This is a genomic window from Sphingopyxis sp. 10G20-10 (assembly GCF_057365075.1).
This window is the reverse complement of record NZ_CP195117.1, coordinates 2,612,686-2,785,000: the sequence shown is the minus strand read 5'-3', so window position 1 is coordinate 2,785,000 and position 172,315 is coordinate 2,612,686. Positions and strand designations below refer to the sequence as shown.

Below are 172,315 nucleotides of genomic sequence, written 5' to 3'. Positions count from 1 at the left end.
GATAAACAGGGTGAGATGCCCTGTCGCCGAAATTCCAAGGGTTCCTGCTTAAAGCTAATCTGAGCAGGGTAAGCCGGCCCCTAAGACGAGCCCGAAGGGGGTAGTCGATGGGAACCACGTTAATATTCGTGGGCCTGGAGGTGTGTGACGGATCTCGTAAATTGTTTGCTCTTATTGGATTGAGCAGGCTTTGAAGAGGTTCCAGGAAATAGCCCCTCCATTATAGACCGTACCCTAAACCGACACAGGTGGAATGGTAGAGTATACCAAGGCGCTTGAGAGAAGTCTCCTGAAGGAACTCGGCAAATTGCCTCCGTACCTTCGGAAGAAGGAGGCCCTCATAGTGGGCAACCATTATGAGGGGGCACAGGCCAGGGGGTAGCGACTGTTTAGCAAAAACACAGGGCTCTGCTAAGTCGGCTTCAAGACGACGTATAGGGCCTGACGCCTGCCCGGTGCCTGAAGGTTAAGTGGAGTGGTGCAAGCCGCGAAATGAAGCCCAGGTAAACGGCGGCCGTAACTATAACGGTCCTAAGGTAGCGAAATTCCTTGTCGGGTAAGTTCCGACCTGCACGAATGGCGTAACGACTTCCCCACTGTCTCCAGGAGATGCTCAGCGAAATTGAATTCTCCGTGAAGATGCGGAGTACCCGCGGTTAGACGGAAAGACCCCGTGCACCTTTACTGCAGCTTCAGAGTGGCATTAGGAAAGAACTGTGTAGAATAGGTGGGAGGCTTTGAAGCATTGGCGCCAGCTGATGTGGAGCCATAATGTGAAATACCACCCTGTTGTTTTCTGATGTCTAACTTCGATCCATGAAACTGGATCAGGGACCCTCTGTGGCGGGTAGTTTGACTGGGGCGGTCGCCTCCTAAAGAGTAACGGAGGCGCGCGATGGTAGGCTCAGGACGGTCGGAAACCGTCTGCGAGAGTGCAATGGCATAAGCCTGCCTGACTGCGAGACTGACGAGTCGAGCAGAGACGAAAGTCGGTCATAGTGATCCGGTGGTCCCGAGTGGAAGGGCCATCGCTCAACGGATAAAAGGTACGCCGGGGATAACAGGCTGATGATTCCCAAGAGCTCATATCGACGGAATCGTTTGGCACCTCGATGTCGGCTCATCACATCCTGGGGCTGGAGCAGGTCCCAAGGGTTTGGCTGTTCGCCAATTAAAGTGGTACGTGAGCTGGGTTCAGAACGTCGTGAGACAGTTTGGTCCCTATCTGCCGTGGGCGTCGAAATTTGAGAGGAGTTGACCCTAGTACGAGAGGACCGGGTTGAACATACCTCTGGTGTACCTGTCGTGGCGCCAGCCGCGCAGCAGGGTAGCTATGTATGGACGGGATAACCGCTGAAAGCATCTAAGCGGGAAGCCTCCCTCGAGATAAGATTTCATAGAGCCGTGGAAGACCACCACGTTGATAGATCGGATGTAGAAGCGCGGTAACGCGTGGAGCTAACCGATACTAATTGCTCTATTCGCGCTTGAAGAGTCCCACCATCAACGACAATTCTGATATATTGTCCGCGATTTGTGGATGATTTTTTCGCAGCCTTTATAAAGATATGCACGGACATCGATTGAAACCCCAATTTGACCCACGCCGGCTTCATTGCTTGGTGACCATGGCGTCAGTGATCCACCCGATCCCATCTCGAACTCGGCCGTGAAACCTGACAGCGCCGATGGTACTGCTGCTTAAGCAACGGAAGAGTAGGACGTCGCCAGGCATTGTAGCCGACGTGCGGACAGATTGACGGGAAACCCATTCACAAAGTTAGCGGGGCGACAGAAATGTCGCCCCGTAGCTGTTTTTGCAGCCCGCAATGCGGGCTGCTATATTGGTGGCGCGGGATGGAGCAGCCCGGTAGCTCGTCAGGCTCATAACCTGAAGGTCGTTGGTTCAAATCCAACTCCCGCAACCAAATAAATCAAGGGGTTAGCTGAAAAGCTAGCCCCTTGTTTTTTGCATTTGGCACAATTTTGGCACAGTAAGATCAAAATTGGCACAGTTGCCGACAGCAAATCTCAGCAGCCAGCGGTCGAGTGGTGGTAAGCGCAAATTTTCCCCCACGGGGATAGGTTAGGCGGCCTGCGCGTGGCCGAAGCGCGACTATCGACCCAGTTATATGGAAGCAGATCATCGATGGGATCCGCGTCTGTGCGGTCTACGATGCTTGCGAGAACATCAGCCAGGTAGGCCTGCGGGTTGATATTGTTGAGCTTGCAAGTTTCGACGAGCGTCGCGATTGTCGCCCAGTTTTCTGCCCTAAGAACGTGGCCCGCGAACAGCGCATTTTTTCTTTGAAGCGCAATGGGGCGCATCGATCGCTCGACGGTGTTGGTGTCGAGTTCGATCCGACCATCGTCAAGGAACCGGACCAGGCCTTTCCAGTGATTGAGGGTATAGCCAACGGCTGCGGCCGTCCCCGACCCTTTCGCCAGTTTGGGCAACATGTCTTTCAGCCAGGGCTGCATATTCGCGATCACCGGTGCCGATTCCGCGCGGCGGACAACCAGCCGTTCCTCGGCGCTCAAGCCGCGGATCCTCGCCTCGATCTCGTAGAGCTTCGCGATCCGCCGGAGCACTTCGGCTGCAACCGTTGCATGGCCGTCTTTGGCATCGTCGATATAGCCACGCCTTACATGGGCCCAGCAAAAGGCAAGCGTTCCCGGGCCGCCCTTGCGATCAGACGCCTCGATATGCTTATAGGCAGCATAGCCATCGCACTGGACGATACCGCAGTAGTCACCGAGCAGCTTTTGAACCCATATTTTCCCACGGCCTGGCATGTAGCTGTAGGCCACCATCGGCGGATCCGCTCCGCCATGAGCGCGGTCGTCACGCGCCACTGCCCATAAATAGCCGATCTTTACCTTGCCGGTGCCCGGCGCCAGTCCCTGACGGTCGTCTCGTCAACGAACAGTCGGCTACTCGAGAGCTGTTCGGCCTTCATCTGGTTGGTGATCCGCGCGAGCCAGGCCGCACTGCGTCCCGCCCAGTTGCACATCGTGCCCCGGTCGATCTCGATCCCCTGGCGGCGCATTGCCTGCGCCTGGCGGTAGAACGGTCCATGGTCGGCGTATTTCTTGACGATGACATCGGCGATCAGCGCCTCGCTCGGAAGGCCGCCGGGCACGATATGCTTGGGCGCCGGCGCTTGGAACACCCCGTCGCTGCATACCCGGCAGGCCATTTTCGGACGCGACGTCACGATCACTCGGTACTGCGCCGGGATGACATCGAGACGCTTCGATATGTCGCTGCCAATGCAATGCAGCGCACCGCCACAGCACGGGCCCTCGGTTTCGTCAGGAAGGATCTCATCCTCGATGTGCGGCAAGTGCCCGGGCAGCGATGCCCGCGGCGCTCCAGGCTCCTTGCGTGTCCGCTCGCTCTTGCGCCCTGCCGCAGCGTCCGATTGCTCGGCCAGCGCCAGCAGCTCGGCTTGCGCCACTTCGACGTCTTCCAACGCAAGTGTCAGCTGGTCTTCACTCAGTTTTTCCGAGCGCTTGCCGAACGTCGTGCGACGGATCAGATCGAGCAGATGCTGGATCCGCGCCTCGCGTTCCAGCCCGGCGATCACCATGGCTTTCAGGATCGCGATATCGTCGGGAAGGTCAGCAGGAGTGACGGACATGCGCTATTTCTGGCACATTCCGTCCCGTTCGCAATCACTTTTCGACCAGCGGAATCAGGCGTGCGACCTAGCGTGTAAGCAGCGGCTTTTTCACCGGCGGACTGTGCATTCGCGTCCATTGCAGACACTCAAACAGCGCCGATGCCTGGCTCGCCGTCAGTCGCATTGCCCCGTCCCCAACCCGCGGCCAGTAAAAGCCTCCAGTCTGGAGAACCTTGCTCACCAGGGCCAGCCCGGTGCCGTCCCAGACCAGCAGCTTGATCCTGTTCGCGCGCCGCGAACGGAAGATATACGCCGTGCCCGAGAACGGCTTCATGCCAAGCTCATGCTCGACAAGCGCGGCAAGACTGATCGCTCCCTTCCTGAAGTCGACAGGCCTGGTCGCGACCATCACCTTGAGCAGTCCAGGCGGGATAATCATGCCAGTTGCCTTGCCGCTGCTATAACCCGCTCAATATGCTCAGCCGTGACGCTTTCTGGTACATGGATTGATATCGCCCCCGTCCGGATCACGATCTCGCCCGCCAACCCAACGGGTGTAGGGCCGCCTGCCTGGTCGACCACCACCGGGACAAAGCCCATGCTGTCAGTCTTGCGGCACAAGTGTCGCCACCGATAAAGCTGCTGCGGAATGATGTCATTGGCACGCGCAATTTCAGCGACATTGGCACCTAGCGCAAAGCTCGCAGCAACAATCCGCGCCTTCGCCTCGCCTGACCATGATCGCCGCGCCCGGCCCGCCGGGATCACATCCATGCGTACCGCGCGCTGCGGCCCGGTTTCGAAGCTGGTTTCGAAACTTGTTTCCAAACTCCCCTGATCTTCCACCATGAAGTCACCTCCTTTCAACAAGGAGCTTCATAGCCAATTCGATGATCATGAATATGTGGGGGGAATTTTGCGCTTACGAGTGGTGGCTGTTGAAAATTCTGCAAACTCAGCCCATATTTTGAATGATGACGCGGGGTGGAGCAGTCCGGTAGCTCGACAGGCTCATAACCTGTAGGTCGTTGGTTCAAATCCAACCCCCGCAACCATCTCCCAAGGGTTTGGCGATTGCCAGGCCCTTTTCGTTTTGGCGCTCTGAATGCCCTTGCTTCGAGATTTGCAGATTCCTTCGATAAGCGAAGGATCTGCGTATTGACCGATATAACAGTCATATCGCGTTGATTTGACCTATGTGTCGGTCAATATAGTTGACATCATTATCGCTTACACCCATAATGACTTATGAGGCGGTCAAATCGCGTAGATTTGACCTATGAGTAAATCAAACGGGTTTGAACAATGTCAACACCAAAGCGCACCTATGCACGCTACACGACTGAAGGAATTGCCCTGCTGGGCAAGATGATCCGTCATGGGCGCAAGCAGCGCAAGATGACCGAGGTGGAACTGGCCGAACGTATGGGCATTGCGCGCAGCACACTTCAGCGCATGGAGCGAGGCGACCCCAAGGTGGAAATCGGTATCATGTTTGAAGCAGCTGCATTGGTCGGCGTGAAGCTCTTCGAGAGCGACGAGAAGGGCATCAATCGCCTTTCAGATCGCATGGACGACCGCATCGCTGTCCTTCCCAAGCACGTCTACAAGACCAGAAAGAAGGTCGTCGATGAGTTCTAAGCTGCCCAAATACGATGAGGCCTACGTCTGGGTTTGGTTGCCTGATGCGACCCAGCCCATCGTTGCTGGGCGCTTGAGTGCAGAGAACGGTCTCGTCCACTTCAACTACGGTAAGAGCTACCTTGAACGCGAGGACGCGATCCCGCTATACCTGCCCGAACTTCCGCTCCAGCCAGGAGAGCTCCCGCTCCCTGACGGCCTCACCATGCCGAGCAGCCTCCGTGACGCTGCGCCGGACGCATGGGGACGGCGTGTCATCCTTAACAAAAAGTTTGGCATTAAAGGCAACGAGCTCGACAATCTTGAGCTTTCCGAACTGACCTTCCTTTTGGAGTCAGGTTCGGATCGTATTGGTGCGCTCGATTTTCAGCTCTCGCCTAGCGAGTATGTGCCGCGCTCTCTCACGAACGCCACACTCGAAGAACTAATGGAGTCCGCCCAAAGGGTAGAGAAGGGTATCCCCCTCTCCCCCGAACTTGACCAGGCATTGCACCATGGTAGCTCGATTGGCGGCGCGCGGCCGAAGGCACTTATCGAGGATGGTGCCATCAAGCATGTCGCGAAGTTCTCGTCGACGTCCGATGTCTACAGCGTGGTGAAAGCTGAATTTGTCGCCATGCGCCTCGCTAAATTTTGCGGCCTCAATGTTGCCCCGGTTTCACTCGTGAATGCCTCTGGCAAGGATGTGCTGCTGGTTGAGCGCTTCGACCGTCTCAAGGTTGGCGCAGCCTGGCAACGCAAGATGATGGTCTCAGCGCTGACGATGCTGGGGCTGGACGAAATGATGGCACGCTACGCGAGCTATGCCGATCTTGCCGACATCATCCGCCACCGCTTCACAGACCCTCAAGAGACGCTGCGGGAGCTGTTCTCGCGGATCGTGTTCAATATCCTCTCGGGGAACACCGACGACCACGCCCGTAACCACGCAGCTTTCTGGGACGGCGAAATGCTATCGCTCACCCCCGCGTATGACATTTGCCCGCAGGGGCGGGCGGGGCAGGAAGCGACACAGGCAATGCTCATTACCGACGAAAACCGCGCTAGCCGTGTCCAGACCTGTATTGAGGCATCCCACCACTTCCTACTGTCTCAGAATGAGGCGATCAACATCATTGAAAACCAACTGCGCTGCATTGCCAACAATTGGACAGCAGTATGCGCTGAGGCAAGGCTTTCCGAAACTGAGCGCAACTTCTTCTGGGGGCGGCAATTCCTCAACCCCTATGCCTTTACAGCGCTTGAAGGTGCTTCATCGGCGCTCACGGAATTCGCAGACGAACTGCGCAACTCAGTGGCTTAGATCGATGCTCAAGAAAGCTGACGGGAAGGGGCGGAACCCTCCAGTCATATACAGCAACCGACAGTATGTCTGGCCCGCCATTCCGACCTGTCAATTTTGACAGGGTCAGGCCAAAGAACGGCAGATTTCCGCCCGCCACCATAAGTAGGCAGACCAATCACTAACAATGAAAGGGTCTGACCATGGATAGCGAAAACATCCTGACAATCGACCAGTTGGTTTCGGCCTTCCCAGCCTTTGGCGAGAAGACCGTCCGCTGGTGGATTTATAACGGCAAGAGCAACGGCTTCGAGGCCTGCCTCATTCGGATCGGCTCCCGCATCTATATTGAACCGCCCCGGGATTGCCGGAGGCCATTTGGTATAAGTTATGCTGCCATGGCGGTGTCGTCCAGCATGGCATAGTATTGTTGTTCGGCTTCGGCGGGCGGGATGTTGCCGATTGGCTCCAGCAAACGCCGATGGTTGAACCAATCGACCCATTCCAGTGTGGCGAACTCGACGGCCTCGAAGGAACGCCATGGTCCGCGGCGGTGGATCACTTCGGCCTTGTAAAGGCCATTGATCGTCTCCGCTAAAGCGTTGTCATAGCTGTCGCCGACGCTGCCGACCGACGGCTCGATGCCGGCTTCTGCGAGGCGTTCAGTATACTTTATAGATACATATTGGGATCCGCGGTCGCTGTGATGAACCAGTCCGCCACGATGGACCGGTCGGCGGTCGTGCAAAGCTTGCTCCAGGGCATCGAGCACAAAGCTGGTATGTGCTGTCCGGCTGACGCGCCAGCCTACGATGTAGCGGGCATAGACGTCGATCACGAATGCGACATAGACGAACCCGCTCCAGGTCGAGACGTAGGTAAAGTCCGAGACCCACAGCCTGTTCGGCGCCGGGGCATGGAACTGCCGGTTGACGCGATCCAGCGGACAGGGCGCAGCTTTATCGCTGATCGTGGTGCCGACGGGCTTGCCACGGATCACCCCGTGCAAACCCATATCGCGCATCAGCCGTTCAACGGTGCAGCGAGCTATGGTGAACCCTTCACGCCTCATCTGCCGCCAGACCTTGCGCACGCCGTAAACAGCGAAGTTCTCGGCGAACACGCGCGCGATCTCGGGCTTGAGCGCCAGGTCGCGTCTCGCCCGCGCCGACAGGCGCAATGGATCCCGCCGCTGCGCGACATGTTTGCGGTAAGTGGAAGGGGCGATCGGCAAGACCTTGCAGATCGGCTCGACCCCATGAAGCTCGCGGTTATCATCGATAAACGCGATCATCGCTTGAACGGGCGGTCGAGCTCCGCCTGCGCAAAATATGCTGATGCCTTGCGAAGAATCTCGTTGGCCTGACGCAGCTCGCGGACCTCGCGTTCCAGCGCCTTCAGCTTGTCGGCCGTATCACTTGGCACGCCAGCGCGCTTACCGCTATCGACCTCCGCCTTCTTCACCCACTCGTGAAGCGTCTGCGGCGCGCAGCCGATCTTGTCCGCAACCGACACCACCGCTGACCAGCGGGACGGATAATCGCCTTCGTGATCCAATATCAACCGCACCGCACGGGCGCGGACTTCCGGTGAAAACTTGTTCGTTGTCTTGCTCATAAGGACTCCATCTACTCAAGAGTTGGAGCCTCCGACAATCCCGGGGCGGTTCATTGTCGGGAAACGGGACTAGCTTTTGAACCTTGTTCAAGAATGGTATAGATGGCCTTCCATGCAACCAGGAACACATACCAATCCGACGCATATCGCTTGGGGTCTCTCTCGGTTTCTAATCTTTGAAGGGCATCAGTTGCGGTTTGAAGTCGGCTAAGGGATTTGTGTATAGCTTTGGGGTCCATAATGTCCGGTCAATCTGATAAACTCGAAACCTATTCCGAAGCTGAAACGGTGGCCCGTCGCGAGGCGGCGCTAAAGAAGATGCTCGCCACCCCCCACAAGCCTCACGAGGCTAACAAGAGGAAGCGGCGAGAGTCGAGTCAAACTAAGTAGCGTTTGCGGCGCTCGCCTATTTGGCGAACCGTGACAGCGTATTTAGGCGGCGAGCCTGTCAATCCGCCGATAGGTCAAGCGACGGTCTTCACCGCCCTTGAGAATGAGCGCAGCGCGCTCACCATCGGTCATCCCGCGAGTGTTGTAACGAAAATCAAACTCGCGGGTATAGCGGCCAAGGTGCGCTTCGCTCATATGGTGATAGGTGCCGATCACGCCGCGCTTGAAAATGGAGAAGAAATTTTCAGCAGTGTTGCTGTGCTGAAACCCGCCCTTGGTGACATATTCCTTGGCGCTGTGATTGACGACCGAATGACCGGCGAACTCGCGGCCAACTTTGGTGTAGACCATCGCTTCGTCAGTCATCAACCAAGAGGCGCGGTCAACATTGGTAACGATCAGGCCGCGCAGATGCTTGGCATTGACGTTGGCAACATGGAACGAACGTGGCCGTCACGCTCGACAAGGGCAACAACGGCCTTCTTAGGCGCAGGGCGACGGGTTGAGCGGTTCTTAGCCTTGCCACCGACATAGGTTTCATCGGCTTCAACGACCTTGTTATGACCGCCCAAAGGCCCGCGATTGTCCGCACCGTCCATCGCTTCGCGGATACGGTGGCATAGGAACCATGCGGTCTTGTAAGTGACGCCGATATTGCGGGCGATTTGGCTGGCGCTGATGCCTTTTTTAGACGACGCGAGCAGGTGAGTAGCGAGCAACCACTTGTGCAAGGGAACGTGGCTGCGCTCCATGACCGAGCCGGTGCGAACGGTGAACTTGTCGCGGCAATCGTTGCACTGAAACATGCCAGCCTGCGTCTTGCCTCCCATGCGAGTGATGTTGGTCGAACCACAATGAGCGCAAACTGGCTCGCCGCCCCAGCGCGACGCTTCGATGTGCGCGCTGGCTGCTTCTTCGTTGTGGAAAATAGGGTCGGTAAGGTTTGTCATCGCATTGTTCCCTGTCTGTAGGAAAACAATGCCTTAGACCGTCTGCTAAGTCAAGTATATAATTGCCGGGGCTTTTCTGCGTTCGAACTGTAAGCACATAGCAAGCGAGTTGGTGCGGGAGCATGAAGACCTATGAGAGCAAATGCTCGCGCATCCAAATTAATTTAGTCAGACGTAGTCACCAACCTGTTAGGTACAGCCTGTGCCTCTGCTCAGCCCTTTTGTGGCGTCGACATATTTGCTCGTCTGATTTGCAGGTGTTGAATTCGGCGATCACCGGCGCTTCCCGATCAAATGGCCCGTGCCCATCTGTCTTAATCGCAGGCTAACCGCTGCCGCGCGCGACGAGGTGAACCGGGATGCGGGCGCCGCTTTGGCTATAGTCGCTGTCCTCCAGCGCCATCGCGACCAATGCTTCGCCCGCCGCATCAAGGTCAGGCTCTAAGGTGGTGAGCGCGGGGTCGGCGAGGGTGCCGGCGCGGATGCCGTCGAAGCCCACCAGCGCGACCTGTTCGGGCACGCGCACGCCCGCTTCCTTCAGCCCCTGCAAGATGCCGAGCGCGAGCATGTCGCTGGCGGCGAAAATGGCGTCGGTGTCGGGGTGCGCGGTCAGCAGAGCGTGGGCGGCGGCGACGCCCTGGGCATGGCGGTCGAGGGCAGGGGCGGCGGGCCAGCCGATGGGGGTGAGCTTGTGCGCCGCGAGTGCTGCGGCAAAGCCTTCAAGGCGTTCCTCAAACTGGCGCGGGGCGGAATCGGCAGGGCCGACAAAGGCGAAATGGCGACGACCTGCGGCGACAAGATGCTCGGCGGCAAGACGCCCGCCGGTGTCATTGTCGCTACGCATCCAGTGAAAATCGCCGCCGGGGCTGCCCCAGCAGACAAAGTCCAGTCCCGCCGCCTGTTGCTGCGCGAAATAATCCCAGGCTGCGGTGTTGCTGGTGGTGCCGATGACGATCAGCGCGTCGGCCAGCCCGCTGGTCACGAAATCGGAGCGGAAATTGTCGGCGCTTTCCTGAAACGAGACGAGCAGGTTAAACCCGCGCGCCGAGGTGGCTGCCGCGATGCTGCCGAGCAGGGTGAAGTAAAAGGGGTTGATCGCGCTGCGATCCTCGCCGGGGCGGCAGATGCAGACGAGCGCTAATGTTTCGCTGCTTTTGAGGCGGAGCGAAGAGGCGTGGCGGTCGACGACATAGTTGAGTTCACGCGCGGCGGCGGCGACGCGGGCGCGGGTTTCGGCGTTGACCCCCGGACTGCCCCGCAGCGCGCGCGATACGGTCGACTGCGACACGCCCGCGCGGTCCGCAACATCAAAGCTGGTCGGGCGCGACATTTTGGCGGTCACCTGTTTCTCCCCATCGCGTAGATGTGGCGTCGATGGCTGGCGTTTGTCAAATGGTGCGTGCTCAAAAACCAAAGGCTGACGCTTTTCGCCGCAAAGATATCGGGCAGGGCGTCGGGCACCCAATCGCTGGGTGATAGGTCACAGCGAGCCGAGGTCGCCCGCCAAACGCTCGCTGCGATAATAGCTGAACGACATCCATAGCGAGGCCGCACCGAGTGCGTGCCAGACCGCATGGCCTTGCAACAGGCTGTGCGGTGCGCAGACGACGCCGTTCTGGTCGAGAATCCAGATCCCGAACGCCATGGCCATGGTGATGATGCCGCCGAGATAGTAGGAAAGACGCGCGGCCGGTCGCAACGGTCGCGCAAAAACCAGTTCGACCAGAATGGCGAGGGTCAACAGCCCCGCGAACAGCCAGCGCCGCACCTCGGGCAGGATGATCAATACCGCGACCAGCAAGCTGCACAGCGCGACATAAAGAGCGATCGCGCGGCTATCGGGGATGCGGCGCCACCGCGCCAGAGCGCGTACCAGCAAGAATGAGCCCACCAGATACATGCCGAGCACATCGAGAAACTGGCCCCATAAGGTCAACGTCGCGTGCATCAGCGCCGAGCCAAGCCCGACGATGATTGCCGTCAGTCCCAGGGTGCGCGCCGCGATCGGCGGCATTGCCGACGCCCCGTCGCGCTGGCCAGCGCGGCCCATCATCAGGAAACCGATCAGGACATAGCCAAAGGATGACCAGCTGTTGGCGGGCTGCAACACGAGCGCGCCGATGCGCGGCAGCTCGCAGAAACAATGTGTCGCCGTGCAAGTGGCCGGGGCATAGGCCTCCCAGTTCGGGCCAATCGCCGACAGCGCGGCAAGGACGCCCAGCGCCGACAAGGCGGTAAGCGCCAGCGCAACCAGCATGGTTCGCATCGAAATCACCTGCATCATGCGCGCGCCCCCTGTCGCGTAGCAAGCTATCGCAATGAACGGAACGTCTCAACGACAATGAGGCCGTCGACGCGACAGGTTAGGCGCGGAAAATCTGTGTCCGCAGGGGTGGGGTATTTAGGCCGCCATCGCTCCCGGTTCATGCATGGGCAAGCGCGAAATCCAGTGCCGCGCATACGGCGGTCACTTGTGCCTCGTTGCACTGCTGAGGCGTGGCGCGCGCGCTGTCCGGATAAACCTCGGTGGTTGTCGTGAAACGCGCCCCGGTTACGGCGCTGCACATCGCATATTGGGTTTGCGGATATTCGATCACGCCGTGTCCGACGACGGGCGATCCGATGATTTTGCCATCGTCATCCGGCGGAGCAATATGTGTGACCTGTTCGACCGCCGCGATGATGGACTGCTGGAAAGCCGGTTGCGGATTGTCGCTGTCGTCCACCAGATAGAAGCCGTCGGGAACGCCCTCCGGCTCGTAACCCTTGCCATCACGCGCGGCCAAGGCGGGACGAAACTCGCCCTCGTCGCTGTCGGTTGTTTCATGCAGGTCGATATGCAGCAGAAATGGTCCGGTCTGCGAAGCGACCAGCTCTACCAAAGCCGAACACTCGCGCGCGTCGCTATCCGCGCGAAAGTTGCGGTTGGGGTCAATGGCATCATAATTCCAGCGATTGATGCGCTCATAAGCCCAAGGGCTCACACATGGCGCCACCAACAGGTTCACTTTGCCAGCATAGTCGGCCGCGCGGGTTTCCAGGAATTGAAGCGCCCCTATGACTCCGCTCGTTTCATACCCATGCACGCCGCCGGTTACGAGAGCTGTCGGCAGGGCAGGGTCGTGGGGGCCGTTGCGAAGGGCGAAGAGCGTGTAGGCCTCACCGGCGTAATCGAGCTGACCGTAGGCGAGACTTTCAAAGCGGTTGGCCAGCGCTTCGATGCGCGGCACCACATCCTTGTCATAGCGGCGCTGACGCGGCTGGCTTGCCCGCCACTGGTTCCGCTCCTCCTCACCCCAAGGTTGGCCGGGCGTGCCGATCGGATAGAAAGCGGTACTGGTCATTTTGGTCTCACTGGCAAGGGGCGTAATTCATGGTCTGAAAGCTGCGCAGCCATATCAATCATGGGTGTCGGGTTTCCAGGCGCGATAGAAAGTGTCGATGGCGGCTTCCACCTCGGCCGTGATGCGGTCGTGGTCCTGACGGTCCGCATCGGGCAGGTTGAGGATGGCAAACTGGTACATTCCCGACTGGCATAACCCGGCGAAGTGCATCACGGCCTGCAACGGATCGCTTTGGCGCAATTCGCCTCGGGCCATTTTTTCTTCCATCCACGCGGCCAACCGCGCCTTGCCGCGGCGGGGGCCGTGGTCATAAAATGTCTTGGAAAGGCTAGGAAAGCGCTGCGCTTCGCCGACAACGAGTTGATAGAGTGAGAGCAGCGTGTCCGACATCAATGTGTTGACCATGGCATTCGCAAAGCGGCGTAAAACGCTCATAACATCTTCGTCGACCGGTAAGGGGAGCTTGAGCACCGTGCCATAATTTTCGATGATATCATCGACGACGGCGGCGAACAGGTCCTCCTTCGACGGGAAATAGGTCCAGAGCGTTGTTTTCGATCCGCCCACCTTACAGGCGATCGACGACATGGTTGTCCCCGCATAGCCATTGGCAAAAAACAACACACGAGCCGCATCGACGAACGCTTTGCGCCGCGCCGCCGCAGCGTCGTCCAATTTAACCGTACTGTCTGGTATCATTTCGATTGACATTCTTTTTCCTCAGGCCCATTGGCCAATGATACCACATAGTATCGTTAGAGGCCATGCATAGAATATTCCCCGCCACAGTCGTGATAGTCGGCCTGCTCTCTGGCTGCGCGAGCGTTCCCGATCTTGGTTCCCGGCCAGCATTGGCGGGTGCCGGGTCGTTCGAATCGCGCGCGACATTTGCAGATGTGCAAAACGAATGGCCGACTAAGGGCTGGTGGCACGCGATTGGTGACGCACAGCTTGATGCGCTGATCGCCGAAGGGCTGACAGGATCCCCGGATGTCGCCATCGCCGCCGCACGGGTGCGCGCCGCCGACGCGATGGCGCGGCAGGCGGGTGCGGCCCTGCTGCCCAGCGTCGGCGCCGAGGCAAGTGCGGGCGGTACCCAACAAAGCAAAAATACGGGTATCCCTCCGCAATTCGTGCCCGACGGTGTGCAGGACACCGGCCATGTCGCCGCGACCTTTGCCTTTGACCTCGATCTGTGGGGAAAGAACCGCGCCGCGCTCGCCGCCGCAACATCCGAAGCCGAAGCGGCAAGGGTCGATGCGGCGCAGGCACGGTTGATGCTGACCACCGGCATCGCCGCCGCCTATATCGATCTCGCCGGTCAATATCGGGCGCTAGACGTTGCCAAAGAAGCGCTGCGTGTGCGCAGCGCGAGCGCGCAACTGACGGCTGACCGCACCCGTGCGGGCCTCGATAATCAGGCGAGTGCGAGTCAGGCCGAAAGCCGGGCCGCCGCCGCGCGCGGCGACATTGCGGCGACCGAAGAAGCGATCAGCCTTACCCGCAACCGCATCGCAGCCCTTATCGGTGCGGGGCCGGATCGCGGACGGACGATTACACGGCCAGAACTTCACGCGCCTGACGTGGGCCTGCCCGATAATGCAGGGATCGAACTGGTCGGACGGCGTCCCGACATTGTCGCTGCGCGGCTTCGCGCCGAATCAGCCGCCAAGCGCATCGATGTCGCGCGTGCCGACTTTTATCCGAACATCCGCTTGTCGGCGCTCGTCGGCTTTCAGTCGCTAGGTCTTGGCAATTTGTTCGACGCCGGGTCCAAATATGGCAATGGCGGTGCCGCGATCAGCCTGCCGATTTTTGACGGCGGACGCATCGCGGCCCGCTATCGCGGCGCGCGCGCCGAATATGACAGCGCCGTCGCCACTTATGACCAGACGCTGATCGGGGCGCTCCGCGATGTTGCCGACATTGTGGCAAGCCGGGCCGCCACGGCACGCCAACTGAACGAACGCCGTGCAGCGCTGACAGCCGCTGCTGAGGCGGCGAAGCTTGCCGGGCTTCGTTATCGCGCCGGACTTTCCAACCAGCTCGCACAATTGACCGCAGAGGACAGCATGGTGGCACTCAGCCGCTCGGTGGCTGACCTCGATGCGCGCCAGCAATCGCTCGATATTTCCCTCATCCGCGCGCTTGGCGGCGGCTATCGGGCACAAAGCACAACAGGAGAATGACGATGGCCGATGATACGGCTACAGCCGCCCCCGAAATCGCCGAGACCACTCCCGCTACCAATGGCGAGCGTCTGGCCAAGCGCAAGAAATTGCTGCGCATCCTCGCGATCGTCGTGCTGACCATCGCGGCGCTGTGGGGCATCTGGTATTTCCTGACCCAGGCGGGGCGTGTCTCGACCGACAATGCCTATGTCGGAGCCGATTCAGCGACGGTCACCGCGCTGGTTTCGGGACCGGTCAAATCGGTGCATGTCAGCGGCACGCAAGCCGTGAAAAAGGGCGATATTCTCGTTACCCTCGACGATGCCGACCAACGCATCGCGCTCGCCGATGCCGAAGCCGCCTTGCGTCAGGCGCGCCAGCATTACGGGCAAGCCGACGCCACGGCCAACGCCGCCCGCGCCCGCGTCACGGCGCGGGGGGCAGAGATTGCACAGGCGCAGGCCCGGTTGCGCGATGCCGATGCGATGGTGACAAAAGCGCGCGCCGAACTGGCGCGGCGGGAAAGCATTGCCGATACCGGCGCGGTCTCGGGTGAAGAACTGACCACCGCCCGCGCCGCGCTTCAGCAGGCAATTGCTGCGCGCGACCTCGCCGCCGCAGGCATCGTCTCGGCGCAGGCGACGCGCGGGTCGGCGCGCGGCGACCTTGCCGCGAGCGAGGCGGTGGTGCGCGGAACGACGATCGACACCGCGCCCGACGTTGCGGCGGCGCAGGCGCGGCTCGACAAGGCAAAGCTGGACCTCGCCCGCACGGTCATCCGCGCGCCGGTCGACGGCATTGTGACCAACCGTCAGGTGCAGGTGGGTCAGCGCATCGCGGCGGGCGCACCGATCATGGTGATCGTTCCGATCGCAACCGCCTATGTCGACGCCAATTACAAGGAAAGCCAGTTCGAGAAAATCCGCCTTGGCCAACCGGTCGAGCTGACCTCTGACTATTATGGCGGCGATGTTGTTTATCATGGCAAGGTTGTCGGAATCGCTGGCGGCACCGGTGCGGCCTTTGCCTTGATTCCCGCGCAGAATGCGACGGGCAATTGGGTGAAAGTGGTGCAGCGTCTGCCGGTACGCATCGCGCTCGACTCCAAGGAATTGAAAGCGAATCCGCTTCGTGTCGGCCTGTCGATGGAAGCGACAATCGACACGCGCGGCAAGTAAAGAGCGCCAGGAAAGACCATGGCCAGCGCCGCCCTTCCTATAGGAGCCTCCGCCGAACCGAAGCCGCTGACGGGCGGGCGGCTGCTGGCCGCCGCGTTCGCGCTGGCGCTGGCGAATTTTATCGTCGTGCTCGACACGACCATCGCCAATGTGTCGGTTCCGCATATCGCGGGCGGCCTTGCAGTCTCTCCGACGCAGGGGACGTGGGTCATTACCAGCTATGCGGTGGCCGATGCGATCAGCGTGCCGCTGACGGGCTGGCTCGCCATGCGCTTTGGCACGGTGCGCTGGTTTCTGGTCTCGATCCTGGGATTCGCGCTGTTTTCCTTTTTGTGCGGCGTATCGCGCACGCTCGACGCGCTGGTGCTGTTCCGCGTATTACAGGGGCTGGCTGGCGGTCCGTTGATGCCGCTGTCACAGATCATGCTGCTGCGCATCTTCCCGCGTAAACAGGCGGGGATCGCGCTGGCCATCTGGGCGATGACCACCACCACCGCGCCGATTGTCGGCCCGATCCTCGGCGGACTGATCAGCGATAATTGGAGCTGGCCGTGGATATTCTTTATCAATCTGCCCGTCGTTGCCCTCTGCGCATTTGGTGTATCCAGCCTGCTGTCTCCGTTTGAGACAAAGCGGTTCAAGGCGCGGATCGACGTCGTCGGGCTTATCCTGCTCGTGCTGACGGTCGGCGCGTTTCAGATCATGCTCGACACCGGGCGCGAGCATGACTGGTTCGGATCAAGCTGGATTGTCATGCTGGCGATCGTCTCCGCGATCAGCTTTGTCGCCTTCATCATCTGGGAATTGACCGACGCCAATCCGGTCGTCGATCTGCGCGTCTTTCGTTTTCGTGGTTTCACCATGTCGACATTCGCCCTGTCGCTCGGTTTTGGAACCTTTTTCGCGCAGGTCGTGCTGACGCCTTTATGGCTGCAAAGCGTCATCGGCTACACGGCGACCGAAACGGGCTATATCGTTGCGTGGATCGGGGTGTTCGCGGTGTTGCTTTCCCCGGTCGCGGCCGGGCTGATCGGCAAGATCGACATTCGCATCTCGATCAGCGCCGGGATCCTGTGGATGGCCTTTGTCTCGATCCTGCGCGCCAAATGGTATGCCGACGTCGATTACTGGACGCTTTCGATGCCGCATTTGCTGCAGGGGATAGGAATGCCCTTCTTCTTCGTCGGGCTGACCGCGCTCGCGCTCAGCAGCGTACCGGACGAGGACCAGACATCGGCGGCCGGTCTGATGAGTTTCCTGCGCACGCTCAGCGGCGCGATCGGTACCGCCATCGCGACAACCGCCTGGGACCGGACGAGCAGCGTCGCCCGGTCCGAAATTGTGTCTTCGCTGAACCATCCGGCGGCTACCCAGTCGGCGCTCGAACGGGTCGGGATGACCTTTGAACAGGCGCGTATGGCGATCGACCGGATGGTCGAGGTGCAGGCGGCGACGCTGGGGGTCGTCCATCTTTTCCTCGCCACTGGCGTCATCTTTGTGATCGCCGCCATCGCCGTGTGGTTGGCACCGCTTCCCAAGCAGGTATCGATGGGCGCGGCGCATTAGCTAGGCTCCCAAGGGCTGTCCTACTTTGTCGCGTTATGCTTCATGCAAAGCCTATGCATTGCGAGTCACCTTTTTCTTACACCATTCCGCATCCTGTCCCGATGCCGCGAAAATCGACCGGGAAGGCAAAGAGAGGGGGGACCTAGTGTGACCTTTGTGACCTTCCGAATGAATGACAGGGGTGAAACCACCGATCAGCACGGTACCGCGCGCCACCACGGCGTTGCCCGATTCGGTCTGCCCAGTGCCGGGGTTGGCATGATACTGCACCCGACCCCTTGGGTTGTGCGTTGCACCATGCTAGGGGCGCGCGCATGTTGACCCTCAGCGGAATCACGGTGCGCCTTGGCGGGCGGACGATCCTCGATCGTGCAACGGCAAGTTTGCCGGCGCGCAGCCGTGTCGGGCTGATCGGCCGCAATGGCGCGGGCAAGTCGACACTGATGAAAGTGCTGATCGGCGAGCTGGAGGCCGATGAGGGCGGCGTCGACATGCCGCGCAAGACGCGCATCGGCTATATCGCGCAAGAAGCACCGCACGGCACCGCCACCCCCTTTGACACCGTTCTCGCCGCCGATACCGAGCGAGCGGAACTGCTGGCGCAGTCTGAAACCATCACCGATCCGCACAAACTGGGCGATGTTCACGAACGGCTGATAGCGATTGACGCCTATACCGCACCCGCCCGCGCTGCGCGCATATTGATCGGTCTGGGCTTTGACGAAGAGATGCAGGGCCAGCCGCTCGACAATTTTTCGGGCGGGTGGAAAATGCGCGTCGCGCTCGCGGCGCTGCTCTTTTCGCATCCCGATCTGCTGTTGCTCGACGAGCCTTCGAATCACCTCGACCTTGAAGCGACGATGTGGCTCGAAACTTTCCTCAAATCCTATCCGGGACAGCTCGTCGTCATCAGCCACGAGCGCGACCTGCTCAACAATGTCGTCGACCATATCCTCCACCTCGAAGGCGGGAAGGTCACGCTCTATCCCGGCGGCTATAATGCGTTCGAGCGCCAACGTGCCGAACGCATCGCCCAGCTCGCCGCCGCCAAAGCCTCACAGGATGCCCAGCGCGCCAAGTTGCAGGATTATGTCGCACGCAACAGCGCCCGCGCCTCGACCGCGCGGCAAGCGCAATCGCGCGCCAAGCTGCTCGCCAAGATGCAGCCGATTGCGGCGCTGGTCGAGGATCAGAGCCTGGTGTTCGATTTCCCCAGCCCCGATGAATTGAAACCGCCGCTGATTACGCTTGATTTGGCGAGTGTGGGCTATGTCGCCGACACGCCGATCCTCAGCCGCCTCAACCTGCGCATCGACCCAGATGACCGCATTGCGCTACTCGGGCGCAACGGCAATGGCAAGACGACACTGGCGCGTTTGCTCGCGGCACAACTGGCCCCGATGGAGGGTGCGATGGCGTCGTCGGGCAAGATGCGCGTCGGCTATTTCACCCAATATCAGGTCGAAGAACTCGACGGCAACGACACGCCGCTCGCCCATATGACGCGGGTAATGGTGGGCAAGACGCAAGGCGCGATCCGTGCGCAGCTCGGCCGTTTTGGCTTCTCGGGGCCAAAGGCGACCACCGAAGTCGCCAAATTGTCGGGCGGCGAACGCGCGCGGCTGGCGCTGGCGCTCATCACGCGCGACGCCCCGCACCTGCTCATCCTCGACGAACCGACCAACCATCTGGACGTCGACGCGCGCGAAGCGCTGGTTCAGGCGCTCAATGGTTTTGACGGCGCGGTCGTGCTCGTCAGCCATGATCGCCATATGCTCGAACTCACCGCCGACCGCTTGGTGCTTGTTGATGATGGCACGGCGCGCGATTTCGACGGCAGCATGGACGAATATGTCGCGCTGATCCTTGGCAAAAGCACTGGCAACGGCAAGGATGACGCAGGCAAACCCGCGTCAAAGCCCAAGGATGCCAAGACCGCTCGCCAGGAAGCGGCCAAAGCGCGTGAAGCCCAGGCGAACCTGCGTAAACGGGCCAAGCAGTTAGAAGCCGAGGTCGAAAAGCTCACCGCGAAAGTCTCCGCCTTTGATCGCGCAATGTTCGATCCGTCCGGTGCGGACCCGGCGCTGGCCAAAATGACCATGGGCGACCTCGCACGCAAACGCGGTCAGGTTGCCGCCGAAGTCGAAGCCGCCGAAGCGAAATGGCTCGAAGCCTTGGAAGCGGTCGAGACCGAAAGCGTCTGACGCTACGCGGCTTGTCGGGGGGGATTGACGGGCAGCGTCCGACAAGCAAAGTTGCGGTTTTAAAAACTCTGACTGAAGAGGCGACCACCAACCATGATTTCAATCTGGACCCTGCTCATGTTTGCGGCTGGTCCGCAGATGCCGTCTCCTCCGATGATTGTGGGCGCGTATGAACGGAATCATGTGGTTGATAGGCAGGTTTATTGCAGTGAAGATTGTATCTCGCCTGTCGAAGCCGTCACTTATGCATCCTATTTGGCGCCAAAGGCTGGGATTGCCGGAACATTCAAGATGGAGGTTAAAGCGGTCGGTCTCCAGAATGGCCGCTATTATCTTAATTCAGAGACGGATTATCGTGACCGCAACTGCCTGACTATCAATATCCCGGCCAGTTTGATGGCCATCATTGCGGGCAATGGCCCCGATGCGGCAGAGCATTATTTCAAGGGCCGGACGATATTCGTGCGCGGTGTTGCCAGTCGTGTTAAAATAGGATTTTTTAAGGACGACGGGACGCCGACGGACAAATATTATTATCAGGTCCAAGTCCCGATCGGCTTGCGCAACCAAATTTCACGGCGGACAGACTTCGGCAAATAGGGGCGCTCCCAACGCCGTCCGGACTTGACTCGCGCGCCGACACGACAGATAATAGTTACAAATGAAACCATATTGAAACGGAGACTTTGGTGATGGCCGATCTGTTCGACAATCCGCTGGGGCTCGACGGCTTTGAATTCGTCGAATTTTGCGCGCCCGAAAAGGGTCTGCTCGATCCTGTGTTCCAGAAAATGGGATTCACCCGCATCGCGCGTCACCGGTCAAAGGATGTCGAGCTGTGGCGGCAGGGCGGCATCAACCTGATCGCCAATTATGAACCCAAATCGCCCGCAGCCTATTTTGCCGCCGAGCATGGCCCTTCGGCTTGCGGCATGGGGTTCCGCGTCAAGGACGCCAAGCTGGCCTATGAACGCGCGCTTGATCGCGGGGCAGAGCCGGTCGAGACGCAGACCGGCCCGATGGAATTGCGTATCCCCGCAATCCGCGGCATCGGCGGCGCGATCATCTATTTGATCGACCGTTATGCGGGCAAGGAGGGCGGCAATGACCTCAACATCTATGACATCGACTTCCTCTATGAAGAGGGCATCGACCGGCATCCGGTGGGCGCGGGGATGCAGGTGATCGATCATCTGACGCACAATGTTTATGGCGGGCGAATGGCGCATTGGGCGGCCTTTTACGAACGCGTCTTTAACTTTCGCGAGATCCGCTATTTCGACATCAAGGGCGAATATACCGGCCTGACGTCGAAGGCGATGACCGCCCCCGATGGCAAGATCCGCATCCCTCTCAACGAAGAGGGGGCTGGCGGCGGCGGCCAGATTGAGGAATATCTGCGCGCCTATAATGGCGAGGGGATTCAGCATATCGCGTTCAGCTGCGACAATTTGTATCAGGCATGGGACAATCTTCACGCGATCGGCAACCCCTTTGCCCCGGCCCCGCCCGACACCTATTATGAAATGCTCGCCGATCGTCTGCCCGGCCATGGCGAGCCGGTCGAGGATCTGCAGTCGCGCGGCATCTTGCTCGACGGTTCGACCGAGGATGGCGACCCGCGCCTGCTGCTTCAAATTTTCGGCCAGACCGTGATCGGCCCCGTCTTCTTTGAATTCATCCAGCGCAAAAAGGATGAAGGCTTTGGCGAGGGCAATTTCACCGCCTTGTTCAAATCGATGGAAATGGACCAGATCCGCCGCGGCGCGCTGGAAGTAGAGACTGCGAAATGAGCGGCTCGCCGGTCAAACTTGGCGGCGTCCACCACGCCGCCTATCGCTGCAAGGACGCCAAGCAGACGGTCGACTGGTATGAACGCATGCTCGGCATGACCTACACCACCGCCTTTGCCGAGGATCATGTGCCGTCAACCGGCGCCTATGACCCCTATATGCACGTCTTCCTCGATGCCGGCGGCGGCAATATCCTCGCCTTTTTCGAACTGCCCAATCAACCCGACATGGGGCGCGATGAAAACACGCCCGAATGGGTGCAGCATCTGGCGTTCAAGGTCGGCAGCTATGACGAACTCGTCGCGGCGAAGGCGCATCTAGAAAGCGAAGGCGTCGACGTGCTCGGCCCGACGCATCACGGCATCTTCAAATCCATCTATTTCTTCGATCCCAACGGCCACCGCGTCGAACTGGCCTGCGACATCGGCACCGACGAACAATATGCCGAACTGAGGCGCGTTGCTCCGTTGATGCTCGACGAATGGAGCCAGACCAAAAAGGCCCCGCGCCACGCCGATTGGCTGCATACGATGGCGAACGAATAACTAGCTGCGATAGTCCGCGTTGATGCTGATATAGCCATGCGTCAGGTCGCACGTCCAAACCGTCGCGCGGCCATCGCCGAGGCCTAGCTCGACCCCGATGTCGATCTCATCGCCCGCCAGATGCGCTGCAACCGGCGTTTCGTCATAGTCGGGCACCGCGCGCCCCTCGGCGGCGACCTGTGTCGCGCCGAAGCGGATGCTCAACCGGTCGCGTTCGGCGGGTTCGCCGGCCTTGCCGACCGCCATGACGACGCGACCCCAATTGGCGTCGCTACCGGCAATGGCGGTTTTGACGAGCGGCGAATTGGCGATGCTCATCGCAATCACTTTGGCGCTGGCATCATCGACCGCGCCGCCCACCGACACGGTGATGAATTTCGACGCGCCTTCACCGTCGCGGACAATCTGGTGCGCGAGGTCGCGGCAAATCGCTCCGAGAGCCGCCGCAAGGGCATCGGCCCCCGCATCGTCCATACTGGCTAATATGGGATGGCTCGCCGCGCCGGTGGCAAAGGCAAGCAAGGTGTCGCTCGTCGATGTGTCGCTGTCGACGGTGATGCACGAAAAGGTAGCACGATTGGCGCGGGCCAGCATGTCCTGCAGCAGCGCCGGAGCCACCGCCGCATCGGTGAAGAGATAGGCGAGCATTGTTGCCATGTCGGGGGCGATCATCCCCGACCCCTTGGCGATGCCGACCAGCGTCACTTTGGTGCCGCCGACCATGGCAGTCGCACTCGCACCCTTGGCAAAGGTGTCGGTGGTGGTGATAGCCTGCGCCGCCGCCTCCCAGTCGCAGGGCTCGGCAGCGAAAGCGGCGGCCAGTCCGGCCTCGGCAATGTCGATCGGCAACGGAACCCCGATCACCCCGGTCGAGGCGGGAAACACCTGCTCGGTCGGACAGTCCAGTTCGCCCGCCACCTTGGAAACCAGCATCTCGACCGCTGCGCGACCCTGATCGCCGGTAAAGGCGTTGCTGTTGCCGGCATTGACGATCATCGCGCGGGCGCGGCCCTGCGGCAAATGGGCGCGGCAGGTTTCCACCTCGGGCGAGGCGCAGCGGCTCTGCGTCGTGACGCCTGCAACGGCGCTGCCCTGTGCCAAAGTGATCAGCGTCAGGTCGGCGCGATCCCATGCTTTATAGCCAGCGCGTGCGACGCGGCACGTCACACCTACCACGGCGGGCAAGGCGGGGAAGGCAGCGGGGGCAAGTGGAGAGCGTGTGAGCATGGCGGTTTTCCCAAAAAAGCGATAGTGGCGCCTAGAGCCAGACGCGCCCAAGTTAAACCCCTGATCGGCGGAAACGCACCCATTCAATGGCCACCAGCACGATGATCATGCTGATATAGGCGACGATCAGGTTGGGTAGCAGTAACGGCACACCCGTCATCAGCATGGCATCATTGCCGCCGGGAACCAGACTGGCACCGACCCCCATCAACAATCCGCCGAGTGTTGCGCCGACCCATTTTTGCGCGGTGCCAAGATTCAGGCTGACGATTCCTCCACTCCATGCGCTGACTGCCATCGCCGCGAGCAGGATCATCGCTAGTCCGATCCGCCGCATGGCGTCGCCGGTTTCGCCTGCGGCCAGCGCCGTGATGAGCGAGGTATAGGGCCATTGCTCGTCGATCGCGAAAAGCAGCCCCGACGCAACCCCGATCAGGCTCATCGCGAACAATGGCGACCAGAGCCGCGGCGTTCGCGCCCGGCGTAAATTGCGGCCCAGCAACACGGCCAGCAATATGGTGAAGGCCAGCGCACCGGACGCCGTCACCAAAATAGGGCTATGGACCAACAGTGACGGCGTGCTCGGCGGTGCGGCCATTATTGCGATGGCGTCATGCACAATCGGTGTCGCAAAGCCCGCTGCGACGATCATGCCGATCAAGGTCGCGATATGCCGCAGTTCACCCGACGCCAGCGCCGCCAGCGTGCCCATGGCGCAGCGCCCGTTGACCGCCGCGCCCACAGCGAATAACGCGCCGCCCGCCATCGCTGCGCCGCTCGCCGGATAGCCCGGAATCATCGTGAAGGGGTCGCGGCCAAGGGCCGTGCTCGCCGCCATCGCCAAAGCGGAGCAGACGGCGGCCAACAGAAATCCGGTCAGGCGGTTGGCGCGGCGATCGGTAACGATCTCGCGCGCCGCAGCCACCATACATACGCTGGTTCGCAGCGCGGCATATCCGATAGTGAAAAGCAGGATCAGGGTGAGCGCGTCGACCATGTCGTTCGCTCACCCCTTGTCCTGTTGATCAGGCCGGTCGATCAGGCGGGGATGCCGCTGATTGCTTTGACTTCCATAAAGTCCTTGAGACCGAACAAGCCACCTTCGCGGCCATTGCCTGATGCCTTGTAACCGCCGAACGGCTGACCCATTGCCGGACCCCAATTGTTCACCGCGACCATGCCGGCGCGCAGTCTGGGGGCAAGCTTGGCGGCCTCAGCCGGATCGCCGGAAATCACCGCCGACAGGCCATATTCGGTGTCATTGGCAACCGCGACGGCATCGTCGAGAGTGTCATAGCTCATCACCGTGGCGACGGGGCCGAACACTTCTTCCTGGGCGATCCGCATATTGGGGGTGACGCCCGAAAAGACCGTCGGCTTGATATAATAGCCACGGTTGACGTTCGACGGCAGACCGGTGCCGCCGGTCTCCAGCTTGGCCCCTTCGTCGATGGCCGACTGGATCAGCCCCTGAATCTTGTCGAACTGCGCCTTGTTGACGACGGGACCGATATGGCCGCCTTCGGCCAAGGGGTCGCCCACTTGAGTGCCGTCAAACATCGCCTTGATGACGCCAATGGCTTCATCGGTGCGATCCTTCTGGACCAGGATGCGCGTCGGCGCGATGCAGCTTTGGCCGGTGTTGACCAAAACGCCCTGCACCGTCGGGGGCAGCACGGCGGCCAGATCGGCGTTGGGCAGGACCAGATTGGGTGATTTTCCGCCCAGCTCCTGATGGACGCGCTTGACCGTGTCGGCGGCGGCCTTGGCAACCAAAATGCCCGCGCGGGTCGATCCGGTAAAGCTGACCATTTCGATGCCGGGGTGCGACGAAATCGCGTTGCCGACGGTCGGGCCGTCACCTTGGACCAGGTTGAACACGCCCGGAGGCACGCCCGCAGCATCGAGGATTTCAGCAAAGATGGTCGCATTGCCCGGGCATTCTTCGGACGGTTTCAGGATCATGCAATTGCCGCCCGCAAGCGCCGGGGCGACCTTCAGTGAAATCTGGTTGAGCGGCCAGTTCCACGGCGTGATCATCCCGATAACACCCATCGGTTCATAGACCACCATGTTGGAACCTTGCTGTTCGGAAAAGCTGAAATCCTTCAGCGCGGCCATCGTGCCAAGGAAACCGCCCAGCCCGGCGGGGGCCTGTGCTGCGGCGGCAAAGCTGACCGGCGCGCCCATTTCGGCGGCCATCGATTTGGCGAGATCGGGAATGCGTTTTTTATATTCCTCGATAATATTGTTGAGCAGCGCCAGCCGCTCTTCGCGTGTCGTTTGCGAGAAAGCGGGAAAGGCCGCCTTGGCCGCTTTGACCGCGGCGTCGATGTCGACGGGGGTGCCCAGCATGATTGTGGTCGTTGCCTCTTCGGTCGACGGGCTGATGACCTGATGTTCCTTGCCTCCCTGGCTGTCCACCCATTTTCCGCCGATGTAATTTTGTTTCAGATGCGTTTCAAAACTGCTCATTGTCTGTCTCCAATCGGCGGGTAAAAATACGTCTTCCATTGCTACCTAATGGTCACGACGAAGGAATCAAGCGCGTCAGTGCGCGAATAGTGCCGCGTTCAGCGCTTTTCGGCGGAAAGGCGTGACATCAAAATGGCTGCGCGCTTGGCCTGCCGAATCATGCTGTTCAGATCGACCGTTTCGCCGGGGGCGTGGTCCCCGAAACTATAAGGCCCCAGCCCCGCGAGTCCATCAACATCGGCGGCGACAAAGCTGATGTCGCCCGCGCCGCGCTTCAGCGGATCGAGCGCCGCCATTTCGGCCAGCCCCAGATCGCGGTTCACGGCATTGAGCTTGTCGAGCAGAGCGCGATTGCCGTCGGTCGGTGCCATCGCCGGATAGCCGCCCGGATCGAAGCTTAGTGTCGCGCTGGTTTCCGGCGCATGGTCAGCGACAATGGCGGCCATTTCCTTTTTCACCCGCTCGGCCTGTGCGGCCGACAAGGTGCGCATGTCGCCGCGCGCGACGGCTGTGGCGGCAATGATGTTGGTCTTGCCGTTGGCGGTCGCGCGAATGCCCCCGGCGTCAAGGGTGGCCTGTTGCCCGCCCGTGATCAGGCCGACGTTGAAGGTCAGGTTGGGCTCGGGCAATTCGTTGCGAAAGCGGGTGATGATCCGCGCCAGTTCATAGATTGCGCCATCGCCATATTCATCGTTGAAAATCAGCGAGCTATGCCCGGTCTTTCCAGTAGCAGTCAGCGTCCAGCTTTCCGAGCTGCGCCGTGCGATCGAGCCCATGTCGGCGCCATCGACGATGACCAGCCCTTCGAAATCAAGCGCAACATCGCTGCGCTTGCCTGCAGCGATTAGGTCTGCGCGGGCCTTTTCGATGGGATCGCCGGCGTCTTCTTCGTCGCCGGTCATGTGGATCTCGATATTGGCGTCTTTCAGCGTGCCGGCTGCCTGCATGGCGCGTAGCGCGCTGAGCATTACGACCATCCCGCCCTTGTCATCCGCAGCGCCCGGCCCCTCGGCAAAATCGCCCTTGAGGGTGAAGGTCTGAAAGGGGGAGTCGGGTTCGAACACTGTGTCGAGATGCGCGATGAGGAGCAGGCGCTTGGTACCGGGCTTGCCCTTGTGCGTGGCGATCAAATGGCCTGCACGTGCGGTTTCGGGCATCGGCTTCCACACCACATCGAATCCCAGCGGCTCCAGCTCGGCGCGCATCATCACACCGACCTTTTCAACTCCATCCAGATTCAGCGAGCCGCTGTTCTGGTTCACCAATTTCTCGAGCAGCGCGACCGCGCGCGGATGTTCGGCTTCGACGGTGCGATTGATCGTGGTTTCGACCTTGGACAGCCGCGCGTCGGCGGTGTGGGCGAGTGCCAGTTGGGCGGCGAACAACATCATGGCAAGCGAAAGGGGTTTCATGCGGGCAGGCTCCTGTCTGGACACCTGTTGTGCCGCCACGCCCGCGCCCGCGCAACCCCGTGCGTCAGCCCGGATAGGGTGCCTGCTTGAGCAAGCGTGCCAGATGAGCGGCGTTGCTGGCGACCATCTTGGCGGTTTCGGTTACTTTTCGAGGACGATGCTCCAGATCCTGAAAATCGACATGGTGCATTGCCTCGCCAACCCAATAACAGGCGCCAACAGCGGGGATGGTCCAACCCGTATCGTTGAGCGACTGGAACAACTGCGCCGTGACGTTATGGGCACCATCCTCGTTGCCGACAATCGCCGCGACCGCGACCTTGCCATAGCTGGGCATCCGTCCCTTATCGTCTGTCTCGCCCAAGAAGGCGTCCATCCGTTCGAGAACGAGCTTGGCCACCGAAGCGGCCTGACCCATCCAGATCGGGGTGCCAAAGATCAAGATGTCGGCGGCCAATATGCGCTTGCGAATGGCGGGCCAGTCGTCCCCCGCTCCCTCATCGGAGGACACGCCCCATTTGACATTGTGGGCAGCGATCCGGATTGTTTCGGTCAGCGTCACATCAAGATCGGCGAAATGTTCGGCGAGGACCGCGATCATGGCATCGGTTGACGATTTTCTGGTCGTCACTGCCTTGAGGGTGCAGTTGATGGCGATGGCGGACAGTGGGGTTGGCATGGAAAGCTCCTTTGCCCCATCAACGCATGGCGATGGCATCCGCTCCGTCACGGTGCCTCTATCCACCCCGGAAAGACCCTAAGTCGTCAACGAAAAAGGGCGCCCGGAAGGTTCCGGACGCCCCGGTTCGTGCAGCGATGGAAAAATCAGGCGCTGTAGTACATGTCGAATTCGACCGGGCTCGGCGCCATTTCCCAGGCGTAAACCTCTTCCCATTTCAGGGCGATATAGGCGTCAATCTGATCCTTGCTGAACACGTCACCTTTTAGCAGGAAGTCATGATCGGCGTTCAGGCTGTCGAGCGCTTCGCGCAAGGACGCGCACACCGTCGGTACTTCCTTCAACTCTTCGGGCGGAAGGTCATAGAGATTTTTGTCCATCGCCTCGCCGGGGTGAATCTTGTTCTGGATGCCGTCAAGCCCCGCCATCAGCAGCGCCGAATAGCAAAGATAGGGGTTTGCCATCGCGTCGGGGAAACGGAATTCGACGCGCTTTGCCTTGGCCCCCGCGCCATAGGGTATGCGGCACGAGGCCGAACGGTTACGGCTTGAATAAGCGAGCAGCACCGGAGCTTCAAAGCCGGGAACCAGCCGTTTGTAGCTGTTGGTTGCCGGGTTGGTAAAAGCGTTCAAAGCCTTGGCATGTTTGACCACGCCGCCGATGAAATAGAGGCACATGTCGGACAGACCCGCATAGCCGTTTCCGGCAAACAGCGGCTTGCCCTTTTCCCAGATCGACATGTGGGTGTGCATCCCCGATCCGTTGTCGTCCTTGACCGGCTTGGGCATGAAGGTCGCGGTCTTGCCATAGGCATGGGCGACCTGATGGACGACATATTTATAGATTTGCATACGGTCGGCGGTTTGGGTCAGTGTGCCAAAGGTCAGCCCCAGTTCGTGCTGTGCCGGAGCAACTTCATGGTGATGCTTGTCGCAGGGCAGGCCGAGTTCGAGCATGGTGGACACCATCTCCGCACGGATATCGACGGCGCTGTCGACCGGCGCGACAGGAAAATAGCCGCCCTTGATGCGCGGCCGGTGGCCCATGTTGCCGCCCTCATAGCGGCGGTCGGTGTTGGTCGGCAGTTCGATATCGTCGATTTCAAAGCTCGACTTGTTATAGCTGTTTTCAAAGCGAACATCGTCGAACATGAAGAATTCGGCTTCGGGGCCGACATAGATGGTATCGCCAATGCCCGACGACCCCAGATAGGCCTCGGCGCGCTTGGCGGTCGTGCGCGGGTCGCGCGAATAGCCTTCGCCGCTCGACGGCTCGATAATATCACAAAAGATGACGATCATCGGGGTGGCGGAAAAGGGGTCGTCATAAACGGCGTCGAGATCAGGCATCAGGATCATGTCGCTTTCATTGATCGCCTTCCAACCGGCAATCGACGACCCGTCGAACATCAAACCATCTTCCAGCGCGTCTTCGTCGATGACGCCAGCGCACATTGTCAGATGCTGCCATTTGCCCTTGGGATCGGTAAAGCGCAGATCGACCCATTCGATGTCATTCTCTTTGATGCGCGCGATAATGTCTTTGGGCTTCGTGGCCATCGGTGCTTCCTTTTTGTGACTATGGCCCGGATCGACCGGGGATGGTTAAACAGGGGAGGGTCGGCAATGCCGCCCGCAAATGTGGAGATTACAGGGCGTCCTCATTGCGTTCGCCGGTGCGGATGCGCAGCGCGGTTTCGACAGGAAGGACAAAGATTTTGCCGTCGCCGATGCGACCGGTTTGCGCGGCAGCGGCGATCGCTTCGACGACTCGTTCGGCCAGACCATCCTCGACGATGACCTCTAATTTCACCTTGGGCAGGAAATCGACAACATATTCGGCACCGCGATACAGCTCGGTATGGCCTTTTTGCCGACCAAAGCCCTTGGCCTCGGTCACGGTAATCCCGCTGACTCCGACTTCGTGCAGCGCCTCTTTCACTTCATCGAGCTTGAACGGCTTGATGATGGCTTCAATTTTTTTCACGCCTTGCTTCCCCCTTTTGGGCCGACTGCCGCTTGCGGATAAGGCCGGATCAGGCGGGCCTGGTCCGGTCATTCCGGGAGTCGGAGCGGTGTTCCGCCATGTTGCACCAATCAAAAGCCGTGCCAATTGCCGAATCGCGGGTTTCGGCGAAGTCTTTCGACATAAGATTGCGCCGCTGCCCAGAATATGGGCAACGACAGCTTTGCCCTGCCTTTTATTTAGGCAGGGTGGTCGCTCGGGTCGTCGCTGGACTAACGCCCGACCGGCGCCGTTGCGTCGGGCAGATTGGTCTTGGTCCAGTTCGAGCGTTCGATGACATATTGGCGGATCGCTTCGGCATCTTCGGGCTTCAGCACCTTGGCAAAGCTTACCATGCCGCGTTCTTTCAGCGCGCCATCAATGACCACAGATTTCCATGTGTCGGTATCCGAAAGGACAGCCGAAACGCGCAGGTCAGGGGTAAAGCCGTTGCCAATTGCGCTGTCGCCATGACAGACGAGGCAATAGCGCCCGAAATGTACCTTGCCCGCAGCAATCTGCGTCGGTGTGCCCGTCATCGCCGGCGGATTCCATGCAATTATGTTGTTCGCGGGTAGCGCTGGCAATGTCTGGTTGCCGTCCAGTTTCAGCACCACCAGCCGCGGAATATTGGGAACCTTGCGTGATGCGCCTCCGGCCACGCCCGCGACAAGCGGAAAGGCGCCGCCCTTGCTGGTCATGAAGGCAACATATTGCACGCCCTTGACTCTGAATGTCGATGGCGCGCTGACGATCCCCGATTGCATGTCGAGGTCGAGCAATTGTTTGCCGGTGTCGGCAGCATAGGCGCGGAACCGGCCGAGGCTGGTGCCCTGAAACACCAGATTGCCCGCAGTCGTCATCGTCCCGCCATTCCAGGCGGCGGGATAATCTACCGCCCAGGCAACCTTGCCCGCCTTTGGGTCAAAGGCGACGAGTCGGCCCGTGGTTGCGGCAATGGCGGCGCGGAATGCCGCCTTGTCATCGGGCATCATTGACGCCGAAAGCGACGCGCCGATGTTGAAACCCAGCACCTTACGCTTGTCGAGTTCGGTCATGTCCTGAATATAGGCCTGCGGGATTTGCTGTGCCGGAATATAAACAAGGCCGGTTTTCGGGTTATAGCTCATCGGGTGCCAGTTATGCGCACCCAGCGCCCCCGGAATGGCAATGAAGGGCTTGCCAGTCTTGTAAAAGCGCGCGTCGGGATTTTCGATCGGGCGTCCCGTCTTCATGTCATAGCCGGTGGCCCAGTTGATCCCGTCAACAAAGGGCTTGGCGTCGATCAGATGGCCGTCTGTACGGTCGATGGTAAAGAAGAAACCGTTTTTGGGTGCGTGATACAGCACTTTGGTCGGTTTACCGTCGACCTCTTGCTCGGCCAAAATGATCGGTTGGGTCGCCGTGTAATCCCAGCTTTCGCCCGGTGTTTCCTGGTAGTGCCATTTATAGGCACCGGTATCGGCATCGACCGCGACCACCGACGACAGGAACCAGTTATCGCCCTCGCCATTCGATCGCGTGCCATGGTTCCATGGATTGCCATTGCCGCCGCCGATGTAAATCTGGTCGAGATCCTTGTCATAGACGATGGCGTCCCATGCGGTGCCGCCGCCGCCTGACTTCGTCCATTCGCCGGTGTCGGACCATGTGGCGTTGCCCTTGGAGGCAAAGATGGCGTCGCTGGCGGCGCCATCTTTTTCCTTGTTCGGATTGGGCGCGAGATAAAAGCGCCAGACTTGCTTGCCGGTGTCGGCGTCATAGGCGGTGACATAGCCGCGCACGCCATATTCGGCGCCGCCGCTGCCGATCAGCACCATATTCTTGACCACGCGCGGCGCGCCGGTAATCGAATAGGGTTTGGTGGGATCGAAAGTCTGTGACGACCACAGCTCTTTGCCGGTCTTTTTGTCGAGCGCGATCAGCCTCCCGTCGAGAGTGCCGACGAAAACCTTGTCACCCCACACGGCGACCCCGCGATTGACGACGTCGCAGCACAGGTCGACCGCCTTGGTGCCGGGCACCTTGGGGTCAAAGCTCCACAATTTCTTGCCGGTTGCGGCGTCCCAGGCATCGACCTTGGACCAGGCATGGCTGACATAAAGCGTGCCATCGACGACGACGGGTGTAGCCTCTTGCCCGCGCGCATCGTCAAGGTCGGCGTACCAGGCGATGCCCAGCTTGCCGACATTGCCATCGTTGATGTCGGTCAGCGGGCTAAAGCGTTGCTCGTCATAGCTATAGCCGATACCCGCCCAGTCATCGCCATTGCCGCCGGTTTTGAGCAAGGTGGCGCTCGCCTGTTCGGCGGCGTCCATAGCGCCTGCGGTTGCGCTGTCATTTGTTGACGCATTACAGCCCGAAAGCATCAATGCCGCGCCGCCCAATAGCGCCGCCATGCCGACCTTTGTTCTCATCATCGCTCTCCCTCGACGCCTATGCTTGACGTTCGCGTCAAGACTGCGCCCGACGAAAGAGATTCGCAAGAAAAGATTTAGGGGGATAGCCCTATAATTATCCTACCCCCTTGATGGGGGGGGGCGCGAGACTTGCGAACTTGCTGACTAGTCGCAGCGGAGGGTAGCTTTGCGGCATCGTGCAAGGCTGAGACTTCACCCTCATCCAACTCCGCCTAATCGCTTCGCGACAAGGCTGCATATCCTTCTCCCATCAAGGGAGAAGGAGGTCATTGCCACGGCGGAGCGTTCAACCCTTTGGGACTGGCTGTAAAAATCTCCGCCCCCGCCTCGGTTATGCCGATGCTATGCTCGAATTGAGCCGACAGGCTACGGTCGCGGGTGACCGCGGTCCAGCCGTCGCTGAGCATTTTCACGGCATATTTTCCGGTGTTGATCATCGGTTCGATGGTAAAGAACATACCGGGCTTCAGTTCGGGTCCCGTGCTGGGGCGTCCGGCGTGGACAACCTCTGGCGCGTCGTGAAACATTTGGCCCACCCCATGCCCGCAAAAATCGCGGACGACTGAATAGCGATGTTTTTCGGCATGAGACTGAATGGCATGGGCGACATCGCCCATCTGGTTGCCGGGCTTGGCCTGTTCGATGCCGAGCATCAAACATTCATATGTCACATCAACTAGTCGCCGCGCCTTGATCGGGACTTCGCCGACCAGATACATGCGGCTGGTGTCGCCGTGCCAGCCGTCGATGATCGTCGTCACGTCGATATTGACGATATCGCCCTCACGCAGCGCTTTGGTATCGGGGATGCCGTGGCACACGACATGGTTGATGCTGGTGCAGCAACTGTGGGTGAAGCCGCGATAGCCCAGCGTTGCGGGAATTCCGCCGCCTTCGATCATCATCGTGCGGACGAGATCGTCAATTGCGGTGGTTGTCACCCCCGGCTGGACGAAGGGAACCAGAGCATCAAGGATTTCGGCCGACAGCCGTCCCGCTTTGCGCATTCCGGCAAAGCCTGCTTCATCGTGCAGCTTGATGGTGCCATCGCGAACCGCGACAGGCGAAGCCGCATCAGCGGCAGTGACTTGAGCGTAATTATACATGACGTCCCATATAAGGATGGGAGGAGAAAAAGGCGAGGGGGGTAAGCCCTCGCCCTGAAAGGCAGTTTCTTAACTTACTCTGCCGTCTTTTTTGCCTTGTCCGCCTTGGGCTTGGCCTTTGCTTTGCCCTTGGCACCTTTTGGCGGAGCGGAGACGATTTCAAAGGCGAGCGGATTGCCGACTTTGGCATCGTCACCTTTCTTCATCTTCACCTTGACCTCTCCGCCATGGACCAGTTTGCCGAACAGCAATTCCTCGGCCAGCGGCTGTTTGATCTTTTCCTGGATCAATCGGCCCATCGGGCGGGCGCCATAGAGTTTGTCATAGCCTTTGGTGGTCAGCCACTGACGCGCCGCATCGTCGAGCTGGATATGGACGTTGCGGTCTGCCAGTTGCAGTTCGAGCTCAAGAATGAACTTGTCCACCACCCGCGCCACCACGTCGGGGGGCAGATAGCCAAAGGGAACAATCGCATCTAGGCGGTTGCGGAACTCGGGTGTGAACAGGTTTTTCACCGCTTCTTCCTGCACGTCCTCGCGGTTGAGCTGGCCGAACCCGATGCCTTCACGCGCCATGTCGCTGGCACCGGCATTGGTGGTCATAATCAAAATGACATTGCGGAAATCGACCGTCTTGCCGTGATGGTCGGTGAGTTTGCCATGATCCATGATCTGCAACAAAATATTGAACAGGTCGGGATGCGCCTTTTCAATTTCGTCGAGCAACAGCACGCAATGCGGGTTTTGGTCGATAGCATCGGTCAACAGGCCGCCCTGATCATAGCCGACATAGCCCGGGGGCGCACCGATCAGGCGGGACACGCTGTGGCGCTCCATATATTCGCTCATGTCGAACCGCTGAAGCGGAATGCCCATAATGCTCGCGAGCTGCTTCGCCACTTCGGTCTTGCCGACGCCGGTGGGGCCGCTGAACAGATAATTACCAATCGGCTTTTCGGGGTCGCGAAGACCCGCGCGAGACAACTTGATTGCGCTGGCCAGCACTTCGATGGCGGTATTCTGGCCGAACACCACGCGCTTCAAATCTGTTTCGAGCGTTTCCAGCACGCGCTTGTCGTCCGACGATACCGATTTAGGCGGGATGCGCGCCATGGTGGCAATCACCGCTTCGATTTCCTTGGGGGTGATCGTCTTGCGCCGCTTTGATGGGGCGACCAGCATCTGCATCGCACCGACTTCGTCGATCACGTCAATCGCCTTGTCGGGTAATTTACGGTCGTTGATATACCGCGCCGACAATTCGACCGCCGCGTCAATCGCATCGGCGGTGTAACGCACCTGATGATGACTTTCGAATGCGCTGCGCAGACCGGCGAGGATTTTTTTGGTGTCCTCAAGGCTCGGCTCGACCACATCGATTTTCTGGAATCGGCGCAGCAGCGCGCGATCCTTTTCGAAATGGTTGCGGAATTCCTTGTAGGTCGTCGACCCGATGCAGCGGATGATGCCGCCCGACAAAGCGGGTTTCAGCAAGTTCGACGCATCCATCGCGCCGCCGCTGGTCGCGCCCGCGCCGATGACGGTGTGGATTTCGTCGATGAACAAAATCGCGTGCGGCAGGCCTTCCAGCTCGGTCACCACCGATTTCAGCCGCTCCTCGAAATCACCGCGATAGCGGGTGCCGGCAAGCAGCGCCCCCATGTCGAGCGAATAGATGACGGCGGGGCGCAGCACTTCGGGCACATCTTCTTCGATGATCTTGCGTGCCAGACCTTCGGCAATTGCGGTTTTGCCGACGCCGGGGTCGCCGACATAGAGCGGGTTATTTTTCGAGCGACGGCACAATATCTGGATCGTCCGGTCAACCTCTGCACCACGTCCGATCAGCGGATCGACGCGGCCGTTCTTCGCCTTTTCATTCAGGTTGACGGTGAACTGGTCGAGCGCGGTTTCCTTTTTGCCCTTGCCCTTGGCGTCGTCCTTGTCCTTGCCTTCTTCCTTGTCCTCAGGCTCGGCTTGCGGCGACGCTTTGCCGCCCTTGCCGACGCCGTGGCTGAGATAGGATACGGCATCGAGGCGTGTGATATCCTGCTGCTGAAGGAAATAGACGGCATAGCTTTCGCGTTCGGAAAATAGCGCGACGAGCACATTGGCGCCGGTCACTTCATCCTTGCCCGACGATTGGACGTGCAGGATAGCGCGCTGAACCACGCGCTGAAATCCGCTGGTGGGGCTGGGGTCGCTATTGCCTTCGACCTTCAAACTGTCGAGTTCACTGTCCAGATAATGGACGACCGCGCCTTGCAATTCGTCGAGCGCCACGCCGCAGGCGCGCATGACTTCGGCGGCGTGGTCGTCGTCGATCAGCGCGCTCAGCAGATGCTCCAGCGTCGCATATTCGTGATGACGGTCCGACGCGGCCTTCAGCGCGTTGTGCAGGGTCTTTTCGAGGCTTTCCGAAAAGGACGGCATAGGCTTTCTCCTAACGGGGCCGGAGAGGGAGAGCCCGGCCCACGCAAACAAGGTGGCGATGCCGCCGCCAGCCTGCAAGGGAAAAGCGGTCAGCGACCTAGAAATAGCAGGGTGAAGCTTGATTTATGGTTAACGACTGGTGAAAAAAGACCGTAGATTGAGCCAGTGCGCTAGCCCTTTTTGAACAATCCGTCGGCGATCGATTTGTGGCTTTTGGAAAAATCGATGCGCGCGCGCGTCCGTTCGATTTCACTTTCCAGCACCGCGATGCGATCATGCAGCTCGTCGACCGACAGCGGGTCGAGCGATTGTTTGGTCAGAATATCCAGCACATCGTCGCGGCGGCGTGGTTCGTCTGCGTCCATCATGGGCAGGATTGTTGACCGCAGCGCTACGCCTGTCAATAAGGGCGCACTTCAGCTTGGGGGGAAAGTTTTACGTGTTGGTCGCGCTACCCGAATCCATGACAGCCATTGCCATATCAGAGCCCGGTGGGCCCGATGTGCTCAAACCCGAAACGCGCCCCGTGCCCCAACCGGGCGCGGGAGAGGTTTTGATCCGTGTCGCCGCCGCCGGGGTCAATCGCCCCGATGTGCTGCAACGCATGGGATATTACCCGCCGCCGCCGGGAGCCTCCGACCTGCCGGGGCTGGAGATTGCGGGGACGGTGGTTGCGGTCGGACCGAGCGAAGATCCCGAACTGTTGGGGCAGGCGATGTGCGCGTTGGTCGCGGGGGGCGGCTATGCCGAATATGCGCTGGCGCCTGTGGGGAGCTGTTTGCCGGTTCCTGCGGGCTACTCGATGGCAGAGGCGGCGGCGCTGCCCGAAACCATGTTCACCGTGTGGCATAATTTGTTCGAGCGCGCGTGGGTTTGCGAAGGCGATACGGTGCTGGTGCATGGCGGCACCAGCGGCATCGGGACGACCGCAATCGGCCTGTGTAAGTTGTTTGATATCAAGGTGATCGTGACCTGCGGCAGCGCCGAAAAATGCGCTGCTGCGACGGCGCTGGGTGCCGACCTGGCGATTGATTATTCGCAGCAGGATTTTGTCGAGGAGGTCAAAAACTTTACCGGCGGCGCGGGGGTGACGGCGGTGATCGACATGGTCGGCGGCGATTATGTTCCGCGTAATATCGCCTGTCTGGCCGATGATGGGCGGCATGTCTCGATTGCGTTTCAGCGCGGGATGAAAGCCGAAATCAATGTGGGCGATGTGATGCGCCGCCGTTTGACGCTGACGGGGTCCACCCTGCGCGCCCGCAGTGCCAGTTTCAAAGCCGCGCTCGCCGACGAAATTTCCCGCAGTGTCTGGCCGATGCTGACCAAGGGCGAATGGAAACCCGCGATGGACCAGAGTTTCCCGCTTGCAGAAGCCAGTGCCGCCCACGCACGGATGGAGGCCGGCGAGCATGTGGGAAAGATTGTGCTGTTGGTCTGATATGCTTTCGCTCTTCTGGTGAGAATCCTCCGCTAGGATCCGCGCGACCATGAAGGAATCATCCGATGCTCAACTTTCTGCGACGACCAAAGGTTATCTTCGCGAGCCTGATTATCGCGATTGCGTTGGTTTTCGGTTTCTCGGTGTGGACGCCATCGACGGGCGGAGTCTTACTGGACCGCCTGTCATCGGTTGAGGATACGACGGCTTTGTTGGCGTCGATGACCGCGGCCCAGAAAAACAGTCATTCTGGATGACGCTGTTGCTCGATTACGCATTCCCACTGACGTATGGAGCCTTTTTTGCGGGTCTGGCGCTGCGGTTTCCGGGGCGCGTCGGGGTGGTTCTCGCCATTCCGGCCTTTCTGGTTTTTGGTGCCGACGTCATCGAGAATAGTGTGCAATTGCTGGCCCTGAAGGGCGTTGACGGGCTGTTGTTCACCAAGGAATTTCTGACCCCTGCGAAATTCTTTCTCTTCAACGTCGCCGCTGTGACCGCCTTGGCATCTTTGGTATGGATTGGCTTCAACATAGGCTATGCGAAGTTCAAGGGCGCGCGGCCGGTCTAAGCAGCGGATTTTGGACGCATGCACGGCCCGATAATTTGATTTGATGCAAGCGTAGAGGGTGCCGCAATGACTGCAAACGACCCACATTTTATCGTTTAAAGGCGAATTGAGGGTGCCTGAAACCAGACATTGCCCTGACGCGGTAAAGCGCCCTAGATAATGCTATGGACCACTCATCAGAAGTCCGCCGCCTAACCCTTGCAAAGGATGGCGCGGAACATTTTCATGCTGCTTCTTTGGCGGCACTCCCAGACATTCGAGCTGCGTTGCATGATCTTCCCACACAACAGGCTGGGGTCCGGATTCATGGCATCAAGCCGCTCACGCCGATATTGGCCCCCGAAGGTTCGATAGGCTCACTTGCATTAGAGTTTCTTGGGTCACGATGCCGCCCCGTGCGCGCGATCCTGTTCGACAAGAATGCAAAAACAAACTGGTCGCTGGCATGGCATCAGGATCGCACAATCTGCGTCAAACAACGAATTGAAGTTGAAGGTTACGGGCCTTGGACAAGGAAAGGGGGGATGCAGCATGTCGCGCCTCCATTCGAGCTGCTTACTCGCATGATAACGCTTCGAGTTCATCTCGACGATGTCCTTACAGGCAATTCACCGCTGTTGATCGCTCCCGGTTCCCATAAGTTCGGACGGGTGCCAGTTAGTGAGTACGATGAGGTGGTGCGCCAGTGCGGCACCTATTTCTGCTTCGCACATGCTGGTGACGTGTGGGTATATGCAACACCAATCTTGCATGCTTCCGAGGCTGCCAGCGTGATAAGACATCGTCGAGTTTTGCAAGTCGACTACTCGGCGGATGAACTCGACGGCGGATTGGAATGGCTCGGCGTATGATGACGGCTAATGACCATCCGTTGCTTAAATGCCGACAGACAGCTTCCCCCCATAGCATACATAAGACACAGTGACGGCCAGCAAGCCGCTTGCTCCTTTTGCCAAATGGGTCTACATCACACGCCAAATGGCCGCCCTGCGAGGGGCGGCCCTTTCTTTTCCGCTTGGAGACTTTTCGACATGGCTAACGCCCAAACCACGCCGTTGATGCCGCATGCGACCGCCGCCTGGCTGGTCGACAATACCGGCCTCACCTTTATTCAGATTGCCGAATATTGCGGTATCCATATTCTTGAAGTTCAGGCCATTGCCGACGAGACCGCAGCGACCAAATATACCGGCCGCGATCCGGTGCGCGCGCATGAGCTGAGCCAGGAAGAGATTGAAAAGGGTCAAAAAGACCCCGCCTATAAGCTGCAAATGACGCAGCAACTGCAGGACACGATCCGCCGCACCCGCGGCCCGCGCTATACGCCGGTCAGCAAGCGTCAGGACAAGCCCGACGGCATCGCCTGGATCCTCAAAAATCATCCCGAAGTGTCCGACGGCGCGATTGGCAAGTTGATCGGCACGACGCGCAACACGATCAACGCCATCCGCGAACGCAGTCATTGGAACAGCGCCAACATCGTTGCCAAGGACCCGGTAACGCTGGGTCTCTGTTCGCAGCGTGAACTCGACGCGCTGGTCGCTAAAGCCGCTAAAAAGGCCGGAATCAAGGCACCCGAGGATAACCGTTTCGAGGGCGACCGCGAAGCCTTGCTGACCGAGCTGCGGGCCGAGCGCACGGCTGCGAACGCTGCCGCTGCTGCCGAAGCCGCTTCGGCTGCCGCAGAGCTTGCCGAAGCCGAGGCCGTCGAGCCTGCGGGCGGGGAGGGTTAAACCCGCAGCATGTCGAACCCGCGTGTCAGCGCCGATGATGACGGCATTCCCGCGGCGTCGGGATCGCCCGACGCTTCGCTGACGCAGGACGATAGTTACACCGCAACCAGCCTCGCCGGACTGACCTATCCGTGGGGCGACGCCGCGCCCGCGACGGGTGAGACGATCCGCATTGCCGACGGGATCAGCTGGGCACGCATCCCGATGCCGGGCTCTCTTGGTCATATCAACAGCTGGCTGCTCGACGATTCGGATGGCGTGGCGGTGGTCGATACCGGCATCTGTCTGACCATCTGTTCGGACGAATGGAAGGCGCTTTATGCCGGTGCGCTTAAAGACCAACGGATCAGCCGCGTCATCGGCACCCATCTTCACCCCGATCATATCGGCCTCGCGGGCTGGATCGCGAAAAAGCATGGCGTAAAGCTGTGGATGACGCGCGGCGAAATGCTCACCGCGCGGATGATTGTCGCCGACGCCAGCGATACGGTGCCCGACGCGATGCTCGCCCAATCGCGTGCGGCGGGCTGGGACGATGCGGCAATCGAAGCAATGAAAGCGCGCGGCTGGGGAATGTTCGCGCGGATGATCTTTCCGCTCCCGTCCAGCTATGTGCGGATGAAAGACGGTGACCGGCTCGACATGGGCGCGCATAAATGGTGGGTCGTGGTCGGTTCGGGTCACAGCCCCGAACATGCCTGTCTGTGGAATGAGAAAGAGGGCGTGCTGGTATCGGGCGATCAGGTGTTGCCGCGGATCAGTTCAAATGTGTCGGTCAATATCACCGAACCCGACGCCGATCCGTTGGGCGAATGGCTGGCCTCGATCGACAAGCTGCTCACCGTTTTGCCGTCCGATCTTATCACCTGCCCCGCGCATGGCGAGCCGTTCAAGGGCTTGCACGTCCGATTGACGGCGCTGCGCGACGAGCACCGGATGCGGCTGTACAAGCTGGCAGTGGCGATTGCGGATAAGCCGCTGCGCGCGGTTGATTGCTTCTCGATGCTGTTCAACCGCCCTATTGCCGAGCATAATGCTGGTCTGGCAACCGGCGAGGCGCTGGCCCATCTGAAACGGCTGGAGGTTGAAGGCCGCGTCCGCCGTGAAGACCGTGACGGCGTGTGGTGGTATCACGGGGTGGCATAGGGGATGGTGACCGCCGAATGACTAACGCGGCCGGTTCATCACCCAGCTAAACGCCATCGCATTGAAAATCGTATAGAGGCCATAAAGCATCAGCGCCGCGAACCAGCCGCGCGTTGCCAGCGCCATCGCACCAACGAGCAACAGAAACTCAAAGACATAGGTTATGTGCGGCCCGGCCTTGCTGGTTAGCGGTTTGACCATCTGTTGAATCAGCGGGTCGTCGCTTTCCATAAAGGCGCGGTGCATCGCGAAATTGCCGATGCCGGCGCAAAAAATGGCGATAATGGCGATAATCATGCCCTACTATGTGGTGTTTTGTTGCCAGAAATGCCACCAGTAGCGCGAAATTTTGGTTCTAGGGACGGCGCCCCCACTGGCGCACCCGCCCGTTTGGGCATCTAGTCCTGCAAATAATAAGGGTTCCCCATGTTCGAAACTCTCCCCCGGCTTTCTGCCGCGTTGATTCTTGTCGCCGCGCAACCCGCTCATGCGGCGCTTCCCGCGCCGGTGCGGGCGATGATCGACGCTGCTATCGCCAGCGGTCAGGCCAAGGATGTCGAAACAGTGGCCAAATTGGCCAAGCTGACCAATCCTGACGACGAAGCCGAGATTGATGCGCTGCTGGCCGATTTTACTGCCGCGAAGGCACAAGCCGATGCCTCTGCCAAAGCCGAGGAGCGCGAACAGCTGGCGCAAGCTGGCTTGCTCGACAATTGGCACGGCGAGGGCCGGATCGGTGCGTCTCACAGCAGCGGCAACAGTAACAGCACAGGGGTCAGCGCGGGATTGGCGTTGGCGCGCAAAGGCGTCAACTGGACTTATAAATTCAGTGGGCGCGTCGATTATCAGCGCAGCAACGGTCGGACAACGACCGAGAAGTTTCTGGCCGAGGTGGAGCCTCAGTATCTCATTGACGACCGCACCTATGCCTTTGGATTGGGGCGGTGGGAGCGTGACCGGTTTCAGGGTTATTCTTCGCGCTGGTCGGCTTCGGGTGGATTGGGGCACAAGCTGTTCGATACCAAGAAACTGTTGCTTCACGTCAATGCCGGACCTGCATTGCGGGTGACGGAGTTCGTCGGCGGCGGCAGTACAAGTCAGTTACGCGCGCTCGCGGGAGTTGATTTTGCCTGGCAATTGTCGCCGCAACTGCGCTTTACCGAGAAAGCATCGACGCTGGCGGGACAGGGCAATACCACGATTAGCTCGCTCACAGCGCTGACTGCGAAATTTACGGACAAGTTTTCGGCGCGACTCGGTTATTCGGTCGACATCGACACTCGGCCGCCGCCGGGGGCTAGAAAAGCCGATAGCGTGTCGCGCTTCTCACTGGTCTATGGATTTTAATGGGCGAGGTTTGTGGAGAGCATCGGGCTTGGTGCTCATCCGTCTTTCTTCCAATATTCGCGCATCAGTTCGTGTGACCAGTCGGGCTGTCGCACGGCCTCGCGCGGCAGAAACTCCGCCATCATCGGCTTGATGTCGAGCACGGGTGTTCCGTCGATTGCGTCGAGACCCTCGACGGTCAGTGTCAGGCCGTCGACCGCGATGATGCGCACAGTGGTCAAGCCGATGCGATTGGGGCGGTTCTTGCCACGCTGAGCGAAAATACCGATGCGCGGCCAGTCGCTGCGATTGCGCGGATGGCGGGCGCCGGTTTCGATCTTGTTCAAAGGCACGCGATCAAACAGGAACAGGACCTCGGCATGGCTGAAACTGTCGAGGCCCAATAAGGCGTCAGAGGTAAAGCGGTCGGGGTCCAGCTCGATCATGGAGCGCGATGCGCCCCAGTCATCGTCAATCGCCTCGGCGCGCCCGCCGCGCACATGGCCGATGGGATGGAATGTGAAGGTCATGGCTTCGCCCCTTTGCTCGACCCTAGTGGCGCAGATCAGGCCCTGCCACAAGCGGCGCCGATTGACCCTTTGGTCCAATGCCGCCTAGGCTTGGTATTAAAAGGGAATCATCGCCATGGATTTTGCAGCCAAGACTTGCGTGATTACAGGCGGCGCAACCGGCATAGGTCTGGCGCTTGCCAAGAAAATCGGAACGGCTGGCGGGCGGTTGATTCTGTTCGAACCGCGCGAGGACCGGCTGCAAAAAGCGGTGGCCGAGCTGACCGCGGCGGGCATCGATGCACGCTTTTTTGTCGGTGATGTCACCGATCCGGCGTCGGTCGAGGCGCTTGCCGATTTTGCATGGACCGAAAATGGCCGCGCCGACATCATCATCAACAATGCCGGGGCCAGCGGCGGGCGGTTATCTGTGCTCGATATGGATATGGACGCAGCGCGCGCCATGTATGAGGTCAATTTCTGGGGCGTCTGGAATGGCATCCGCATCTTTGGTCGGCGCTTTCGTGATGATGGCCTGCCGTCAGCCATCTATGTCACCGCATCCGAAAACAGTCTGTTTAACGCACTGCCGCGTTCGGGCGGTGCTTATGTGGCGAGCAAGCACGCCGTGCTTGGCATGATGGATGTGCTGCGCCGCGAGGCTCCGGCGAATATCGAGCTGGGGGTGATCATTCCCGGCTGGGTTCGTACCGAACTGGCGGGTGATGCCGACAACGGGCCGATGGACGCCGATGATTTCGCCGCGCGCATTTTCCCCCAGATGCAGGCGGGCGCCTATTATCTGGTCAGCCACCCCTATAATGTCGTGCGAATGGAGGAACGGTGGCGTGAGGTCTATGCCGCCTTTGCCCAATATGCCCCACGTGAACCGGGCGACGATGTCAGCGATGTGCAGCTGTGGTTCGAACGGATGCGCGCGGCGCGAAAGGATGGGGTCTAGGGAATCGGCCGCACGTCGAGTTCGCGGCGCAGGAATGCCATAATCTTGTCGGCATCGCCGTCGGTATCGGGCGCAAGTCGAAAGACCATTATGCCTATCACCGCCATCACAATTGGTGTCCCTGCGAACATCAGCCCAAAGAGCCGCGCGCCGGGAATAAACATCATTGCAAAGACGCCGAACAGAATGAATATCGACAGGAATCCGAACCAGATCAGCGGGAAATATTTGGCCATCGGTGACGGCCCCAGATTGCCTGTGATCCGCGTTCCGCCCTCATATTCTTCCATTTCGGCCTTCAGCGCCGGAGCGGTGCTGTCGCGAAAGTTGCGCCGCACATAGCGCAGCTGCATGTCATGTTGCGTGCCCCCGCCATATACCCGCGCCTTGGCGTCAGGCATGTCATCATCCATAATCGCCTTCAGCTTACTCGCAATTTCCGTCGGCGACAGCGGTGAATAAAGGTCGATGGGCTGTTTCATCGCTGCGGTTCCCCCTCCCGTTCGCGCTGAGCTTGTCGAAGCGCCGTTCTCTTCGCTCGCCCTTGTATTTGCAGGAAGAACGGTCCTTCGACAAGCTCAGGACGAACGGAAACGGGTGTGGGTTAGGCTAGATGTGTCGTTACAACAGAAAATCGCACACAGTCGTCAACAACCTGTCATTCCGGTTAAGGCCGGAATCTCTACGGTGCCGTTGTGTGATGCCAAGGCGGAGAGACCCCGGCCTTCGCCGGGGTGACGGTAGAACTATGGGTCGCCTCACACCTTTTCCAGCAATCCCTCTTCCCTGATCCGTTTCTGCCACAGAGCTGGCGCGTTGACGTGGACGTTCTGGCCCTTGCTGTCGACCGCGACGGTGACGGGAAAGTCCTGCACTTCAAACTCGTAAATGGCTTCCATGCCCAGATCGGCAAAGCCGACCACTTCGCTGCCCTTGATCGCGCGGGAAACGAGATAGGCCGCGCCGCCGACCGCCATCAAATAGGCGCTTTCATGTTTGGCGATGGCCTGGGTAGCGGCGGGACCGCGTTCGGCTTTGCCGACGCAGGCGAGCAGGCCCTGGTTCAGCATCATGTCCATGAACTGGTCCATGCGCGTCGCGGTGGTCGGGCCGGCGGGACCGACGACTTCTTCGCCCACCGGATCGACAGGACCGACATAATAGATAACGCGGCCCTTGAAACTGACGGGCAGTTCCTCGCCTTTCGCCAGCATGTCGGCAATCCGCTTATGCGCCGCGTCGCGGCCGGTGAGCATCTTGCCGTTGAGCAAAATCCGGTCGCCCTGTTCCCAGCTCGCGACGATTTCAGGGGTCAGCGTATCAAGATCGACGCGCTTTGCCGCCTTGTCGGGTGTCCAGTCAATCTCTGGATAGTCGGCGAGCTTGGGCGGCTCCAGATAGGCGGGGCCGCTGCCGTCGAGGGTGACATGCGCGTGGCGCGTCGCGGCGCAATTGGGGATCATCGCGATGGGTTTGGACGCGGCATGGGTTGGCCAGTCCAAAATCTTGACGTCGAGAATGGTTGAAAGTCCGCCCAGACCCTGCGCGCCTATGCCCAGCGCATTGACCTTTTCATAGAGTTCAATCCGCAATTCCTCGATCGGCGAAGATGGCCCGCGCGCCAGCAATTCGGTCATGTCGATCGGGTCCATCAGCGATTGTTTGGCGAGCAACATCGCTTTTTCCGCCGTGCCGCCGATGCCGATGCCCAGCATCCCCGGCGGGCACCAGCCAGCGCCCATTTGCGGGACGGTATCGAGCACCCAGTCGATGATGCTGTCCGACGGGTTGAGCATCTTGAACTTCGACTTATTCTCGCTCCCGCCGCCCTTGGCCGCGACGTCAATGTGGATTTTGTTGCCCGGCACCATTTCGACATTCATCACCGACGGCGTGTTGTCCTTTGTGTTGACGCGGCTGAACGCCGGATCGGCGAGGATCGAGGCGCGCAGCTTGTTATCGGGGTGCAGATAGGCGCGGCGGACCCCTTCATCGACCACCTGTTGCAGGCTGCGGGGGCTGTCCAGCTTGCAGTCCATGCCCCATTTGATGAAGATGGTGACGATGCCCGTGTCCTGACAGATCGGGCGATGCCCCTCGGCGCACATCCGGCTGTTCGACAGGATTTGTGCCATCGCGTCCTTGGCGGCGGGCGATACTTCGCGTTCATAGGCGGCACCCAGCGCGCGGATATAATCCATCGGGTGAAAATAGCTGATGTACTGAAGCGCGTCGGCGACGGTTTCGATGAGGTCGTCTTCGCGGATGGTGACTTGGGACATGATGGGCCTTTCCCCCTGGGGTCGTATGCAGTGAGTCCTAGACCGCCCGACGCGTGACGAAAAGGGGGTTAGGGTTTGCCGTCTATTCCGCGCCGGCCAAAAGCTTGAGTGCGAGGTGGGGGTGGCGCAGGTGCCGATGTATCAGAATTCGCCGCGCGGTGCGGAATCAGCATCGGGTTGAACTGCACCAGCGGCATTTTTCGGACCAGTGCAGACCAGCTGCCGATTGCAGCCATGCCGAACAGCGCCAGCCAGCCAAATCCTGTCGCAACGGTCAGCGTCCAGCCAAAGGCGGCGGGTGCGATGAGGGCCATGACGGTGGCAAAACAGGGGATGATGATCATTATTCCGAGTGCGCGCCAGCCGCGTGGCATCTGCATCAGCGTTGTGCCGATGGCGACGTTGGTAGCAGCCAGCAACAGGAATTTGGCCATTACCGGCACGGGCAGGCTGCTCATCGAAGGCGAATAATCGCCAAGGGTGAAGGCGGTCTGGATGTCGAACAGGAGCCAGTTTTCATAGCCGTCGCAAAGCGCCGCGATGATAGGCAATGCCACCGCGGCCAGCGCAATGCGCGACCGGACATCTCTCCACAAGGCCATGCACCCGCTCGCCAGAAAGCCGGCATAAAGCAGCATGAACCCATAATCCTGCTCATTGCCCGCCCGCATGGCGCGCAGTCTTGCCAGCTGCAATGGGTCATCGACCGAGCCAAAGACGGACAGCAGATCGCCCTGATTGCGAACAAATTCAAAGGCGATGACTGGCGGCCCATAACCGGGCGGGATAGCCGCGCCGCTCGGCGGAAAAATAGTGTTGAGGAACAGGCTGAAGGCCAAAGTGGCAAAGCCCAACAGGAAGGTGGCTATCCACCAGCGCGTCGGCGCCGAAGGCCGGGAGCGCTGTCCCTCGATCCAATGGTTCAGCGTTGCGATCATAGGTTGAACGTGACTGGCCCTATAAGTTGCGCCGTCACTGGCAGTCCGAACAGCGCCCGCGGACTTCGATGACCGGGCGTTCAGCAGAAAATCCGGTCGCCTCGGCGGCAGCGCGGACACCGCTCGACAGGCTGTCGTTATCGACATGAACCGCCGACCCACAATTGTCGCAGATCAGAAAAATGCAATCATGCAAACATCCCGGATGGCTGTTGGCGACAAAGGCATTGGCGCTTTCGAGACGGCGGACCAGATTATTGGCCACGAACAGGTCGAGGATGCGGTAAACGCTATTGGGCGCGACACGCTTCCCGCGTTTTTGCGAAACAATGTCGGCGATTTCATAGGCGCTGGCGGGCTTGCCAATCGCGGCAACGGCATCGAAAATTGCCGCGCGCATATCAGTCCACGCTTCGCCGCCCGCTTCTAGTGCGGTTTGCGCAGCCTCGGCCAGCGGCGCGCCGCTGGCTTCGACATGTGGATGATCATGTTTGCCCATGGCATTTCCTTTACGCGCAATGGCGCGCCATCAACGGTCAGGCGCGAAAGCGCACCTTTTCCTGTATCTCCCCATTTAGGCTTTTTGCTGCACACCCGCAAGCGGAAGGGCGGCTAAGGGCTAACCCCTAATGCGTGGCGCGACGGTTAAGATCATGGCCCAGCGCGACAATGGCGACACCGATCATCGTTGCCAGCGCTTCGTTGCCGCCATGCGGGAGCGAAAGGGCGCCGCCCATCATGCCCAGGCCAAAGCTGCCGACGGCAAAGGGCATCATATAGCCATGGCTGAGCACTCCCGCGACAAGCGTCACCAGCGCAAAGCCGATCGCGACGACCAGCCCGATTTCATGGAACAGCGGATTGATCAATAGCCCGCCGACCGAGGCGAGCGAGGCAAATAATATGGTGCTGGCCAGACAATGGACCAGACACAATCCCGACAGACCCATCGCGAGCTGATCGCCGGATAAAGGCGTCAGCGGCCCCTTGGATTCGCGCGCAGCCCTATAGATCGCACCGAGGCGCGACAATAAAAAGGCAAGGCTGGCGACTTGGGTCACCCGAATCTCCGGAAAAACGCTTGATGTCTACGATATGGCATAACATCACCAAGGTTACAATATAACATTGCCGTGTCGCGCAAAATAAGTGGGGCGAGTTAACGTGCCAGCGGGCAGCCTGAATGGGGCTGGTCCGACCTTGACGATAAAAGGGAAATCAGCCGCTGCTGTTCGCGCTTTCGGTGGGAATGGCCAGTCGTCGTGCGAATCCGTGCGGATCGGGGGTCAAATCGGCGAGTGTAAAGCTGTCGAGTCGAGCCAGAAAATCCCCAACTGCGAGCGACAGCGCCGATTGCAGGCCACATGCATCAGCGACGACGCACTGGTTTGTTGCCTTGTCGAAACATTCGACAAAAGTGTCGAGCGATTCGATGTCACGGATGACGGCGCCGACATTGATGTCCTTTGGCTCGCGCGCCAGCGTCAGGCCGCCACCACGGCCGCGCCGCGCGATGACATAGCCCAATTCGGCCAGACGCCCCGCCACTTTCATCAGATGATGCCGCGAAATGCCATAGGCTCGTGCAATCTCGTCGACGGCCACCACGTCGCCGCGGGCGGCGAGCATCATCAGCGTTCGCATCGCATAATCGGATTGAAGGGTTAGTCGCATTTAAGTTGCATATGGGATATTGCTTTTAATTGCAAAGCCGATTAAGAAGCATACTATATACCACTTATAGCATAGGCGCATCATCATGACCGTCACCCCCCATGCCGCCGAGGCGCGCAAGAGCAAACGAGAAACTGCCGAAGCGATGCAGATTGACCCCGGCTTTATCCGCCACATGGTCGAGCAATTTTACGCCAAAATCCGTGAGGATGATCGGCTGGGGCCGATTTTCGCGGCGCGGATCGAGGGTTGGGATACCCATCTTGACCGCATGACCGCCTTTTGGAGTTCGGTCCTGCATGAAAGCGGAGGGTTTCGCGGCAATCCGATGGTCAAACATATCGCGATTCCTGGGATCGAACGCGATGATTTTATGCACTGGCTGACCCTGTTCAACGCCACGCTCGACGAGATCGAACGCGATCCGCAAGCGACGGATCTGATCGCGGGTCGCGCCCGGATGATCGCCGACAGCCTGCTTACCGGCATCCGCATCCACCGCGATGGACGCAGCGATATGCAAGCCATGAAAGGATTGGCCGATGCTTGATGAAACGAACATGTATGCGGCGGTCGAGGCGCCGTCTCCTATCAATTTGCACCCGCTCGATCCCGAAAACCGGCCTGTACCCGCGCATCCCGAAAGCAATGACACCCAGATCCCAGGGCATATCTGGCGGATCATGTTCATCTGCTATGGTATATTCTTCGCAGGTCTTCTTGCCGCCACCGGTCGCGGAACCGAAGCGATTTTCCTGATCAGCATCTGCATCGGCTATACGGTCATCTTCTTTGGACTGGGGGCTATTCTGATTGGCCTCGATGGAAAGGAGCATCGCCCGCCAGCGCCCGGCCAGAATTGTGAGCTGGAAACCTGGGGTGGCTCCATGTCGCCGACCGCTGTTGCCGGGCAAATCCTTACGATCCCGATTTGTTTCGCCCTTTTCGGTATCGCGCTTGTGGGGATTCGTGCATGGGTGGGGTGATGATCGAACCGGCCGACTCTACGCCTCTGGACCTTCCCGAAGACTGCAATGCCTATCGCAGCCTCGGCCCCTTTACGGCGGAAACAGTACCGGCCGGATTGAAAAAAGCGCATTCGCTCAAGGCTGGATGTTGGGGCGTTTTGAAGGTCGAGGACGGCGCGGTCAACTTTGTCTGGGAAGATGCCGAAGAGGGGGGTGCGACCCGGTTGCAGGCAGGCGACAGCATCTTGATACCGCCTGGTCGGCTGCATCATCTGGAACTGGACGGTGCCGTCACCCTCGGGGTCACATTTTACCAACGCACTGTCTGGTCGCGTCGCGCTCCGCAATAAGCGATCCGGGCCTTCAGGCCTTGGCTGACGATATTTCTTCGGTGCGCAGCGCCTTGCGGTCGAGCTTGCCGATCATCGTCTTGGGCAGACTGTCGCGTACCTCCACAGCCGTGACTCGCTCATGCTTGCCCAGTTGCGGGTTGAGCCATTTTTTCAGCGCCTCGCCGCTGATGTCAAACCCTTCTTCCAGCGTAACAAAGGCTTTGGGCATTTCGCCGTGATAATCATCTTTGATACCCAGCACGATGGCTTCCTTGACCGCCGGATGCTCGTGCAATCTTTTCTCGATGACGCTGGGATAGACTTTGAAACCGCCGACCGCGATCATGTCTTTCAACCGGTCGACGATGCGGACATAGCCATCCTCATCAATGGTGGCGACATCGCCTGTGCGAAGCCAGCCGTCGCGGTTGAAACTGTCCTTGTCCGCTTCGGGCCGGTTCCAATATCCGCGCATGATTTGCGGTCCCTTGACCACCAGCTCTCCCGCTTCTCCGGCGGGCGCATCCTGTTCGGGGTCTTCCTTGTCGACGAGGCGCAACTGTGTGGCTGGCAGAGGCTGGCCGATAGTGCCAGCCTTGACCGGACCGTCATAGGGATTGGTCGACACGACGCCCGCGCTTTCGGTCAGGCCATAGCCTTCGACCAGGGCCGCGCCAGTTGTAGTGACAAATTTCTCGCGCAGTTCGGCGGGCATTGGCGCGCCGCCCGAAATGCAGATGCGCAGGCTGGAAAAATCGGTTGTGCCAATGTCTTGATGATCGAGCAGCGCCTGATACATGGTCGGGACACCGGGCAGCGCGGTAATCTTGTTATGGGTAATGGCGCGCAGCGCGGCCTTGGCATCAAAGCGCGGCAACAGCACCATCGTCCCGCCATTGGCCACGGTGCGATTGAGGACGCAGGTGTTGGCGAACACATGGAACATTGGCAACACGCCCAGGATGCGGTCCTCGGCCTGCCGGTCGGGGTCGATCACATTGATCTGCCGCGCATTGGCGGTCAGATTCTGATGGGTCAGCATCGCGCCTTTGGGCGTCCCCGTCGTGCCGCCGGTATATTGGATCAGCGCAACATGCGTTTCGGGATCAATGGCCACCGGATCGGGCTGGCCATCATTGTCGATGAGCGCAGAAAAGCGTGTGATGCGCCTGTCGTCTGGTAGCGCTGTCACTTCTTTGCGGCGCATCATGCGATAGAGGAGCGATTTGGCGGGCGGCAGCGCGCCCGCGATCGAGCCGACGATCAGATGCTGAAGGCTTGATTGCTCGAGCACCTTAAGCGCGGTTGGCAACAATGCGGATGCAGACAAGGTGACAAGCGTATCGGTCCCCGAATCCTCGACCTGCGCCGCTAGTTCCTCGACCGTATAAAGCGGCGAGAAATTGACCACCGTCGCCCCTGCCAACAGCGCCCCATAATAGGCCGCGACATAATGCGGGACATTGGGCAGGAACAGGCCGACGCGGTTGTCGGGGCCAATACCGTGCTGTTGTAAGCCGCGGGCGACTCGCGCCACGCCGCTCGCCACCTCGTCATAGCTGAACTGCCGCCCCATAAAATCGACCAACGGTGCATCGCCGCAACGCGCCACACTGTCGGCCAACATCTGCGGCAGCGACAGGGGCGCAAATGTCTGATCCCAGGGTGTAGGGTGGGCATAATCAGTCGTCCAGTTCTGCGCCTTGTCCATATAAGAAACCTTCCCTTCACCGGCCACTCTAGGCATAGCTTGTCATGGCCGCAATCGGCGCGGCGCTTGCGGCATTGTCGTGTGGTCGCTAGGCAGTCTCATTATTGTCGCAAAGGATCGCTATGTTGCATCTATCATCGTGGCGGCTTGGCCTGCCGCTTTTACTTTTGTCTCTGGCCGTCAGCGGCCCTGCCAAGGCGAAGGTCGAGGAGCCTCTTGCGCGTCCTGCGCAAATTCAGGAACTCTATGATTGTCGCGCCATAGCTGACCCAACTGCCCGGCTTGCCTGTTACGACCGCGAAGTCGGTGAATTATCAACTGCCGATGCCAATCGTGAAATCAGCTTTGCGGATCGTGCGACGGTCAAAGAGACCCGCCGCGGACTCTTTGGATTCGCTGTCCCAAATCTCGGCCGTTTTTTTGGTCGTGATGGTGACGAAGATGCGGTCAAAAGCATTGAAACGGTTGTAAAATCGGTACGGATTGATCGTTCAGGAAAATATACGATCACCATGGATGACGGTGCGGTTTGGGTGCAGATCGATACCAAGCGCTTGGCGCGTGACCCAAAGCCGGGGCAGAAGGTCCTGATCAAGACCGCGAGCATGGGCACTTATTTTGCTTCGGTCGATGGTCAGCGCTCGATGCGCATGAAACGCGACCGCTGACGCGCCACTGTTGCCGTACTGACCAATTGACATGACAGTGTCTGGAGGTGCGAAAATTCCGGTTCCGGGGCCTGATTGCCCACTATTTGCGCTATTCGATGATGCCCGTCAGCAGGGTGCAGCGGCGGCCAGACTCTTCACGGACCCCGTGGAGATTATAACAGCCAGCCATGCGTCCGACATTCCTGCACTCCTCGACCGAATACAGGGTGCCCAAGCGCGCGGACTCTATGCGGCCGGCTATTTGGCCTATGCGGCGGGGCAGGGTTTTTCATCGGCTTGGCGTGGAGCAGTTAAAGGCAAGAAATCCGAAGCGCCCCTCGGTTGGTTCGCTCTGTTTGAACGCGTTCGCCGGTTCGATACAGATGAAATCGCCGATCTGTTACCCGATCCCGACAGCGCCTGGATCGGCGCGGTTGAGCCGGGCATCGAACGTGAGGCCTATCTGGCGTCGGTCCGCCACTTGCTTGATCTCATCGCCGCGGGGGATATTTACCAAGCGAATCTGACTTTCTCAGCCAAAGTGGCGACTTTGGGCAATCCGCTCGGCGTCTATGCGCGGCTGCGGCGCACGGCTAAAGCGGGATATGGCGGATTTATCTGGACGGGCAGTCAATCCGTTGCGTCCCTGTCGCCTGAGCTGTTCTTTACTCTGCGTGATGGCGACGTCTTGGCGCGCCCGATGAAGGGGACTGCGGCACGGGTCGCGGGTCATGTTGCCGACAGCCAAGCGATAAGCGATCTGGCGCGCGACCCAAAGCAACGCGCCGAAAATCTGATGATCGTCGATCTGATCCGTAATGATCTCTCTCGCGTCGCCGTGCCGGGCTCGGTCTCGGTCCCCGACCTGTTCCGGGTCGAAACATTCCCGACAATTCATCAACTGGTGTCCGATGTCAGTGCGCGCTTGTGCGCCAACAAGGGAGCCGTCGATGTGCTGCGCGCGGCATTTCCCTGCGGCTCGATCACAGGCACGCCCAAGGTGCGGGCTATGGAAATCATCGATAAATTGGAACTTCAACCGCGCGGTATTTACACCGGTTCTATAGGTTTTATCGAACCCGGCGGCGATGCCGCCTTCAATGTTGCTATCCGCACGCTTGTCTTTCCAACAACGACCGGGTTGCACAGCGGACCAAATCGCGCCACGCTGGGGCTAGGGTCTGGCATCGTAGCGGATAGCCAACCGACAGAAGAATGGCGAGAATGTCTGGCGAAGGGGGAATTTGTGACGGCAGCGGGGGGCGGGTTCGATCTCATCGAAACGATGTATTTTGACCCGATCGACGGGGTTCAACGACTGGAAGGGCATCTGGCACGCCTGAAGGCGAGCGCCGAGCAATTCGGATTTAGCTTTGACCGCCACAGCGCGCGCAACAGCTTGCAGGCGGTTACCTTTCGTCTGCGCGCGGCGGCGCGGGTGCGGATGCGCCTTGCCCCGCGCGGGGCGCTGGCGGTCGAGGTGTCGCCCATGCCACGCCTTGCCGAGCTTCCGGTTCCGGTGGCGGTGCGCCCGATGCCGATTGCCGCCGATGATTTCCGCGTCACGCACAAGACAAGTTTGCGCGCGCCCTATGACGCCACCAGGCGTGACAGCGGCGCGGCAGAGGTGATATTTGTCGATGACCATGGCTTTGTGACAGAGGGCAGCTGGAGCAACATCTTTATCGAACGCGATGATCATTTGCTGACCCCGCCGGTTTCGGTCGGGCTTTTGCCAGGGGTGCTGCGCGCCGAATTGATCGAAAAAGGCCGCGCGGTCGAATCGCATCTACGGCTTGCCGATCTGGACAGCGGCTTTTTTATCGGCAATTCATTGCGCGGGCTGATACCGGCGCGATTGCAGAGCGGCGCGGGTGAAATGGCAGGGGCCGCACCGTTGCAATCGTAATTTTGCGTTGCACCGCTTGCGATTTACCCATGGACGTTATAGGCGCGACACCGCGCAATTTTCTGACAAGCAAGCGCTGTTTACCGCCCGATTATTCGCCCTCGCTCTAGGAATTCTTTGTCATGTCGATCAAGCCGCATCTGTCCGCCGCTCTCGGGCGCATCCAGCCCTCTGCTACGCTGGCGATGACGGCGCGGGTCTCGGCGTTGAAAGCGCAGGGTGTCGATGTCATCGGCCTCAGCGCGGGTGAGCCCGATTTTGATACGCCAGATTTCGTCAAAGAAGCGGCGATTGAAGCGATCCGCGCTGGACAGACCAAATATACGCTCGTCGATGGCAAGGTCCCGTTGAAGGAAGCCATCCGCGGCAAGTTCCGCCGCGACAATGATCTGGATTTCGGGCTCGACCAGATCACGGTCAATGTTGGCGGAAAGCATACGCTTTTCAACGCGCTGGTTGCGACCGTCGATGCCGGTGACGAGGTGATTATCCCTGCACCCTATTGGGTGAGCTATCCTGACATCGTCGCCTTTGCAGGCGGCACGCCGGTCTTTGTCGCCGGTTCGGCCGCCCAAAATTACAAGATTTTGCCCGAACAGCTTGATGCCGCGATCACGCCCAAAACGCGCTGGTTGATCCTTAATTCGCCCTCGAATCCGTCGGGCGCGGCCTATTCGCCCGAAGAGCTGGATGCGCTGGGCGAAGTGCTCCGCCGCCACAGCCATGTCATGGTGATGACTGATGATATGTACGAACATGTCTGGTACGCCGATTTCGCCTTTTCGACGCTCGCACAGCGCTGCCCCGACCTGATCGACCGCATATTGACCATCAATGGATGTTCAAAGGCCTATGCCATGACCGGATGGCGCATCGGATTTGCGGGCGGACCCGCCTGGTTGATCAAGGCCATGGGCAAGTTGCAATCGCAATCGACATCTAACCCTTGCTCAATCGCGCAGGCTGCGGCGCTGGCGGCATTGGGTGGGCCGCAACAGTTTCTCGAAGATCGTAATGCAGCGTTCCGCAAGCGGCGCGACATGGTTGTCGCCATGCTCAACGATGCACCGGGTCTGTCGTGCCCGGTTCCGGACGGCGCCTTTTATGTCTATCCTGATGCTAGTGCCTGCATCGGAAAGACCGCACCTGACGGAACCGTGATCGACAGCGACGCAACGCTGATCGATTATTTCCTAGACAGCGCAAAGGTCGCCGCTGTGCCGGGCGTGGCCTTTGGCCTGTCGCCTGCCTTTCGCGTCTCCTATGCGACGTCGGAAACGGTGCTGAAGGAAGCTTGTGTGCGTATTCAGCAGGCCTGCGCAGCGCTGCAATAGCCACCGCAGCCGTCACACTTGGCCGGGATGCCTTTGCTTGTTTTCGGGCAAATGAGCATCCGGTTCATCAGATAGTAAGCCGTTCTGGGGCAGGGTGACCGCCATCACTGTCAAGCCAGTCGCTGCGTGCGATTACTGTCGGTGTAACCAAAGCGGGCAAACCCGCGAACCGGCAAATGACAAGAAGTGAGGTTTCCCATGCTCTCCATGCTCCGTTCCGATTGGCTCCGTTCGATGCTCGCTGGCTTTGCCGTGGGCGCCATGTTCGTCATGGTCCAACAGCCTGCACTGGCGCTGCCCTTTTGAGGTTTGAAATGACCTTTACGCGCCATGTGATTGTGGCGCTTGCTGGCCTGACCATCTTTACCCATGTCTGGCCCGCGCAGGCTGAAACCGTCGTTAAACTACCGACTGCGGTGGTTGATCCGACGGTTAAGACCAGCCGCGCAACGGCGGTGCTGGCGGGCGGCTGTTTTTGGGGCGTTGAGGGCGTGTTCTCCAACGTCAAAGGCGTGATTTCGGTCGAATCGGGCTATCATGGCGGCAGTAAGGCCACTGCGACCTATGCCCAGACGGGCAGTGGAACGACCGGTCATGCCGAAGCGGTGCGCATCGTCTATAATCCCCATGTCGTGAGCTATGGCACGCTGCTTCGTGTGCTCTATTCGGTCGTTGCCGATCCAACCCTCTTGAACCGTCAGGGGCCAGATCGCGGCACCGAATATCGCACCGCGATTGTCCCGATGAACGCGACCCAGCGCAAGGTGGCGAACGCCTATCTGGCACAAATCGGCAAGGGCAAATATTTTGCCAAGCCGATTGTTGCAAAGGTCGAAAGCTACAAAGGCTTTTATCGTGCCGAAGCCTATCACCAGAACTATATGAAGCTTCATCCCAATTCGAGCTATATCCGGTTATGGGACGCCCCAAAGCTGGTGGCGTTCAAGTCGCTGTTCCCCGGTCTGGTTCGCGCGACACCCGCGCCCTGAGTGCGCCGCCAAGCCGCTGGTCGCGGCTTGTGAATCGTTCGTCGCAAATTACGTCTTTCCCACTGGTGCTGGCGCGCCAACCGCCTATGGCAGGACTCTCTAAGAACTATTGTTCGGCTTCCGACCATCGGGGGCGTGATTTGGGGATTGAATGCGGTTTATTTTTTCGGGCAAACGCCTGTTTTCCAGCCTCTTGTCGGCGGCGCTGCTGGCTAGCTGTGTTAGCAGCCAAGCCAATGATGTGCCGCCCCGCCAGCAAGCGGGCACGCGCACACCCGATAATGCTGTTACGGTTCCTATCGGGCCTCCGCGACGCGACGCGACGACCTCCACTCCGCCTATTGATCCGGGCTTCGCCCGCCCGCCCGCCGGACTCGACAGCCGTTTGTTCGACCTGTGGCGTGGCTTTCCGGGCAAAACAGGCATTGCGGTCCAGCGGATCGACGGCAACTGGACAATGTCACGGCGCGGCAATGACCTGTTCCCGCAACAAAGCGTATCGAAGCTGTGGGTTGCGATGTCGGTTCTGGATGCTGTCGATCGTGGCAAGCTAAGGCTCGACCAAAAAGTGCATATCGGTCCTGATGATCTGGTCGTTTTTCACCAGCCACTTGCGGCGCGGGTCAACAAGGAAGGATCAATAGATCTAACGATTGACGACCTGATCCAACTGGAGATTACAACCAGCGACAATCTGGCGAATGACAGCTTGCTGCGCACCGTCGGCGGACCAGAGGCGGTGCGCGACTTTATTGAAAAGAAGAAACTGGGGACAATCCGTTTCGGTCCCGGCGAACGCCTGTTGCAAAGCGGTACGGCCGGGCTGACCTGGAACCAAAGCTATTCCGCCGGCCGCGCCTTTCAGGCCGCGCGCGCCAAATTGCCCGACTCAAAGCGCAAGGCCGCCTTTGACGGCTATGTTGCTAATCCGGTCGATGGCGCGAGTCCGTTGGCTATCGCCCATGCGTTGACCGAGTTGGCCCGCGGCGAATTGCTGTCGCCCGATTCGAGCAAATATCTGCTCGATACGCTGAGCCACACTAGAAGCGGGCCAAAACGACTGAAGGCGGGGCTGCCCGACGGATGGAAATTCCTGCACAAAACTGGCACAGGTCAAAATTACGCTGGAAAAACCGCGGGCTATAATGACGTCGGGATTGCAACTGCGCCCGACGGAACGCGCTATGCCATCGTTGTTATGCTGGCCGATACGACCGCCAGCGTTCCCGCCCGGATGCGGTTGATGCAGTCCGTTTCCGGAGCGGTAGCCGAATTTCACGGAAAGTAGAACGCGATGACAAAGCTGTTAGTGACGGGGCTGATGATCTTGACGCTTACGGCGTGCGCGACGCCCGAAGCACGGTTACGCAACGGGCTGGTCAATGCCGGGCTGTCGCAACAAATGGCCGCATGTATGGCGGACCGCATGGTTGATCGGCTGTCTTATCTGCAACTCAAACGCATCGGATCGCTGGGCAGTCTGCGCGACGAAAAGCTGAACGAGATTGGCCTCAAGAAATTCTTGTTCAAGGTTCGGGCGCTGCAAGATCCCGAGATTCTGGGGGTCGCCACCAGTTCTGCAGCCATTTGCGCCCTTAGCTGAACCCTGACACATATCTGATGTTGCCCTTCCTCCGTGTGAAAGGGTGGTCTTGGCGGTCAACTTGTGCTTATGCGACGCCAATTGTCACCGTTCTCAGACTCGAAAGGCTCGGCCCTCTCTTATGAACATTCACGAATATCAGGCCAAGGAACTACTCGCGAAATTTGGCGTCGCGATCCCCAAGGGCATCGCCGCGATGAGTGTCGAGGAAGCGGTTGCAGCCGCGAAGCAATTGCCCGGTCCGCTCTATGTGGTGAAATCGCAAATTCATGCGGGTGGTCGCGGCAAGGGCAAGTTCAAGGAACTCGGCCCCGATGCCAAAGGCGGTGTTCGTCTTGCCAAAACGATTGACGAAGTGTGCGATGCGGCGACCGATATGCTGGGCAATACGCTGGTGACGATCCAGACCGGCGAGCATGGCAAGCAGGTCAACCGTCTCTACGTCACCGACGGCGCCGACATTAAAAAGGAATTCTACCTCGCGCTGCTCGTCGATCGTGCGTCGAGCCGAATTGCGGTTGTCGCCTCGACCGAGGGCGGGATGGATATTGAAACCGTCGCGCACAACACGCCTGACAAAATCCACACCATCACCATCGACCCCGCAACCGGGCTGATGCCGCATCATGGCCGCAGCGTCGCCGCCGCCTTGGAGCTTGAAGGCGATCTGGCCAAACAGGCCGCCAAAGTTCTGGCCGGTCTCTACGCAGCCTTTCAGGCCACCGACGCCGAGCAGATTGAAATCAACCCGCTCGCGGTGTGCGAAGGCAAAGACGGTGACGAGCTGCTCGTCCTCGATGCCAAGCTGGGCTTCGATGGCAATGCGATGTTCCGTCACAAGGATATCGCCGAGCTGCGCGATCTGACCGAAGAAGACCCGGCAGAGGTCGAGGCGAGCAAATATGACCTCGCCTATATCAAGCTCGACGGCAATATCGGGTGCATGGTCAATGGTGCAGGGCTGGCGATGGCGACAATGGACATCATAAAGCTCAACGGTGAATTCCCGGCCAATTTCCTTGATGTTGGTGGCGGCGCGACGACCGAAAAAGTGACCGCAGCGTTCAAGATTATTTTGGGCGATCCGGCGGTCAAAGGCATTCTCGTCAATATTTTCGGCGGCATTATGAAATGCGACATCATCGCCGACGGCATTGTCGCAGCGGCGAAAGAAGTGAATTTGTCGGTTCCGCTGGTCGTTCGCCTCGAAGGCACCAATGTCGACAAGGGCAAGGAAATCCTGGCGAATTCGGGGTTGCCGATTGTTGCCGCCAATGATCTGGGCGATGCCGCACGCAAAATTGTCGCCGAGGTGCGCGCCGCCTAAGGTTCAGACGGACTTGGCCGCGCTTTGCTTTTGCGGTGCGCTAGGTTGACGTATACGTAAAGCACACTTATGACGCAGTGCAACATTCTGAAGAGGAGCTGAAGCAGCCATGAAAATCCTCGTCCCCGTCAAGCGGGTACTCGATTACAACGTCAAGCCGCGGGTCAAGTCCGACGGCACCGGCGTTGATCTCGCCAATGTCAAAATGTCGATGAATCCCTTCGACGAAATTGGTGTCGAAGAGGCTATCCGCCTGAAAGAGAAAGGCGTTGCGACCGAAGTCATCGCGGTATCGGTTGGCCCGGCAAAGGCGACCGAAACATTGCGCACGGCGCTGGCGATGGGCGCTGATCGCGCGATATTGGTGCAGACTGATGATGAAGTCGAACCGCTCGCCGTCGCCAAAATCCTGAAAGCGATTGCTGACGCCGAAGAGCCCGGCCTTGTCATCCTTGGCAAGCAGGCGATTGACGACGACAGCAACCAGGCGGGCCAGATGCTCGGTGCGCTCACCGGTTGGCCGCAGGGCACTTTTGCCAGCGCCGTCAATGTTGATGGCGACCATGTCAGCGTCACGCGCGAAGTCGATGGCGGACTGGAAACGGTCAAACTGAAACTTCCTGCGATTGTCACCACCGACCTGCGTTTGAACGAGCCGCGTTATGCGTCGCTGCCCAACATCATGAAGGCAAAGTCCAAGCCGCTCGATAACAAGACGCCTGCCGATTATGGCGTCGATACCGCACCGCGGCTCAAGACCGTCAATGTCAGTGCTCCTCCCGTTCGTTCGGCGGGCATCAAGGTTGCCGACGTCGATGAACTGGTTGCGAAGTTGAAAGCGATGGGAGTGCACTCATGAAAACGCTCGTTTGGGTCGAACATGACGGCAAGTCCGTCAAGGACGCCACGCTGGCCGTGGTCACCGCCGCGTCAAAGCTTGGCGAAGTCCATCTGCTCGTTGCCGGTGAAGGCATAGATTCTGTGGCCAAGGAAGCGGCCGGCATCGCTGGCGTCGGCAAGGTTCATGTCGCCGACAATGCAGCCTTCGGCCACAATTTGCCCGAAAATATCGCGCCGTTGGTGGCCGACCTGATGGGGTCGCACGACGCTTTCCTCGCCCCCGCCACCACGACGGGCAAGAATATCGCACCGCGCGTCGCCGCGCTGCTCGATGTCATGCAGATTTCTGAAATATTGTCGGTCGAAGGTGACAAGAGCTTCACCCGCCCGATCTATGCCGGCAATGCAATTGCCACGGTTGAATCCTCCGATGCCAAGCTGGTGATTACCGTTCGCGGCACCGCCTTCGACAAGGCGGCCATGACCGGCGGGTCGGGCACAGTCGAAGCGGTGAGTGGCGGCAGTGATGCCGGTATTTCCAGCTTTGTCGGGGCCGAGATCGCCAAGCAGGATCGCCCTGAACTTACCTCGGCCAAGATTATCGTGTCGGGTGGCCGCGCCTTTGCTTCGAGTGAAAAATTCCATGAACTTCTCGAGCCGCTGGCCGACAAGCTTGGTGCCGGTATCGGCGCAAGCCGCGCCGCCGTCGATGCAGGCTATGCCCCCAACGACTATCAGGTCGGCCAAACCGGCAAGATCGTCGCGCCGGAAGTGTATTTCGCCATCGGTATTTCGGGCGCGATCCAGCATCTTGCGGGCATGAAGGATTCGAAAACAATTGTCGCGATTAACAAGGACGAGGACGCGCCGATCTTTCAGGTCGCCGATTTCGGCCTGGTTGCGGATCTGTTCAACGCCGTGCCGGAGTTGACCGACAAGATCTGACTGCGACTGACATCAACTGAATTGAAAAGGGCGGCCCAAGGTGCCGCCCTTTTCTTTGGTGCGCAATCTATTCTATTCCACTGCGGGTCGCCATTGTGGTGAGGGCAATGCAACATAAAGTGCAGTTTGTTGCTTGCGTTGCGCGTCACAGCTTCGCACGATGATGGCATGACCGATCTTGCATCCAAACTTGGCGAATTGATGACGCGTCTTCTGGGGGCGGGAGAAGTTCTCGGTCTCACCCGCCTGTCGGGCGGGGCGAATATGGAAAGCTGGGCTTTTGACTGGGCGGGTGAGACCGGATCGGGCGCCTTTGTCCTGCGCCGTGCGCCGTCGGCGGACTATATGGCGGGGCGGCCCTTTGGTCATGCTGATGAAGCGGCGCTGGTGATGGTGGCGCATCAGGGCGGCGTTTTGGCGCCAGAGGTGGTCGGCGTGCTGGCGGAGGGCGACGGGCTGGGCACCGGTTATGTTATGAAGCGGGTGATCGCCGAGGTGAACCCGGCCAAAATACTCGCATCGCCGCCGCTTTCGCTGCTTGACGACTTGGCGCGCGAGTTGGCGCATATCCATGCATTGCCGCGCGACGTCATTCCCGCCGCGATTCCGGTGATGGACACTGCTGCGGCGCTGGCCGACCTCAAGGCGCAATTTGTCAGCTTTGGCGGAGACCGACCAATTATCGCGCTGGCGATTCGGTGGTGCGAGGAGAATCTGCCCTCGCACGCCCCGCCTGTGCTGGTCCATGGCGATTATCGCATGGGCAATATCATGGTCGATGGGCAGGGGCTTGCCGCCGTGCTCGACTGGGAACTAGCGCATTTGGGTGACGCGCATGAGGATCTGGCGTTCGGTTGTATGACGGTGTGGCGGTTCGGTCGGCTTGATCAGCCTGCCTTTGGTCTCGGCAGTCTGGAAGAATATTTCGCCGCCTATGAAGCGGCTGGCGGGACGCAGGTCGACCGCGACCGGTTTCATTTCTGGCTTGTCTATCGCACCCTGTGGTGGGCACTCGGCTGTCTGCAGATGGGACAGGCGTGGCGCTGCGGTGCCGACACCACGGTCGAGCGGGTGGTAATCGGACGACGGACAGCCGAACAGGAACTGGATTTGCTGTTGTTGCTCGAAAGTGAAGCGTCTGAGGCCGAGCGCGCGAGGGCACTGCCCGCGTCGACATCGCCCGTATCTGCGCTCACCGGCGAGCCAACCAATGGCGAAATGGTGCGGGCGGTGCGTGACTGGCTGGACGAGGCGATCAAGCCGCATGCCGAGGGGCATGACAAGTTTCAGGTTGCCGTTGCGATGAATGCCCTCGGCATTGTGATGCGCGACCTAGGCTCGGGCGTGCGGGCAGAGGATCGGGCGCTTGCCGACGCGCTGCTGGCTGGCGAAACGACGCTTTCCGAACCGGGGCTGCTGGCAAAGTTACGCCGCGCCGCGCTTGATAAATGCGCGGTCGACAGCCCCAAATATAGCGCGCTCGCCCATGCGCGCGACCTGTGGTGTGGGCAGGGATAGTTTAGAAAAGGATGATTTATGGACTTTGCGATTCCCGCCGACTTGCAAGCATATCTCGATACGCTCGATGCGTTTATCGGGGCCGAGATCAAGCCGCTTGAGGCGGTCGACGACAATATCCGCTTCTTTGACCACCGGCGCGAACATAGCCGCACCGATTGGGACAATCAGGGCTTGCCGCGCCACGAATGGGAACAGCTTTTGAAACAGGCGACGCTCCGCGCCGATGCGGCGGGGCTCTGGCGCTTCTCGGCCCCCCAAAAATATGGCGGGCAAGGGGGATCGAATTTGTGGATGGCGGTGATCCGCGAACATCTGGCCGCCAAGGGGCTGGGGCTGCACAATGATCTGCAGAATGAACATAGTATCGTCGGCAATTTCCCCTTTGTGGAGATGTTCGAACAATTTGGCACGCCCGAGCAACAGCAGGAGTTCATTCTCGGCGGCTTTGCGGGAGAGCGCCGCACCGCCTTTGGCTTGACCGAGCCTGAGCATGGCAGCGACGCGACGCATATGGAAACGCGCGCAGTTCGCGAGACCCGCGACGGTGTCGATGGCTGGCTGATCAACGGTCCGAAAATGTGGATCACCGGGATGCATGTCGCCACTCATTGCGCTACATTTTGCCGGACCAGCGGCGCGGATGGCGATGCGCGGGGGATCACGTGCCTGCTCGTCCCCAATCCGTCGCCGGGGCTCAGCATCGATGAATATCTGTGGACGTTCAACATGCCCACCGATCACCCGCGCCTGACCTTCAAGGATGTGTGGGTGCCGGACAGCGCGATGTTGGGCGAGGAAGGGCGCGGACTGGCGCTGGCGCAAAGCTTTGTTCACCAGAACCGCATCCGCCAGGCGGCATCATCGCTGGGCGCGGCGACTTTCTGTATCGAGGAAAGCGTCAAATATGCGCGGCAGCGCAAACCTTTTGGTGAGGCTTTGTCCAAAAATCAGGCGATCCAGTTCCCGCTTGTCGAATTGGCGACGCAGGCCGAAATGCTGCGGCTGCTGATTCGCAAAACCGCGTGGGACATGGACAATATGCCGCACAAAGAGGTCGAGCACCGATTGTCGGACAAGGTCAGCATGTGTAATTATTGGGCGAACCGCCTGTGCTGCGAGGCCGCAGACCGCGCGATGCAGGTGCATGGCGGCATCGGCTATTCGCGCCACACTCCCTTCGAGCATATCTATCGCCACCACCGCCGCTATCGGATTACCGAAGGTGCGGAGGAAATTCAGATGCGCAAGGTCGCGGCCTATCTGTTCGGATATCTGGGGCCGCGGCGTGAGACGTTGGGGAAGATTTGACGATGATTGGAAAGGTTGACGTCAACCTTTCAATTCACCGTTTCCTCACAAACTCCGCGCGCAGCACCAGCCCCTTGATGCCATCGTGGCGGCAGTCGATTTCCCGCGCGTCGCCGGTAAGCCGGATTGATTTGATGACCGTGCCGACCTTCAATGTCTGGCCTGCGCCTTTGACGGTGAGATCCTTGATGAGCGTTACGCTGTCCCCGTCGGCGAGCAGGTTGCCGACGGCGTCGCGGACTTCGGGGCCGGCCGCCGCCGCTGTATCGCGCGCGGCGGCATCGCTTGGTGACAGCCATTCGCCGCTGGCTTCGTCATACACATAGTCATCGTCGGCCATGATGTTCCTTTACCGGCTTTGTTCGCCGCACAGCCATAGCGCCTCGTCGCAGGGCCTGCGCGTTTATTTGCACATTCCGGTTTTGCTGATAGGTTTCGTCCCGAAACCAAATAATCGGGAGAGCGGATATGTATGATCTGGTGATTCGCGGCGGCACTGTCGTGGACGGAACGGGAAGTGCGGCCTTTGTCGCCGATGTGGCTATTACCGACGACCGGATCGCGGCGATTGGCGCAGACCTTGCGGCTGGACGCGAAGAGATTGACGCTGCGGGTAAAATCGTCACGCCCGGCTTTGTCGATGTTCACACACATTATGATGGGCAGGCTACATGGGATGCCGAAATGGCACCGTCGAGCTGGCATGGCGTCACGACCGTGGTCATGGGCAATTGCGGCGTCGGCTTTGCCCCCGCGCGTCCCGACCGGCACGATTGGCTGATCAGCCTGATGGAAGGGGTCGAGGATATTCCTGGCACCGCGCTTGCCGAAGGGATGAGCTGGGATTGGGAGACTTTCCCCGAATATATGGATGCGCTGGAAAAATTGCCGCGCACCGTTGATGTCGCGACGCATGTTCCGCACGGCGCGGTGCGTGCCTATGTGCTGGGTGACCGCGAAAAACCCGGCGCGGTGCCAACCGCCGAGGACATGACTGAAATGTCGCGCATCGTCGAAGAGGGGCTGCGCGCGGGCGCGTTGGGTTTCTCGACCAGCCGCACGGTGCTCCACAAATCTGTCGATGGCGAGCTGGTTCCCGGCACCACCGCGACCGCCGAAGAACTGATCGTGATTGGCCGCGCGATGGGGCGTGTCGGTCATGGTGTGTTCGAGATGGCGAGCGATCTGAAGCGCGAGTGGAACGAGTTTGAATGGATGGGCGACCTCAGCCGCGAAACCGGCCTGCCGGTGACATTTGCCGCGCTGCAATCGATCGCCAAGGAGCTGCCGCTGGAAGAACAGATTAGCGAGATGCGCGCCCAAAATGCGCGCGGTGCCAATATCGTCGCGCAAATCGCGCTGCGCGGCAACGGCATCATCATGGCGTGGCAGGGAACGGTCCATCCGTTCCGGTTCAAGCCCGCATGGGAAGAGATTGAAACGCTGCCCTGGGATCAGCAACTGGCAAAGCTGAAAGATCCGGCGTTCAAGGCGCGGATGATATCCGAGGACAATGTCTTTCCCGAAAGCGACATCATCGATTTTCTGCACATCGTCGCGGGCGGCTGGCCGGTGCAGTTCGAAATGGACCCCGACTTCAACTATGAGCCCAAGATGGACGAAAGCATCATGGCGCGGGCCACGGCGAGCGGCGTGTCGCCCTCGGAATATGCTTATGACCTGTTGATGAAGGATGATGGCAAGGGTTTCATCTATTTCCCCATCCTCAACTACCGCGACGGCAACCTCAACTTTCTAGAGCCGCTGCAACAGGCCGATGACACGGTGAACAGCTTGTCCGATGGCGGCGCGCATTGCGGGACCATCTGTGACGCGGCATCGCCGACTTTCATGCTTCAGCATTGGGTGCGGGACCGCAACGGCAACCGCATTGGCCTTGAACATGCGATCAAGCGCCAGTGCCGCGACACTGCTTTGCTCTATGGGCTGGAAGATCGCGGGCTGCTCGCGCCGGGCTATCTCGCCGATCTCAACGTCATCGACATGGATGAAATCAAGCTGGGCAAAGTATGGCTGGCGTTTGACCTTCCCGCCGGTGGCAAGCGATTGTTGCAAAAGGCTGATGGCTATGTCGCGACGGTGAAATCGGGCAAAGTGACGTTCCGCGATGGTGCTATGCAGGGGCCGACGCCGGGCGGTGTTATTCGCGGACCGCAATGCGTCGCCATGGCGATGGCGGCGGAATAAGATATGAAAGCGATTCAACTGCACGCGCCGGCGTCGCTCGACACTCTGGTTCTGACGGATCTCGACGATCCCGGCGCACCAGGGGCGGGCGAAATTCATGTCCGGCTGCGCGCCTCCTCGTTGAATTATCATGACTATGCCGTGGTCACAGGGATGATCGCGGCCGCCGAAAATCGCATCCCGATGTCCGACGGTGCGGGCGAGGTTGTTGCGGTGGGCGATGGGGTGAATGAATTTGCGGTTGGCGACCTTGTCGTCTCGACCTTCTTTCCCGAATGGACCGATGGCACGCCGCCGCTCACCGCGTTCACGCGGGTACCGGGCGACGGTGTCGACGGCTATGCCCGCGAAGCGGTGGTGGCTCCGGCGACCGCCTTCACCCACGCGCCGACCGGCTATTCGGCGGCAGAGGCGGCGACGCTGACCTGTGCGGGGCTTACCGCGTGGCGGGCGCTGGTGGTCGATGGCGGGATCAAGCCGGGGGCGACCGTGTTGGTGCAAGGCACCGGCGGCGTATCGATCTTTGCGCTTCAATTCGCCAAGGCGCTGGGCGCGACGGTGATTGCCACCAGTTCGGCGGATGCCAAGCTGGAGCGGCTCACGGAGCTGGGCGCCGACCATGTCATCAACTATCGCACCTTTCCCCAATGGGGCGATAAGGTGTTGGGCCTGACCAACGGGCTGGGCGTTGACCATGTTGTCGAAATTGGTGGCCCCGGAACGTTGAATGAATCGATGAAAGCGACGCGGATTGGCGGGCATATTGCCCTGATCGGCGTGCTCACCGGTTTTGCGGGGCCGGTGGCGACCGCGTTGTTGATGGCCCGCCAGCTGCGCGTGCAGGGGCTAACCGTCGGCAGCCGCCAGCATCAAATGGATATGATACGTGCGATCAATGTCAGCGGAATCAAACCTGTGCTCGACCAGCATTTCCCGCTCGCCAAATTGGCCGATGCTTTCCGCCATCAGGAATCGGGCCAGCATTTCGGCAAGATTGTCGTGGATATCTGAGCCTAGAGCGTGATGATCGGTTTTCGAATCGTCATTGCCGCGTCGCTTCGCTCCTCGCAATGACGACAATAAGCGACCTAAAGTCACCACGCTTTAGCCCAGTGCGCGCGCCACCGTCTCTACATCGGCCATGCCATTATAGGCGTGGAACGACAGGCGGAGAATAGACCCGCGAAAATCGGCGTGGATTCCCTGATTCTTTATGGCTCCGGCGATGCGCGGCTGATCGGTGCTAACGTCGATGCACAAGGTTCCGCCGATGGTGCCTTGTGGCCAATGCCATTGCGGCGTCCGCGATTCGAGAGCGTCGCGCAAGGCCATCTGCAACGCTTGATTATGGGCGCGGATTGCGGGCACGCCGATGGCGGCAATTTCTGCGATGCCGGTCGCGGCGAGGATGAAGGGCGCGACATCGGGGGTTCCGCCCCACCAGCGACGGGCATCGGGGGCATAGCGAAAATCGCGGATATCCATTTCAAACGGGGCTTCATGGCTCCACCAGCCGCGCTCGGCTGGGTCGAGCGCGGTGCGGTCGTGCGGTGCGACCCACAGCCAGCCCGCACCCGGGCCGCCGCACAGCCATTTGAGGCAGCTGCCAATCGCGGCATCGACGCCCCATGCCGCCGGTGCGACGGGCACGACGCCGACCGACTGCGCGCAATCGACAATGCTGCGCGCACCCGCCGCCCGCGCTGCCGCCGCGATTCCGGTAATGTCGGCCAGCGCGCCGCTGTTTGAAGTAACGTGCATCGCGATCACCAGTGCGACATCATCGTCGAGCGCCGCCGCCCAGTTGGCGGCATCGCGGACATCGGCCTCGTCGGGCAGATAGCGGGTTTTCCAGCCGCGTGCGGCAAGCCCGCTGGCGACGAAACCGATGGTCGGAAAGGCGCTGGGGGCGAGCAGGATGGTGCGGCGGTCGGTTGCGGCTTCAAAGGCCGACAGGTACCGCGACAGACCCGCGCCAACGCTGGCGGTCGGGCAGAGGTCGGCAGCCTCGACCGCGATTAGCGCGGTCAGCGTAGTCCGCCAGTCATCAATCGCGTCCATCCACGGACCCCAAGCCTCTCCCTCTGCGCGCCACGGGTCGATCAGTCTGCTTTGCAACGCATCGAGTGCGCCGCGCGGCTGGGCGCCCGCTGCATGGCTTTTGAGATAGGGGCCGCTGGGCGGAAGATGAAAGCGCGCTGCGACCGCGGGCGACAACAGCGCGTCGGTCATAATCCGCTGCCGTGGCCGGGGGTACTGCTGATGCTATCGCGTTTGACGCCGTGCGCGGCGCCCCAGCGGTCGGTCATTTCGGCGCGAATGTCCCAAAGTTCGGGAAAGAAACGGTGCCGCGCGCCGGCGTTGAGCAGTTCGACCGGACGGCCCTTGAGCGATTTCGACCCCATGCCGATGGAGCGGTGGATCAGCGTGATGTGGTGGGCGCGGAAAAGCTGAAACAGTTCGTCAAACTCGACCAGCGCCTCGGCGACCATATAGGCGTCGTCATGGGCATAGCCGGTATCATAGACGTCGGCGACGCTGCGCCCGTCCTTGTCGAGATAGCTGGCTTTATATTGCGCCCAAAGCGGTGCGGGTAGGGTGAGCAGAAGTTGGAAGCCGGGGCTTTCCTGTCCCGAGCCGTTGCCGAGTTGCAGCCGGATGGATTGATAATCGAACGGGCTCATCGTTTCGAGTAGCGCGAGCTGGTCGGTCATCATCTGCATCAGCCGGTGGACGCGGTCGAACAGGCTGAGCACGCGCATTGTCTGACGCTCGGCCATGAACCCGTCGATTTCGGCGAGGGTGAAGGCCATGAGCTTCATCCACAATTCCTCGACCTGATGAACGATCTGGAACTGCAATTCGTCGGGGGTGCAAAGATCGGCGAGCGGCTTTTGGCATTGGAGCAATCGGTCGACGTTCAGATAAACCCCATAATCTTTCATGTCGGGGGTTTCGATGAGCGTGTGGACTTGGGTTTTATCGAGAAGCATGGGCATGGCCTTTGATTATGTGCAGCAGATGATGAGAACGGCGCGCACAAACGCGCCCGGTCCATCAGCCGCGCGGGGCCACACCTGCCGGAGGGCGGCGGGGCGATCCCGACTGTCCCAGCCACAGCATAGGCAAGCCGCTAATCATGCGGGAGAGGGTGCCTGTGTGCCGTCTTCGCACGTATCGGCAACATCGCCGTCGGCGGTAATTTCCGATGCTTCGTCGGCTTCGATCTCTTGGTGGGATGGGTGGAGCGGGGCAAAGCGCAACACGGCAAAGCCGACCAGGGCGGACACAATCGACCCCATCAAAATACCGATCTTGGCTTCTTCGATCAGCAAATCCTGTCCGGCGAAGGCCAGGCCGCTGATGAACAGGCTCATCGTAAATCCAATACCGCAAAGCAGCGCCACACCATAGATTTGAAGCCATGTCGCGCCGCGCAATTTGCCCGCAATCCCGAATTTCACACACAGCCAGACGCTGCCGAAAATACCGAGCTGCTTACCGAGGAACAGGCCGGCGGCGATGCCCACGGGCAATGGCGCAAACACCTGTTCGAGCGTCATTCCGCCCATATCGACACCCGCATTGGCAAAGCCGAACAGCGGGACAATTGCAAAGGCGACCCACGGATGTAGCGCATGTTCCAGACGGTGCAGCGGCGACGTCTTGCTGTCGGGGCGACCGGGGGTGATTTCAATCGGGATAGTCATCGCCGCCAGCACACCCGCAATCGTTGCGTGAACCCCCGACAACAGCATCGCATACCAAAGTAGCGCGAACATTAGCAAATAGAGCGGCAGGCTGCGCACGCCCATGCGATTGCAGGTGAACATGACCGCCAGAATCGCCGCCGCCGCGCCCAGTGCCACCAGGTCGAGCTGGGCGGTATAGAAAAGCGCGATGATTGCGACGGCACCCATGTCATCGACAATCGCAACGGTCACGAGGAACAGTTTGAGCGATGTTGGCGCGCGCTTGCCGAGCAGCGCGAGGACACCGATTGCAAAGGCTATATCGGTGGCCGCCGGAATAGCCCAACCGTGGCTGAGCCCCGGAATCGATTTGGTGAAGAACAGATAGAGCAGAGCAGGCACCGCCATGCCGGCCGCAGCCGCGATCATCGGCAGGCGTCGCCGGTCCCAGCTGGCGAGCCGACCATCGACGAACTCGCGCTTGATCTCGAGGCCGACGAGCAAAAAGAATATCGCCATCAAACCGTCGTTGATCCACAAATGGACCGTCATCGGCCCCAATTTGTCGCTCAACGTTGGACCGGTGACCTGATGCACAAAGTGGAGATACACGTCGCCCATCGCCGAATTGGCAATGAGCATTGCCATGGCCGCCGCCATAATGAGCAATATTCCGCCGGCGCTTTCGCTTTCCAGAAAATCGCGCAGTGCGGAGCGGTTGCTATTCGATGAGGGCATGGAGACGAAATATTCCTGTTAGCTGGGGTCAGGACCCGGAGAGTGATTTGTGAGGCGTTTCTAGCTTGTCCGTCGGCTTTCGTCACCCTTTACAAGCTGATTGATTTCGTTAGACTTTGTTTCGGGGGATGGCATTTGTCATTCATGCTGTGGGGGGCGCCGGGTGGAACATTCGACCGCTTGGGTTGAATGGCTGGTGCTCGGCACCGGTCACGAGCTGATGTTTTTTGCGTCTGTGGGCATTCTGCTCATCGGCCTTGATGACCTGCTCTTTGACGCCCTTTGGCTAGGCACAGGCGGCGATTCGCGCGGGCGCCACCAGCCGACATCAAGCACCGAAGCGTCGCCTGTATCGGGGGCATTGGCTGTTTTCATTCCCGTGTGGGACGAAGAATCGGTCATCGGCACAACGCTTGCCAAATCATTAAAAAACTGGCGCGACGAAGATCTGCGCATCTATGTCGGCTGTTATCCCAATGACGCCGCGACCTTGTTTGCCGTGTCGCAACTCGCCGCCCATGCCCCGCAATTGCGGCTGGTGATTTCGGCGCATGATGGGCCAACAACCAAGGCCGATAATCTGAACCAACTTTGGCAAGCGATGATCGAGGATGAACGTAACGGGAATTTTCGCCACGCCGCGATCATTCTCCATGATGCCGAAGATCTGGTCCATGCGGGCGAGCCTGCGCTATATCGCCGCCATCTGGCCCATCATTCCATGGTCCAAATCCCCGTTGTTCCGTCTCTGGACCCGGCATCGCACTGGATTGCGGGCCATTATGCCGACGAATTTGCCGAAGCGCATGGTAAGGAACTGCCGCTGCGCGCGCGCCTCCGCCTGCCACTGCCGTCGGCGGGTGTGGGATGCGCCATATCGCGCCCTGCGCTGGCCTTGCTGGCGCTGCACCGTGATGGCCAGCCGTTCCGGACAGATAGTCTGACCGAAGATTATGAGATGGGACTGACGATTAGCCAGCATGGCCTGTCGTCGACTTTTGTCGATGATCGGGACGGTGATGGCAGTCGGGTGGTCTCTCGCGGTATTTTCCCGCGAAATGTCGAAACCGCGGTGCGGCAAAAGGCGCGCTGGATTGCCGGAATTGCCTTTGCCGGCTGGGATCGTCTCGGATGGTTGACCCCGAACCCCGACAGGGCCGCGATGCGCGGCGAGTATCAATGGCTGGTGCGGTGGATGCTATGGCGCGATCGGCGGGCGCCACTTGCCGCCGTCATCCTGCTGGCAACCTATGCGGCTATTTGCTTGGCCGGCCTTATGCTGGCCGGGCAGGAAGTGCTGGGGTGGACTATGCTGCCACTGGGCGACGGGCTGCGCTTGTTACTGGCGTTTAACCTTGCCCTTCTGCTCTGGCGGCTGTCGATGCGAAGCTATTTTACCGCGCGCTGTTATGGCTGGCAGCAGGGGGTGCTGTCGGTTCCGCGTGCTTTTATATCCAATATTATCGCCATCCTTGCTGCGCGTCGGGCCCTGGCCCTTTATTGCCGGATTTTATTGTCGCGCTCTGTGGTGTGGGACAAGACTGCGCATGACCCCGGCCTAGCAGCAGAGGATGAATTGGCGCCGCAACGGATGCTCCGACCATGATGGTTCTCATGGCATCCGGTCCGACGCTGCGTCAGGCGCGGGGATTGCGCTTCATCGTCCTATTGATCAGTGGTTGGACGCTGATGCGGGTGATGGCAAACTGGTCGCCTGCCTATCCGTTACCTGACCCCAATCCGGCGCGGGCAATGGATCGCTTCGCGGCGAGGCCGATGCCGCCGCAGTTCGCCAACGCGCAGGCGATGCTCCCGACGGCATCGCCGAAAACGCGCGCGCGACCAGTGGTTCCTGTGCGTGTGGCAGAGGCGGTTCCATCCATCAGCACCAAAGGCCGAGCCGCAGGATCTGCGGCAAATTGGCTGGCAGACAATCGTCATTTTATGCGTTTTGCGATGGAAAACCAATTGATTGCCGGGACGCAGCGCCCAACGGGAATGTCCGCCTTTGTCTCACGTGAGTCTGGTGGAAGGCGTGGATCGGGTGTGACGGTTGCAACAGGCAATGCCCCGCAATTCTGGATGACGCAGGGCCTGTCCGGTTGGTCGCTCGGCAGCTGGGTCTATCTGCGAGAAAACCGGGATTCGCCCGGAGGTGTGTCACTGTCACCGCAATTGGGCGCAAGTCAGGCGGGTGTGCGGCTGGCCTATGGATTTGGCGCTTCAGGACGCTTGCGCGCCTATAGCCGCGCTACTGCGGCGGTTGGCGATGTGGCGCAAAGCGAGGTCGCCATTGGGGCTGCTTTCGCGCCGCTTGCACGCGTGCCGGTGGATGTGGCCGTCGAACGGCGTGTCGCGTCCGGGCGGCGAGGGCGAAACGCCTTTGCGGTAATGGTGAGCGGCGGGGTCAGCGAGGCGGCATTGCCGCACGGATTCCGGCTGGATGCCTATGGCGAGGCGGGCATTGTCGGAGTTCGCAGCCGCGACGGTTTTGCCGACGGCGCAGTGTCGGCGATGCACGATATGGGCAGTATTGCCGGCACGCCGCTGCGTGCGGGAGGCTTTGCTGCCGGGGCTGTTCAGCCCGATGCATCACGTGTCGACGTCGGTCCTCGCCTCTCGGTTCGTTTGCCCAAGATCGGCAAGGGCGTCCTGATTGCCTTGGATTGGCGCCAACGGGTCGCGGGCAATGCCTTGCCGACCAGCGGGCTGGCGCTGACATTGGCCGCTGGTTTCTGAAAATTGTAGGGCGTAGTCGCCAAGTCGATTCCAAGCGTTGTAAAAATGGTCTAGGGTCGCCCTATTCGGTACCCGCCGCGGGACCGTATTTGTGCTTGGGACCCATGGACCTTTACCTTCCCGTCGCTAATTTGTCGGTCAATGCCCTGGTCATCATCATGCTTGGTGGCGGGGTTGGCTTTTTGTCGGGTATGTTCGGAGTGGGTGGCGGATTTCTGACCACACCGCTTTTGATCCTTTATGGTATTCCGCCGACCGTGGCTGCTGCGTCGGCGGCAACGCAGGTGACAGGTGCCAGCGTATCAGGTGTGATGGTTCATCTGGAACGCGACGGGGTCGACTTTCGCATGGGGGCTGTGCTCGTCAGTGGCGGCCTGATCGGGTCGCTGATCGGCGCAGTGCTGTTCAAACTACTCGCTGCCCTGGGGCAAATCGATACAGTGATCGCACTGCTTTATGTGATGTTACTTGGCTCGGTCGGCGGTTTCATGGGGCGTGAAGCCTGGATCGCGCATAAGCATTTGAAGGCTGGAGTGCCAGCACCTGCGCGCAAAAGGCGGCATCACCCCATGGTGGCCAACCTGCCACTGCGGTGGCGCTTTTACCGCTCGGGACTTTATATCTCGCCGCTGGCGCCATTGATTCTGGGGATAGCTGTCGGGATGATGACAATGCTGCTGGGTGTCGGTGGCGGTTTCGTGATGATCCCTGCTATGATCTATTTGCTCGGTATGGGGACGCAAGTTGTCGTTGGCACTTCACTGTTCCAGATTTTGTTCGTCACCATTGTCTCGACCATGACGCACGCCATGACGACGCGCGCTGTCGATATCGTTCTTGCCGCCTTGTTGCTGCTGGGTAGCGTTATCGGGGCACAGATCGGGGCTCGCTTTGCCCAGCGTGTGCGCCCCGAATATCTGCGTATGGCGCTGGCCGGTATTGTGTTGGTGATGGCGATGTTCATGGCACTGGGGCTGGTTTTTCGTCCTGACGATATCTTCAGCGTGCAATGATGCGTGCTTGCACCTTGCTGATCTTTGCCTTGGCGGCATGGGTGGCGGCAGTCCCCGGATATGCCGCCGACCCGCGTTTGGTGCCCGATGTTTCGAGCCGCGCGATCGACATCCAATATAGTTTTTCTGGCGAAGAATTGCTGTTGTTTGGCGCCATTCTTTACCCCGGCCAACGGCTACCTGATGACCGCGCCGACATTGTTGTTGTGCTTAAAGGACCCGTTCGGCCCATTGTCGTGCGGGAAAAGAAACGGGTGGCCGGGATATGGGTCAATGCCGACAGTTTGCGACTGCGGACCTTGCCCGGTTTCTATGCTATCGGATCGTCGCGCCCGATCGACCAGCTGATAGATGAACGGACCGCCGCTATCTATGAACTGGGCCTGCGCAACCTGTCGATGTCGCCGACGGGCTTTTCCGAACCGCGGCGGCTGGAACGGTTCGAACGTGGGTTGATCGATCTCTATCGTCGGCTCGGCCTATTCTATCAAAATCCCGCCGCGGTCGAGATTAGCGAAGGCGTGCTTTATCGGGCGCGCATTCCGGTGCCTGCGCGCGTTCCGGTGGGGACGTACCGCGCCGAAACCTATTTGATCAGCAAGGGGCGCGTGCTTGCAGTGGCGTCTCGAGACGTTGAAATCCGCAAAGCCGGGTTTGAGCGCTTTGTTGCACTGGCGGCACAGAGGCACGGTTTTCTCTACGGCCTTGTCGCCGTGCTGTTGTCGCTTGTGCTTGGATATGCCGCGTCGGCGATCTTTCGTCGCCGATAGCTTGCCATCGTCATAAGCGCTTTATTTACCATCGCCTGCCATAAGCCTTAGCAACTCTGGGATTTTCCGAGTGGGGGTAGATCGATGGATATGCAGGGTAGCGAGATTAAATCGGGCGAAGAATTGCCCATTCAACGTATTCGGTTGGGCGCAACACCAGCCGATGCGCCGATGCGTCGCGACGACCTGCTCGTCGGTGAAGTTATTGAAATTTCTGGTTCTTACTCGCGCATTCTGCTCGATGGAGCAGCGATTGCGCGTCTGGCTGAATCGAATGATCCGGCGGTTGCCATGGCGGGCCAGGTGGGCGCGCAGGTCAAGGTGCATGTCGGCAATGTGTGGTTGCTCGCCAGTATCCGCGACCAGCAACTGCACCCAAAAGGCAATGGCCTGATCGTTGCCTCGATCGACTTTCTGGGCGAAGGCGACGAAGAGAAAATTACCGGTCGCATCCATAATTTCCGCCGTGGTGTTACCCGCTACCCGGTTCCGGGTAGCCAGGTTTTTGCCGCAACCAGCGCCGATTTGAAACAGATCTATGCTGCCGACGATCGCGCCCATGTCGAGATTGGCACGGTTTATCCGACCAAGGATATTCGTGGTTCGCTGTATGTCGATGCGATGCTGGGCAAGCATTTCGCTTTGCTGGGGTCAACGGGTACGGGTAAATCGACCAGCGCCGCGCTGATCTTGCACAAGATTTGCGAGCTTGCGCCGCAGGGCCATATTGTCATGGTCGATCCGCATGGCGAATATTCGGCGGCGTTCAAAGGCACGGGTGCGCTGTTCGACGTCGACAATCTGGCCATGCCTTATTGGTTGATGAATTTCGAAGAGCATTGCGAAGTGTTTATCACCTCCGAGGGCAAAGAGCGGCAGAGCGATTGCGATGTGCTGGCCAAATGCCTGCTGCAAGCGCGCGCCAAGAACCGGCTGGCCGAAGGCATGACCAAGCTGACTGTTGATAGCCCGGTGCCCTATCTTTTGTCCGACCTGCTGGCGATTATCCAGAATGAAATGGGTCGTCTGGACAAGGCGACATCGAGCGCGCCCTTTATGCGTATCAAGGGCAAGATCGAGGAAATGCGCGCCGACCCGCGCTATAATTTCATGTTCTCTGGCATGTTGGTGGCCGACACGATGGCGAACTTTATCGGCAAGATTTTCCGTCTGCCGTCAGAGGGTCGCCCGATCTCGATCATCGATGTGTCGGGGGTGCCGTCCGATATTACGGCGGTTGTGGTCGCGGTGCTGGCGCGCCTGACCTTTGACTATGCGATCTGGTCGCGCGGCGAGCCGCAGCGCCCGATCCTGCTCGTTTGCGAAGAGGCGCATCGTTATATTCCGGCCAAGGAAATTGGTCAGGGGCAGGCGGTTCGCAAGATTCTGGAACGCATCGCCAAGGAAGGCCGCAAATATGGCGTGTCGTTGGGGCTGATTACCCAGCGTCCGTCCGATCTGGCCGAAGGCGTGCTGTCACAGTGCGGCACGATCATATCGATGCGCCTGAACAACGAGCGCGACCAACATTTCGTCAAGGCCGCGATGCCCGAAGGCGCGCGCGGCTTTATCGATTCGATCCCGGCACTGCGAAACCGCGAATGCATCATCTGCGGCGAGGGTGTTTCGATCCCGATCCGCGTCTATCTCGACACGTTGGAGGAAGACAAACGTCCGGCGTCGAGCGATCCGCTCTTTTCCAAATTGTGGAAAGAAGCCGGCGGCGAGATCGAGATATTGGATCGCGTGGTCAAACGCTGGCGCAGCCAGGGACGGTAGTTTCCGGCGGCGCTTGGCGCTTAGCTATCGGTCGTCGGCACCTCCCATAACTCGATCGGATTGCCTTCGGGATCATGGACGCGGGCAAAGCGGCCAACGGCGGGATCGTTCCATTCATCCTTGGTGATAATCTCTTCGCCAGCCGCACGAAACGGCGCGAGGACGGCGTCGAGATCGTCGACGCGCAAATTGATCATATACTGACGCTCGGCCGGGAAATAGTCGGTGTCGGCCTTGAACGGCGCAAAGACCACCGGACCAGCCGCGACCTGCCACACCCATTCATTGCTCGTCATATCGGCGTCGGCAACACAGCCCCCGCCGATCCCCAATCGCTCCTTGTACCAGGCGTTGAGTGCGTCGGGGTCGCGGGCGCGAAAGAAAAGCCCGCCGATGCCTTTGACATGTCCCATCGTCCGTCTCCTTGATTGCCGAGCCTTGGAGGCTAGCCGATGCGGGTCATTTTATCCATGTTCCGCTGCCGCTAAATTCGTCGCGGACCTGTCCCGACTGGTTGAGGCGGGGGTCTTTATAGCTGGCGGGCGGGGGCGCAGCCTTGGGCGGCGCGACGGGCGTGCCGATGTCGCGGTTGAGCTGGGACATCGCGGCCGGTGTCGGCGCGGGTGCGGTGGCTGGCAGTGGCGTCGTCACGCTGCCGCTTCCTGCGGGCAGCAGGTCGGTCGGGGCAACCCCGCCCTTGCCCAGCGCGGCAAGCTGTTGCGCGACGGGCATATAGGGGCCGGGAACCGGCTCACGCCCGCCATAGGGGGCACGAAACGCATCGGGTTCGCCCCATCGCCCGCGCCAGCGGTGAAAGATATGCGCGCCGACGATATTGGTCATCACCAGACTTTTGCCCCAGCGCGGCCAGATCGCCTGCGTATGATAATGGGTGGCGAGGCCGACCGAGGCAAAGACTTTGCCGGCCAGCGCTTCGGTCGCGATGCGGCTGGCGCGCAGCCATCCGGCGCGGCTGGGCGCGCGCGCCATGGCGCCGTCGCACGAGAAAGTGAACTGGCACACGCCCGCGCGCTGTGACCCCTGAAACACCACGCCGCACACGGTGTTGGGGAAACTGGGATGACGGACGCGGTTGAGCACGGTTTGCGCGACGCCGCGCATCCCGTCGTCACTTTCGGACGCGGCCTCATAATAAACGACGGCGGTCAGGCAATAATGGGCGCGTTCACGGTCAGTCGCGGTGACGCCGCGAAAGGCATAGCTTTTGGCCGCAGGGCCGACAAAGGCCTCTTCGCGCAGCAGCGCGGGGTCTGCGGGCGGCTGTGCGGTTGCATCGGCAAAGCCGACGCTGCGTGGATCGGGAAGCGTCGGATCGAGTTTCAACGCCTCGTCATAATTATCGGCGCTGAGGATCGCCCAAAGTTCGGGGTCATAGGGTTTGAAATTGACCGGAACACTGACCTGATAGGGCCGTTGAATATGCGCCCGCAAACTGCCGCTGGCAAAGGTGAGTAGCAAGCAAGCGACAATCACCGCCGCCGCCAGCCCTGCCCAAAAGCGCCGGTCGGGGCCGGTGCGTTGGGGCCGGGGGTTCAGCCAGGCCGAACGGGCCGTCAGGTTCAACTCTGGCTTCATGCGGTTTTGTCATCCAGCGCAAAACCGCCCGCGACCGATTCGCGGGATGGCTTTGCCAAGCTGTCTTATGCGCCGAGTGACGAACAAATTGTTGCGGCACAAACGCGATGTCCCGCAGGGGGACAGGCAGGGGCGAAGGGGTAAAAGCGGCGAAAGGTCACAAAGGTCACACTAGGCCCCCCCTCGTTTCGCCATTTCGGGTGAAGGGAGCGAGGGTCTGCGGCGACGCGGCGCGAACAAACGAAATGGCGAGGGGGGAGCAGGGTTTCATCAGACAGGATGAAGCATGGCGCGATAATGTAGGACAGCGATTTTTGTTTCACGCAAGGGCGCGAAGGCGCAAAGCGGACTGGGACGTGAGCTTAATTAGTATTGTGTCCCCAGAATTGGTGTCCAATTATACCTTGTGAGAGGAAAGTGGCTATGTAACGAACGCCAAGTAATTGGGTTTTAAATCGTTTCTTGTAAAAATCCGACTCAGGGGGAATCATGTCAACAACAGCGGCAGCGATGCTTTTAGTCTGCATGGGCGGGGGAACAGCGGTTAAGCCCGACAGCACCACAATCAGCGGCGAACAATCCGGCTCCTATAACTATGGGCGCGGCTCATACGATGGGTCATTCAGCGCCTCGGTAAATGGGACCAGAACACAGGATTATGTCGACCAAGTGGACGTGGAATTACACGGCAACGAAGGGCGTATTCGACTTCCCCGTGTTGTCCTTCCCGTTGTTCGTGGAGGCAACGCAGGTTGGTTTGGCCTTCGCGACCTAATGATATCAGATCGCACGATAGAAGCATCCGCAGGGGTCAACTTCCTCAATCATCCCAAGGTGCATATTGATCGGACAACCGGCGTTATCTCTATTCAAGGCAAGAGTGGCACCTATGTTGGCAAATGCCAGAAGGTCGAGTCGGGCGTGGAGCCGCAGTTCTAATTCTATTTTCGGAATTCCGCGGAACGAAATTCCGAGGACATAATACTAGTTAGCCTCAACTTACATAACATGCCATTCTCTCAGAATTTATCTAATTTCAGTAAGTTGACAGCATCCAATCGAACGGCCCTTGGCAAAGGAGGCTATGCCGATCTGATCAGGCAGGCTCTGGCAGTCGCTCGATCTTCAGGTTTTTGGCCGCCTTTTTTGCTGCGACTAGTTCATGGGCGGCCTGCATCCTGACAAGCGTGGCAGATGGGATGCCAAAGGCTTTTTCAAAGCGGATGGCCATTTCAGCCGACAGGCCCGCATGACCATTGAGCAGGTTGCTCATGGACGCGCGGGTGACGCCCAGATGTGCGGCACAAGTCGAGACGTTGAGATGATAGGGCTCGACGATATTACGGCGAAGCCACGGGCCGGGGTGAACCGCGAACGAAGGGTGAAGCTGGATAGCCATTAGTGATAATCCTCTAAATCAAGATCGGCGATGGTCTGATCATCAATTTTAATGAATGTAAGCCGATAGTTACGGGTTACGGTCATTGCGAAAGCTCCGGCACGGTCTCCTTTCAGGGGGTGAAACCCGAAGTTTGGCGGCGTTGCGAGATCGTCAAAAAAACCGGCTTGAGATATAAACGCAAGCATGTCGCGGATGCGATCCGGCTGCATGACGCCTTTCGCGTTGCCGCTCTCTGCAAAGCGGCGAAGAGCCTTGTGCCTGATGCTCTCGATTTCCATGCATCATGTGTAAAGCATAACAATACAGTGTCAAGTCATAATTGACGCATGTCATGCCATGCAACGCAACGCGGCAAGTTTCGCTCACCTGACGGCGTTCGCCCTTGTCAACGCTCTGGGGTCCAACTATCGCTCGCCGCTGTAGTCCCGGGCACTTTGGCCAGCGGACAATGCCACCAAAGATTGCGTCCGCTGAGCCCTGATCCAGCCACTCCCTATGTCGAACAGCTCAGCATCGGGGTGGGGCGCCGCACGCTTGCCATAAGCTTGGCCGTCCTGATCACGGCGCTGCTGCTGTTCCTGCTGCTCTCTTTTGGCTTTAGAAAAGAGCCGGAGAAAAGGGAGGAGCGCATCAGCACGGTGAGTCTGGAGGCCAGCGAGATTTCGGAGGAAGCGCCCAAGCCGAAGCCCCCTGAGCGGTCCGAAAAGCGCCCCGAGCCGCAGCGGCCAGCACCCGAGAAGCCGCCGCCGCCCGAACCGCTGCCCCCCAAACCCGCGCCGATCATGCCGGTGCCCATCATACCGCTCCCTTCGCAGGCGCCGCCGCAGAGCGCCCCTCCGCCAGCGGCCGCGCCGGTTTATGGGCCACCCGACAAGAGGAGCGCCTCCTCCAATGACACGGCGCGGGTGGGAACGGCCCCGAATGGCGAGCCGCTCTATGCCGCGGCCTGGTATCGCGAGCCGAGCCCTGACGAGCTGAGCGGTTACTTGTCCACCGCCAGCGGCCCGGGCTGGGGCCTGATCGCTTGCCGCACAGCGCCGGATTTTCGGGTCGAGGATTGCGTCGGGATCGACGAATATCCGTTCGGATCGCAGATCAATCGCGCGGTGCTCGCCGCAGCATGGCAGTTCAGGGTGCGGCCTCCCCGCGTCGGTGGACGGTCGTTGGTGGGCAGTTGGGTGCGGATCCGGATCGATTACAGCATCAGGCGGCGTTAGGGTCGGGCGAGGGATCGGGTCTGACGCTAGTTGCACTCTTGTCCCGGCGTGCATGTTTTCGCCTCCGCCGCGCCCGTCTCTTGCGGGAGCAGGGCATCGGTTTCGGTCAGCAACTGGGCAATCGCCGCGCCAAGTTGCAGGTCGGGCTTATGGCCGAAATGGTTGAGGCGCAGGCGTCCGGCTTTGTCGATCAGCGCCAGCGACGGGGTGCCCTGAAACCCGTAGCGCGCCATCGTCACCGGAACATCCCTGTCGGGCGAGGGTTCGTCAACAGCGACCGGATAGCTGAGGCGATATTCGTGGATGAAGGCCTTGAGCGCGAGCGGCGTCATCGCGGCATGATGTTCGAACACGGTATGGAGGCCGATGACGACGACATGGTTATGGTCGAAGCCATCATGGACGCGCTGCAATTGCGGCAGGCCGGTCGACACGCAGCCGGGACACAGCATCTGGAATGTTCCCAGCACGACGATCTTTCCCCGCAAGGCTTCGAGCGTCAGCGGGGGCGAGTTGAACCACTGGGTCGTAGCGAGTGGCGGGGCATCTGTCATAGCGATTTCATCATAAACCCCTTGCGATGGCGGGGGTCAACTGCGTTGCGCCGTATTGTGAACGGGCCGGCGGCGCGGCTTATCATTGCGGGCGGCGCAACAGGCGATTATGCGACAGCGGATGCCCCTTACTATTGAAGCCCTATTGACCGGACGGGTCGCCAGCTTTGGTGAGGATGGCGAACCCAGCGCGGTTGCCAAAACTCCGGTGACAGAACGGCTGTCGGTTGGTCCGATGGGGCTGGAAGGCGACGAGCAGGCCGATCTGGTCCATCATGGCGGCGTCGACAAAGCGATCCATCATTATCCGCATGACCATTATGCCTTTTGGCAGGAGGATCTGGCGCAGCATGGCTTGCTCGACGCGGTGGGGGCGTTTGGAGAGAATATTGCGACCACCGGCCTGACCGAGGAGGACGTGTGCGTCGGCGACCGGTTCCGGCTGGGAACGGCGCTGGTGGAGATTAGTCAGGGACGGCAGCCGTGCTGGAAAATGGGGCATCGGTTCGGCCTAAAATCCATGCCGGCCAAGATGGTCACGACCGGCAAATGCGGTTGGTATTATCGTGTTATCGAAGCGGGCGATGTTCGTGTCGGCGATGCGTTGGAGTTCGTCGAGCGCCCCTATCCCGACTGGCCGGTCGCGCTGGTGTTCGGGCTGTTGATCGGCGGCGAGGCCAAAAACCGGCCCGACCTGACCGCTGCGCTGGCCGACCTAGCCCCGTTGGCGGACAACTGGCGCGAACGCGCGCGGCGCTTTTTATAACGCAGTGCGGCTGCGGGGCGGCGTGCAGGCCACCACCTCACATCCCCCCTTGCCGACTCAGGCGCTTCGGCGTATATGCGGCGCACTTCTTGACATGGTTAGCCAGTTGGGACGTCGAGGCCGCGGGCCGCGGCGGCTGTTTCTACGTGCTTTCCGGTCGTTTGATTTTGAAAGCTGTCCTTGGCCGATCTGAATGCCCTGACCGCGATTATCGCCCCCGAAGCCGAGGCGCTGGGCCTGGCGTTGGTGCGCGTCGCCTTTTTTGGCGGCGAGAGCGATCCGACGTTGCAGGTGATGGCCGAGCGGCCCGCAACGCGGCAATTGTCGATCGAGGATTGCGCGGCGCTGTCGCGGCGGATTTCGGAGCAGCTTGATGCGCTGGAAGAAGCGGGCAAAGACCCGATTGACCATGCGTACCGGCTGGAAGTGTCGTCGCCCGGGATCGACCGCCCGCTGACCCGCGTTGCGGACTTTGCCGACTGGGCGGGATATGAGGCGCGGATTGCGCTGAAGGACAAACTCGACGGTCGTCAACGGTTCAACGGCGACCTGCACGGGATTGAGGATGGCATCATCACGCTGACCGACAAACAGGGGGTGGAGCATCAGCTTCCCTTTGATGCGATCGACACGGCGAAGCTGGTGCTGACCGAGAAATTAATTGCTGCAACCATTCCGATTTCGTCCGATGGGGCGGAAGAATTTGAAGAAGAAGGACAGGACTGATGGCCACTGCCATTTCCGCCAACAAGGCTGAACTGCTCGCGATTGCCAATGCCGTCGCATCCGAAAAGATGATCGACAAGGGCATCGTTATCGAAGCCATTGAAGAAGCGATCCAGCGCGCCGCGCGCGCCCGCTATGGCGCCGAAAACGACATCCGCGCCAAGCTCGATTCCGAAACTGGCGACCTGCGCTTGTGGCGCGTCGTCGAAGTGGTCGAGAGCGTCGAGGATTATTTCAAGCAGGTCGATCTGGATGCCGGCAAGAAATTGCAGGCCGATGCCGCCATCGGCGACTTCATCGTCGACCCGCTGCCCGCCGTTGACCTGGGCCGCATTGATGCCCAGTCGGCCAAGCAGGTGATTTTCCAGAAGGTGCGCGAAGCCGACCGCGAGCGTCAGTTTGAAGAGTTCAAGGATCGCGGCGGCGAGGTTATCACCGGCGTCGTCAAATCGGTCGAGTTCGGCCATATCGTCGTCAATCTGGGCCGCGCCGAGGGCGTGATCCGCCGCGACCAGCAGATCCCGCGCGAATTGATGCGTATTGGTGATCGCGTCCGCGCGCTGATCCTGTCGGTGCGCCGCGAAAACCGCGGACCGCAGATTTTCCTGAGCCGTGCCCACCCCGATTTCATGAAAAAGCTGTTCGCGCAGGAAGTGCCCGAAATTTACGACGGCATCATCGAGATCAAGGCCGCAGCCCGCGACCCGGGCAGCCGCGCCAAGATTGGCGTCATCAGCTATGACGGCAGCATCGACCCTGTCGGCGCCTGTGTCGGCATGAAGGGCAGCCGCGTTCAGGCGGTCGTGCAGGAAATGCAGGGCGAAAAAATCGACATCATTCCCTGGTCCGAAGACATGGCGACCTTTGTCGTCAACGCGCTTCAGCCGGCAACGGTCCAGCGCGTCGTTTTCGACGAAGAGGATGGCCGCATCGAAGTCGTCGTCCCCGACGATCAGCTCTCCCTTGCCATTGGTCGTCGCGGCCAGAATGTCCGCCTCGCCAGCCAGCTGACCGGCAGCCAGATCGACATCATGACCGAAGCCGACGCGAGCGAGAAGCGTCAGCGCGAGTTTGTCGAGCGGTCGACGATGTTTCAGGAAGAGCTGGATGTCGACGAGACGCTGGCGCAGTTGCTGGTCGCCGAAGGCTTTAGCGAGCTGGAAGAAGTCGCCTATGTCGGCCCCGAAGAACTGGCCGAGATCGAAGGCTTTGACGAAGAACTGGCCGCCGAATTGCAGAGCCGCGCCACCGAAGCGCTGGAGCGCCGCGAAGAAGCATCGCGCACCGAGCGCCGCGAACTGGGCGTCGAGGACGATCTGGCGACCATGCCGCATCTGACCGAGGGCATGTTGGTGATATTGGGCAAAGCGGGCATCAAGACGCTCGACGATCTGGCCGACCTCGCCACCGATGAACTGATCGCCAAGAAGCGGCAGGACAACCGCCGTGGACCGGCGCGCGAGCGCGCCGAGGACAAGGGCGGCGTGCTGGGCGAATATGGCCTGTCCGAAGAGCAGGGCAACGAGATCATCATGGCGGCGCGCGCGCACTGGTTCGATGACGAAGAAACGGACGATAAAAAGTCTGATGATTCTGGAGCAGCCGACGCTCCGCAAGCCGGGGAGGCCGCCGATGCGGACCCCGCACAATGACAGTATAGGCGAAACCGACCGCGCTGGACGGCGCGGCCACCATGTGCCCGAACGGCGCTGTGTGCTGACTGGCGAAACTGCGCCAGCGGGCCAGCTCGTGCGTCTGGCGCTGGGGCCGGATAACCGGATTGCGCCCGATGTGCTGGGCAAGGCGCCCGGACGCGGCGCGTGGATCGGTGTGACCCGAGAAACGCTCGACGCCGCGCAGGCCAAGGGCAAGCTCAAGGGCCAGCTTTCCCGCACGCTGAAAGAGGTTGCCATCACGATTCCCGACGATCTGGGCGCGTTGATCGCGGCGCAACTGGAACGGGCCACACTCGACCGGTTGGGGCTGGAGGCGCGCGCGGGCATGTTGCTTTCGGGCAATGACAAGATCGAAACCGCAGCGCGCAAAGGGCAGGTGCAATTGCTCCTCCACGCCTCTGATGCCGGCGAGGATGGACGCAAAAAACTGGCGCAGGCCTGGCGTGTCGGCAGCGATGAAGAGGGGTCGGGACGCGAAGGCATGACCTTGCCCGTGGACCGATCGTCCTTATCTATGGCATTAGGGCGCGAAAATGCGGTGCATTTGGCGCTGATAGACCCGCGCGCGGCAACCCGCGTGCTGGCACATTTGAGCCGCTGGCAGTTTTTCACTGGATGGGCTAGTGACGCCGCCAATCGCAACGCGAATGGTGACGGTCCCGATCAAGCAAATATGGCGGGGCCGCAGGGCTCTCACCAAAACGACGCGTTTTGAAGGAATAGAAGTTTTCGATGAGTGACGAACAGGACAAACCGACATTAACCCGTAAGCCTCTGGGGCTGAAGCGGACAGTCGAGGCCGGACAGGTGCAGCAGCAATTCAGCCACGGTCGCCGGAATACGGTGGTCGTCGAGGTGAAGCGGCGGCGCGCCATCGGACGCCCGGGCGAAACGCCTGCGCCCGAGCCGGAGAAGGAAGAGGTCGCAAAGCCCGCGCCCGCGCCCGCGCCCAAGCCTGCGCCCAAACCGGCCGCCCCCAAAAAGGCGTCCGAAGCCGACAGCCTGATGACGCGTCAGGAAAAGCAGGCACAATTGCTGCGCGAAGCCGAAGAGGCACGCCTTTCGTCGCTCGAAGAGGCCCGCCGCCGCGAAGAAAGTGAACGGCAGCGCGCGCAGGAAGCCGCAAAGGCCCGCGTCGAAAACCGCGAAGAGGTTGCTGAGGCGAAGGCTGAAGAATCCGCCGCAGCCGAGGTCGAACCCGAGCCGACCGAAGCCAAGGCCGAGGATGCGCCCGAAGCGAGCGAACCCGCCGCTGCTGCCGCGCCCAAGGCTGCGCGTCCGGCACCCGCCGCGCGTCGCTTTACGCCCGTGGAAGCGCCCAAGCGCCCCGAACCCAAGCCCAACAAGCCCGAACGGCGCGGCGGAGGTGTCTCTGACAATCGTCGCCAGTCGGGCAAGCTGACCGTTGCTCGCGCGCTGAACGAGGATGAAGGCGCCCGCGCCCGCAGCCTTGCGGCGCTGAAGCGTGCCCGCGAAAAGGAAAAGCGTTCGCACACGACCTCTTCGGGTCCGCGCGAAAAGCAGGTCCGCGCCGTTGTCGTTCCCGACACCATCACGGTGCAGGAACTGGCGAACCGTATGGCCGAAAAGGGGGCCGATCTGGTCAAAGCCCTGTTCAAAATGGGTATGCCGGTGACGGTCAACCAGACCATCGATCAGGACACGGCCGAGCTTTTGGTCACGGAATTTGGCCATGAAATCAAACGTGTGAGCGAAGCCGACATCGACATCAAACATGATGCTGATGATGGCGAAGATCCGGCGCTGTTGACGTCGCGCGCTCCGGTGGTGACGATCATGGGCCATGTCGATCATGGCAAGACCTCACTGCTCGACGCGCTGCGCGGGGCGAATGTCGTGTCGGGCGAAGCCGGCGGCATAACCCAGCATATCGGCGCCTATCAGGTGAAGGCCAAGGATGGCTCGATCATCACCTTCCTCGATACGCCGGGCCACGAAGCCTTTACCGAAATGCGCCAGCGCGGTGCCAATGTCACCGACATCGTCATTTTGGTGGTGGCAGCCGATGACGGGTTGAAACCACAGTCGATCGAAGCGATCAGCCATGCCAAGGCGGCGGGTGTTCCCATCATCGTTGCGATCAACAAGATCGACAAGGATGGCGCGAACCCGCAAAAAATTCGCGAGAGATTGCTGGAACATGAGCTGATCGTCGAGGAAATGGGCGGCGATGTTCAGAATATCGAAGTCTCGGCGCTGAAGGGCACCAACCTCGACAAGCTGATCGACGCGATTGCGCTGCAAGCCGAAATCATGGAGCTGAAAGCCAATGCCGACCGCCCCGCCGATGGCACGGTGGTCGAGGCCAAACTCGACAAGGGTCGCGGCCCGGTGGCGACGGTATTGATCCGTCGCGGCACGTTGAAGGTCGGCGACATTTTTGTCTGCGGGGCCGAAAGCGGTCGCGTGCGCGCACTGGTCAACGATCAGGGCAAGCAGATCAAAATGGCGACGCCGTCGATGCCGGTCGAAGTGCTGGGCCTTGGCGGTGTGCCGATGGCTGGCGATACGCTGACCGTCGTCGAGAATGAGGCGCGTGCCCGCGAAGTCGCGGCCTATCGCCAGGAACAGGCGCTCAAGAAACGGACCGCGCAAGCGCCCGTCAGCCTGGAGGGCATGTTTACCGCGCTGGCCGACAAAGCCAATGTCATCGAGTTTCCGGTGGTCATCAAGGGCGATGTGCAGGGGTCGGTCGAAGCGATCGTCAATGCGCTCAACAATCTGTCGACCGACGAAATCCGCGTCCGCGTCCTTCATTCAGGGGCCGGAGCGATTACCGAGAGCGACGTGACGCTGGCCGCGGCAACCAATGCGCCGATCATCGGCTTTAACGTCCGCCCGAATGCCAAGGCGCGCGAAATCGCGAACCGCGAAAAAGTCCGGTTCATGTATTATGACGTCATCTATCACCTGACCGAAGAAATCGCGAAGGAGATGGCCGGCGAGCTAGGCCCCGAACGGATCGAAACCGTCGTCGGCCGCGCCGAGGTCAAGGACGTCTTCCCCGCCGGCAAGCGCGACAAGGCCGCTGGTCTGCTCGTCCTCGAAGGCAGCATCAAGAAGGGCCTGTTCGCCCGTCTTACCCGCGAAGATGTTATCGTTTCGGCGACGACCATCGCGTCGCTGCGACGGTTCAAGGACGATGTCGCCGAAGTGCGCACCGGACTGGAGTGCGGTGTTGTGCTGAGTGATACCAACGACATCAAGGCCGGAGACAATCTGGAAGTGTTCGAGGTCGAAGAGCGCGAACGCACGCTGTAAAGCCAATGATTCTATGTCCCCGCCCGTGCGGGGACATAGCGAAGGACGCTAGCAATGACCCGCTATGTCGCCTTGTTCGGCAGCATCAATGTCGGTGGCAACCGGCTGAAGATGGTCGATCTGCGCAGCGCGTTCGAGGCCGAGGGGTTCAGCAACGTCGAAACGGTGGTGGCGAGCGGCAATGTGCTGTTCGATCATGACGCGCGTCCGACACGCGGGCTGGAAGAGAAGCTGGCCCTGATGATGTTTGACCGGTTCGATATGACCGGCGCGGCGCTGGTGCGCGACAAGGGTGAACTGACCGACGCGATTGCCGACAATCCTTTTGCCGGACAGAATGAGGACAAGTTCGTCCACACCATGTTTCTTGAAACTCAACCGGAAGCCGAGGCGTTTGAAGCGCTGGTGGCCGATCAGGGCCAACGCGGCAATGAGCGGATGGCGCTGGGTGATCGGGCGCTGTTTATCGATTTCGGCGAAAGCGTCGGGGACAGCCGGTTGACGGCGCCCTTTATCGAACGGCGACTGGCGTGCAAGGGCACGGCACGCAACATGCGCTCTATCGCGCGCATCATTGCCAAGCTGGATGAGCAGGATAAGAAGGCGAAATGAAGAAAGAACCGGAACAGGGGCCATCGGTCCGCGTGCTGCGTGTGGGCGAACAGGTGCGGCATATATTGTCGGAAATATTGGCGCGCGGTGATGCGCATGACGAATTGCTGACCAAGCATCCGGTGAGCATCACCGAAGTGCGGATGTCCCCCGATCTGCGCCACGCGACGGTATTTGTGAAGCCCTTGCTCGGCAAGAATGAGGAGGCGGTGCTGAAGGCGCTGCGCACCAACACGGCCTGGCTGCAAAAGAGCGTCGCGGAAAAGATGAGCATGAAATATGCCGCGAAGCTGAAATTCCTGTCGGACGAAAGTTTCGACGAGGCGAGCCATATCGAGAAATTGCTGCGCGACCCCAAGGTGGCGCGCGATTTGACGCGTGGCGAGAGCGGCTAAGGGTCCGCAAATTCGTCATTGCGAGCGCAGCGAAGCAATCCAGAGCGGTTACTGCACACTTTGGATTGCCGCGTCGCCTTCGGCTCCTCGCAATGACGTCCTTCTGCGAGAAACTTTATTTCCCTTTGATCCCCGCCGCTTCCTCTAGCTCGACCAGCGCTTCCTCCAGATAGTCGATCATGCGCTGCGCGTGCGGGACGCTGCGGCGGCAGGCGGTGATGCCGAAGTCGATATTCTTGTTGTTCGACACTTGGGTGATGTTCATCGCCATGCCATCGACGGGGATGCTCGCGGGATACATGCCGTCGAGGCGTGCGCCGTTCCAATATAGCTGTTCGCGCGGGCCGGGGACGTTCGAGATGGTGACGCTGTAAGCCGGAAAGCGGTCGGCGGTGCGGGTGAGCGCGGTCAGCATGGCGGGAAATTGGGTCAGGGCGGTATAGATTTGAATTTGCGCCGCAGTCATCGCGCGCAATTGTGCCTTGGCCGCGTTCATCGATTCCTGGATCGCCGCCATGCGCTCGGCCGGATCGTCGATATTGGTGGCGAGATTGGCAGTGACGGCGGCGACCGAATTGGCCGAATCGACGTCATCCTTGGGGCGGATCGACACCGGTGCCATCGCTTTGAGCGGCTTGTCGGGCAGTTCGTTGAGCGCCTGCAAATAGCGCCGCATCGCGCCCGAACACATGCCGAGGACTGCGTCGTTGATCGTTCCGTCATAGGCTTTGCCCATCGCGCGGACGCGGTCGAGCGACCAGCTTTGCGCGACAAAGCGGCGCGCGCCGGTGATGTTGCGGTTGAAACTGGTGCGCGGAACGCCCGACCAGGGCGTCGTCAAACCATCGCCGCCTAATCCGAACATCGCGGCGAGATATTGGTTCATCGCCTTGGTCACGCCGACGCTGTTGCCCCATTGCTCCTTCAGGAAATCGCCGATGGCCTTGATATCCATGAGGTTGGGGCGTGGCGGCTTTTTGGGGGTCGGGAAGCGCTTTTTGTAAGCCTTAAAGGCCTCGACCGACATCGGCGAACAGGTCGGCTTGGCCTTTTTGTCGGCGGACAGCATCGCATTGGTGAAGTGCATCGACGAAGCGCCGTCCATCAGCGCATGATGGATTTTGAAATAGGTCGCGATCTGGCGGTCGGGCAGGCCCGAAATCAGCGTCAGCTCCCACATCGGGCGCGTCCGGTCGAGCAGCGCGCCGTGGAGCCGCGACGCCAGTTCGAACATTTCGCGATAGCGGCCCGGCTTGGGCAAAGCGGCGCTGCGGACATGATAGTGCATGTCGATGTCGCGGTCGGTTTCCAGCCGGATCGGGCCATATTGGCCGAGCGGCGTGAGTTTGAGGACATCGCTGAACGGGCGGCGTAGCCCTTGTTGTTGACGAAGCAGCGCCAGCATCTCGTTCAACCATTCGGTTTCATCGACCTTGTCGGGCAGCGTGTAGAGATTGACTCCGCCGACATGCATGGGCGTTTCGCGCGTTTCGCCCATCAGGAACATCGCGTCGGCCATCGGCATCAAACGCATGGCGCCTCTCCCTTTTATCTTTGGAGATCAGCATGTGGGTGGACCAAGGCCGAGTCAAGTTGGGTGCTGCCCGATTTTGGCCCTTACGCTGGCCGCCGTTCCGCATTATCGATTGCCGCCATGGCCAAGCTTTATTTCTATTATGCCTCAATGAACGCCGGTAAGTCGACGACGTTGCTTCAGGCCGATTTCAACTATCGCGAGCGCGGGATGCAGACGATGCTGTGGACCGCCGCGCTGGATAACCGTTTTGCCGAGGGCGAGGTGACGTCGCGGATCGGATTGGCGACAGAGGCGCATAAATTTGCGCCCGATACCGATATGTGGGGTGCGGTGACGGCGGAGCATCGCGAGCGCGCATTGGCCTGTGTGCTGGTTGATGAAGCGCAATTCCTGTCGAAAGAACAGGTGTTTCAACTGGCGCGGCTGGCCGATGAAGCAGGAATTCCGGTGCTTTGCTATGGCCTGCGCACCGACTTTTCGGCCGAGCTTTTTCCAGGATCGGCAGCCTTGCTGGGGATCGCCGACGCGCTCGTCGAGTTAAAGGCCGTGTGCGAATGTGGGCGCAAGGCGACGATGAACCTGCGCGTCGACGAAAAAGGGCGCGCGGTAGTAGAAGGCGCGCAGACCGAAATAGGCGGCAATGACCGCTATGTCGCAATGTGCCGACGCCATTTCATGGAAAAGCGGCGCGAAGCGGCCGATGCTTGACCGCCTGCACGTCGCAATCGGCGATGCCGACATCCGTCTGGTTCCGTTGGTCGAGGCGCACCGCGATGGCTTGCGGGCCGCCTGCGCGCTCGACGTCGAGGTGTGGCGGATTTACGCGTCAAATTATGGTCCGGAAGATTTTGACGCCAGTTTTACCGCGCTGACCGGCAACGCAAGCCGGATGCCCTTTGCGATTTTCGACGGTGATGTGCTGGTGGGAATGACCGCCTTCCTGCGTCCCGACGTGTCTGCGCAGACGGTGGAAATCGGGAACAGCTATATCATTCCCGCAAAGCGGAGCAGCGGGTTCAACCGGCGGGTCAAGACGCTGATGTTCGACCATGCCTTTGCCGTTGGTATTCGCCGCGTGGAGTTTCGTATCGACGAACGCAACACGCGGAGTCAGGCGGCGGTCGCCAAGCTGGGATGCACCAAAGAAGGGACGTTGCGCGCCGAGCGTATCACCTGGACAGGGCATTGCCGCGATACGGCGCTATGGTCGATGCTGGCCGACGAGTGGGGGATGTTGCAGGACAAAGAGTGATGGTGATTTCTTTTCTCGGCTTCGCTCTGGCGGATGCTTTGCTGATATTCCTGATAATCGCCCTTGGCGACGTGCTGCTACGGCGAATGATTGCCGCAACCTTGTGGCGTCGTTTGCTGATCGCGATTCCGGCGCTGATCCCCGGATTTTTCATTTTGCTGGCCAAGGTCGGACAGATGGAAGCCGCCATCGCGACCATCCTTGCCGTGCCGCCGGTGTTGCTGGCCATGTGGTTTCTCGACCGGCACGCGGCGGGTTAGTCCGCCCGCATCGCGCGCCGGATGATTTTTTGCAGATATTGCTGTTGGAGTCAGCACCCGTTCAGTCAGGCCATGTTAGGCGGATCGAATGAAACAGACGCTCACATTGCTACTGGCCGCCGCGCTGCTTCCCCTTTCGTCAGCGTCGGCGGCCAACCCGTCCCCGACCCCACGGGTCATCGGGGTCGAGGCCAATATTCCCTTTCCCGATTATGGCACCATCCGCAATTTCGAGGCCGACGAGGACGATGGCGTGTGGATAGAGGATAGTCGGCGCAACTGGTATTATGCGACCTTCTTCGGTCCGTGCATCGACTTGCCCTTTGCGCAGACCATTGGGATCGATACGCGCGGGACGGCGCGGCTCGACAAATTTGGCACCATTATCGTTCGGGGCCAGCGCTGCGCCATTTCCTCTTTTGTGACTGCCGACAAGCCACCGTCGCGCAAGGATCGGCTGAAGGATCAAAAGACGGGGCATGACGCCGGACAGGCGGCAATGCAAAATTGACAAGCGCGGGTGCGGCCCGCAAGGCGCCGTGCATGAACGGGTGGATCATCCTCGACAAACCGGTCGGCCTTGGTTCGACTCAGGCAGTTGCGGCGGTAAAACGCAATTGCCGCGAGGTGGGGCTGGGCAAGGTCAAGGTCGGGCATGGCGGGACGCTCGACCCGCTGGCGACCGGCGTGCTGCCGATTGCGCTGGGCGAGGCGACCAAGCTGTGCGGCCGGATGCTCGATGCCAGCAAGATTTACGAATTTACGGTGGTGTTCGGAGCGCAGACCGATGGGTTGGATGCAGAGGGTGCGGTGGTGGCGACCAGCGATGTGCGTCCGACGCTGGCCGATGTGGAGGCGGTGCTGCCGCGCTTTACGGGCGCTATTGAACAGGTGCCGCCTGCGTTTTCGGCGATCAAGGTTGATGGCAAGCGCGCCTATGATTTGGCGCGGGCGGGGGAAGAGGTCGAGATGAAGGCGCGGGGGGTGACGATTTATGCCTTATCTCCCCTCCCCTTTAGAGGAGAGGCCGGGGGCGGGGGCCGCGGTCTTACGCAGGGCAGCGATGCCCACCCCGCTGCGACTAGTCAGCAAGCTGCCAAGTCTCGCTGCCCCTCCCCAGAAGGGGAGGGGCTCGATAGCGTCACCCTGTCCGCCCATGTTTCCAAAGGCACCTATATCCGTTCCCTCGCCCGCGATATTGCGTTGGCGGTCGGGACGGTCGGGCATGTCACCATGCTGCGACGCACAAAGGCGGGGCCTTTCGCGCTGGATCAGGCGATTTCGCTGGACAAATTAAACGGATTCGGTCAAGGCGCGCCGCAATCAGAAGTAATTCTGCCGCTCGAGGCAGGGCTGGTCGACATCCCGGCTCTGAACCTTTCCCCGGAGGCGGCAGGGGCGATCCGTCAGGGTCGTGTCTGGACCGGGGTTAGCGCGGATGACGGGCTGTATTGGGGACGGGATGATGAAAATCGCCCCGTGGCCTTGATAGAGGCTTTGGCAGGCGCGCTGAAAGTCGTTCGCGGCTTTAATGTGTAAGTCATGATGTTCGAAGGAAAAACCTATGTCGATTACGCCCGAGCGTAAGAATGAAGTTGTCAAAGAACATGCCCGTAAAAAGGGCGATACCGGGTCCCCCGAAGTGCAGGTCGCCATTTTGACCGACCGCATCGTCACCCTGACCGACCATTTCAAAGCGCACCATAAAGACAATCACAGCCGTCGCGGCTTGCTGATGATGGTCAACAAGCGCCGCAGCCTGCTCGACTATCTGAAAAAGAAAGACGAGAGCCGCTATCAAGACCTGATCGCGAAGCTCGGCCTGCGTAAGTAATTCATGGGGGCGGCTTCGATGCGAAGCCGCCCCTATTTTATCCGTTCGTCCTGAGCTTGTCGAAGGACCGTCCTTCTCTTCGGACCTCGCAGAGAAAATCAGCCCTTTGACAAGCTCAGGGTGAACGGAAATGAGGGGAACCTCCGCAATTCGGCGCTGGTTCCATCGAATAGGGGCACTGAAACGCTCCGCACCGCCCCGGGTCGGATTACCCGGAACCAAGAGGCCCCGCCCGGCATAGGGCCAGGCGGGCGAAGGAAATACTATGTTTGATGTGAAAAAAGTATCGATCGAGTGGGGCGGTGAAACGCTGACCCTCGAAACGGGCAAGGTTGCCCGCCAAGCCGATGGCGCGGTTGTCGCGACACTTGGCGAAACCGTCGTTTTGGCAGCCGTTACGGCCGCCAAGCGCGTGAAGGATGGGCAGGATTTCTTTCCGCTGACCGTCCATTATCAGGAAAAATATTCGGGCGCGGGCCGTATTCCCGGCGGCTTTTTCAAGCGCGAACGCGGTGCGACCGAAAAGGAAACTTTGGTATCGCGCCTGACCGATCGTCCGATCCGTCCGCTGTTCCCCGAAGGTTTTTACAACGAAATCAACGTCATTTGTCAGGTTTTGTCCTATGACGGCCATAATGAACCCGACGTATTGGCGATGGTGGCCGCGTCTGCGGCTCTCACGCTGTCGGGCGTGCCGTTTATGGGGCCGATCGGCGCCGCGCGCGTCGGTTATGTCGAAGGCGAATATATCCTCAACCCGACCGACGAACAGGTTGCCGAGGGTGAGCTCGACCTTGTGGTCGCTGCGACGCAAGACGCCGTGATGATGGTCGAATCCGAAGCCAAGGAACTGAGCGAAGAAGTCATGCTCGGCGCGGTTTTGTTCGCGCATGACGGTTGCCGCAAGGTCGTCGATGCAATCATCGATCTGGCCGAGCAAGCCGCCAAGGAACCTTGGGATCTGGCCACCAGCGAAGGCAATGACGAGATCAAGGCCGAGCTGCGCAAGCTGATCGGTGACGATATCGCCGCCGCCTATAAGGTGACCGACAAGTCCGAGCGTTCGGGCCTGCTCAACGATGCCCGCGCGAAGGCCAAGGAAGCCTTTGCCGAAGCCGATGGCCAAAAGCAGATGACCGCTGGCAAGATGGTCAAGAAGCTGGAAGCCGAAATCGTTCGCGGCGCGATCCTGAAGGATGGCACCCGCATCGATGGCCGCAAGACCACCGAGATCCGCCCGATCGTCGGCGAGGCGCATTTCCTGCCCCGCGCCCATGGTTCGGCGCTGTTCACACGCGGCGAAACCCAGACCATCGCGACCTGCACCTTGGGCACCAAGGACAGCGAGCAGATGATCGACGGGCTGAATGGTCTGCGCTACGAGAATTTCATGCTGCACTATAACTTCCCGCCCTATTCGGTCGGTGAAGTCGGTCGTTTCGGGGCGCCGAGCCGCCGCGATGTCGGCCATGGCAAGCTGGCCTGGCGTGCGCTGCACGCGGTGCTGCCGACCAAGGATGAATTTCCCTATACGATCCGCGTCACCAGCGACATCACCGAATCAAACGGATCGTCGTCGATGGCGACGGTTTGCGGCGGCAGCCTGGCCATGATGGACGCCGGTGTGCCGATTTCGCGCCCCGTTTCGGGCATCGCGATGGGCCTGATCCTCGAAGGCAAGAAGTTCGCCATTTTGTCGGACATTTTGGGTGACGAAGATCATCTGGGCGACATGGATTTCAAGGTGGCAGGCACGTCCGAGGGCATCACCACGATGCAGATGGACATCAAGATCGCCGGCATCACCGAAGAAATCTTCACCAAGGCGCTGCATCAGGCCAAGGAAGGCCGTGCGCACATCCTGGGTGAAATGGCCAAGGCACTCGACCACACGCGTGAAGAGCTGTCCGAACATGCGCCGCGCATCGAAACGATGCAGATCGACAAAGCCAAGATCCGTGACATCATCGGTACGGGCGGCAAGGTCATTCGCGAAATCGTCGCAACGACGGGTGCCAAGGTCGATATTGATGACGAAGGTCTGATCAAGATTTCGTCGTCCGACCTGTCGCAGATCGAAGCGGCCCGCAAATGGATCGCCGGTATCGTAGAGGAAGCCGAAGTCGGCAAAATCTATGACGGCAAGGTCGTCAACCTTGTCGATTTCGGTGCATTCGTGAATTTCATGGGCGGCAAGGACGGACTGGTCCACGTCAGCGAAATCAAGAATGAGCGCGTCGAAAAGGTCGCCGACGTTCTGAGCGAAGGCCAGGAAGTCAAGGTCAAGGTGCTGGAGATTGATCCGCGCGGCAAGGTGCGCCTGTCGATGCGTGTCGTCGATCAGGAAAGTGGCGAAGAACTGGAAGACACCCGCCCGCCGCGCGAACCGCGTGGTGATCGTGGTCCGCGTCGTGATGGTGGCGACCGTGGCCCGCGTGGCGGCGGTGGCCGTGATCGCGGCCCGCGTCGTGAAGGCGGCGACCGTGGCCCGCGCAAGGAACGCAGCGACGCCGGTCCCGAAGATCAGGGCCATGTGCCCGATTTTCTGAAGGACTAAACGCTTCGCAATCGAACAAGAAAAGGGGTCGCCATGGCGGCCCCTTTTTTTGCGAGCGGTGAGACAGTGTGTCGGATGTCTGCTATGGGGTGGTTAGCTATTTATCCGGTTGCAGCGTTCGCCGCATGATAGCAACCGTGCTTTTCGTTCCCGCTTCGGCAAAGCGGACTTTTACAATAATTGCCAGAGGAGGTGTTCATGCAGATTGCAGTTCTGACGTTCGAAGGGTTCAATGAACTGGACTCGTTCATCGCGGCGGCAATCCTCAATCGCATGAAGGCGCAAGGTTGGGCAGCGCATATCACCTCGCCGACCGATCACGTTACGTCTATGAACGGGGTCACCGTCCAACGGCAGAAGCCCTTGGAGTTTGCGGCTGAAGCCGATGCCGTCCTTATCGGTAGCGGTATCAAGACCCGTGAAATTGCGGCTGATGCTGACCTGCTGTCCCGGATCAATCTCGATCCGTCGCGCCAGCTTATTGGTGCGCAGTGTTCAGGGACGCTGTTGCTCGCGAAGTTCGGTTTGGTGGGTGATCTGCCTGCTTGCACCGATCTCACGACTAAGCCTTGGGTGATCGAGGCGGGCGTGAAGGTAATTGACGCGCCCTTCGTCGCGCACGGCAATGTTGCGACTGCCGGGGGCTGCCTTGCCTCCCAGTATCTTGCCACCTGGATGATCGCCCGTGGCGCTTCCATGCGCGATGCCCAGGAGGCGATGCACTACATCGCGCCGGTGGGTGAAAAGGCGCTCTATGTAGATCAGACTGTGAAAGTCGTTGCGCCCTTCATCACGCAGAAAGTCGTTGTCGCTGCGTAAAAAGGGGCAACTCTCGAATGCTTTTCCCATGATCAGAACGGTCATCTATGGTCGACTGCTACCATAGCTCCACCCATTCGTGTCGAGCGAAGTCGAGACACCCATCAACATTGCGCCAAGCCGCAGGGCATCTCGATTTCGCTCGATGCGAACTGGGTGGGGAGGGTCGTTGATGATCGTGAGCCGTCGCGATCAATGACACCGCTTCGCACCCGCCCCATCATCCCGTCACGATGTGGCTTGGCGCGCGATTAATGGGTCCTGATCCTAGGCCGCGATGCCGCGTAATTGCGATTGGACAGCGTCCAGATTTGTTTGGGCAAGGAAACTGCCTCGCCCGTGAACGCTGCCTTCAAGCGACGGCTGATCCCCGATTTCCAGGCAGCGCGTCCAAGCGGCAACGGCCATGGGGATCCATTCGTTCAGAGCATATGCCGGATCGGCTATGGCCTGGTCGAGAGCGAGATTCCCGAAGACAAAGAAGAAGTCGGGTGAGGTGTCCCAACGCTTTATATTTTGTCGAATGAAGTTGAACGCGGTATCGAGATCGCCGCTTTGTCCCAGGCAATGAAGATAGCGAACGATGAGATCGTGCATCCAATTCGCCGTGCCGGAAGAGGCCGTTATGGACTGCCGGTAAAATTCGCATGCAGCGTGGAATTCAGCATCTATTTCAGCCTCTTTGCCAAGCTGGTAAAGGATGTACGGATCGCCGGGGCGATCTTCGAGATCGCGCAGAAGCAACGGGCGATTGCGGGCGCGCTTGTTATCCATCTGCGCGTCAAGATATCCGTCGTGACCAAGGTGCAGGTCGACTGTCCTCCGCGGGAGGCTTGAGATTACCTGCTCATGAACCCGCCCTTCAAAACGCACGCCGCGCGGGAGCAGTCGCGTAATCCAATTGCGGTTTTCGACGAGCGACCTTTCGGCACCGGCGCTGTCAGGGATCTGAAAAGAACTATGCACGCAAACAGCGCCCAGCCTTTCCGCCGTTTGGCACCATGAGCGCAGATGCTCAGCACCGGTCGCGATCCACTCATCCGCATCAATAACGATGTTCCAGTCCGCGTCGGCGAGCTCAAGTGACCGATTGCGGGCGTCCGAAAAGCTGCCGGGCCAGGCCATTTCGTGAACTTCGGCACCGGCCTGTCGGGCCAGGTCGATGCTCTTGTCTGTCGAGCCTGTGTCTAGAACCACCATTTTGTCGACCCACGGCCGCACGCTTTCCAAGCATCGGCTGATGCAGCGTTCTTCGTTACGGACAATCATTGTTGCCGCAAGAATGTTGTGCTGCGTTCCGGCACGCGATGGGGACAGCTTCTTCAAGACAAAAGATTCCACATTCGGGTCGAGCTTCGATGTCCCCAATCCTATCGGGCAATGGTTAACGGGAAGTGGCCATGCGATTTCGATGCAACACCCTGATGGATGGTCGGATGATGTCCCCCTAGGTGCCTCATCACTCCGTCACGATGTGGGTTGGCGCGGCGGGTGGCAGCGGCTAGTTTGTTGCCAGCTTCCATCCCCTTTACCGAGGCGAGCCCGATGATCCTGACGTCCCTTCTTTTGCCCATCACGCTGGCGTTTGCGACCGCCGCGCAGCCTGCGACCGAGCCGACCGCTCCTGCGACGCCGGTGGTGGCTGCGCCCGACACGCGGCCCTATGTGGCGCTGACCACCGATGCGGGGACCATCCTGTTGCGGCTGGAGGATAAGCGCGCGCCGATCTCGACCGCCAATTTCCTGCGCTATGTCGATTCGAAGCGGATGGACGGATTTCAATTTTACCGCACGACGCGCAATTGGGGGGCGACGAGCCAGTTGGTGCAAGCGGGCAATCGTGCCGACGCGCGGCTCAATTATCCGCCCATCGTGCATGAAGCGACCACGACCACAGGGCTGACCAATTGCAATGGCGCAGTGTCGATGGCGCGGTTGCGGCCCGGCGATGCGACGAGCGATTTCTTTCTGGTGCTGAGCGATATTCCCGGATTCGACGCCGACCCGACGGTCAGCGGCGACAATGCGGGCTTTGCCGTCTTTGGCGAGATTGTGTCGGGGCGCGATGTGGCGATGAAAATCTTTTCAGGCCCGGTGTCGGCGACCGATGGCGACGGCGTGATGAAGGGCCAGATTCTCGATCCCAAAGTGACGATAACATCGGCCCGCCGGGTTCCCGCCGTGAAACTCACCCCCGATGAGGCCGGTTTTGCCGGTTGTATCGTCAAAAACTCCGGTCAGATGTCCGACGAGGGGCAAACTGACGATTAATTGCCACCATCGGGCCATCATTTATTTTGCGTTCATCTGCGCTGTGGCTATACCGCGCGCATGACTCATCGCACTCACTCGCGCACCATGCTGCGCTCAATCGCCGCAGCGCTTGTTTTGACCACGACTCTCGCCGGTTGTGCTGGCGGGGGCGGGGTCAAGAAAGACACCAAATATATCGCCCGCGATGTCAGCACGCTTTATCGGGCGGCGCAGGACAAGCTTGATCGGGGCGATTATAAGGTGGCGGCGGCGTTGTTCGACGAGGTCGAGCGCCAGCACCCCTATTCGCCGTGGGCGCGTCGCGCCCAGCTGATGAGCAGTTTCAGCTATTATATGGGTCGCGACTATAATCCGTCGATCAGTTCGGCACAGCGGTTCCTGTCGATCCATCCCGGCAACAAGGACGCGCCCTATGCCTATTATCTGATTGCGCTCAGCTATTATGAGCAGATCAGCGATGTGACGCGCGACCAGAAAATAACCCAGCAGGCGCAATCTGCGCTGGGCGAAGTGATCCGCCGTTATCCAGACAGCCGCTATGCCGCCGACGCGCGGTTGAAGATTGATCTGGTCAACGACCATCTGGCGGGCAAGGAAATGGAAATCGGCCGTTTTTACCAGCGCAGTTCGCACTGGCTGGCCGCATCGATCCGGTTTCGCGAAGTGGTCGACAAATTCCAGTCGACCAGCCACACGCCCGAGGCGCTGTACCGGCTGACCGAATGTTATCTGGCCTTGGGAATTCCCGAAGAAGCCAAGAAATCGGCGGCGGTGTTGGGGGCCAACTATCCCGGCAACGAATGGTATAGCCGCGCCTATAAGCTGATGCAGAAGAACGCCCCGAGCGCCTGATGCCTGCCATGAACGCGAAGGAATAGATTCGCGCTTTGTTCTGCGGTAGAAGCCTCTCATGCTGACCGCCTTGTCCATCACCAATATCGTGCTGATCGACAGCCTCGCGCTTGATTTCGAACCGGGGCTGGGCGTCCTGACCGGCGAGACGGGGGCGGGCAAATCGATCTTGCTCGACGCGCTGGGGCTGGCGCTGGGGGTGCGGGCCGAAAGCGCGCTGGTGCGGCAAGGATGCGACAAGGCCCAGGTGACGGCGAGTTTTGTGGCACCGATGCCCGATTCGCCGCTGGCGAAGCTGCTCGCCGAAAATGAAATTGATGTCGAAGCCGGCGAACCGCTGCTCGTCCGCCGCACCCTGCGCGCCGATGGCGGCAGCCGCGCCTTTTTGAATGACCAACCCTGTTCGGCGGCGCTGCTGCGTGAAGTAGGCGCGCATCTGGTCGAAATTCACGGCCAGCATGATGATCGCGGGCTGCTGGCCCCCGCCGGTCATCGCGCGCTGCTCGACAGCTTTGGCCGATGCGACAGTGCCGCCGTGGCGACAGCGCATCACGACTGGCGGAGTGCCGAGGCGCGGCTGACAGCAGCGCGCGAAGCACTGGACGAGGCGACACGTGACCGCGAATGGCTGGTCCATTGTGTCGCCGAATTGCAGGCGCTGGCACCGCAGCCGGGCGAGGAGGCCGCGCTGTCCGAAGAACGGGCGACGATGCAAAAGGGCGAGCGCATCACCGATGATCTGGCCATCATCATGGCGGCCTTTGACGGCAGCGACAGCGGCCCCGCGCAATTGCGCGGCGCGGCGCGGCGGCTCGACCGGCTGGCGGGCGACCATGCGCTGCTCGCCGAAGCGCTGGCCGCGCTCGACCGCGCGATTATCGAGGCCGACGAGGCCGAGCAAAGGCTGACCGAAGCGGCGCGGGCGCTGGAATTCAACCCCGAGCGGCTGGACGAAGCCGAGACGCGATTGTTCGAACTGCGCGCGCTGGCCCGCAAACATAATGTTCAGCCTGACGAGTTGGCGACGCTGGCGGGTGACCTTGCCGCGCGGCTCGATGCGATCGAGGGCGGTCAGGACGGGCTGGCCAAGCTGGAGGCCGAAGTGGCGGCGAAGGCGGCGGCCTATACCCATGCGGCGGGCGCCTTGTCCGATGCGCGCAGCAAGGCAGCGGCGCGGCTGGATGCGGCAGTGGCGGCCGAACTGGTGCCGCTCAAGCTCGATGCCGCGCGCTTTCAGACGCTGGTCGAGCGGCTGCCCGCCGAACGCTGGGGCGCGGACGGCATGGACCGCGTCGAATTTCTGATATCAACCAACCCCGGCGCGCCCTTTGCGCCGCTGATCAAAATTGCGAGCGGCGGCGAATTGTCGCGCTTCATTCTGGCATTGAAAGTCGCGCTGGCCGAAGAGGGCGGGGCGGAAACGATTATCTTTGACGAAATCGATCGCGGCGTCGGCGGCGCGGTGGCGAGCGCCATCGGCGAGCGGCTGGCCAGACTGGCGGGCGCGGGCAAACAATTGCTGGCCGTCACGCACAGCCCGCAAGTCGCCGCCAAGGGCGCGGGCCATTTCGTTATTGCGAAATCCAGCGAAGGCGTGGTGACGCGGACCAGTGTGCACGAGCTGGACGAGGCCGGTCGCCGCGAAGAAATCGCGCGGATGCTGTCGGGGGCCGAGGTGACGGCGGAGGCAAGGGCGCAGGCTGAACGATTGCTGGAGGTGGTGTGACAGGGAGAATAAAATGTGGAAGGTGAATGCTGGACGTCGAAGCGCTCTAGCCCATGAATTCGTGAATCGGTCTATTGTAGCGATTGGGTGGAAGGAAGCTGGGGACTACTCCAAAGCGAAATCCTATGAAGAAATTCATCATATGGTTGTCGAAGCCTACCCCGACAGAACCGATAGACAGAATCAGGTCAGCGCAGGACAAATGTGGCGCTTCATAAACGAAGTGCAAATTGGTGATCCAATTTTGACATATGATCCAAGTGACCGATTATATCATCTTGGAGTGGTTGCCGGGGCTCCTCAGTTCGCTCCGCAAGAAGTTGAAGCATTGCCAGTCCAAAGGAAAGTGAACTGGAAAGCGACAGTTTCCAGGGATGCCCTTTCTAACGCTGCTCGCGGGAAATTGGGAGCAATTCTGACATTATTCAAATTAGCAGATTCAGCTGTATCCGAGATCAACGCGCTAGCCGACGGTAAGGTCGTTACAAAAACTAACAACGTAGAAGAAGCCGTTTTAGATGATATCGTTGACCCTTTCGATGGGCTCGAAGAGTTGGCAATTGAGAGAGTTAAGGACAGGCTGCTTTCATTGGACTGGGATGAAATGCAGGATATTGTTGCTTCTCTTTTAAGGGCGATCGGATATCGCACCAAAGTGTCGCCAAATGGACCGGATCGCGGAAAAGACATCATTGCGTCGAAGGACGGGTTCGGTTTCGAACGGCCCCGCATTGTTGTAGAAGTGAAGCATCGCAAAGGGCAAATGGGAGCTCAAGAAATTAGGAGTTTTCTTGGCGGAAGGCATCCAGATGACCGCGGACTATACGTAAGTACAGGCGGTTTTTCGCGCGATGCACATTATGAAGCCGAACGCGCTTCAACTGTAACGCATTTAATGTCTTTGGACGAATTGGCGCGATCTATAGTTGAGCAATATGATCGCCTAGATGAAGAGGGGCGCCGACTTCTGCCCTTAACAAAGATTTATTGGCCAACATGATCTACGTAGCCGAGAACTCAAATGAGCTGATGCGTCGGACCCACACGAGGATCAATGTTATTCAGGTAACAAATCTGGACGTGCTGGAGAATATGGACGGTGTGTTGCAAATGTTGATGGTTGAACTTGAACATTGCGCTGACCGATGGCCCCACCCCAACCCAGTGTCAGGTCGATCAGGCCCCCGGACTGATCTGAACCATGCGGGGCATGGTTCACCTGACACTCCTAAAGGGGAGGGGCTTTGACGGATAGCCACCACCCCCTCGACCGGCCGATATGGAATTGCCTGACCGGGCGGCAGGCGCATTTGGCGACGGGGGATGCGCGGGCGGTGCGGATTGATCGGGATTATGGGCCTTTCGGGGCCGCCGCCGACCGTAGCGACGAGGCTCAGGCGGCGCTGGCGGCCTTGATTCCGGCGGATGGCGAGATGTGGCTGCCCGAGGCCGAGGATTGGCCGATGCCGGCGGGTGTGCGGCTCGTGAAAGCCGCACCGCTGACGCAGATGGTAGCAGAAGGAACGCCGCCGGTCGTTGCGGGCGCGCAGATCGTGACACTTGGTGTGGACGACGCCGATGCGATGGCGGCGCTGGCCGATCATGCGCAGCCGGGGCCGTGGGGAGCAAAAACGCGGCTATACGGACAGTTTTACGGGATCAAGCAGGAAGGGCGGCTCGCCGCGATGGCGGGGCAGCGCATGTTGGTGGGCGACTATGCCGAAGTCAGCGGGGTCGCCACCTATGCCGAGTTTCGCGGTCGCGGCTATGCCCGCGCGCTGATCGCGCATGTGATGGCGGCAATGGTAGCGCGCGGTGAAACGCCCTTTTTGCACAGCTATGCCCATAATGCTGGCGCGATTGCGCTGTATGAATCCTTGGGGTTCCGCATCCGCCGCCAGATGACGGCTTTCGTGATTGCACGAGGATAAAATGAGCGAGCCAGTGAGGATCAGCGAAGCCGAAGCCGCCAATGAATTGATGCGTCTGGCGAAGGCGATTGCGCATCATAATCGGCGCTATCATGCCGAGGATGCGCCGGAAATTTCGGACGCGGAGTATGACGCGCTGGTGCGGCGCAACAATGAGTTGGAGGCGGCGTTTCCGCAATTGGTGCGTGCCGACAGCCCGAACAAATTGGTCGGCGCAGCGGTCGAGGCGTCACCGCTGGCGAAGATCACCCACGCCCAGCGGATGATGAGCCTCGACAATGCGTTCAGCGATGAGGATGTTGCGGAGTTTGTGGCGCGGGTGCGGCGGTTCCTGAATCTGGCTGAGGATGCGCCGGTCGCGCTGACTGCCGAGGACAAGATTGACGGACTGTCCTGTTCGCTGCGCTATGAAAAGGGTGTGCTGGTGCAAGCGGCGACGCGCGGCGACGGCAGCGTGGGTGAGGATGTCACCGCCAATGTGCGGATGGTGGCCGATGTGCCGCAAAAGCTGTTGGGGGAAGTCCCCGAACTTTTTGAAATTCGCGGCGAAATTTACATGGCGAAGAATGATTTTGCTGCACTGAATGCTGCGCAGCAAAAAGCGGAGCAAAAATTGTTCGCCAACCCGCGCAATGCCGCCGCCGGATCGCTGCGTCAGAAAGATGCGAGTGTCACGGCGGCACGCCCGCTACGCTATTGGGCACACGGCTGGGGCGAGGTCAGCGCGCTGCCCGCCGAGACGCAGGCAGAGGTGATGGCGGCGATAGCAAGCTGGGGCGTGCCGGTGTCGCCGCTGGTGACGCGATGCGAGACGGTCGATGCGGTGCTGGCCCATTATCGCGCCATAGAGGCGCAGCGCGCCGAGCTTCCCTATGATATCGACGGGGTGGTGTATAAGGTCGACCGGCTCGACTGGCAGGCGCGGCTGGGCTTTGTCGCCAAGGCGCCGCGCTGGGCGATCGCGCATAAATTTCCTGCCGAGCGCGCGCAGACGACACTGGAGTCGATCGACATACAGGTCGGACGCACCGGCAAGCTGACCCCTGTCGGGCGGCTGATTCCGGTGACGGTGGGCGGGGTCGTGGTATCGAATGTCACACTGCACAATCGCGATGAGATCGAACGGCTGGGCGTGCGGCCGGGGGATCGGGTTGTCGTCCAGCGCGCGGGTGATGTGATCCCGCAGGTGGTGGAGAATCTGACCCGCGACGAGACGCGCGTGGCATATGAATTTCCCGACCATTGCCCCGTCTGCGACAGCGAAGCCGTCGCCGAGGAAGGCGAGGTCGATGTGCGCTGCACCGGCGGGCTGATCTGCGGCGCGCAGAAATTTGAACGCTTACGCCATTTCGTCAGTCGCGGCGCGCTGGATATCGAGGGGCTGGGCGAGAAAAGCGTCGCGGAGTTTATCGAGCTCGGCTGGCTGAACAGTCCTGCCGATATTTTCCGCCTTCAGACACATCGCGACGAATTGTTGGCGCGCGAGGGGTGGAAGGAGAAATCGGTCGACAATCTGTTCGCCGCGATCGAGGCCAAGCGCAAACCCGATGCGGCGCGGTTGCTGTTCGGGCTGGGTATTCGTCATGTCGGTGCAGTGACGGCGCGCGATTTGTTGAAGGCGTTTCAGACGCTGCCCGCGATGCGCGATGTGGCAGAGCGGGCAAAGAGCGAGGACGCCGAGGCGCTGGCCGACCTGACATCAATCGACGGCATCGGCCCTGCCGTGATCGAAGCCTTGGGCGATTTCTTTCACGAACCGCATAATCAGGCGGCTTGGGATGATCTGTTGAGCGAAGTCTCGCCGCCACCCTATGTCGTGGAAACGCGCGATAGTCCTGTGTCGGGGCAGACCATTGTCTTTACCGGCAAGCTGGAAACGATGAGCCGCGACGAAGCAAAGGCACAGGCCGAGGCGTTGGGCGCCAAGACATCGGGCAGCGTCAGCGCCAAGACCGATCTGGTGGTGGCCGGGCCAGGCGCGGGGTCCAAGCTGAAGCAGGCGAGCGCGCTGGGGATTCGCGTGATTGATGAGGCGGAGTGGGCAGAGATCGTCGCAGCGGCGGGGTAGCTTTATGCCTGTTTAGGCCACCCTGAACTTGTTTCAGGGTGACGATATTGGGGGGCAATTTATGGCAAAAGGCAGTTTTGGTCAGCAGCTGATGCGCGACCTGGAATCGCATACCGAAGTGCGGCGCTTTGGTAGCGGGTGGTTGTCGGGATTTTTCGCGCTGCTGTTTGCGATTGTCGGCTTCGGGCTGGTGATTGCGCTGCGCTTTCCCGACTGGTTTGCGACGCCCGAGCTTGATATCGTCAAGGATTGGGGCGGGTTTCGCGGGGTGGTGCATCTGGTGCTGCTGGCGAGCTATGCGCTGGCGCTGCTCAGCTTGCTGTTGCGTCCGCGCAAGGCTTTGGGCGCGACGGCGCTGGTGATTGCGTTGGCCGCGACACTGATCGGTGGGGCGAATGTTCAGCCCGCCGAGACGCGCAGTTGGGGAATCTTCTTTGGCCTCGACTTTTTTGTCGTCAATTTGCTGATCACCGGATTCATGTTTGCGCCGCTGGAGCGGCTGTTCCCGCATCGACGCACGCAGCGCCTGTTCCGCACCGAATGGCGCGAGGACCTGTTCTATTATCTGGTGAGCACGATGTTCGTGCAGATCCTGGGCTTCCTCGCGCTCGCGCCGTCGACGATCATCAACGAGAATACGAGCAGCTGGGACGTCTTTCGCGCTGGTGTCGCCAGCCTGCCGTGGCTGGTGCAGTTCGCTATCGTGCTGGTCGCGTCGGATCTGGCGCAATATTGGTATCACCGCCTGTTCCACAAAATCCCGTTCCTGTGGGGGTTTCATGCTATCCACCACAGCGCCAAATCGATGGACTGGCTCGCCGGATCGCGGATGCATTTTGTCGAGATCATCCTGCTGCGCTCGATCACATCGCTGCCGCTGTTCACATTGGGGTTCGGCGCGTCGGTGATGCAGGCCTATATCGGTTTCATCTATGTCTGGTCGTCGCTGCTTCACGCCAATGTCGGGGGCGATTTCAACCGGCTGGGGCATTGGATTGCGACGCCGCGTTTCCATCACTGGCATCATGGGCTGGAGGCCGAGGCTTTTGACGTTAATTTCGCGATCCATTTTCCGTGGCTCGACAAGATATTCGGGACATTCCATTTGCCCAAGGATCGCTGGCCGGAAAATTACGGCATCCCCGAAGATGTCCCCAAAAGCTATGCCAAACAATTCCTCTATCCGTGGACTCGAAAAGGCAAAACGGCTGATGTCATCGCGAAAGATTGACGCCGCCGCCGCCGCCCATTAGGCGCGCGGCCATGGGGAAAAGGCTGCGCCACAACCGACTGTTTCAGCTGCTCTTGGTCGCGATGTTCGCGGTGCGCGTCCTGATGCCGGCGGGCTGGATGACCAGCACCGACGCCGATGGCAGCATCACCGTGCGTATGTGCAGCGACGGCGGCTATGGCGGGCAAACAATCACCATCCCGCTGAACAAGCGCGGGCTGGACGATCACCCGTCGCAAGCCAAGGAACATTGCCCCTTTGCGGTGGCCGCCCATGGCGCGCCGCTCCCCGAATCGGCGCCGGTGCTGGCACGTAGAGCCATAGCTTTTGCCGCGCCTGTTGCGCCCGCAACAACCGGATATAACCCCGGTGCGGCCTCGCCGTTGCCGCCGAGCACCGGGCCGCCGCTGACCGTTTGATCTTTGGCGCTGCCCAGTGGTGGCTGACTTGAATCAAACGGGATATTTGACATGAAAATTTTCTATTCCACCGGCCTTGCGCTGGTGCTTGCCGCTTATGCGGCCCCAGCGCTCGCCCATGAAACGCGCGCCGACGAACACGCCCCCATCGGGGTCATGGCGGACCACGCCCACAAAAAGGGCGAGGTCATGTTTTCGCTGCGCGCCATGCACATGGATATGTCGGGCAACCAGATCGGGACCGACAGCGTTTCGCCCGACAACATCGTGACCACGATACCCAATCGTTTCCTTGGCGCACCCGGCCAGCCGCCGACGCTGCGTATCGTGCCGCTCGACATGCGCGTCGACATGGTGATGGCGGGGGTCATGTATGCGCCCAGCGACCATCTGACCTTGATGGTGATGGCCAATTATCTTGAAAAAGAAATGGTTCACCAGACCTATCAGGGCGGTATGGGGACCAATGTTCTGGGTGGATTTGCCACCAACCCAAAGGGTTTTGGCGATACCAAAGTGTCGGTGTTGGTGCCTTTGCTGGGGCATCCCGATCCCGATGCACAGGCAACCGACGAGTTGACGCTGAAAGCGGGTATCAGCCTGCCCACCGGATCAAGCGACAAGATGGCCACCATCCTGACCCCGATGAACATGACCCCGACTGTGCGGGTTCCCTATGCGATGCAGACCGGGTCGGGAAGCTGGGACGCCGAACCGGCGCTGACCTATAAGCTGCACCGCGGCAAATGGGGCGGCGGGTTGCAGGCGTCCGGTGTGGTTCGCCTCGGTGACAATAAATGGGGATATCGTCAGGGCGATAGAGTGGAGGCGACCGGCTGGATGTCCTATCGCCCCGCCTCGTTCGTCAGCCTTTCAGGCAGGGCGCGCTATCAGAATATTGGCCGTGTGCGCGGCCTCGATCCCGCGATTATCGGGCCGGTCCAGACGGCAAATCCTGACTTTCAGGGCGGCGAGCGTCTCGACTTGCTGGCCGGGGTTAATCTTGTGGCTACGCACGGGGCGCTGGCCGGTCACCGGCTTGGTATCGAACTGGGTGTGCCCGTCTGGCAGGATTTGAACGGTCCTCAGATGCGGGGGCGCTGGTCACTGATGCTGGGCTGGCAAAAGGCCTATTGATCTCTTGCCCGTGCGGCTTTGAGCGCAAAAAGGCCCGGCATCCCCCTCTCCGAAGGATGCCGGGCCATGCCGTCTGCGGACCCGAAAGGATCAGCCCGCGACGGCGGGACGCGGTTGGGTCGGGGCGGGGGTGGCCCCTGCTATGTTCGCATCCATATCCTTGTTCTCCGGAAAGATCGGCCACAGCAATTGCTGGCCCAGCGTCGCGGGCGGCAGATTTTCGACACCATAGCTTTGCGGATATTGGCGGGTAATCTTGGCGGTGCCGAACAGCACGTCCCAGAAGAACAGCAGATTGCCGAAATTGCCTTTGTAGTGGACGGTTTCGTCGCTGAGATGGCGGCCATGATGGGCGTGGTGCGTCGCGGGGGTGCTGATTGTCCGTTCGACCACCCACATGATCGGCGACAGCGCCTTGATCTTATAGAGCGGCCTGTCCCACGCCACATCGCTGTGCGCGCCGATAATCACCAGCATTTTGACGATGATATAGAAAGCATAGAACCAGCCGAGGCCCAGATAGACAAGGATGCTGGCGGTCCAGATGCTGGGCATCATGGCATAATAAATGATGTTGTTCCGATAGACGAGCCGGACGCTCATATAGCGGGCATTATGATGCGCGCGGTGCAGATTATAGAGCCACGAAAAGCTGTGCGAAGCGCGGTGCCACCAATATTGCATCATATCTTCAAAGACGAGGAACAGCGCCGCGACGGCCAATAAAGGAAGGCCGGAAAGCGCATTGGCATAGCTGGGGAACCAGAGGTGCCCGAGGGTGCCGACGGCGAAGATGATGAGCGGCTGGGTAATGACCAGCAGCATCAACGTGCTCACCACTTCGATAATCGCGTCGTGCCGCGACTGCTCCTGCTTGCCGAAGAGGCGCGTATAAGCGAGTTCGAGCAGTCCGAAGGTCAGGTAAATACCCATCACGACCAAGCTCGATTGTGCCGTTGTCAGTTCCATGTTCGTCGGCTCCTTGTCCCAAAAGCGGCGAGTCTCTGCTTGCCTTCGCCCCCTCTTTGTCACAGGTTCCAAAGCCAGAATGCAAAGAAGTTATCATTTCCCCGAAATGGATCGGGCGACGAGGCTGTCTGATGGCGAAATGCTGCAATTGACGGCGCGTGCCCGCGTGCAAAGCTTTGCCGATGGCCAGTTTGTCCAGCATCAAGGGGATGTCGGTCACGCGATCTGGGCGATGGTCGAGGGGCATGTCACCGTCGGCCGTTTTTCGAGCGAAGGCGATTTTACCCATTTCGCGGTGCTGGGAAAAGGCGATCTGTTTGGCGAGCTGGCCTTTTTTACCGGTGTGCGGCGGCAGGTCGATGTGTTGGCGACGGGGCCTGCGAAGCTGATTGCCATTGACCGGCCTTTGCTGCGCCGGTTGATGGCCAATGATGTCGGATGGGCCGAACTGTTGCTGCGATCTCTGTCACGGCAATTGGCCGCCGCGCTCAACATCATCGACGACGAGCGGCGGCTGACGACGCCGCAACGCTTGCTCGCGCTGCTACAAAGCATGGCTGTCGATAGTGAAACGGCGAACGAGGTGACGGCGACTCAACAGCAATTGGCCGATTTGCTGGGCGTGTCGCGCGTCACGCTGGGTGCGGCGCTGGGTGAATTGACGGCCGCTGGCGCAGTCAAGCGCGGCTATGGCCGGATAAAATTGCTGGGCGAGCGGTCGACCGATCATTCATTTTAATGGACACCGGCGCATTTTCTCCCACAGGTTTCACTTGAAACTTCCTTTATGCTAAAGATGGCTTCCATGAAGAAGCCTGATACCCACGTCCATGAAACTCCGCCGCCGGGTGCTGCGCCCGACTGGACGATTGCGCAGAATTGGGATGCTTTCACCGCCGATGAACATGCGATGTGGGACCGGCTGTTCGCGCGTCAGGCCGAGATGCTGCCTGGACGCGCGGCAGAGGCTTTTTTGCGCGGGATTGATGTGCTGCGGCTCGAAAAGCCCGGGATTCCCGATTATCATGACCTCAATGCGCGACTGACCGCTGCGACGGGGTGGCAGGTGGTGGCGGTGCCGGGACTGGTGCCCGATGCGGTATTTTTCGACCATCTGGCCAATCGGCGCTTTCCGGCGGGCAATTTTATCCGCACTCCTGACCAGCTCGATTATCTGGAAGAGCCCGATGTCTTTCACGATGTCTTTGGCCATGTCCCGATGCTCGCCGATCCGGTGTTTGGCGATTATATGGTCGCCTATGGCGAGGGTGGCCTTCGCAGCCTGCAATATGACGCGCTGAAACAGCTCGCGCGGCTCTATTGGTACACGGTCGAATTCGGCCTGATCCGCGAGGCCGAGGGCCTGCGCATCTATGGCGCAGGGATTGTGTCCTCCTATGCCGAAAGCGTCTTTGCGCTTGATAGCGAGAGCCCGAACCGCATCGGCTTCGACCTCGCGCGGGTGATGCGCACCGATTATCGTATCGACGATTTCCAGCAGAATTATTTTGTCATCGACAGTCTCGATTCGCTGCTCGATGTCACGGTGAACACCGACTTTGCGCCGCTTTATGCCGCCAATGACGCTCTACCCGCGATTCCCGTCGCCGACATATTGCCCGACGATGCGGTGATGACCCGTGGCACGCAGGATTATGCGCTCGCCAAAAGCTGAGGCGCTCTACCAGCTTCCGAAACTGGCGTCCGACGGACTGGCGCGATGACGTGCGCGGTCGGGGCGGCGCCAGCCGTGGCGTGCGCGCTTGGCGAGGTGAAGGCTGGGCCATTCGGCGCTGCCGCCGCTTTGGATCAGGCGGAAACCCTGCGCGCGATAGGCGGCAACCACCGCCGCTTGCTGGCGCGCTACCAGTCCCGCAAGGATGAGGTGCCCGCCCGGGGCGGTGATGCTGCTGATGTCGGGGGCAAGGGTGATGAGCGGGCCGGCGAGGATATTGGCGATCACCAGATCATAGGGCGCGCGGCGTTTTATGTCGCCATGATCGGTGCCCGGCGCGACGCACAGATGCAGCGCATTGGGACCATGACCGGTCCGCACGCCGTTGATGGCGGCATTGTCGGCGGCGACACGGATGCTCGCGGGGTCGATGTCCGATGCCAGCGTCCGCGCGCTTGGCCACAGCGATAGCGCGGCAAAGGCGAGCAGACCGGTGCCGGTGCCGATATCGGCGACATTGCGAAAACGCTCTCCCTTGCGCGCGAGCCGGTCGAGCATCGCAAGACACCCCGCGGTCGTATCATGCCCGCCGGTCCCGAACGCTTGACTGGCGTCGATTAAAAATGCGGTGGCGTCGGCGGGAACGCGGTCGGCGTGGCTGCTGGTGTGGACGAAAAAGCGGCCTGCCTGCACCGGCTCCAACCCTTGTTGGCTGAGCGTTACCCAATCTTCGTCGGGCAATTTTTCGACCTTGGGCTTGTGCCCAGCGGCGCTGGGGACCAGCGATTGTATAAGCGTCAGTAGCGCCGCCGCAGGCTTGGTTTCGGCATAGGCGTCAAGCTGCCACAGACCTGCCGCTTCGTCGATTTCGCGCGTCACGATGACCGGCGGGTCGGCCAATATATCGAACTCCGCCACCTCGCCGCTCAGCGCCTCGGCCTCGTCGCGGGTGCAGGGGAGCGAGATGATCCAGCTCATGGCGCTGAAGCGGCCTCTTTGGCCAACCGGCCATCGAGCCGCTTGCTCCCCGCAGCGGCATAGGCTTTGCACGCCTGCGGATCGAACAGCGGGGCGCGGCCGGCGAAACGGTCGAACATCGCGCTGGCGCCCGGATGCGGGGTCAGCAGCAAGTCGCAGGGCAACGCCGCCACCGTATCAAAGCTTTTGCGGAAGCGAGCGAGCAGCGCGGAGTGGTTGCTAAAGCGATAGCCGTCGGCGGAGACGGCGGTCAGGCTGTCGGCATAGACGATATTGCGGCAATCCTTGGCCGCACAGCTCGTCCAGCTCCAGCTTGTCGATCCGGGTGAATGGGCGGGGGTTGCATGGGCGGTGAAGGCCAGCGGCCCCAATCGCACGACTTCGCCGTCGCTGACCACCTGCCCGACATGCGCGCCGGGAAAGGGCGGGAACAGGCCAGATTGCGGATCTTCGGGTTCCGCAATTCCGCTTTCCAGCGTCGCCTTGGCTGCGGCGCGCGCAACCAGTTTGGCGCCGGTCCGGCGTTGCAGCTCGGCGATGCCGCCGGCATGATCCAGATGTTCATGGCTGGACAGGATCAGCCGGACATCGCTCAGTTTGAATCCGAGTTTTTCGATATTGGCGGCGATGCCCTCGGCGGCCTCTGATGTGGCCCCGTCGATCAGCACATGGCCTTCGGGTGAGGTGACGAGCAGCGCGGTGATGCCGCAGGTTCCGACATAATGGACATTGGCGAAAATGGTTGCGGGCGGTGCGGGGTCGCTCCAGCCGTCATGGCCCTTGCACTGTTCCGCCAATGTGGCGGCGTCGGCGGTCGGGCTTGGCGCGGGCATGGCCATATTGGTGGCTGCGGGCGTGCAGGCGGCGAGGGCCAGCAGGACAGCAAGGGATGCTTTAGCGAACATAACTGGCTCCATTGGCGTCAAGGACGGCTCCGGTCATCGAGGGCGGGGCATCGAGCGCGCACCACCGCGCCATTTCGGCAATTTCCTGTGGTTCGGCAACGCGGCCCAGCGGAATATCGGCGAGCAAGGCGTCGCCGCCACGGCTCGCCAGATACTCCTCGGCCATGCCGGTCATCGTAAATCCCGGACAAATGGCGAAAGCGAGGATGTCCTGTGCGGCATAGCCACGCGCGATGGTTTTGGTCATCGCGACCATTCCGGCTTTGGATGCGGCATAGTGCCACTGGGTCGGGCCATCGCCGCGATAGGCGGCGCGGCTGGCGATATTGACGATGCGACCCGCGCCTTTGCGTTCCTGCCAATGCAGCACGGCAAGGCGGCATAATTCGGCGCTGGCGGTCAGGTTGATCTGAAGCGTGCGGTTCCAGCCGTCGCGCCATTCCGCATCGCTGTTCTCGATAGGATTGGGTTCGAATATGCCGGCATTGTTGATGAGGGTGTCGATTCGCCCGTCAAGGCGATCGAGACATTCCTGCCACAGCCGAACCGGAACAGCCGGATCGCCAAGGTCGCCGTCAGCACTGGACAGCGCGACAAGACGAATGTCGGGCGATTCCAGTGCAGAAGCAATGGCGGCCCCGATGCCGCGTGATGCGCCGGTGAGCAGGATATTCTTGGTCATGCCGCCCCGATTAGCGGCCTCGTGCGATGGTGGCTAGTTGCTGGCGTTAAATGGTTGGGACGGAACGGTAAATGACGGTCAGGCGACGCGCTTGCTGAACTGCCCCGCCGCTTCGCTGAGGTCGTGGAGGCGCTGGCCCATGGTGCCAAAGGCGTCGGTCAACGAGCTGATCTCGGTCGCCACAACGCCCGAATCGTTGCGGATGGCGGCAATGGTCGATGACATGCTGTCGGCGGCCAGCGCGGTTTCATCGACGGCGGCGGTAATCGAGGTGACGGTTTGCGCCTGCGCGTCCATCGCGTCGCGGATGCGCTCGGCTGAGGTCTGGACGTCGAGGACGGTCGACTGGATCGACTGGTTGGCCTGAACCGTGCCTTTGGTGGCGTGCTGGATTGCGGTGATCTTTCCGGCGATGTCGTCGGTGGCGCGGGCGGTTTCATTGGCGAGGTTTTTGACCTCTTGCGCGACAACGGCAAAACCGCGCCCCGCTTCGCCGGCGCGTGCAGCTTCGATGGTGGCGTTGAGGGCGAGCAGATTGGTCTGTCCCGCCACTTCGCGGATCAGGCCGAGAATCGATTCAATCGATTCGGCATGGCGCGACAGGGTTTCGGACATGGCGACGGCTTCCCCCGCCTGTTCCGACGCTTTGGTGGCAATATCGGCGGCGGCTTCGACTTCGCTGCGCGCGTCTTCGATCGCGCGGATCAGTCCGGCGGCGGTCGAGGCGGCTTCGCGCATGGCCATGGCCGATTGTTCGGATGCGGCGGCGACTTCGCTGGTTTTGGCGATCATGCCCTTGGCGGCCAGATCTGCCGAGGATGCCTGTTGGACAAGCTGTTGGCGGACCCCGTCGGTATCCTGAACCAGCGAGGCAATCGACTTGTTGAAATCACCGGCGAGTTGACGTCGTTCGCTCGACGCTGCGGCACGATTGAGCTTTTCGGAATAGGCCAGCATGATGTCGAATTCGAGCATGGCGAGCCGTTGGATGGCTCCGCCGAGCCGTCCCACCCGCGCCGGATCATCGGGACAGGCGGCAATGACATAATCCAGGGCCAGGCGATGACATTCGCATACGCATGACAGAACAGCGGCAATGGGGATGCCGACATAGAGCGACATATGGGCGTTCTGACAGGCAATGGTTGCGGCGGCCTGACCAGCGGCATCCGACAGTTTCAGGCTAATATGTTTGGCACTGCCCGCGATATAAGAGGTCAGCAAGGCACCGTCCGCCTTGCGATCATTGTCGGGCAGGGCGTTAAAAGCGGTCCAATAGGCCGTCGCCATTTCCACTTCGCGGCCTGCGATAATCCCGTGAATCTCTGCGGCATTGGCCGAAAGTTGGCCGTCGAGATCGTAAAAGGGGAAGCGGTCGGCCATTAAAACGGGGTCGACTTCCAGTCTGTGAATGGGATTTTCCTTCGCCACAATATTGTACCTTTGTTGCATACTTCGGCGCATGGTCGTTTGGCCCTGGGTGACCACGCGCAAACCGGGGACTGACCTATGGCCTACATCTGGTAAATGCGTCGTTAACCAGGTGCGAAAAATTCACGCCAAGACGTAACGACAACGCTATACAGTCGGGGGCATTCGCGGCTAATGGTTACACAGGAAACCAGTTGGAGAACCAAGCGTGATTATCGGCACCCCCACGGAAATCAAAAATCATGAATATCGGGTCGGCCTGACACCCGAAAGCGCGCGTGAGTTACACGCGCATGGCCATCAGGTGCTGGTGCAGGCGGGGGCTGGCGAAGGCATTGGCGCCCATGATGAACATTATGTCGAGGCAGGGGCCGAGATCGTCGCGACTGCCGCCGATATTTTTGCGCGTTGTGACATGGTGGTGAAGGTCAAGGAGCCGCAAACGGGCGAACGCCAGATGCTGCGCGACGGACAAATTCTATATACCTATCTGCATCTTGCCCCCGACCCCGACCAGACGCGCGACCTGATGGCGTCGGGCGCGACGTGCATTGCCTATGAAACGGTGACCGGCCCCTATGGCGGGCTGCCGCTGCTCAAGCCGATGAGCCAGGTGGCGGGGCGCATGTCGATTCAGGCCGGGGCGACGGCGCTGGAAAAGGCGCATGGCGGACGCGGCGTGCTGCTCGGCGGGGTTCCGGGCGTCGCGCCGGGCAAAGTGTGCATAATCGGCGGCGGCGTCGTCGGCTTTAATGCGGCACAAATGGCGGCGGGCCTTGGCGCCGATGTCACCATCCTCGACCGCGACCCCGAAGTGCTGGAACATGTCGGCACCTTTTTCGAGTCGCGCGCCAAAACCCGCTTTTCCAACCGCGCCAATCTGGCCGAATGTGTCGCCGATGCCGATCTGGTCATCGGCGCGGTGCTGATTCCGGGGGCCGAAGCACCCAAGCTGGTGACGCGCGCGATGTTGAGCACGATGCGCCCCGGATCGGTGTTGGTCGACGTTGCCATCGATCAGGGCGGCTGTTTTGAAACCAGCCATGCGACGACGCACGATGACCCGACTTATGTGGTCGACGGCATTGTTCATTATGCGGTGGCGAACATGCCGGGCGCGGTCGCGCGCACCAGCACCTATGCGCTCAACAATGTCACTTTGCCTCATGCGTTGCGCATTGCCGACCTAGGCTGGCAGGAAGCGATGCGCCGCGACGTGCATCTTTCGCACGGATTGAACGTTTGGAATGGAAAGGTGACGTTCGAAGCGGTATCGGAAGCCGTCGGCACCGATTATGTGCCGGTGGAACAAGCCTTGGCATAAGCCCGAAAGAGGAAACGCATGACCGAACCCGTCGCCAACGACCCTCTCCCCGAAGACGAATCCGAGAATGAAGTTTTGCGCGAAACGCGGCGGCTTCAACAGCAAAAGGACGCGGCTGCCAAAGCGGAGTCCAAGGATAAATCGGCCAAACGTCCGGTGAACTGGAAGACGGCGGCAGGGATCGGCATCGGTTCGGCAGCAGTGCTCGCTGCCCTGATTTACGCGAACCGCGACAAGGACTGAGTCATTGGTCTGGCGCGGTCGGTTCCGTGTTGTCCAATGTCCGGTTGCCCTTTTTTGACCTTTTGCGTCGCCAATAAGGCGCTAAGCAATTGCATATCGTGGCTATCGCGTTAAACCGGCCCATCGGTTCAGCAGACCATTTTTAGGGGAAGCCACCATGGCTGGCACGGACAAGAGCGCACGGCCGCTCTCTCCACATTTGCAAATTTATAAATGGGGGCCGGCAATGCTGGTCTCTATTCTCCATCGCGCGAGCGGTGACGGGCTGGCGATTGTCGGCGCGTCGATGTTCCTGTGGTGGCTGGGTGCTTTGGCGGCTGGGCCTGATGCCTATGCCGCCTTTATTGCCTGTGTCTGGCACGATCCGGCGGGCGGGACCTTTCATATGGTCACCAACATCCTCGGCAAAGTGGTGCTGATCGGGCTGACCTGGGCCTTTTTCCAGCACATGTTCTCCGGCATCCGTCATTTTGTTCTGGATACCGGCGCGGGATATGAGCTGAAGCAGAACAAGCTGTGGTCGATCATCGTCGTTCTGGCTGGTTTGTTCGCCACGGCGGCGGTCTGGCTCTCAATTTTTGCGGGGATGCTCAATGGGTAACGGGACCAGACTCGGACAGGTGCGCGGACTGGGGTCGGCGCGCCACGGATCGCAACATTGGCTGCAACAGCGGCTGACCGCGCTGGGCAATTTGCTGCTCGTCACCTGGTTTGTCGTGTCGTTGCTGCGCCTGCCGCTGACCGAGCATAGCGAAGTTGCGATGTGGGCCTCGACGCCGATGGTCGCGCTGGGGTTGATGTTGCTTGTGGTCAGCGTCTTTTGGCATTTGCGATTGGGATTGCAGGTGCTGATCGAAGATTATGTCCATGGCGAAACGCCGCGCATCCTGTCGCTCGTCATCTTGAATTTCTATGCCATCGCGGGGGCGGCCTATGGCCTGTTCACAATCGCACGCATGGCCTTTGCCGGGGGTGCCGGGGCATGACCGAAGCCTATAAGATTATCGACCATGTCTATGACACTGTCGTCGTCGGTGCGGGCGGCTCCGGCCTGCGCGCCACGATGGGCTCTGCCGAAGCTGGCCTTCGGACCGCGTGCATCACCAAAGTCTTTCCGACGCGCAGCCACACGGTTGCGGCGCAAGGCGGTATTGCCGCGAGTCTGGGAAACAACAGCCCCGATCACTGGCAATGGCATATGTATGACACCGTCAAGGGGTCCGACTGGCTGGGCGATCAGGACGCGATCGAATATATGGTGCGCGAAGCACCGCAGGCGGTTTACGAACTGGAACATGCTGGCGTGCCGTTCAGCCGCAACGCCGATGGCACCATTTATCAGCGCCCCTTTGGCGGCCATATGCAAAATATGGGCGAAGGTCCGCCGGTCCAACGAACGGCGGCTGCGGCCGACCGCACCGGCCACGCCATGTTGCACGCGCTCTATCAACAGAGCCTGAAATATGACGCCGACTTCTTTATCGAATATTTCGCGCTCGACCTGATTATGGAAAATGGCGTGTGCCGCGGTGTGATTGCGCTGTGTCTGGAGGATGGCAGCATTCACCGGTTCCGCAGCCAGGCCGTGGTGCTGGCGACCGGCGGCTATGGCCGCTGCTTCTTCACCGCAACCTCGGCGCATACCTGCACCGGCGATGGCGGTGGCATGGTGCTGCGCGCCGGTTTGCCGCTTCAGGATATGGAGTTTGTCCAGTTCCACCCGACCGGCATTTACGGTGCGGGCGTGCTGATTACCGAAGGCGCACGCGGCGAGGGTGGCTACCTTACCAACAGCGAGGGCGAGCGCTTTATGGAGCGGTACGCGCCAAGCGCCAAGGATCTGGCGTCGCGCGATGTCGTTTCCCGCTCGATGGCGCTCGAAATGCGCGAAGGGCGCGGCGTCGGTCCCGACGGTGACTATATCTATCTCCACCTCGACCATATCGACCCCAAGGTTCTCGCCGAGCGATTGCCGGGGATTACCGAGAGCGGCAAGGTGTTCGCAGGCGTCGACCTGACGCGCCAACCTTTGCCGGTCACGCCGACGGTCCACTATAATATGGGCGGTATTCCGACCAATTATCATGGCGAAGTCGTCACCATCCGTGATGGCGACCCCGATGCCGTGGTTCCGGGCTTGTTCGCGGTCGGCGAGGCCGCTTGCGTGTCGGTACATGGTGCCAACCGTCTGGGATCGAACAGCCTGATCGATCTGGTCGTCTTTGGCCGCGCCGCCGGACATCGGCTACGCGAAACGGTTAAATCCGGCGCCAAGCAGGATGCGCTACCCAAGGATAGCGCCGATCTGGCGCTCGGCCGCCTCGACCATTTCCGCCATGCCAGCGGCGGTTCACCGACGGCGGAAATCCGCGTCGAGATGCAAAAGAATATGCAAAAGCATTGTGCCGTGTTCCGCAATGACGAATTGATGGCCGAAGGCGTCAAGCAACTGACCGCTACCTATGCCCGGATGCAGGATGTTGGCGTGACCGACCGCAGCCTGATCTGGAACACCGATCTTGTTGAAACGATGGAACTCGACAATCTGATCGCACAGGCGACGGTGACGCTGCATGGCGCCTATAACCGCAAGGAAAGCCGCGGCGCCCACGCGCATGAGGATTTTAAGGACCGCGACGACAAGAACTGGATGAAGCACACCGCAGCCTGGTTCGACGGTTGGGGGGGCAAGAGCGGCAAGGTGACCATCGATTACCGTCCGGTCCACGAATATACGCTGTCCGACGATGTCAGTTATATCGAACCGAAAGCGCGGGTGTATTGAGGTAAGGTTTTCGGTAGTGGACTGCTGTTAGAACCACTCACCGATCGGACTGATTTCAGAGAAGGGTGTGTCGACCTTTTGACCCATCACCCATAGTTTTTGACAGGCGATGGCAAAAAACATCAGCGCGATTGTCCAGACGATGATCGTCTTGATGACCTGCCACCGATGCGCCTCATAGGCGGCTTTCGCACGGGCCTTATGGTCGATACCCAGATCGCCTTCGAATTCCGCAACCAGCTGCGCACGCCGGGTGCGCGAAATGTAGCCGATTCCTGCGGCACTTTCTTTTGAAGGTGAGCGACGCTTCGCCATAAATTTGCCTTGCGCGATAAAATATCCGACGTTCGAATATAGCGCGCAGCCCCTGATAAAGGGTTAACCCTGACTAATGTCGAATTTAGGCCTTATCCACGCCGACGACCTTGTTGCGGTTCGTGGCCCCTTGAAGAAGGCTCAAAGCAGAGCGCGGTCGAGCCAGCGCCGCCGCCAGCAGCCGCAGAACCGCGTCATTGGCCTGTCCGTCCGCGGGCGGTGCAGTGACGCGGGCTTGCACTATGCCGTCCTTCAATCGCACTTCATCTCGCCTTGCCCCTGGCGCCACCCGCACCGACAGGCGGCCTGATGCCGTCACTAGGCCGCGCAGAGTTGCTGTTAGTTCAGGGTCGGGTCGATATTTCAGATGGTGATGACCAGTTTGCCGACGGCGGTACGGTCGCCGAGCTTGGCAATCGCCTTGCCCCCATCGGCGAGGGCAAAGGTTTCCGTAACCTTGGGTGCAATCTTGCCCTGTCCCCAAAGCTGGAACAGGCGCGCGATATTGGCGCGGTTGCGCTCCGGCTCGCGCGCCGCAAAAGCTCCCCAGAAAACACCCGCCACATCGCAGCTTTTGAGCAGGGTCAGGTTGAGCGGCAGGCGCGGGATGCCGGCGGGAAAGCCAACCACCAGATAGCGACCCTCCCATGCAATCGAGCGCAACGCAGGCTCGCAATAATCGCCGCCGACGGCGTCGTAAATGACATCGGCGCCTTTGGGTCCGACGGCCTCTTTGAACCGGCTGGCAAGCGCCTTGGACTCGTCCTTGTCGAACGGCGCATGACCATAGATGACGACATCGTCGGCCCCGGCGTCACGGGCAATTTGCCCCTTGGCCTCGCTCGATACACCCGCAATGACGCGGGCGCCCATTGCTTTACCCAATTCGACCGCCGCAATGCCGACGCCGCCCGATGCGCCAAGGACAAGCAAGGTTTCGCCCTGTTTCAGATGGCCGCGATCGGCGAGGGCGTGGATGCTGGTGCCATAGGTCATCAACAGCGACGCGCCCTCGGCAAAACTGTGCGCTTCGGGGAGGTGATATGTGTTGTTGACGCCGACCGCGATGGCCTCTGCCATGCCGGCGTTGCCACAACCGGCAATGACGCGGTCACCGACCTTGAATTCGGTTACGCCTTCGCCAAGCTCTGCGACTATACCCGCGACTTCGCCGCCGGGGGCAAAGGGACGCTCGGGTTTGAACTGATATTTATCCTCGATAATTAGCACATCGGGATAGTTGACCGCGCAAGCCGCAATATCGATGACAATCTGACCCGGTCCGGCGGTGGGACGCGGCAATTCACCCAGTTCGAGCGTTTCGGGTCCGCCGGTGGCGCGCGACAACAGGGCTTTCATCTTAGTCTCCTAGTGTGGGTTGAGGGACCCGACCGTGGCCGATCCCTGTTCAGGCAACACCATGCAGCCATGGTTGGTTGCTGGCAATGCGTGCTTCGTGCGTACCTATCGCTTTGTCGCTTTTTTCAGTGAGGGCGATTTCATCGAGTCCGGCAAGCAGGCACATTTTGCGAAACGGATCGATCTCGAACGTAAAACGGTCCTGAAACTGCGTTGTGACGGTCTGCTGTTCCAGATCGACATGGATGGGATCGCTGTTTGCGACCTCCATCAACCGGTCGATGGAGGCTTGCGGCAGCACGACCGGCAGGATGCCGTTTTTGACCGCATTGCCCGAAAATATGTCCGAAAAGCTTGGCGCGATGACGACGCGGATTCCTCGGTCGAGCAAGGCCCAGGCGGCATGTTCGCGGCTGGATCCGCATCCGAAATTTTCACCCGCGATCAGGACCGGCGCGTCGGCAAATTCGGGCTGGTCGAAAATATTGCCGGATTCGGCACGGATCGTCTCAAACGCCCCTCGCCCCATACCCTCGCGGCTGATGGTTTTGAGCCAGTGCGCGGGTATGATGACGTCGGTGTCGACATTTTTGAGCCCGAACGGAATCGCGCGGCCTTCTATGGTGGTGATCGGGGTCATGACGTCAACTCCCGCACATCGGTGAGTTTGCCGGTGACCGCTGCTGCTGCTGCCATTGCGGGGCTGAGCAGATGGGTTCGCGCGCCGGGGCCTTGGCGGCCGACGAAATTGCGGTTGCTGGTGCTGGCGCAGCGTTCGCCGGGGGGCACCTTGTCGGGATTCATCCCCAGACAGGCCGAACAGCCGGGTTCGCGCCACTCAAGGCCTGCGTCGATAAAGATGCGGTCCAGACCCTCGGCCTCGGCCTGTGCTTTGACGAGGCCGCTGCCGGGGACGACGATGGCCCATTTGACGCCTTCGGCCTTGTGTCGTCCTTTGAGCACGGCGGCGGCGGCGCGCATATCCTCTATCCGGCTGTTGGTGCAGCTGCCGATAAAGATATTCTCGACCGTCACATCCTGCATCCGCGTGCCGGGGGTCAGGCCCATATAGGCGAGGCTTTTGGCGGCAGCGGCCTGTTTGGACGGATCGGCAAAGCTGGCCGGATCGGGAACGACGCCGGTGATCGGCACCACATCCTCGGGGCTGGTGCCCCAGGTGACGCTGGGCGCAATGTCGGCGGCGTTGATGGTAACACGCTTGTCATAGGTGGCGCCGGGATCGGTGGCGAGGCTGCGCCAATAGGCGAGCGCCGCGTCCCATGCCTCACCCTTGGGCGCCATGGGTCGGCCCTTCAGATAGGCAAAGGTCACATCATCGGGCGCGATAAGGCCCGCGCGCGCGCCGCCCTCGATCGCCATATTGCTGACCGTCAGCCGCCCCTCGATGCTCAGCGCGCGAATGGCGCTGCCGGTATATTCGATGACATGGCCCGAACCGCCCGCCGCGCCGATGGTGCCGGTGATGTGCAGGATGATGTCCTTGGCGGTGACGCCCGGACCGACGTCGCCCTCGACGCAGACTTCCATCGTCTTGGCAGGTTGCAGCAACAGGGTCTGGGTCGCGAGCACATGCTCGACCTCGCTGGTGCCGATGCCGAAGGCCAGCGCGCCGATGCCGCCATGGCAAGCGGTGTGGCTGTCGCCGCAGACGATGGTGGTGCCGGGCAGCGAAAAGCCCTGTTCGGGTCCGACGACATGGACGATGCCCTGTTCGGCGGCGGTCGCGTCGATATAGCGGATGCCGAATGCGGGGGCGTTGGCCTCCAGGGCCGCAAGCTGTGCCGCACTTTGGGCGTCTGCAATCGGAACCTTATTGCCTGCGGCGTCGAGGCGCGGCGTGGTGGGCAGATTATGGTCGGGGACCGCCAGTGTCAGGTCGGGCCGCCGCACGGTGCGCCCGCTGGCACGCAGTCCGTCAAAGGCCTGTGGGCTGGTGACTTCATGGACAAGGTGGCGATCAATATAGACGATGCAGGTGCCATCATCGCGGCGCTCGACAACATGCGCGTCCCAGATTTTCTCATAAAGTGTGCGGGGTTTGGTCATGCGGTTCACTTAGCCCTACTCGACAACATTGCAAGCGAGTGGCGATAAAAAACGCAATTATCGGTCGCAGGTGAGCGCTGCTTCGTTGAGGCGAGGAGCCTTTGTAGCGGCGGCAAGATAGTCTATATCGCTCGCATGTCCTCGCTCGCCATCCTGTTGCTGATTTTGGTCACCATCGTTGCGATGGAGGGGGTCGCGTGGGCGAGCCACAAATATATCATGCACGGCTTTGGCTGGGGATGGCATCGTGACCATCATGAGCCGCACGACAAACGGCTAGAGAAAAATGACCAGTTCGCTTTGGTCGGTGCCGCGATGAGCATTTCGATGTTTGCGCTGGGCAGTCCGATGATTTTGGGCGCGCGCGCGTGGGAGCCCGCGACGTGGATCGGGCTGGGCATCCTGTTTTACGGTATCATTTACACGCTCGTCCACGACGGGCTGGTCCATCAGCGCTATTTTCGCTGGGTGCCGAGGCGCGGCTATGCCAAGCGGCTGGTGCAGGCGCACAAGCTGCACCATGCGACTCTGGGCAAAGAAGGCGGCGTCAGTTTCGGTTTCGTGTTCGCGCGCGATCCGGCGAAACTGAAGGCAGAGCTGAAGCTGCAGCGCGAGGCGGGGGTTGCCGTGGTGCGCGATGCGTTGACGGACTAGCGCGTTCTATAATCGGCGGTGATGGCCCCGCAGGCGCGCAATTCTTCTTCATGGGCTGCTTCGCGCCAGCTTTCGGCGAGGGCCTGCTCTTCCCAGTCGAGCATCGCCGGATGGGCGATCATGGCGGCGACCCATTTTGCACCAGCCGGGCCGACATCCAGACCATAAGTGCGGACGCGAAAAGCGACGGGGGCGTAGAAGGCATCGACCGCGCCGAAATTCTTGCCCGCGAGCCATGGCCCGCCAAATCGATCCAATCCCTCTGCCCATAATTCGTTCAGACGTGCAAGATTGGCCTTGAGGCCGTCGGACATTGGCCCCGGCGTGGCGCGCACGCCGACGTTCATCGTGCATTCGTTGCGTAACGGGCCAAAGCCGCTGTGCATCTCGCACGTTGCGGCTTGCGCCCAAGCGCGGGCGTCAGGCTCAATCGGCCAGACGCCGTCGTGCCGGTCAGCAAGATAGAGAGTGATTCCCAATGAATCCCAGATCGTGCGGCCTTCATGGATCAGGGCGGGCACTTGACCGGTCGGAGAAAAACTGCGGAAGGCGTCGTAATTTTGGGGTGCAGCGAACGGCTCGATCCGGTCTTCAAAACCAATGTCGAGCGCGGTCATCAGCACCCATGGGCGCAATGACCAGCTGGAATAATTGCGGTTGGCGGTGATCAGCTCGTACAACTTATTTCCTCCCGTGGCGCGACGATAGGCGACATGTAATTTGGATCGTGCGCGAAGGGCAGTGCTGCGCCGTCGGCCAACGCGGTCAGCACGCTAGCGAAATCGGTCTTGGCCCGCCAGCCCAGCCGCCGTTCGGCGCTCGACGGATCATATATGCGCTCGATGCGCTCGGGGAGCACCCAGCCGCGCGCAGCATAGAGCGCCACAGCCTGCGGATAATGGCGCGCGATCACCGCGCGCGCGTTGCGGGCGAGTTCTTCCACCTCGTCGCGTTTGAACGGTGGCGGCGCCGACAAGATGAAGGTGTCGCAGCCAATATCGGGCGTATGTTCGAGTGCCGCCAGATGCGCCGCCGCGGCATCCTCGACCGTCAGGCGGCGGTTCAGCAATTCATTGGCCTTGAGGTTCAGCCCGCTCGGTACCGCCAGCGTATCGTCATCCTCGGGAAAGAAACGCCCAGTGCGCAGGATCGCGACATTGATGCCATGCTCGCGGTGGACCAGTCGACATGCCTGTTCGGCGGCGAGTTTGGTGATGCCATAGATATTGCGCGGCACCAGCGGTCCGAAATCCTCGTCCATCCACCACGCACCTGCTTCACCGGCACCAGCGCGCACATCGTCGCGGACCATCAGCGAGGTCGTCGAGGTGAACAGGAAGCGGTCATTGCCCGCCGCGACCGCCGCTTCGATCAGGTTGAGCGTGCCGCTGATATTGACGTCGACAAAGGCCTGGCGAGAGTAGCGAACGATGTCGGGCTTGTGCAGTGCGCCGCCATGGATGACGGCGTCGATGCCATATTCGCCCATCGTCCTGTCGATCAGTGCGCGGTCGGCTACGGTCCCGATTACCTGCGTATATGCACCGGGCACGACGTCGAGTCCGGTGACGACATGGCCGTTTTCACTGAGTAGCGGAGCGAGCGTGCGCCCAAGCCAGCCCGACGAACCGGTCAGTAGCACGCGCATCGATGATTCTCCTGCCAGCCGTCGACGCGCGCCTGATACACAGGCAGCGAATAGCGGGGCAAGCCAATTACCTTTTCGTATCCACTACAACCGGGGCGACTCTGGAGATGTTTTTCAGGGTCGGCAGCTCGCTTGCGTCGAGCCAGCGGGTGTCTTTGCGTTTGTGATAGCTGTCGATTGCCGCGAAAGGGATGCGAAAGGGGAATCCCCAATCGCTGTTCCACAGGGCAACGACGCCCGTTCGCGTGGCGGGTTCGAAAATCATTGTCGAGCGATAGCCCGAAACCGCACCCGAATGGCCTTCAAGCCGGAGGCCGCCGTAGGTAAAACTGCGCCAGCCAAGGCCATAGTCGGCATCGCTAATGGCCCCGCGCAAGGCCCCGCCATAAAGGCGCGCCGTGCCGACACGAGGACGGTGGGCAATCTGTAGCACCGGTTCCGGCAGCACATCGGGGCGCGTGCCCATCATCGCCTGCATCCATTTGGCGAAATCGACGATATCGCTCTCGACTCCGGCGGCGGCGGGAATGCGCCAATAGGCTTCCTTCACCGGAAGCACTTGGTGTTGACCGTGCGGCCTCGCCCAATCTTTGGCTTCCGTCAGCCGCTCCATCCCATATCCCGCGCTGACCATGCCGAGCGGACGGAATAAGCGGCTCTCGACAGCGTCGGAGAAGGACTCTTTCGCGGCATCGGCCAATATCTCGCTGGCGGCGTCGAAAGCGATATTCTGATAGGTGTGGCAGGTACCGGGTTCGCATTGCAGCGGTGCACCGGCAAGGCTGACCCGCAACGACGCAGGGTCCTGTCCGTGCTCCAGCTTTTCGTCATAGGCGTTTTTGGTCAGGCCGGTGCGCTGGGCTAGCAGGTCCGCGACCGTGAGTCGTGTTTCGGCACCGCCGGGCAGGCGCAGTGTCGTGCGCCAGTTGCTGACCGGACGATCGAGGTCGATGGTGCCATCCTCGGCCAGCGCAGCCGCGAACGCACCCGTTGCGGTTTTGGAAACCGAGGCCCAGCGGAACAGCGTGTACGGCGTGACCGGCACGCCGGTCGATGCATCGGCGACGCCATAAGTGCCGACGAAACGCAATTCGCCGTCTTCGACCACCGCCACCGCCAGCCCCGCCATTTCGGGCCGCTGCGAAAGGTCGGTCAACTGCCGGTCGAGCGCGCGATAGTCGATCCGACCGCGCCATTGGGCGGGCGTGTCGGGCAGCTTTTCGGCGGCCTTGATCGGGATCGCTACGCTGGCAAGGGGGTGTTCGCCGCCAAAGGCGTGATGACCTAACCAGCCAATCAATCCCAGCGCGACGATTGCGACCAGAAAGGCAAAAAGCCGCTGCATTATATTGTGTTTAGACTGCGACCTCATATTCAGCCGACGTTTTGGCCGCGACTTCCTCTGCTGTCACGCCGGGCGCCAGTTCGATCAGCTTGAACGGGCTGGCATGATCGGGGCGTTTGAACACGGCCAGATCGGTGATAATCATATCGACGACATTCTTGCCCGTCAGCGGCAGCGTGCACGCGGGAATGAACTTGGGATCGCCATGTTTGGACGTGTGCTCCATCGCGACGATGATCTTTTTGACACCGGCGACCAGATCCATCGCACCGCCCATGCCCTTGATCATCTTGCCGGGGATCATCCAGTTGGCGATATCGCCATTTTCGGCGACTTCCATCGCGCCCAGCACGGTGAGGTCGATATGGCCGCCACGGATCATTGCAAAGCTGTCCGACGAGCTGAAATAGGCCGATTGCGGCAGCTCGCTGATCGTCTGTTTGCCCGCATTGATCAGATCGGGATCTTCGTCGCCAGCAAAGGGGAAGGGGCCGATGCCGAGCATACCATTTTCGGATTGGAGCGTGACTTCCATCCCGTCGGGGATATGGTTCGCCACGAGCGTCGGAATGCCGATGCCCAGATTGACATAATAGCCGTCTTGCAGTTCTTGCGCGGCGCGGGCCGCCATTTGATCGCGGGTCCAGCTCATGGATGCGGCTCCCATTTGTTCGCGTTGGAGAAAATATCGTCCCAGTCCAGTTTTTGCCACGGACCATAAACGGCGTTGGGCAACAGGAACCATCCGCTGTCCCAAAGGGCGCTGGCGGCCGGACCCGTGGCGAGGGCGGTGCGGGCCGCGCCCGACAGGCTCTTGTCATTGAATTGCTGACTGAAATCACCGAGCTGGTCGCCCGCGAGCGCAATCACGCAAAAGCGCGACGCGATGGTGGTGCGGCGCGGGTCCTTGCTCGAACCACCGGCATCGTCGCCCATCAGGAACAGCGTCTCGCCATGTTTGAACTCGCCGAGGCCCGCGGCGCGCAGCGTATCTTCGCTGCCTTTCGCATTGGCGGCGCTGCGGTTGGTGTTGGCGATGACGGTGATGCCCGCCGCGCGCAACTTGTTCACCATTTCGACCGCGCCGGGCATGGCCACTGCTTTGCCCGCGCCGGTTTTTTCCCATTGGTCCCAGACCTTGGGATCAAAGCTGGTGCCCTGTTCCGCAAAGTAGCGCATCGCGCCGAGGTTCCAGACGAGGGTTTCGTCGGCATCGAATACCGCGGCAAAGGGCTTGTCGCCGCAAGATTCAAACTGGGGATTGTCCATGGTCGCGCCGGGGGCGAGGACGACGCTGCTTTCCGGACGCTGTTGGGCGCGCGCAACAGCATAGCTGGCCAGTCGGGCATAAGTCTGGCGGACTAGCGCCGCCGCTTCGGCCGAACCATAAAGATATTGCAGCGGCACCGGCGGTGTGGCGGTTGCGGTTGGTGGCGGTGGAGCGGCGGGCACGGGCGGGGTGGTTGTGGCGCAGCCCGCGAGTAGCAGGCTGAGCGCAGTCGCGGCGCCGCGCATCAGGCGTCTTCCCGTTCGCGCACCGTCCTGAACTCGATCCGCTTGTCATAAGGCGCGCCGACGATCAGCCGTTTGACGTAAATGCCGGGCAGGTGGATGCAGTCGGGGTCGAGGCTGCCGACGGGGACGATTTCTTCGACCTCGGCGACACAGATTTTGGCGGCGGTCGCCATCGGCTGGTTGAAATTGCGTGCGGTCTTGCGAAAGATCAGATTACCGCTTTCATCGGCTTTCCAGCCCTTGATGATCGCCAGATCGGCAAAGATGCCGCGTTCGAGGATATAATCCTGTCCGTCGAAATTTTTGACCTCTTTGCCCTCGGCCACTGCCGTGCCGACACCGGTTTTGGTATAAAAGCCGGGAATGCCCGCGCCGCCCGCGCGGCAGCGTTCGGCGAGTGTGCCCTGAGGGCAGAATTCGACTTCGAGCTCGCCCGCAAGATATTGGCGCTCGAACTCCTTATTCTCACCGACATAGCTGCTGATCATCTTTTTGACCTGCTTGGTGCGGAGCAATTTGCCGAGGCCTTCACCATCGATACCGGCGTTGTTGCTGGCGATGGTGAGGTCTTTGGTGCCCGCATCGCGAATCGCGTCGATCAACCGTTCGGGGATGCCGCACAGGCCAAAGCCGCCCGCGCAAATATGCATACCGTCGAACAATAGACCGTCGAGTGCCGTAGCGGCATCAGAGTAGCTTTTCTTCATGGGTGGGAGAACTCCAGCGAAAGAATCTGTCCGAGCTCCTTAAGCGCCTGATCGCCACTTGTCACCTTGATCGCCCGCATCCCCAATTGAGCCGCCGGTTTACAGTTGATGCCCAGATCGTCGAGATAGACGCAGGCGGCGGGGGACAGGTTCAGTGCGTCGCACATCATCTGATAAATGCGCGGGTCGGGCTTGCGCACGCCGACTTTGCTCGATTCGATAATATGGTCGAAGCGCGTCATGATGGCGGCGACTTCGGCGGCCTTTGTCTCGGTTTGCGCCATTCCGGCGCCTTTGCCCGACGGCACATTGTTGGTGATGCAGCCAAGGGTAAAGCCGCGCGCTTTCAGCGTATCAAGCGCCGCGACCATTGCCGGACGCACTGCGCCCGCCAGCACATCGAGCACCGCCTGTCCTTCCAGTTCCTGCCCAAGCGCGCGGGCTTCGTCGGCAAAGAGTGCGTCGAATGCGGCGGAGTCGATTTCGGCGCGTTCGAATTTGGCCCAGGCATTGTCGTCGGGATCGGCGCTGTTGACGCGGCGGACAAAATCATGCGGCAATCCGCGCTCCGCCTCCAGCCGGTTGAACGCTTCAAAGGGCGACGAGGTGATGACCCCGCCGAAATCGAAAATCACGGCGCTGATGGTCATGGAATGACGACAATCCCCGCCTTGGGATCAGCCTTGCCCGACAGCATTTCCTGATAGGCTGCCAGCGCCGCGTCGCCGCCGCTGCGCTTGTCGATGGTGGCAAGACGCGGCGCGATTTCCATAAAGCCGAGCCAAGCGGACGCAATTTTCTGCCCGAAGGCCGCCCCGCCCCAGTCGGCGATGCGTTTCTGGCTGCGGCCCGGCGCGAAAAAGCCCTGACGGTCGGGACCGGGGAGCGCGGCCTGTTCGCTGTCGGCGTCCCAATGCGATTTGCCGACGACGATCGAGGCTTTGAGTGCGTCGCCGAAATGAGTGTGGACCGCGCGCGTCACCGCGCCATTGCCCGCCATATCGACCAAAGCCGATGACTTGTGGGCATCAAGCGCGGCGATTTCGTCATAAGCGATGACGCGGTCATAGATATTCTGCGCCGCCAGCGCCTCGACATTGGCCTTGCTGGTCAGCCCGATGGTCCGGGGCCGATTTCCCGCCCGTTGCTGGACCGAATAGCAGAGCCCGATGGCGGTTTTGCTCGACGCGCTGGCGATCAAGATTTGCTCGACGCCATAATCACTTTCATCCTCAAACTGGTCGGCAATCAGCCAGCCGGTGAGGAATAGCGGGCGGAAAACCGGCCAATAATCATGGTCGGCGGCACGATAGTCGCCCAGCGCCTCGATCCGTTGATATTGATTATAGATGGGCGGCAATGTGGTGCGGCGCGGGGTGATGTCGGTGAAGCCATGCGGTCCGATGTTGCCCGGAACGAGGACGGCGTGGCTGGCCATCGGATAATAGCCATAGAAACGGTCGCCCACCGCGACCCCGTCGACCGCGCTTTCGGTGACGGTGGCAAAACCCCAGACGGGCAGGCGACCCGGCGCATCGCCTTCGCTAAAGAAATCCCAATAGCCTTGGTCATTGCCGAACAGTCCCGCCGGTTTGCCGAACACCGCATAGGTGATGTTGTTCGCGGTCATCGCATAGCTGTCGATCACGACGCGGATCGTGCCCGATTCTAGCGGCGCGGCGGCTTCCTCCACCAACTTGGCGTCAGCGATATTGTCGCGGTCGATGTCGATGGCCCAGGGGGAGTTGGTCATCATTTTTCCTTTAATATTGCAGGGTCAGCCCGGGACGGCTCCAGCGGGTTTTTACCAGTCGACCGGTGCCGGACAGGGTCAGATAGGCATCGCGCATATCGTCGCCGCCAAAGGCGATGTTGGTGGTGAAAATATCGTCGGTCGATACGAATTCCACCAGATCGCCGTCGGGAGAAATACAGCTGATCCCGCATTCGCCAATCGTCGCGACCGCCACATTGCCACAGTCTTCCATCGCCAGACTGTCGAAAAATTTATAGCCGGCGGGGCGATACACAGGGATGCCGGGTCCGCCGGGGCCAGCATCGGGCGCGACCTTGCCCGGCGCGGTGATGTTAAACTTCATCAGGCGGCAGGTGTAGGTTTCGGCGGCAAACAACGTCTTGCCATCGGGCGACAGGCCGACGCCGTTGGGATTATTCGACGGAAAGATGACTTCCTCGATAAAACTGCCGTCGGCCTTGGCATAGAAAATGCCGACAATGTCATGGCTGCGTTTGGCATAATCGACCTTGCCATGGTCGGTGAACCAGAAACCGCCATGCGCGTCAAAAACGATGTCGTTGGGGCCGCGCAGATTGATGCCATGGTCGCCCGATTGATACAGGACCTCGACCGCGCCGGTGTCGATGTCGATGCGTTCGATGCGTCCGCCGGAATAATCGTCGGCAATGCCGTGCGGGGTCAAATAACCGCCCTCTTCGGCCCAATTAAAGCCGCCATTGTTGCAGCAATAGAGTTTTCCATCGGGTCCGATAGCGAGTCCATTGGGGCCGCCGCCGGGCTTTGCCACCACTTGCTTGCGGCCATCGGGCCAGCAGCGCGTGATCCGCCCCGCCGCAATTTCCGTTACGACAATGCTGCCATCGGGCATCACCACAGGCGCTTCGGGGAAACGCAGTCCGTCCGCGATCAATTCCATCATGTCCCTAATCTCCCCGCAAGTTCCTGTGTATGGCCCGCACGCTGCCAGTGTCATGGTGTGAATTCAAGGCTGCTTGACCGAGGGCGTGTTCGGGTGCCACGTGCGGATGATGACAAAAATAGCCTGTTCCGCGAGTCTCGTTTTCAACCCCCGGACAGGAGTGGCTCGATGATCTTGAAATCAGCCGAAGCCCCGCGCGGCATGGGCACATGGGCCACTCTGGCGCTGGTCATGGGCAGCATGATCGGGTCGGGTGTGTTCCTTTTACCTGCCAGTCTTGCGCCGCTGGGCTGGAATTCGGTGTTTGGCTGGTTGATTACGGTCGCTGGATCGCTGTGCTTGGCCGCGATATTCGCGCGGCTGGCAGGTGCCATGCCAGAAGCCGGAGGCCCCTATGTTTTTACGCAGTCGGCTTTTGGTAATGGCCCGGCCTTTGCCGTTGCCTGGGCCTATTGGATATCGATGTGGATGGGCAATGCCGCGATTGCGACAGCGGGGGTCAGCTATCTCAGCCGCCTGTTTCCGGCGCTTACCGCGCCCGGCGTGGCGGTGGCGACGACTATTGCCTTTGTCTGGTTGTTCACCCTCATCAATCTGCGCGGGGCAAGGGTGGCGGGGCGCCTCCAACTGGTCGCAACCTTGTTAAAGATCATCCCGCTGGTTGCGATTATCCTGCTGGCGCTGTGGATTTTGGGAACCCAGGGCACCACCACCATTGCGCCATTCCATACCGCTGACATTCGGATATCTTCGATCGCCGCCGCAACGACGCTGACGCTATGGGCGATGCTGGGGTTGGAGGCGGCCACTGTTCCCGCCGATAAGGTCATCGACCCGGAACGCACGATCCCGCGCGCGACGATGCTGGGAACGGGCGGCGCGGGGCTGATCTATATCTTCGTCTGTTCAGCAGTGGTGCTGATGCTTCCCACCGCCACGCTGAGTGTGTCCGAAGCGCCTTTTGCCGATTTCTTTGACCGTTTCTGGGGCGTCAATGCAGGGCTTGTGATTGCGGCATTCGGCGCAATCAGCGCCCTTGGTGCCCTGAATGGCTGGATCATGTGTCAGGCCGAACTGCCCGCCGTGCTGGCGCGCGACGGCCTGTTCCCACGCTGGCTGGCGGGCAAGGATGCCAAGGGCGTGCCGGTCAACGCCCATATATTGTCGACCGGCGTCCTCACGGCCGTCTTGTTGCTCAATATGTCGAAAACGACGTCCGAGATGTTTGAATTCCTGATCCTGATAACGACGTCGGTCATATTGGTGGTCTATGTTGGATGCGCGCTGTCGGCGGGCTGGTTGATGCGGCGCGGCACCCTGACGCGAAGTGCCGGCTTTGGCCTGACGGTCGCGGGAGGGCTGATCTATGGGTGCTGGACATTGATCGGGGCGGGCGCCGAGGCGCTTGGCTGGGCCGCCGTGCTGTTGGTTGCCGGGGTTCCCATCTACCTCGTGATGAGAAGAACCCCCGCATGACCGTTCGCCCGCTCTTTGTGACCAATTTCTGGGAGGCCGATGTCGGCGACGCAGACCTGCTCGCAGAACTGGAGCAAAGCTGTTTCCTGCTGGCCGAAGAGGATGTGGCGGGGCGGCGTTGGTCGCGCGACCATGGCTATAAGGGCTATACCAGCTACGCCAGCCTGTCCGACCTGCCGCAGCGCGACCCTGCCTTTGCCGACCTGAAGCGCCTGCTCGACAGGCAGGTGAAGGGTTTTGCTGCCGCTTGCCATTTCGATCTGGCCAAGCCGCTGCGACTCGACAGCTTGTGGGTCAACGTTTTGAAACCCGGCGGCACCCACAGCGGGCATATCCATCCGCACAGCATTGTGTCGGGGACTTTTTACGTTGCGGTTCCGCCCGGTTCTGGCGCGCTCAAGCTGGAGGATCCGCGTCTGGCGATGATGATGGCCGCGCCGCAGCGAACCGACGATGCGCCCGAGGAGCTTCGCCCCTTTGTCTATGCCGAACCCGCGGCGGGGCGTGTGTTTTTGTGGGAAAGCTGGCTGCGGCACGAGGTGGTTCCGCATAAGGGCAAGGGCGAGCGGATCAGTATCAGCTTTAATTACAGCTGAGCGCGCCTATATCGGGGTCATCGTTACAGATGAAACCAAAGGATCCCTCCATGACTGCAACCACCGCCACCTATGATGCCGACCTGAAATTGTTCATCAACGGCGCGTGGCGGAGCGGGGAGGGGCGCGATGTGGCGCCTGTGTATAATCCGGCGACCGGCGCGACCATCGCCGATCTGCCTGTCGCCACCACGGCGGATCTCGACGAAGCCTTGGCCGCGGCCGACGCGGCATGGCCGGTCTGGCGCGCCAAGACGCAGGACGAGCGCGCGGCGCTGCTCCACAAGGTGGCATCGAACATCCGCGACCGCATCGAACCGATTGCGACGCTGTTGACGCTCGAACAGGGCAAGCCGATTGCCGAAGCGCGCGGCGAGGTTGCCTCGGCGGCGGGATTGTTCGACTATTTCGCCGAGGAGGGCAAACGCATCTATGGCCGCGTGCTCCAGCGTCCGGCGGGGCAGCGCACGATGGTACTGAAACAGCCGGTGGGGCCGACCGCCGCCTTCAGCCCGTGGAATTTTCCGGTTAATCTGATGGCCAAGAAAATCGCCCCTGCGCTCGCTGCGGGTTGTGTCGTCATTGCCAAGGCGCCCGAAGAAACGCCGGGCTGTACCAGCGCTATCATGCAGTGCATCGCCGACGCGGGGATCGACGCCGGTGTCGCACAGCTCGTCTATGGCGTTCCCGATCATATCAGTCGTCATCTGCTGGCCAGTCCGGTGATCCGCAAGGTCAGCTTCACCGGATCGACCGTGGTCGGCAAGCATCTGATGAAACTCGCCGCCGACGGGGTGAAGCGGATTACGATGGAGCTCGGCGGTCATGCGCCGGTGCTGATTTTTGACGATTGTGATCTGGAAAAAACCCTCGACCGCGTGGTGTGGCAGAAATTCCGCAACGCAGGCCAAGTCTGCATCTCGCCCACGCGCTTTTATGTGCAGGAAGGCATTTACGACGCTTTTGTGAAGGGATTTGCCGAGCGCACCGCCAAGGTGAAGGTCGGCAGCGGGCTGGACACCGACACACAGATGGGGCCGCTGGCCAACAGCCGCCGCGCCCCCGCGCTCGAAGCGATGATTGCCGATGCCAAGGCCAAGGGCGCGCGCGTCGTTGCCGGCGGTGAAGCGGGCGACAAGGGCTTTTTCTTTCAGCCGACAGCGATTGCCGATGTGCCGCTAGAGGCCGATGCGATGAACCATGAACCTTTTGGTCCGATGGCGCTGATGCGGCCGTTCAAGGATTTCGACGAGGCGATCGAGCAAGCCAACCGGCTCCCCTATGGCCTCGCCGCCTTTGCCTTCACCGAAAATGGCCGCCGCATCAACCAACTCGCCGAGATGATCGAAAGCGGGATGGTCGGGGTGAACAGTTTTGTGATTTCAACCACCGACACGCCATTCGGCGGCATCAAGGAATCGGGGTTCGGCAGCGAAAGCGGCCCCGAAGGGTTGGACGGCTATCTGGTGACCAAGGCGGTGCATATTTATTGAGGGAACACCCTTAACCCCGTTCGCCCTGAGCTTGTCGAAGGGCTGTCCTTCCTCGCGCAGAAAAGAGCAGTGCTTCGACAAGCTCAGCACGAACGGGTCTTTTGGCTTTAATCCCGCTCCAGATGCACGAAATCGCGGCCCTGCGGCGCCAGATGCGCGCCGCCGTCGACGAAGATGGTTTGGCCGGTCACTGCCTCGGCCTTCGCGAGATACAGGACCGCATCGGCAATCTGGTCGGGGGTCGGAAGCGCGCCGAGTGGCATCAACGCCGCAAGCCGTTCGACTTGTGCGGGGCTGTAATCGTCGGTGGCGATGGTCAGGCCGGGGGCGACGGCGTTGACGCGGGCGCGGTTGCCGAAGGCCACAGCGAGCGTGCGCGTTGCTTGCCACAGTGCCTGTTTGGACAGGCTGTAGGCGATCTGGTCGGGGACCGGATTGGCGACGCGCTGGTCGACGATGTTGATGATTGCGGGCCGCGTATCTGGCGCGCTCGCCGCTACAAGCGCTTTGGCCAACATCACCGGCGCATGATGATTGACATGCATCATCGTAGCCAAATCGCTCGCGCTCAGATCCTCCCACCCGCCTTCAGCGAAATGAGCCGCATTATTGACCAGCAGGTCGGGCGCACGCCCGAAATGCGCGGTCACGGCGGGGATGAGCGAGTCAACTGCCGCTGCATCGCCTAGGTCGCAGCGGAAGCGGTGAACCGAAACCCCCGTTTCGGCCAGCGCATCGGCCAGCACCTTGTCAGCCTCGGCGGGACTACGCTTGTGCAGCGCTAGCGCATAGCCCGCGCGCGCCAGTCGCGCCGCGATCACCGCCCCGACGCGGTGCAACCCGCCCGTGACGAGCGCCAGCGGCGGCTGGCCGGTCATTTTCTGGCACGCCGCATGGTGATACCAATTTGTTCGCCTTCTTCGGCGATGGCGAGTTTGACGATCTTCACTTCAACCTCTTGAACCTTGTCATCCTGAAGGAACAGCGTGTCGATGATATGGTCGGCGACGCTTTCGATCAAAATGAAATGGACGTCGGTCGGAATCGCCTGCGTCGCGGCGAATTTCAGGTCCATATAGCTTTTGGACGTGCTGAGCGGGGTTGTCGGATCATAATGATCGGCCATGCCAAGTCGCGCGCGCAGCGAGATGCGCAGCGGCTGCGGCAAGTGGGTTTCTTCGGAGTAAACGCCGGTCAGCACCTGAACGGTCAACCCGTCCACTTCCAGCCATAATTGGTCAGTCACGCCATCATCCTGTCGATCGGGCGGGCGATATTGCGCTTTGCAATATGGCCGCTCGCCCCCTAAAGCGCCGCCGCATTAGCGAAAGGGTGGGCGTTGGTCGAGTTACTTCCATTGTCGGAGATTGATGCGGACAGCGTCGAGGCGTTGCTCGACGCCGCATTTGGCGCGGATCGCCACAGCCGCACCGCCTATCGCCTGCGCGCGGGGATGGCCGCAATTCCGGCGCTGAGCTTTGCCCTGTTGGAAAATGACGCGCTGATCGCGACGATCCAGTGCTGGCCGGTCGCGCATCGCGCGGCGGATGGCAGCGTCACGCCGCTGGTGATGGTCGGGCCGGTCGCGGTGATGCCCGATCAGCAACGCGACGGCCATGGCCGCCTGTTGATGGCGCATATGTTGAAAGCGGCCGAGCGCAACGCAGATGCAGCGCTGATGATGGTCGGCGATCCCGAATATTACAGCCGCTTCTTTGGCTTTACCGCCGAGGCGACGGGCGCATGGGACTTGCCGGGGCCTTTTGAGGCGCATCGCCTGCTTGCGCGGGACATCGGCGTGCACAAGGTGCCGATAGCGGGCGGAACAATCGGTCCGCGTTGACCGGTCGGACTTGCGCCGCGCGCCTGTCCGCCTATGTCGGAGGGATGGTCAGCCCCGCTCCTTCGCTTCCCGCCGAATTTTCACAGCTTTCGCTGACCGAGGCCGCCGAATTGCTGGCGGCGCGCAAATTGCCGCCGGTCGATGAGTGGAATCCGACGCGCAACGGTGACAGCGAGATGGAAATTCGTGCCGATGGCCGCTGGTTTCATCAGGGCGACCCGATCAACCGCCCCGCGATGGTCAAACTGTTTTCGACTATTTTGCGGCGCGAGGACGACGGCAGCCATGTGTTGGTGACGCCGGGCGAACGACTGGCGATTGCTGTCGAGGATACCGCCTTTCGCGCTGTCGAACTGAAAAGCGAGGGTGAGGGCAAGGAACGCCGTCTGCTGTTCCGGCTCGACACCGACGACCTGGTGCTGGCGGGACCCGACCATGGATTGAGCTTTGGCGATGATCCCGCCGACCCCGACCCACGACTCCATGTGCGCGGCGACAAGGGCGGCGGGCTGCAGGCGCGGATCAGCCGCCCGCTCTATTATGAACTGGTCGACATGGCTCTGGCCGAGGGACGCGACCCGCCCGCGCTCTGGTCCGATGGCATATGCTTTCCGTTGGTGGCCGCCTGATGCTGTCGGAAAAATTGCGCTATGCGCTCAACCATTTACTACCCGACGCGGGCGAGGATGAAGCCTATCTGGCGGGGCAAGCGGACAAGGTGCGCGATGCCGCGGTGCTGATTGCCTTTACCGATCGTCCCAACCCCGGCGTCATCCTGACCCAGCGTCCGCAATGGCTGCGCAATCATGCGGGACAAGTGGCTTTTCCGGGCGGCAAGATTGATCCCGGTGACCGCGATGCCGTCGATGCCGCCCTGCGCGAGGCCGAAGAGGAAATCGGGCTAAGCCCGCGCGATGTGATGGTCGCCGGACAGACCGAGGCTTATCGGTCGGGCAGCGGCTTCTTGATTACGCCGGTGCTGGGCGTGATCCCGCCCGATCTGGTGTTTGAGCCCAATCCCGACGAGGTCGAGGACTGGTTTGAAGTGCCGCTCGACACATTATTCAATGCCGATAATTATGCGCTGCATGAGGCGCATTGGCAGGGCCGTGCGCGCCGCTATTATGACATGGATTGGCAAGGGCGACGGATCTGGGGCGTGACAGCGGGTATCATCATCAATTTGGCGCGGCGGATGCCGACGGGCTGGCACAAATGAGCCGGTTGCCCGCAGCGACGTGGCGCGATGCGCCCGGTTTGCAGCGCATTGTTGCCGCGCTGTCGGGTAAGGGCGGCGCGGTGCGCTATGTCGGCGGAGCGGTGCGCGATACTTTGCTCGGCCTGCCGGTGACCGACGTCGATCTGGCTACTCCGCTGACCCCCGTGCAGGTGACCGAGCGACTAGAGACGGCGGCGATCAAGGTGGTGCCGACCGGCATCGCGCATGGCACCGTGACGGCAGTGGCCGATGGCGACCGGCACGAAATCACGACCTTGCGGCGCGATGTGGCGACCGATGGACGCCGCGCGACGGTCGCCTTTGCCGATGACTGGCAAGAAGATGCGGCGCGGCGCGATTTCACGATCAACGCGCTTTATGCCGACCCCGCGACCGGCGAGATTAGCGACTGGTTTGGTGGACTCGACGACCTGAAGGCGGGACGCGTGGTTTTCATTGGCGACGCGGCGACGCGGATTGCCGAGGATCATCTGCGCATTTTGCGCTTTTATCGCTTTGCCGCGCGTTTCGGGAAAGGGCCGCTCGACCCCATTTCGCACGCGGCGGTTGTCGCGGCGCGCGAGTCCTTGAAAAGCCTGTCGCGCGAGCGGGTGGCGGACGAGTTGCTCAAGATATTGGGGCTGCCCGATCCGCGTGCGATTGTCGCGCAGATGGCAGCGGACGGTATTTTTGCGACGATGCTTCCCGAATCCAATCCCGACCTGAACCGCGCCCTCGACCGGCTGCTCCGCAATGAAGAGGCCGCTGGCGCCGGTGCGTCTGCTATCCGGCGCCTGTCGGCGCTGCTTGCGGGCGGAAAAGAGGCCGCTGTCGGGGTCGCCCACCGTCTGCGCCTGTCGACGCGGCAGCGTAAACATTTGATGTTGCTGGCCGGTCAGGCCGACGCCGCCGCGCGTCCGGTGCGTCAGCTTGCCTATGACTATGGCGAGGACGCGGCGCGCGATATCCATTTGCTCTATGGCGATACCACCAGCTCAAGGGTTGCGGCAGAGCAGTTGCGGAACTGGGACCCGCCCGTCTTGCCGCTAAAGGGCGGCGACATTGTTGCGCGCGGGATTGCAGTGGGGCCTGATGTGGCACGCATCCTGAAAAGCGTTGAGGCCGCGTGGGTGCGCGAAGATTTCCCCGATGCCGCGCGCGTGGCGGCGCTGCTCGATCAGAATATCGGCTGATCGATCGAGGCGCGCCAAAAGGCGAAGGCATCGTCGGTGCTCAACGGCCGGGCGAACAAAAATCCCTGACCGAAATCACAGCCGAGTGCCGACAATAATCGTGCCTGATCGGTGGTTTCAACGCCCTCTGCCGTGGTTTTCATGCCGAGCGTTTCGGCGAGGCTTTGAATGGTGCGGACAATCGCCACTTTTTCGCGGTCATCGACCATCCGGTCGACAAAGCTGCGGTCAATTTTGAGCACGTCGAGCGGCAGGCGTTGCAGATAGGCCAGGTTGGAATAGCCGGTGCCGAAATCATCCATGGCGACCCGCGCGTCGAGCGCCTTCAATTCGTTGAGCACAGACAGCGCAAGGTCGGGATCGCCAATAATGGCGCTTTCGGTGAGTTCGAACATCAGCCGGTCGGCGGTAATGCCGTTGGCCGCCAGTGCCTGTCGCAGGACCGCCGCAATATCGTCGCGTACCAGCTGTATCGCCGATACGTTCACAGCAACATGGCAATCGACCACCGTCCCGCCATTTTGGGCGTCCCAATAGGCCAGGGTTTCGGCAGCCTTGTTGACCGCCCATTGGCCGAGTGGAACGATCAGCCCCGAATCTTCGGCGACCGGGATGAATTCGGTGGGCGAGATCATGTTGCCGCGTGCATTATTCCATCGCGCCAAAGCCTCGAATCCGGCGACTTTGCCCGATTCAAATTCAATCAGTGGCTGAAATTCCAGATGCAACCGATCATCCTCGATCGCGCTCCGCAATTCAGTCTCGAGGCCGAAGCGGTTGAGTGACAATAGGGCGGCTTCGGGTTCGTAAATCTCGATGCGGTCGGTTTGTTTGGCGCGCTTTAGCGCGATTTGCGCGTGGCGCAGCTGGTCGGCAATGTCACCTTCGCCCTTCGCCTGGATGGCGCAACCGACCGCGCAATCGACGCTGACCTGCAGTTCACCGATCCGCAACGGGTGGTCAAAGCAGCCACGGATGCGGCGGGCAATTTCGCGCACATCGGCCTTGCCGCCGGTGATGCGCGACGAAATGGCGAATTCGTCGCCGCCGGTGCGCGCCAATATGTCGCCGCTGCGCAGGCTGGATTTCAAACGGCGCGCCACGGTGATAATCAGCTCGTCACCCGCCATCGGGCCGACATGTTCGTTGATGCGGCTGAACCGCGCCAGATCGAGCAACAATATGGCATGGTCATCGGACTGCTCATCCTCCAGCCGTCGTTCGATCATCTCTTCGAATCCGGTGCGATTGGGCAGGCCGGTCAGGCTGTCCGACACCAGTTCGCGGCGCAAATTGCGTTCGACCATCAACTCCTGCGTGCGATCGATCAGGGTCAGCAGAAACAGGGTTTCGCTGCCGTCATCGGCCGACAACAGGCCGATGGCACCGCGCAATTCACGCGCGCCGACACCATCGCCCAGTCGGCAGGCGAAGCTGATATTCTCGACAGGCTCATAGACGGCTCTTTCAACAGCGCGCGTCAATTCGATCGGCGTGTCGGTGGCCGTTGGTGACAGGTTCAGCCGGTCAAAGGCCGCATTGCTGGCATGAAGCCGAAAACTGCCACGCTTGAGCGGGCGAATCAGGGCGGCGGGAACGGGCAACGCATCAATCCAGCCGACATATAGTGTCGGCCGGCTTTGTGCCGGATCGCTGTTGACAGCGATGTCGGGTTGAGTGCGACCTTTACCCATTTCCTAGCGGGCGTAGTAGCATCGGGGTTAAGATGCTGTTTACGGCGACAATAAAATGCGGTCAGCCGAAGCGATTATTCCGCGGAAAGCCGGTTGGTGGCATCCGCCCGGCGGCGCCGCGTGCGACGCGCCACGCGGTCAGGTCGGTTTCGGTGCGGGTGCGCCCGCTGTCGCCGCCCATCGCCCAGCTCAATCCTTCGGCAAAGGCAAAGCTGGTCGCATCGGACAGCCCGCCGTCGCGATAGCGTTGCAACATGACGCCTTGGCCGCGTGTCATCACCGGCACTTCGGACAGCGGGAAAACGACGAGTTTGCGATTGTCGCCCACCGCCGCCACACTGTCGTCATCGCTGGCCAGCGCGCGGACAACGATCAGTTGCGCCTTGGGCTTCAGATTGACGACATTGCGGCCCTTGCGCGTTTCGGCGACGACTTCGCTCATCTGCACCACAAAGCCGTGCCCGCTGGTCGAGGCAAGCAACAAGCGGCCTTCGGCGCTGGCCGGAATCATCGCGACGATGCGTGCTTCGGGGTCGATATCGACCATCAGTCGCAACGGTTCGCCAAAGCCGCGCCCACCGGGCAGCTTGTCGGCACCAACAGTGAAAAAGCGGCCGTCACTGGCAGCGATCAGCAATTTGTCGGTGGTCTGGGCGTGCGCGGCGAATAACATCTCGTCGCCGTCTTTGAACTTGAAGTCGGCCCATTGATCGGACGCGACATGGCCGCGCTGCGCCCGCACCCAGCCGCGTTTGGACAGGATGACGGTGATCGGCTCTTTCTCGATCATCGCGTCGAGCGGTATGTCGCGGGCAGGTGCCGCCTCGGCTAGCGTCGAGCGCCGCGCGCCCAGTTTCGTGTCGGGGCCGTAAACCGCGCGCAGCTTTTCCAGATCCTTGCGTAGCCGCGTGCGCTGACGCGCCGGGCTTTCGATCAATTTGACCAGATCTGCGCGTTCGGCGGTCAGGTCGGCCTGTTCGCGCTTCAGCTCCATTTCCTCCAGCTTGCGCAAGCTGCGCAGCCGCATGTTGAGGATGGCCTCTGCCTGACGGTCGGTCAGCGTGAATTCGGCGATCATCACCGGCTTGGGCTGATCCTCGTTGCGGATGATCTCGATGATCCGGTCGAGGTTCAAAAAGGCGGTGATATAGCCCGCGACCAGTTCCAACCGGTCGTCAATCTTGGCAATCCGGTGCTCGGCGCGGCGGACCAGCACGACAATCTGATGCGCCAGCCATTCGGTAAGCAACTGGTGCAGCCCCATCACCTTGGGCGTGCGCGTTGCGTCAAGGACGTTGAGGTTGAGTGCGAACCGGCTTTCAAGATCGGTCAGCCGGAACAGGCTTTGCATCAATATGTCGGGGTCGATGTTGCGGCTTTTGGGGGTCAGGACGATGCGCAGATTTTCATCCGATTCGTCGCGCACATCCTCCAATATCGGCAGTTTCTTGTCGGCAATCAGCGTGGCAATCTGTTCGATCAGTTTGCCCTTGGCGACGCCATAGGGGATTTCGCTGATGACCAGTTGCCAGGTGCCTCCCGACAATTTCTCAATGCCCGTTGTTTCCCAGCCACCATCGTCGAGGCGACCGGTGGAAAAGCGGGCGCGGATGCGAAACCCGCCGCGTCCGGTCTCATAGGCATGGGCGATCGTTTCGGCGCTGTCGACGATGATGCCGCCGGTGGGAAAATCCGGTCCCTTCACATGGGCCAGCAATTCGGCGAGTTCGGCGCGGGGATTTTCGATCAAGAGCAGCGCGGCGTCGATCACCTCGGCGGCATTGTGCGGCGGAATATTGGTCGCCATGCCGACCGCGATCCCGCTGGCGCCATTGGCGAGCAGGTTGGGGAACAGCCCCGGCATGATTTCGGGCTCTTCATCCTCGCCATTATAGGTGGGACGAAAATCGACCGTGCCTTCGTCGAGCCCCTGCATCAGGTCGACCGCAACGCGGGTCAGCCGCGCCTCTGTATAGCGATAGGCGGCGGCGTTATCGCCGTCGATATTGCCGAAATTGCCCTGTCCGTCGACAAGCGGATAGCGCAGCGAGAAATCCTGTGCGAGCCGGACCATCGCGTCATAAACCGCGGTGTCGCCATGCGGGTGGAATTTACCGATGACATCACCGACGACGCGCGCCGATTTCTTGTACCCCTGCGACGGGTCGAGCTTCATTGCGCGCATCGCCCACAGCAAACGGCGGTGAACAGGTTTCAAACCATCGCGCAAATCGGGCAGCGACCGCGCGGTAATCGTGGACAAGGCATAGACCAGATAGCGTTCGGACAGCGCGCTGCCGAACGGCGTGTCGGTCATGCCGGTCACGGGTTTGTCGCTGTCGGGATCATCGGTGGAATTCGCCATGGTTGCGCGCCGATAGCAAGCTGTGCGTCACAAGGCAAAGGGCGAAAGAGACAAGAGAGCGGCTTGCACCGCTTCACGCTTTCGCCCAAGCCTGTGTCGGGGAAAAGGAGAGGGTGTGACGGCTATCGAAGATGATCCACCGGGATGGGTGGCGCGCGGCGTGCGGCGGTTGTTGCTGCTGTTGTACCGGATGCGTGGCTGGACCGCGGTGGGGGAGATTCCCGAACCCCGCCGCTTTGTCATCATTGCCGCGCCGCACACCAGCAACTGGGATTTTGTCAACTTTCTGGGGCTGACCGCCGACATCGGGATTCGCCCGCATTTCATGGGCAAATTGTCGCTGTTCAAATGGCCGCTGGCGGGATTTATGAAACAAATGGGCGGCATCCCCGTCGATCGCACGGGCGGACGCGACTATGTTCAGCAGATGGTCGACGAATTTGCGCGCCGCGCCGAATTCATGCTGACTGTCGCCCCCGAAGGCACGCGCAGTCAGACCAAAAAATGGCGCACCGGATTTTATCATATCGCGGTCGCGGCCAAAGTGCCGCTGGTCGTCGGGATGATGGATTATGGGACCAAGACCGGCGGGCTGGGTCCGATGATCTGGCCCACGGGCGATTTTCGTGCCGACATGACCAAAGTGTTCGAGGTCTATCGCAGCTGTATCCCCAAAAAACCCGAGCGTGCGGTCAAATCGATCGAGGCCATATTGGGTGACGACGCAGGAGGCGGCGCATGACAGCTTTACCGATGCTACTGGGGATGAACTTCCTCGGCCTGATCGTTGTGATCCTGATCTTGTGGCGGGTGTCGGTGGCGATCCGCGATGTATCCTTCATCGACAGTTTCTGGGCGTTCGGCATGGTTCTCGTTGCGCTGGCCACGGTGGCGCAGGCCGGCCTTGGCGGGCTGCGCGGCGCTTTGTTGCTGGCGCTGGTGGCGCTGTGGGGCTTGCGGCTGTCGTCGCATCTGTTCCTGCGCTGGCGACGCGAGGGAGAGGACCCGCGCTATACCCGCATCATCGGCGGCACGGTCGAGCGCAAGGGTTGGAGCTGGGCGCGCGCCGCACTGGTCATGGCGTGGTTGATGCAGGCACCGTTGCTGTTCATCACCTGCTTGCCCGTGCAGATCGGTATCTGGGCGAGCGCGGCTGCACCGATGCAGACGGTGGGCGCGCTCGGCTGGGTCGGGGTGGCGCTGGCGCTGGCCGGCGTGGCGTTTGAAAGCATCGGCGACGCGCAACTGCGCGCCTTTCGCGCCAATCCGGCGACCGAGGGGCAGGTGCTCGACACCGGCCTGTGGCGCTATACGCGGCATCCCAATTATTTCGGCGATGCGCTGACATGGTGGGGGATCTGGCTGCTCGCCGCCGATGCCGGGCTGTGGGTGGGGCTGGCCAGCCTGATCGGGCCGCTGTTCCTGACCTTTACCCTGACGCGCTGGTCGGGCAAGGCGCTGCTGGAAAAAGGGTTGCACAAGACACGCCCCGCCTATGCCGATTATGTTCAACGCACATCAGGATTTATTCCATGGCCGCCCAAAAAGGCATAGATCAGGGTCTGGGCGACGCGCCGGTCGCGGCGGACGCCCATGCGCTGAGCGACGCGCCGCGCATCCGCGCGATCCTGACCGAGGCGGCGCGCGAAAGCCGTGTGGTCAGCTACTCCGAACTGCTCGGCGATCTGGGGTTCCGCTTCAGCCGCCCCAAAATGCGCGCCGTGTGCCAGACGCTCGGCGAAGTCGACCGGCTATGCGCCCTCGACGGACAGCCCGACATGGCGGTGCTGGTGGTGCGCGAAAGCGACGGCTTGCCGGGCCAAGGCTGGTGGGTCGGCGGAATCCCGCTGCTCCTCGGCTATACCGGCCCGTGGGAAGGCGCAGAGGCCGCGCGGTTTATTCGCGAACAGCAGAAGGTGGTGTTTGACTATTGGGCGGGGCGGGGCGGTGAGGTATGACTGCTTGCGACCTAGTTGCAGTCGTTGAGAGCCAAACTCTAACGTAGTTCGGTAACGGCGAGGCGAACCAGATATGTATGGCAACGATCTTGCGATGATTTTGCTGGTTGTCGGCGCTTCAACTCCGTTAGCGATCATCGGCAGCATTTGTATCGCGTTCATCCCCAAATCAAAAACTCGCAAAAACGCATTGATGGCTTGGTCCTACTTTCCAGCAATTCTGTCGTTTTTGGGGTTCGCGATCTGGTATTTCAGTATCCCGGTCGAGCGCATTCCCTATCAGCCGGTCTGGCTCTGGATGCTAATTGGTGCCGCGGCAACATCGCTGCTGTTCACTCCTGTTTGGGCCCTCGCGGCATTTATTTCGCACAATCTTACACGTCGGCGGCTTGAGGTTGTCGATTGATATAAAAGGCAGCTGCTCACCCCATTGCGGCCATCCACGCGCGTTTCTGAAACGTCACCCTGAACTTGATTCAGGGTCCATGGCCTAAGGGCGCGGGGTCAGGCCGTGGATGCTGAAACAAGTTCAGCATGACGAGAAGATTATTTAGCTGACGGCCCTAGGGGAATCATCGTCGACCCTATTTAACCAACCCAATCTCGCGCAACCGTTGCTGCAGATACTCATCCGCCGTAATCGGCCCGGGATAGGCGTTCGGGTGTGCGGCATCGACGCATTGGTCCAGCGTCTCGATCATATAATCCGACCGGAAATGTAGAAAGAACGGCATCGAATAACGCGCGATACTGGCCCGCCCCGCGTCGGGGTTGCGGACGCGGTGGGTGGTGGACGGCAGGCGGTTGTTGGTCAGCCGTTGTAGCATGTCGCCGACATTGACCGCCATCGCGCCCGGCGGCGGCGCGACGGGGAGCCAGCTGCCGTCCTTGTCGAGGATTTCGAGGCCGGCTTCGTCGGCCCCGAGCAGCAGGGTGATGGTGTTGATGTCCTCATGCGCCTCGGCGCGGATGCCCTTGGCGGGCGCGGCGACGGGGGGATAGTGGAGCAGGCGCATGACGCTGTTGCCGTCGGCCACCGTGTCGTCGAAAAAATCGGATGCCAGCCCCAGATAACGGGCGATTCCCGACAGCAATTGCGCGCCGACGCGGTCGAATTCGGCGAACAGTGTCTCGAACGTATCGCGAAAGCTTTGCACTTCGCGCGGCCAGATATTGTTCGGCTGTTGCGCGGCGAGGCGGTGGCCTTCGGGAAGGTCGCGGCCGACGTGCCAGAATTCCTTGAGGTCGACCTCTGTTGCGCCCTTGGCGATTTCGGTGCCGAACGGGGTATAGCCTCGCGCGCCGCCGCCGCCGGGGATGAAATAGCTTTGCTTAATCTCTTCGGGCAGCGCGAAAAAGGCCTTGGCCTTGTCCCACGCGCGGTCGATCAGCACGGGGTCGATGCCATGATCGGCGATCATCGCAAAGCCAAAGCGTTCGAACGAAGCGCCAAAATCCTGTGCAAATGTGTCGGCCGGAAGGGCCATGGAAATCATCGGTACAGCAGCCGTCATCGGGTTATCCATTTTGGGGCGGGCAGGCCGCCCGCGATTCACATAGTCCGCATGTAGGAGCCTCTACCGCGCGGGGAAAGAGGCTCGCTCTTTTCAATCGCGGCGCAATGTTTAGAAGGGCGGCATGACAAAACAATATTGGCTGATGAAATCCGAACCCGACGCCTATAGCTGGGATGATCTGGTCGCCGACGGCACCGGCATCTGGGACGGCGTGCGCAATCACACCGCCAAGCTGAACATGAAAAAGATGCAGGTTGGCGACGAGGCGTTCCTGTATCACAGCAATATCGGCAAGGCGTGCGTGGGCATCATGACCATTACCGAAACCGCCTTTCCCGACCCGACCGCCGAACCGGGGTCACCCTGGGTGGTGGTGCGTGTCGCGCCGGTCCGCCCGCTGGCGAATCCGGTGACGCTCGCCGCGATCAAAGCCGATCCCAAGCTCGTCGATATGGAACTGGTCCGTCAGTCACGCCTGTCGGTCGCGCCGGTGCGCGCCAGCGAGTGGAAGCATATTTTGACGATGTCAGAGATTGCGCCGGTATAGGGCGCGGCCTCGAACCGGTTAACGGAAACGCCGTTGCAGATGTTCGGCGACCGCCGGGTACAGCGGTTCGACAAATTCACAGCCAAAATCATTGTTGTTGGCGCGCCGGATAATGGCTTCGCGGGTGTCGAGTCCGGGCAATGTGACCCAGATGCTGCTGCCGATATGCGGGCGGCTGAACGTCACCATACGAAAGCCCGTCGATGACAGGTCGTGCAGTTCGACGTCAAAAGGATTGCGCCCGGCCTCACGAAAACGGGCGCGCGCCTTGACAGGTGCCCGTGCGGAGCCGCGGACTTCTTTGTCCTTCTTTTCCGGGGTGATTATCTTTTCCAGCACAGTGAAATGCGATCCCTACTAGCTGATCCTGCGGCTGTTTTAGGCCGCGCTAGTTACTTGTAAGTAAATAGACATGCTGAATCTTCGGAAAAGCAATAGGCGGTCGTCAGACCCGTCGCTCAATCGTGGCTGCGCACCCGTCCGCGTCCGGCCTTCACCGACGCGCGGGCCTTTTTGCTGTCGACGCGGCGCGCCTTGGCGGCCTTGCTGACCTTGGTCTTGACCCGCCGTTCGGGGCGGACGAGCGCCGCATCGATCAAGTCGGACATGCGCTGGCGCGCGTCGGCGCGATTGCCCTCCTGGCTGCGATAGCGGCGCGCCAATATGATGAGCTCACCGTCGCTCGTCATCCGGCTTCCGGCCAGAGATTTCAATCGCTTAAAGGCGTCGGGGGGCAGGCCGAGCGCATAAACATTGACGCGCAATTGGCACGCGGTGGCGACCTTGTTGACATTTTGCCCGCCCGGTCCGGTTCCCGCGAGAAACTTCTCGCTGATCGCGGACTCGGGAATATCAGCCACGGGTCGGCTCTGCGCCTTCCGGCGCGGCAAAGCCCAGCGCGATAAAGCTGGCGGGGAAGGGGGCTTCGGCGATAATCGGCGGCTTTTCGCCGCGTTGAACGATCAGTCGTTCGGCGTGAAGGCGTGTCTGTCCTTTTGGCCCGCCATTGCCATAAACGGGGTCGCCGACCAACGGATGGCCCAGACCTTCGAGTGCATGGACGCGCAATTGATGGGTGCGGCCGGTGGTCGGGCGAAAGCGCAGCAGCGTGCGATTGCCGACCACGGCGAGTTTTTCCCATAGTGATGTTGCTGCCTTGACGTCACGTTCTCCCGCCTTGCCGCCGACCATGCGCCAGCCCTCTTCGGCGGACGATATTTTACGCAAGGGAATGTCGATGGTGCCGCCATCGCCTTCGGGGATGCCGTCGAGGATGGCGAGATAGGATTTCTCGACCTCGCGCGCCTCGAACGCCTTGGTGAAGCGGGCGTGCGCTTTGGGATTGCGGGCGAGAAGCAGGCAGCCTGATGTGTCTCGATCAAGCCGGTGCACCGCCAGTGGCCAGCGCTTGAAACCAAAGCGCAGACTGTCGAGATGATTGACGAGGCTGATGCTGTCGTCGCGCGGCGGATCGACGGGAAGGCCCGCCGGTTTGTCGATGACGATAGACTCGCCATCGAGGAACAGGATGTGATCGGTTAAAAGCATCGCCGGCCTATAGGACAGAAGGCGCGGACGACCAATGCGAAAGGCGCGGCTTGGTCATGACACTAATCCGGTGCCCGCCCCGACTGCCAAGGGGACGGACACCGGATCGCACGGCCCGAGGGATGGGGGATGTCAGGCCGCGAGGGGGATGCTGTCGATATGGGTACCGGCCTTGGCCAGCGCGGCGTCGGCATCGACCATCAACTGGTCCGCCGCGACAATTTCGACATCGGAGATGCCGACAAAGCCCAATATATGGCGCAGATAACCGCTCGCGAAATCAATTGCGCTGCCAACCGCGGTGCCGCCCGATGCCATGACGACATAGGCTTTCTTGCCGGTCAACAGCCCGACAGGGCCGGTTTCGGTATAGCGGAACGTCTTGCGTGCGCGGGCAATCATGTCGACCCAGGCCTTGAGCGCGGCGGGGACACCGAAATTATAGATGGGGGCGGCGATGACGATGGTGTCAGCAGCCTCTAGTTCGGCAATCAGCACGTCCGATACTGCTAGCGCAGCCTGTTGATCGGGGTTGCGCGCCGCGTCGTCGGTAAAATTGGCGTGGACCCAGTCCTGTGTCAGCAGCGGCGGCGGATTGAGAGCGAGGTCGCGCACTACCACCTCGGCACCATATTCGGAGCCTTGGAGCTTGGCGATCAGGCGGTCGGCGAGGTCGCGGGTGGTCGAACCCACATGGCGGGCGCTGGCGTCAATGCGGAGTATCTGTGTCATCTTATATCTCCTGTGATGTTGAAGAGGGGGTGGGCCGCCGCCACTAAGGAGGGGACAGGCGGCAGCCCGGGGGAGCTTGTTAAAGGCTGTCGACGAGCACCAGTTCGGCGTCGTCGATCGCCTCGACGATGATGGTGTCGACATCTCGGATCGCGATACCATCGCGGGCATCGGCCTCGACACCATTGACGCGGATCTTGCCCGTGGCGGACACCAGATAGGCGTGGCGACCCGACGCAAGTTCATATTGAACCGTGTCGCCCGCGTTCACCGTGGCGGCGGCAACCCGCGCATTGGCGCGGATGGGCAAAGCATCATCGCCGTCCATCCCGCTGGCCAGCGTGACAAATTGCCCCGACCGGTCGGCCTTGGGGAATTGCCGCGCGCCCCAACCGGGATTGCCCCCGGCGGAATCGGGGATGATCCAGATCTGGAACAGCGTCGTATCCTCGTCCTCACGATTATATTCGCTGTGGGTCACGCCGGTTCCCGCGCTCATCACCTGCACATCGCCAGCGACCGTGCGGCCTTCATTGCCCATGCTGTCGCGGTGGGTGATGGCGCCGGTGCGGACATAGGTGATGATTTCCATGTCGCGGTGCGGATGCGGGGGAAAGCCCGACTGGCCAGCGATGGCATCATCGTTCCACACCCGCAGCGCGCCCCAGCCCATGCGGTCGGGGTCGTGATAATTGGCAAAGGAAAAATGATGACGGGCATCAAGCCAGCCGTGGTTGGCGTGGCCGAGGCTGTCGAATTTGCGAACTTCGATCATGTTTCGTCCTTTCGTCTGGGCGGGTCGGGATATGTCCGGCGACCCGCGCTTTGTTGCTGTTGAACCCTAAATAGCGACTTCCATCGTTTCCTAAATAGCGTAGATTGAAACATATCGTTTCCATTTTAGAGGTAATCCGCATGATGCTTCCTGACTTTGAAGGCTGGGCCTGCTTTGCCGCCGTGGCCGAAAATGGCAGCTTTACCGGCGCCGCAGCGACAACCGGCCTGTCAAAGGCGAGCGTGTCGAAAGCGGTCAGCCGTCTGGAGGCATCGCTGGGCATCACCTTGTTCCACCGCAGCTCGCGCTCGGTGACATTGTCGACGGCGGGCGCTGGCTTGCTGGAACAGGCGCAAGCGATGGTCGCGGCGGCGGCGGCGGCGACCGAGGCTGCGCGCGATGACCGCGCCGATTTGTCGGGGCCGATCCGTATCACCGTTCCCATGAGCTTTGGCATCCGCAAGCTTGGCGAACCGCTGGCGCGCTTTCTGGCGCAGCATCCGGCGGTGCAGATCGATGTGGTGCTCAGCGATGCGCAGATTGATGTGATCGGGGAGGGATTTGATTTGGCGTTGCGGATTGCCGACCTGCCCGACAGCAGCCTCTTGGTGCGGACCATCGCTCCCGTGCCGCGGGCGCTGATGGCCAGCCCCGCCTATCTGGAACGCCACGGCACCCCGCGCCATCCGCTCGATCTCAGCCGCCATCGGCTGATCGGCTATGGTCATCGTGATCGGGCGATGCCGATGCATTTTGTCCGCGGGGATGAACAGGCGACGGTCATTCCGACCGGACCGATGTTTGCGAACAATGGCGATATAGTCGTGCCGTTGCTTGTCGCAGGAGAGGGTGTTGCGATGATGCCCGAGTTCATTGCCGCCAAAGAATTGGCCGATGGAACGCTGGTCCGCATCCTGCCTGAATGGCCTCTGGCACCGTCGGGATTGCACCTTGTATCACCGCCATCGCGCCTGCGTCCGGCGCGGGTCACGGCCCTCTCCGACTATCTGGTCGAGGCACTCCGGCACAGTTGCGCCGCAAGCGACTCGCCGGATTCATTAGATTAAATCAAAATTAACCTTTTCCCTTCATTAGTTTCATGGTTAATGTTCCAGCGGCCCTGCATTGGGGTCGGGGTGATGACACTATGAAAGGCCAGCCGGGCCGATCTACGGGGTCATCAGGGGAACCATTTAAGGGGTGTCCAATGCGCGTATTGTTGATCGAGGACGAGCCGACGACCGCAAAAGCAATCGATACGATGCTTACGACCGAAGGCTTTAACGTCTACACGACCGACCTGGGCGAAGAGGGCCTGGATCTGGGCAAGCTCTATGATTACGACATCATATTGCTCGATTTGAACCTGCCGGATATGCATGGTTATGATGTGCTCAAGAAATTGCGCACGTCCAAAGTTCAGACGCCAGTGCTGATCCTCTCGGGCATTTCCGAAATGGATAGCAAGGTGCGCTCGTTTGGCTTTGGTGCCGATGATTATGTCACCAAGCCGTTCCACCGCGACGAACTGGTTGCCCGCATTCATGCGGTTGTCCGCCGGTCAAAGGGGCACAGCCAAAGCGTTATCAAGACGGGCAAGCTCGCCGTCAACCTCGACACCAAGACGGTCGAAGTCGACAGTATGCGCGTCCATCTGACTGGCAAAGAATATCAAATGCTCGAACTGCTCAGCCTGCGTAAAGGTACGACGCTGACCAAGGAAATGTTCCTCAACCATCTTTATGGCGGAATGGACGAGCCCGAACTCAAGATTATCGACGTCTTTATCTGCAAACTGCGCAAAAAATTGTCGCTCGCTTGCGAAGGTGAAAATTATATCGAGACCGTCTGGGGTCGCGGCTATGTGCTGCGCGACATCGACGAAGAAGGCAATGAAGTGCGCCGCGTCGCTTAAAACCAAACTTACCCAAGACTGACTGGGGGCGCCGGCGCGGAGAAATCCGCGCCGGTTTTCCGTTGTGGACGGTTCATTTATCTGAAACGCGGACTCGTCTTGACCCTAGCTGTCCCAGTCTTTGCAAATATACTGGGATTGGACTTTGTCATATCGTGGCTTCACGGACGGACGACGAAAATCGCCCTTGACCGGTGGAAGGATCCGAAATTCAACGCTGCTGTCGGTCGACGGCAAATTGCTGCCATGCGCCGCGCGCAATTGGGCAATCTGAATGGAGGAATCGGTTTCGATTCCGAAACGCTGATCATAGGACCAACGGACAATTCCCTGCATCGGTCGATGACCTGGCAAATGAACCGTTACCCGTTCGCCGCTTTGCAAAGCGAGATCGCTGAGTCCCCCGATTCCTGACTCGGACACGTTACGGACGCGCACATCGACCCGGCCAAAGCGGTCGCTGCTCAGCGATGCTTTCACCAGCCGCGATTGACGCGGTTGTCTTGAGTTGGTGCCGCTTTGCGTTGCGGCGATGTCATTCCTGGGTGACATAGGCGACCATTTTCTGTCCCGGGAAGATAGTCCCCGGGCCGATTGTGGTCCCATCACGATCATTAACGTCGAAAGTTTACCATTTCGTGTAGCACCCTATCAGGGGCGCGGCGGAATACCCGCGAAAGTCACAAGGCTTTCCTGACCATCTTTTGACACGGCCGACACCCCAAAGAAATTGTCGTCGATGATGACATGTTTCAACACCAGCTTTGTGGGGGCGGTGGCAGGCACCAGTCGGCTGTCGGTCCATGCGCTCGTGTCGCCGCGGCGCCAATAGACATGATAGGCAGCGGCGCCTTTGACCGGTTGCCACTGAATGGTCGTATCCGAACTGACCGCGCCATCGATAAAAACCCCCGTCGGGGCGGACGGTGCATCGGCCAGCTCGGCCGCCAGCGCGACGTTCAGGTCGGTGACATGCGCCAGATAGCCGAAATTCATCTCGTCGACGGTGTCGCCATATTTGCGGCCATTTTCGGTGCGCAGATCCTGATGCTGGTGATCATAATCTTCGATTCCGGCTGTGAAGCGTATTGCCGGATAGCCCAAGGCGAGCGACGGCAAATGGTCGCCGCCACGCCGAAAGCGGTCGGGACGACGCACGGCCAAAACCTCCAGCCCGATAGCAGGTGAGGCCTTAGCGACCCGCAACGCCGCTTTGGCCAGCGCTCGCGATGGGCCGTCATCTTCGCCGCCAATGCCGCGCCGCGCCATTTGTGCGTCCAAGTCTTCGGACGACCGGATGCCCTCGCTGAAGACGCGCACGCGCTTGTCGACGATGGTCCCGTCGGTGCCATGGGTGCCACCGACAATGTCATTGTTCAGCATGGCAACGACATTCCATCCCTGTTCCTTGGCATGGCGCGCGAGAAGCGTCCCGCCCCACAATCCCTGTTCTTCGCCCGACAGCAGGGCAAAAACGATGGTTGCGCGATGCGGCTTTTGCGACAGCAGGCGTGCCGCCTCCATCACCAGTGCGCTGCCCGATCCGTCATCATTGGCGCCGGGGGCATCGCTGGTTGCGTTCATGGGGTCGGTGACGCGACTGTCAATATGACCCGCGATCATGATGACATTGGCGGGGTCGCCGGTCCCCTTTTGAATGGCCAGAACATCCTCGACTATCACACCGTCTGGGGCTCTGGGGCCTTCAAAACGGTCGGAAATCCGTTGAACGGTCAGACAGCCGTCGCAGTCCTTGCCGATGCGGGCAAACTCGCCCGCGCCCCAGCTGCGTGCCGCGCCGATGCCGCGTTTTGGATCGGTGGGGGAGGACAGGGTGTGGCGCGTGCCGAATGATACGAGTTTTTCGACCAGCATTTTCAGGCGCGCCGGATCGGCACTGGTCTGATTGTCATGGGCAAATGTTGCGGCGGGGGTCGCCAGCAACAGGGCTGCGAGCAGGCTGTTTTTGATCATACTGCTTCATGCGATGACAAAGCCCATGTTGCAAGCGGGGCAAAAAAAGAACCCGCCACATGTCGGGCATGGGCGGGTTAGTATTTCAGGTGTTTGTTATGAGGTGTGTTTAGCGACGCAGGCCGGAAAAGCGGATATCCTGAACGCGGCCTTGGTTTACGACACAGCTGAATTTGCCTTTGTCATAATTTCCACCGCGACCGCGATAGCGGTTCTGAACAACGAGGCGGCCCTTGACCTTATAGCCGTAACGCTTGCGATCAACGCCGGTCACTTGGGTCACATCGGCGCGGCCATAGCGGCTGGCGCGGTTCTGGGCGGCGCGTACGCATTTGTTCACGGCCGAGCGGCTGTAGCCATAGCGGTTGTTGTTGTAACCATTGCCATAGCGGTCACCGCGATAATTGTCATAGCGGCTGTCATAGCGGTTTTTGTTGCTACTCGACAGGATGGCGGCAAGTCCGCCAATCACAACTGCACCGGCGATCACTTCGCCAGCGCTAATTCCGTCATGGTCGCGATCACGTGCCTGGGCAGGGGCGGCGCTGATCATCATTGCGCCAGCAACGGCCGCACCAATTGCGGCTTTCGATAGGGGCTGAATAGCCATGGTTCGGTCTCCTTCACCTTCAGGCGGCAGAATTGCGACCCGTTGATAAGGGTATAGCAGGGGCACCGTGACCTCCCCCTGAACCCCGCACTTATCCGCGGTTCAGACTTGGTTTACCTGAGGTTCATGCGAAGGATGAGGCTTTGTCAGGCAAAGCAAAGGCCCTTTCACCGCATAGGGAGAAAGAGCCTTTGATGCGCTGAATTGTGCTGCGCGGTGGTCAGTCGTTAAAGCGGACGTCGACGACGCGCCCTTGCTGATAAGTGCAACCAAAGCTGCGCACATCGCCATCCGAAGTCGAGGCGGTGCCGGTCACATACCAGCCTTCGCCATTGCGACGTGCATCGGTGACACTGTCGACGCGGGCGCCGTCGCCCATGTCTCCCTCGACGGCCCAGCTGCAAGCATCGCTGGCGCGCGAATTTGCGTCATAGCTGCCCGGATAGCTCGCGGGAATACGCTCCTCATCGGGGCGTTCATAATTGCGATCACGTTGGTCGTCGGGGCGATAAGGCGGATCATAGCGATAGTCGCGGTCTTGCCGTGACCGATCCTTTGACTTGCTTGCCGCGCCCGCGATGGCGGCGATGGTGCCAAGGATCAAAATGCCGCCGATAACGTCGCCGGCATCGACCCGGTCATGGTGGCGGTGGCCCCATCCGCCATGGCGTCCGCGCGCTTCGGCGGAGGTTGCGGAAAGTCCGACCGATGTAATCACAATGGCGGCGGCGGTGGAAAAGCTGGTTAATCTACGCATCGAGGTTCATCCCCAAGGGGCGGGCGCTCGAAATCCGGCCCGCAATGATGATGGTATAGCGGCGCGAAGCTTTCGCGGCGCTGAACCGTTGATATGGCGCGACGAGACGAGTCCGATACCGCAAACGGCCCGCTTACCGGTCGGGGAAGCGGGCCGCTCAACGTCATCGAAATGTACCAATCTCAGCAGCTGCAACGCGGCTTTGGTTTGGGACGCCAGGTCCGCTTTTTGGCAACGCGGCGCTTGCGCACCGGCACATTGACATAGCTGGTCTTGGTCGTGGTCTCGACCGTTTCGGTCACCACGGGCGCGCCGGTAATGATGGTGGTCACGACCACGCCGGGCGAATAATAGCCATAGCCATAGCCGCCCTGCTGATAGACGCGTGTGCCGGATGCACCATGATATCCGCCGCCTTGATAATAGCCGCCATTCGCATAGCTGTCGCGGCGGGCATAATATTCGTCGCAACGCTTGCGGTCACTGGCATTGCCCACTGCCGCACCGGCCAGGGCGCCGACGCCGGCACCGATCAACGATCCGGCGGTGCGGTTTCCGCGTCCGGCGATGCGATTGCCCGCGACACCGCCGACCAGACCGCCGACGACCGCGCCGCCAATTTGCCCGCCCTGACCGCAACGCCGTTCCATATCGGCGTCATAGCCTGCGCGATAATCGCCGCGCGGCGGCGCATAGCTGGTGCCTGCGCGGCCTTCATAGCTGCCCTCATAAGTGCCGTGATATTGCCGACCCTCGGGGGTTTCATAGGTGCCGTTCCAGGTGCCGGTCCAGCGTCCTTCGGCATCATAGCCACCGCCACCGTTGCGATAATCGACTTCGCTGGGAATGCGGTCGGGATAGCCGGTATAGACGCGGCCATCAGTTGGTGCGGGAATGCGATAATCCAGCTGGCCATCATGATAGGATGCCGACTGATTCAAGGTCGTTTGCGGTTGTGCGTCAGTCATTGGCACCTCAGCACTCGTCGCACGACCGGCCAGCAACAGCGACCCCGCAGCAACTCCCAATAACAATATCGTGCGCATGGCTAACTCCCGCCTTTCCTGATCGTCTGCCCCGTTGGCGACAACCGGTTGGTTAACAGTCTGTTAGCAAATTCATCGCTTTTCCGCGAATCCGTTTACCTTCGCACCTGCGTCCCATTTTGGGGCAGGAGGGGCTATCCCAGCGTATGGGCGATGCGATCGATCAACGCTTCGGCCCCCGCTTGATCGACATCGGAAAAGCGACCGGGATGCGGGCTGTCGAGGTCGAGGACGCCGACCAGCCGATCATCGACGACAATCGGTACGACCAGTTCGCTGCGACTGTCGGCGTCGCAGGCGATATGGCCGGGGAAAGCGAACACATCCTCGACCCGCTGGCTCGTCCGGTCGCGTGCCGCCGCCCCGCAGACGCCCTTATCGAGCGCTATGCGGATGCACGCCGCTTTGCCCTGAAAGGGGCCAAGAACCAGCTCGTTGCCGTCAAAGCGGTAAAATCCTGCCCAGTTGAGGTCGGGGATGGCTTGCCACAGCAGGGCGGCGACATTGGCCATATTGGCGATACCGTCGGACTCGCCCGCCGTCAGCGCAGTCGCGGCATCACCCACCTCGCGCCATTGCTCGCTGGCTGTGGTGGCGCTGGGGGCAAAGGCAAAGGACATGGCGCGGCTTTCCAAAATTGAGACGCCGTAGCCGGCGGGTTGTGTCGCTATATCCGCTCGCCGATATCAGGTCTTGCAGAATAGCGGAAACATGCGAGACTTTACCAACCAAGCGCTGGGTGCAGTTCTGTTCCGTCGCTTCGGTAAACATGGGGAGTAAGAATGATGGGTGGATTTGAATTTGGCGATCTTTTCAAGTTCGACAAGATGGTCGCACCGACAATTTTGAAACTTGTCTATTGGCTAGGACTGGTTGGCATTGTCGTTTGGGCCGTTATCGCTCTGATCGGTGCCGTGAGTATGCTGGCCTATTCGGTTGCATCTGGACTGGGAATGTTGATTCTCTCGGTCGTCGGCCTGCTCTTTGGAACGCTGGTGTGGCGGATATTGATCGAGATTTACATGGTGATCTTCAGCATCAACGACCGTCTGGGCGAAGTTCGCGACCGCTTGCCACCAAAATAGGCGCTACTGGCTTTGCGCCGCGTCCATGGGGGCGCGGGCAGACCCTTCAGACGGTGCAATCTTCAGTCCGGTCCACCGGGCGATGAAGGCATATTTGTCCGACGCTTCGGCAATAATCTTGTCGGTCGGTTTGCCAGAGCCGTGGCCTGCGCGCGTTGCGACGCGGATCAGGTGCGGTTTGCTGCCGATATCGGCATGTTGCAGGGCCGCCGCATATTTAAAGCTATGCCCCGGCACGACCCGGTCATCGGTGTCGGCGGTCGTCACCATGATCGCGGGATAGGCGCTGCCGTCCTTGATATTATGATAGGGTGAATAGCTGAGCAGGTTGCGGAAATCAGCTTCTTTTCCGGGATAGCCATAGTCATCAACCCAATATCGGCCGGCGGTGAAGCGATCAAAGCGCAGCATGTCCATCACCCCGACGGCGGGCAGCGCGGCGGCGAACAGGTCGGGCCGCTGGTTGGTCACGACACCGACGAGCAGCCCGCCATTTGACGCGCCCTCTATCGCCAGCTGGCCCTTGCCGGTGATCTTGTTGGCGATCAGAAACTCGCCAGCCGCGATGAAATCGTCGAACACATTCTGTTTGTGGCTCAACCGCCCCGCATCGTGCCACGCCTTGCCATATTCGCCGCCGCCGCGCAGGTTCGCGATGGCCAGAACGCCGCCCGCATCAAGCCATGCAAGCCGCGTCGGCGAAAAGCCTGGCGTCAGGGCAATATTGAACCCGCCATAACCGTAGAGCAGCGTCGGCGATCCCTTGCTCTGGTCGAGGCCCTTTTTCATCACCACGAACATCGGAATTTTCGTGCCGTCTTTTGATGGGTAAAAGCGCTGTTCGACCGAAAAATCATCGGGGTCAAAATTCAGCTTGGGCGCGGCGAAAATCTCGCTCTTACCGGTGACCGTGTTGAAACGATAGACGGTTGTCGGGCGTGCAAAGCTGGAAAAGGCGTAAAAGGTTTCGGGATCATCCGGTTTGCCGCCAAACCCTGCGGCTGACCCGATATTGGAGAGATGGATTTCGGCAATCGGCTTGCCTGACAGGCTGACCATCCGCGCCTCTGATTTGGCATCGCCGAGATAGGACAGGATGATGCGCTCGCCGACCTGCGTCGCGCCGACCAGTGTTCCGGCGGTTTGGGCCACCAGTTCGGTCAGTTTTTCGGGATGCTTGATGTTCATTTCGACCAGCCGCTGACGCGGCGCATCTTTGTTGGTCAAAAAGATGAAATGCGGCCCCTTGTTGCCAACATAGTTCCAGTCATTGGCGAAATCGGCGACCAGTATGACCGGCTTTCTTGTTCCTTTACGAAGCGCGTAGAGCGTCAGGCCATAGCGCTCGTCGGTTCCTTCAGACGAGGTGACGAGGAGATATTTCCCATCGTCTGTGACCTCTGCACCATGGTTGAGTTTAGGACGGTCGAGCGTGGCATGGATTAGGACATCGGCGCTTTGTGGCGTCCCCAGTGCGTGGAAATAGACGGCGTGATTTTCGTTGAGCGACTGAAACGCCGCGCCCTTGGCGGGAGCGGGAAAGCGCGAATAGTAAAATCCGCTGCCGTCCTTGGCCCATGCCAGTCTCGAAAATTTCACCCAGCGAATTTCGTCGGGCAGATCTGCGCCGCTATCGACATCGCGAACGCGCAGGATGCGCCAGTCGGTGCCGCCGTCCTGCACCGCATAAAGCAAGTGCCTCCCATCTTCGGAAGGCACCCATTCGCCGAGCGCCGTCGCGCCGTCCTTAGCCCAGCCATTGGGGTCGATCAGAACCCGCGTCTCTCCCCTCAGCCCTTCGCGGACATAGAGCATATATTGCGGCTGCAGCCCGTCGTTGCGGGTGTAGAAATAACGGCTCCCGGCTTTGCGCGGGACGCCAAAGCGTTCATAATCAAACAGTTCGGTCATCCGCTTCGCCAGCGCGTCGCGTCCCGGCAGGTTTTTCAGATAGGCTTGCGTGGCCGCATTTTCGCGCGTCACCCAGTCGGCAACCTGCGGATTGACGCGGACGTCATCCTCCAGCCAACGATAGGGATCGGCAACCGCGACGCCAAATTGGGTTTCGACGATAGCGTCGCGACGGGTGTCGGGATAGGCGATGCTCTTGTCCTTTGCGATGGTGATGGCTGTCCGGCTGTCGTGCGCCAACACCCCGGTTGATGGCATCATCAGGGCTGTGAGCGCCAGCAAGGCGTGAAGGGGGCGCGGTCGCATGACAGGGCGCTCCTTTCGTCAGGCGTGCTGCCAATGTAGGACGGTACGGAGCGAGGGCAAGCGCCTTCGCGCGCTTCGGCCAAAGTAAAGGGGACCGAAAGCGTGGTGCTTTCGGTCCCCTTGGTCTTTGCCTGTGAAGGCGAGAGAGTGTGTGGCTTACGCCTCTTCCATCTCTGCGTTCATCGCCGGGCCTGAATCCTGGCCTCTAGCGCTAACGTCACGGTCGACAAATTCGATAATCGCCATCGGAGCGGCGTCCGAAGCGCGGATGCCGGCTTTGATGACGCGGGTGTAACCGCCGTTGCGGTCTGCATAGCGGTCGGCAATTGTGCTGAACAGCTTCGACAGTTGTGCATCGTCCATCAAGCGACCCATCGCCAAACGACGATTGGCAAGCCCGCCGCGCTTGGCCAGCGTGACCAACTTTTCGACATAGGGGCGCAGTTCCTTTGCCTTGGCGACGGTGGTCAGGATCTGCTCATGCTTGATGAGTGCGGCCGACATATTGCGGAACAGGGCGGTGCGGTGCGCGCTGGTGCGCTGAAGCTTGCGGCCACCGGTTTTATGAATCATGATATCGTCCTTCGTTTGTTAAAGGCCCGTATGAGGTAGCCCAGACCAGGTTGCTTGCGGGGCAACCTTTTCCCGTAGTGATTTCACCCTCCCCTTCAGGGGAGGGCAGCGAAACTCGCCAGCTTCTTTGCTGGCTAGTTGCAGCGGGTGGGGGCCGTCGGCATTGCGCAAGGCCCATTGCCCCACCCCACTGCGACTAAGGCCCGGCTACGCCAAACCTAAGTCTCATTGCCCCTCCCCTGAAGGAGAAGGGCTTAATCTGTTTAACCCAGCAGCTCTTGTTCAAGCTTCTTGGCCATTTCCTCGATATTTTCGGGCGGCCAGCCGGGGATGTCCATGCCAAGGCGCAGACCCATCGACGACAACACTTCCTTGATTTCATTCAAGGATTTGCGGCCAAAGTTCGGGGTGCGAAGCATTTCGGCTTCGGTCTTTTGCACCAGATCGCCAATATAGATGATATTGTCGTTCTTGAGGCAATTGGCCGAGCGCACCGACAGTTCCAACTCGTCGACCTTCTTGAGAAGGAAGCGGTTGAGCTGGTTGACATCGGATTCGTCGCTGGTTGCCGAGGGGGCTGCCACGCCGATCAGGCCGCTGTCGTTCATCGCTTCTTCGAAGTGGACGAAAACCTGCAACTGGTCCTGAAGGATGCGCGCGGCATAAGCGACGGCATCCTCGGGCGTGACCGTACCGTCGGTCTCGACGGTCAGGTTCAGCTTGTCATAGTCCAGTTCCTGCCCGATGCGGGCATTGTCGACCTTGTACGCAACCTGACGCACCGGCGAATAAAGCGAATCGACGGGGATCAGGCCGATTGGCGCATCAGCGGGGCGGTTGGCAGTCGCGGGGACATAGCCCTTGCCGCTGTCGGCAACCAATTCCATGTTGAGCGTCGCGCCTTCGTCGAGGTGGCAGATGACATGGCTGGGGTTCATCACCTTGATGTCACCCGACACCATGATGTCGCCAGCCTTGACCGTTGCGGGGCCAGTGGCCGAAAGCTGCAGCCGCTTGGGGCCTTCGCCTTCCATGCGGAGGGCGATTTGCTTGACGTTGAGGACGATGTCGGTGACATCTTCGCGCACGCCGGTCAGGCTCGAGAATTCATGCAGAACATTCTCGATCTTGATCGACGTGATCGCCGCCCCCTGAAGCGACGACAGAAGAACGCGACGCAGCGCGTTACCCAGCGTCAGACCAAAGCCACGTTCAAGCGGTTCAGCAACAAAAGTTGCCTTACGCTTGCCGTCGCTGCCAGCCTTGATTTCCAGGTTGCTGGGCTTCTTCAATTCCTGCCAGTTCCGGATATTGACAGTCATGGTTTTCCCTTTGCTTTTGGCGGAACGGGCGAGGGGTGGAGCCAAGCCGTCCGGCGTGAATTCAATAGACGGACCATGCGGCACATGCCGCCGGTCCGGGAAAAAGGCATCAGACGCGGCGGCGCTTGGCCGGGCGGACACCATTATGCGGGATCGGGGTCACGTCACGGATGGATGTGATGTGGAAACCCACCGCTTGCAGCGCACGAAGCGCCGATTCACGACCAGCACCGGGGCCTTTGACCTCGACTTCCAGCGTGCGGACGCCATGATCGGCGGCCTTTTTGCCAGCGTCTTCGGCACAAACCTGTGCGGCATAGGGAGTCGACTTGCGGCTGCCCTTGAATCCCATTGTACCGGCGCTCGACCAGGCAATGGCATTGCCCTGTGCGTCGGTGATGGTGATCATCGTGTTGTTGAAGGTCGCGTTGACATGGGCGACACCCGATGAGATGTTTTTGCGTTCGCGCCGACGAAGGCGCTGCGGTTCACGAGCCATTATATTTTTCCCGTATCCTGAAAATCTGTGTGTATGCCGGTGGTGCTAGGAAATGAGCAGTCCCGGCGAAGAAAAAGCGTTTCGGTCCCGAAGGGCCAGACCCTACTTCTTCTTACCAGCGATAGCCTTGGCCTTGCCCTTGCGGGTGCGCGCATTGGTGTGCGTGCGCTGGCCACGAACCGGCAGACCTTTACGATGACGCAAGCCGCGATAGCAGGCGAGGTCCATCAGGCGCTTGATGTTCATCGCCGTGTTGCGGCGAAGATCACCCTCGACCGTCAGGTCAGCGTCGATCGTTTCACGAATCTGCAGCACTTCGGCGTCGGACAAGTCCTGAACGCGGCGAGCGTGGTCGATTCCCAATTTGGTGGCAATGTTGACGGCGGTCTGACGACCGATGCCGTGGATATAGGTAAGCGCGATAATAACGCGTTTGTTGGTGGGCAAATTGACGCCCGCAATACGTGCCATGTGTTTCTTTCTCCTGCTCCACAGGACCGTTGGCAATTGGTCCCATCTCAAAGCGTCTGGTTCCAACGCAAAAACGGACCACGATGCGCAGGCGCGCTTCGCCGTCCGGATATGATGTCGGAATGGCTGGGCCGTTACGGTGAGTCGGCCCCGATGTCAAGCCTGCTAACCGGCTGGTGCCAGCATTTTGGCGCGCTCCGCCAACCGGTCGACGACTGCAGCATGGATGGCTGGCGCACAGGCAATTACGCCAAAGGCCTGGGCGCGCGGGGTGTTGAAAACAAGCGGCGCGCCAAAAGCATCGGTCACGGTAGCACCCGCCTCTGTGGCAATCAGCGCGGCGGCGGCCACATCCCACTCATAACCCCAGCGCAAGGTCGCGACCAGATCGGCGCGATCATCGGCGACCAGTGCCATGCGTAGCGCGATGCTGTTCGGCTTGGTCACGATGACCAGATCGCTGTCGACACTGGGCAGGGCGTCGGCGGGGACGCGCGATCCGGCAAATTTCTGACGCTGGCTGGCGCGCAGCGGATCGCCGTTCAGCACCGCCCCTTTGCCGCGCTGTGCTACCCATAATTCATCCAGCGCGGGCGCATAGAGCACGCCCAGCTCGGACGCGCCATCAACAACCAACGCCACCGACACCGCCCAGCCGGGACGACCACGGATGAAATCGCGGGTGCCGTCGATCGGATCGACGCACCACATGGCGCGGCACGACAGCCGATCGGCGTTGTCGGCGGTTTCCTCGGACAACCATCCCGCCTCTGGCACCATCGCGCCCAGAACGGCCTTCAACCGCGCATCAACAGCCAGATCGACGTCGCTTACAGGATTGTTGGGCGATTTATACTGGACATCAACTGCTTTGCCCTCGCCCCGCAAGCGCGCCATCGCCATGTCGCCGACTTCGCGCGTGGCGGCGATCATGGCTTCGAGGTTGCGGCCTAGCATTGGTACGTGCGCCCTAGCTGCTGGCGACGGTCATGCCGTCAATACGCAGGGTTGGAACATCGACGCCGTGACGAAATTCCAGGTCGTCGGCGGCGGTCATCGCGGCAAACATGGCGATCAAATTGCCGGCGATGGTGAATTCGGCGATGGGTTCGGCAATCTGGCCGCCGCGAATGGCAAAGCCCGTCGCGCCGCGGCTATAATCGCCAGTGACGGGATTGACGCCTTGGCCAGCCAATTCGGTGACATAGATGCCTTCGCTGACATCGGCCATCAGCGCGGCGGGCGTTTGCGCGCCGGGGGCAAGGTGGAGGTTGCTCGTGCTCACGCCCGATGCACCGCCGCCTCGGCTCGCATGTCCGGTCGGGGCCAGCCCAAGTTGCTTCGCTGAAGCCGTATCGAGCAACCAGCCGGTTATGCGGCCATTGGCAACGATGTCGCGCGCTGCGGTCGGCAGGCCTTCGCCGTCAAAGGCCCGGCTACGCAGACCGCGCAGGCGATGCGGCTCGTCGCGAATGATGATCGCGGAATCGAACAGATCCTGATCTTCCTTGCCGAGCAAAAAGCTGGTGCCGCGCGCGATGGCGGGGCCGCTGATCGCACCGAGCAAATGGCCGACGATGCTGCTGCCTACGCGCGGATCAAAGAATATCGGCACTTTGCCGACGGGAGCTTTACCGGGATTGAGCCGCGCGACGGCACGCGAACCGGCGCGCAGACCGATGGCGTCGACGCTTTCCATATCTTCGGCATAATGGGCGCTGTGCCAGCCATAGTCGCGTTGCATGGCGGCGCCTTCGCCTGCGATGACGCTGGCCGACAGGCTGTGGCCGCTGGCACCATAGCCGCCGACGAACCCGTGACTGGTGGCGAGCGCGAAGCGGGTGCGGCTGTGGCTGGCGCTGCCCCCTTCGCTGTTGGTGACGCCCGCGACGGCGCGCGCAGCTTCTTCGACGGCGAGAGCGGCTTCGCGCAGTGCCTGCGGATCGGCTTCGCTGCCGTCATCAAGATCAAGGTTGGGCGGTGTATCTTTTAGCAAGCGGTCGGCGGGGGCGAGGCCAGCATAAATATCCTCGGGGGCTTCGCGCGCCATGGCGACGCAGCGTTCGACGAGGCTTGCCAACTCGCCTTCATCCATATCGGCGGTTGAAACGCTGGCGCTGCGTTGGCCGACAAAGACCCGCAGGCTGATGTCCTGCCCCTCGGATCGTTCGACATCTTCGAGATTGCCCAGCCGCATCGAGACCGATGTGGAGGCGTTGCAATAATAAAGGGCGTCGGCGGCGTCGGCGCCAGCGCGGGTGGCGGCACCGCACAGCATCTGTGCGCGATCTAGGGCTTCTTCGACGGTGAGCATGGGCGCGCCCTATACTTCGGCGCGCGGCGCGTCAAAATTTATTGGATATCGTCTGTCAGGCCAAAGTTTTGAACGGCGTGCCGTCAGCTCGCGATTGCAGCAATCGCCTGCGTGGCGGCGAGCGCCCCGCTGACCCACAAAAAGGGGATGGCCAGAGCGGCAACCCACAAACGGCGAACATCGCGGCGGAACCGGGCGTGCAGGCCCCAGCTGGCGAGGGCCTGACGGCTGAGGTGATACCAGTGCCGTTCAACCCGCCGGGCCAGCGGCACCGCGAGTGCGATCAGCATGACAAGAGAAATGACGGTGAAAGCGGTCGGTGCGCCATCGGCGACGGCACTGGTCACAAGCCAGATTTGCAGAGCAGTAAAGGCCAGCAGGGCGGCGGCGGCGTGCCACGTCATTCGTCGACCCAAACTGCGCGCCGCTGGTACGCTTTGCGTTGAACGCCCCCATAGGCGTGGTCCGAATGTTGATGCCATGTTTCAGCCTCCCCGGCTGGCGATTCCCATAAACCCTACGTATTCAGCCAAAAATCATCGAGTCAAGGGAGGATGCGCCGATTCGGTTAATATATCCTCTCCATTGGCCCCATTTTCGCAACAGAGTTACGCCGAGCGGACCATATGCAATCAGAAACAAGTGTCCGGCTCCGCTTAGCCAAACAACCATGACCCCAGCAGGCGATTAAAGGGAAAGGTGAAAAAACCGGCCAGCAACAGCGCGCCAACAACAAAGCCCCGCGCCTGACCGCGGTGGCGCCGGACATCGTGGCGGCGCGCGGAAATGACCAGCACAGGCACGCCAATGACGGTCAGCACCGACAGGATATGGATCAGGCTAAATCCGCCGGGGTTGATGAAACGCATGTTGAAACTGACCAGCGCAGTGATGAACAAAAGCGACGCCCAGACCCATCCCATCATGCGGTGGAGGCGGTCGCCCCTGCGGCGCAGCATCATAAAGGGCGTGATTGCAAGCGCTGCGCTAATCGTGATGAGATGCAGCCAGACTTGCCATGGAATTTGCGCCCATTGATCGCGGCCGCGCGCCACTGCCACAACGACGAAGCCCAAAAGGACAAGCGCAAGCAGGCCGCAGATACGCTCCAGCATGTCGGGCTGTTTCGACTTTGTATAGCGCGTACCTTTTGCGCCAAAGAATCCACTCAGCCGACTGGCCATTTACGCACCCCTCCGTAACTCCATGATCCCATAACCATGAGGGAGGACAGGGGAATGCACAAGTCGGGGTTGATGGTCGGTTTTGCTCTGCTGGCATTGGGCTGTGCTTTGCCGGTTCAGGGCGCAGTGCCGCACGACGTGCGCGATGTGCAGGGTAAAAATTGGGTGGCGGCGCAGAAATCCAGTTGATAATGGCCGCCCATGCGACAGCCTAAAATTTGGACGACCATCCAAGACTATAGCTGGTCTCTGTTCCGGGGCGATGTGCAGGCAGGGATTACCGTCGCTTTGGTGGCGCTTCCGCTGTGTATCGCGATTGCCATCGCGTCAGGTGCCACACCAGAACAGGGGATTGTGACCGCCATCATCGGCGGATTCGTCATATCTCTGTCGAGTGGAAGCCGGGTTCAGATCGGCGGGCCGACCGGCGCTTTCATCGTCGTGGTTTATGGCGTGATTGCCAGTCATGGATATGACGGGTTGGTTCTGGCAACCTTAATGGCCGGAGTGATCCTGATGATCGCCGGGTTTTTTCGGGCTGGCCGATTAATCGCCCATGTCCCCGAAGCCGTCATCGACGGCTTTACCATCGGTATCGCCATCATCATCGCCTTTAGTCAGGTCAAGGACGCGTCGGGCATGTCGATTGCGTCGCTGCCTGCCGATTTTCTGCCCAAGCTGGCGGCCCTATGGGGCGCGCGCGCCAGTATCAGTCCGGCGGCGGTGGGCATCGCAGTGACCGCGCTGATTGTGATGATCGGAATGCGCCGCTGGACCCCGCGCCTGCCCGGACCGATTATCGGGGTCTGTCTCGCCACGCTTCTGGCAATCTGGCTGGCGCTTCCGGTCGATTCCATTCAGTCCCGCTATGGCATTTTATCGACCCATTTCCCGGCCGTCATTGTGCCGGATATAACGGTCGTGCGTCTTGTTCAATTGCTACCATCGGCCTTTGTCATCGCCTTTCTGGCAGGGATTGAAAGCCTGTTATCGGCCATTGTTGCCGACCGGATGATCGAGGGGCATCATCGTCCCAATGCCGAACTCATGGCGCAGGGCTATGGCAATTTGGCCTCGTCATTTTTCGGCGGCATGCCGGTGACCGGCGCGATAGCGCGCACCGCGACCAATGTGCGCGCGGGCGGCAAAACCCCGGTCGCGGGTATGGTGCATGCGCTAACGATACTGCTGATGATGCTGCTGGCGGCAGGCTGGGTTGGCAAGCTGTCGATGCCGGCGTTGGCGGCCATCTTGTTGCTGACGGCGTGGAACATGGCGGAGGTGGAGAAATGGCCGCACTATTGGCGCGCTCCCATGACCGATCGCATATTGCTTGTCACGACATTGGTCCTGACCGTCGTCATAGACTTAACAATTGCGATTGGCGTGGGTGTAGTCCTAGGCCTGCTTTTCCGCTTGCTACAAAATGGCGGCGACAAGCCTCTATGGACGCCCCGCAATAACTAGGGTCAGAATCGAGGTCTGGGCTCGGGCCTTATCGCGGCTCTGGCATGGGCAGCGGTTCGGCGTCGGGGTTGCCTTCGCTGTCGCTGTCGTCGCTTGCGTCAGGGGCTGGTGCGCCGCCGCGTTCTTCCAGTTCGGCGGCTTTGCGCTGGCGTTCCACCATGGCTTTCTGGTCCGCTTCAACGGCGGCTTCGACATTTGCCGCAGCGGCGTCGATTCCCGCCATACGCTTGGCGCGCTCGTCGGCGATCATGGCTTCCCAGTCGGTCTTGTCGGCGGCTTTGGTTTCAGCCTCGGCCCCCGCGACCAGCGCTTGGGTGCAGCCGGTGAAGCCGCCAAGTCCGGTCGGTGAGCAGCTGTCGGTGCCAAAGCGGCCAACGCGTTCCAGTGCGACGACCTTATTGGCCCATGCCTGATTGCGCGGGTCGGTCGGGCTGCCGCCACGAAACATCTTCGGGACGCGAAAACGCTCTTCCTCGGGCAAGCGGCTGCACACAACGATTTCGTTGGAACTGCTTTGTTCGCATTTGTCGTCGCCATAGACGATGACCTGATTGATCTTCTCACCCTCTGGCCCTGTTTCCTGCGCGGCAAGGGGCGGAGCAAAAAGGGTGGTGGCCAATATCATTGCGGCGGCTAATTGCGGGCGGGTCATCATAAAATCCTTCGTCTATGCTGGCATCGTGCCAGTGGCTGGCTGCACCCGCCATGAACAGATGCGCCGTTCCTCACATCTAGATACGCTTGGACAGCGCAATGGCTGCCCGACAGCCGGCGCGGATGGCAAAGCTGAGTAGCGGATAGCCGGGGGCGCTTTCGGCGCCGGAAGCAATGGCAACCGCCTTATGCTCCAGCTCTTCGGCGCGAAAATCGGCAACGGCGGTGCTGAGTTCGGGGTCGCTGTCTTCCAACTCGTCGAGTTGGTCGCGATAGTGGCGGTCAATTTCGGTTTCGACGGCGGCGGTGCAGGCCATGGCAGCGCGCGGCCCCAAAGCGGCGGTTGCCGCCCCCAGTGCAAAACCCGCGACATTCCATATCGGTTGCAATACAGTCGGGCGCACCCCGCGCCTGGCCACCATATCGTCGAAAAAGCGGCGATGCCGTTCCTCTTGCTCGGCCATATGGGCGATGTCGCGCGCGGCGGGGTGGCGATCACCCATCACCGCCAACTGACCGGCATAGATGCGTGTGGCCCCATATTCGCCCGCCTGATCGACGCGGATCATCGACGCTTTGCGCGCATCCATGGAGGCATCTTTCGGGGCTTGCGTTTTTTCGCTCGTCATACCGAAGATGTGGGCTGCCGACGCAGCAAGGTCAAGACAAGCGCCGCCGCGCCGATCGAGAAAATCGCGTTGAATCCGGCAAGCGAGATCGGCCCCAAGGTCCATTGCGCCACGTCACAGCGAATGAGCGGAGCGGCCATGATGTCATTGAGCGAAATTGGCCCGCTGGTCGCCGAACTGCATGTTGTCAGCCCTTCCCACCAGCCATATTCGACCCCCGCATGGAACACGCCGATGACTCCGCTGATCGCAATGGCGATGGCGGCGAGCAGCGTCAGTCCGCGCATCGCCACAGGATTTCGGCGGAGCAATAGCGCGACAGCGGCGAGCAACATGGCGGCCTGATGCGGCCAGCGCTGCCAATAACACATTTCGCACGGGTGAAGGCCAAAGCCATATTGCGACACCAGTGCACCGCCATAAAGCAGAATCGGAGCGATCAGCGCGACGATGGGTGCGGCGTATCGGGATGAGAGCATCGCGGTTGCTCTAGTTGCGGCGGGTCGGCTTGGCGGGCGTCTTGCTGCCCTGCGCCATCATCGGAGCCGATGGCGAAATGCGGCCGATGGTTTGCAGCGCATAATGAAGCTGGAAATCCTTGATACCCTCTTTTTTCAGCTCTTCCGGGCTGGCGCTAAAGCGGGGATCTTCCTTCTCATCTTTTTCAAGCAGGCTGTTATCGACGCGCTTTTCATTGACGAGGTGACGACGCAGGTCGCTTTCGCGGAACTTGGGTCGCGACGCATAATCGGGGTCGCTGATCTGCGGAACGCGGATGTCGGGATTAATCCCGCCTTCCTGAACGCTGCGACCCGATGGCGTGTAGTAACGCGCGGTGGTCAGGCGCAGCGCCGTCGTGTCGGTCAACGGCAACACGGTTTGCACCGATCCCTTACCAAAGCTGCGTTCGCCCATCACCACGGCGCGATGTTGGTCCTGCAGCGCGCCCGCGACAATTTCCGATGCGGAGGCAGAGCCCGAATCAATCAGCACAATGACGGGCGAGTTATGCGCATAGTCGCCGGGCTCGGCGAAATAGCGTTCGATATCACCCTTGCGGCGGCCACGTTGCGAGACGATTTCGCCGCGTTCGAGGAACAGGTCCGACACGCCGACGGCTTCGTCGAGCAGGCCGCCCGGATTGGAGCGCAGATCCAGAATCCAGCCGCGTGGGCGGTGTCCGAGCGATTTTTCGACCGCCAGCATCGCGGCTTTCAGATCGGTGGTCGCGTCAGCCGAAAAGCTGGAAACGGTCAGCACGCCGACATCGCCGCTGACTTCCCATTTTACCGGCTTCAGGTCGATGATTTCGCGGGTAATTGCCATTTCGAGCGGCTTATCATGGCCTTCGCGAACGACCGTGATGTCGATTTTGGTGCCCGGCTTGCCGCGCATCTGTTCGACCGCTTCGTCGAGCGTCAGGCCGAAAATCAGTTCCTTGTTGATATGGGTGATATAATCGCCCGCCTTGATGCCCGCGCGGTCGGCCGGGGTGTCAGCTTGCGGTGCGATCACTTTGACCACGCCATCTTCCATCGTCACCGACAGGCCTAGCCCACCATATTCGCCGTCGGTCTGGGTACGCAGGTTCGAATAGTCGCGGGCATCAAGATAGCCCGAATGCGGATCAAGACTGGCCAGCATCCCATTGATTGCGCCTTCGATTAATTTGTCATCATCGACCGGCTCGACATAGTTGGATCGCACTTCGAGGAACACGTCCATAAAGCGCGAGATTTCATTTTGCGTCGAGGCATCCACCGTGGCCATCGCGCCCGTCGCCAACGGTACCAGCGCGAGGGTGCTGAGCGCAGCGGCCCCCTGCCAGAAGGCAAAGCGGTTTTTGCGCGACGCGCGGGCGGGAGTGGTTTCGGCCATGGTCATCTTTCAACAAGAGATATCGGGAGTCGGTTATAAACCTTCTGTCGCCAGTCTCCAACGCAATTGCGACGAGGTCAAGCTGCCGATCCCGAAACGGGGCAGGGCGGGGCGGAGGTGTTAATCACCCTATCCCAACATCGCGACAATATCGACCGGGCGCCCGCTGCGGCGTAATTCGACGGTAATGTTACTGTCGTTCGATCCGGCGCGTCCGATCGGGGTTCCGGCATCAATCGTATCGCCGACACTGGCGGACAGGCCGATGAGGCCGGTGAGCAGCGAGGTCCAGCCGCCGCCATGATCGATGATGATGATTTTTCCATAGCCACGATAATCGCCTGC

177 protein-coding genes, 2 tRNA genes, 2 rRNA genes, 2 pseudogenes and 1 other annotated feature (2 of these 184 running past the window's edge) are annotated in these 172,315 nt (G+C 60.5%); of the genes and pseudogenes, 94 read left to right on the top strand and 89 right to left on the bottom strand.

What is annotated here, in order from left to right; translation table 11 throughout:
- From ACR3XE_RS13595 to ACR3XE_RS13585, 3 genes are all read left to right on the top strand, one after another.
- Positions 1 to 1,492 (top strand): 23S ribosomal RNA (locus ACR3XE_RS13595); it begins 1,303 nt to the left of the window's first position.
- 126 nt (positions 1,493 to 1,618) lie between these two features.
- Positions 1,619 to 1,733 (top strand): 5S ribosomal RNA (gene rrf, locus ACR3XE_RS13590).
- Between the two features lie 118 nt (positions 1,734 to 1,851).
- Positions 1,852 to 1,928, top strand: a tRNA-Met gene (locus ACR3XE_RS13585).
- Between the two features lie 103 nt (positions 1,929 to 2,031).
- On the opposite strand, the pseudogene tnpC reads toward ACR3XE_RS13585, so the two are convergent.
- The 3 genes and pseudogenes from tnpC to ACR3XE_RS13570 form a co-directional block, all read right to left on the bottom strand.
- Positions 2,032 to 3,644 (bottom strand): annotated as a pseudogene (gene tnpC, locus ACR3XE_RS13580) (IS66 family transposase).
- Between the two features lie 67 nt (positions 3,645 to 3,711).
- Positions 3,712 to 4,065, bottom strand: coding sequence for an IS66 family insertion sequence element accessory protein TnpB (gene tnpB / locus ACR3XE_RS13575; RefSeq protein ID WP_473699672.1), 354 nt, complete (start codon positions 4,063 to 4,065; stop codon positions 3,712 to 3,714).
- Complete coding sequence (locus tag ACR3XE_RS13570) at positions 4,062 to 4,475, bottom strand: transposase (protein ID WP_473699673.1); 414 nt, start codon at positions 4,473 to 4,475, stop codon at positions 4,062 to 4,064. Before ACR3XE_RS13570 ends, tnpB begins: the two co-directional genes overlap by 4 nt.
- Positions 4,476 to 4,604: 129 nt before the next feature.
- On the opposite strand from ACR3XE_RS13570, the gene ACR3XE_RS13565 reads away from it, so the two are divergent.
- The 4 genes from ACR3XE_RS13565 (at position 4,605) to ACR3XE_RS13550 (ending at position 6,974) form a co-directional block, all read left to right on the top strand.
- Positions 4,605 to 4,681: transfer RNA gene (locus ACR3XE_RS13565), tRNA-Met, on the top strand.
- A 250-nt stretch (positions 4,682 to 4,931) separates the two neighbouring features.
- On the top strand, positions 4,932 to 5,267 hold the full coding sequence (locus ACR3XE_RS13560) for a helix-turn-helix transcriptional regulator (RefSeq protein ID WP_473699674.1): 336 nt from the start codon (positions 4,932 to 4,934) through the stop codon (positions 5,265 to 5,267).
- Complete coding sequence (locus ACR3XE_RS13555) at positions 5,257 to 6,570, top strand: type II toxin-antitoxin system HipA family toxin (protein WP_473699675.1); 1,314 nt, start codon at positions 5,257 to 5,259, stop codon at positions 6,568 to 6,570. Before ACR3XE_RS13560 ends, ACR3XE_RS13555 begins: the two co-directional genes overlap by 11 nt.
- Before the next feature lie 182 nt (positions 6,571 to 6,752).
- Positions 6,753 to 6,974: a hypothetical protein gene (locus ACR3XE_RS13550; protein ID WP_473699676.1), complete on the top strand. Its 222-nt coding sequence runs from the start codon at positions 6,753 to 6,755 to the stop codon at positions 6,972 to 6,974.
- Here ACR3XE_RS13550 and ACR3XE_RS13545 read toward each other — a convergent pair.
- The 6 genes and pseudogenes from ACR3XE_RS13545 to ACR3XE_RS13520 form a co-directional block, all read right to left on the bottom strand.
- A protein-coding gene (locus ACR3XE_RS13545) for an IS3 family transposase (protein WP_473699677.1) occupies positions 6,938 to 8,166 on the bottom strand; the annotation gives its coding sequence in 2 pieces (ribosomal slippage) (positions 6,938 to 7,878 and positions 7,878 to 8,166; 1,230 coding nt in all). The two genes, ACR3XE_RS13550 and ACR3XE_RS13545, sit on opposite strands and share 37 nt — an antisense overlap.
- Positions 7,769 to 7,885, bottom strand: a sequence feature (AL1L pseudoknot). It overlaps the preceding gene by 117 nt.
- A gap of 432 nt (positions 8,167 to 8,598) precedes the next feature.
- Positions 8,599 to 9,506: pseudogene (locus tag ACR3XE_RS13540) on the bottom strand (IS1595 family transposase).
- 325 nt (positions 9,507 to 9,831) lie between these two features.
- Entirely contained in the window at positions 9,832 to 10,848 is a 1,017-nt protein-coding gene (locus tag ACR3XE_RS13535; RefSeq protein ID WP_473699678.1) for a LacI family DNA-binding transcriptional regulator, read from the bottom strand.
- Between the two features lie 138 nt (positions 10,849 to 10,986).
- Entirely contained in the window at positions 10,987 to 11,790 is an 804-nt protein-coding gene (locus ACR3XE_RS13530; RefSeq protein WP_473699679.1) for a ceramidase domain-containing protein, read from the bottom strand.
- A gap of 139 nt (positions 11,791 to 11,929) precedes the next feature.
- Positions 11,930 to 12,850 carry a M14 family metallopeptidase gene (locus tag ACR3XE_RS13525; RefSeq protein WP_473699680.1) on the bottom strand — a complete coding sequence of 307 codons (921 nt, stop codon included), beginning with the start codon at positions 12,848 to 12,850 and terminating at the stop codon, positions 11,930 to 11,932.
- 54 nt (positions 12,851 to 12,904) lie between these two features.
- Positions 12,905 to 13,561, bottom strand: coding sequence for a TetR/AcrR family transcriptional regulator (locus tag ACR3XE_RS13520; RefSeq protein WP_473699681.1), 657 nt, complete (start codon positions 13,559 to 13,561; stop codon positions 12,905 to 12,907).
- Between the two features lie 53 nt (positions 13,562 to 13,614).
- Between ACR3XE_RS13520 and ACR3XE_RS13515 the strand changes: the two genes are divergently transcribed.
- The 7 genes from ACR3XE_RS13515 to ACR3XE_RS13485 all read left to right on the top strand — a co-directional run bounded on the left by ACR3XE_RS13515 (position 13,615) and on the right by ACR3XE_RS13485 (position 22,307).
- On the top strand, positions 13,615 to 15,039 hold the full coding sequence (locus ACR3XE_RS13515; RefSeq protein WP_473699682.1) for an efflux transporter outer membrane subunit: 1,425 nt from the start codon (positions 13,615 to 13,617) through the stop codon (positions 15,037 to 15,039).
- A 2-nt stretch (positions 15,040 to 15,041) separates the two neighbouring features.
- The gene (locus ACR3XE_RS13510) at positions 15,042 to 16,199 is read left to right on the top strand and encodes an EmrA/EmrK family multidrug efflux transporter periplasmic adaptor subunit (protein WP_473699683.1); all 1,158 of its coding nucleotides are present in this window, start codon (positions 15,042 to 15,044) and stop codon (positions 16,197 to 16,199) included.
- 18 nt (positions 16,200 to 16,217) lie between these two features.
- Positions 16,218 to 17,765: a DHA2 family efflux MFS transporter permease subunit gene (locus ACR3XE_RS13505; protein WP_473699684.1), complete on the top strand. Its 1,548-nt coding sequence runs from the start codon at positions 16,218 to 16,220 to the stop codon at positions 17,763 to 17,765.
- 314 nt (positions 17,766 to 18,079) lie between these two features.
- Positions 18,080 to 19,969, top strand: coding sequence for an ABC-F family ATP-binding cassette domain-containing protein (locus ACR3XE_RS13500; RefSeq protein WP_473699685.1), 1,890 nt, complete (start codon positions 18,080 to 18,082; stop codon positions 19,967 to 19,969).
- Positions 19,970 to 20,062: 93 nt separating this feature from the next.
- Positions 20,063 to 20,569, top strand: coding sequence for a hypothetical protein (locus ACR3XE_RS13495; protein ID WP_473699686.1), 507 nt, complete (start codon positions 20,063 to 20,065; stop codon positions 20,567 to 20,569).
- A 92-nt stretch (positions 20,570 to 20,661) separates the two neighbouring features.
- On the top strand, positions 20,662 to 21,762 hold the full coding sequence (gene hppD / locus ACR3XE_RS13490) for a 4-hydroxyphenylpyruvate dioxygenase (RefSeq protein WP_473699687.1): 1,101 nt from the start codon (positions 20,662 to 20,664) through the stop codon (positions 21,760 to 21,762).
- Entirely contained in the window at positions 21,759 to 22,307 is a 549-nt protein-coding gene (locus ACR3XE_RS13485; RefSeq protein ID WP_473699688.1) for a VOC family protein, read from the top strand. The genes hppD and ACR3XE_RS13485 overlap by 4 nt, the downstream gene beginning before the upstream one ends.
- On the opposite strand, the gene argJ is transcribed toward ACR3XE_RS13485, so the two are convergent.
- The 11 genes from argJ to ACR3XE_RS13430 form a co-directional block, all read right to left on the bottom strand.
- Positions 22,308 to 23,534 carry a bifunctional glutamate N-acetyltransferase/amino-acid acetyltransferase ArgJ gene (gene argJ / locus ACR3XE_RS13480; protein ID WP_473699689.1) on the bottom strand — a complete coding sequence of 409 codons (1,227 nt, stop codon included), beginning with the start codon at positions 23,532 to 23,534 and terminating at the stop codon, positions 22,308 to 22,310.
- A gap of 52 nt (positions 23,535 to 23,586) precedes the next feature.
- Positions 23,587 to 24,531 carry a YeeE/YedE thiosulfate transporter family protein gene (locus tag ACR3XE_RS13475; protein WP_473699690.1) on the bottom strand — a complete coding sequence of 315 codons (945 nt, stop codon included), beginning with the start codon at positions 24,529 to 24,531 and terminating at the stop codon, positions 23,587 to 23,589.
- A gap of 41 nt (positions 24,532 to 24,572) precedes the next feature.
- Entirely contained in the window at positions 24,573 to 26,009 is a 1,437-nt protein-coding gene (locus ACR3XE_RS13470) for an aldehyde dehydrogenase family protein (RefSeq protein WP_473699691.1), read from the bottom strand.
- Positions 26,010 to 26,107: 98 nt separating this feature from the next.
- Positions 26,108 to 27,421 (bottom strand): M20/M25/M40 family metallo-hydrolase, encoded by a 1,314-nt coding sequence (locus ACR3XE_RS13465; RefSeq protein WP_473699692.1) that lies wholly within the window; start codon positions 27,419 to 27,421, stop codon positions 26,108 to 26,110.
- A 64-nt stretch (positions 27,422 to 27,485) separates the two neighbouring features.
- Positions 27,486 to 28,100: a flavodoxin family protein gene (locus ACR3XE_RS13460; protein ID WP_473699693.1), complete on the bottom strand. Its 615-nt coding sequence runs from the start codon at positions 28,098 to 28,100 to the stop codon at positions 27,486 to 27,488.
- 146 nt (positions 28,101 to 28,246) lie between these two features.
- On the bottom strand, positions 28,247 to 29,659 hold the full coding sequence (glnA, locus tag ACR3XE_RS13455; protein ID WP_473699694.1) for a type I glutamate--ammonia ligase: 1,413 nt from the start codon (positions 29,657 to 29,659) through the stop codon (positions 28,247 to 28,249).
- Positions 29,660 to 29,747: 88 nt separating this feature from the next.
- Complete coding sequence (locus tag ACR3XE_RS13450) at positions 29,748 to 30,086, bottom strand: P-II family nitrogen regulator (protein ID WP_473699695.1); 339 nt, start codon at positions 30,084 to 30,086, stop codon at positions 29,748 to 29,750.
- Between the two features lie 251 nt (positions 30,087 to 30,337).
- Positions 30,338 to 32,521, bottom strand: a complete 2,184-nt coding sequence (locus tag ACR3XE_RS13445; RefSeq protein ID WP_486186030.1) for a PQQ-dependent dehydrogenase, methanol/ethanol family — start codon at positions 32,519 to 32,521, stop codon at positions 30,338 to 30,340.
- Positions 32,522 to 32,790: 269 nt separating this feature from the next.
- The gene (map, locus tag ACR3XE_RS13440) at positions 32,791 to 33,630 is read right to left on the bottom strand and encodes a type I methionyl aminopeptidase (RefSeq protein ID WP_473699697.1); all 840 of its coding nucleotides are present in this window, start codon (positions 33,628 to 33,630) and stop codon (positions 32,791 to 32,793) included.
- A 74-nt stretch (positions 33,631 to 33,704) separates the two neighbouring features.
- Entirely contained in the window at positions 33,705 to 36,062 is a 2,358-nt protein-coding gene (clpA, locus tag ACR3XE_RS13435; RefSeq protein WP_486185803.1) for an ATP-dependent Clp protease ATP-binding subunit ClpA, read from the bottom strand.
- A gap of 170 nt (positions 36,063 to 36,232) precedes the next feature.
- Positions 36,233 to 36,430, bottom strand: coding sequence for a DUF1192 domain-containing protein (locus ACR3XE_RS13430; protein WP_473699698.1), 198 nt, complete (start codon positions 36,428 to 36,430; stop codon positions 36,233 to 36,235).
- Positions 36,431 to 36,525: 95 nt separating this feature from the next.
- Here ACR3XE_RS13430 and ACR3XE_RS13425 point away from each other — a divergent pair, with 95 nt between their 5' ends.
- From ACR3XE_RS13425 to ACR3XE_RS13400, 6 genes are all read left to right on the top strand, one after another.
- On the top strand, positions 36,526 to 37,503 hold the full coding sequence (locus ACR3XE_RS13425) for an NAD(P)H-quinone oxidoreductase (protein WP_473700284.1): 978 nt from the start codon (positions 36,526 to 36,528) through the stop codon (positions 37,501 to 37,503).
- A 65-nt stretch (positions 37,504 to 37,568) separates the two neighbouring features.
- Positions 37,569 to 37,760, top strand: coding sequence for a hypothetical protein (locus tag ACR3XE_RS13420; protein ID WP_473699699.1), 192 nt, complete (start codon positions 37,569 to 37,571; stop codon positions 37,758 to 37,760).
- Entirely contained in the window at positions 37,757 to 38,071 is a 315-nt protein-coding gene (locus tag ACR3XE_RS13415) for a hypothetical protein (RefSeq protein ID WP_473699700.1), read from the top strand. Before ACR3XE_RS13420 ends, ACR3XE_RS13415 begins: the two co-directional genes overlap by 4 nt.
- A 164-nt stretch (positions 38,072 to 38,235) precedes the next feature.
- A complete protein-coding gene (locus ACR3XE_RS13410) occupies positions 38,236 to 38,922 on the top strand; it encodes a phytanoyl-CoA dioxygenase family protein (RefSeq protein WP_473699701.1) in 687 nt (228 codons plus the stop codon).
- Between the two features lie 180 nt (positions 38,923 to 39,102).
- On the top strand, positions 39,103 to 39,804 hold the full coding sequence (locus ACR3XE_RS13405; RefSeq protein ID WP_473699702.1) for a cell cycle transcriptional regulator TrcR: 702 nt from the start codon (positions 39,103 to 39,105) through the stop codon (positions 39,802 to 39,804).
- A gap of 9 nt (positions 39,805 to 39,813) precedes the next feature.
- Complete coding sequence (locus ACR3XE_RS13400) at positions 39,814 to 40,950, top strand: MBL fold metallo-hydrolase (RefSeq protein ID WP_486185802.1); 1,137 nt, start codon at positions 39,814 to 39,816, stop codon at positions 40,948 to 40,950.
- Positions 40,951 to 40,971: 21 nt separating this feature from the next.
- Here ACR3XE_RS13400 and ACR3XE_RS13395 read toward each other — a convergent pair whose 3' ends face one another.
- Entirely contained in the window at positions 40,972 to 41,247 is a 276-nt protein-coding gene (locus ACR3XE_RS13395; RefSeq protein WP_473699704.1) for a hypothetical protein, read from the bottom strand.
- 129 nt (positions 41,248 to 41,376) lie between these two features.
- Between ACR3XE_RS13395 and ACR3XE_RS13390 the strand changes: the two genes are divergently transcribed.
- Positions 41,377 to 42,297, top strand: a complete 921-nt coding sequence (locus ACR3XE_RS13390; protein ID WP_486185801.1) for a DUF481 domain-containing protein — start codon at positions 41,377 to 41,379, stop codon at positions 42,295 to 42,297.
- A 35-nt stretch (positions 42,298 to 42,332) separates the two neighbouring features.
- Here the strand turns inward: ACR3XE_RS13390 and ACR3XE_RS13385 are convergent, their stop codons facing one another.
- Positions 42,333 to 42,806 carry an SAM-dependent methyltransferase gene (locus ACR3XE_RS13385; RefSeq protein ID WP_473699706.1) on the bottom strand — a complete coding sequence of 158 codons (474 nt, stop codon included), beginning with the start codon at positions 42,804 to 42,806 and terminating at the stop codon, positions 42,333 to 42,335.
- Positions 42,807 to 42,921: 115 nt separating this feature from the next.
- Here ACR3XE_RS13385 and ACR3XE_RS13380 point away from each other — a divergent pair, with 115 nt between their 5' ends.
- Entirely contained in the window at positions 42,922 to 43,746 is an 825-nt protein-coding gene (locus ACR3XE_RS13380; RefSeq protein WP_473699707.1) for an SDR family NAD(P)-dependent oxidoreductase, read from the top strand.
- Here the strand turns inward: ACR3XE_RS13380 and ACR3XE_RS13375 are convergent.
- From ACR3XE_RS13375 to ACR3XE_RS13350, 6 genes are all read right to left on the bottom strand, one after another.
- Complete coding sequence (locus ACR3XE_RS13375; RefSeq protein WP_473699708.1) at positions 43,743 to 44,228, bottom strand: hypothetical protein; 486 nt, start codon at positions 44,226 to 44,228, stop codon at positions 43,743 to 43,745. The two genes, ACR3XE_RS13380 and ACR3XE_RS13375, sit on opposite strands and share 4 nt — an antisense overlap.
- A gap of 276 nt (positions 44,229 to 44,504) precedes the next feature.
- On the bottom strand, positions 44,505 to 46,028 hold the full coding sequence (locus ACR3XE_RS13370) for a fumarate hydratase (RefSeq protein ID WP_473699709.1): 1,524 nt from the start codon (positions 46,026 to 46,028) through the stop codon (positions 44,505 to 44,507).
- A 68-nt stretch (positions 46,029 to 46,096) separates the two neighbouring features.
- Positions 46,097 to 46,966, bottom strand: a complete 870-nt coding sequence (locus ACR3XE_RS13365; RefSeq protein ID WP_473699710.1) for a hypothetical protein — start codon at positions 46,964 to 46,966, stop codon at positions 46,097 to 46,099.
- Between the two features lie 34 nt (positions 46,967 to 47,000).
- Positions 47,001 to 47,465, bottom strand: coding sequence for a Fur family transcriptional regulator (locus ACR3XE_RS13360; RefSeq protein ID WP_473699711.1), 465 nt, complete (start codon positions 47,463 to 47,465; stop codon positions 47,001 to 47,003).
- 127 nt (positions 47,466 to 47,592) lie between these two features.
- On the bottom strand, positions 47,593 to 48,027 hold the full coding sequence (locus tag ACR3XE_RS13355; RefSeq protein ID WP_473699712.1) for a MerC domain-containing protein: 435 nt from the start codon (positions 48,025 to 48,027) through the stop codon (positions 47,593 to 47,595).
- 157 nt (positions 48,028 to 48,184) lie between these two features.
- The gene (locus ACR3XE_RS13350) at positions 48,185 to 48,640 is read right to left on the bottom strand and encodes an RrF2 family transcriptional regulator (protein ID WP_473699713.1); all 456 of its coding nucleotides are present in this window, start codon (positions 48,638 to 48,640) and stop codon (positions 48,185 to 48,187) included.
- 85 nt (positions 48,641 to 48,725) lie between these two features.
- Between ACR3XE_RS13350 and ACR3XE_RS13345 the strand changes: the two genes are divergently transcribed.
- The 3 genes from ACR3XE_RS13345 to ACR3XE_RS13335 are packed head-to-tail and all read left to right on the top strand — an operon-like array spanning position 48,726 to position 49,958.
- Positions 48,726 to 49,190, top strand: coding sequence for a group III truncated hemoglobin (locus ACR3XE_RS13345; RefSeq protein WP_473699714.1), 465 nt, complete (start codon positions 48,726 to 48,728; stop codon positions 49,188 to 49,190).
- Complete coding sequence (locus ACR3XE_RS13340) at positions 49,183 to 49,626, top strand: hypothetical protein (RefSeq protein ID WP_473699715.1); 444 nt, start codon at positions 49,183 to 49,185, stop codon at positions 49,624 to 49,626. The genes ACR3XE_RS13345 and ACR3XE_RS13340 overlap by 8 nt, the downstream gene beginning before the upstream one ends.
- Positions 49,626 to 49,958 carry a TehB-like domain-containing protein gene (locus tag ACR3XE_RS13335; RefSeq protein WP_486185800.1) on the top strand — a complete coding sequence of 111 codons (333 nt, stop codon included), beginning with the start codon at positions 49,626 to 49,628 and terminating at the stop codon, positions 49,956 to 49,958. The genes ACR3XE_RS13340 and ACR3XE_RS13335 overlap by 1 nt, the downstream gene beginning before the upstream one ends.
- 13 nt (positions 49,959 to 49,971) lie before the next feature.
- Here ACR3XE_RS13335 and ACR3XE_RS13330 read toward each other — a convergent pair whose 3' ends face one another.
- Complete coding sequence (locus ACR3XE_RS13330; protein WP_473699717.1) at positions 49,972 to 51,651, bottom strand: long-chain-fatty-acid--CoA ligase; 1,680 nt, start codon at positions 51,649 to 51,651, stop codon at positions 49,972 to 49,974.
- Positions 51,652 to 51,773: 122 nt separating this feature from the next.
- Here ACR3XE_RS13330 and ACR3XE_RS13325 point away from each other — a divergent pair, with 122 nt between their 5' ends.
- The 11 genes from ACR3XE_RS13325 to ACR3XE_RS13275 all read left to right on the top strand — a co-directional run bounded on the left by ACR3XE_RS13325 (position 51,774) and on the right by ACR3XE_RS13275 (position 64,077).
- Positions 51,774 to 52,319, top strand: a complete 546-nt coding sequence (locus ACR3XE_RS13325) for a hypothetical protein (RefSeq protein ID WP_473699718.1) — start codon at positions 51,774 to 51,776, stop codon at positions 52,317 to 52,319.
- A 31-nt stretch (positions 52,320 to 52,350) separates the two neighbouring features.
- Positions 52,351 to 54,210: an aminodeoxychorismate synthase component I gene (gene pabB / locus ACR3XE_RS13320; protein WP_473699719.1), complete on the top strand. Its 1,860-nt coding sequence runs from the start codon at positions 52,351 to 52,353 to the stop codon at positions 54,208 to 54,210.
- Positions 54,211 to 54,332: 122 nt separating this feature from the next.
- On the top strand, positions 54,333 to 55,544 hold the full coding sequence (locus tag ACR3XE_RS13315; protein WP_473699720.1) for a pyridoxal phosphate-dependent aminotransferase: 1,212 nt from the start codon (positions 54,333 to 54,335) through the stop codon (positions 55,542 to 55,544).
- A 314-nt stretch (positions 55,545 to 55,858) separates the two neighbouring features.
- On the top strand, positions 55,859 to 56,533 hold the full coding sequence (gene msrA / locus ACR3XE_RS13310; protein WP_473699721.1) for a peptide-methionine (S)-S-oxide reductase MsrA: 675 nt from the start codon (positions 55,859 to 55,861) through the stop codon (positions 56,531 to 56,533).
- Between the two features lie 151 nt (positions 56,534 to 56,684).
- Complete coding sequence (locus ACR3XE_RS13305) at positions 56,685 to 57,821, top strand: serine hydrolase (protein ID WP_473699722.1); 1,137 nt, start codon at positions 56,685 to 56,687, stop codon at positions 57,819 to 57,821.
- A gap of 6 nt (positions 57,822 to 57,827) precedes the next feature.
- The gene (locus ACR3XE_RS13300; protein WP_473699723.1) at positions 57,828 to 58,136 is read left to right on the top strand and encodes a hypothetical protein; all 309 of its coding nucleotides are present in this window, start codon (positions 57,828 to 57,830) and stop codon (positions 58,134 to 58,136) included.
- 121 nt (positions 58,137 to 58,257) lie between these two features.
- Positions 58,258 to 59,463 (top strand): ADP-forming succinate--CoA ligase subunit beta, encoded by a 1,206-nt coding sequence (sucC, locus tag ACR3XE_RS13295; protein WP_473699724.1) that lies wholly within the window; start codon positions 58,258 to 58,260, stop codon positions 59,461 to 59,463.
- Positions 59,464 to 59,572: 109 nt separating this feature from the next.
- Positions 59,573 to 60,322 carry an electron transfer flavoprotein subunit beta/FixA family protein gene (locus tag ACR3XE_RS13290; RefSeq protein ID WP_473699725.1) on the top strand — a complete coding sequence of 250 codons (750 nt, stop codon included), beginning with the start codon at positions 59,573 to 59,575 and terminating at the stop codon, positions 60,320 to 60,322.
- Positions 60,319 to 61,248: an electron transfer flavoprotein subunit alpha/FixB family protein gene (locus ACR3XE_RS13285; RefSeq protein ID WP_473699726.1), complete on the top strand. Its 930-nt coding sequence runs from the start codon at positions 60,319 to 60,321 to the stop codon at positions 61,246 to 61,248. The genes ACR3XE_RS13290 and ACR3XE_RS13285 overlap by 4 nt, the downstream gene beginning before the upstream one ends.
- Before the next feature lie 168 nt (positions 61,249 to 61,416).
- A complete protein-coding gene (locus ACR3XE_RS13280; protein ID WP_473699727.1) occupies positions 61,417 to 62,766 on the top strand; it encodes a phosphotransferase family protein in 1,350 nt (449 codons plus the stop codon).
- 18 nt (positions 62,767 to 62,784) lie between these two features.
- Positions 62,785 to 64,077 carry an acyl-CoA dehydrogenase family protein gene (locus tag ACR3XE_RS13275; protein ID WP_473699728.1) on the top strand — a complete coding sequence of 431 codons (1,293 nt, stop codon included), beginning with the start codon at positions 62,785 to 62,787 and terminating at the stop codon, positions 64,075 to 64,077.
- Positions 64,078 to 64,111: 34 nt separating this feature from the next.
- Here the strand turns inward: ACR3XE_RS13275 and ACR3XE_RS13270 are convergent, their stop codons facing one another.
- Positions 64,112 to 64,417 carry an alkylphosphonate utilization protein gene (locus ACR3XE_RS13270; protein ID WP_473699729.1) on the bottom strand — a complete coding sequence of 102 codons (306 nt, stop codon included), beginning with the start codon at positions 64,415 to 64,417 and terminating at the stop codon, positions 64,112 to 64,114.
- Positions 64,418 to 64,545: 128 nt separating this feature from the next.
- Between ACR3XE_RS13270 and ACR3XE_RS13265 the strand changes: the two genes are divergently transcribed.
- Both ACR3XE_RS13265 and ACR3XE_RS13260 read left to right on the top strand, forming a co-directional pair.
- Positions 64,546 to 66,285 (top strand): N-acyl-D-amino-acid deacylase family protein, encoded by a 1,740-nt coding sequence (locus ACR3XE_RS13265; RefSeq protein ID WP_473699730.1) that lies wholly within the window; start codon positions 64,546 to 64,548, stop codon positions 66,283 to 66,285.
- Positions 66,286 to 66,288: 3 nt separating this feature from the next.
- Positions 66,289 to 67,296 (top strand): zinc-dependent alcohol dehydrogenase family protein, encoded by a 1,008-nt coding sequence (locus tag ACR3XE_RS13260; protein ID WP_473699731.1) that lies wholly within the window; start codon positions 66,289 to 66,291, stop codon positions 67,294 to 67,296.
- Between the two features lie 93 nt (positions 67,297 to 67,389).
- On the opposite strand, the gene ACR3XE_RS13255 is transcribed toward ACR3XE_RS13260, so the two are convergent.
- The 3 genes from ACR3XE_RS13255 to nhaA all read right to left on the bottom strand — a co-directional run bounded on the left by ACR3XE_RS13255 (position 67,390) and on the right by nhaA (position 70,715).
- A complete protein-coding gene (locus ACR3XE_RS13255) occupies positions 67,390 to 68,517 on the bottom strand; it encodes an aminotransferase class V-fold PLP-dependent enzyme (protein ID WP_473699732.1) in 1,128 nt (375 codons plus the stop codon).
- The gene (locus ACR3XE_RS13250) at positions 68,514 to 69,278 is read right to left on the bottom strand and encodes a tryptophan 2,3-dioxygenase family protein (protein WP_473699733.1); all 765 of its coding nucleotides are present in this window, start codon (positions 69,276 to 69,278) and stop codon (positions 68,514 to 68,516) included. The genes ACR3XE_RS13255 and ACR3XE_RS13250 overlap by 4 nt, the downstream gene beginning before the upstream one ends.
- A gap of 144 nt (positions 69,279 to 69,422) precedes the next feature.
- Positions 69,423 to 70,715, bottom strand: a complete 1,293-nt coding sequence (nhaA, locus tag ACR3XE_RS13245) for a Na+/H+ antiporter NhaA (protein ID WP_473699734.1) — start codon at positions 70,713 to 70,715, stop codon at positions 69,423 to 69,425.
- Between the two features lie 163 nt (positions 70,716 to 70,878).
- Here nhaA and ACR3XE_RS13240 point away from each other — a divergent pair, with 163 nt between their 5' ends.
- The 5 genes from ACR3XE_RS13240 (at position 70,879) to ACR3XE_RS13220 (ending at position 77,016) form a co-directional block, all read left to right on the top strand.
- Complete coding sequence (locus ACR3XE_RS13240) at positions 70,879 to 72,321, top strand: glycosyl transferase family protein (RefSeq protein ID WP_473699735.1); 1,443 nt, start codon at positions 70,879 to 70,881, stop codon at positions 72,319 to 72,321.
- A gap of 8 nt (positions 72,322 to 72,329) precedes the next feature.
- Positions 72,330 to 73,454 carry a hypothetical protein gene (locus ACR3XE_RS13235; protein ID WP_473699736.1) on the top strand — a complete coding sequence of 375 codons (1,125 nt, stop codon included), beginning with the start codon at positions 72,330 to 72,332 and terminating at the stop codon, positions 73,452 to 73,454.
- Positions 73,455 to 73,558: 104 nt separating this feature from the next.
- Positions 73,559 to 74,467 (top strand): sulfite exporter TauE/SafE family protein, encoded by a 909-nt coding sequence (locus tag ACR3XE_RS13230; RefSeq protein ID WP_473699737.1) that lies wholly within the window; start codon positions 73,559 to 73,561, stop codon positions 74,465 to 74,467.
- Complete coding sequence (locus ACR3XE_RS13225) at positions 74,467 to 75,237, top strand: TIGR02186 family protein (protein ID WP_473700285.1); 771 nt, start codon at positions 74,467 to 74,469, stop codon at positions 75,235 to 75,237. Before ACR3XE_RS13230 ends, ACR3XE_RS13225 begins: the two co-directional genes overlap by 1 nt.
- Before the next feature lie 171 nt (positions 75,238 to 75,408).
- Positions 75,409 to 77,016: an ATP-binding protein gene (locus ACR3XE_RS13220; RefSeq protein WP_486186029.1), complete on the top strand. Its 1,608-nt coding sequence runs from the start codon at positions 75,409 to 75,411 to the stop codon at positions 77,014 to 77,016.
- A gap of 20 nt (positions 77,017 to 77,036) precedes the next feature.
- Here the strand turns inward: ACR3XE_RS13220 and ACR3XE_RS13215 are convergent, their stop codons facing one another.
- A complete protein-coding gene (locus ACR3XE_RS13215) occupies positions 77,037 to 77,429 on the bottom strand; it encodes a VOC family protein (RefSeq protein WP_473699738.1) in 393 nt (130 codons plus the stop codon).
- 46 nt (positions 77,430 to 77,475) lie between these two features.
- Positions 77,476 to 78,612: a cell wall hydrolase gene (locus ACR3XE_RS13210; protein ID WP_473699739.1), complete on the bottom strand. Its 1,137-nt coding sequence runs from the start codon at positions 78,610 to 78,612 to the stop codon at positions 77,476 to 77,478.
- Positions 78,613 to 79,101: 489 nt separating this feature from the next.
- On the opposite strand from ACR3XE_RS13210, the gene ACR3XE_RS13205 reads away from it, so the two are divergent.
- The gene (locus ACR3XE_RS13205; protein ID WP_473699740.1) at positions 79,102 to 79,551 is read left to right on the top strand and encodes a hypothetical protein; all 450 of its coding nucleotides are present in this window, start codon (positions 79,102 to 79,104) and stop codon (positions 79,549 to 79,551) included.
- 157 nt (positions 79,552 to 79,708) lie between these two features.
- Here ACR3XE_RS13205 and ACR3XE_RS13200 read toward each other — a convergent pair whose 3' ends face one another.
- Together ACR3XE_RS13200 and ACR3XE_RS13195 are read right to left on the bottom strand one after the other, a co-directional pair.
- Positions 79,709 to 80,011 carry a HigA family addiction module antitoxin gene (locus tag ACR3XE_RS13200; protein WP_473699741.1) on the bottom strand — a complete coding sequence of 101 codons (303 nt, stop codon included), beginning with the start codon at positions 80,009 to 80,011 and terminating at the stop codon, positions 79,709 to 79,711.
- Entirely contained in the window at positions 80,011 to 80,292 is a 282-nt protein-coding gene (locus ACR3XE_RS13195) for a type II toxin-antitoxin system RelE/ParE family toxin (protein WP_473699742.1), read from the bottom strand. Before ACR3XE_RS13195 ends, ACR3XE_RS13200 begins: the two co-directional genes overlap by 1 nt.
- A 183-nt stretch (positions 80,293 to 80,475) precedes the next feature.
- Here ACR3XE_RS13195 and ACR3XE_RS13190 point away from each other — a divergent pair, with 183 nt between their 5' ends.
- Positions 80,476 to 81,231, top strand: a complete 756-nt coding sequence (locus tag ACR3XE_RS13190) for a hypothetical protein (RefSeq protein WP_486185799.1) — start codon at positions 80,476 to 80,478, stop codon at positions 81,229 to 81,231.
- A gap of 26 nt (positions 81,232 to 81,257) precedes the next feature.
- Here ACR3XE_RS13190 and ACR3XE_RS13185 read toward each other — a convergent pair whose 3' ends face one another.
- Positions 81,258 to 81,785: a redoxin domain-containing protein gene (locus tag ACR3XE_RS13185; protein WP_473699744.1), complete on the bottom strand. Its 528-nt coding sequence runs from the start codon at positions 81,783 to 81,785 to the stop codon at positions 81,258 to 81,260.
- Positions 81,786 to 81,906: 121 nt separating this feature from the next.
- Here ACR3XE_RS13185 and ACR3XE_RS13180 point away from each other — a divergent pair, with 121 nt between their 5' ends.
- The 7 genes from ACR3XE_RS13180 to rbfA all read left to right on the top strand — a co-directional run bounded on the left by ACR3XE_RS13180 (position 81,907) and on the right by rbfA (position 89,242).
- Positions 81,907 to 82,551 carry an MOSC domain-containing protein gene (locus ACR3XE_RS13180; protein WP_473699745.1) on the top strand — a complete coding sequence of 215 codons (645 nt, stop codon included), beginning with the start codon at positions 81,907 to 81,909 and terminating at the stop codon, positions 82,549 to 82,551.
- 180 nt (positions 82,552 to 82,731) lie between these two features.
- Positions 82,732 to 83,277, top strand: coding sequence for a ribosome maturation protein RimP (gene rimP, locus ACR3XE_RS13175; RefSeq protein WP_473699746.1), 546 nt, complete (start codon positions 82,732 to 82,734; stop codon positions 83,275 to 83,277).
- The gene (gene nusA, locus ACR3XE_RS13170) at positions 83,277 to 84,929 is read left to right on the top strand and encodes a transcription termination factor NusA (RefSeq protein WP_473699747.1); all 1,653 of its coding nucleotides are present in this window, start codon (positions 83,277 to 83,279) and stop codon (positions 84,927 to 84,929) included. The genes rimP and nusA overlap by 1 nt, the downstream gene beginning before the upstream one ends.
- Positions 84,910 to 85,668, top strand: a complete 759-nt coding sequence (locus ACR3XE_RS13165) for a DUF448 domain-containing protein (RefSeq protein ID WP_473699748.1) — start codon at positions 84,910 to 84,912, stop codon at positions 85,666 to 85,668. Before nusA ends, ACR3XE_RS13165 begins: the two co-directional genes overlap by 20 nt.
- Before the next feature lie 17 nt (positions 85,669 to 85,685).
- Positions 85,686 to 88,235: a translation initiation factor IF-2 gene (gene infB / locus ACR3XE_RS13160; protein WP_473699749.1), complete on the top strand. Its 2,550-nt coding sequence runs from the start codon at positions 85,686 to 85,688 to the stop codon at positions 88,233 to 88,235.
- 54 nt (positions 88,236 to 88,289) lie between these two features.
- Positions 88,290 to 88,847: a DUF1697 domain-containing protein gene (locus ACR3XE_RS13155; RefSeq protein ID WP_473699750.1), complete on the top strand. Its 558-nt coding sequence runs from the start codon at positions 88,290 to 88,292 to the stop codon at positions 88,845 to 88,847.
- On the top strand, positions 88,844 to 89,242 hold the full coding sequence (rbfA, locus tag ACR3XE_RS13150) for a 30S ribosome-binding factor RbfA (RefSeq protein ID WP_473699751.1): 399 nt from the start codon (positions 88,844 to 88,846) through the stop codon (positions 89,240 to 89,242). The genes ACR3XE_RS13155 and rbfA overlap by 4 nt, the downstream gene beginning before the upstream one ends.
- A gap of 115 nt (positions 89,243 to 89,357) precedes the next feature.
- Here rbfA and ACR3XE_RS13145 read toward each other — a convergent pair whose 3' ends face one another.
- Complete coding sequence (locus tag ACR3XE_RS13145; protein ID WP_473699752.1) at positions 89,358 to 90,776, bottom strand: WS/DGAT/MGAT family O-acyltransferase; 1,419 nt, start codon at positions 90,774 to 90,776, stop codon at positions 89,358 to 89,360.
- A 120-nt stretch (positions 90,777 to 90,896) separates the two neighbouring features.
- Between ACR3XE_RS13145 and ACR3XE_RS13140 the strand changes: the two genes are divergently transcribed.
- The 8 genes from ACR3XE_RS13140 (at position 90,897) to ACR3XE_RS13105 (ending at position 97,501) form a co-directional block, all read left to right on the top strand.
- Complete coding sequence (locus ACR3XE_RS13140; RefSeq protein WP_473699753.1) at positions 90,897 to 91,487, top strand: thymidine kinase; 591 nt, start codon at positions 90,897 to 90,899, stop codon at positions 91,485 to 91,487.
- Positions 91,480 to 92,031 (top strand): GNAT family N-acetyltransferase, encoded by a 552-nt coding sequence (locus ACR3XE_RS13135; protein ID WP_486185798.1) that lies wholly within the window; start codon positions 91,480 to 91,482, stop codon positions 92,029 to 92,031. Before ACR3XE_RS13140 ends, ACR3XE_RS13135 begins: the two co-directional genes overlap by 8 nt.
- Positions 92,031 to 92,291, top strand: coding sequence for a hypothetical protein (locus ACR3XE_RS13130; protein ID WP_473699755.1), 261 nt, complete (start codon positions 92,031 to 92,033; stop codon positions 92,289 to 92,291). The genes ACR3XE_RS13135 and ACR3XE_RS13130 overlap by 1 nt, the downstream gene beginning before the upstream one ends.
- Before the next feature lie 88 nt (positions 92,292 to 92,379).
- Entirely contained in the window at positions 92,380 to 92,802 is a 423-nt protein-coding gene (locus tag ACR3XE_RS13125; protein ID WP_473699756.1) for a DUF6491 family protein, read from the top strand.
- 32 nt (positions 92,803 to 92,834) lie between these two features.
- Entirely contained in the window at positions 92,835 to 93,830 is a 996-nt protein-coding gene (gene truB / locus ACR3XE_RS13120; protein WP_486185797.1) for a tRNA pseudouridine(55) synthase TruB, read from the top strand.
- A gap of 25 nt (positions 93,831 to 93,855) precedes the next feature.
- Positions 93,856 to 94,125: a 30S ribosomal protein S15 gene (gene rpsO / locus ACR3XE_RS13115; protein ID WP_473699757.1), complete on the top strand. Its 270-nt coding sequence runs from the start codon at positions 93,856 to 93,858 to the stop codon at positions 94,123 to 94,125.
- Positions 94,126 to 94,390: 265 nt separating this feature from the next.
- Positions 94,391 to 96,682, top strand: coding sequence for a polyribonucleotide nucleotidyltransferase (gene pnp, locus ACR3XE_RS13110; RefSeq protein WP_473699758.1), 2,292 nt, complete (start codon positions 94,391 to 94,393; stop codon positions 96,680 to 96,682).
- A gap of 198 nt (positions 96,683 to 96,880) precedes the next feature.
- Positions 96,881 to 97,501: a DJ-1/PfpI family protein gene (locus tag ACR3XE_RS13105; RefSeq protein WP_473699759.1), complete on the top strand. Its 621-nt coding sequence runs from the start codon at positions 96,881 to 96,883 to the stop codon at positions 97,499 to 97,501.
- A 267-nt stretch (positions 97,502 to 97,768) separates the two neighbouring features.
- On the opposite strand, the gene ACR3XE_RS13100 is transcribed toward ACR3XE_RS13105, so the two are convergent.
- Positions 97,769 to 98,827: a tetratricopeptide repeat-containing glycosyltransferase family 2 protein gene (locus ACR3XE_RS13100; RefSeq protein ID WP_473699760.1), complete on the bottom strand. Its 1,059-nt coding sequence runs from the start codon at positions 98,825 to 98,827 to the stop codon at positions 97,769 to 97,771.
- Between the two features lie 219 nt (positions 98,828 to 99,046).
- Here ACR3XE_RS13100 and ACR3XE_RS13095 point away from each other — a divergent pair, with 219 nt between their 5' ends.
- The 9 genes from ACR3XE_RS13095 (at position 99,047) to ACR3XE_RS13055 (ending at position 109,139) form a co-directional block, all read left to right on the top strand.
- The gene (locus ACR3XE_RS13095) at positions 99,047 to 99,772 is read left to right on the top strand and encodes a peptidylprolyl isomerase (protein WP_486185796.1); all 726 of its coding nucleotides are present in this window, start codon (positions 99,047 to 99,049) and stop codon (positions 99,770 to 99,772) included.
- Between the two features lie 60 nt (positions 99,773 to 99,832).
- Positions 99,833 to 100,627 (top strand): outer membrane protein assembly factor BamD, encoded by a 795-nt coding sequence (locus ACR3XE_RS13090; protein WP_473699763.1) that lies wholly within the window; start codon positions 99,833 to 99,835, stop codon positions 100,625 to 100,627.
- A gap of 58 nt (positions 100,628 to 100,685) precedes the next feature.
- Positions 100,686 to 102,353: a DNA repair protein RecN gene (gene recN / locus ACR3XE_RS13085; RefSeq protein ID WP_486185795.1), complete on the top strand. Its 1,668-nt coding sequence runs from the start codon at positions 100,686 to 100,688 to the stop codon at positions 102,351 to 102,353.
- A gap of 13 nt (positions 102,354 to 102,366) precedes the next feature.
- Positions 102,367 to 103,353 (top strand): restriction endonuclease, encoded by a 987-nt coding sequence (locus ACR3XE_RS13080; protein ID WP_473699765.1) that lies wholly within the window; start codon positions 102,367 to 102,369, stop codon positions 103,351 to 103,353.
- 244 nt (positions 103,354 to 103,597) lie between these two features.
- Positions 103,598 to 104,284 (top strand): GNAT family N-acetyltransferase, encoded by a 687-nt coding sequence (locus tag ACR3XE_RS13075; protein WP_473699766.1) that lies wholly within the window; start codon positions 103,598 to 103,600, stop codon positions 104,282 to 104,284.
- Between the two features lies 1 nt (position 104,285).
- Positions 104,286 to 106,352: an NAD-dependent DNA ligase LigA gene (gene ligA / locus ACR3XE_RS13070; protein WP_473699767.1), complete on the top strand. Its 2,067-nt coding sequence runs from the start codon at positions 104,286 to 104,288 to the stop codon at positions 106,350 to 106,352.
- Between the two features lie 61 nt (positions 106,353 to 106,413).
- Positions 106,414 to 107,583 carry a sterol desaturase family protein gene (locus tag ACR3XE_RS13065; RefSeq protein ID WP_473699768.1) on the top strand — a complete coding sequence of 390 codons (1,170 nt, stop codon included), beginning with the start codon at positions 106,414 to 106,416 and terminating at the stop codon, positions 107,581 to 107,583.
- Between the two features lie 32 nt (positions 107,584 to 107,615).
- Entirely contained in the window at positions 107,616 to 108,002 is a 387-nt protein-coding gene (locus tag ACR3XE_RS13060) for a DUF2946 family protein (RefSeq protein ID WP_473699769.1), read from the top strand.
- Between the two features lie 51 nt (positions 108,003 to 108,053).
- Positions 108,054 to 109,139 (top strand): transporter, encoded by a 1,086-nt coding sequence (locus ACR3XE_RS13055; protein ID WP_473699770.1) that lies wholly within the window; start codon positions 108,054 to 108,056, stop codon positions 109,137 to 109,139.
- 90 nt (positions 109,140 to 109,229) lie between these two features.
- Here ACR3XE_RS13055 and ACR3XE_RS13050 read toward each other — a convergent pair whose 3' ends face one another.
- Entirely contained in the window at positions 109,230 to 110,108 is an 879-nt protein-coding gene (locus tag ACR3XE_RS13050; protein WP_473699771.1) for a sterol desaturase family protein, read from the bottom strand.
- A 79-nt stretch (positions 110,109 to 110,187) separates the two neighbouring features.
- Between ACR3XE_RS13050 and ACR3XE_RS13045 the strand changes: the two genes are divergently transcribed.
- Positions 110,188 to 110,847: a Crp/Fnr family transcriptional regulator gene (locus ACR3XE_RS13045; RefSeq protein WP_473699772.1), complete on the top strand. Its 660-nt coding sequence runs from the start codon at positions 110,188 to 110,190 to the stop codon at positions 110,845 to 110,847.
- 66 nt (positions 110,848 to 110,913) lie between these two features.
- The gene (phhA, locus tag ACR3XE_RS13040) at positions 110,914 to 111,783 is read left to right on the top strand and encodes a phenylalanine 4-monooxygenase (RefSeq protein WP_486185794.1); all 870 of its coding nucleotides are present in this window, start codon (positions 110,914 to 110,916) and stop codon (positions 111,781 to 111,783) included.
- A gap of 6 nt (positions 111,784 to 111,789) precedes the next feature.
- Here phhA and ACR3XE_RS13035 read toward each other — a convergent pair whose 3' ends face one another.
- From ACR3XE_RS13035 to ACR3XE_RS13020, 4 genes are all read right to left on the bottom strand, one after another.
- Positions 111,790 to 112,761 (bottom strand): 50S ribosomal protein L11 methyltransferase, encoded by a 972-nt coding sequence (locus ACR3XE_RS13035; protein WP_473699773.1) that lies wholly within the window; start codon positions 112,759 to 112,761, stop codon positions 111,790 to 111,792.
- Positions 112,758 to 113,666, bottom strand: a complete 909-nt coding sequence (bla, locus tag ACR3XE_RS13030) for a subclass B3 metallo-beta-lactamase (RefSeq protein WP_473699774.1) — start codon at positions 113,664 to 113,666, stop codon at positions 112,758 to 112,760. Before bla ends, ACR3XE_RS13035 begins: the two co-directional genes overlap by 4 nt.
- Positions 113,656 to 114,348, bottom strand: a complete 693-nt coding sequence (locus tag ACR3XE_RS13025) for an SDR family NAD(P)-dependent oxidoreductase (protein WP_486185793.1) — start codon at positions 114,346 to 114,348, stop codon at positions 113,656 to 113,658. Before ACR3XE_RS13025 ends, bla begins: the two co-directional genes overlap by 11 nt.
- A gap of 78 nt (positions 114,349 to 114,426) precedes the next feature.
- Positions 114,427 to 115,731, bottom strand: a complete 1,305-nt coding sequence (locus ACR3XE_RS13020) for a methyl-accepting chemotaxis protein (RefSeq protein ID WP_473699775.1) — start codon at positions 115,729 to 115,731, stop codon at positions 114,427 to 114,429.
- A gap of 256 nt (positions 115,732 to 115,987) precedes the next feature.
- Between ACR3XE_RS13020 and ald the strand changes: the two genes are divergently transcribed.
- The 5 genes from ald to sdhA all read left to right on the top strand — a co-directional run bounded on the left by ald (position 115,988) and on the right by sdhA (position 120,131).
- Positions 115,988 to 117,103 carry an alanine dehydrogenase gene (gene ald, locus ACR3XE_RS13015; protein ID WP_473699776.1) on the top strand — a complete coding sequence of 372 codons (1,116 nt, stop codon included), beginning with the start codon at positions 115,988 to 115,990 and terminating at the stop codon, positions 117,101 to 117,103.
- A gap of 18 nt (positions 117,104 to 117,121) precedes the next feature.
- Positions 117,122 to 117,346: a hypothetical protein gene (locus tag ACR3XE_RS13010; protein ID WP_473699777.1), complete on the top strand. Its 225-nt coding sequence runs from the start codon at positions 117,122 to 117,124 to the stop codon at positions 117,344 to 117,346.
- 157 nt (positions 117,347 to 117,503) lie between these two features.
- Positions 117,504 to 117,947: a succinate dehydrogenase, cytochrome b556 subunit gene (gene sdhC / locus ACR3XE_RS13005; RefSeq protein ID WP_486185792.1), complete on the top strand. Its 444-nt coding sequence runs from the start codon at positions 117,504 to 117,506 to the stop codon at positions 117,945 to 117,947.
- Positions 117,940 to 118,332: a succinate dehydrogenase, hydrophobic membrane anchor protein gene (gene sdhD, locus ACR3XE_RS13000; RefSeq protein WP_473699779.1), complete on the top strand. Its 393-nt coding sequence runs from the start codon at positions 117,940 to 117,942 to the stop codon at positions 118,330 to 118,332. The genes sdhC and sdhD overlap by 8 nt, the downstream gene beginning before the upstream one ends.
- Positions 118,329 to 120,131, top strand: coding sequence for a succinate dehydrogenase flavoprotein subunit (sdhA, locus tag ACR3XE_RS12995; protein ID WP_473699780.1), 1,803 nt, complete (start codon positions 118,329 to 118,331; stop codon positions 120,129 to 120,131). Before sdhD ends, sdhA begins: the two co-directional genes overlap by 4 nt.
- Before the next feature lie 27 nt (positions 120,132 to 120,158).
- Here sdhA and ACR3XE_RS12990 read toward each other — a convergent pair whose 3' ends face one another.
- From ACR3XE_RS12990 to leuC, 5 genes are all read right to left on the bottom strand, one after another.
- Positions 120,159 to 120,446, bottom strand: a complete 288-nt coding sequence (locus tag ACR3XE_RS12990) for a hypothetical protein (protein ID WP_473699781.1) — start codon at positions 120,444 to 120,446, stop codon at positions 120,159 to 120,161.
- An 85-nt stretch (positions 120,447 to 120,531) separates the two neighbouring features.
- Positions 120,532 to 120,741 carry a DUF167 domain-containing protein gene (locus ACR3XE_RS12985; protein WP_486186028.1) on the bottom strand — a complete coding sequence of 70 codons (210 nt, stop codon included), beginning with the start codon at positions 120,739 to 120,741 and terminating at the stop codon, positions 120,532 to 120,534.
- Between the two features lie 68 nt (positions 120,742 to 120,809).
- Positions 120,810 to 121,805, bottom strand: a complete 996-nt coding sequence (locus tag ACR3XE_RS12980; protein ID WP_473699783.1) for an NADPH:quinone oxidoreductase family protein — start codon at positions 121,803 to 121,805, stop codon at positions 120,810 to 120,812.
- Between the two features lie 49 nt (positions 121,806 to 121,854).
- Positions 121,855 to 122,445, bottom strand: a complete 591-nt coding sequence (gene leuD, locus ACR3XE_RS12975; protein ID WP_486185791.1) for a 3-isopropylmalate dehydratase small subunit — start codon at positions 122,443 to 122,445, stop codon at positions 121,855 to 121,857.
- Positions 122,442 to 123,872, bottom strand: a complete 1,431-nt coding sequence (leuC, locus tag ACR3XE_RS12970) for a 3-isopropylmalate dehydratase large subunit (protein ID WP_473699784.1) — start codon at positions 123,870 to 123,872, stop codon at positions 122,442 to 122,444. The genes leuD and leuC overlap by 4 nt, the downstream gene beginning before the upstream one ends.
- A 135-nt stretch (positions 123,873 to 124,007) precedes the next feature.
- Between leuC and ACR3XE_RS12965 the strand changes: the two genes are divergently transcribed.
- On the top strand, positions 124,008 to 124,526 hold the full coding sequence (locus tag ACR3XE_RS12965) for a sterol desaturase family protein (protein ID WP_473699785.1): 519 nt from the start codon (positions 124,008 to 124,010) through the stop codon (positions 124,524 to 124,526).
- Here ACR3XE_RS12965 and ACR3XE_RS12960 read toward each other — a convergent pair.
- The 9 genes from ACR3XE_RS12960 to ACR3XE_RS12920 all read right to left on the bottom strand — a co-directional run bounded on the left by ACR3XE_RS12960 (position 124,523) and on the right by ACR3XE_RS12920 (position 132,416).
- Positions 124,523 to 125,206 carry a glutathione S-transferase family protein gene (locus ACR3XE_RS12960; protein ID WP_473699786.1) on the bottom strand — a complete coding sequence of 228 codons (684 nt, stop codon included), beginning with the start codon at positions 125,204 to 125,206 and terminating at the stop codon, positions 124,523 to 124,525. The genes ACR3XE_RS12965 and ACR3XE_RS12960 overlap by 4 nt on opposite strands.
- Complete coding sequence (locus tag ACR3XE_RS12955) at positions 125,194 to 126,174, bottom strand: NAD-dependent epimerase/dehydratase family protein (protein ID WP_473699787.1); 981 nt, start codon at positions 126,172 to 126,174, stop codon at positions 125,194 to 125,196. The genes ACR3XE_RS12960 and ACR3XE_RS12955 overlap by 13 nt, the downstream gene beginning before the upstream one ends.
- 67 nt (positions 126,175 to 126,241) lie before the next feature.
- On the bottom strand, positions 126,242 to 127,519 hold the full coding sequence (locus ACR3XE_RS12950; protein WP_486185790.1) for a serine hydrolase domain-containing protein: 1,278 nt from the start codon (positions 127,517 to 127,519) through the stop codon (positions 126,242 to 126,244).
- A gap of 10 nt (positions 127,520 to 127,529) precedes the next feature.
- Complete coding sequence (locus ACR3XE_RS12945; RefSeq protein WP_473699789.1) at positions 127,530 to 128,171, bottom strand: CoA transferase subunit B; 642 nt, start codon at positions 128,169 to 128,171, stop codon at positions 127,530 to 127,532.
- Positions 128,168 to 129,034, bottom strand: coding sequence for an HAD family acid phosphatase (locus ACR3XE_RS12940; protein WP_473699790.1), 867 nt, complete (start codon positions 129,032 to 129,034; stop codon positions 128,168 to 128,170). The genes ACR3XE_RS12945 and ACR3XE_RS12940 overlap by 4 nt, the downstream gene beginning before the upstream one ends.
- Positions 129,034 to 129,741 (bottom strand): CoA transferase subunit A, encoded by a 708-nt coding sequence (locus ACR3XE_RS12935; protein ID WP_473699791.1) that lies wholly within the window; start codon positions 129,739 to 129,741, stop codon positions 129,034 to 129,036. The genes ACR3XE_RS12940 and ACR3XE_RS12935 overlap by 1 nt, the downstream gene beginning before the upstream one ends.
- Positions 129,738 to 130,391, bottom strand: a complete 654-nt coding sequence (locus ACR3XE_RS12930) for an HAD-IA family hydrolase (RefSeq protein ID WP_486185789.1) — start codon at positions 130,389 to 130,391, stop codon at positions 129,738 to 129,740. Before ACR3XE_RS12930 ends, ACR3XE_RS12935 begins: the two co-directional genes overlap by 4 nt.
- Positions 130,388 to 131,497: a DUF2855 family protein gene (locus ACR3XE_RS12925; RefSeq protein ID WP_473699794.1), complete on the bottom strand. Its 1,110-nt coding sequence runs from the start codon at positions 131,495 to 131,497 to the stop codon at positions 130,388 to 130,390. Before ACR3XE_RS12925 ends, ACR3XE_RS12930 begins: the two co-directional genes overlap by 4 nt.
- 7 nt (positions 131,498 to 131,504) lie before the next feature.
- Positions 131,505 to 132,416: an SMP-30/gluconolactonase/LRE family protein gene (locus ACR3XE_RS12920; protein WP_473700287.1), complete on the bottom strand. Its 912-nt coding sequence runs from the start codon at positions 132,414 to 132,416 to the stop codon at positions 131,505 to 131,507.
- 171 nt (positions 132,417 to 132,587) lie between these two features.
- Between ACR3XE_RS12920 and ACR3XE_RS12915 the strand changes: the two genes are divergently transcribed.
- Genes ACR3XE_RS12915 through ACR3XE_RS12905 form a run of 3 tightly spaced genes read left to right on the top strand, consistent with a single transcriptional unit; the run spans position 132,588 to position 135,984 of the window.
- The gene (locus tag ACR3XE_RS12915; RefSeq protein ID WP_473699795.1) at positions 132,588 to 133,895 is read left to right on the top strand and encodes an amino acid permease; all 1,308 of its coding nucleotides are present in this window, start codon (positions 132,588 to 132,590) and stop codon (positions 133,893 to 133,895) included.
- Entirely contained in the window at positions 133,892 to 134,491 is a 600-nt protein-coding gene (locus ACR3XE_RS12910; protein WP_473699796.1) for a TIGR02466 family protein, read from the top strand. Before ACR3XE_RS12915 ends, ACR3XE_RS12910 begins: the two co-directional genes overlap by 4 nt.
- A gap of 50 nt (positions 134,492 to 134,541) precedes the next feature.
- A complete protein-coding gene (locus ACR3XE_RS12905) occupies positions 134,542 to 135,984 on the top strand; it encodes an NAD-dependent succinate-semialdehyde dehydrogenase (RefSeq protein ID WP_473699797.1) in 1,443 nt (480 codons plus the stop codon).
- Positions 135,985 to 136,091: 107 nt separating this feature from the next.
- Here the strand turns inward: ACR3XE_RS12905 and ACR3XE_RS12900 are convergent, their stop codons facing one another.
- Both ACR3XE_RS12900 and ACR3XE_RS12895 read right to left on the bottom strand, forming a co-directional pair.
- Positions 136,092 to 136,862, bottom strand: a complete 771-nt coding sequence (locus tag ACR3XE_RS12900; RefSeq protein WP_473699798.1) for an SDR family oxidoreductase — start codon at positions 136,860 to 136,862, stop codon at positions 136,092 to 136,094.
- Complete coding sequence (locus tag ACR3XE_RS12895; protein WP_473699799.1) at positions 136,859 to 137,230, bottom strand: dihydroneopterin aldolase; 372 nt, start codon at positions 137,228 to 137,230, stop codon at positions 136,859 to 136,861. Before ACR3XE_RS12895 ends, ACR3XE_RS12900 begins: the two co-directional genes overlap by 4 nt.
- 93 nt (positions 137,231 to 137,323) lie before the next feature.
- Between ACR3XE_RS12895 and ACR3XE_RS12890 the strand changes: the two genes are divergently transcribed.
- The 4 genes from ACR3XE_RS12890 to ACR3XE_RS12875 are packed head-to-tail and all read left to right on the top strand — an operon-like array spanning position 137,324 to position 140,239.
- Positions 137,324 to 137,827, top strand: coding sequence for a GNAT family N-acetyltransferase (locus ACR3XE_RS12890; RefSeq protein ID WP_473699800.1), 504 nt, complete (start codon positions 137,324 to 137,326; stop codon positions 137,825 to 137,827).
- 44 nt (positions 137,828 to 137,871) lie between these two features.
- Entirely contained in the window at positions 137,872 to 138,456 is a 585-nt protein-coding gene (locus tag ACR3XE_RS12885) for a DUF1285 domain-containing protein (protein ID WP_473700288.1), read from the top strand.
- Positions 138,456 to 139,046, top strand: coding sequence for a CoA pyrophosphatase (locus ACR3XE_RS12880; protein WP_473700289.1), 591 nt, complete (start codon positions 138,456 to 138,458; stop codon positions 139,044 to 139,046). Before ACR3XE_RS12885 ends, ACR3XE_RS12880 begins: the two co-directional genes overlap by 1 nt.
- Positions 138,962 to 140,239: a CCA tRNA nucleotidyltransferase gene (locus tag ACR3XE_RS12875; protein ID WP_473699801.1), complete on the top strand. Its 1,278-nt coding sequence runs from the start codon at positions 138,962 to 138,964 to the stop codon at positions 140,237 to 140,239. The genes ACR3XE_RS12880 and ACR3XE_RS12875 overlap by 85 nt, the downstream gene beginning before the upstream one ends.
- Here the strand turns inward: ACR3XE_RS12875 and ACR3XE_RS12870 are convergent.
- Positions 140,224 to 141,933: a putative bifunctional diguanylate cyclase/phosphodiesterase gene (locus tag ACR3XE_RS12870; protein ID WP_473699802.1), complete on the bottom strand. Its 1,710-nt coding sequence runs from the start codon at positions 141,931 to 141,933 to the stop codon at positions 140,224 to 140,226. The two genes, ACR3XE_RS12875 and ACR3XE_RS12870, sit on opposite strands and share 16 nt — an antisense overlap.
- 61 nt (positions 141,934 to 141,994) lie before the next feature.
- Positions 141,995 to 144,298 carry a DNA topoisomerase IV subunit A gene (gene parC / locus ACR3XE_RS12865; RefSeq protein ID WP_473699803.1) on the bottom strand — a complete coding sequence of 768 codons (2,304 nt, stop codon included), beginning with the start codon at positions 144,296 to 144,298 and terminating at the stop codon, positions 141,995 to 141,997.
- A gap of 115 nt (positions 144,299 to 144,413) precedes the next feature.
- On the opposite strand from parC, the gene ACR3XE_RS12860 reads away from it, so the two are divergent.
- The 4 genes from ACR3XE_RS12860 to ACR3XE_RS12845 all read left to right on the top strand — a co-directional run bounded on the left by ACR3XE_RS12860 (position 144,414) and on the right by ACR3XE_RS12845 (position 146,662).
- Positions 144,414 to 145,040 (top strand): lysophospholipid acyltransferase family protein, encoded by a 627-nt coding sequence (locus ACR3XE_RS12860; protein ID WP_473699804.1) that lies wholly within the window; start codon positions 144,414 to 144,416, stop codon positions 145,038 to 145,040.
- Complete coding sequence (locus ACR3XE_RS12855; protein ID WP_473699805.1) at positions 145,037 to 145,852, top strand: DUF1295 domain-containing protein; 816 nt, start codon at positions 145,037 to 145,039, stop codon at positions 145,850 to 145,852. Before ACR3XE_RS12860 ends, ACR3XE_RS12855 begins: the two co-directional genes overlap by 4 nt.
- Positions 145,831 to 146,256 carry a ribose-phosphate pyrophosphokinase gene (locus tag ACR3XE_RS12850; RefSeq protein ID WP_473699806.1) on the top strand — a complete coding sequence of 142 codons (426 nt, stop codon included), beginning with the start codon at positions 145,831 to 145,833 and terminating at the stop codon, positions 146,254 to 146,256. Before ACR3XE_RS12855 ends, ACR3XE_RS12850 begins: the two co-directional genes overlap by 22 nt.
- Positions 146,257 to 146,329: 73 nt before the next feature.
- Positions 146,330 to 146,662 (top strand): hypothetical protein, encoded by a 333-nt coding sequence (locus ACR3XE_RS12845; RefSeq protein WP_473699807.1) that lies wholly within the window; start codon positions 146,330 to 146,332, stop codon positions 146,660 to 146,662.
- Between the two features lie 178 nt (positions 146,663 to 146,840).
- Here ACR3XE_RS12845 and ACR3XE_RS12840 read toward each other — a convergent pair whose 3' ends face one another.
- Complete coding sequence (locus tag ACR3XE_RS12840; protein WP_473699808.1) at positions 146,841 to 147,770, bottom strand: isopenicillin N synthase family dioxygenase; 930 nt, start codon at positions 147,768 to 147,770, stop codon at positions 146,841 to 146,843.
- Positions 147,771 to 147,894: 124 nt separating this feature from the next.
- On the opposite strand from ACR3XE_RS12840, the gene ACR3XE_RS12835 reads away from it, so the two are divergent.
- A complete protein-coding gene (locus ACR3XE_RS12835) occupies positions 147,895 to 148,320 on the top strand; it encodes an EVE domain-containing protein (protein WP_486185788.1) in 426 nt (141 codons plus the stop codon).
- 18 nt (positions 148,321 to 148,338) lie between these two features.
- Here ACR3XE_RS12835 and ACR3XE_RS12830 read toward each other — a convergent pair whose 3' ends face one another.
- From ACR3XE_RS12830 to ACR3XE_RS12810, 5 genes are all read right to left on the bottom strand, one after another.
- Positions 148,339 to 148,659 carry a PilZ domain-containing protein gene (locus ACR3XE_RS12830; RefSeq protein ID WP_473699810.1) on the bottom strand — a complete coding sequence of 107 codons (321 nt, stop codon included), beginning with the start codon at positions 148,657 to 148,659 and terminating at the stop codon, positions 148,339 to 148,341.
- A gap of 119 nt (positions 148,660 to 148,778) precedes the next feature.
- Positions 148,779 to 149,180, bottom strand: coding sequence for an alternative ribosome rescue aminoacyl-tRNA hydrolase ArfB (gene arfB / locus ACR3XE_RS12825; protein WP_473699811.1), 402 nt, complete (start codon positions 149,178 to 149,180; stop codon positions 148,779 to 148,781).
- Entirely contained in the window at positions 149,173 to 149,868 is a 696-nt protein-coding gene (locus tag ACR3XE_RS12820) for an RluA family pseudouridine synthase (protein ID WP_486185787.1), read from the bottom strand. Before ACR3XE_RS12820 ends, arfB begins: the two co-directional genes overlap by 8 nt.
- Before the next feature lie 132 nt (positions 149,869 to 150,000).
- A complete protein-coding gene (locus ACR3XE_RS12815; protein WP_473699812.1) occupies positions 150,001 to 150,600 on the bottom strand; it encodes an FMN-dependent NADH-azoreductase in 600 nt (199 codons plus the stop codon).
- 79 nt (positions 150,601 to 150,679) lie between these two features.
- A complete protein-coding gene (locus ACR3XE_RS12810) occupies positions 150,680 to 151,375 on the bottom strand; it encodes a pirin family protein (RefSeq protein ID WP_473699813.1) in 696 nt (231 codons plus the stop codon).
- A 140-nt stretch (positions 151,376 to 151,515) separates the two neighbouring features.
- On the opposite strand from ACR3XE_RS12810, the gene ACR3XE_RS12805 reads away from it, so the two are divergent.
- Together ACR3XE_RS12805 and ctrA are read left to right on the top strand one after the other, a co-directional pair.
- A complete protein-coding gene (locus ACR3XE_RS12805; protein WP_473699814.1) occupies positions 151,516 to 152,442 on the top strand; it encodes a LysR family transcriptional regulator in 927 nt (308 codons plus the stop codon).
- Between the two features lie 140 nt (positions 152,443 to 152,582).
- Complete coding sequence (ctrA, locus tag ACR3XE_RS12800; RefSeq protein WP_473699815.1) at positions 152,583 to 153,290, top strand: response regulator transcription factor CtrA; 708 nt, start codon at positions 152,583 to 152,585, stop codon at positions 153,288 to 153,290.
- 105 nt (positions 153,291 to 153,395) lie between these two features.
- Here the strand turns inward: ctrA and ACR3XE_RS12795 are convergent, their stop codons facing one another.
- The 6 genes from ACR3XE_RS12795 to ACR3XE_RS12770 all read right to left on the bottom strand — a co-directional run bounded on the left by ACR3XE_RS12795 (position 153,396) and on the right by ACR3XE_RS12770 (position 158,297).
- Complete coding sequence (locus ACR3XE_RS12795; RefSeq protein WP_473699816.1) at positions 153,396 to 153,842, bottom strand: PilZ domain-containing protein; 447 nt, start codon at positions 153,840 to 153,842, stop codon at positions 153,396 to 153,398.
- 99 nt (positions 153,843 to 153,941) lie between these two features.
- The gene (locus ACR3XE_RS12790) at positions 153,942 to 155,264 is read right to left on the bottom strand and encodes a M28 family peptidase (protein WP_473699817.1); all 1,323 of its coding nucleotides are present in this window, start codon (positions 155,262 to 155,264) and stop codon (positions 153,942 to 153,944) included.
- A 109-nt stretch (positions 155,265 to 155,373) separates the two neighbouring features.
- A complete protein-coding gene (locus tag ACR3XE_RS12785) occupies positions 155,374 to 155,874 on the bottom strand; it encodes a hypothetical protein (RefSeq protein WP_473699818.1) in 501 nt (166 codons plus the stop codon).
- Between the two features lie 220 nt (positions 155,875 to 156,094).
- The gene (locus tag ACR3XE_RS12780) at positions 156,095 to 156,631 is read right to left on the bottom strand and encodes a hypothetical protein (protein ID WP_473699819.1); all 537 of its coding nucleotides are present in this window, start codon (positions 156,629 to 156,631) and stop codon (positions 156,095 to 156,097) included.
- A 182-nt stretch (positions 156,632 to 156,813) separates the two neighbouring features.
- On the bottom strand, positions 156,814 to 157,677 hold the full coding sequence (locus ACR3XE_RS12775; protein WP_473699820.1) for a glycine zipper 2TM domain-containing protein: 864 nt from the start codon (positions 157,675 to 157,677) through the stop codon (positions 156,814 to 156,816).
- 134 nt (positions 157,678 to 157,811) lie between these two features.
- Positions 157,812 to 158,297 carry a GAF domain-containing protein gene (locus tag ACR3XE_RS12770; protein WP_473699821.1) on the bottom strand — a complete coding sequence of 162 codons (486 nt, stop codon included), beginning with the start codon at positions 158,295 to 158,297 and terminating at the stop codon, positions 157,812 to 157,814.
- Positions 158,298 to 158,459: 162 nt separating this feature from the next.
- On the opposite strand from ACR3XE_RS12770, the gene ACR3XE_RS12765 reads away from it, so the two are divergent.
- A complete protein-coding gene (locus tag ACR3XE_RS12765; protein ID WP_473699822.1) occupies positions 158,460 to 158,762 on the top strand; it encodes a DUF4282 domain-containing protein in 303 nt (100 codons plus the stop codon).
- Between the two features lie 3 nt (positions 158,763 to 158,765).
- On the opposite strand, the gene ACR3XE_RS12760 is transcribed toward ACR3XE_RS12765, so the two are convergent.
- From ACR3XE_RS12760 to ACR3XE_RS12720, 9 genes are all read right to left on the bottom strand, one after another.
- Positions 158,766 to 160,979 carry a prolyl oligopeptidase family serine peptidase gene (locus ACR3XE_RS12760; protein ID WP_473699823.1) on the bottom strand — a complete coding sequence of 738 codons (2,214 nt, stop codon included), beginning with the start codon at positions 160,977 to 160,979 and terminating at the stop codon, positions 158,766 to 158,768.
- A 156-nt stretch (positions 160,980 to 161,135) separates the two neighbouring features.
- On the bottom strand, positions 161,136 to 161,552 hold the full coding sequence (rplQ, locus tag ACR3XE_RS12755; protein ID WP_473699824.1) for a 50S ribosomal protein L17: 417 nt from the start codon (positions 161,550 to 161,552) through the stop codon (positions 161,136 to 161,138).
- Positions 161,553 to 161,815: 263 nt separating this feature from the next.
- Positions 161,816 to 162,874: a DNA-directed RNA polymerase subunit alpha gene (locus ACR3XE_RS12750; protein WP_486185786.1), complete on the bottom strand. Its 1,059-nt coding sequence runs from the start codon at positions 162,872 to 162,874 to the stop codon at positions 161,816 to 161,818.
- 109 nt (positions 162,875 to 162,983) lie between these two features.
- Positions 162,984 to 163,373: a 30S ribosomal protein S11 gene (rpsK, locus tag ACR3XE_RS12745; RefSeq protein ID WP_473699825.1), complete on the bottom strand. Its 390-nt coding sequence runs from the start codon at positions 163,371 to 163,373 to the stop codon at positions 162,984 to 162,986.
- Positions 163,374 to 163,475: 102 nt separating this feature from the next.
- Positions 163,476 to 163,844, bottom strand: coding sequence for a 30S ribosomal protein S13 (rpsM, locus tag ACR3XE_RS12740; RefSeq protein ID WP_473699826.1), 369 nt, complete (start codon positions 163,842 to 163,844; stop codon positions 163,476 to 163,478).
- 165 nt (positions 163,845 to 164,009) lie between these two features.
- Entirely contained in the window at positions 164,010 to 164,801 is a 792-nt protein-coding gene (locus ACR3XE_RS12735; protein WP_473699827.1) for an inositol monophosphatase family protein, read from the bottom strand.
- 13 nt (positions 164,802 to 164,814) lie between these two features.
- Positions 164,815 to 166,158 carry a TldD/PmbA family protein gene (locus tag ACR3XE_RS12730; protein ID WP_473699828.1) on the bottom strand — a complete coding sequence of 448 codons (1,344 nt, stop codon included), beginning with the start codon at positions 166,156 to 166,158 and terminating at the stop codon, positions 164,815 to 164,817.
- Positions 166,159 to 166,241: 83 nt separating this feature from the next.
- Complete coding sequence (locus tag ACR3XE_RS12725; RefSeq protein ID WP_473699829.1) at positions 166,242 to 166,562, bottom strand: hypothetical protein; 321 nt, start codon at positions 166,560 to 166,562, stop codon at positions 166,242 to 166,244.
- A gap of 252 nt (positions 166,563 to 166,814) precedes the next feature.
- Positions 166,815 to 167,342, bottom strand: a complete 528-nt coding sequence (locus ACR3XE_RS12720; protein WP_473699830.1) for a DUF2306 domain-containing protein — start codon at positions 167,340 to 167,342, stop codon at positions 166,815 to 166,817.
- Positions 167,343 to 167,396: 54 nt separating this feature from the next.
- Between ACR3XE_RS12720 and ACR3XE_RS12715 the strand changes: the two genes are divergently transcribed.
- Positions 167,397 to 167,531: a hypothetical protein gene (locus ACR3XE_RS12715; RefSeq protein WP_473699831.1), complete on the top strand. Its 135-nt coding sequence runs from the start codon at positions 167,397 to 167,399 to the stop codon at positions 167,529 to 167,531.
- 12 nt (positions 167,532 to 167,543) lie between these two features.
- Positions 167,544 to 168,809: a SulP family inorganic anion transporter gene (locus ACR3XE_RS12710; protein ID WP_486185785.1), complete on the top strand. Its 1,266-nt coding sequence runs from the start codon at positions 167,544 to 167,546 to the stop codon at positions 168,807 to 168,809.
- A 28-nt stretch (positions 168,810 to 168,837) separates the two neighbouring features.
- On the opposite strand, the gene ACR3XE_RS12705 is transcribed toward ACR3XE_RS12710, so the two are convergent.
- From ACR3XE_RS12705 to ACR3XE_RS12685, 5 genes are all read right to left on the bottom strand, one after another.
- Positions 168,838 to 169,464 (bottom strand): hypothetical protein, encoded by a 627-nt coding sequence (locus tag ACR3XE_RS12705; RefSeq protein WP_473699832.1) that lies wholly within the window; start codon positions 169,462 to 169,464, stop codon positions 168,838 to 168,840.
- 76 nt (positions 169,465 to 169,540) lie between these two features.
- A complete protein-coding gene (locus ACR3XE_RS12700; RefSeq protein ID WP_473699833.1) occupies positions 169,541 to 170,053 on the bottom strand; it encodes a demethoxyubiquinone hydroxylase family protein in 513 nt (170 codons plus the stop codon).
- 35 nt (positions 170,054 to 170,088) lie between these two features.
- Entirely contained in the window at positions 170,089 to 170,571 is a 483-nt protein-coding gene (locus ACR3XE_RS12695) for a disulfide bond formation protein B (protein WP_473699834.1), read from the bottom strand.
- Between the two features lie 10 nt (positions 170,572 to 170,581).
- Positions 170,582 to 171,970: a S41 family peptidase gene (locus ACR3XE_RS12690; RefSeq protein WP_473699835.1), complete on the bottom strand. Its 1,389-nt coding sequence runs from the start codon at positions 171,968 to 171,970 to the stop codon at positions 170,582 to 170,584.
- 129 nt (positions 171,971 to 172,099) lie between these two features.
- On the bottom strand, positions 172,100 to 172,315 hold the final stretch of the coding sequence (locus ACR3XE_RS12685; RefSeq protein ID WP_486185784.1) for a murein hydrolase activator EnvC family protein. It continues 999 nt past the right edge of the window; 216 of the gene's 1,215 nt are visible here — the last part of the coding sequence; the start codon falls outside the window, past its right edge — the gene reads right to left on this strand; its stop codon occupies positions 172,100 to 172,102.

Bases quoted from the DNA above. Each gene is read 5' to 3' on its own strand.
- tnpB (WP_473699672.1), bottom strand. From the start codon at position 4,065: ATGATTATCCCGCCTGGACTGCTCAAGGTGATGGTCGCGACCAGGCCT.
- ACR3XE_RS13570 (WP_473699673.1), bottom strand. From the start codon at position 4,475: ATGGTGGAAGATCAGGGGAGTTTGGAAACAAGTTTCGAAACCAGCTTC.
- ACR3XE_RS13560 (WP_473699674.1), top strand. From the start codon at position 4,932: ATGTCAACACCAAAGCGCACCTATGCACGCTACACGACTGAAGGAATT.
- ACR3XE_RS13555 (WP_473699675.1), top strand. From the start codon at position 5,257: ATGAGTTCTAAGCTGCCCAAATACGATGAGGCCTACGTCTGGGTTTGG.
- ACR3XE_RS13550 (WP_473699676.1), top strand. From the start codon at position 6,753: ATGGATAGCGAAAACATCCTGACAATCGACCAGTTGGTTTCGGCCTTC.
- ACR3XE_RS13530 (WP_473699679.1), bottom strand. From the start codon at position 11,790: ATGATGCAGGTGATTTCGATGCGAACCATGCTGGTTGCGCTGGCGCTT.
- ACR3XE_RS13525 (WP_473699680.1), bottom strand. From the start codon at position 12,850: ATGACCAGTACCGCTTTCTATCCGATCGGCACGCCCGGCCAACCTTGG.
- ACR3XE_RS13520 (WP_473699681.1), bottom strand. From the start codon at position 13,561: ATGTCAATCGAAATGATACCAGACAGTACGGTTAAATTGGACGACGCT.
- ACR3XE_RS13515 (WP_473699682.1), top strand. From the start codon at position 13,615: ATGCATAGAATATTCCCCGCCACAGTCGTGATAGTCGGCCTGCTCTCT.
- ACR3XE_RS13510 (WP_473699683.1), top strand. From the start codon at position 15,042: ATGGCCGATGATACGGCTACAGCCGCCCCCGAAATCGCCGAGACCACT.
- ACR3XE_RS13505 (WP_473699684.1), top strand. From the start codon at position 16,218: ATGGCCAGCGCCGCCCTTCCTATAGGAGCCTCCGCCGAACCGAAGCCG.
- ACR3XE_RS13500 (WP_473699685.1), top strand. From the start codon at position 18,080: ATGTTGACCCTCAGCGGAATCACGGTGCGCCTTGGCGGGCGGACGATC.
- ACR3XE_RS13495 (WP_473699686.1), top strand. From the start codon at position 20,063: ATGATTTCAATCTGGACCCTGCTCATGTTTGCGGCTGGTCCGCAGATG.
- hppD (WP_473699687.1), top strand. From the start codon at position 20,662: ATGGCCGATCTGTTCGACAATCCGCTGGGGCTCGACGGCTTTGAATTC.
- ACR3XE_RS13485 (WP_473699688.1), top strand. From the start codon at position 21,759: ATGAGCGGCTCGCCGGTCAAACTTGGCGGCGTCCACCACGCCGCCTAT.
- argJ (WP_473699689.1), bottom strand. From the start codon at position 23,534: ATGCTCACACGCTCTCCACTTGCCCCCGCTGCCTTCCCCGCCTTGCCC.
- ACR3XE_RS13475 (WP_473699690.1), bottom strand. From the start codon at position 24,531: ATGGTCGACGCGCTCACCCTGATCCTGCTTTTCACTATCGGATATGCC.
- ACR3XE_RS13470 (WP_473699691.1), bottom strand. From the start codon at position 26,009: ATGAGCAGTTTTGAAACGCATCTGAAACAAAATTACATCGGCGGAAAA.
- ACR3XE_RS13465 (WP_473699692.1), bottom strand. From the start codon at position 27,421: ATGAAACCCCTTTCGCTTGCCATGATGTTGTTCGCCGCCCAACTGGCA.
- ACR3XE_RS13460 (WP_473699693.1), bottom strand. From the start codon at position 28,100: ATGCCAACCCCACTGTCCGCCATCGCCATCAACTGCACCCTCAAGGCA.
- glnA (WP_473699694.1), bottom strand. From the start codon at position 29,659: ATGGCCACGAAGCCCAAAGACATTATCGCGCGCATCAAAGAGAATGAC.
- ACR3XE_RS13445 (WP_486186030.1), bottom strand. From the start codon at position 32,521: ATGAGAACAAAGGTCGGCATGGCGGCGCTATTGGGCGGCGCGGCATTG.
- map (WP_473699697.1), bottom strand. From the start codon at position 33,630: ATGTATAATTACGCTCAAGTCACTGCCGCTGATGCGGCTTCGCCTGTC.
- clpA (WP_486185803.1), bottom strand. From the start codon at position 36,062: ATGCCGTCCTTTTCGGAAAGCCTCGAAAAGACCCTGCACAACGCGCTG.
- ACR3XE_RS13430 (WP_473699698.1), bottom strand. From the start codon at position 36,430: ATGATGGACGCAGACGAACCACGCCGCCGCGACGATGTGCTGGATATT.
- ACR3XE_RS13425 (WP_473700284.1), top strand. From the start codon at position 36,526: ATGACAGCCATTGCCATATCAGAGCCCGGTGGGCCCGATGTGCTCAAA.
- ACR3XE_RS13420 (WP_473699699.1), top strand. From the start codon at position 37,569: ATGCTCAACTTTCTGCGACGACCAAAGGTTATCTTCGCGAGCCTGATT.
- ACR3XE_RS13415 (WP_473699700.1), top strand. From the start codon at position 37,757: ATGACGCTGTTGCTCGATTACGCATTCCCACTGACGTATGGAGCCTTT.
- ACR3XE_RS13410 (WP_473699701.1), top strand. From the start codon at position 38,236: ATGGACCACTCATCAGAAGTCCGCCGCCTAACCCTTGCAAAGGATGGC.
- ACR3XE_RS13405 (WP_473699702.1), top strand. From the start codon at position 39,103: ATGGCTAACGCCCAAACCACGCCGTTGATGCCGCATGCGACCGCCGCC.
- ACR3XE_RS13400 (WP_486185802.1), top strand. From the start codon at position 39,814: ATGTCGAACCCGCGTGTCAGCGCCGATGATGACGGCATTCCCGCGGCG.
- ACR3XE_RS13395 (WP_473699704.1), bottom strand. From the start codon at position 41,247: ATGATTATCGCCATTATCGCCATTTTTTGCGCCGGCATCGGCAATTTC.
- ACR3XE_RS13390 (WP_486185801.1), top strand. From the start codon at position 41,377: ATGTTCGAAACTCTCCCCCGGCTTTCTGCCGCGTTGATTCTTGTCGCC.
- ACR3XE_RS13385 (WP_473699706.1), bottom strand. From the start codon at position 42,806: ATGACCTTCACATTCCATCCCATCGGCCATGTGCGCGGCGGGCGCGCC.
- ACR3XE_RS13380 (WP_473699707.1), top strand. From the start codon at position 42,922: ATGGATTTTGCAGCCAAGACTTGCGTGATTACAGGCGGCGCAACCGGC.
- ACR3XE_RS13375 (WP_473699708.1), bottom strand. From the start codon at position 44,228: ATGAAACAGCCCATCGACCTTTATTCACCGCTGTCGCCGACGGAAATT.
- ACR3XE_RS13370 (WP_473699709.1), bottom strand. From the start codon at position 46,028: ATGTCCCAAGTCACCATCCGCGAAGACGACCTCATCGAAACCGTCGCC.
- ACR3XE_RS13365 (WP_473699710.1), bottom strand. From the start codon at position 46,966: ATGATCGCAACGCTGAACCATTGGATCGAGGGACAGCGCTCCCGGCCT.
- ACR3XE_RS13360 (WP_473699711.1), bottom strand. From the start codon at position 47,465: ATGGGCAAACATGATCATCCACATGTCGAAGCCAGCGGCGCGCCGCTG.
- ACR3XE_RS13350 (WP_473699713.1), bottom strand. From the start codon at position 48,640: ATGCGACTAACCCTTCAATCCGATTATGCGATGCGAACGCTGATGATG.
- ACR3XE_RS13345 (WP_473699714.1), top strand. From the start codon at position 48,726: ATGACCGTCACCCCCCATGCCGCCGAGGCGCGCAAGAGCAAACGAGAA.
- ACR3XE_RS13340 (WP_473699715.1), top strand. From the start codon at position 49,183: ATGCTTGATGAAACGAACATGTATGCGGCGGTCGAGGCGCCGTCTCCT.
- ACR3XE_RS13335 (WP_486185800.1), top strand. From the start codon at position 49,626: ATGATCGAACCGGCCGACTCTACGCCTCTGGACCTTCCCGAAGACTGC.
- ACR3XE_RS13330 (WP_473699717.1), bottom strand. From the start codon at position 51,651: ATGGACAAGGCGCAGAACTGGACGACTGATTATGCCCACCCTACACCC.
- ACR3XE_RS13325 (WP_473699718.1), top strand. From the start codon at position 51,774: ATGTTGCATCTATCATCGTGGCGGCTTGGCCTGCCGCTTTTACTTTTG.
- pabB (WP_473699719.1), top strand. From the start codon at position 52,351: ATGACAGTGTCTGGAGGTGCGAAAATTCCGGTTCCGGGGCCTGATTGC.
- ACR3XE_RS13315 (WP_473699720.1), top strand. From the start codon at position 54,333: ATGTCGATCAAGCCGCATCTGTCCGCCGCTCTCGGGCGCATCCAGCCC.
- msrA (WP_473699721.1), top strand. From the start codon at position 55,859: ATGACCTTTACGCGCCATGTGATTGTGGCGCTTGCTGGCCTGACCATC.
- ACR3XE_RS13305 (WP_473699722.1), top strand. From the start codon at position 56,685: ATGCGGTTTATTTTTTCGGGCAAACGCCTGTTTTCCAGCCTCTTGTCG.
- ACR3XE_RS13300 (WP_473699723.1), top strand. From the start codon at position 57,828: ATGACAAAGCTGTTAGTGACGGGGCTGATGATCTTGACGCTTACGGCG.
- sucC (WP_473699724.1), top strand. From the start codon at position 58,258: ATGAACATTCACGAATATCAGGCCAAGGAACTACTCGCGAAATTTGGC.
- ACR3XE_RS13290 (WP_473699725.1), top strand. From the start codon at position 59,573: ATGAAAATCCTCGTCCCCGTCAAGCGGGTACTCGATTACAACGTCAAG.
- ACR3XE_RS13285 (WP_473699726.1), top strand. From the start codon at position 60,319: ATGAAAACGCTCGTTTGGGTCGAACATGACGGCAAGTCCGTCAAGGAC.
- ACR3XE_RS13280 (WP_473699727.1), top strand. From the start codon at position 61,417: ATGACCGATCTTGCATCCAAACTTGGCGAATTGATGACGCGTCTTCTG.
- ACR3XE_RS13275 (WP_473699728.1), top strand. From the start codon at position 62,785: ATGGACTTTGCGATTCCCGCCGACTTGCAAGCATATCTCGATACGCTC.
- ACR3XE_RS13270 (WP_473699729.1), bottom strand. From the start codon at position 64,417: ATGGCCGACGATGACTATGTGTATGACGAAGCCAGCGGCGAATGGCTG.
- ACR3XE_RS13265 (WP_473699730.1), top strand. From the start codon at position 64,546: ATGTATGATCTGGTGATTCGCGGCGGCACTGTCGTGGACGGAACGGGA.
- ACR3XE_RS13260 (WP_473699731.1), top strand. From the start codon at position 66,289: ATGAAAGCGATTCAACTGCACGCGCCGGCGTCGCTCGACACTCTGGTT.
- ACR3XE_RS13255 (WP_473699732.1), bottom strand. From the start codon at position 68,517: ATGACCGACGCGCTGTTGTCGCCCGCGGTCGCAGCGCGCTTTCATCTT.
- ACR3XE_RS13250 (WP_473699733.1), bottom strand. From the start codon at position 69,278: ATGCTTCTCGATAAAACCCAAGTCCACACGCTCATCGAAACCCCCGAC.
- nhaA (WP_473699734.1), bottom strand. From the start codon at position 70,715: ATGCCCTCATCGAATAGCAACCGCTCCGCACTGCGCGATTTTCTGGAA.
- ACR3XE_RS13235 (WP_473699736.1), top strand. From the start codon at position 72,330: ATGGCATCCGGTCCGACGCTGCGTCAGGCGCGGGGATTGCGCTTCATC.
- ACR3XE_RS13230 (WP_473699737.1), top strand. From the start codon at position 73,559: ATGGACCTTTACCTTCCCGTCGCTAATTTGTCGGTCAATGCCCTGGTC.
- ACR3XE_RS13225 (WP_473700285.1), top strand. From the start codon at position 74,467: ATGCGTGCTTGCACCTTGCTGATCTTTGCCTTGGCGGCATGGGTGGCG.
- ACR3XE_RS13220 (WP_486186029.1), top strand. From the start codon at position 75,409: ATGCGTCGCGACGACCTGCTCGTCGGTGAAGTTATTGAAATTTCTGGT.
- ACR3XE_RS13215 (WP_473699738.1), bottom strand. From the start codon at position 77,429: ATGGGACATGTCAAAGGCATCGGCGGGCTTTTCTTTCGCGCCCGCGAC.
- ACR3XE_RS13210 (WP_473699739.1), bottom strand. From the start codon at position 78,612: ATGAAGCCAGAGTTGAACCTGACGGCCCGTTCGGCCTGGCTGAACCCC.
- ACR3XE_RS13205 (WP_473699740.1), top strand. From the start codon at position 79,102: ATGTCAACAACAGCGGCAGCGATGCTTTTAGTCTGCATGGGCGGGGGA.
- ACR3XE_RS13200 (WP_473699741.1), bottom strand. From the start codon at position 80,011: ATGGCTATCCAGCTTCACCCTTCGTTCGCGGTTCACCCCGGCCCGTGG.
- ACR3XE_RS13195 (WP_473699742.1), bottom strand. From the start codon at position 80,292: ATGGAAATCGAGAGCATCAGGCACAAGGCTCTTCGCCGCTTTGCAGAG.
- ACR3XE_RS13185 (WP_473699744.1), bottom strand. From the start codon at position 81,785: ATGACAGATGCCCCGCCACTCGCTACGACCCAGTGGTTCAACTCGCCC.
- ACR3XE_RS13180 (WP_473699745.1), top strand. From the start codon at position 81,907: ATGCCCCTTACTATTGAAGCCCTATTGACCGGACGGGTCGCCAGCTTT.
- nusA (WP_473699747.1), top strand. From the start codon at position 83,277: ATGGCCACTGCCATTTCCGCCAACAAGGCTGAACTGCTCGCGATTGCC.
- ACR3XE_RS13165 (WP_473699748.1), top strand. From the start codon at position 84,910: ATGCGGACCCCGCACAATGACAGTATAGGCGAAACCGACCGCGCTGGA.
- infB (WP_473699749.1), top strand. From the start codon at position 85,686: ATGAGTGACGAACAGGACAAACCGACATTAACCCGTAAGCCTCTGGGG.
- ACR3XE_RS13155 (WP_473699750.1), top strand. From the start codon at position 88,290: ATGACCCGCTATGTCGCCTTGTTCGGCAGCATCAATGTCGGTGGCAAC.
- rbfA (WP_473699751.1), top strand. From the start codon at position 88,844: ATGAAGAAAGAACCGGAACAGGGGCCATCGGTCCGCGTGCTGCGTGTG.
- ACR3XE_RS13145 (WP_473699752.1), bottom strand. From the start codon at position 90,776: ATGCGTTTGATGCCGATGGCCGACGCGATGTTCCTGATGGGCGAAACG.
- ACR3XE_RS13140 (WP_473699753.1), top strand. From the start codon at position 90,897: ATGGCCAAGCTTTATTTCTATTATGCCTCAATGAACGCCGGTAAGTCG.
- ACR3XE_RS13135 (WP_486185798.1), top strand. From the start codon at position 91,480: ATGCTTGACCGCCTGCACGTCGCAATCGGCGATGCCGACATCCGTCTG.
- ACR3XE_RS13130 (WP_473699755.1), top strand. From the start codon at position 92,031: ATGGTGATTTCTTTTCTCGGCTTCGCTCTGGCGGATGCTTTGCTGATA.
- ACR3XE_RS13125 (WP_473699756.1), top strand. From the start codon at position 92,380: ATGAAACAGACGCTCACATTGCTACTGGCCGCCGCGCTGCTTCCCCTT.
- truB (WP_486185797.1), top strand. From the start codon at position 92,835: ATGAACGGGTGGATCATCCTCGACAAACCGGTCGGCCTTGGTTCGACT.
- rpsO (WP_473699757.1), top strand. From the start codon at position 93,856: ATGTCGATTACGCCCGAGCGTAAGAATGAAGTTGTCAAAGAACATGCC.
- pnp (WP_473699758.1), top strand. From the start codon at position 94,391: ATGTTTGATGTGAAAAAAGTATCGATCGAGTGGGGCGGTGAAACGCTG.
- ACR3XE_RS13105 (WP_473699759.1), top strand. From the start codon at position 96,881: ATGCAGATTGCAGTTCTGACGTTCGAAGGGTTCAATGAACTGGACTCG.
- ACR3XE_RS13095 (WP_486185796.1), top strand. From the start codon at position 99,047: ATGATCCTGACGTCCCTTCTTTTGCCCATCACGCTGGCGTTTGCGACC.
- ACR3XE_RS13090 (WP_473699763.1), top strand. From the start codon at position 99,833: ATGACTCATCGCACTCACTCGCGCACCATGCTGCGCTCAATCGCCGCA.
- recN (WP_486185795.1), top strand. From the start codon at position 100,686: ATGCTGACCGCCTTGTCCATCACCAATATCGTGCTGATCGACAGCCTC.
- ACR3XE_RS13080 (WP_473699765.1), top strand. From the start codon at position 102,367: ATGTGGAAGGTGAATGCTGGACGTCGAAGCGCTCTAGCCCATGAATTC.
- ligA (WP_473699767.1), top strand. From the start codon at position 104,286: ATGAGCGAGCCAGTGAGGATCAGCGAAGCCGAAGCCGCCAATGAATTG.
- ACR3XE_RS13065 (WP_473699768.1), top strand. From the start codon at position 106,414: ATGGCAAAAGGCAGTTTTGGTCAGCAGCTGATGCGCGACCTGGAATCG.
- ACR3XE_RS13060 (WP_473699769.1), top strand. From the start codon at position 107,616: ATGGGGAAAAGGCTGCGCCACAACCGACTGTTTCAGCTGCTCTTGGTC.
- ACR3XE_RS13055 (WP_473699770.1), top strand. From the start codon at position 108,054: ATGAAAATTTTCTATTCCACCGGCCTTGCGCTGGTGCTTGCCGCTTAT.
- ACR3XE_RS13050 (WP_473699771.1), bottom strand. From the start codon at position 110,108: ATGGAACTGACAACGGCACAATCGAGCTTGGTCGTGATGGGTATTTAC.
- ACR3XE_RS13045 (WP_473699772.1), top strand. From the start codon at position 110,188: ATGCAAAGAAGTTATCATTTCCCCGAAATGGATCGGGCGACGAGGCTG.
- phhA (WP_486185794.1), top strand. From the start codon at position 110,914: ATGAAGAAGCCTGATACCCACGTCCATGAAACTCCGCCGCCGGGTGCT.
- ACR3XE_RS13035 (WP_473699773.1), bottom strand. From the start codon at position 112,761: ATGAGCTGGATCATCTCGCTCCCCTGCACCCGCGACGAGGCCGAGGCG.
- bla (WP_473699774.1), bottom strand. From the start codon at position 113,666: ATGTTCGCTAAAGCATCCCTTGCTGTCCTGCTGGCCCTCGCCGCCTGC.
- ACR3XE_RS13025 (WP_486185793.1), bottom strand. From the start codon at position 114,348: ATGACCAAGAATATCCTGCTCACCGGCGCATCACGCGGCATCGGGGCC.
- ACR3XE_RS13020 (WP_473699775.1), bottom strand. From the start codon at position 115,731: ATGGCCGACCGCTTCCCCTTTTACGATCTCGACGGCCAACTTTCGGCC.
- ACR3XE_RS13010 (WP_473699777.1), top strand. From the start codon at position 117,122: ATGACCGAACCCGTCGCCAACGACCCTCTCCCCGAAGACGAATCCGAG.
- sdhC (WP_486185792.1), top strand. From the start codon at position 117,504: ATGGCTGGCACGGACAAGAGCGCACGGCCGCTCTCTCCACATTTGCAA.
- sdhD (WP_473699779.1), top strand. From the start codon at position 117,940: ATGGGTAACGGGACCAGACTCGGACAGGTGCGCGGACTGGGGTCGGCG.
- sdhA (WP_473699780.1), top strand. From the start codon at position 118,329: ATGACCGAAGCCTATAAGATTATCGACCATGTCTATGACACTGTCGTC.
- ACR3XE_RS12990 (WP_473699781.1), bottom strand. From the start codon at position 120,446: ATGGCGAAGCGTCGCTCACCTTCAAAAGAAAGTGCCGCAGGAATCGGC.
- ACR3XE_RS12980 (WP_473699783.1), bottom strand. From the start codon at position 121,805: ATGAAAGCCCTGTTGTCGCGCGCCACCGGCGGACCCGAAACGCTCGAA.
- leuD (WP_486185791.1), bottom strand. From the start codon at position 122,445: ATGACCCCGATCACCACCATAGAAGGCCGCGCGATTCCGTTCGGGCTC.
- leuC (WP_473699784.1), bottom strand. From the start codon at position 123,872: ATGACCAAACCCCGCACACTTTATGAGAAAATCTGGGACGCGCATGTT.
- ACR3XE_RS12965 (WP_473699785.1), top strand. From the start codon at position 124,008: ATGTCCTCGCTCGCCATCCTGTTGCTGATTTTGGTCACCATCGTTGCG.
- ACR3XE_RS12955 (WP_473699787.1), bottom strand. From the start codon at position 126,174: ATGCGCGTGCTACTGACCGGTTCGTCGGGCTGGCTTGGGCGCACGCTC.
- ACR3XE_RS12950 (WP_486185790.1), bottom strand. From the start codon at position 127,519: ATGCAGCGGCTTTTTGCCTTTCTGGTCGCAATCGTCGCGCTGGGATTG.
- ACR3XE_RS12945 (WP_473699789.1), bottom strand. From the start codon at position 128,171: ATGAGCTGGACCCGCGATCAAATGGCGGCCCGCGCCGCGCAAGAACTG.
- ACR3XE_RS12940 (WP_473699790.1), bottom strand. From the start codon at position 129,034: ATGCGCGGCGCCGCGACTGCGCTCAGCCTGCTACTCGCGGGCTGCGCC.
- ACR3XE_RS12935 (WP_473699791.1), bottom strand. From the start codon at position 129,741: ATGAAGAAAAGCTACTCTGATGCCGCTACGGCACTCGACGGTCTATTG.
- ACR3XE_RS12930 (WP_486185789.1), bottom strand. From the start codon at position 130,391: ATGACCATCAGCGCCGTGATTTTCGATTTCGGCGGGGTCATCACCTCG.
- ACR3XE_RS12925 (WP_473699794.1), bottom strand. From the start codon at position 131,497: ATGATGACCAACTCCCCCTGGGCCATCGACATCGACCGCGACAATATC.
- ACR3XE_RS12920 (WP_473700287.1), bottom strand. From the start codon at position 132,416: ATGGAATTGATCGCGGACGGACTGCGTTTCCCCGAAGCGCCTGTGGTG.
- ACR3XE_RS12915 (WP_473699795.1), top strand. From the start codon at position 132,588: ATGATCTTGAAATCAGCCGAAGCCCCGCGCGGCATGGGCACATGGGCC.
- ACR3XE_RS12910 (WP_473699796.1), top strand. From the start codon at position 133,892: ATGACCGTTCGCCCGCTCTTTGTGACCAATTTCTGGGAGGCCGATGTC.
- ACR3XE_RS12905 (WP_473699797.1), top strand. From the start codon at position 134,542: ATGACTGCAACCACCGCCACCTATGATGCCGACCTGAAATTGTTCATC.
- ACR3XE_RS12900 (WP_473699798.1), bottom strand. From the start codon at position 136,862: ATGACCGGCCAGCCGCCGCTGGCGCTCGTCACGGGCGGGTTGCACCGC.
- ACR3XE_RS12885 (WP_473700288.1), top strand. From the start codon at position 137,872: ATGGTCAGCCCCGCTCCTTCGCTTCCCGCCGAATTTTCACAGCTTTCG.
- ACR3XE_RS12880 (WP_473700289.1), top strand. From the start codon at position 138,456: ATGCTGTCGGAAAAATTGCGCTATGCGCTCAACCATTTACTACCCGAC.
- ACR3XE_RS12870 (WP_473699802.1), bottom strand. From the start codon at position 141,933: ATGGGTAAAGGTCGCACTCAACCCGACATCGCTGTCAACAGCGATCCG.
- parC (WP_473699803.1), bottom strand. From the start codon at position 144,298: ATGGCGAATTCCACCGATGATCCCGACAGCGACAAACCCGTGACCGGC.
- ACR3XE_RS12855 (WP_473699805.1), top strand. From the start codon at position 145,037: ATGACAGCTTTACCGATGCTACTGGGGATGAACTTCCTCGGCCTGATC.
- ACR3XE_RS12850 (WP_473699806.1), top strand. From the start codon at position 145,831: ATGGCCGCCCAAAAAGGCATAGATCAGGGTCTGGGCGACGCGCCGGTC.
- ACR3XE_RS12845 (WP_473699807.1), top strand. From the start codon at position 146,330: ATGTATGGCAACGATCTTGCGATGATTTTGCTGGTTGTCGGCGCTTCA.
- ACR3XE_RS12840 (WP_473699808.1), bottom strand. From the start codon at position 147,770: ATGACGGCTGCTGTACCGATGATTTCCATGGCCCTTCCGGCCGACACA.
- ACR3XE_RS12835 (WP_486185788.1), top strand. From the start codon at position 147,895: ATGACAAAACAATATTGGCTGATGAAATCCGAACCCGACGCCTATAGC.
- ACR3XE_RS12820 (WP_486185787.1), bottom strand. From the start codon at position 149,868: ATGCTTTTAACCGATCACATCCTGTTCCTCGATGGCGAGTCTATCGTC.
- ACR3XE_RS12815 (WP_473699812.1), bottom strand. From the start codon at position 150,600: ATGACACAGATACTCCGCATTGACGCCAGCGCCCGCCATGTGGGTTCG.
- ACR3XE_RS12810 (WP_473699813.1), bottom strand. From the start codon at position 151,375: ATGATCGAAGTTCGCAAATTCGACAGCCTCGGCCACGCCAACCACGGC.
- ACR3XE_RS12805 (WP_473699814.1), top strand. From the start codon at position 151,516: ATGATGCTTCCTGACTTTGAAGGCTGGGCCTGCTTTGCCGCCGTGGCC.
- ctrA (WP_473699815.1), top strand. From the start codon at position 152,583: ATGCGCGTATTGTTGATCGAGGACGAGCCGACGACCGCAAAAGCAATC.
- ACR3XE_RS12795 (WP_473699816.1), bottom strand. From the start codon at position 153,842: ATGTCACCCAGGAATGACATCGCCGCAACGCAAAGCGGCACCAACTCA.
- ACR3XE_RS12790 (WP_473699817.1), bottom strand. From the start codon at position 155,264: ATGATCAAAAACAGCCTGCTCGCAGCCCTGTTGCTGGCGACCCCCGCC.
- ACR3XE_RS12785 (WP_473699818.1), bottom strand. From the start codon at position 155,874: ATGGCTATTCAGCCCCTATCGAAAGCCGCAATTGGTGCGGCCGTTGCT.
- ACR3XE_RS12780 (WP_473699819.1), bottom strand. From the start codon at position 156,631: ATGCGTAGATTAACCAGCTTTTCCACCGCCGCCGCCATTGTGATTACA.
- ACR3XE_RS12775 (WP_473699820.1), bottom strand. From the start codon at position 157,677: ATGCGCACGATATTGTTATTGGGAGTTGCTGCGGGGTCGCTGTTGCTG.
- ACR3XE_RS12770 (WP_473699821.1), bottom strand. From the start codon at position 158,297: ATGTCCTTTGCCTTTGCCCCCAGCGCCACCACAGCCAGCGAGCAATGG.
- ACR3XE_RS12765 (WP_473699822.1), top strand. From the start codon at position 158,460: ATGATGGGTGGATTTGAATTTGGCGATCTTTTCAAGTTCGACAAGATG.
- ACR3XE_RS12760 (WP_473699823.1), bottom strand. From the start codon at position 160,979: ATGCGACCGCGCCCCCTTCACGCCTTGCTGGCGCTCACAGCCCTGATG.
- rplQ (WP_473699824.1), bottom strand. From the start codon at position 161,552: ATGATTCATAAAACCGGTGGCCGCAAGCTTCAGCGCACCAGCGCGCAC.
- ACR3XE_RS12750 (WP_486185786.1), bottom strand. From the start codon at position 162,874: ATGACTGTCAATATCCGGAACTGGCAGGAATTGAAGAAGCCCAGCAAC.
- rpsK (WP_473699825.1), bottom strand. From the start codon at position 163,373: ATGGCTCGTGAACCGCAGCGCCTTCGTCGGCGCGAACGCAAAAACATC.
- rpsM (WP_473699826.1), bottom strand. From the start codon at position 163,844: ATGGCACGTATTGCGGGCGTCAATTTGCCCACCAACAAACGCGTTATT.
- ACR3XE_RS12735 (WP_473699827.1), bottom strand. From the start codon at position 164,801: ATGCTAGGCCGCAACCTCGAAGCCATGATCGCCGCCACGCGCGAAGTC.
- ACR3XE_RS12730 (WP_473699828.1), bottom strand. From the start codon at position 166,158: ATGCTCACCGTCGAAGAAGCCCTAGATCGCGCACAGATGCTGTGCGGT.
- ACR3XE_RS12725 (WP_473699829.1), bottom strand. From the start codon at position 166,562: ATGACGTGGCACGCCGCCGCCGCCCTGCTGGCCTTTACTGCTCTGCAA.
- ACR3XE_RS12720 (WP_473699830.1), bottom strand. From the start codon at position 167,342: ATGGCCAGTCGGCTGAGTGGATTCTTTGGCGCAAAAGGTACGCGCTAT.
- ACR3XE_RS12715 (WP_473699831.1), top strand. From the start codon at position 167,397: ATGCACAAGTCGGGGTTGATGGTCGGTTTTGCTCTGCTGGCATTGGGC.
- ACR3XE_RS12710 (WP_486185785.1), top strand. From the start codon at position 167,544: ATGCGACAGCCTAAAATTTGGACGACCATCCAAGACTATAGCTGGTCT.
- ACR3XE_RS12705 (WP_473699832.1), bottom strand. From the start codon at position 169,464: ATGATGACCCGCCCGCAATTAGCCGCCGCAATGATATTGGCCACCACC.
- ACR3XE_RS12700 (WP_473699833.1), bottom strand. From the start codon at position 170,053: ATGGATGCGCGCAAAGCGTCGATGATCCGCGTCGATCAGGCGGGCGAA.
- ACR3XE_RS12695 (WP_473699834.1), bottom strand. From the start codon at position 170,571: ATGCTCTCATCCCGATACGCCGCACCCATCGTCGCGCTGATCGCTCCG.
- ACR3XE_RS12690 (WP_473699835.1), bottom strand. From the start codon at position 171,970: ATGGCCGAAACCACTCCCGCCCGCGCGTCGCGCAAAAACCGCTTTGCC.